Genomic DNA, 221835 nt, shown 5'->3' with positions numbered 1-221835 from the left:
ACTGGAACTGGTCGAACGTGATGGAGACACCGGCACTGGCGGGGACCGGTCGGTTGTAGAGCACGCTCCCGGCGGTCTGCAGCTGTTCGTCGGTCAGCTGGAGGTATCCCGGAGTCCCGATCGCCGGCACGTCGCCCACCCGGGCGTTCGCACAGGTGGGGATGTTCGCTGCGCCGGCCGGGGGGGCGGCGGTGGCGCCGGTCAGGCAGGTCCTGCCCTGCACGGTCCAGGCCGGGTCGGGCACCGTCGCACCGGTGAAGGTCTCCGAGACGATGGTGCTGCCCCCGGTCGGGGGATCTGCGGAGGCCGGCGCCCTGCTCACGTCGGGCACGACCGCCAGTGCCGTCGCCGCAATCAGGCAGGCCGTTGTCCCGCTGACCACTCGTCGTAGGTTCGGCATGGCGTCCTCCTCAGGAACCAGTGCCTCTGTCTCCGCATCCACTGACCGGACGAGGCACGATGGTCCACCATGTGCCCGGATCGCCCCGGGAGAGCAGGGCCCTTTGGCCCCGGCCCACTCCCTGCCTTCCGCGGCCGCGAGGTGATCCTGCCCACCCCGGGACGACCGTCCCGGAGCGCTTGGGACATGGCCCGCGGGGTACTCCTGACGCGCCTGTCGAGCAACCGGCGGGAGCTGTGCACATCGCGAGGAAGATCATGCCGCCAGAACTGACACCCACACCCGACTTCGCCTCGGAGCCCACGTGCTGACGCCCAAGGGACGCGGATCCCTCAGTGAGATCGTGTTCGAGTCCATGCGCGCCACCTCCCCATCGTGGGACGCGGCGTTGCGCACTCTCCCCGACGACGACGAGGACCTGCAGATCACTCTCTGGGCCCTGTACGAGCTGCACTACCGCGGCTTCGAGGACGTCGACGACGCCCGCGAGTGGCAGCCCGAGCTGGTCGAGCTGCGACGCTCGCTCGAGTCGTCGTTCGAGCAGGAGCTTCGCGACCGCGCGCCCGCCACGTCACCGGACGGGGAGTTCGCCGAGACCTTCTTCTCGTTCGTGGCCGAGCACGACGGTCCGTCGCTTGCCAAGTTCGTCCACAAGGATGCGACCTACGACCAGGCACTCGAGCTCCTGCGCCTCCGGTCGATCTACCACCTCAAGGAGTCCGATCCGAGCGCGTGGCTCGTGCCCCGCCTCGGTTACGCCGCCAAGGCAGCACTGATGGAGCTGCAGTTCGACGAGTACGGCTGCGGCGACCCCACCAAGCTGCACGCCGCACTGTTCGCCCGGGGCATGGACGACTGCGGCCTGCGCAACGAGTACGGCGCATACATCGACGACGTCCCGCTGGAGGTGCTCGAGGAGAACAACGCGATGTCGCTGTTCGGCCTCAACCGTCGCCTCCGCGGCGCCTCGCTCGGACACCTCGCGGCCTTCGAGGTCACCAGCAGCATCCCGTCGCGGCGGATCGCCCAGGGCTTCGACCGGCTCGGGCTGCCGGAGTCGATGATCGGCTACTACACCGAGCACGTCGAGGCGGACGCGGTCCACGAGCAGCTGGCCGTGCGGACGATCTGCGGCGCCCTGCTGCAGGACGAGCCGGCCCTGCGCGACGACGTCTTCTTCGGCGCCTTCACGTGCCTGGACCTCGAGGACCGGTTCGCCCACCGCATGCTCCAGGAGTGGGCCGCATGACCGAGCCCGAGCACCCCGACGTGATCCTCTGCCCGGACGGGCCGATGCTCGTGCGGGGCGACCACGTGATCCAGGACGCCGACGGCGTGAACCACCGCACGACCCGACCCATCAGCGCGGTCTGCCGGTGCGGCAAGTCGGCCTCCCAGCCGTGGTGCGACGGCACCCACAAGGTGATCCCGAAGCGCTGACCGGCCGCCCGGCCGGGGTCAGCGGGCGAGCCGCGCCAGCACGCCCCGGTCGTGCCGGCGGGTCTCGACCAGCGTGATGTCCGACCCCAGTGCGTCCGTGAGGTGCTCGCCGATCGCCTCGGCCTGCTCGACCGTGCCCAGCTGGACGATGGCCGAGCCCCCCGGCTGGAGGTGACGGTCGATCACCTCGCACGCGGTGCGGGCCAGGTCCAGGCCGTCGGAACCGCCGTCGATCGCGATGTGCGGGTCCTCGGGGAACTCGTGGATGCCGGCGGACGGCACCCACGGCGGGTCCGCGATGATCACCGGATAGGTCTCGGCGTCCCCGACCACCTCGTCGATCCGCCCCTCGCGCACCTCGACCCGGCCCGCGAGGCCCGCGGACTCGACGTTGTGCCGCGCGAGCTCGCAGGCCACGGGGTTGAGATCGACCAGCACGAGCTGCCGGTCGGAGTCCACCACCGCGGCGAGGCCGATGTGCCCGACGCCTGCGAAGAGCTCGAGGACCGGTCCGGGCGCGGCCTCCTGCACCAGGTCGGCCGCCCACTGCGACTGGGCGATCGTCCACGCCCGCGGCCGCAGCACCCGGTCGTCGAAGGCGATCTGCAGACCGCCGAACTCGATCGTCTCCGTCGGCATCGGGGCCGTCACGGCGCTGGTCGAGTCGTTCTGGGGCATGTGGTGAGCTCCTCCTGCTGTGACGCGCGGCGCTGTCACCCCCGGGTTCTACCCGGCGGGTGGATCTGGCAAACGTGCCGCCGGGGTGGTCGGCGACACGCGCCGTCACAGGATAGGCATGCCTCCCGTCACGGCGACGCGGGCACCCGAGACGTACGACGCCTCGTCGGAGGCCAGCATCACGTAGACCGGGGCGAGCTCGGCGGGCTGACCCGCCCGGCCGATCGGGGACATGTCGCCGAACTCGTCGACGACATCCGGCGGCATCGTGGTGGGGATCAGCGGCGTCCAGATGGGGCCCGGCGCGACGCTGTTGGCGCGGATCCCCCGGTCGGCGAGCAGTTGCGCCAGGCCGGCCGTCATGTTGGCGATGCCGGCCTTCGTGACGTCGTACGGGATCAGCTCGGGCATCGGCATGTCGGAGTTGATGGACGAGGTCCCGATGATGGACGAGCCGTGCGGCATGTGCGGCAACGACGCCTTCACGAGGTGGAACATCGCGCTCAGGTTCGTCGCGATGATGCGGTCCCACTCCTCGTCCGGGATCTCCTCGAACGTCTTGCGGTACATCTGGACCGCGGCATTGTTGACCAGCACGTCGACCCGGCCGAAGTGCTCGACGGTCTGGCTCACCATCGCGCGGCAGTGCGCCGGATCGGCCAGATCGCCCTTGACCAGCAGCGCGGTGCGTCCGGCCCGCTCGACCCACTGCTGGGTGTCGGCGGCGTCGTCGTCCTCGCTGAGGTAGCCGATCACGACGTCCGCGCCCTCGCGGGCGTACGCGATCGCGACGGCCTTGCCGATGCCGCTGTCCGCGCCGGTGATGATCGCGACCTTGCCGAGCAGGCGGCCGGTGCCCCGGTAGGAGTGCTCGCCGTGGTCGGCGGCCGGCTGCAGGTCGCTCTCGTGGCCGGGCAGGTCCGGGGCGGGTGAGTCGGTCATGGTTCCTCCACGGGTCGGTGTCAGGTGCTCACTACCCCGTAGCGGCCCGTCCCAGACCACCGTCCGAGGAGCCCTCGTGGACCTCCAGATTTCTCAGGATCTCTTCAGGAAATCGCGCTTGCGACCGCCGCGTCGCTGTCCTATAACTGTGCCAAGTCGAGACTGAGTTGAGTCGGATCGACTCAACTTCACCGAAAGGAGAGCGTTGCCATGAACTCGATGACCTTCGATCCTTTCAGTGGCCTGGACCGTCTGGCTCAGGACCTGACGACACAGCTGCGCACGGGCCCCAGGTCCGTGCCCGTCGACCTGTTCAAGGAGGGCGACCGCTACGTCCTCAGTGCAGATCTGCCCGGTGTCGATCCCGGCTCGATCGACATCGACCTCGACGGCCACCTGCTGACGATTCGCGCCGAGCGCACGGCCGCGATCCACGAGGGCGCCCAGTGGCTGACCCGTGAGCGTCGACCGGGCAGCTACGTCCGCCAGTTCACGCTGGGCGAGGGCGTCGACACCGAGCGGATCTCGGCGGCCTACGACAACGGCGTGCTCTCGCTGGTCATCCCGCTCGTGGAACGGGCCAAGCCGCGCAAGATCCAGATCGGTTCCAGCGAGGACCAGGCGTCGATCTCGGCCTAGTCGCCGACCCGCCGGTGCCCGCCCGACGCGCTCGGGCGGGCACCGGCGGTTCAGGACCCCGGAGCGTCCTCGGGAGGGCTCTGGCGCACCTCGTGCTGCGGATCGGGAGCGAGCCCGGGATCGAGGTCGGGTTCATGCCGCTCGATCGGGTCAGAGGGCTCGACGTCGTCGCGCGGGTCCTGCGGCGTGGTCGTCATGAGGGCTCCTCCTCGGGCTCCAGCCGCTTCAGCGGGCGGACGGCGGGGCCCTCGATCACCGTGCCGTCTGCAGCGAAGCGCGATCCGTGCAGCGGGCAGTCGTACGTCTTGTCGTTGTCGTTCCAGCTGAGGACGCCGCCCACGTGCGTGCAGATCGCCCGGACCGCACAGGTCGTCCCGTCCACTGTCGAGGTGCCGACCGGGACGATCCCCCGCCTGCCGACGACGCCTTCACCCTCGGCGGGCTCGGCCGGCGCGGGCCGCATCTCCGCCGATGCCAGGGACTTCGCGGCGGCGACCGCGACCTTGGCGTTGATCAGGCCGACGTGGCCGATGCCCGACGGACGCGTCACGCGCGTGCTCATGGTCTTCTGCCAGCTCGGGGCCTCGTCGAGGATCTGCGCGGAGATGCTGCGCCCGGCCATCACGCCGGACGCCATCCCCCACTTGTCGAAGCCCGTGGCGACGTGGATGCGTCCACCACCTCGGGGCAGCGGTCCGATGTAGGGCACGGCGTCGTGCGACTGGTAGTCCTGGGCGGACCACGCGTGCGTCTCCACGGCGCCGGGGAAGTGCTCGGCGGTCCACTCGCGCAGCGCGTCGACCTTGGCCCGCTCGGACGGCGTGCGTCCCACCTCGTGCCCGCTGCCTCCGATCAGCAGCTTGCGTCGGCCGTCGGCGGTCGGGACGTCGCGCACCGACCGGCTCGGTGGCCCGGCCGACAGGTACATGCCGTCGGGCACGGACTCCGCGGGGGCGTCGTACGCCAGGGCGTACGAGCGCATCGGCTCGAGCTTGGAGAAGTACAGGCCGCGATCGAGGATCGGGAAGCCCGTCGCCAGCACCACGTGATCGGCCTGCAGCGTGGCCCCGTCCTCGAGCGTCACTGTGCGTCGCCCGGACCAGGACACGTCCACGACCCGCACGCCCTGGTGGACCGAGCCGCCGTGCGAGCGGATCTGCTCGACCAGGGCGGTCAACAGGTCCATGGGGTCGATCTGGGCCTGGTCGCGCAGCACCACCGCGCCGAACTGGGGGAACGGGACGTCGAGGTGGCTGGTGGGGAACGTCGGCAGGCCGAGCGCCTGGGTGGCCTCCAGCTCCTGGTCGACCATGGCTGCCTGCTCGGGCGCCGACGCGTAGGTCACGGCGTCGCGCAGCTGGTAGGGCACGCCGTGGTCGTCGCAGAACCGCAGCATCCACTGCTGGCCCTCGAGGTTGCCGTCGACGTATGCGCGCACGACCTCCTGCGACTGGTAGCGCAGCATCGTCGACATCTTGGTGCCCTGCAGCAGGGAGACCTTGGCCGTGGTGTTGCCCGACGCGAGCGAGCCGACCACCCCGGCCTCGAGCACCGCGACCCGGCGGCCGGCCCGAGCGAGCAGCAGGGCCGTCGTCAGGCCCGTGATCCCGGCGCCGACCACGATGTCGTCGAGGTGGTCACCGGCGGGCAGCGGCTGGCCGGCGATCGGCTCGGGGCGGTCGAGCCACAACGAGGTCGTCGAGCTGGTCGCGGGCTTCACCGCAGTCCCCCGTCGGACGATCGAGGGCGGGTCGTCACGTCTGCGTGACGAGCTGACTGCCGAGGCCTGGGATGGGTCATGGCCGCCAAGTACCCCGGTCGGACGCGCGGCAACCGCCGATCGCCACCTTCTCGTCGGGCTCAGTCCCGGTGGTCCTCGTCCCGTCCGGCGTCCGCCCGGATCTCGCGAGCGTCTGCCACGTCGGACTGGTGCTTCTTCTCGGCCTTCTCGATGTTGCGGGTGTCGCGGGGCGGGAGCTGGATGGTCTCCTCGGCAGCGATGCCGGCCTGGAGCTGGCGACCCCGCTCCAGCTCGGCGTCGAGCTCGGCGCCGAAGAGCAGGGCCAGGTTGGTGATCCACAGCCACAGCAGGAACACGATCACGCCCGCGAGCGACCCGTAGGTCTTGTCGTAGCTCGCGAACGTCGCCACGTAGAGACCGAAGGCGGCCGAGGCGAGGATCCACACGACGATCGCGACGAGCGCTCCGACGCTGATCCAGCGGAACTTGGGCTGCTTGACGTTGGGGGTCGCGTAGTAGAGCACCGCGACAATGACCACGACGATCAGCAGGACCACGGGCCACTTCGCGATGTCCCACACGAGGATCGCGGTCGACCCCAACCCGATCTGGTCGCCCACTGCCTCGGCGACCGGACCGGTCAGGACCAGCGCGAGCGCGGCGATCGCGACCAGGACGATGGCGAACACCGTCACGAGCAGCTGAAGAGGACGCAGCTTCCAGATCGGCCGTCCCTCGCCGATCTCGTAGACCCGGTTCATCGCCCGGCCGAAGGCCCCGACGTACCCGGACGCGGACCACAGCGCACCGAGGACACCGAGGACCAGCGCGAGCCCCGCGCCCTGAGAGGTGCTCAGTCGCTCGATCGTGGGTCGGAGCGTGTCCACCGCGGACGACGGGCCGATCTGGTCCACGATCTTCAGCAGCGAGTCGACGGTGCTCGGGCCCTGGCTGAAGACGCCGAGGAGCGAGACCAGGGCGACGAGGGCCGGGAACAGCGCCAGCACCGCGTAGTACGTGAGAGCTGCGGCCAGGTCGGTGCACTGGTCCTTCGAGAACTCGCGCACGGTCTTCTTGACGACGTACAGCCACGACCGCTTGTGCAGGTCTGCCGGCGAGTCGGGCTTGCGGTCGTCGTCCGGGTCGATCTCGGTCCGATCGCGGGCGTCGGCTGCACTCATGGGTCCCCCTGGGGCTCGGGCGACGTCGTGGCCGCTGGCTGGTGCACAGGCAAAAGTCCTGCGTGGGTGCGAATACCCCGGCACGACGTCCCGGAAACATCCAGCCCTCGGCAACTCGTGGGTGACCACGGTCACGCCCCCCGCGGGCGCCACGTGGTTTGAGACCGCTCGGGCGGGGGTACAGACATGGTGTCCGAGAGACCCGAACCGGGGCACACAGCCCAGGCGACGGGATCGGACGACGCACCGCGAAGAGGGCGGACCACGGGCTTACGCAGACCGCACGGTCCGCCCCTTCAGGTGTGCGCCACCCACCGTGCGCCCGCGGAGCTAGTGCTCCCGCTCGTGCCTCTCCGCCTTGCCGAACACCAGGCGAACCTTCTTGCCCCGCATCGAGACGCAGTCCTGCAGGAGCACCCAGCCGTCGTCCTGCAGTCGGGTGATCGTCTGCAGCATCTGGGTCACCCCGACCTCCAGCGCTCGCATCTGGCGGTAGGACAGGTCAGGCACAGGGCGATCGTAGTGCCCAGCGAGGATCCGGCCAGCTCACGGCCGCGCGGGTATCACCCGCACCGGGCACGGGTATGTCCATCGCACACCGACACAGGAGCTGACCACATGGACGACACGACCCGCTCGCTCGCGCGCCCTCTCGCGCTCGTCACGGGGGCGTCGTCGGGCATCGGTCGCGAGCTCGCCCGCGAGCTCGCCGAGCGCGGCTACGACCTGATCGTGGTGGCCGAGGACGATGCGATCCACGAGGTGGCGCGCGAGCTCGACGCGATCACGGCGGCCCGGGCCGTGCAGGCCGACCTGGCGACGACCGCGGGCAATCTCGCGACGCTCGCGGCGCTCGACGACGACCCGCGTCGCCCGGCCGCGGCCGCGATCAACGCCGGCGTCGGCGTCGGGGGGCCGCTCGTCGACACCGATCTGGACGACCACCTGCGGCTCGTCGCGGTCAACGTGACCTCCACCGTGCACCTGGGCAAGGCCGTCGCCGAGCGGATGGTCGCCGAGGGGGACGGACGCCTGCTGTTCACCTCGTCGATCGCCTCGCAGATGCCCGGCCCCCTCAACACGACCTACGCGGCCTCCAAGTCGTTCGTGCAGTCCTTCGCGGAGGGCCTCCGCCAAGAGCTCCGGGACTCCGGTGTCACGGTGACGGCCCTGATGCCCGGCCCGACCGACACGGACTTCTTCGACCGTGCGGACCTGGAGGGCACCCACCTGGACGAGGGCCACAAGGACGGCGCCGAGCAGGTCGCCCGTCAGGGTGTCGACGCGATGCTCGAGGGCCGAGACCACGTGGTGACCGGCACGCGCCTGAACGCGATCCAGGCCGCGCTCTCCTCCTTGCTGCCCGATCCCCTCAAGGCGAAGCTGCACGGGAAGATGAACTCCCCCACGTGACGTCCGGCGGGGACTCCGGCAGGAGGTCAGCGAGTCGCTCCGCGAGCGCGAGCGCGTCGAACGGGGCGCGCACCTTCATGTCGTTGTCGAAGTACGCGTAGACGTCCTTGCCCCGGTCGGCCCATCCCCTCATCAGCGTGGCCCATTCGTCGAGGGCCTGGGGGCCGTAGCCGCTCGCATAGAGCTCGGTGTCGCCGTGCAGGCGGACGTACGCGAAGTCCGTCGTCACCTCCCGCAGCAGCGGCCAGCGCCCCGCCGTGTCCGCCACGACGACCGCGATCGAGTGCTCCCGCAGCAGCTCGAGGAACGCCGGAGCCAGATAGGAGTCGTGCCGCACCTCGAGGGCGTGGCGGATCTCGCGATCCGCGTCCGTCTCGGTCCAGGACCGACCCTCCACGCGCTCGTCGTGCTGCCCGGCCAGCCGCGCGGCCGCCGTCGTCGTCCGTGGGAGCAGGTCGAAGAAGTGACGCAGCCGATCGGGGTCGAAGCCCAGATTGGGCGGCAGCTGCCACAGCACGGGCCCCAGCTTGTCCCCGAGGGCGAGCGGACCGGACGCGAAGAAGTTGGCCAGCGGCTGCTCGACATCGTTCAGCTTCTTCATGTGGGTGATGAAGCGTCCGCCCTTCACGGAGAAGACGAATCCCTCCGGCGTGCGCTCGCGCCAGCCGCGATAGCTGTCGGGACGCTGCAGCGAGTAGAACGAGCCATTGATCTCGACGCTGGGGAGCCGCTCGGCGACGTGCTCCAGCTCATCCTTCTGGCGCAGGCCGGGCGGGTAGAACACCCCGCGCCACGGCGGGTAGGTCCACCCGGAGATGCCGATCCGGACCGTTCCTGCGGTCGTCCTCGGCACGCGGGGTCCTTTCTCTCGACTCTCTCTCGACGCCATCGTCCAGGTGCCCCTATCGGCGCGGCTGAATCGGGATCGGCCTCAGGGCTGCTGCAGCCGACCCGGCCGGTTTGCCGTCCCGGCACAGCACCGCCACGATGGTGCCGTGACAGTGCGCAAGGTGGCGGTCGAGGAAGAGATGTTCCTGGTCGACCCGGGGACCCGACAGCTGGTCGCCTCGTCGCACCGCGCCGTGGAGCAGGCTCCTGGGGACGAGGTCGAGCAGGAGCTGTTCCTGCAGCAGGTCGAGACCCAGTCCGATCCTCACCACGCGCTGGGCGACGTCATCGCCGACCTGAAGGAGGCGCGCCGCGGCGCGGCCAAGGCCGCCGACGGCGCCGGCGCCGGCGCGCGGCTGGCCGCGATGCCGACGCCGGTCATGCCCGACGACGAGGGCCGGCTCACCCCCAAGAGACGGTACGAGCAGATGATGGCGCGGTTCGGCCGCGTCGGGCGTGAGGCGCTCGCGTGCGGCATGCACGTGCATGTCGACATCGCGGACGACGAGGAGGGCGTCGCCGTCCTGGACCGGATCCGGCCGTGGCTCCCGCTCGTCCAGGCGGTCTCGACGGGCTCACCGTTCGACCTCGGCATCGACACGTCGTATGCGAGCTGGCGCGCGGAGATCTGGGACTCGTGGCCGTCCTCGGGGCCCGTCGAGCCGTTCGGCGACGCGGCGGGCTACGAGAAGGCCGTCGAGGCGATCGTCGCGAGCGGGGCTGCGCTCGACCACGGCATGCTCTACTTCGACGCCCGGCTCGCACGGGACTACCCCACGGTCGAGATCAGGGTCGCCGACATCTGCACCGACCTCGCGGACACGGCCTTGGTCGCAGCCCTCTCCCGCGGGCTCGTCGAGACGTGCGCCGAGGCCTGGCACGCCCGCACCCCCCTGACACCGTGGCGGGTCGACCTGCTGCGTGCTGCTCGATGGCAGGCGCGACGCCACGGCGTATCGGCGTCGCTGCTCCACCCGCTGGACGGAGCCCTCGTGCCCGCCGCCGACGCCCTCGGCGCGCTGGTCGACGCGATCGGTCCGGCCCTGGAGCGGGCGGGCGACCGCGAGCTGGTCGAGGACGGGATCGCCCGCGTCCTGGCCGAGGGCACCGGCGCGGACCGCCAACGCGCAGCAGCCGGACCGGACCTGGACCTCCGGGCGGTCGTCGACGACGTGCTCGAAAGCACAGCTGCCTCCCACCGCGACTGACGCGACGAGAGGCAGCTGTGGCGTGCGGTCTCAGGGCTGGAAGAGCACCTTGATCGCACCGTCCTGCTTCTTCTGGAACATCTCGTAGGCCGCGGGTGCCTGGTCGAGCGGCACGTGGTGGGTCGCGAACGTCTCGAGCCCCAGCGGGTCCGCGTCGTCCTGGGCCAGCGGCAGGAGGTCGTCCGCCCAGCGCTTCACGTTGGCCTGGCCCATGCGCAGCGTGAGCTGCTTGTCGAAGATCATCTGCATCGACAGGGGATCCGCAGCGCCCGCGTAGACCCCGCTGATCGACACCGTGCCGCCGCGACGCACTGCCTGGAACGCCAGGTCCAGGGCGGCCAACCGGTCGGTGCTCGCATTGGTCATGATCGGTCGCGACAGCGCCTTCGGCAGCAGGCCGACGACCTTCTGCGCAGTCTCGGCGACGCCCGATCCGTGCGCCTCCATCCCGACGGCCTCCATGACGGCGTCAGCGCCGCGCCCTGCGGTCTTGTCCAGGATCGCGGCGACCGGGTCGCCGTCCTCCAGGTTGATCGTCTCGACGCCCAGTGCGGCCGAACGCGCGAGACGCTCGGGGACGAGGTCGACGCCGATGACTCGCACGTCGCGCAGCAGCGCCATGCGGGCGGCCATCTCGCCGATGGGGCCGAGGCCCACGATGACCAGGGTCTCGCCGGACTTGATGCCCGAGTACTCGATGCCCTGCCATGCCGTCGGCGCCACGTCGGAGAGATAGACGAAGCGGTCGTCGCTCGGCCCCTCCTCGACCTTGATCGGGTTGTAGTTGCCGTGCGGCACCCGCAGGAACTCCGCCTGGCCACCGGGAACCGCTCCGTAGAGATCGGTGTAGCCGTACAGTGCGGCACCCATGCCGTACTCACGCACCTGCGTGGTCTCGCACTGGGTCTGCAGCCCGCGCTGGCACATGAAGCACGATCCGCACGCGATCTGGAACGGGATGACGACCCGGTCGCCGACCTGCAGGTCGGTGATGGCCGATCCGCGCTCCACGACGCGCCCCATGGGCTCGTGGCCGAGCACGTCGCCGGGGTGGAGGAACGGTCCGAGCGGGTCGTACAGGTGAAGGTCGGATCCGCACAGGCCGGACGTCGTCACCTCGATGATGATGTCGTCAGCCTCCTGGATCTGGGGGTCCGGGACGGTCTCGACGCTCACGTTCTGCTTGCCCTGCCAGGTCAGTGCCTTCATGTGTTGCCTCTCGCGATTGCGGATTCGGTGGGCGCGGGCGGCTCGCCGGCCTCGCGCCTCTGCACACACAAGTGCCCGACTGAGGAGCTTTCAACCATCGCCCGACGCGACGAACCGCCGTGGCCCCTCGGGCGCATCAGCTGCGAGGGGCGCGACGGCGGTTCGATCAGGCGTGCCGGTCCGGCAGATCAGCTGCCGGGCTGGTCGGCGAGGTCCTGGCCGCCGGGCGGGACGGGCGCCTCGGGCCCGGTCGCGGGCTCTCCGGTCTGGACGGGGTCGAAGTCCTCGCCCTGTCCCTCGTCGGCTCCACGCTCGGTGTCGGGCTCGATGGGTGACTCGCTCATGGTGATTCCTCTCGTCGGGGCCCTCCACGTACCCCGCCGCGGCTCCGTGTAACCCGGCGCCGGGTCAGACGGACGGCACCTCGGCGACGTTCAGGTCGGGCCGCGCCCGCACCAGCCGCGCCGGGTGGCGCCACCTGCCCCGATCGGTCGAGCTGTCGACCGAGACCTCCACCACGAGCGTCGGCTCGACCAGGGTCACGGGCCGCTGGTCCCGCCTTCCCCAGCGCGTTCCCGTCGCCCCGCCGTCCTGCCACGGGTGCTCCTCGTCCGCGGGCACCAGCAGCCCGGAGAGGCCCTTGCGCAGCTGCGGTGCGAGCTGGGTCGTCGTCCCGACCATCTGCAGGTCCCCGGAGCCGTCCAGACGCCCCAGCACCAGGTGCTCGGGCGCCTCGGGATCCCCGGCGACTGCACCCACGATCGCCTCGGCGGTGTCACGCACGCGGTACTTCAACCAGTCCCGCGCCCCGTTGCGGTAGGCCGTGCCGAGCCCCTTGACCACCAGGCCCTCGATGCCGACGTCCGCGGCGCTGTAGTCGTCCAGCCACTCGCGGGCCTCGGCCACGTCGGTGGTCTGCGGCGAGAGCTGGATCGCGCCCTCCGGCTCGTCGATCACGGTCTCCAGGAGCTCTCGGCGCACCTCGAGCGGGCGCGACCGGATGTCGATGCCGGCGACTGCGAGCACGTCGAATGCGATGAACGAGGCCGGGCGCCGCCGGAAGCCGTGATTGCTCCCCCTGCCCAGACGCCGCTGCAGCTCGGCGAAGTCGAGCGAGCCGTCGGCCCACACGACGAGCTCACCGTCCACGACCAGACCGGCCGGAAGCTGCTCGGCGGCCGCCGCGGCCACGTCGTCGAACGCATCGCTGATGTCGTGACCTCGCCGCGACTGGACCCGGCAGCCGTCCTCGTCGACGAACAGCAGCGCCCGGTAGCCGTCGAACTTGGGCTCGTACGCGCAGCCGCCGGCGAGCGCGCCCGGCTCCGGCAGCGCCGTGACGTGGCGCGCCAGCATGGGGTCCTGCGGGAACGCGAGCATGGACTCCAGCCCTCCGTCGATGAGCGCCCCGAGCCTACCGACCGCGGCGTCACCGCACGACCCGGTACGTCCCGTCACCCCGACGCTCCACGAGGCCGCGCTCCACGAACGCGCTCAGCCAGCCCGTCATCGGCCACTGCCCCCAGCGCGCGTGGAAGAGGGTCGCGTTGCGGACCACGTCCTCCACGTGCTCGACGGGAGGCGAGCTGACCGGGTGGTGCTGGTGGAACGCGGTGGCGGCGCCGACCCAGGTCAGGGCCAGGTCGAGGCTCTCGGCACTCTTGGCGAAGTCGGTGTCCTCCCCGCCGTAGCCGAGGTAGCCCTCGTGGAAGCCGCCGATCTCGGACCAGGTCCCGCGACCCAGCGCAAAGGACAGCGACCAGAACAGCTCGTAGCCGCGGCGGGTACGCTCGACCGTCCCGGCGGGCGGTGCCGGCCGAGCGGCATGCGGCTCCGCGAGCGAGTCGAGGGTCGCGAGGTCGTAGCCGTCCGGGGGCGGGGGCGGGAGATAGCTCACCGGGCCGCAGAGCAGGTCACGGGACGTCACCGGATCCGTCGCCGCCTCGTCGTACGCAGCCAGCAGGGTCGGGGACGGGACACAGTCGACGTCGAGGAACACGAGCGTCCCGGCTCCCGCGGTGATCGCGGTGCGGGCGCCGACGTTGCGGGCACGGGCGAGCGGCAGGTGCGGACCGGAGCGCGCGAGGTGGACGACGCGGCGACGCCACGGGACGGGCTCGAGCGCCTGCTCGAGCCCTCCGTCGTCCATCGCAACCACGACGTGGAGATCGGGTGGGCGGTGCGAGCGGCGAAGACCCGCCTGCTGCAGCGCGAGGTGGTCGTGGCGACCGTGCGCGATCGTGACGACGGCGAGCATCAGGACGGCACCGCCGGCGTACGAGCGATCTCCTCGGCGATCACGGCGGCGAGTCGCTGCGCGCCGCCACCGTCGTTCCAGCACGTCCAGCCGGTGCCGTCGAGGGCCGCGGTCCGGTCGAGCAGCTGCGACCAGCCGGAGGTCGGCAGGCCCTCGGGGCACACCGTGACCGGGAGGCGTCCGTCGGCACCGAGGACCGCCGCCATCGCGTCCTGCTCGCCGAACGGGCGCGGGCGCGGCACGACGACCGCGGGCCGCCTCGCCGCTGCCACCTCCGCGATCGCGTTCTGGCCCGCGTGGGTGACCACGACGTCGGCCGCGCACAGCCGCTCCCACGGGTCCTCGACCCAGGCCGCGCCGGGACCCATGACGTCCCACGTCCAGCCCGGCGTCCCGGCCTGCGCCGCGAGGAGGTCCCACTCCTCCGCCCCCTGGTCGCCGGCGCCGGCGAGCACCAGCACCCGTCGCTCCCCGTCATCCCTGGCGGGCGCGACGATCTCACGTCCGTCGAACCGGGACAGACCTCCCACGCAGGTCAGCCGGTCCAGGTGCGGGTCGAGTCCGGTGACCATGCCCGTCGCCTCGGGTGGCCATGCGCCCACGATGCGCCGTGCGACCGAGTGGACGAGGTCGTGCGCGGAGTCGAGGCGCTCCCCCGGCAGGACCAGGGTGATGACCGGCGTGCCGTGCAGGCGGGCCAGCAGCGACACCTCGACCGAGATGTCCACCACCATGAGCGTCGGCTCGACGTTAGCGATCCACGACGAGATCTCGGACATGCGGGCGGTCAGACCGCGGTCCATCTCCGGCACCCAGTGCAGACGGCCGCGCGCGCTGGCGTCGACCGGCTCCGCGCCCTCGTCGTCGCGAGGGAGCTCGAGCCAGGGGCCGATCCACTCAGCAGGGCGCGGCAGCGAGCTCATGCCGACCACGACCGTGCCGGTCGCTGCCGCGACGGCGATGGCGCGGTGCAGGTGACCACGACCGTGGTGGTGCACGTAGTAGCCGATCATGCGGCTCGTCCGGCGGCCGCTCGCCGGTACACGTCCTCGTAGGCCGACACCATGCGCGCGACCCCCAGGTGCCTCGTCGCGTGCTCGCGCACGTGCGAGCGGTCCAGCCTGCTGGCCTCCTCGATCGCCACCGCCAGGGCGCTCACGTCGCCGGGCGCTGCCAGGGCGCCCGTGCGCGCCGTGACGATCTCGGGGAGCGCGCCACGGCGGAAGGCCGCCACCGGGGTGCCGCAGGCCATCGCCTCCGCGGCCACCAGGCCGTAGGGCTCGTCCCAGACGGGCGAGACGACCGCGACGGCCGCTGCGCCGACCAGGTCGACCAGCGCGGCCGTGTCGAGGTGGCCCGCGTAGTGGACCCGATCGCCGAGGAGCGGCTGGATCTCACGCACGAAGTAGTCCTCGTCCTGTCGAGGACCCGCGAGGTCGATCTCCATCCCGGCCTCGAGCGCGGCCAGCACCGCGAGGTGGGGCGCCTTCTCCGGGACGATCCGGCCGGTCCAGACCGCGCGGGCGCCCCCGGGTCCCGCGCTCCAGCGCGTCGTGTCGATCCCGTTGAGCACGACCTCGGCCGCGACTGCGTGCTCCCACGCGGTCGCGGTGTGGCGACTCACCGCGACGAACGTCGTGGGCACCCGCGCGACCATGAGAGCCGACTCCAGCCACGGGACGGGCGGTGTGTGCAGGGTCGAGACCATCGGCAGGTCGACCAGCTCGGCCATCGCGATCGGGAGGTGGTGCAGCGAGTTGTTGTGGATCACGTCGAAGCGGTCCTTGCCCGTCCGCGCGAGCTCCATCATGAGGCCCAGGTACGCGTGGTGCTCGGCCATCCACACCTCGGGCATCGCGCCCACGTCGCGGCGGGCCGCGGGGCTCGGCTCGAACGGCACGGTCGCCAGCTCCTCGACGTGCAGGCGAGGGTCGGAGCCGGGCGCGGCGAAGACGCTGACCCTGTGGCCGCGAGCCATGAGGTGCTCGGCCAGCAGCGCGGTGTGCGCCTCCATGCCGCCGTGGAACGGCTCACCCACCGGGAATCGGCTGGACGCGATCAGGCAGATCCTCATGACCGGACGAGCCGGGTGAAGACGGCCCGGTGGGCCTCGGAGACCGCATCGCGCTGGCGGGCGCGGTCATCGAGGTCCAGGAGCGGGGTGGGTGCGTCGTGGGCGCGGTGGATCGCGCGCACGAGACCCTCCTCGTCGAACGTCGTCTCGTCCAGGCGGTACGTGTGCACGGGCGCCTGGTCGGCGTAGTAGCCGCAGCTCGGCGCGACCACGTCCGTGCCGAGGTCGCGGCAGGCCTCGAGCCAGCCCGAGTGCGTCCCGTGGCGGTAGGGCAGCACCGAGACGTCGAGGCTGCCGAGGTAGTCCCACAGCTCGGCGTCCGAGAAGAAGTCGTGCACCCGCAGGTCGATCTCGTCGCCCAGGTCGTCGAGCATCGCCGCGAGCCGCGCATCGAACTGGGCGCCGCCCGGCTCCAGCACGTCTCGATGGCCGTTGACCTGCAGCACCGCGCCCGGGAGCTCGCGCGCGGCCCGGACGAGCACGGGGACGACTGCCTCGGCGTCCATGCACGCCCGGAGGCTCTTGAGGTGCACACCGATCCGGAAGGGGTCGGTGCGGCGCGCGCGACGATCCCGGATCCGGGCGGCGTCGTCGAGCTCGACGACGTGCGGATGACCGATGACGGTGGCCGTGCGTCCCCAGCGACGAGCGATCTCGGCCGCCGCACCAGGGGTGAGGGTGATGAGCCCGTCGGCCGCGGGCACCAGGACGTCGAGCTGCTCGTCGTGGGCGCGCCTGTCCGTGTGGTGGGGGTTGCGCAGGTCGTGGACGGTGAACACCAACGGCTTGCCGGCCGTCCGGAGAGCGGCGACGACGGCACGCAGGTCGTCGACCGAGAACGCGTCGAATCCGAAGTGCAGGTGCATCAGGTCGAAGTCGTCGCCGTGCGCAGCGATCCAGTCGGCGTCGAGCATCACCGGGGGCCACCACTGGGACGCCTCAGGGCTGCTCCCCGGGGGCCGCGGGTCCGGCAACCGCTGGACCGCCGCATCCTCGGGCTGGGCGGGCGCCAGGTGCCGCACATAGACGTGGGAGGCGGGGATCGAGGCGACGCGGACGGGCCGCAGCTCGGCGGGTCGTGGGGCTCGGGTGGCCGAGTGCAGCATGGTGTCCTTTCCCATGACAAGGGGCGGAGCGACCTTCTGCACTCGGCGGACGGTGTACCCCCCTGCGAGGGGATCAATCCGTTGCGGTCGAGCAGCCCGGCGGGCCGTCAGTCGGTGTCGGGGACGACGTCGCCCGCGTCGTCCTCGAGCGGCGGCTCCTCGGGGGGCTCGGGCGCTCCCGGGTCCGGATCGGGCATGGCTCCGGTGTTCGGATCCGGAAAGTCCGGTGACATCTGGCTCATGGGTCCTCCTGGTCGTACGCCGGGGCGGCCGTCGCCCGCTGCGCACCTCCCGTACCCGCCACCGGGCTGGCTCAAGCAGCCCCGGTCCCATTCGGGCGCCCGCGCATGAACGAACGGGAAAAGGGCATCGAACAACCATGAGTGCCGACCGCCATCCCCGTCCGGCCCCGGTCTCGTACGGGCGTGACCACTCGCTGATGCTGCTGAGGAACGGCTACCGCTTCTGGGACACGATGCGCCGGCAGACCGGGTCGGAGACCGTGCAGACCCGGCTCCTGCACGAGAGGGTCACCGCGATCCGCGGTGCGTCCGCCGCCCAGTTCTTCTACGAGAACCCCGACACCGAGCGCTCGTCCGCACTGCCCGTCCCGCTGGTCGGTCCGCTGTTCGGCAAGGGCGCGGTCCACCTGCTCGACGGCAGCGCCCACCTGCATCGCAAGGCCACGTTCAACGAGGTGATCGGGCCCGTGGCCGTGCGCGACGTCGCGGACGGCGTGGCCCGCCGGTGGGACGAGCGGGCGCCCGCCTGGCCCCGGCACATCGACGTGTTCGACGAGGTGGGCTCGATCCTGTTCGAGTCGGTCTGCGAGTGGGTGGGCATCGCCCCGGAGCCCGAGGAGACGGCTGACCGGACCCACGACATGCTGGCCATGGTCGACGGCTTCGGCGGGCCCAACGTGCGCCAGCTCAAGGCGCGACGCGCACGCCGGCGCACCGAGACCTGGATCCAGGGCTTGGTGGAGGAGTCCCGCGGATCAGGCGCACCCGCCGTGTCCCCCCTGGACGTCTGGGCCCGTCACCGTGACGAGTCAGGCGAGCTGCTGCCCGTCCACACCGCTGCGGTCGAGGTCATCAACCTGATCCGTCCGCTGGTCGCGGTCAGCTGGCTCGTGGCGGGGATCTTCGAGGCGTTCGACGTCTTCCCCGAGCAGCGTGAGGCCGTGCTGTCCCGGAGCGCGTCCACCATGAACGTCGCCCAGGAGGTGCGGCGCACCTATCCCTTCGTCCCGTTCCTGGCGACCCGCGCGACCCGCGACCTGGAGTGGGAGGGGGCCACCATCGCGCAGGGGACGCTCATCGTCCTGGACGTGTGGGGCACCAACCACGACCCCCGCATCTGGCGCGACCCGGAGTCGTTCGACCCGGAGCGCTTCGAGCGCCGCCCCGTGACGCCCTACAACCTCGTCCCGCAGGGGGGCGGGTCCGCGGTGACGGGGCACCGGTGCCCGGGCGAGGACCTCACACTGGCCGTCCTGGTCACGCTCGTGCGCCGTGTCGCCGAGCTGCACGCGACGGTCCAGGGCCCCCGCGCCACGCTGCGGCGCATGCCGCCCAAGCCCACGCTCTCGGTGCGCGTGCGGCACTGACGGCGGCCGGGGGTCAGTCCTCGGCGTTCTCGAACACCCGGTCCATCCTGGTGATCTCGATGATGCGGGCGACCGGCGGCGACACGTTCGACAGCAGCAGCCGACCGCCGGCCCGCTCCTGCTGCTTCTTGACCCCGAGCAGCGAGCCGAGTCCGCTGGAGTCCACGAACGTCACCCCGCCCAGGTCCAGCACCAGCGTGCGGTGCGCGACGTCCATGGTGTCGACCTGGGCGCGCAGGTCCGCCGACGTCTGCATGTCGATGTCCCCCGCGACCGACAGCACGGCCCCGTCCTGCCGGTCCTCGGTCGTGAACGTCAGCTCGGTCATGATCCTCCTCGGTTGCCGGGCCGCCAGGCCCGGACGCTCCACACGGTCTTGCCCCGTTCGGTGCCGCGGGTTCCCCACTCGTCGGACAGCGCGTCCACGATGTGCAGGCCCCGGCCGTGCTCGTCGGTCTGCGCGGGATCGCGCGGCCGCGGCATCTCACCGGCCGCATCGTCCTGCACCTCGACGAGCACCTGCGTGCCCGCGCAGCGCAGCCGCAGCTCGACCGGCGCGCCCCCGTGCACCATCGCGTTGGTCACCAGCTCACTCGTGATGAGGGCCATGTCCCGGGTCACCGGCTCGGGGACGTGCCACCGGTTGAGCCGCTCGACGACGAACTGCCGCGCCTCGGCGACCGTCGCACGTCCCGTGTCGCGGTGCATGGACAGGCCCGCGGTCTCGGCGACCGAGGTGACGCGTGCGACCAGGATCGCGACGTCGTCGTCGGGACCGTCCGGGAGCAGCGCACCGACGATGGCCTCGGGCATCCCCGGGAGGGGGGTGCCCGCACGCCAGACGACCTGGCGCTCGAGCGCCCAGATCCCGTCGTCGATGTCGCGGCCGCGGTGCTCGACCAGGCCGTCGGTGTAGAAGACGATCGTCGCGCCCGCCGCGAGGGGGATCTCGTCGGTCGCCTCGTCGCCGTACCCGGCGCCCAGCGGGGGGCCGCCCGCCGTCAGGCGCAGCAGCTCACCGTCCCGGCTCGACACCAGCGGGGGGAGGTGACCCGCGTTCGCGTAGCGAAGCGTCTCGTCCCGGGGGTCGAAGACGCCGTAGACGCACGTCACGATCTGATCGCCCGGCAGGTCCTGCACCAGCACGTCCAGGTGACGCATCACCTCGTCGGGGGCCAGGTCCAGCGTCGCGAACGCGCGGACCGCGGAGCGCAGCTGACCCATCACCGACGCGGCACGCACGCCCCGTCCCATGACGTCGCCCATGACGAACGCCGTGCGGCCGCTGCCGAGCTCGATGATGTCGTACCAGTCACCGCCGACGTACGTGCCCTCGATGCCGGCCCGGTAGTACGTCGCGACGTCGAGGTGCTCCAGGTCGAACGACTCGGCCGGCAGCAGGCTGCGCTGCAGCTCCTCCGCGATCGCGTGCTCGCGGCGGCCGGCCTCCTCGCGCGCACGGGCCGCCGACATCGCCTGCTCGGCCGCGCGCTGCTCGGTGACGTCCTGCATCGATCCCTGCAGCGTCCGCGGCTGCCCGTCCTCGTCCCCGAGGAGAGCCGCCCGGACGGTGACGAGACGCTCGACGCCCTGGGGAGTCAGGATGCGCATGTCGTACGTCATGACGTCGCCGATCTCGAGATCGCCGAGCGTCCCGATGACCCGTTCGGCGTCGTCAGGGTGCACGACGCCGGAGACCACTCCGGGCCAGCCCATCTCCTCGAACTCCTGACGGGTCAGGCCGGTCAGCCGCAGGAGCTCGTCGGACGCGGTCACGGTCCTCGTCGAGAGGTCGGCCTCCCAGCTGCCCACCTTCGCGAGCCGTTGCGCCTGGTCGAGCAGCGCCTCGCTCCGCTCCAGCGTGGCCCGCACGCGCCGGACCCGGTCGAGCTCGAGGTTGACCCGCACCCGCGCGAGCAGCTCGCGGGCCGCGAACGGCTTGACGAGATAGTCCGCCGCTCCTGCCTCGAGGCCCTCGACCGTCCCCTCCTCGCCGGCACGCGCGCTGAGCATGATGACGGGGACGCCGGTGGTCCTCGGATCGGCCTGGAGCCGGGCCAGCAGCCCGAACCCGTCGAGGCGCGGCATCATCACGTCGGTGATGATCAGGTCGGGGACCGTGTCCGCGATGCGCTCCAGAGCCTCGAGCCCGTCTGCCGCGGTCATGACGTCGTACTCGCGGGCGAGCAGGCCGGCGACGTATCGCCGCATGTCGATGTTGTCGTCCACCACGAGGACGCGGGCGAGCCCGTCCTGCGGAGGCGCCGTGGGCTCGCTGGTCTCGTTCCGGGCGGACTCGAGCCAACGCCACGCATCGGACAGCAGATCCGCCCCGGCCCCCGGCACCGGCTCGCGGGTGCCCGCCGACTCGACCACCTCGTCCTGCGGCAGGTGGGCGCGGCCGAGCGGGATCCGCACCGTCATCGTGGTGCCGACGCCCTCGGTGCTGGCGACGTCGACCTCGCCGCCGTGCAGCTGCACGAGCTCGGACACCAGGGCGAGCCCGACGCCTGAACCCTCGTGCGTCCTCGACTCCGCCCCACGCACACGGTGGAACCTGTCGAACAGGTGCGGCAGCTCGGCTGCCGGGATGCCACCCCCGGTGTCGGCGACGGTCAGCACCGCGTCACCGTCCTGCTCGACGAGCGTGACCGTGATGCCGCCGTGGAAGGTGAACTTGAAGGCGTTCGACATCAGGTTGAGCACGATCTTGGACCAGTGCTCGACGTCGACGTAGCTCTGGGTCGAGAGCTCGGCGCCCCGGTACGTCAACGTCAGGCCGGCCTGCGCCGCCGCCGACTCGAACATCGTCACGAGCGGCTCGGTCAGGCGCGTGAGGTCGACCGGCTCGAAGTGCGAGGCGATCCCGTCCGCCTCGAGCCGCGCGAAGTCGAGCAGGTTGTTGACCAGCTGCAGCAGGCGCTGGCCGTTGCGGTGGACGATGTCGAAGCGGACGCGCTGCGGATCGTCGGTCGGCAGCGCCGGATCGGCCAGGGCGTCCGCCGCGGGCCCCAGGAGCAGGGTCAACGGGGTGCGGAACTCATGGCTGACATTGGTGAAGAAGTCGGTCTTGGCCTCGTCGAGACGGGCCAGCGCCTCCGCCCGGCGCTTCTCGCCCGCGAAGGTCCGCGCTGCCGTGATCGAGGCAGCGAGCTGTCCGGCGAACAGCTCGACGAACCCGGTGTACGCGGCGTCCACCGGGCGGTAGGGGCTCAGGCCCGCGACGAAGAAGCCGTACGGCTGGGACGACGCGGCACCCGCGAGAGGGACCACGAGCGCCCGCGTCGGAGGATCGTCCCACGGGCCACGGGGGGCGGCGTGCGGCAGCGACGTGAGGTCCACCAGGACCTGTCGGCCCGCCAGGACGTCCTCGACGGGCCACAGCGGCGCGGGATCGTCGACATCGATCACCCGCGGGGCCAGCGGGTGGTCGTCATCGGCCCCGGCGACCTCGGCACGGACGAACCGGCCCAGCTCCGGGTCGCGTACGTACACCAGGCCGAAGGGCAGCGAGAGCGGATCGGCGAGAACCTGCTCGCCGGCCGCGGCGATCGCCTCGCTCTCGGTGAGCTGTCCGGCCGTGCGTGCCGCGAGATTGCGCAGCGTGGTCATCCGGCGCGAGGAGATGGTCTGCTCGGTGACCTCGCTGACCACGCACAGCATGCCCTCGATGTGGCCGTCGTCCGCGGCGAGCGGGCTGTACGAGAACGTGTGGTAGGTCTCCTCGACGAATCCGCTGCGCTCGAGCAGCAGGAGCAGCGACTCGTCCCAGCTCGCGACGCCGGTGCTCATCACCGCCTCGATCCGCGGACCGATGTCGTCCCAGATCTCCGACCACACCTCGGACGCGGGGCGGCCCAGCGCCCACGGGTACTTGGTGCCGAGCGTCTGCCGCCGGTAGGAGTCGTTGCACAGGAAGGTGAGATCGGGTCCCCACGCCATCCACATCGAGAACTTGGTGGTGAGCAGCATGCGGGCGGTCGTCTTGAGGCTCTGCGGCCAGTCGTCGGGCGGTCCCAGCGGGGTGGCGTTCCAGTCGACCTCGGCCAGGTCGCGACCGACCTCGGTCGTCGTGAACGTGTGTTGCATCCGCCGCCTGCTCCCCTCGGGGTCCGCCTCATCGTGCGCAGCCACCCGGCCCGCGCCGCTCGTACACGCTCGCAGGCTCAATTATGCCCAATTCGGTGTCTCGCCGCAGGCTCCGGGGGTCGCGGCCCGTGACGGATCTAGGTGAGGTCGGCCGGGTCCTCCCCCGGGATCGGGACGATCCGGTCCGGGTCCGGCGGGAGCTCCGGCTCCGCGTCCGGCTCGACCGCGAAGGGGTCCTCGGGGTCCACGTCGTCAGGCTCGAAGGGTTCGTCGGGAAGCACGGTCATGGCGATCCTCCTGGTGGTCAGGACCATGACGTACCCCCCGGTGCGGTGGATCATGCGAGCGACATCACGTCACGTGTGCGCCGAACGATCATCTGACCGACCGGATCGCCGTACGCTGTCGAGGATCCGCCGCCACGTCCTCGAGGAATCCCATGTTGCGCACCCTTGTCCTGTCCACGACCGCAGCCTTGCTGTCGACCGTCGCACTCGGCTCGCCGGCCGGCGCCGCGGACGCCCCCACGGCGGGCGGGACGGCCGAGGCCTCGTCGCTCAACGGCGTGCAGGCCGTCGACCCGGCCCCCGTGGGGCCCAAGATCCTCGTCATCGGCGACTCGATCACGTCCTGGTACCGCGACGAGCCCGGCAGCGCGTCACAGGGCTGGTGGTCGATCCTGGCCCGCGACCCCGCGGTCAACGCCTCGCGCATCACGACGTACGCCGAGGGCGGCTCGGGCATGAACACCCGCGGCAACAAGTGCGGCGGCACCACGTTCGGCAGCCGCAACAAGTCGATCAAGAAGGCCGACGTCGACTTCCTGATCATCGAGGGCGGTCGCAACGACTACAACACGTGCGACTCCAGGAACCGCAAGAAGTCGCTCAGCAAGGCCAAGCGGCGCGCCGGCATCAAGAAGTACATGGAGCGCCTCGACACCCACGTCCGCAAGGAGGGCATCCCGCGCAGCCACGTGCTGGTCATGACGCCGTGGGGCAAGTCGCAGCGCAGCCTCGGCACCGAGATGCAGTCCTACGTCCAGCGCTACGCGCAGCGGGAGGGCTTCACGTTCGTGACGACCAAGACACTGCCCACGAACAAGACGATCGACAACAAGCACCCCAACCGGGCGGGCAGCGAATATCTCGCCGGGGCCATGAAGAAGGCCCTGCTCGCCGCACGATGAGGCAGTGGCAGGCTGGGCGGGTGACCGTGAGCCGCGTGTACGAGAAGCCGCGTCGCTGACGCATGGGAGCCGGTCGATTCGCCCCCTCGCCTTCAGGTGACCTGCACGTCGGGAACCTGCGGACCGCCCTGCTGGCGTGGCTGTGCGCGCGGTCGACGGGCCGCAGCTTCCTCATGCGCGTCGAGGACCTGGACCGGGTGCGACCCGGGGCCGAGGAGCGGCAGCTCGCGGACCTCCGCTCGATGGGCATCGACTGGGACGGCCCGGTCGTGCACCAGTCCGAGCGCGCCCGGCTGTACGACGCGGCGCTCGCCTCGCTCGGCGGCCGGGGCCTGCTGTTCGAGTGCTTCTGCACGCGGCGGGAGATCCTCGAGGCGCCCTCCGCCCCCCACGCCCCGCCGGGTGCGTACCCCGGGACCTGCCGAGACCTCACCGAGGCCGAGCGGGACGAACGGCGGGCGGTCCGTCCGGCCGCCGTGCGCCTGCGGGCCGGCACCGCGAGCTTCACGATCCACGACGAGCTGCACGGCTCGTACGAGGGGGTCGTGGACGACTTCGTGCTGCGTCGCGGCGACGGTGCGATCGCGTACAACCTCGCGGTCGTCGTCGACGACGCGCAGCAGGGCGTCGACCAGGTCGTCCGCGGGGACGACCTGCTGAGCTCGGCGCCCCGGCAGGCGTACCTCGCCACCCTGCTGGGCGCGACGCCGCCGACGTACGTCCACGTGCCCCTCGCACTCAACTCCGCCGGACAACGCCTCGCCAAGCGCGACGGTGCAGTGACCCTGCGCGAGCTGGGCCCGAGCGCCTTCGCTCTCGTCACGGCCTCGCTCGGCCTGACCGGCACCACCGCGGGCGAGCTGCTGGACGGGTTCTCGATCGAGCGGATCCCGCGCGAGCCCTGGGTCTTCGTCCCGCCCGAGGAGGCGCCGGTGGTCTAGTGCGCCTCGACGTGCTCCTCGATGAGGTCGGCGAGGCGGGTGGGCTGCTCGATCGTGCTGGAGTGTCCCGCGCCGCGGACGATCTCCAGACGGGCGCCGGGGATCGCCGCCGCGATGACCTCGGCCTTGGCCGGCGGGGTGGCGACGTCCTCGTCCCCCACAGCCACGAGGGTGGGCGCGGTGATCCGGCCCAGCTCGTCGAGGACGGGCTCGCGGTCGGTGACCCCGTAGATCGCCTTCTTCATCCCCGAGCGGCGGCAGGCCTTGACCTCCGCGACCCACGCGTCGGTGTCCCGCTTAGCGGCCGGGGAGGCGAGGAACGTCGGCCCGAACATGAGGGGCTCGACGCGGCCGCGCACCGGGGACAGACCGAGGACGCCGTAGACCTTCGCGAGCAGCCGGTACTGGGACACCTTGTCGGGGTCCTCCGGCCCGGCGCTGGTGTCGAGCAGCACCAGGGAGCGGATGAGCTCGGGCCGGCGGGCGCCGAGGCGCATGCCCACGAAGCCGCCCATCGAGAGCCCGACGAAGTGCACGGGCCCGGCCCCCAGCCCCTCGATGACCGCCGCGGCGTCGTCCGCGAGGGAGTCCATGTCGTAGCCGTCGTCGGCCGCCGGCGACTTGCCCTGCCCGCGCCAGTCGATCGTCACGCAGCGGTAGCGGTCGCGCAGGCGCGCGACCTGGGCCGCGAACATCCGACCGCTGAAGAGCAGGCCGTGTCCGAAGACGATCGCCGGGGCGTCGGGACGCCCGGCGGGCGCACCGGTGTCCTCGACGTGGATGCGGGCGCCGTTGGCCTCGGTGACGGGCATGTTCTACCTCCGTGGGAGCTGGGTCCGCCGAGCATGCCAGCACCCCGACCCCGCCGCCACCCGGCGGCGGTCAGGACTGGAGGTACGCGATGACGGCCCTGACCCGGCGGTTGGCGCTGGTGGTGCTAGATGAGGCCCTTCTCGGTGAGCCACTGCTTGGCCAGCACGTCCGGGGCGGTCTTGTCGGCGCCCTGGTTCTTGCTGTTGAGCTCGAGCAGGTCCTCGGTCGTGAGCACCGCGGAGATGTCGTCGAGCACGTCCTCGACCTTGTCGCTGGCCTTCTTCTCGTTGATCAGCGGGATGACGTTCTGTGCGGCGATCAGGTTCTCGGGGTCCTCCAGGGTCACCAGCTTGTTGGCCAGGATCGACGGCGTCGTGGAGTAGATGTCGGCGACCTGGATGTCGTCGTCCAGCAGCGACTTCAGCGTCTTGGGGCCACCCCCGTCGCTGATCGGGACGAACTCGATGTCGGTGAGACCGTAGACCGACTCGAGCCCCGGGATGCCGTACTTGCGCTCCTTGAACTCCGGGTTCGCGCCCAGCTTGAAGCTGCCGACGGTCTTCAGGTCACCGATGCTCTTGAGGTTGTTCTCGGCCGCGTACTGGGCGGTGACGTTGAGCGAGTCCTTGTCCTCGGCGGGGGCCGGGTCCAGCACCTCCAGGGTCTTGGGCAGGACGTCCTCGAGAGCGTCGTCGACCTGCTCGGGCGACGTCGCGGTGGCGTCCTTGTCGAAGTAGGCCAGCAGGTTGCCGGTGTACTCGGGGAGCAGGTCGATCTCGCCCTTCTCCAGCGCCGGGATGTAGACCTCGCGGGCGCCGATGTTGAGCTTCTTCTCGACCTTGACGCCCTTGGCCTCCAGGGCCTGGGCGTAGATCTCGGCGATGATCTCGTTCTCGGGGAAGGCCGCCGAGCCGACCGTGATCGTGTCGCCTGCCGACTTCTTGGAGTCGTCGGACGTGGGGTCGCCGCCGCAGGCGGACAGCGTGAGGCCGAGCGCGGCGGCCGCGAGTCCCGCGGTGAGCTTGGTGATGGACATGGTTCTCCTTGGGGTGGGGTCAGGCTGCGATGCGGACGGTGGCAGGACGGTTGCGAAGTGCCAACCGCTGGAGCAGGACGAAGATTCCGTCGAGGGCGAGCGCGAGCGCGATCACCACGATCGAGCCCGCGACGACCTGGGGGTAGTCGTTGAGCGCGAGGCCGTCGATCAGGTAGCGGCCCAGGCCGCCGGGACCGGGGATGTACGCCGCGACAGTGGCCGTGGCGACGACCTGCAGGGTCGCCGACCGCAGGCCACCGACGATGATCGGCAACGCCAACGGGATCTCGGCCCGGGTCAGGATCTGCAGCTCGGTCATGCCCATCGCTCTGGCGGCGTCGATGGTCTGGCGGTCGACCGACTCCAGGCCCGCGTAGGCGCCGGCCAGCAGCGGCGGGATCGCCAGCAGCACGAGCGTGAAGATCGCGGCCTTGATGCCGATGCCGGTGAACAGCGACGCGTACGTCAGCACCCCGAGCGTCGGCAGCGCCCGCAGCGCCCCCGAGCTCACGACGGCCACGCCGCGCAGCCGTCCGGTGTGGCCGATCCACAGGCCGATCGGGACCGCGATGGCCGCGGCGATCGCCACGGTCAGGCAGGTGTAACCCAGGTGCTGCACCAACCGGTGCGGCACGCCGTCGTCGCCCGACCAGTGCGCCGGGTCGGCCAACCAGTCGATCGTGTCGGCGACGACGCTCATGCGTGCCCACCTCGCAGGTGCTGCACCAGGGCCATCGGCGAGACCGAGGTGCGGGCGCGGGTGCGCGCGCCCCGGTTCCACGGCAGCAGGACGCGTCCGGCCAGCACGATCAGCGCATCGAGCAGGAGCGCGATCGCGACGATCCCCACCACACCGGTCAGGATCTCGGCCTGGTTGTCGGTGCGGTAACCCTCCGTGAAGAGCGAGCCGAGGTTGTCGACGCCGATCAGTGCCCCCACGCTGACGAGGCTGACGGTGCTGACCGCCACGACCCGCAGCCCGGCCACCAGGACCGGTCCGGCCAGCGGCAGCTCCACCAGGAAGGCCCGACCGGCAGGGGCGAAACCCGTCGCCGTCGCGGCATCGAGGACCGCGGGCGAGACGGACTCGAAGGCGTCCGTGGCCGATCGCACCATGATCGCCACGGCGTAGACCGTCAGAGCGACGACGACGTTCAGCGGTGACAGGAAGCCCGTTCCGATGATGCCGGGCAGGATCAGGAAGAACGCCAGCGACGGGATCGTGTAGAGCACCCCCGCGGCAGCCAGCAGGACGCCTCTGAGGCGCGGGCTCCGGTTGCCGAACCAGCCGATGGGAAGAGCGATCGCGAAGCCGATCACGATCGGCACCACGCTGAGCCACAGGTGGCTCAGCATCAGGTCGCCGATCCGGTCGGTGTTGTTGCGGACCCAGTCCATCAGTCGAGCACCCCGGCGGGCCGGCCGGCGCCGTCGACGACGATGCTGACGCCGTCGCGTTCCTCGACGTGCAGCCGGCGGTGTCCCTTGTCCAGCCCGACGAAGCTGCGGACGAAGTCGTCGGCCGGGGCCGCGACGATGTCGGCCGGCGAACCCGCCTGCGCGACCGCGCCCCCCTTCTTGAGGATCACGACCTGGTCACCCAGCAGGAACGCCTCGTCGATGTCGTGGGTGACGAACACGATCGTCTTGTCGAGCTCGCGCTGCAGACGCAGCAGCTCGGTCTGCAGCTCCTCACGGACGATCGGGTCGACGGCACCGAACGGCTCGTCCATCAAGAGGATGTTGGGATCGGTGACCAGGGCACGGGCGACACCGACGCGCTGCTGCTGGCCGCCGGACAGCTGGGCGGGATACTTCGTGGCCAGCGACGTGTCGAGCCCGACCGTCTCCATCACGGCGTAGGAACGTTCGCGGGCCTCGCGACGGCTCACGCCGTTGAGGCGGAGCACGGTCGCGACGTTGTCGATGACCTTGCGGTGCGGCAGCAGACCCGCTTCCTGCATGACGTACCCGATGCCGCGGCGCAGCTCGACCTTGTTGCGGGTCGCGATGTCGACGTCGTCGATCAGCACCTGCCCGCGGCTCGGATCGACCATGCGGTTGACCATCCGCAGCAGGGTCGTCTTGCCGCAGCCGGACGAGCCGACCAGTGCGGTCGTGGTCCTCGACGGCAGCACCAGGCTGAAGTCGCCCACGGCCTCGGTCCCGTCGGCGAACGTCTTGGCGACGTTGCGGTACTCGATCATGCGGTCCTCCGCGCTCGACGAGGGCACGCCGGGACAATGGGTTGGGGCAAGGAACGGTGGATGTGCAAGGAACGGGGTGCAGCCAGTCTGGCGTGATCACCCTCGAGCGGCAATCACAAGCTGCGAGACGATCACGGCGTCGCGGCGCCGTTGCCGACCCGGCACTCCACCGTGGTCGGCCCCGGCACCACGGGCAGTCCGGCTGCACGCCACGCGTGGATGCCTCCGGCGATGTCGCTGGCGGACAGGCCCAGCGACACCAGGGCGGACGCCGCGAGCGACGAGGTGTAGCCCTCGGTGCACACGACGATCCACTCCTGCCCCTTCGTCGCCACGGCCAGGCTCGCGCCCGACGCAGGATGAAGGCGCCACTCCAGATGATTGCGCTCGACGATGACAGAACCGGGAATCTCCCCGTCCGTCTCGCGCTGCCATGCCGGCCGGATGTCCACGATGAGTGCTCCGGCGGCGACCCGTGCCACCGCCTGGTGAGGGTCCAGCCGGGTCAGATCAGCCCGCGCCGCGGCCAGGAGCTCGTCGACCGACCCGAACCGTGGCGTCATGACGCGGCTCGCAGGCCGGACGGCGGCGCCTCGGGGTCGTCGGTCCAGGCGGAGGCGAGGCGGGTGAGCCCGCCGCCGTCCACGTCGTAGTAGTTCATGAGCGCGAGTGGGGGCGAGTACGCGTGCACGCTCACGGCGGTCTGCTGCCGGACGTTGCGCACGTCGTGCACGTAGCGCCCGCCGAAGACGACCGAGTCGCCGGCCCGGCGAGCGGCCTCTGTCAGCACCTGCGCCCCGGGCGTCCACACGGTCTCGCTGAGCTCCCCGCTGACGACCGTGAACGCGCCGGAGGAGCCACCGTGGTCGTGGAGCTGGGTGCCTTGGTCCTCGGTCCAGCTGATCAGCCACACGTCCACGCGGTCGTCGCATCGCAGTCGCACGTGCCAGCGGTCATCGGCGTCCGCGCGGACCTCGTGGAGCCCGGCGCGGACATCGTCGGCGACGGTCTGGGTCAGGGCAGCGAGGTCGGCGAGCGACAGGGGCGCGACGGTGGTGCGACGAGCGGTCATGCCCGCCATCGAAGCGCGCCGGGCGCCGCACGATGCCGTCGTTCACACCCTGGACATCTGCCCCGCGACCACCGAAGATGCTGTACGCCGTGTGATCACCGTCACGGACTCCGTGCAACGAGAGGACCCCGTCCATGAAGTGGATGCTGCTCGGCATCGTCGTGCTGGCCGTCGGAGGCGCCCTGTGGGTGCGCGCGGCCCGTCAAGGTCCTGGCGATGCTCAGCGGCCGCACCGTCTCGACGACTCGATGACGACGCGTGCGACCGGCGAGCCGCCCGCCCCCGACGACCCGAATGCCGCGGGACCGCAGGGCGCGGACGCCGGCGGGACAGATCACACCTGACCCGTTTTGTTCCTCGCGGGGGGCGTGCGTTACAGTTGCGTTCGCGGTTAACCGCACAACACATGGCCCCGTGGCGCAGTTGGTTAGCGCGCCGCCCTGTCACGGCGGAGGTCGCCGGTTCGAGTCCGGTCGGGGTCGCCATGTGAGAAGTGAGAAAGCCCACGACTCCCCTCGGGGAGCGTGGGATTTTTCTTTCCCCCAGAGTGGTTGAATGTTCTATGACTTCTTTTGACCCCACACTCCCCTTCTCCGTGCCCGACGAGACGCTGGACCTGCTGTTCCGCGAGGCCCGCTCCGTCAACACCTTCAGTGACGAGCCGGTGAAGATCGATCAGGTCCGCGAGGTCTTCGAGCTGGTCAAGTACGGCCCGACCATGATGAACATCCAGCCGATGCGTCTGCTCCTGGTCGAGCAGGGCGCCGGCCGTGAGCGCCTGCTGCCGCTGATGGCCGAGGGCAACCGCGCCAAGACCGCGAGCGCCCCCGTCGTGGCGGTCGTCGCCGCCGACGTCGACTTCCACACCTCGATGGCCGCCCACTTCCCGCACAACCCGACCGCCGGCGACATGTTCGCAGGCGATGCGACGAGCCGCGCCGACATCGCTCGCTACAACACGGCCCTGCAGACCGGCTACTTCGTCGTCGGGATCCGCGCCGCGGGCCTCCATGCGGGCCCGATGGGCGGCTTCGACGCCGCCGCCATCGACGCCGAGTTCTTCTCCGGCACCTCGTGGCGCACGCAGCTCGTCATCAACATCGGTCACCCGGGCGAGACCCCCTGGTTCGACCGCCTGCCGCGCATCTCGGCCGACGACGCGGTCATGACGGCCTGATCCCGCTCTGCCACGCGACCCCCGCGGGGTCGCGTGGCACGCTGGACGTATGACCGATCTCACCTCCCGCGTCCACGACGTCCTCCCCTCGGTGCTCGACGATCTCGAGACCTTGGTGCGCATCCCCTCGATCTGGGCGCAGCCCGAGCACCACGACGACGTGCGTCGCTCCGCCACCGAGGTCGAACGGCTGCTGCGGGAGGCCGGGTTCGCCCGGACGCAGATCGTCGAGGCCGGCGGCGCCCCCGCCGTCATCGCGCACCACCCGGCCCCGCCCGGCGCCCCCACGGTGCTGCTGTACGCGCACCACGACGTCCAGCCGACGGGTGACCCCGCCCTGTGGACGTCCCCTCCGTTCGAGCCCACGAGGCGCGGTGACCGGCTCCACGCCCGAGGCGCGGCCGACGACAAGGCCGGTCTGGCCGCGCACCTCGCTGCGTTCCGCGCACATGACGGCAACCCGCCGGTCGGCGTCACCGTCTTCGTCGAGGGCGAGGAGGAGTCCGGGTCACCGAGTCTCGTGGCCCTGCTCGAGCAGCACCGCGACGAGCTGACCGCCGACGCGATCGTCATCGCTGACTCGGCCAACTGGGCCGTGGGCGTCCCGGCGCTGACGGTGACGCTGCGCGGGCTGGCCGACTGTGTCGTGACCGTCGAGACCCTGGGTCATGCGGTGCACTCGGGCATCTGGGGCGGCGTCGTCCCGGACGCGCTGACCACGATGTGCCGGCTGCTCGCGACGCTGCACGACGACGCGGGCTCCGTCGCGGTCGAGGGCCTGCACCACGGCACCGCCGCCGACGTCGAGTATCCGGAGGACCGCTTCCGCGAGGAGTCGTCCGTCCTGCCCGGCGTCGAGCAGATCGGCCGCGGCTCGATCGTGCAGCGACTGTGGGCCGAGCCGGCCGTGAGCGTCGTGGGCCTCGACGCCACCCCGGTCGCGACTGCGTCCAACACGCTGGCGCCGAGCGCCCGCGCGATGATCAGCATGCGGGTCGCGCCCGGCGGCGACGCCACCGCGCACCTCGACGCTCTCGAGGCGCACCTGCTGCGCCATGCCCCGTTCGGCGCCCGCGTCACGGTCGAGCGCGGGGAGGTCGGCGAGCCGTTCACGGTCGATGCCGACGGCCCCGCCTACGACGCCGCCCGGTCGGCGTTCCGCGACGCGTGGGACGGCACCGAGCCGATCGACATGGGCATGGGCGGCTCGATCCCGTTCATCGCCGAGTTCGCCCGGATCTTCCCCGACGCGGCGGTCCTCGTCACGGGCGTCGAGGATCCGGACACCCGCGCCCACGGGATCGACGAGGGTCTACATCTCGGTGAGTTCACGCGCGTGTGCGTCGCTGAGGCGCTTCTGCTGGAGCGGTTGGCGGACAGGGGTCGTTGAGCCCGGACCACGTGCGATAAGGTGGTCGTCGCTCGTTCGCGAGCGGTGGCCAGGTAGCTCAGTTGGTACGAGCATCCGCCTGAAAAGCGGAGGGTCGCCGGTTCGACCCCGGCCCTGGCCACAGCAGAAAGACGAAGAGCCCCGCGAATCTCGCGGGGCTCTTCCTCTTTCTCCCCCCGCCGCGTCCAGCCCTGCGGGCGGACCGAGGATGAGGGTTTCCGGCAGCTCCAGCGACCGACAACCCTCATCCTCCGTCCGGCGCCCGCCCAGCGGGGACGCGCGATGAGGGTTTCGGGCAGCAGGGACGACCACAAACCCTCATCCTCCGTCCAGCGCCCGCCCAGCGGGGACCCACGATGAGGGTTTCCGGCAGCACCAGCAACCACAAACCCTCATCCTCCGTCCGGCGCCCGCCCGGCGGGGACGCGCGATGAGGGTTTCGGGCAGCAGGGACGACCACAAACCCTCATCATCGGTCCGCTGTGCAGGCCCGGGCGGTCGTAGGGTGACGGCATGGACCTGGGGCTCAGCGATCGCACGTACATCCTCACCGGCGCCTCCGGAGGGCTGGGCCGCGCGACGGCGGAGCAGCTCGTCGCGGAGGGCGCGAACGTCGTGATCTCCGGGCGCACCAAGGAGTCCGTCGACCGGGCGGTCGCCGCACTCGGCCCCCGCGCTGTCGGCGTCGCCGTCGACAATGCAGACGCCACGGCCCCCGCCCAGCTCGTGGCCGCCGCCGACAGCGCGTTCGGCCGGCTCGACGGCGCACTCATCAGTGTCGGCGGCCCGCCGGCCGGGCCGATCCTCGACCGCACCGAGGAGGAGTGGCGCTCCTCCTTCGAGTCGGTCTTCCTCGGGGCTCTCCGGCTCGCCACGACGATCGCCGAGGAGCTCGGCGACGGGGGCTCGATCGCCTTCGTCCTGTCGACGTCGGTCAAGTCGCCGATCCCGGGTCTTGGCATCTCCAACGCCCTGCGCCCCGGCCTGGCCATGGCCGCCAAGAATCTCGCCGACGAGCTGGGGCCGCGGGGCATCCGGGTGAACGCCCTGCTGCCGGGCCGGCTCTCCACGGATCGGGTGCGTACGCTCGACGCCGCGACCGGCGACGCCGACGCGGCCCGCACCGCGAACGAGCGGACGATCCCGCTGCGCCGTTACGGGCGGCCCGAGGAGTTCGGCCGCGCGGCCGCGTTCCTCCTCTCCCCCGCCGCGAGCTTCCTCACCGGTGTGATGCTGCCCGTCGACGGCGGCCTGACCCGCAGCCTCTGACGGCCCCCGGGCCTACACTGCGCACGTGGCCAGACCCAATGCCGGCACGAAGGGCGTCCCCCGCCTCGATCGGGAGACGCAGATCCTGTCGATCGCGTCCGAGCAGTTCGCCACGTACGGATTCGCGGGCACGTCGGTCGGCACCGTCGCCGACCTCGCGGGCATCTCCAAGCCGCTGATCTACAACTACTTCGGGTCCAAGGAAGGGCTCTACGAGGCCTGCCTCGTCCGCGGCGGCACGTTGGTCGCCGACGAGATCGAGCGGATCGCCCGTGGCGAGGCCGTGGGCATCCAGCGGGGCATCGACACCCTCGCCGGGATGTTCACGCTCCTGGAGGGCCAGCGGCACCTCTGGCGCCTGTTCTTCGACAGCACGGCCCCGACCGAGGGCCCGATCGCCGCGTCGATCGCGGTCTACACCGATCGCATCGGCGCGCTGGCCGAGGAGGGCGTCGCCGAGCTCATGACCCTGGTCGGCAACGACGACGAGCTCGACGTCTCGGCGATGACGTCGGTCTGGCTCGGCATCGTGGACTCGCTGATGAACTGGTGGGTCGAGCACCCTGAGCAGACGGCCGACGAGATGAGGCAGCGCTGCGTACGACTGCTGACCGCGCTGCTGGACGGCGGCGGTCGGTGATCCCGCTGCGGAGCCGCCGCCTCGACAGCCGCACGGTCGTGCTGACCGGAGCGTCCAGCGGCATCGGCGCCGAGGCCGCCCGCAAGCTCTCAGCCCTCGGCGCGACCGTGTGCCTGGTGGCTCGCCGCGAGGACGAGCTCGCGTCGGTCGCTGCCGACATCCGTCGCGCAGGCGGGGACGCGTGCACGTACGCGGTGGACCTCACCGACGCCGCGCAGGCCGACGCCCTCGTGGCCCAGCTTCTGGCCGAGCACCCGAGGATCGACGTGCTGGTCAACAACGCCGCCCGCTCGATCCGGCGCCCGATCACCGAGTCGGTGGACCGGGTGCACGACTACCAGCGGACCATGGCCATCAACTACCTGGCGGCCGTACGCCTGACGCTGGGGCTCGTCCCGCGTTTCCTGGAGCAGGGCCACGGCCACGTGGTCATCTCGTCGAGCCTGTCGACGCAGCTGCCGATCCCGCTGTTCTCGGCCTACCTGGCCAGCAAGGCTGCGCTCGAGTCGTTCACCCGCTCCCTGTCCGCCGAGCTGGGCGGACAGGGCATCTCCACGACCACGGTCCACTTCCCCATGGTGCGCACCGAGATGTCCGGCGGCACCCAGATCTACCAGGCCATGCCGATGCTCAGCGCGGACAAGGCCGCCGACTGGCTCGTCAGGGCCGTGGTCGACCGTCCGACGCGGGTCACGAGCCTGCAGGGCGCAGTCTCAGAGATCGCGATGGCCGCCGTCCCCGGCGTGCTGACCGCGGGGATGCGTCCGCTCTTTCGCCAGATGGACGCGATGCTCGACCGCAAGGTGAGACGTAGCCGACAATAGTTGGTGCACCAATCATTGGTACGCTCAAGACATGACGATCCGTGATCCGCTCGCCCTCGAGGAGCAGGTGTGCTTCGCCCTCGCCGTGGCCTCCCGCGAGGTCGTCGCGTCGTACCGCAGCGTGCTGGAGCCGCTCGGCCTCACCCACCCGCAGTACCTCGTGATGCTGGCCCTGTGGCAGCACGACGAGATCTCGGTGAAGGGGCTCAGCGAGCTGCTCCATCTCGACCCCGGCACGCTGTCCCCGCTGCTCAAGCGCCTGGAGGCCGCCGGACTCGTCAGCCGGTCCCGGTCGACCAGCGACGAGCGGACACTGGCCATCCGCGTCACGGACGAGGGCCGCGCGCTGCGCCACCGGGCGCTCGAGGTCCCGACCACGATGCTGACCCGTCTCGGCATGTCCGCGGACGACCTCACCACCACCAACGCCGTCCTCCACCGCATCATCGATGCCGCCCACGGAAGCGTGACCGCATGACCCCTCGCACCAGGACCCGCACCAGCACCACCCGCAGCACCGCCGAGCAGCTCGTCGCCCTCCGCCGGGTGCAGCGGCGGGTCGCGGCCATCGCCTTCTTCGCGGTCGCGATCCACGGCGTGCTGGGCGTCATCGTCGTCGCACACGTCGTCCAGGGCCAGGGCCGGAGCGCCGACGCGATCCTGCTGCTGGCGATGTCGGCCGTGTTCGCGCTGGTGACCTACGTGGTCGTGCGGATCATCCTCGGGGCCAAGCTGATGTCCCCGTGGATCCCGCTGGCCTTCCTACCGACCGTGGTGGGCCTGTTCTGGGTGCTGTGAGGCATCTGCCGCAATCGCTGCCGTGCGTACGGCCGAGGCGACGCGCTGGTGCACGTCCGGGTGGAAGACGCTCGGGACGACGTAGTTCGCGTTGAGCTCGTCGGGCGACACCGAGTCGGCCACGGCGTCGGCAGCGGCGATCAGCACGTCCATGCTGATGCCGTGCGACTGGGCGTCGAGCAGTCCACGGAAGATGCCGGGGAACGCCAGCACGTTGTTGATCTGGTTGGGGTAGTCCGAGCGGCCGGTGGCCACGACCGCTGCGTGCCGGCGCGCCACGGCCGGGTCGATCTCCGGATCGGGATTGGCCAGGGCGAACACGATGGAGTCCGGCGCCATCGCCTCGACGTCCTCGGCGGTGATCAGGTTGGGCGCGCTGACGCCGATGAACACGTCCGCACCCGGCAGCGCCTCGCGCAGCGTGCCCGTACGCCCCGCGTCGTTGGTGTTCGCGGCGATCCAGGCCAGCGAGGGGTCCATGCCCTCGCGGCCGCTGTGGACCACGCCCTGGACGTCGCACACGGTCACGTCGACCGCCCCGGCGTGGAGCAGGACCTTGAGGACCGCGGTGCCCGCCGCCCCGGCACCCACCAGGACGATGCGCGCCTTCGCGAGGTCCTTGCCGACCACCGCCAGCGAGTTGCGCAGCGCCGCGAGGACCACCACGGCGGTGCCGTGCTGGTCGTCGTGGAACACGGGGATGTCGAGGCGCTCGCGCAGCCGGGCCTCGATCTCGAAGCAGCGGGGGGCCGAGATGTCCTCGAGGTTGATGCCCGCGAAGCCCGGCGAGATCGCGGCGACGGTCTCCACGATCTGATCGACGTCCTGCGTGTCCAGGACGATCGGCCACGCGTCGATGTCCGCGAAGCTCTTGAACAGCGCGGCCTTGCCCTCCATCACCGGCAGTGCCGCGTGCGGGCCGATGTTGCCCAGGCCGAGCACCGCTGACCCGTCGGAGACGACCGCGACGCTGTTGCGCTTGACGGTCAGCCGCCGCGCGTCCTCCTTGTCCGCGACGATCGCCTGGCAGATCCGCGCGACCCCGGGCGTGTAGATCATCGAGAGGTCGTCACGGTTGCGCAGCGGGTGCTTCGTCGCGGTCTCGATCACGCCGCCGAGGTGCATGAGGAAGGTGCGGTCCGACACCTTGAGGACGTCGACGTCCTCGAGCTCGCGCAGGCTGTCCACGACGCGTGCCGAGTGCTCGGTGTCGGAGGCGGCGCACGTGAGGTCGATGCGCAACGCGTCCGCGCCGGACGCCGCGACGTCCAGGGCGGTGACGATTCCGCCGGCCCGCTCCACGGTGGTCGTGAGGTCGCTGATCGCCGAGCCGCCCGACGGCACCTCGAGCCGGATCGTGATCGAGTACGAGATGCTGGGCGCGGGGATCGTCTTCACCTGCCCAGCATAAATGCGAAGGAAGCCTCACGTTTTGTCGGGGACGAACCCCTGCAGGACCCCGGGGCGCCGGTACAGTCGGACTGTGAGTCGCACCACCCCGCGGCCCGCCCGTTGGAGGAGCCCACCATCGCTCCCCCGGCCACCCACCACAGAGAGCACCACAGTGACCGTCAGCAGCAGCAATCCCTCACCCTTTGGAAGCCAGCACGAGCAGGTGGTCTTCTGCCACGACGAGGCCACCGGCCTCAAGGCGATCATCGCGATCTACTCGACCGCCCTCGGCCCCGCCCTCGGCGGCACCCGCTTCTACCCCTACGCCTCTGAGCAGGAGGCGCTCACCGACGTCCTCAACCTGTCGCAGGGCATGGCCTACAAGAACGCCCTGGCCGGCCTCGACCTCGGCGGCGGCAAGGCCGTCATCATCGGCGACCCGGCAACGCTGAAGACCGAGGCGCTGCTGCGCGCGTACGGCCGCTTCGTGCAGACGCTGGGCGGTCGCTACTTCACGGCATGCGACGTCGGCACGTTCTCGGCCGACATGGACCAGATCGCCCGCGAGAGCCGGTACGTCACGGGTCGCACGGTCGAGCACGGTGGCGCGGGCGACTCCTCGGTCCTGACCGCCTTCGGGGTCTACCAGGGCATGCGGGCCTCGGCCCAGCACCTGTGGGACGACACGTCGCTGGCCGGCAAGCGCATCGGCGTGGCCGGCGTGGGCAAGGTGGGGCGCCACCTGGTCGGACACCTCGTGGACGAGGGCGCGGAGGTCGTCGTGACCGATCCGTACGAGCCGGCCGTCACCTCGCTCCTCGAGACGTACCCGGGCGTGCGGGCGGTCGCCGACACCGACGCGCTCATCCGCGAGCCGCTGGACGTCTACGCCCCGTGCGCGCTGGGCGGCGCACTCAACGACGAGTCGATCGAGGCGCTGACCGCAACGATCGTGTGCGGTGCGGCCAACAACCAGCTCGCACACGACGGCATCGAGAAGCGGCTCGAGGAGCGCGGCATCACCTACGCACCGGACTACTGCGTCAACGCGGGCGGCGTCATCCAGGTCGCGGACGAGCTGGACGGCTTCGACTTCGATCGGGCCAAGATGCGCGCGACCAAGATCTTCGACACCACCCTGGGCGTGCTGCAGCGCGCGAAGAGCGAGGGCGTGCCCCCGTCGATCGCCGCCGACCGCATGGCCGAGCAGCGCATGCGTGAGGTCGGCCGGCTCCGGCAGATCTACGTCAAGAGCTGAGCGAGCACAGCGAAGGCCCGGTCACCAGCGTCAGCTGGCGGCCGGGTCTTCGCGCTCGAGATCGCGGTACGGCTCGGGGATGGGGTCACCCGATTCGCCGTGTAGCTCTCGCTGCAAGGTGTTGAAGTCAGTGTCGGGCGTCCGGTACTTCAAGTCGCGCGCAACTTTGGTCTGTTTGGCTTTCGCACGGCCGCGGCCCATGAGGCTCGACCCCCTCGCAGAGAAATAGTCAGTTTGTCGTGCTGCAAGCCTACCCACAAGTCACAACAATTCTCACATCGACCCCCCGTGGGGGCCGAAATTGTGTACGAATCAGCGGTGAGCGCCCGTGAGGGTGACCGTTCCGCCGTCGCCGTGGACCCCTGCGTCGGCCACGTGACCGGCGATCCACGCGTGCACGCCGTGCTCGGCCAGCAGCCGGATCGCCGCATCCGCGGCATCCGGCGCGACCAGCGCGACCATGCCGACGCCCATGTTGAGGGCGAGGTCGAGATCCTCCTGCGCGACGCCGCCGAGCGAGCCGACGAGTCCGAAGACCGGCTGCGGCGACCACGTCGACCGGTCGACCCGCACCGACACGGTGCTCGGCACGACCCGGGCGAGATTGGCCGCGAGACCGCCACCGGTGATGTGCGACATCGCATGCACCTCGACGTCCTTGGCCAGCGCCAGGCAGGGCAGCGTGTACAGACGCGTCGGCGTCAGCAGCTCCTCGCCGAGGGTGCGCCCGAACTCGGGCACGTGCCGGTCCAGGCTCCAGCCTGCTCCGCCCTGGTCCGCCGGCGCGAAGAAGACGTGCCGTACCAGGGAGTAGCCGTTGGAGTGCAGTCCGCTCGACGCCATCGCGATGACGACGTCGCCGGGGCGCACGAGCTCGGGACCGAGCAGGGCATCGGCCTCCACCACGCCGGTCGTGGACCCCGCGATGTCGTACTCGTCGACACCCAGCAGGCCGGGGTGCTCGGCGGTCTCGCCGCCGAGCAGCGCGGTGCCCGACTCCGCACACGCCTGGGCGATGCCCTTGACGATGTCGGCGATGCGCTCGGGGACGACCTTGCCGGTCGCGATGTAGTCGGTCATGAACAACGGCTCGGCACCGCAGACGACCAGGTCGTCCACGAGCATGCCGACGAGGTCGAAGCCGATCGTGTCGTGCTTGTCCATGCGCTGGGCGATCTGCACCTTGGTGCCGACGCCGTCTGCGGACGTCGCGAGCAGCGGGCGGTCGTACGCCTTGAGGGCCGAGGCGTCGAACAGTCCTGCGAAGCCACCGATGCCACCCACGACCTCGGGACGCCGGGCCTTCTCGACCCACTCCTTCATGAGCTCGACCGCGCGGTCGCCCTCTTCGATCGAGACGCCGGCGCTGGCGTAGGAGATGCGGGGAGCGTCGTTCACTGGATGACCTCGAGCGGCAGCTGGTCCTGGACCTCGAGGAGATGTTTGCCGATCACATCATCATCGGGGAGTGCAACGGGATAGATGCCGTCGAAGCAGGCCCGGCACAGGTTGTCCTTCGGCACGTTGGTGGACTCGACGAGCTGGTCGAGCGAGATGTACGCCAGCGAGTCCGCGCCGACCGAGCGGCAGATCTCGTCGACCGAGATGCCGTTGGCGATCAGCTCGGCGCGGGACGCGAAGTCGATGCCGTAGAAGCAGGGCCACTTGACCGGCGGCGACGAGATGCGCACGTGCACCTCGGCCGCGCCGAACTCGCGCAGCATCCGCACGAGCGCGCGCTGGGTGTTGCCGCGGACGATGGAGTCGTCGACGACCACCAGCCGCTTGCCCGCGATGACGTCACGCAGCGGGTTGAGCTTGAGCCGGATGCCGAGCTGGCGCAGCGTCTGGGAGGGCTGGATGAAGGTGCGCCCCACATAGGAGTTCTTGACCAGACCGTGGCCGAACGGGATGCCCGACTCCTCGGCGTAGCCGATCGCGGCCGGGGTGCCCGACTCCGGGACCGGGATGACCAGGTCCGCCTCGACCGGGAACTCGCGGGCCAGGCGACGGCCGATCTCCGCGCGCACCGAGAACACCCGCTGGTCGGAGATCGTGGTGTCCGGGCGGGCCAGGTAGACGTACTCGAAGATGCAGCCCTTGGGCTCGGCCTTTGCGAAGCGTTCGGCACGCAGGCCGTTCTCGTCGATCGCGATGAACTCGCCGGGCTGGATCTCGCGGATGAAGGAGGCGCCGACGATGTCGAGCGCCGCGGTCTCGCTCGCGACGACCCACCCGCGCTCGAGACGTCCGAGGACCAGCGGGCGGATGCCCTGTGGGTCGCGGGCGGCGTAGAGCGTGCCCTCGTCCATGAAGACCAGCGAGAACGCGCCGCGCAGCTGCGGCAGCACCTCCAGCGCGGCCTCCTCGACCGAGCGGTCCGGATAGGACGCCAGCAAGGACGCCATCACCGCGGTGTCCGACGTGGCCGTCTCGCCCTTGCCGGAGTCGCGGCCGGCCTCGGCGTCGCGGGCACGGAGCAGGGCCGCGAGCTCCGCGGTGTTGGTCAGGTTGCCGTTGTGGCCGAGGGCGACCGATCCCGCAGCCGTCGGCCTGAACGTCGGCTGCGCGTTGTGCCAGACGCTCGAGCCGGTCGTGGAGTAGCGCGCGTGGCCGATCGCGACCTCACCCTTGAGCGACTCCAGGGTCGCCTCGTCGAACACCTGGGAGACGAGTCCCATGTCCTTGTAGACCAGGATCTGGCGGCCGTTGCTGACGGCGATGCCGGCCGACTCCTGCCCGCGGTGCTGCAGGGCGTACAGACCGAAGTAGGTCAGCTTGGCGACTTCTTCGCCCGGCGCCCAGACACCGAACACGCCGCAGGCGTCCTGGGGTCCGGCGTCCTGGGGATCGAGATCGTGGGTGAGGCGTCCATCTCCGCGGGGCACGTCTTCAGTGTAGGGGCCCCTCCCCGAGGCGTACCAATCTTTCCCGCGTGACGAGACGGCCCCGCGCACCGTGCCCGTCACAGCCGACTCGGGTTGCGACCCGCGTCGTCCACCGATCAGATGGGGCCATGAGCACCGACACGATCACCGTCCAGCGCACGATCCTGGCACCGCCGGAGCGCATCTTCGCACTGCTGTCGGACGCCTCCCGGCACAGCGAGTTCGACGGATCGGGAACCGTCCGTGGCACCCGCGAGTCGTCGCAGCCGCTGAGGCACGGCTCGAGGTTCGGCATGGCGATGCACATGGGCGTGGGCTACCGCACGTCCAATGAGGTCGTCGAGTTCGAGCAGGACAGGCGCATCGCGTGGCGGACGACCGGGTTCAAGGGACTGATCGGCGGTCGGGTCTGGCGCTACGAGCTCGAGCCCGTCGGCGGCGGGACCCTGGTGACCGAGACGTGGGACATCTCCCGGGACCGGCAGCGGTTCTTCCTCGCGCACAGCAAGATGCCGGCGGCCACCAAGGTCGCCATGCGCAGGACGCTCGACCGCCTCGCGGCCCAGCTGGAGGAGCAGAGCCCCGCCGGCAACGCGTGACGAGACCGCATCGACCCTCTAGGGTGGCATGATCCGCGTCACATCTTCGAGGGAGAACCATGACCGCGACGATCCCGCCCGCCACCTTCTTGTCGGACTTCCTCGCCGCGCGAGCCGCGGAGCGGCCCGATCAACCCTGCTGGGTGTTCGGCGAGCGGACCTGGAGCTGGGGCCAGGCCCACGACTCGGTCCGCCGGGCGGCCGGCGCCCTGCAGGCCGACGGCGTACATCGTGGCGACCGGGTCGCGGTGCTGGACAAGAACAACCCGGCCGTGCTGCAGGTCCTCCTCGGCGGATGCCACCTGGGCGCCGCCACGACGGTCGTCAACTGGCGCCTGGCGGGCGATGAGCTCGACTACGTCCTCAACGACTGCGGCGCCAGGATCGTGTTCGTCGGCCACCAGCTCCTCGACCAGCTCGCACTCGTGCGCGACCGCCTGGAGCACGTCGAGAAGATCGTCGTGGTCGGCGGTGAGGACGACGAGCTGGAGGCGTGGCTGGCCGCCGGGACCCCGACCGACCGGCAGCCCGGCGTCGAACCCGGTGACGTGTGCGTCGTGATGTACAGCTCGGGCACGACCGGGCGGCCCAAGGGCGTCCAGCTGACCCAGTCCGCGATGGTCGAGCACAGCCTCAACGGCGCGGGCGACACCCGCTACGACGACGGCGACATGCTGCTCGTCGCGATGCCGATGTTCCACGTGGGCGGCACGTCGTACGCCCTTCTCGGCCCTGCGCTCGGTGTGCCGGGCTACATCGTCCCGGAGGTCGAGGCCTCGCTCATGGCCGCCGGGATCATGGCCGGGGCGACGCATGCGTTCCTGGTGCCTGCCGTCGTCGCGGCCCTCGTCGCGGCGGGCCCGCAGGCCATGGCGCTGTTCGGCCGGCTCAAGGCGGTCGGCTACGGGGCCGCGCCGATGCCCCTGCCGGTGCTGCGGGCCGCTCTGGACGCGTGGCCTGACACTGAGTTCCAACAGGTCTACGGCATGACGGAGTTCGGTGGCGTCATCACGGTCCTCGACGATGCCGCGCACCGCGACGACGAGCACCCCGAGCGCCTGGTGTCGGCGGGTCGCCCGGTCCCCAAGGCCGAGATGCGGATCGTGGACCCCACGACGCTCGAGGACGTCCCTGCGGGCCGCTCGGGCGAGGTCTGGTTCCGGACCCCGCAGGCGACCATCGGCTACATCGGCCGCCCCGAGGCCACCGCGGAGCTCATCACCCCCGACGGCTGGATCCGTACGGGCGATCTCGGGCGGGTCGACGAGGACGGCTTCTTGTTCATCGAGGACCGGCTCAAGGACATGATCATCACCGGCGGCGAGAACGTGTACTCGCCCGAGGTCGAGCGCGTCCTCGCCGAGCACCCGGCCGTGGCCGAGATCGCGATCATCGGGGTCCCGGACGACCGCTGGGGCGAGACGGTCAAGGCGGTCGTCGCGTTCCGGCCAGGGGCGTCCGCGACCGCGGACGAGCTGATCGCGTTCGCGAGGGAGCGGCTCGCGGGCTACAAGGTGCCGTCGTCGATCGACGTGGTGGAGGCGCTCCCGCGCAATCCGTCGGGCAAGATCCTCAAGCGCGATCTGCGCAAGCCCTACTGGGGCGACGGCTCGCGCCAGGTGTGACCGGCCGGGGACGCAACGTGGCCCCGATCATCCAGGGGAGGGACCGGGGCCACGATGGCCACCACCCTAGCGGGAGCCGTCCCTCCCGTCACACCTGCAACACCGATGTGGTGACAGACCTCTCATGGGGCACGTACCCTCGAAGGCATGCGCCTGGTGCCTTCCCCCACCTCGCGGCTCACGATCACCGGTCTCCTGACCGGCCTGGCCGCGTCCGTCCTCCTGTCCACCCCCGCCTCCGCGGCCTCCCCGCCGCCGGCTCCCGGCGACTTCACGGGGCACGGCTTCGACGCGTGCGTCGCGCCGAGCCAGAGCGTCATGGACACCTGGAACCTCCGCTCCCCGTTCAGCGCGGTCGGCATCTACGTGTCGGGCAACTCGCGCTACTGCGGTGACAAGTACCAGCCCAACCTGAAGGCGTCGTGGGTCACCAAGAACGCCGCCAACGGCTGGCGCTTCATGCCGATCCACGTCGGCCGCCAGGCGCCGTGCTTCAAGAACAACCCCCAGAGCCGGGTCCAGAAGAAGCGCATGTCGGTCAACGTCGCCAAGGCCCGCGGCCAGGCCCAGGCCGAGGCCAAGGAGACGATCGCCGCGCTGAAGAAGTACGGATTCGCGAAGGGCACCCACTCCTATCTCGACATCGAGTGGTACGCCCGGACCGCCGCGTGCGACCGCATCGTGCTGGAGTTCGCCGATGCGTGGACCGAGTACCTCCACGCGAAGGGCTACAAGTCCGGCGTCTACTCCAGCGGCTCGGCGGCGATCGCCGCGATCGACCAGGCCCGCGCCTCCAAGCGCAAGGGATTCACGCTCCCCGACCAGATGTGGCTCGCGTGGGTCAACAAGAAGGCCGACACCAAGGGCGGACCGTATCTGTCCGACGCGGGCTGGAAGCAGCAGCGGATCCACCAGTACCACAACGACATCGACGTGACGTACGGCGGCAAGAAGCTCACGATCGACAAGAACTACCTCGACGTGGGCCGTGGATCGGTCGCCGTCAAGCAGTCGCTGCCGTGCAAGAAGCGGATGACGTTCAACGCCTACCCGACCCTGAAGGTCGGCAGCAAGGGCGCCGAGGTGGCCGCGCTGGAGTGCCTGCTGAAGTCGCAGCGCCTGCTGAAGTCGGTCGACACGACGTTCGGCACCGGCACCGCGAAGGCCCTGGACAAGTACCGCGCGACGAAGGGCTGGGGCGCCACGGGCCGCACCACCCGGGCGACCTGGACCGCCCTGCTCGCGCACGGCACCAACCCCCGCGTCCTCAAGTACGGCTCCGTGGGCCAGTCGGTGTGGCGCCTGCAGCGCTCCCTGATCGCCGCCGGCGTACGTCCGCGCATGACCGGCGTCTACGACAACAACACGGTCAAGGCGGTCCAGGCGTACCGCAAGGCGCGCAAGCTGTCGTCGTACACCACGACCGAGTCCACGGTCTGGGCCCAGCTGCAGCGCGGCAAGACCGTCTGAGCCATGGCCCTGGTGTCGGCGCACCGCGGGGGCGTCGGCGGTGATCGCCGCGCCCAGAACACCCTCGCTGCGTTCGAGTCGGCCATCGCGATGGGCTGCGACTACGTCGAGTTCGACGTCCGGCTCACCGCCGACGGCACGCCGGTCATCTTCCACGACGACGAGCTCGACGACGACGCCGTCCTGCGCTCGATCGCGCGGCACCGGCTCGAGCAGTTCACCGGCGTCCTGGTGACCCTCGAGAGCGTGCTCGACGTGATCCGCGGACGCATCAAGGCGCACGTCGACCTCAAGGTCCCCGGCCACGAGATCGAGACCGTCTCCCGCGTCGTGGCGGTGCTGGGAGTCGAGAACGTCGTGGTCACGACGTCCGAGGACGCCTCGGTGCGCCGGCTCGTGGCGTGGTCACGGCAGCATGCGCCGGGGATGCTGGTCGGGTTGTCGTCGGGCCCGCGGTCGTCACGCGACCACCGGCTCGCGCGCTGGTGGGTCGCGGCGGAGTCGGCGTTCCCCCGCACCCGGGTGCGCCTGAGCCGGGCCAACGTCGTGGTCGCGCACAAGGTCGTGGCCCGGTGGTCGCTCAAGGCGTACGCCCGGCGGCGGGGCCTGCCGCTGATCGTCTGGACCGTCGACCGGCCCGACGAGCTCGCGCGCTGGATGAACGACCCCGATGTCTGGATGGTGACCACCAACCACCCCGAGCGCGCGTTCGCCGCCCGGCGGTGAGCTCAGGCCTCGTCGAGGGGCAGCAGGTGCGACAGGTCCGACCGCTCCCCCGACGCCCGGATCGAGGCCTGCGACCAGGCGAGTCGACCCCGCCCGAGCGCGATCCACGTGGGGGCGTCCATCTCGACGACCGCCGGTGGGGTGCCACGGGTGTGGCGTGCGCCCGCGATGCACTGCACGGCCGCGAACGGGGGGATCCGCACCTCGACGCTGGCGCCGGGCGCTCGCTGCACCAGCAGCGCCGCCAGGTGCTTGGTGGCGGCCTTCAGGTCCTGCCGGGTCCCGGTCCCGGCGTCCAGCCGGGCGCAGATCGCCGCGAACTCCTCGTGCGTGAGGGGGGAGTACCGGGCCATCGGATGCCTCAGACCAGCTGGGAGCCGAGCACGGCCGGCAGGGTCTCCTGCCACGCGGCCTTGAGCTCCGCGACCGGGATGCTGAGCTGTCCCTCGACGACCAGGTCGGTGCCGCCCGTACGCCCCACGGAGGCGAGCTCGACCCCGTGCTTCTGCGCGAGGGCGACGAGCTCCTCGTGGCGGTCCTCCGCGACCGTGATCATCGCGCGCGCCGAGGACTCGCTGAACAGCTCGAGGAACGGGTCCTCGAGATCGACCGTGACGCCGACCCCGTGCCGGAAGGCTGCCTCGGCGAGGGCCATCGCGAGCCCGCCGTCCGACAGGTCGTGAGCCGACTCGACGACACCGGTCGCGGTGGCCTCCAGCATGAGCGCGGCGAGAGCCGCCTCCGCCTCGAGGTCGACGACGGGGGGCAGGCCGCCGAGGTGGTGGTGGACCACGTCGGCCCAGGTCGATCCGGAGAGCTCCTCGCGGGTCTCCCCCAGCACGAGCACGTGGCTGCCCTCGGCCGTGAAGCCGTGCTTGATGCGTCGGCGCACGTCCTCGACCACTCCGAGGACGCCCACGACGGGCGTCGGCAGGATCGGGGTGTCGCCGGTCTGGTTGTAGAAGGACACGTTGCCGCCCGTGACGGGGATGCCGAGCACCGCGCAGGCGTCCTTGAGCCCGTGCGTCGCCTGCTCGAACTGCCACATGACGTCGGGGTTCTCGGGCGAGCCGAAGTTGAGGCAGTCGGTGACGGCCAGCGGGCGACCGCCGGTCACCGCGACGTTGCGGTACGACTCGACGAGCGCCAGCTGCGCGCCGACGTACGGGTCGAGCTTGGCGAAGCGGCCGTTGCAGTCCGTCGAGACCGCGACACCGAGGTGGCTGCTCTCGTCGACACGGATCACGCCGGCGTCCTCGGGCTGGGCCAGGACGGTGTTGCCCTGCACGTAGCGGTCGTACTGGTCGGTGACCCACGACTTGTCCGCCATGTTGGGCGACGAGACGACCGCCACGAGCTGATCGCGCAGCTCGTCGCCGGTCGTGGGCCGGGGCAGCTGCTCGGCGACGTCGGACTGCAGGGCGTCCTGCCAGGACGGACGCGCGTAGGGGCGGTCGTAGGTGGGGCCGTCGTGGGCCACCGAGCGCGGCGGGACGTCCACGACGGTCTCGCCGTGCCAGTCGATCACGAGGTGGTCCCCGTCGGTGACCTCGCCGACCACGACGGCCTCGACGTCCCACTTGCGGCAGATCGCCATGAACGCGTCGAGGTGCTCGGGCTCGACCACCGCCATCATGCGCTCCTGCGACTCGCTCATGAGGATCTCCTCGGGCGAGAGCGTCGAGTCGCGCAGCGGCACGGTGTCGAGCTCGACGTGCATGCCACCGCTGCCGGCCGATGCGAGCTCGGACGTCGCGCACGACAGGCCCGCACCGCCCAGGTCCTGGATGCCGTTGACGACCTTGGCCGCGAACAGCTCGAGGGTGCACTCGATCAGGAGCTTCTCCATGAACGGGTCGCCGACCTGGACGCTCGGGCGCTTGGCCGGCCCGTCCTCGTCGAACGTCTCGGACGCCAGCACGGACACGCCGCCGATGCCGTCGCCACCGGTGCGAGCGCCGTACAGGACGACCTTGTTGCCGACGCCCGACGCGAAGGCGAGGTGCAGGTCCTCGTGGCGGAGCACGCCCACGCAGAGGGCGTTGACGAGCGGGTTGCCGAGGTAGGTCTCGTCGAAGACGACCTCACCGCCGACGTTGGGCAGGCCCAGGCAGTTGCCGTAGCCGCCGACGCCCGCGACGATCCCGGGCAGCACGCGCTTGGTGTCCTCGGCGTCCAGCGGGCCGAAGCGCAGCGGGTCCATGACCGCGACCGGACGCGCACCCATCGCCAGGATGTCGCGGACGATGCCGCCGACGCCGGTCGCGGCGCCCTGGTAGGGCTCGACGTACGAGGGGTGGTTGTGCGACTCGACCTTGAAGGTGACCGCATAGCCCTGGCCGATGTCGATGACGCCCGCGTTCTCGCCGATTCCGGCGAGGGTCTTGCCGAGCGGCGTCTCCTGCGGGAGCTCGCCGAACTTCTTCAGGTGCACCTTGCTCGACTTGTAGGAGCAGTGCTCGCTCCACATGACCGAGTACATCGCCAGCTCGGCCCCCGTGGGGCGTCGCCCGAGGATCTCGCGGATGCTCGCGTACTCCTCCTCGCGGAGTCCCAGCTCGGCCCAGGGCTGATCCTGGTCGGGGGTGCTGGTGGCGTGGGCAACGGTGTCGAGCTGGCGGGCTGCAGTCACGGGCCGATCCTATCGGTCCGCGCACCCCCGACCGCGCACCGAGTGGCGCACCCCGACCCGCGACTGGCGCAGAAGTGGACGACACGCCGTCCCACTTCCTTCACCTTGCGCCAGTCGCGGGTCGGGTTGGGGTCAGCGCCAGGCGCCGCGTTCGTGCTGGGGCGGGTACGGCGCCTCGTCGCGCGGGACGCCCAGCTCGTGGGCCGCGCGCAGCGGCCAGGCGGGCTCGCGGATCGCGACCCGGCCGAGCATCACGGCGTCGGCCGCGCCGTCGAGCAGCACCTGCTCGGCCTGCGCTGGCTCGGTGATCAGGCCCACGGCCGAGACCGGCAGGCCGCTGCGCTTGCGGACCTCGTACGCGAACGGGACCTGGTAGCCGGGCTCGACCGTGATCTGCTGGTGCGCGACGAGGCCGCCGGATGAGATGTCCACCAGGTCGACGCCGTGCTCGCCGAGCACGCTCGACAGCCGGGCGGTCTGGTCGACGTCCCAGCCGTCGGGCGCCCAGTCGGTGGCCGAGAGCCGTACGAACAGCGGCTTGTCCTCGGGCCAGACCGCGCGCACGGCGTCCGCGACCTCGACGATCAGGCGCGTCCGGTTCTCGAACGAGCCGCCGTACTGGTCGGTGCGGTGGTTGGACAGGGGTGAGACGAACTGGTGCAGCAGGTAGCCGTGCGCGGCGTGCAGCTCGGCGACGTCGAAGCCGGCCCGGTCGGCGCGGACCGCGGCGTCCGCGAACGCCTGCGGGATCGCGGCGACCTCATCGGTCGTCAGCTCGCGCGGCACCGCATATCCCTCGTACGCCAGCGCGGACGGGCCGACCGTCTCCCACCCGCCGTCGTCGGCGGGCACCGAGTCGGTGCCGGCGCCGAACGGCGAGTACGTCGAGGCCTTCCGGCCCGCGTGCGCGAGCTGGACGGCCGCGACCGCGCCCTGTCCGCGGACGAACTCGACGATCCGGCGCCACGGCGCGATGTGCTCATCGCTCCAGATGCCCACGTCCTCGGGGCTGATCCGTCCTTCGGGCACGACGGCGGCGGCCTCGGTCATCACGAGGCCGAATCCTCCGGCGGCGTGCTGGCCGAGGTTGACGAGGTGCCAGTCGTTCGGCATTCCGTCGCGCTCGAAGGCGCTGTACTGGCACATCGGGGCGAGCCAGATGCGGTTGCGCGCGGTCACGCCGCGCAGGGTCAGGGGTTCCAGGAGAGCAGGCACTCGGGGTTCAACCCTGCCCGTCGGCACGGCATTCCTCAAGGGCTGCAGCAGCCCATCGTGACATCAACGATGTCACGGTTCGAGACGTCCGATGTCGCTCGAGGCGCTTGCGGCGCTATCGTGTGTCAGGTCCAGGGGCCGGACGGAAAGAGCACTGCATGACGGAGTCGAGGCAAGGGCAGCACGCTGACCCATGGCCGCCGCCGTTCTCGGAGTCCTACGTCAAGGATGCGCGGGCGCTGCTCGAGCGCCGTCCGGCGCTCGTGGTCGTCGGTCCGCCCGGCAGCGGCCGCAACCGTCTCGCGGCCGAGATCGCGGGCCTCGACCCCGACGGCACGGCCGTGGCCCGGCACGTCGCCCACCACGGCGAGAAGGACCTGCGCTGGTTCACGGTCCAGCAGCTCCTGCCGAGGCTCGACCTCGCCCCTGACGTCGACGACCGGGCGGCCGAGGCAGCGGTGCGCGCGGCGGTGCAGACGCTTCCCGAGCACGAACGGACGTTCGTGCTGACCAACGCCCACCTGTGCGACCCCGCAAGTGTGCGCGTCCTCAGCCGCGTCGCCGCGACGGGCGATCTGCGACTCGTCGCCACGCTGGCTCCGGAGACGGTGATCAGCCAGCCCCACCTGCTGGGCGTCGCCGAGGTCGTCCAGCTGCTCCCCCTCGACAGCGCCGCGGTCACCGCGCTGCTGCAGACCCGCTTCGGCGCGGTCCCGCACCCGACCGTCGTCCAGGTGCTGCTCGAGCGGACCGCCGGATCGTACGGTGTGCTGCGCGAGGTCTGCGACGCTGCGTGCGAGGCGGGCATCATCGTGGCCGTGGAGGGCGTCCTCGTCCTCAACCCCGACCGCACCGATGCCACGTCGGAGCGCCTGTCGGCCCTGTGGGCTCCCGAGACCGTCGAGCGGCTGGGCGGCGGACCGGCCATCGCCGAGCTGATCGACCTGACCGCGCTCCTCGGCGGACTCGACCTGGCCGAGGCACGCCGCCGGCTCGACCCGACGGCCATCGACGTCGCGGTCGCCCACGGCACGCTGCGGGACGCCGCCGGCTGGCTCAGGTTCGCGTCCCACGCCGAGGCCACCGTGCTCCGACGGACGATGGCGCCCGAGCGACAGCGTGAGCTGTTCGACCGCTGGGCGGACCAGTTCCCGTCCACGCTGGACCGCCCCGGCGTCGCCCTCCTGGCCGCTGAGTGGTGGCTCGCCACCGATCATCCGCTCTCACCGGAGCTCGCGTCGCGCGCGGCCCGGGAGGCGAATCTCGCGGGCCGGCACCAGCGCGCCCTCGCCTTCACCGATCCCGCCCACCACGAGGTCGACAGCGTCGTCGCACCGCTCGAGCGCGCGTACGCCTTCCTCGAGCTGGGCGCACTCGACGACCTGGCCACGATGTTCGAGGGCCTCGATCCGCAGGACCTGTCCGAGGACGAGCTGTTGCCCTACGTGCGCTGGGTCGCGCGCCGGGACGCCGGGGCGGACCAGCAGGACCTGCTGGACCGCGCGACGTCCTCCGCCGATCCACAGGCTGCCCGTCGCCGCACCGCCGTCAGGTCGCTCGCGGGCCTCGTCGACAGGTGCCAGTCGGAGTCCGGCGACGAGCTCGTCTCCGAGCTGCGGGCGCTGACCTTCTCCGCTCGGCTCTCACCGGGCAACCGTGCCCTCGCGTTCACCGCGCTGTCGACGGCGCAGCGGCAGTCCGGCCATGCGGACCGGGCCGTCGAGTCCGCCGAGTTCGCCCTGCGTCTGCTGCTGGACGGGCCCGACCAGCCCAGCGCGTTCCACCTCGACGTCGCCCGCGAGGCGCACGTCCTGGCGCTCATCACGGCTCTCGACCTCGCCGAGGCCGACCAGGCCATCACCGACTACTCCTCGGGCGTCCTCGGCCTCGCCGGCAGCGGGCGCATGACGGCAGCCCTGCGCTGCCTGCTCGACCTCGTTCGCGGCGACGTGCAGGACGCGCTCGTCAACGCCCGCCTCTGCCTCGCCGCGCTGCGCCACCACGACCCGCACCAGATCCGCGGCCGGGTCGAGGCGATGCTGGCGCTGGTGCTCGTGCAGAGTGGCCGTCACGACGAGGCGCACGATCTCCTGGAGGTGTCCAGGACGCACACTGCCCGCCGCCTCCAGCACGACCTCGAACGCCGTATCACCCAGGCCTGCGCCCATGACGCGCTGGCGGAGCCGGAGGAGGCGCTCGCGCTCCTCACCGGGGTCGCCGCCGAGGCCCGCTCCCACCAGCTGCGCCTCGCCGAGATCGATGCGTGCGTGCTGAGCGTCCAGATCGGCGGGCCGCCCTACCTGCCCCAGCTCATCGATGCGGTCGACGACCTGGTCGAGCCCGTCGGCACGCCGGCGGTCTGGCAGACGTTCGCCCGGGCCGCCCAGGCGTACGACATCCCGGGGCTCGTCGCCCTCGCCGAGGAGCTCGAGGTCCGGGAGGCACGGTTCTACGCAGCCGCCGTCGCCCAGTACGTCCTGGACATGGCTCGCCGCGCGACCGATCTGCGGCCCCTCACGCGCACGCGCCTGCAGGAGCTGGCCGACCCCGTGTCGCACCGCCACATCGAACCGACCTGACGGCGGGTCCTCAGATCGAGCCGGCGATGGTCCCGACAGCAGCCAGCAGGGTCACGACGATCGAGATCGGGATGAGCCACAGCGCCATGACGGTGATCGAGATGTTGGTGCCGATCTTGGGCGGCGCGAAGTAACGCGCGTGCTCGAGATCGCCGACGCCGTCGATCCATCGCGCCGTCATCTGGGTGCCCTGCCAGACGCCACGCAGGCGGCCCATGACCCGCCAGCCGCCGCCACCCGCGATCGCCGCCAGCGCGCCGCGGGACTCCTCGACCCGGCCCGACATGCTCACGAGGATGGCCAGCTCGGTGGCGAGCCGGTCGGGGTCAGCGGCTGCGCGCATCACGCGGTGACGGCGACCCCAGAACAAAGCACTGACCGCAGCCATCGCGACACCCAGGACGACCATCACGGCGCCGACGGATCCACCGGCCAGGAACCCGAGCACCAATGTCGCGGCGATGAACGGCAGCGGCACAGCACCCACCACCGCGGTGGGGATGCGCAGCACGCTCACAGCGACGCTGATCGCGCGGGCGGCCCGCACCGACACCTCGGCGGTGCGGCCGTCCACCCGGGCGGCCATGTCGTCGAAGGCCGCGTTGGCCTGTGCACCGAGCGATTCTCCCTGACGGAACCTCATGCTGCCATCCTACGGACCCGCTGGGCCTGCGCAGCGCCTCAACGACCGCCCGGCACGACCTCGAGCTCGCGCAGGGCCTTGCGCACCCGTCGGTCGAGGTACGGCGCGAGCGTTCGCACGTACGTCGTGGTCAGGTGCGTCTGGTCGCGATACACCGAGACGCCGCCGATGACCGACGGGCAACGGGTCGCGGTGCAGTAGTAGTCGGTCATGTCCACCAGAGCCGCTCGCGGGCTCTGCGCGACGGCCTCGGCGTTGCCGTCGAACCGCCGCAGGCCGTACGACCTCGAGGTCCCGCACCGCTGCGGGTCGTCGACGCCGTTGCGCTCGACGCACTGGGCGTTCGTGTCGGTGCTGCGAGGGTTGTCGACGATCGCGACGACGGGGGCGTCGGTCTCCTTCCAGGCCTCGACGAGCCCCCACACGACGGTCTCGGTCCGGCTGAGACCCTCCGGACGATCGCCGATCCGCAGGCTCGTGGCGTGCGTGGTCAGCACCGCGTCGTACGTGCCCTTGCTCTCGCGCAGGTGGTCGGTCAGGTTGGCCTGCCATGCGCGGCAGGCCGCCTCCTGGTCCTCGCCGTCGAGGTCGATGTCGGCCGCGGTCCAGTAGCAGCCGGCGTGCGCGGCGACGTCGATGCGCCAGTCGTTCTTCTCGGCCATGTAGCGATAGGTCTCCAGCAGTGCCGCCGCGTGGGAGTCGCCGACCGCGAACAGATGCAGGTCGTAGCCCGTCTGCGGCCCGAATGAGCACATGTTGAGCTCCTCGACCCCGTTGGTCGCCCAGCAGTCGCGGAAGTCGGGCTCCTCCTGCGCGGCGACCGCGGGGTCGACGACCGTCAGCGGCCGGCCCAGGGGGTCGCCGCACCCCGTGGCGTCGGCATCGATCGCCGCGGCCCCGACGCAGGCCGGGAGGTCGTCGAGCACCTTGGCGGACGCCGTGACCTCGTCGCTGCGGACGTCCTCGACGTACGCGCGCCCGGCGAGCGCCACGACCATCACCGGGGCCATCGCCGCGAGGGTCGCCCCCAGCACGTGGGACGGCCGCAGGCGCGGGAGGTTCCAGAAGCGGATCGGCTCCTCGAGGCACCTCGTGGACAGCCACGACAGGATCACCGCGGCGCCGAAGATCGCGATCTTGTCGGAAGTCGTCAGCGGGTGGAGCGTGATGAACGGGACGATCACGATGAGGGGCCAGTGCCACAGGTACAGCGAGTACGAGATCCGGCCGAGCAGGGCCACCGGCGCGAACCGGCCCAACGGTGTCATGAACGTGGGCACTCCCCAGCGCATCAGCACCACGGTGGCGAGCACGGGCACGGCCGCCGCCCAGCCGGGGAAGGGGGTGTCGCCGTCGATCACGACCATCGAGCCGATGATCGCCGCGAACGCCAGCACCGCCGCGGTGCGGACCACGACGAGACCGCGGCGCGTCAGGGTCGCGATCAGCGGCGGAGCGAACGCCGCGATGCCCCCGAGGCCGAACTCCCACCCGCGCGTGAACGTCGAGAAGTAGGCCGTGCCGGGGCTCGCCGAGCTGAGATGGATCGAGTACGCGAACGACAGGGCGGTGACGATCACCAGGACGCCGAAGATCGCCCGGTACCTGTCCAGCACGAACAGTCGGGCGGCCAGGATCGCGACGATGATGACCATCGGCAGACCCACGTAGAACTGCTCCTCGACCGACAGGCTCCAGAAGTGCTGCACCGGCGAGGGCAGGTTCTCCGCCCCGAGGTAGTCGACCGAGTCGCGGGCGAGCTGCCAGTTCTGGACGTACAGCGCGGACGCTGCGACCTCGGTCAGGAACCGCTCCTGAAGGTTGCGGGGCACCGTGAGCAGGACTGCGACCGCCGTGACGAGCAGGACCAACAGGGAGGCGGGCAGCAGCCGTCTGGCGCGCCCGGCCCAGAACCTCCTGAGGTCGAGCGTGCCCGTGCGGTCGACCTCGCGGGCGAGGTGGTCGGTGATGAGGAATCCGCTGATGACGAAGAAGACGTCGACGCCGGTGAATCCGCCGGGCAGGGCCTCCGGCCACAGGTGGTAGACCACGACCGCCACCACCGCGAGGGCACGCAGCGCCTGGACGTCCGCCCTCAGGACGTGACCGCCGATCAGGCGTCGTCGGCTGGACCGGTGCTGTGCCACCGCGCCACTTTACGTGCTGCCGCGCCCGGTCCGCTCGGCGACAGGCACTTAGGCTGCTCGCGTGGCCATCGTCCTGTCCCTCGTCTCGGCGCTCGCGTACGGCGTGTCCGATTTCCTCGGCGGGATCTTCTCCAAACGCGCCTCCGCGTGGCAGATCGCGGTCGTGGGTCAGTCGTCGTCCACCGTCTTCAGCCTCGCGGTCGCCCTCGTGGTCGGCGGCTCCCCCACCGGCCGCGACCTGCTGTTCGGCTCGCTCGCCGGCCTCGGGGGCGGATTCGGTGCGGCCTTCCTCTACCGCGGCCTGTCGAGCGCCCGGATGGGTGTCGTCGCCCCGATCTCGGCCATCGGCGCGGCGCTGATCCCGGTCGCGGTCGGGCTCCTGACCGGGGACCGGCCGTCCGGGATGGCCCTGGTCGGTGTCGTCTGCGCCTTCCCCGCGATCGCGCTGATCTCGCGGGTCGTGGACGACGACCCGGCCCACCGCGGCGGGGTCCTCGACGGCGTGCTGGCCGGGGTGGGCTTCGGGATGCTGTTCGTCTTCCTCGGGCAGATCGGCGACGACGCGGGGCTGCTGCCTCTCGCGGCGTCCCAGGGCACGTCGATCGTCGCGGTCATCGTGACCGCGACCGTGCTGCGCCAGGCCTGGTTCCCGCGCGACCGCGCGGCCTGGGCTGCGGTGTCGATGGGACCCCTCGGCGCGACGGCACAGGGCGCGTTCATCTACGCGACCCACCACGGCCTGCTGTCGATCGTCTCGGTGATCTCGTCGCTCTACCCGGCCAGCACCGTGCTGATCGCTGCGGTGCTGCTGCGCGAGAGGATCCACCGCTGGCAGGGCATGGGCCTGGTCTTCGCCGCCTTGGCCGTCGCCCTGGTCGCCGCCGGCTGACCTCCCGCCCCAGCCCCCGCCCCAGATTTGCGGACTTCTGCACGGAATCCGCGCGCGGAACGGTGCAGGAGTCCGCAAATCTGGGTGGGGTTACTTGAGGAACTTGCTGGTCGAGCGGTCCTTGAGCGGCTTGCCGCCGGTCTGGCAGGTGGGGCAGTACTGCAGGGACGAGTCGGCGTAGACCACCTCGAGCACGGTGTCACCGCACACCGGGCACGTCTCCCCCGCGCGTCCGTGGACGCGCATGCGAGTCCGCTTGTCGTCCTTGAGCTCGTCGGCGGGCTTGCCGCGCGCCTCCTCGACGGCCTCGCGCAGGACGCTCTGCACCGCTGCCTCGAGCCGGTCGATCTCCTCCTCGCCGAGGCTCTCGGCGATCGCGAACGGCGACAGCTTCGCGGCGTGGAGGATCTCGTCGCTGTACGCGTTGCCGACCCCCGCGATGATCTTCTGGTCCCGCAACAGCCGCTTGACCTGCATCCGCCTCGCCAGGAGCGGACGCAGCTCGAAGCCCGGCGCGAGCGGATCCGGGCCGAGGGCCGCGATGCCTGCGACGTCCGCCGGGTCGTTGACGACGTACATGGCCAAGCCCTTGCGGGTGCCTGCCTCGGTGACGTCGAAGCCGATGGTCGGGCCGTCCCCGCGGTCCAACCGCACCCGCGCGGCAATGTTGCTGGCGCCCAGCTTGAGCTTGGTCTCGGGAAGCTTGTCCGACCACCGCAGCCAACCGGCCTTCGCGAGGTGCACGATCACGTGGATCCCGCTCACGTCGATGTCGATGAACTTGCCGTGTCGCGTGACCCCGGTGACCTCCATGCCCTGCAGCGCCGAGACCGGCGGGTCGTACGTCTTGAGCACCGCGAAAGACGCCAGCTCGACGGCGGCGACGGCGGCACCCGTCATCTGCTCGTCGAGGAACTCGACCAGTGCGTTGACCTCCGGCAGCTCGGGCATGGGTCAATCATCGTGCCTGGCGCGGGAATTCTCCACGGTTGGAGGACGGCTGAGCCGTCGCCGTCTCACCGCGCTGCCGCCTCCCGGTGCCGGTCCAGCCAGCGCATCACGGGCGTCGCGGTCACCCCGTGGAGCACGACCGAGACCGCGATGACGAAGGCGGTGGTCGACCACAACGTGTCGACGTCGCTGAAGTCCTCGCGCCCCGTTGCGTACGCGAGGTAGTAGATCGAACCGATGCCGCGGATGCCGAAGAAGGCCGTCGCGAGCCGCTCCCGTGGTCCGAGGTGGTCATCGCCGACCCGGTCGACGGGCTTCGGTCCCACCCGAAGTGCGACCCAGGCCGTGACCGGTCGGACGACCAGGATCAGCAGCAGGCCCACCGTGACTCCGCGCCAGCTGAGCGAGTCCAGGAGGCCGTCGGAGATCGCGACTCCGAGCACGAGCAGGACCACGAGGGTGAGCAGCCGCTCCAGCCGCTCGATCACCTCGTGCATGAGGGCGTGATAGTCGGCGCTGCGCTCCATCGACCGCAAGGTCATGGCGCAGACGAAGACGGCCAGGAAGCCGTAGCCGTGCACGACCTCGGCGGCTCCGTACGACAGGAGCACCGCAGCGAGAGCCAGGAGCGGCTCGCCCGTCTCGGCCGTGCGGATCGACGGGCGACTCGACCGGAATGCCGCTTTGGCGAGCGCCCAGCCGACGACCGCCCCGACACCGACGCCCACGACGGTCATCTCGACCAGGTCCATGAAGACCCACTTGACGCCCCACTCCCCGAGCGTGGTGGCGGCCACGACGAGCATCGCGAGGTGGACGAACGGGAACGCGAGGGCGTCGTTGAGACCTGCTTCGGACGTCAGCGCGAACCGCACCTCGTCGCGCTCGTCGATCTCGGTCGCGTCCTCGGCGTCGGTCGTGGGTCCCTCGACCTGCACGTCCGAGGCGAGCACGGGATCGGTCGGGGCCAGAGCGGCACCGAACAGGATCGCCGAAGCCGGTGCCAGCCCCAGCACCCACCAACCCAACCACGCCGCGACGGCGATCGACATCGGCATGGCCAGTGCGAGGAGGCGCCACGTGGTCCCCCACCGCTTGAACGAGGCCCAGGAGCGGAAGCTGAGCGGGCGATCGAGGGCGAGGCCCACCCCCATCAGGGAGATGATCACCGTGAACTCGGTAAGGTGCTCCAGCACCGCGCGGTCCTCGACCGGGCTGATCCGCACCTCGTCCGGGAGGGGCAGGAGGCCCGCCAGCACCCCGAGAGCGAGCAGGACGACCGGTGCTGACAGGGCTACCGTCCGCAAGGCGTGCGGCAGGACCACTGCCAGCAGGAGGGCCAACCCGATCAGGAGGTAGACGAAGTCGGCGTTGATCAGGTCATCCACCGGGGGTAACTACCCGCGAAGAGGCGTCTCAACCCGCCGATCACCCCGTGAAGGTCAACCACAGCAGGGAAGCATTGAGGGCGATCACGATCGCGGCGACGACCCACGCGGCGACGGTCGTGCCGCGCGCGTTGACGTGCTCGCCCATCAGGTCGCGCCGTGACGTCAGCAGGACGAGGGGGACCAGCGCGAACGGGATGCCGATCGACAGCACCACCTGCGACACGACCAGCGCCCGGCTGGGCTCGGCCCCGAGCACGAGGACCACCAGAGCGGGGATCAGCGTGACGACCCGGCGCACGAGGACCGGCAGGCGTACACCCAGGAGTCCGTGCATGACCTCAGCCCCGGCCGCGCTCCCGACCGACGTCGAGGCGAGTCCTGAGCCCAGCAGCGCCACCGCGAACAGCAGCGCGACGCCGGCGCCCAGCTCGGACGTGACCACCCGGTGGACGCCCTCGAGCGTGTCGGTGTCATCGAGGCCTTCGAGGCTCGTGGCCGCGACCACGAGCAGCGACAGGTTGAGCATCCCCGCGAGCAGCAGCGCCAGGACGACGTCGGTGCGGGTCGCCCGCAGCAGCTGCCGCACCGAGTGCCCGTCGCCACGCGAGCCCAGGCGCGACGTGGTGAGGCTCGAGTGCAGATAGATCACGTGCGGCATGACGGCCGCGCCGATGATGCCGGATGCGAGCAGCACGCTCTCGGAGCCCTCGAACTGCGGGATAAGCCCCTCCGCCAGCGGCCCCGCCGACGGCGGATCGATGAACAGCCCAGCCATGAACCCCACGGCGATGAGCAGCAGGAAGCCCATGATGACGCGCTCCAGCGCGCTCTGGCCCCGCATGTCACCCACCCGCAGGATCACCATGGCCACGGCTGCCGTGATGATCGCGCCCACCACGAGGGGCAGGTCGAACAGCAGCTTGAGCGCGATCGCGCCGCCGACGACCTCGGCGAGATCGGTCGCGACCGCGATGCCCTCGGCCTGCAGCCAGTACGCGATGCGGGGCCCCCGCGGCAGCCTCTCCCCCATGTGCTCGGCGAGGGACTGCCCGGTGACCATCCCGAGCTTCGCCGAGAGGTACTGCACCACCACCGCCATGATGTTGGCCATCACCACGACCCACACCAGGGTGTAGCCGAACGTCGAGCCTGCGGTCACATTGGTCGCGACGTTGCCCGGATCGACGTACGCGACGGCCGCGATGAACGCAGGGCCGAGCAGGCCGAGTCGCGGCAGCCGATCCCTCACGAGCATGAGCACCAGCATGGCGCACGGGCCACGGCGCCGCCGGACGCTGGTCGTCCGCGGACGGCGAGCCGCCGGCACACACGGCGCCGTGCTGCCCTAACCTGCCGGGCATGGCCATCATGATCAGGGACAAGATCGTCCAGAACTCCCAGAAGTTTCTCCGACCGGATGAGCCCGTCGTGGCCGTCATGGTCGGTCAACGCATCAGCGGATGGTGGGGTGCACTGACCTACCTGTGGATCTTCTGGAACCGCTTCGAGGCGGTCGTCGTCACGACCCAGCGCATCGTCGTGCTCGACTGTGGCAAGTGGACGCAGGGCACCCCCAAGTCGGTGCTGCGCGAGCTGCCGCGCAACACCCGCATCGGCCCCGCGAGCGGGCTGTGGTGGAAGTGCACGACGCTCGGCGAGAAGCTCTACATCCACCGCCGCTTCCACAAGGACGTCGCGCTGGCGGACGCGATGCTGACCGCCTGACCCGCCTCCGAACGACGAACGACGCCGCCCCCTGGTGCGTGACCGGGGGCGGCGTCGTGTGTTCGTCGTGCGGGAGTCTCCTACGAGGAGGAGTAGACCGTGGTCGAGCCGGAGCCGCCGGAGCGACGGCGTCCGCCGCCACCACCGCGGTTGCCACCCGAGCCCTGCGGGCGTCCGCCGCCGTTGCCGCGGAACCCACCCTGCGGGCGGCCTCCGCCACGGCTGCTGGACCCACCGCGGCTGCCGCCGCCGTTGCCGCCCGAGCGGGCGCCCTGGCGGACCGACGAGGCGTGCGGAGCGGCGGTGCCGGCGCCCGAGAGCGCCTCGACCGTCATCGGCGACGGCGCGGTGCGCGCATCGTGGTGACGTGCCGTGACACCGGCCTTGTTCTGCAGCTGCATGACGTCGCGCAGAGCCTCGGGCGTCGTCATCGTGACGACGGCTCCGGACTCTCCGGCGCGAGCCGTGCGGCCCGAGCGGTGCTGGTACGCCTTGTGCTCGGCGGGCGCGTCGTAGTGCACGACCAGACCGATGCCGTCGACGTGGATGCCGCGTGCCGCGACGTCCGTCGCGACGATGACGCTGGCGCGACCCGAGCTGAACGCCTCGAGGTTGCGCTCACGGTGACGCTGCGAGAGGTCGCCGTGCATGTCGACCGCTTCGATGCCGTTCTGCGTGAGCTGCTTGGCCAGGCGCATGGCACCGCGACGGGTCCGCGTGAAGACGATGCTGCGCGGGTTGGCGCGCAGCAGGTCGAACGCGGCCTTGGACTTCTCGGTCGATCCGCTGACCAGGACGTGGTGCTCCATCGTGTCGACGGCACTCTCGCCCGAGTCGACCTCGTGGAGGACGTGCTGCGGCAGGTGGCGCTTGACGAGCTTGTTGACGTCACCGTCGAGCGTCGCCGACAGCAGGAGCCGCTGGCTGCTCTCGGGCGTACGACCGAGGATCGCGTCGATCGGCTTGTAGAAGCCGAGGTCGCACAGGTGGTCGGCCTCGTCGAGGACCGTGATCTCGATGTCGTCGAGGGTCATGCAGCGGCGATCCAGCAGATCGGTCAGACGACCCGGGGTCGCGATGACGATGTCGACGCCGTTCTTGAGCGTGTTGATCTGCTTGTTGATCGGCACGCCGCCGTAGACGGTCGTCAGGCGCAGGCCCATCTTCTGGGCGAGCGGCTCCATCGCGGCGCGGACCTGGGTGGCCAGCTCGCGGGTCGGCAGCAGGATCAGACCACGCGGGGCCTTGGGGCGGCTCGTGCGACCCGCGAGGCGGACCAGCACGGGGATGCCGAAGGCGAGGGTCTTGCCGGAGCCGGTACGGGCACGGCCGAGGACGTGCTTGCCGGCCAGAGCGTCGGGGACGACCGCCAGCTGCACCGGGCTGGGGTTGACGATGTCCTGACGCTCGAGCGCCTGGACGAGCGGCTGGGGAAGGGAAAGGGTGGAGAAGGTGGGCAGCACAGTGCTGCCGGCAGGCTGATTCAAGGAACTCACAGACGTATCGGGACGGTGCCCGCAAACCATTTCACGCAACGGATGCGCTACTTCGTCGGGCCGGAACAGCGCAGAATTGCGCGTTCACGTCTTCACATACTATCAGTCGGTGCGCGGCACCGACGACTCGGGAGCGTGTGACACCACTCTCAGGCGACGAGGTCGGCGTAGTCCCGGTGCTTCTCGATGAATCGGACCACGTACGAGCAGACCGGCCGGACCTTCTTGCCACGCACCCGGACGTCGTCGAGCGCACCGCCGACGAGCTGGGAGGCGAGCCCCTGGCCCTCGAACTGGTCGAAGATCTCCGTGTGCGGGAAGACGACGACGTCGCTGTCGTCCTCCGTGGCCTCGGTGAAGCCGGCCAGGATCCCGTCGACCGAGATCTCGTAGCGCTGCTGGTCGGTGTTGTGCTTGATCGTGGTGCTCATGCGGGGATCAACACTCAGGCGAGTGCGGCGATTCCCACGATGCCGACGGCGATGCCGAGCACCATCGAGACGGTGACCAGCACGAGGTGCACGGTCAGGAACGTCGTGGCCTTGCCTGCCTCGTCGCGGGCGCGCGGGTCCTTCATCACGCGGCGCAGGAACTGCGGCCAGATCACGAGGTTCCAGAGACCGGCCACGATGAGCAGGACGGAGACGGCAACGGGGAGATCCATGCCGCTCATTCTTCCAGCCGCCCTCCGACGTACGTCAGCAGGTCGTCCAGTGGCCGCGGCACCCGGACGAGCGGCAGCGCGTCGACGAGCGCCCGGGCGTACTGCGCCTTGCGGCCGCTGTGCGTCCCGAGGAACCTGTGCAGCCGATCGGCCTGCGAGCGATGCCGTTGGGACGGCTGACGCTCGAACGTCCGCAGCTTGCCGAGCTCGCCCTGCGCCCCGATCACAGACTCGACGCCCGCGACGTCGAGGGCGCGGATGAGCTCGTCCTCGAGGTCGGCATCGCACACGAAGAAGCCGTCCAGACCTAGGCCGACGTCCTGCAGCGCATGCCGGAAGAAGCGCAGCTCGGCCCGGTCGACCAGACCGCCGAGGCGGACGTCGAGCCGGTCCGGGCCGACGACGTCCAGGAAGCGGCGGATGCTGGTGGCTCCGCCGATCGGGACGATGCAGACGGACTCGGCGGCGAGGTCACGGCCGCGGCGGCGGGCCAGCGCCTCCACCGCCGCCCGGTCGCTCTCCCCCTCGACCAGCACGACGGCGCGGAGGCCGACGTCAGCGGCCAGGGTCAGGACGAGCCGGCGCGCCTCACCCGCGTCGTCAGCGGCGCAGGCGATCACAGCGTCCCGCAGGGGCGCCATGTCGTCCGCGGACCCGGTGTCCATGGGCCCAGTCTGCCGCTGTCGAGCAGTCCGACCGGGTCGAGCAGCCTGCTCCGGTCAGCGCGAGGCCAGAGCCGACAGGCCCGAGGTGAACAGCGCGAGGCCGTCGGTGCCGGATCCGGTGAGGTCCTCGACCGCGTGCTCGGGGTGCGGCATGAGCCCCACGACGTTGCCGCGCTCGTTGGTGATGCCGGCGATGTCGCGCAGCGAGCCGTTGGGGTTGCCGCCGACGTAGCGGAAGACGACCTGGCCCTCCCCCTCCAGCCGGTCCAGCGTCGACTCGTCGGCGATGAAGCCGCCCTCGCCGTTCTTGAGCGGGATGACGATCTCCTGCCCCTCGGACAGGTCCGTGGTCCATGCCGTCGACGCGTTGTCGACCCGCAGGGTCTGGTCGCGGCAGATGAACGTGCGGTGGTTGTTGCGGATCAGCGCACCGGGCAGCAGGTGCGACTCGCAGAGGATCTGGAATCCGTTGCAGATGCCCAGCACGGGCATGCCGCCCTGCGCCGCGCTGATGACCTCGGTCATCACCGGGGCGAAGCTCGCGATCGCACCACAGCGCAGATAGTCGCCGTAGGAGAAGCCGCCGGGCAGGATGACGGCGTCGACGCCCTGGAGGTCGTGGTCGCCGTGCCAGATCGCGACGGCCTCGCCGCCCGCGAGGCGCACGGCCCGCTGCGCGTCGGTGTCGTCGAGCGACCCCGGGAACGTGACGACGCCGATCTTCATCGAGCGACCGCGTCGTCGTCGACCCGCACGGAGAAGTCCTCGATCACCGGATTGGACAGCAGCGTCTCGGCCACCTGACGGATCTCGGCCAGCGTCGCCTCGTCGGCGGACTCGACCTCGAGCTCGAAGCGCTTGCCCTGACGCACATCGGTCACGGCGTTGAAGCCGAGCCGCGGCAGGGCGCCGTGGACGGCCTTCCCCTGGGGGTCGAGGATCTCGGGTTTGGGCATGACATCGACGATGACGCGGGCCACGGACGCTCCTAGAGTGGTCGGTGCGCCCAGTGTATCGGCGCCCCGGGCGTGGCGGTGGGCCGCCGGACCGGAGGGGTCAGGCGGCTCGGCGGTAGCCGGTTCGTCGTCGCCGGACGGGCCGCTGGAACCGGTTGGTGAACTCGAACCCGTCGACCGCGTTGCCGCTGATGTGCAACGCCCCGCGGTGCACGAGGTGGTGGCAGCGGACGCACAGTCCGACGAGCTGGTCCAGGTCGGTGCGGCCACCCAGCGACCACCACACGCTGTGGTGGACCTCGAGGTGGGTGTGATGGCAGCCGGGTGTGGCGCAGATGCCCTTCTGGCGAGCCAGGACTGCTTTGCGCTGCTTCATGGTGGGCTCGTACTTGGTGCGGCCGACGTTGAGGACCTGGTCCTGCTCACGGACGAACCCGGTGACACCGGACATGCAGAACAAGAACATCAGCAGGTGCGGACCGATGGCGCCGTGACCGGCCAGGGTCGCGGGCTCGGTGGGTGGCATGGGGTCGGGCACGAAGTGAGGACGCTCGGTCTCCTGCTTCACCCGCTCGGCCGCTGCTTCAAGGGTCTCCACATCGACGAAGACCGACATGTGCGGGCGCACTCCTTTGTCGGACGGGAGGCCGTTGCCCAGGATGCTGTCCAACAGGTCATCGAGGCCTTGCACCCGGCGCTGGGCGCCGGTGCGGGTGTCGTCCTTGTCCCGTGGTGCTGAGATCGAGTCGAGCACCTTCTTCAGCTTCAGCCCGGTGACGGTGTTGAGGAATCCGGTGATGTGCCAGCCGTCGAACAGGGCGTCGACAGCGAAGTCTTCCTTGTCCATGCCACCCTTCCAGGCCTCGTCGAGGTCCTCGGGGTGGATCCGGTCCTTCAGGTCCTTGACCGCCTCGAACAGCGCACCCGGGTCCTGTTCACACGCAACCGCGACCAGGACGTCCTCGTACTCACGCATCGGCTCCAGCCCCACATGGGCCAGGCCGTAGACGAACACCTGCACGTGTGCGGCACTGATCTGGCCCGACAACGCCGCCTCCGCGACCAGGGTCAGGTCTCGGAGCGCCCGCAGGTTGCGCACCAACGTCGTTGCCTGCCCTGACTTCAGGTGCAGCTGGTTGCGCACCCACATGTTCAACGTCGAGGCGCCGTCGAGCTCGAAGTCCTTGGACGCCTGCAGCTCGGCCAGCAGCACCGCCTTGGCGGCATCCAACGCATCCTGCGCCTGCTGCACCGCGTGCAGCTTCTGCCGCACGTCGCCCGACGAGAGCGCCTGCGCAGCGTTGCGCATCGCGTCGATCGTCGGCTCCGGGTTCATGACTCAACCCTAGTCGAACAGATGTTCGACCACAAGGGTTCTAGCCATCTTTTTTCCTGATTTAACAGGCAAAACTCGATGTCCGACCCTCGTGGCAGGATGCCCTCCGGCACCCTGCCACGGCGGTCTCAGGACAGCTCGCGCTTGAGGATCTTGCCGGTCGACGTCATCGGCAACTCGTCGACGAACTGCACGATGCGCGGGTACTTGTAGGCCGCGAGCTGCTCCTTGGCCCACGCGGCGAGATCGGCCTCGCTGACGTCGTCGTGGTCCTTGTTCTTGACCACGACGGCCTTGATCTCCTCGCCGTGCGACTCGTTCGGGACGCCGATGACCGCGACCAGCGAGACGGCCGGGTGCTCCATCAGCACCTCCTCGATCTCGCGCGGATAGACGTTGAAACCGCCGCGGATGATCATGTCCTTGGACCGATCGACGATGAAGTAGAAACCGTCCTCGTCCTTCTTGGCCAGGTCGCCGGAGCGGAACCAGCCGTCCTTGATGGCCTCCGCGGTCGCCTCGGGGCGACCGTAGTAGCCCTTCATCACGTTGTGGCCCTTGATCGCGATCTCGCCGACCGCGTCGGGGCCGTCCTCGACGTCGGTCCATCCCAGGTCGTTCTGGATCAGCTTCATCTCGACGCCGGGGATCGGCTTGCCGATCGAGCCAACCCGCGGTTCCTCGCCGTACACCGAGAAGGACGCGACCGGCGAGGTCTCCGAGAGGCCGTAGCCCTCGAGGATCGTGACGCCGAAGCGGTCCTTGAACTGCTTGTGGATCTCACCGGGCAGCGCGGCGCCGCCAGCTGCAGCGACCCGCAGGTTCGCTGCGAGCGACTCGACGTCCACCGTGTCGTCCAACGCCGCGAGCAGTCCCCAGTACATCGTCGGCACGCCGGCGAAGAACGTGACCTTCTCGCGCAGCATCAGGTCGAGGGCGGGCTTGGCCTCGAAGCGCGGCAGCATCACGACCGTGCCACCGTAGGCGAACGCGCCGTTCTGGATCACGGTCTGCCCGAACGAGTGGAACAGCGGCAGCACGCACAGGTACGTGTCGGGGTTGTCGGCGTCGGCGCCGAACAGGTCGACGCCCGCCAGCGCGTTGTCGCGCATGTTGCGGTGGCGCAGCTCGGCACCCTTGGGCTGCCCGGTCGTGCCGGAGGTGTAGAGGATGACGGCCGTGTCGTCGTCGTCACGCTCGACCGTCTCGAACGTCGCGGGCTGCTTGGCCACGAGCGGCGCGAAGTACTCCGGCGGCGACAGCGGCTCGGGCCACTTGGCGTCCATGCGGATCAAGAAGAACTCCGAGCACGTGTCGGTCGCCTCGAAGCCCTCCCACGCCGACTCGCCGATCGGCAGGTCGGGCGTGCCCTCGAAGGCGAAGTACGCCTTCGCGTCGGAGTCGGCCAGGTGATAGGCCACCTCGCGGGGCTTCAGCAGCACGTTGAGCGGGACGACCGTCGCACCGGCCTTGAGGATGCCGTAGTAGACGATCGTGAAGTAGGGCAGGTTCGGGCACGAGAGCGCGACCTTGTCTCCGGGCTGGATGCCGCGCTCGACCAGGAGGTTGGCCACCTGGTTCGCGGCTCCGTTGACCTGCGCGTAGTTCAGCTTGGTGTCGCCGAAGACGACCGCGGTGCGGTCGGCGTACTTCTCGGCGGAGTTCTCCAGCAGGGCGGCGAGATTGGCCACGGGTGCTCCTTGGGTGCGACGACGGTCACGCCAGACTACTGGGCGGTAGAGAGCGACGCAGAGTGGTCAGGTGTCACGGAACCCAGGACGCCCGGGAGGCGTTCGTCGAGCATCCTGCTCACCTCAGGACGAAGCCGAGGAGCGCAACCACGACCAGGACGGCTATCCAGATCAATGCGGGACGGCGCTTGAACCACACTGCGATGGGGCGGTCGCTCGGGTTCATCACCGCCAAGGCCACGACGACAAGCGCCAAGACCATGACGGGCAGCTGGTAGTCACCGGCAAACGCGCTGGCCGTGGCATTGACCGACATGAACCCCCAGAACGCGAGCGCCAGCGCGCTGACGATCGCCTGCACTCGCCCGGCCCGGACGCTCCGTTGACCCTGAGCCCGCAATCCTTCGTGCAACACGAGTATCAGCGCGGCGCAGACGGCAGAGCCAACCACCGCAGACACCCCGTATACCCACAGCCCCATCCTCTCGGGCTCCGAAGCCCGGAGGATGGCGAAGAGCGTGCACAGCACCGCGCCGAGGCCCACGTACCGGCCGGGCCTCTCGCTGACCGCTGAGCTCACAGCCCCGTCAGAACGTCTCGCCGGTGAGCTGCTCGTACGCCTGCACGTAGCGCTCTCGGGTCTTCGCGACGATCTCGTCCGGCAGGGTCGGCGGCTGCTCGTTGCTCGCGCGGTCCCATCCGCTCTCGGGCGAGATGAGCCAGTTGCGCACGAACTGCTTGTCGTACGACGGCTGGGAGCGTCCGGGCTGCCACGAGTCGGCCGGCCAGAAGCGGGACGAGTCGGGCGTCAGCACCTCGTCCGCGAGCACGATCGTGCCGTCGGGGCGGGCGCCGAACTCGAGCTTGGTGTCGGCCAGGATGATGCCGCGCTCGCGAGCGATCTCCTCGGCGCGGGCGTAGACACGGAGCGTCAGGTCCTTCAGGGCGGTGGCGGTCTCGAGGCCGATCGTGTGGGTGACCGCCTCGAACGACACGTTCTCGTCGTGCTCGCCCAGGTCGGCCTTGGTGGCCGGGGTGAAGATCGGCTCGGGAAGTCGCGCGCCGTCGACCAGGCCCGCGGGCAACGGCACCCCGCACACCTCGCCGGTGGCCTCGTAGTCGCTGAGTCCCGATCCGGTGAGGTAGCCGCGAGCGACGCACTCGACCGGGAACATGTCGAGCTTCTCGACGATGAGTGCGCGGCCGCGGACCTGCTCGGGGACCTCGGTCGAGACGACGTGGTTGGGGATCAGGTCGGCCAGCTGGTCGAACCACCACAGCGACATGCGCGTGAGGATCTCGCCCTTGTCGGGGATGCCGGGCTCGAGGATGAAGTCGAACGCCGAGACGCGGTCGGACGCGACCATCAGGAGGTGGCCGGACTCCACCTCGTACAGGTCACGGACCTTGCCCGAGTGCAGGTGGGTGGCTCCAGGGATGTCGAGTGGCACGCGCCCAGCCTAGTGGCCCCGCGCCTGCGTCAGGCGAGGACCGCGAGCGTGACCGCGCCGACGACCAGCATGACCACCCCGAGGAGCAGCAGCTGGCGGACCAGCCGAGCCGCGACCCGGTCGGGCTCGGCCAGCCGGGCACGCGAGGGATCCCGCGGGTCGACGAACAGTCCGACCGGTCCGTCGGCCGGCACCAGCGCGTCCTCCGGCACCTGGATGCGCAGCCGGCGGCCCTCAGGACTCAGGTACTCGACGCGCCTGGACGCGCCGGACCCGACGACGCTGCCCGTGACGGGGAGCCAGTCGGAGGGGCGCAGCGCGAGAGCCCGGCGGCGGGTCCAGGCCCACCACACGAGCACGGCCCCACCGACCAGGAACCCCGCGGGGACCAGGGTGATCGGCATCCTCCGAGCGTAGGCCTCGCCGCGCACCTGTGCCCGTTCGATCGGGCCGAGACTCCTAGAGGATCGAGCCGGGGGTGTACGCCGCGGCGGCCGGGTCGGCGGCGACGATCTCCTCGATGCGGGCCACGACCGCGTGGACCTGGCTGACAGCCGCGCCGGTGAAGTCGATCGGTGACGCGACGAGGCTCGCGAGGTCCTGCTGGGACAGGCCCAGGCGCTCGTCCGCGGCCAGGCGCGCGAACAGGTCGTTCTCCGCGGCGCCCTTCTCGCGCATCTCCAGGGCGACGGCGACCGCGTGCTGCTTGACGGCCTCGTACGCCGTCTCGCGGCCGCGGCCGTTGCGCACCGCCGCCATGAGGACCTTGGTCGAGGCCAGGAACGGAAGGTAGCGGTCGAGCTCGCGCTGGATGACCGCTGGGAACGTGCCGAACTCGTCGAGGACGGTCAGGAACGTCTCGAACAGGCCGTCGGAGGCGTAGAACGCATCGGGCAGGGCCACGCGGCGGACGACCGAGCACGACACGTCGCCCTCGTTCCACTGGTCGCCGGCCAGCTCGCCGACCATCGAGGAGTAGCCGCGCAGGATGACCGCGAGTCCGTTGACGCGCTCGCACGAGCGGGTGTTCATCTTGTGCGGCATCGCGCTCGAGCCGACCTGACCGGGCTTGAAGCCCTCGGTCACGATCTCGTTGCCTGCCATCAGACGGATGGTCGTCGCGAGGTTGGACGGGGCGGCCGAGAGCTGCACCAGCGCTGTCACGACGTCATAGTCGAGCGAGCGGGGGTAGACCTGGCCGACGCTCGTCAGCACCTTGTCGAAGCCCAGGTGGGACGCGACCCGGCGCTCGAGCTCGGCGAGCTTCTCCTGGTCGCCGCCGAGCAGGTCGAGCTGGTCCTGCGCGGTGCCGACCGGGCCCTTGATGCCACGCAGGGGGTAACGCGCGATGAGGTCGTCGAGCCGGTCGATCGCGACCATCAGCTCGTCGGCGACGGTCGCGAAGCGCTTGCCCAGCGTCGTGGCCTGCGCGGCGACGTTGTGGCTGCGTCCGGCCATGACCAGCTCGGCGTGCTCCGACGCGAGGCGTCCGAGCCGGGCCAGGGTCGCCACGGCGCGCTCACGCATGAGCTCGAGGGAGGCCTTGATCTGCAGCTGCTCGACGTTCTCGGTGAGGTCACGCGAGGTCATGCCCTTGTGGATGTGCTCGGTGCCGGCGAGGTCCGCGAACTCCTCGATGCGGGCCTTGACGTCGTGACGGGTGATCTTCTCGCGCGCCGCGATCGAGGCGAGGTCGACGTGGTCGATCACCGACTCGTACGCCTCGATCACCCCGTCAGGCGTCTCGACGCCGAGATCGCGCTGCGCCTTGAGCACGGCGATCCAGAGACGTCGCTCCAGCACGATCTTGTGCTCGGGCGACCAGATGCGCGCGATCTCCGGGGAGGCATAGCGGTTGGCGAGGACGTTCGGGGTGGTCACAGCTCTATTGTTCCCTGCTCCGCCGCGAGGGCGATGTCGGTCCGGTGGTGGGCGCCGCGGATGTCGATGAGGTCGATCCCGGCGTACGCACGGCGGCGCGCCTCGGCGAGGTCCGCGCCCACGGCGGTCACCGACAGGACGCGACCTCCCGCGGTGACGAGCCGGCCGTCGGCAAGGGCTGTGCCGGCGTGGATCACGTCGACGCCGTCGAGCCCATTGGCCGCGTCGACGCCCTCGATCACATCGCCCTTGACCGGCGACTCGGGATATCCCTCGGCCGCCACGACCACGGTGACCGACGAGGCCCGCTCCCACTGCGGCAGGCCGACCTCGGCGAGCTCACCGGTGGCGGCGCCGTGCAGCAGGGCCGACAGCGGCGTCTTGAGCAGCGACAGGATCGACTGCGTCTCGGGATCGCCGAAGCGGGCGTTGAACTCGATGACGCGGACACCGCGGCTCGTGAGCGCGAGTCCGGCGTAGAGCAGGCCCTGGAACGGGGTGCCGCGCCGGGCCATCTCCTGCACCGTCGGCACGAGCACGCGGCGCGTCACCTCGGCGACGAGACCGTCCGGCGCCCAGTCCAGCGGCGTGTAGGCGCCCATGCCGCCCGTGTTGGGCCCCTCGTCACCGTCGTACGCCCGCTTGAAGTCCTGCGCGGGCTGCAACGGCAGCACGGTCTCGCCGTCGGTGATCGCGAACAGCGACACCTCTGGACCGTCGAGGAACTCCTCGATGACGACGCGACGGCACGCGGCGGCGTGATCGATCGCGGCCTGCCGGTCGTCGGTGACCACCACGCCCTTGCCCGCGGCGAGAGCGTCGTCCTTGACGACGTACGGCGGGCCGAAGGCGTCGAGCGCTGCGACGACCTGCTCGGGCGTCTCGCAGACGTGCGCCAGGGCGGTCGGCACCTCGGCGCCGGCCATCACCTGCTTCGCGAACGCCTTGGAGCCCTCGAGCTGGGCGGCCTCCTTGCTCGGCCCGAAGCACGCGATGCCGGCAGCGCGGACCGCGTCGGCCACGCCCGCGACGAGCGGGGCCTCGGGCCCGACGACGACCAGGTCGACGCCGAGCGAGACGGCCAGGTCGGCCACCTGCGCACCGTCCATCGGGTCGACGTCGTGCAGCGTCGCGACGGCCGCGATGCCGGGGTTGCCCGGCGCAGCGTGCACCTCGGTGACCTGCGGATCACGGGACAGGGCGAGGGCCAGCGCGTGCTCACGGCCGCCGGTGCCGATGACGAGTGTCTTCACGGAGCACGAGCCTATCGTTCCGGCGGCGGGCGCCCCGCTCAGAGCAGGTCGTACCGCTCGATCGACTGCTCGCGGTCCGGGCCGACTCCGATCGTCGAGATGCGCGCACCCGACATCGCCTCGAGCGCCAGGACGTACTCCTGCGCGGTCTTCGGCAGGTCCTCGAACGTCCGGGCCGCCGAGATGTCCTCGGTCCAGCCGGGGAGGTACTCGTAGATCGGCTTGGCGTGGTGGAAGCCGGTCTGCGTCATCGGCATCTCGTCGACGCGCTCGCCGTCCACGTCGTACGCGACGCACACCGGGATCTGCTCCCAGCCGGTCAGCACGTCGAGCTTGGTCAGCACGAAGTCGGTGACGCCGTTGATGCGGGCCGCGTAGCGCGCGATCGGGGCGTCGTACCAGCCGCAGCGGCGGGGACGTCCGGTCGTGGTGCCGAACTCGGCACCGTTCTGCCGCAGGCGCTCGCCGTCCTCGTCGAACAGCTCGGTCGGGAACGGACCCTCGCCGACGCGGGTCGCGTACGCCTTGACGATGCCGATGACGCGGGTGATCTCGGTCGGGGCGATGCCCGAGCCGGTGCACGCGCCGCCGGTCGTCGCCGACGAGGACGTCACGAACGGGTAGGTGCCGTGGTCGACGTCGAGCAGCGTGGCCTGGCCGGCCTCGAGCAGCACGGTCTTGTCGGCCTTGAGCGCGTCGTGCAGCAGCAGCGGGGTGTCGGCGACCATCGGGCGGAGCCGGTCGACGTACGACAGGAGCTCCTCGACGATCTCGTCGACCTCGACCGCGCGGCGGTTGTAGATCTTGGTGAGGATCTGGTTCTTGAGGTCGAGGGCGCCCTCGACCTTCTGGCGCAGGATCTTCTCGTCGAACAGGTCCTGGATGCGGATGCCGAGGCGGTTCATCTTGTCCGCGTACGTCGGGCCGATGCCGCGACCGGTCGTGCCGATCTTGCGGCTGCCGAGGAAGCGCTCGGCGACCTTGTCCAGCGTGCGGTTGTAGTCGGCGATGACGTGCGCGTTGGCGCTGACCACCAGGCGCGACGTGTCGATGCCGCGCTCGTTGAGCCCGTCGATCTCCTCGAACAGGACCTTGAGGTCCACGACGACACCGTTGCCGATGACCGGCACGCAGCCGGGGCTCAGGATGCCGCTCGGCAGGAGGTGCAGGGCGTACTTCTGGTCGCCGATGACGACCGTGTGCCCTGCGTTGTTGCCACCGTTGAACTTCACCACGTAGTCGACCCGACTACCCAGGATGTCCGTGGCCTTGCCCTTGCCTTCGTCGCCCCACTGGGCTCCGACGATGACGACTGCGGGCATGGAGATGCACCACCCTCATACGTGCGACAAGCCCCGTGGTTGCGGGGCTCTTACCGGCGCAGTCTACCGCGAACGGTGACCCGGGCGGAGCACGGTCAGCCGGACCGGCGCGCGCGGTACGCCGCGACGGCGGCGCGGTTGCCGCAGGCAGTGCTGCAGAATCGCCGCGATCGGTTGCGCGACAGGTCGAGCACGACGCCCTCGCAGTCGCCCTGTGCGCACACGCCGAGCCGGGATGTCTCGTCGGCGCGGATCACGTCGACCATGGCCATCGCAGTCTCCACCGCGATGCGCACCGCGAGCGGCTGGTCGTCCTCCGTCGCGTGCAGGTGCCAGTCGAAACCGTCGTGCCGGCGCAGCTGCGGGCGCGCGACACCGTCGCTCAGCATCTGGTTGACCACCTCGGCGGCCGCGTCACGATCGGCGGTCAGCAGCTCGCGCAGCTGCGGCCGCAGGGCGCGCAGCTCGGCGAGCTCGGCGGCGTCGCCGGCGTGGAGACCGGTGTAGGCGTTCTCCTCGTAGAAGTCGGCCACGTCGTCCACGGTCGTCAGGGTGTCGGGCTCCTGGGCGGAGTTCACGAGCCAGACGGCAGCCACGAGGACGATCTCGGTGTCATGAGTGAAGACCACGTTGACACCTTACAGGTCCAGCATCTAGTGTCACATGTCATGGCCCCTTTGACTCATGACACGGATGTTCGTGCAGCGTCCCGCACGACGTCCGGTGTCACCTTTGCGGTGGCCGGCGCCGCGTCGTTCGCGTTGTCCGGCCCGCTCGCGAAGGGGCTCATCCAGGCCGGCTGGACCGCAGGCGCCGCCGTCACCGTGCGCGTGCTCGTCGCGGCGCTCGTCCTCGCCGTGCCCGCCGCGCTCACGATGCGTGGGCGCTGGGGACTCCTACGGGGGAACGTTCGTCTGATCGTCGCCTACGGCGTGATCGCCGTGGCCGGCTGCCAGCTCGCGTACTTCAACGCAGTCGAGCGCATGCAGGTCGGCGTGGCCCTCCTGATCGAGTTCACCTGCCCGGTCGCGGTGCTGGCCTGGATGTGGTGGCGACACGGGCAGCGGCCCACCCGGCTGACGGTCATGGGCGCGGTCCTCGCGATCGCCGGCCTCGTGCTGGTGCTCGACCTGACGTCCGGCGCGGACGTCGACGGGCTCGGCATCGCGTGGGCACTCGCAGCGATGGCCTGTGCCGCGGTCTACTGGGTGCTGTCCGCGGACGAGGACAACGGCCTGCCCGGGCTCGCGCTCGCGGCCGGCGGGATGTTGTTCGGCGGCGTCGGCCTGGTGGCCGCGGGACTCATCGGCATCATCCCGCTCGCCGCGTCGAGCGAGGACGTCGAGCTCGCCGGGAACCTGCTTCCGTGGTGGCTCGTCCTGCTGGTCCTCGGCGTCGTCACGGCCGGGCTCGCGTACGTGCTCAGCATCGCGGGGAGCCGCCGCCTGGGGTCGCGCCTCGGCTCGTTCGTCGGCCTCGCCGAGGCGGTGTTCGGCGTCCTGTTCGCGTGGCTGCTGCTGTCGGAGGCACCCCGAGCGGTGCAGCTGGCGGGCGGAGCGCTGATCCTCGCCGGAGTCGTGGCCGTTCGGCTCGGCGAGCCGGAGATCCAGGAGGCGCCGCCGGCCGGCACGACCCCGTAGTCTTGCCCCGCCATGACGTCACTCCTTGCAATCGCCAACGCTGAGGCCGGCGCCGCAGACGACACTGCGGTCGAGGCCGCAGTGGATGCGCTGCGGGACGACTTCGACGTCGACCTCGTCCGTACGTCGAGCCCCGACGACCTGTCCGCCGCGCTGTCAGCGCACCCGGACGTGGACGTCCTCGTGGTGCTGGGCGGCGACGGAAGCCTCCATGCTGTCGTGACGGCGCTGCACCGCGCCGAGCGCCTGGACTCCGTCACGGTCGGTCTCATCCCTCTCGGCACGGGCAACGACTTCGCCGCGACCCTGGGGCTTCCCGACGAGCCCGACAAGGCCGCGCTAGCGGTCGTCACGGGCCACACCCGGCAGATCGACCTGATCCTGGACGACGAAGGCGACGTCGTCGTCAACGCCGCCCACATCGGCATCGGCGCGGAGGCGGCCGCAGCTGCCCGCCCGTGGAAGAAGGCCCTCGGTCCGGTCGGCTACGCGATCGGTGCGGCCCTCACCGGCCTCAAGGGGCTCACGACACCCGGGGCGCGCCTGACGATCTCGGTCGACGGCAAGCCCTTGTCCCGCAAGAACCCGGTCATCCAGGTCGCGGTCGGCAACGGTCGCTTCGTGGGCGGCGGAGCGCCCCTCCTGCCGCAGGCGGACCCGTCGGACGGCGAGCTCGACGTGTCCGTGTCCTACACCGAGTCGCCGCTGCGGCGCATCGCGTACGCGTTCAGCGTCCGTCGCGGCGAGCACCACCGCCGCGACGACGTGATCTATCTGCGTGGCACCGAGGTCGAGGTCCGCGGGGACGCCCTGCGGTGCACGAGCGACGGCGAGCTCACGGCGCCGTCGACGCACTACCGCTGGACGTTGCTGCCCTCCGCGATGACGGTCTTCGTCCCTTAGGACTTGGGCGCGACCAGCTCGGCGTACGCCTCCGGGCTCGACTCGTGCAGGAACTCGCGGCACCGGTGGGCCTCGGCCTCGTCACCGAGCCGCTCGGACGCGTCCGCGAGGGCGGCCAGCGAGCGCAGGAACGGGCGGTTGGGCTCGTGCTCCCACGGCAGCGGGCCGTGGCCCTTCCAGCCGTTGCGGCGCAGCAGGTCGAGCGAGCGGTGGTAGCCGGTGCGGACGAAGGCGTACCCCTCGAGATCGCGACCCTCCGCCAGGGCCAGCTCGGCCAGGGTGACCCAGGCCAGCGCCGAGTCGGGGTGCAGCGAGGCGACGTTCTGCGGGCTGTGGCCCGCGGCGAGCTCGGCAGCCCCCGGGTCCTCGGGGAGCAAAGTGGCGGGCGGTTCACCGAAGAGATTGGTCATGACCCCATCCTCCCATCCCGGATTCCCAGGAGAACCCCGGAACCCGTCGCCACGCGCACGTGGCAACCGGGGGGTCGTGCCGGTTTCCTGATGGACGTACGCCGTTCCGGTCGCGGCAGGCGCGTCCGTCCACAGGACGGCGGGCGTCCCACGTTGTCCACCGGGCGCGCATCGCCGTGCCCACGCTGACCGTCCGCGTTCGACGCTGGCACGATGAACGATCAGCTGCTCGTCCGCGCCGAAGAGCGTGGGTTCCTCACTCGCCCGGAGATCCTCGATGCCGGGTACGACGACCGTGACATCCGCGAAGCCATCCGCCTCCGCCTGCTCACCCGCATCGGCGCCGGTCTCTACGCCCTCACCGCCGCCTACGGCTCGCTCACCGAGCTCGACCAGCTGGCCGTTCGCAGCCGTGCGGTGTCCCGGCGCCACGCAGGCGCGGTCGCGTTGACGCACCAGTCCGCGGCGGCTCTCCACGGCCTGCCGATGTGGGACGCGCCGCTGACCGAGGTGCACGTCACCCGGCTCGACACCGGGCGCGGCCGGCACGAGGCGGGCGTCCAGCACCACACCGGGTCGATCGGCGAGGCCGATGTCGTGGAGATCGACGGCGTCCTCGTCTCGTCCCCCGATCGATGCGTGTGGGAGCTCGCCTGCGGACTGTCCGTCGAGAGCGCGCTCGTGACGGTCGACGCGGCGCTGCACCGAGGTCTCGTGACGCCCGAGTCGCTCCTCGAGACGGCCGGCCCGTTCCGTACGTGGCGTGGCTCCCGCTCGGGGCGACTGGCGCTCAGCCTGGCCGACGGTCGGTCAGAGTCCCCCGGCGAGTCCCGGAGCCGCTACCTCTTCTGGCGGTACGGCCTGCCGGCCCCCGAGCTGCAGTTCGAGCTCTTCGACCGTGCCGGACGGTTCGTCGCGCGCACCGACTTCGTCTGGGAGCTGTACCGGCATCTCGCGGAGTTCGACGGGCGCATCAAGTTCGACGGCACGTTCCGGCCCGAGGGCTTCGAGTCGGTCTTCGCCGAGAAGCGTCGTGAGGATGACGCCCGTGCGGAGAACTGGGGCATGAGCCGGCTCATCTGGACGCACCTCGACGCGAGCCGCGCCCGCGCAACGGCCCTACGCGTGCAGGCCGGTCTCGAGCGTTCGCGGGCGCTCTACGGGCGTACGGTCATCGTCTGACAGAAAGCCGGCACGTCACCCTTGTCGTTCCACGGGTGACGTGCCGGCTTTCGGGGTTCTCCTGGGAAACCGAGCGGTCAGAGCCGGGTGCCGGCGCTCCGCAGGGCGGCGCAGGCCTCGGCGACGCGCGTGGCCATGCCGGCCTCGGCGGCCTTGCCCCACGCACGGGGGTCGTACGCCTTCTTGTTGCCGACCTCGCCGTCGACCTTGAGGACGCCGTCGTAGTTGGTCATCATGTGACCGGCGACCGGGCGCGTGAACGCGTACTGCGTGTCGGTGTCGACGTTCATCTTCACGACGCCGAAGTCGACCGCGGCCGAGATCTCCTCGGGCAGCGAGCCGGATCCGCCGTGGAAGACCAGGTCGAACGGCGAGTCCTTGCCATACTTGGACGCGACGGCCTCCTGAGCGGCCTTGAGGATCTCGGGACGCAGCGTGACGTTGCCGGGCTTGTAGACGCCGTGCACGTTGCCGAACGTGAGCGCGGTCAGGTAGCGGCCCTTCTCGCCGAGACCGAGCGCCTCGGCCGTGGCCAGCGCGTCCTCGGGCGTCGTGTAGAGGTGCTCGCCCATGCCGCCCTCGACGCCGTCCTCCTCGCCACCCACGATGCCGATCTCGACCTCGAGGATGATGTTGGCCGCCGCGCACGCCGCCAACAGCTCCTGCGCGATCTGCAGGTTCTCCTCCAGCGGCACGGCCGAGCCGTCCCACATGTGCGACTGGAAGTAGGGCAGGCCGCCGGACTTGACCCGCTCGGCGGACGCCGCGACGAGGGGACGGACGAAGCCGTCGAGCTTGTCCTTGGGGCAGTGGTCGGTGTGGAGCGCGACGTTGACCGGGTACTTCTTGGCGACCTCCTGTGCGAACGCGGCAAAGGCCAGCGAGCCGGAGACCATGTCCTTGACGGTGGGCCCGGAGAGGTACTCCGCACCGCCGGTCGAGACCTGGATGATGCCGTCGCTCTCGGCCTCCGCGAATCCGGCGAGGGCGGCGTTCAGGGTCTGCGAGGACGAGACGTTGATGGCCGGGTAGGCGAACGACTCGGCCTTGGCCTTGTCGAGCATCGCGGCGTAGACCTCGGGTGTGGCGACGGGCATGAAGGACTCCTGAAGGACGTCGAGCGGGATTGTCCGTCAGTATCCCACCCCTGTTCCCCCCGCGAGAGGCGCACCGCAGTTGGTTCCAGCCACCGAGATCGCGGTACGTGCCTCCGTCGCGCTCAGGACGCCGCGAGCGCCTTCACCGCGGCCCGGGCGGCGACCTGGACGGGGCTCCAGATCGACGAGAACGGCGGCGCGTACGCGAGGTCCAGCATGACGACCTCGTCGACCGTCATCTCTGCGGCGAGCGCGGTCGCCGCCACATCGACGCGCAGGGCTGAGCCCTCCGAGCCGACGATCTGGGCACCGAGGAGGCGCCGCGTGGCGCGGTCGGCGACCACGACGACGGTCATGGAGCCGGGATCGGGCATGTAGCCCGCGGCACCGGTCGTCTCGATCCGGGCGACGACCGGATCGAAGCCGGCATCACGCGCCTGCTCCTCCCCGAGCCCGGTGCGGGAGATCTCCAGCGAGCAGAACTTCGTGATCGCGGTCTGCACGACACCGGGGAACGCCAGGCGCGGCTCCTCCCCGAGCAGCTCGGCCGCGATGCTGTCGGCCGCGACCATGCCCTGCTTGTTGGCGTGGGTGCCGAGGGGCAGGTGCACGAGCTCGCGCGTCACGCGGTCGAGCGTCGCGACGCAGTCGCCCGCAGCCCAGATGTCGGGGAAGCCCTCGACCCGCTGGTGCTCGTCGACGACGATCCCGCCCTTCGGGCCGAGCGGCAGCCCCGCGGCGGCGGCGAGGGCCGACCGGGCGGTGACGCCGAGCCCCAGCACGACCAGGTCCGCAGGGAACGTCTCGCGCTCGGTCCGCACCGCCGCGACCCGCCCGGACTCGTCGAGCGTGAATCCCGTGACGGCCGCACCGGTCTGCAGGTGGATGCCGCGCGCCCGCATGCCGTCAGCGATCAGCTCGCCGAGAGGCGCCTCTACGATCGGCAGCGGGCGGGGTCCGCGCTCGACGACGGTCGTGGGGAATCCTCGTACGACACACGCCTCGGCGATCTCCAGCCCGATGTATCCGCTGCCGACCACGACCACGCGGCTGGGCCCGTCCGCAAGGGCGTCGATCAGCACCTGCCCGTCGTCGAGCGACTGCACCCCGTGGATGCCCTGGCCGTCGATGCCCGGCAGGTCGGGGCGCACGGGCTCGGCCCCGGTCGCGATGACCAGCCGGTCGTACGCCACGGGCTCGCCGTCGCGCACCGAGACGGTCCGGGCCTGGGGGTCGATCGCGGTCGCCTCGACCCCGAGGCGCAGGTCGATGCCGACCTTGCGGTGCTCCTCGGGCGTACGCGCGACGAGTGCGTCCGCGGACGCCACCTCGCCGGAGACCCAGTACGGGATGCCGCACGCGGAGTAGGACGTCCACCTGCCCCGCTCGAGGACGATGACCTCGTCCTCGTCACGCAGTCGCCGCCGCAGCGCTGACGCGATGGTCATCCCTGCCGCGTCGCCGCCGATGATGACCACACGATTGCCCATGTCCGCGAGCCTACGGCTCCCGCGCCCACTCCGGCCCCGTCACCCGCTCCCGGCAAGGTGGGCGCCGATCACCGTGACCACGAAGACGAGCACGATGCCGGCCGCCGGCCAGACCGCGCGCATCGTCCCGCGCCCGGCCGCCCGGCGCGCGCCGCCGAAGGCCACCACGCACGCGACCACGAATCCGCCGTAGATCACGACCGAGGCGAGGGTGCGGTGTGACGGACGGCAGTCCTTGAAGCACTCGGTGCCGGCCAGTGCCCACAGGGAGATCAGGAGGCCCAAGCCGAGAGCACCGACGAAGGCAGCGAACCCGAGGTTGGTCAGCCGGCCGTCGAGGGAGTGCTGGTCGGCGCGCGGACGTGAAGGACTCATGCCCGCACCCTCTCACACCCCCGAGACACCCTCTCACCTCTCGCCGCCATCCCCGCGAGTGGCGCAAAAATGGACGACACGCCGTCCCAAAACCTCCACCTTGCGCCAGTCGCGGGTTGGGTTGCGCCAGTCGCGGGTCGGGTCAGAGCTCGGCGTGCTGGCGGATCCAGGAGTGCATCGCGATCGCGGCGGCAGCGCCCGCGTTGATCGAGCGGGTCGAGCCGAACTGGGCGATCGAGAGCGTACGCTCGCAGGCCGCGCGCGCCTCGTCGGACAGCCCCGGTCCCTCCTGGCCGAAGACGAGGACGCACTCGCGCGGCAGCGCAGCGGTCTCGATCGGCACGGAGTCCTCGACGTTGTCGATCCCGATCACGGCCAGGCCAGCGTCGTGCGCCCAGGTTGCGAGCTCGTCGACCGTCGAGTGGTGCCGCACGTGCTGATAGCGATCGGTCACCATCGCCCCTCGGCGGTTCCACCTGCGCCGTCCGACGATGTGGACCTCGGCGACGGCGAACGCATTCGCGGTGCGCACGATCGAGCCGATGTTGAAGTCGTGCTGCCAGTTCTCGATCGCGACGTGGAACGGGTGCCGGTGCTGGTCGAGATCGGCGACGACCGCCTCGAGCCGCCAGTAGCGGTAGCGATCGACGACGTTGCGGCGATCGCCCTCGCGCAGCAGCTCGGGGTCGAAGTGGTCATCCGTCGGCCACTCGCCCTCCCACGGTCCGACGCCGACCTCGAGGTCGACCGGATCGGCTCTGGGATCACTCATGCGGAGATGCCGAACTCCTCGCGGTACCCGCGGATAGCGTCGAGGTGCTCGGCGTGGCGACCGGTCTCCTCGACGTACTCGATGATCTGGTCGAATGAGATGATCGACACGACCGGCACGCCGAAGTCGCGCTCGACCTCCTGGATCGCCGAGAGGTCACCGCGTCCGCGCTCCTGCCGGTCGACCGCGACGACGATGCCCGCGACGCTCGCGTCCACCGAGTCGACGATCTCCATCACCTCGCGGATCGCCGTGCCCGCGGTGATGACGTCGTCGACGACCAGCACCCGGCCCTCGAGCGGTGACCCGACGATCAGGCCGCCCTCGCCATGGTCCTTGGCCTCCTTGCGGTTGAAGCACCACGGCACGTCGCGGTCGTGCACCTCCGACAGCTGCACCGCTGCGGCAGACGCGATCGGGATGCCCTTGTAGGCCGGGCCCATCAGCACGTCGAACTCGAGGCCGCTGTCGACGATCGCGTCGGCATAGAACCGGCCCAGGCCGGCCAGCCGAGCGCCGGTGTTGAACAGCCCTGCGTTGAAGAAGTACGGCGACGTCCGACCCGACTTGAGGGTGAACTCGCCGAAGCGCAGCACGCCGTGGTCGAGGGCGAGCTCGATGAACGCCCGCTGGAAGTCCTGCATGCCTCAGCCCGCCTTGTTCGTGGTGGAGGTCGCGGTGTTGGCCTCGGTCTTCTTGACCGTCTTGACCAGGTCGGCGACGACGACGCTCCGGTTGCGTGTGTGGAAGAGCTCCGAGCAGGTCACCATCGTCAGGACCGGCTTGGTCTGCACCTCGCCGCGGCCCTCCGGGTCGGGTACGTCCCACAGCGGCCAGGAGGTCGTGAAGTCGACCGTGATCGAGGTGCCGGAGTTGCGCAGCTTGTACGTGCTGATGGCCGTGCGGGTCTCGACCACCACCTTGTCGCCCGCCCTGAGCTTCGGGAACTTCGAGAACGGCTCGCCGTGGGTGACCCGGTGGCCGGCGATCACGAAGTTGCCGACCTTGCCCGGCTTGGCGGATTTGGGATCCCACCCGACTCCCCGTTCGAGCGCCGGCCCGTCGGTGCCCTTGACGATCGGCACCTCGAAGTCGTCGCCGAACCGCTTGACGCGCAGCAGACCGATCGCGTCGCTGTCGATGCCCTTGCCCCAGTCGACCTGGAGGGTCTGCTTGATCTGCGCCTGCTCGCGCTTGGCGACGATGTTGGTGCCGAAGTACTGCCAGCCGAACCAGCCGAGGACGGCGACACCGGCCAGGATCATGGCCAGCCCGAGCGCAGTGACGAAACGGCCCCACACCCCACGGCGGGGACGCGTGGTCGAGTGGGCGGCCGGCATGACAACAATTGTGTCACCCAGGCGGCGGGAACCCCTCAGCACCGTGACGGACCCCACCCAAGAAGCGGATGAGAAATTGACCCATTCGTGCCCGACGCCGACCCCCATCGCGTAACATGGACTGTGCAGGGTCGATGTGCCTCACAGCCGTTGGCGCCTGTTGTCGGCCCACCGTTTCACCCCCCGAGAACGGTGGGCCGACTTATGTCCTCTGCAGGTCGTCCGCAGTGCGGAACGACCGCGTGAACAGCAGCACGACGGGCACCAGGACGAGCGGGATCACGAACGCCCACCGCAGGTGATCGGCCGATGCTGCCGCGCCGATGAGCCCTCCACCGAGGATCGCCCCGAGGTAGTTGGCGATGTTCATCCGCGCGATCGCGACGTCGAGCGAGCGGGCCGGCACCGCACCGGCAAGGGCTGCGAAGGCCAGTGGCGCCAGGATCGCGAGCCCCAGACCCACGACGAAGAAGCCGATGATCGCCATCGCGGGCGCCGCCGCGGCCACGACGGTCGCCAGACCGATGACCCCCGTCACGGTCCCGATCGCGACCACGGCCGGCGCTCCGATGCGCCGCACCAGCAGGTCGCCGCCGAAGCGCGAGACCAGCGCACCTCCCTGGTACGCCCCGTACGCCAGCGGCGCCACGGACGTCGAGGCGTCGAGCGCGTCCTCGAGGTAGACGCTGCTCCAGGTGAGGATGCCGGTGTCGGAGGCGTAGAACAGCAAGATCACCAGGCCGAAGACCAGGACCGGGCGCCACGGCAGGTACAGCCCCTTGGCGGACAGCCCGGGATCGCGCTCCTGCGCGCGGACGAAGCGCGGCGCCGCGACCAGCGCGACCGCCCAGGTCACGATCGCGATCACGACCAGGGACAGCGCGAACGGCACGTCGACCCGGGCGACTCCTGCGGCGTACAGCGCGCCGAGGATGCCGCCGACCGACCACATGCCGTGGAAGCTGGCCATGATGCTGGTGCCGTAGGCGGCCTGCACCCGCACGCCCTGCATGTTCATGCCGGCGTCGACCGCGCCGACGCCCAGCCCGTAGACGACGAATGCCGCCACGACCAGCGGCAGGCTGGGCGCCGCGCCGACCAGCAGGGCACCCAGACCGATCGTCAGCAGCGCGATCCGGAACGCCGTCGCGCTCGTGCGGCGCTGCGCGATCATGCCCGCGAGCACGCTCCCGACCCCCGAGACGACAGCGACGAGCACGAGGATGCCGGTCAGGCCGCCGTCACCGATGTCGAACCGGTCCTTGAGCCGAGGGGCCTGCGTCACGATCGAGGCGAACACCAGACCCTGCAGGAAGAAACCGGCTGCGACCGCGACGCGCGTACGCCCTAGATCCGTCATCTGCGTCATCGTAGGGCCCGCGAGAGCGGTGCGTCCCGCACTAGGCTCGGGCAGATGAAGACCTCCAGCTCGCGGATCGCAGGTCTCGGCACGACGATCTTCGCCGAGATGAGCGTGCTGGCGGCGCGCACGGGTGCGGTCAACCTCGGCCAAGGGTTCCCCGACACCGACGGACCCAGCGAGGTCGTCGAGCGTGCGGTCGAGGCGTTGCGGGGTGGTCGCAACCAGTACGCACCCGGCACGGGCGTGCCCGAGCTGCGGGCCGCGATCGCCGCGCACCAGCAGCGCTTCTACGGCCTGGTCGTCGACCCGGACACCGAGGTCGCCGTCACGACAGGGGCGACCGAGGCCATCGCGTCGGCCCTCCTCGGCCTGGTCGACCCCGGCGACGAGGTCATCGCGCTCGAGCCCTACTACGACTCGTACGTCGCGATGCTCCAGATGTCCGGAGCCGTCAGGCGGCCGGTGACGCTGCGCGCCCCCGACTTCCGGCTGCCGATCGATGAGCTGCGTGCCGCCGTCACCCCGCGGACCACCGCGATCCTGCTCAACACACCGCACAACCCGACCGGGTCGGTCCTACGCCCCGAGGAGCTCGAGGCCATCGCGGCGATCGCGATCGAGCACGACCTCGTCGTCATCAGCGACGAGGTCTACGAGCACCTGACGTTCGACGGACGTCGCCACGTGCCGATCGCGACGCTGCCCGGCATGGCCGAGCGGACGCTGACGATCTCCAGCGGCGGCAAGACGTTCTCGTTCACGGGGTGGAAGATCGGCTGGGCCACCGGACCCGCGCGACTGGTGCAGGCGATGCTCGGGGCGAAGCAGTTCCTCACGTACACGTCGGGCTCTCCCCTGCAGCCTGCGATCGCCCACGCCCTCGGCGCCGAGGACGCGTACTTCACGGACTTCACGGCCCGACTCCAGTCACAGCGCGACCAGCTCTGCGAGGGCCTGCGCGAGGTGGGCCTCGAGGTGTACGTCCCCGAGGGCACGTACTTCGTCACGACCGACATCCGTCCCCTCGGCTTCGACGACGGGCTGGACTTCTGCCGCAGCCTGCCCGAGCGGGCCGGTGTTGCGGCGATCCCGCACCAGGTCTTCTACGACCCGGACACTTACTCGAGCAGCCGGGACAACCCGGGCCGTCCGCTGGTCCGCTGGGCGTTCTGCAAGCGCCCGGAGGTCCTGCGCGAGGCGATCGACCGCCTCGCCGTCCTCGGGCCGCACGCCTAGTCGTTGCCCTGCGTCCGGTCGCGGCCCTTCTTCTTCCTCGACCTCGGCTCACCCCTGTGGCTCCTGGGCGGGGTCGGCGCACCGCCGTCGTCCCCGGATCCGGCGGGCGGCGTGAGCTTCACGTGCGGCGGAAGGGCGACGGACAAGGTGACGGTGGAGCCGTCGGGGACCCGGCCGGACTTGTCGATCGCCACGACGACGCCGATGTCATCGGTCTGCACGACGTTCTTGCGCCTGACCTCGAAGCCCAGCTTCTCCAGCGCCGCCGACGCCTCGGCGTACGTCGTCCCGATCACGGTCTCAGGCGAGATGCGGACCTTGCCGGAGACGACCGACAGCGTGACCGGATCGGCTTCCCAGCCGGGCCGGCCGCCTTCGGGCGACTGCTCGACGACCTGGCCGGGAGCCTCCCCCGGCACGTCGACCCGGCGCATGTTGACGTCCATGCCGGCCTCGCGGATCTCGGCCTTCGCGTCCCGTTCGTCCATGCCGACGACGTCGGGCACGGTCTCGGGGTCCGGGGGCCACAGCCTCCTGAAGCCGAGGAAGGCGCGGCTGAGGACGACGGCCCGGACGCGATCTGCTTCGAGCGCGACGTCAGCTGCGCTGCTCGGCCGTTGCGAGGGGTCCTTGGCCGTGAGGGACTCGATGAACTGGCCGACCTCTGCCGGCATCGTGGTCGGCAACGGCGGGATGTCGTCGTTCAGATGAGCCAGCGCGGTCGCGATCTGCGAGTCGCGGCGAAATGGTGACGCGCCGGAGAGGCAGTGGTGAGCCACGACGCCCAAGGCGTAGAGATCAGAGCTCGCCGTCGCGGGCCGTCCTCCGGCCTGCTCGGGGCTCATGTACTCGACCGTGCCGACCATGACCCCGGTGTCGGTCACGGGCTCGCTGGTGACGGTCTGGGCGATGCCGAAGTCCACCAGAACGGTCCGGCCGGTGGGGGTCAGCATGATGTTGGAGGGCTTCAGGTCTCGGTGCACGACACCGACCTGGTGGGCCGCCTCGAGCCCTTCGGCGACGTGCTTCACGACGGCGAGCACCTGCTCCGCCGGGAGGGTGTGCTGCTCACGCAGCAGCTGGGAGAGGCTACGGCCCTCGATGAGCTCCATGACGATGAAGGACAGGCCGCGGGCCGATTGGTCCTGCTCGAAGTCGAAGACCTGCGCCACCCCGGGATGGTTGATCGAGGCGGCGAGGCTGGCCTCGCTTCGCATCCGGGACCTGGCGACCTCGTCGGCCAGCGCCCCGCCTCGCAGGATCTTGAGGGCCACGACGCGCCCGAGGCGCAGGTCGGTGGCCCGGTAGACGGCACCCATGCCGCCCGAGCCGATCACGTCTTCGAGCCGATAGCGCTCGTTGAGGATCTCGATCAACAGGAGTCCCGGTGCGAGACCGAGCACCCCGCCGCTCTTGGATCAAGAGCGACGGGGTTGCGGCTGTCAGACGCGCGATCCGCGACGGTTGAAGATGGTCCAACCGCCGGGGCCGACGGCGCAGCCGAGGATGATCAGGATGATGCCGAGCAGGATGCTCCCGTTGAACAGCGAGATGACCCCGTAGATGACCAGGGCAACAGCGACGATCCAGAGCAGAAATCCCATTGATTTTCCTTCCAAAGAGGACGCCGCACGGTGCGGCATCCGGGTGATTCGAGTGGTGGTCAGCGAGGCGGCACCTCGTCGCGGCGCGTGCTGCGGGAGCGCTGGCCGCTGACGATCAGGCTGAGGACGATGCCCAGGGCACCGGCAGCCATGCAGATGTAGCCGACGGTCGTCAGGTCGACGCCGTCGAGGCGGTCCTCAACCGCGAAGGCGAGAATTGCGCCGATCGCGATGAGAGCGATGGATCCACCGAAGTACATGGTCGGTCCTTTCGATTGGCCTGCCGCCGTCGACAGGTCGCCATAGCGGCGACCAGCGTGTACCCGAGCCCCCGATCCTTAATCGCACCTGAGAAAGTCGACTTGCGGTAACTGAGAGTTTCTGCTGCCAGTCCGCCTCAAAAAAAGTTGAGAATTCATCGGTACGTGGTCACGGATGAGCCGCCCGGCACGCCCCGTAAACTTTCGACATGGATGACCAACCCGGGGACTGTCCCGACGCCGTTGCCCGCTCCGCACGGTCGGGGACCCGGATCTGATGGACTACAACACCCTGCTCAACTTCGCGTTGGTCCTGCTTTTCGTCCTGATAGGTGGCGTCTTCTCCGCGACGGAGATGGCGCTGGTCTCGCTGCGTCCCAGCCAGCTGGACCGGTTGGAGCACCAGAGCTCGCGAGGGGCCAAGGTCGCGTCCCTCGCCCGCGACCCCAACACGTTCCTGGCCGCCGTCCAGATCGGCGTCACGGTCGCGGGATTCCTCTCCGCGGCGTACGGCGCCTCGACCCTTGCCCCCGACGTGGCTCCGCTGTTCACCGACCTCGGGCTGCCCCAGGGTGCGGCCGAGAACCTCGCCCTGGTGACCATGACGCTGCTGATCGCCTATCTGTCCCTCGTCCTGGGCGAGCTCGTGCCGAAGCGGTTCGCGCTGCAGAAATCGGCTGCGCTCGCGACCGCCGTCGCGCCTCCGCTGTCGCGCTTCGCGACCGTCATGAAGCCGGTGATCTGGTTCCTGTCGCTGTCGACCAATGCCGTGGTCCGGGTCCTGGGCGGGAACCCCCACGCGACCAGCGAGGAGATGTCGGAGGAGGAGCTGCGCGACCTCGTCGGCGCCCACGAGGGCCTGGAGGACGATGAGCGGCGCATCCTGGGCGGCGTGTTCGCCGCCACCGATCGCACGGTCAAGGAGGTCATGCGTCCCCGGGGATCCGTCGTGTTCCTGGCCGCGGACATGTCGTTGCCCGAGGCCGCCCGGTTCGTGCGCGAGCAGCCTCATTCGCGCTATCCGGTGACGAGGCAGTCCGTCGACGACGTCGTGGGATTCGTGCACGTCCGCGACCTGCTCGGACGCGAGCAGACCCGTGCGACCACCGTGGGTGAGATCGTCCGGGAGATCCCCAGCCTGCCCGGGACCAACCGCATCCTGCCCGCCATCTCGCAGCTGCGTCGCGACGGCGTCCACATCGCGCTGGTCGTCGACGAGTACGGCGGCACCGACGGCATCGTGACCCTCGAGGACATGGTCGAGGAGCTCGTGGGCGACATCCGGGACGAGTACGACGACCAGGGCGGCCTGCGCCAGCCGCTGCACACCGCCGGCTCGTACGACGGCGGGCTCAACATCGAGGACTTCTCGGCCGTCAGCGGGGTCCATCTGGACGACGGGCCGTACGAGACCGTCGCGGGCTACGTCATCGAGCGTCTCGGACGGATCCCGTCCGTCGGGGACGCCGTGCGCGTCGGCGACGCCACGATCACGGTGACCCAGGTCGTCGGCCGCAGGATCTCCGAGGTACGGGTCGATCTCGAGCGCCAGGACGAGGCAGGCTCCGCCGAGGTCTAGACGATGTTGCGCTCGGGGCGGCCGGCACCGGCGGCGAACCGGGAGGCGTGGAGCGGCGAGACGTCGATGAACGGCGTACGTCCGAGGTAGATGTCCCGCATGACCTCGCCGACCGCGGGTCCCATCAGGAAGCCGTGACCGGAGAACCCCGCCGCGTACAAGAAGCCCTCGACCGCGTCGGACCTGCCGATGACCGCATTGTGGTCGGGGGTCATCTCGTAGAGCCCCGCCCACCCGCTCTGGATGCCGATGTCGACCAGCGACGGGACCCGGCGCTCCATGCACTCCGCGAGGTCCTCGAGCCAGTCCGGATCGCGCGACTGGTCGAAGCCCCACGCGTCGCGGCGCTCCGGCGCGCCCATCAGCAGTCCGCGCCCCTCGCCGTGGAAGTAGAAGGACGACTCGAAGTCGATCGTGAACGGCGTCCGCGGGTCCAGGTCGGCGACGGGCTCGGTGACGACGATCTGGCGGCGCAGCGGCTCGATCGGCAGCTGCTCGCCCACCCACGCCGCGATCTGCCGGGACCACGCACCGGCGGCACACACGACCGAGGGGGTCGAGATGACGCCGGCGTCCGTCCGGACGGCGACGATCGCCGAGTCCTCGACGTCGATGCCCGTCGCGGCCGTGCCGGTGAGGATCGAGACCCCGGCCCGCCGCGCTGCCCGCGCGTAGCCGAGCACCACTGACTCGGGGGTGCAGTGGCCATCGCGCGGCGAGTACAGACCACCGACCAGGCCGTCGGTCGAGATCAGCGGCGACAGGCGTGCGGCCTCGGCGACGTCCACGGTGTGCGCGTCGAGACCGAGGGCCGTCATCAGCTCGGCATTGCGCTCGAACGACTCCAGCACCTCGTCCCCGGAGGCCAGCAGCAGGTAGCCCACCTGGTGAAGGTCGATCTCCTGGTCGAACTCGGCCGCGAACCGCTCGAACGTCTCGAGGCTGTGCTGGCCGAGGCGGATGTTGATCTCGTCCGAGAACAGGGCGCGCACACCGCCGGCGGCCTTGCAGGTCGAGCCCTCGCCGAGGGCCCCTCGCTCCAGCAGCACGACGCGCTCGACGCCCGCACGTGCCAGGTGGTACGCCGTGCTCAGCCCCATCACGCCGCCGCCGACCACGACGACGTCCGCCTCGGTGGGCACGACCTTCACGACACCCCCTGGAGCGCAGTTGAGGAGGCCAGAGTCTACGACGCGCGGCGGGTCACCGGGCCGGAGCGCGTACGTCCGCCGCGTCGTCGGCGACGGTGGGACCCTCCCGGATGCCGATGCGGTCGTGCACCCGGCGCAGCCACGCGGGTGACCACCAGTTCCACTCCCCCAGCAGTCCCATCAGCGACGGCACGAGCAGCGAGCGGACGATGAAGGCGTCCACCAGCACACCGACCGCGGTGGCGACACCGATCTGCTGGATGAACGAGATCGAGCTGGTGCTGAACGCGCCGATGGCCACTGCCAGCAGGAGTGCGGCGCTGGTCACGACGGCGCCCGTTCGCGCGAGGCCAGTCGCGACTGCTTCCTGCTCGGAGTCGGTCTTCTGGCGTTCCTCCTTGATGCGACCGAGCAGGAAGACCCCGTAGTCGGTGGACAGGGCGAACACCAGGGCGGCGGCCACGAGGAAGTCGGTGGGCTCGACGCCACCGTTGGGCGTGTAGCCGAGCAGGCCGGTCAGCCGGCCGTCCTGATAGACGAAGGTGAGCGCGCCGAGGGCGACGCCGACGGTCAGCGTGTTCATCACCACCGCCTTGACGGGCAGGATCACCGAGCCGGTCATCAGCCACAGCACCACCAGGGTGAGCGTCACCATGAGGCCGATCGCGATCGGCAGGTTGTCGCGGATGGCTGCCTGCTGGTCGACGAACTCGGCCGCCGGCCCGGCCACCAGCGCGTCCACGCCGTCGACCCGGATCTCGCGGAGGTCGGCGACCGCTTGCTGCGCGAGGGGGCCCGCCGGACGGCCTTCGGTGGGCAGCACCAGCTGCCAGGTGTCGTCGTCGAGCGAGAGCGGCTCGGTGCCAGGTTGGACGCCGCGCACCTCGCTGGCCAGCGCCGCGTACTGCGCGACCTGCTCGGGCCCGTCGCCGCGCAGCGCGACCGTTATCGGCGAGGCGGTGGCGCCGGCGTACTCCGTGGCCACCCGGTCCGACACGACTCGTGCGCTTTGATCGGTCGGCACGACGGTCTCGTCGATCGGGGACCACTCCGTGCGCAGACTCGGCACGGACAGGACCAGCATGACGACCGCGGTCGCGGCCGCGATGCGCCCGGGGCGTCGCATGACCGCGTGGGCGAACCCGTACCACCGCCCCTCTCCCCCGGCGCCCCGCGAGCGGCGGGCCAGCCGGCCACCCATGAGGGCGAAGAACATCGGCGCGACGATCAACGAGGCGACCGCCGCGACCGTTGCCACGATGGCTCCCGCCATGCCCATCGACTTGAGGAAGTTCATCGGGAACACCGTCAACGTCACGAGCGCGGCGGCGACGGTGACCGCAGAGAACCCCACCGTGCGCCCGGCGGTCTGCATCGTCACCACGATCGCCTGGCGTGACGGCCCCTGCCGGTGCAGCTCTTCGCGGTAGCGGGACAGCAGGAACAGGGTGTAGTCGATGGCCAGGCCCAGCCCGAGGCCGATCACGAGATTGAGCGCGAAGACGCTCAGTCCGTAGAGCTGGTTGACGCCGCTGAGGACGAGGAAGGTGCCGAGCACGGTGGTGATCCCGACGACCACCGGGAGCAGCGCCGCCCGTCCGCCGAACAAGACCAGCGACAGGACCACCAGCAGCGGCGTGGCGAGCAGCTCGGCTCGCCCCAGGTCCTTGCCGACGGTCTCGGTGATCTGCAGGCCCGCCACGTCCCGGCCGCCGACCGTCACGTCCTCGTCGTCGGCGAACTCCTCGACCGTCGCCTTCGCGACGTCGTCAGCGTCGGCGCCAGCCGCGAGGGTGCCCAGGACCAAGCGGCTGCTGTCGTCCGTCGAGCCGGCGCCCGGTGCCGCCTCTGCGACCCCGTCGAGGTCACTCAGTCGGTCAGTGATGTCGCCGAGCCGGGCCGCGTCCGCGTCCTCGACGAGCAGGGTCAGGCCCGGGGAGGGCGCGCGTCCTGTGGCCGACTCGAGCCGCTCGGTCGCGCGTACGGAGTCCGCGTCGTCAGGCACGAAGCCTCCCGACGAGTTGAGCGCGCCTGCCACCGGGCCGCCGAGAACACCTGCGACGAGCATGAACACGGCCAGGGTGAGCAGGCCGCGGCGCGGGTGGTCGATGATGCCCCGCAGGACCCTCATCTGAGTGCCAGTCTCATGGAGTTCTCCTGGGGACGACCGGTTGTCCTCCCGAGAATTCCACCGAAAAGACGCAATGTCTACGCTGTGTCGATTTTATTCTTCAGACGGTCGAAAATCCCGGCTGCCGTAACGTGCCCCCATGAGCTCTCCCACCCTTCCGCCCACCGGCCGACGTCGGAGCGGCACCCGTAAGGGCGACACGCGGGAGCTGACGATCCTCGACACCGCCGAGCGGCTGATCGACGAGCGAGGCTTCGAGGCGGTGACCGTCGAGGCGATCGCGACGGGCGCAGGCATCTCGCGGGGCTCCTTGTACTTCTACTTCGGGTCCAAGCAGGAGGTTCTCGTCGCCCTCATCGCACGCACCCTGGCGGCGATCCCGGCGTCCCCCTCGCACGCGACCGACAACCCGGACGTCTCGGTGAGCACGGTCGTCCGCGCCGCCCTGCTGGACACCGAGACCTCCTGGCGCGAGCACGGCCGGATCATGCAGGCCGCGGTGGAGATCGGCTGCACGGTGCCCGAGGCCCAGCAGCTGTGGCGCGAGACCCTGGAGAGCATCGCCCCCCACTTCAGCAGGCTCCTGATCCGAGCGGGCATCCCAGACGACCCGGGCCCGACCGGCGCATCCGCGCTCGCCCGCTCCTTGACGTTCATGACGGAGCGCTCGTACTACTGGTCCTACGCGTGCTCCGGGACGGAGAAGCTGCGCGAGGTCACCGACACGCTCGAGCGCATCTGGCTGAGCGTGATGCCGCAGGACGATCCCTCATCCGCGCCGAGGCCGTAGCCCCGGGCGGGCGGGGCGCGACGGCTGCTACAACGATGTGAGGGCCCAGTTCCGGTCCTCCAGCACCCGCTGCGAGACCGCCGCACCGGGAGCCAACCCCTCGAACGCGTGGGGCGCGCCGGGGTGGACGTGCAGCTCGACCGAGACTCCGCAGGCGCTGAGCAGACGGGCATAGTTGATCGTCTCGTCTCGGAAGATGTCGAGCTCCCCCACGTCCAAGTACGCGGGCGCGACTCCACTGAGATCCTTGGCCCGAGCCGGGGCCGCCAGCTCGGAGACGTCCTCAGTACCGATCGCTTCGCCCAGGAGCGCACTCCATCCGGTGAAGTTGTTGTCGTACGTCCAGGTCGCCAAGGGCTCCAATGTCGGGTCCGGGACCGTGTTGCGGTCGTCGAGCATCGGGTAGATCAACAACTGGCGTGCCAACGGCACACCGTGGTCGCGCGCCATGATCGCGGCGCCGGCAGCAGGGGCGCCGCCGCCGCTGTCACCCATGACGGCGACACGGTCAGGATCGACTCCCAGATCGTTCGCGTGCTCGTGCAGCCACACGATCGCTGCGAACACATCCCTGGTGAGGCTCGTGTCGCGAGCCTCCGGTGCGCGCCGGTACTCCACTGCGAGGAACGGCACTCCGGAGGACTCGACGTACCGGGAGATGATCGCGTCGTAGAGATCGAGGGTGCCGCACACCAACCCTCCCCCGTGGGAATAGACCACGGCGGAGCCAGGGGTCGAGCCCGCCCGGGTGTACCAGCGCAGGCTGAGCTCGTCGCCGTCCCAGGTCGTGGTCGAGTAGTTCGAAACGCTCACCGAAGGCGGGCGGGCCGCTGGCGCCACCGCGGCCATCAGCATCTCGGTGCGGGCGCGCAGCGTCTCCCAGTCCCCGCGGGCCGGCGGTGCGGGGCGACCAGCGGAAGCCGCCTGCTCCAGCACGGCTTTGATCTCGGGATCGTACGACAGAGATGTCATGGCATGAACCTCCGGTGCTCGCGGGCCAGCACTCCTGCGGCTGAGCGATCCACCCGCCGTGCTCTCGACTCCGGCGGGGCGAACTTCTTGCGACTCACGGCGAACATCTCACGCAATCTAGCCCAGATGTCTTATTCATTACAATGATGATGACCATTGGGGGCGCGAGAACCCTCACTCGTCGTCCGGCATCGCAACATCCCCCGTGCACCTGCGCGATCACACGCCTCGCGCGGGCCACGACGGACGAGTCGGGGATGAGCCGACGGAATGAGCATCGCGGCGAGCTCGCCGTTGCACCGGGGAGTCCCACGGGATTTCCAATGGCAGTAGCCATTGTTTCGCTGCAGGTCACAGACCTGCGGTGGAGCCGCCTGTCGGAATCGAACCGACGACCTTTTCATTACGAGTGAAACGCTCTACCGACTGAGCTAAGGCGGCCAAGGTCCGCCGGGGATCGCCCGTCGAACCAAGAGGAGAGTCTACCGGGTGGTCGTGGCAGCCGCGCACCACCCCGGTCACCGTAGAATCTCACCCGTGACCGACACGACGCAGGCAGAGCTCGACGAGATCCGCGCGAGCATCGACAACATCGACGCCGCCCTCATCCACGTGCTGGCCGAGCGGTTCAAGTACACCAAGCGCGTGGGTCGCCTGAAGGCCGAGCACGATCTGCCGCCCTCGGATCCGGCCCGCGAGGAGCGTCAGATCGCGCGCTTGCGGACCCTGGCGATCGACGCCGATCTCGACCCGGCGTTCGCCGAGAAGTTCCTCAACTTCATCATCGCCGAGGTCATCCGCCACCACGAGAGCGCGCGCAGCTAGCCGCGCCAAGGGGACGGATCTCTCGGCGTTCGTGCAGTCCTGGCTACCGAAACGCAGAAAGATCGGTCCCCCGCCGTGCCCGCCGGCCCGCAAGCCCGGCCCGGCTGCCGGGCGGCGGTCAGGACTCCTTGCAGACCGTGCCGTTCTTGGGCGCCTTGCCCTTGACCAGGTAGTTGTCGACGATCTTGACGATGCACTTGTTGCCCGAGACGTACGCCGTGTGGCCGTCGCCCTCACGGGTGAGCAGCACGCCGGAGTCGAGCTGGGAAGCGAGGGCCTGCGCCGACTCGTAGGGCGTCGCGGGGTCGCGGGTCGTGCCGATCACCAGGATGGGCGGAGCGCCCTTGGCATCGATGTCGGGCAACGGGTTGGTGGCCTTGATCGGCCAGTCGCTGCAGCCCAGCGCGCCCCAGCCCAACGAGGCGCCGAAGACAGGTGAGGCCTTCTCGAAGCGCGGCAGCTCGGCCTTCGTCTCGTCCACCGTCAGGCCCTTGCCGCCCGCATCGAGGCAGTTGACCGCGTAGATCACCTGGCCGCCGTTGGTGGCGTAGGAGCCGTCCTGGTTGCGCTCGAAGTAGGCGTCGGACAGGGCCATCAGCACCGAGCCGTCACCGTCGAACGCGGCCCGCAGCGCCTGCGTGAGGTAGTCCCAGGTCTGCTGGTCGTAGAGGGTGACGGCGATGCCGTAGAACGCATTGCCCTCGGTCAGCTCGCGGCCGTCGGGGAGCTTGAGCGGCTTCTGGTCGAGCTGGTCGAGCAGCGTGGCGATCTTGGCCATGCCGGCCTCGGCGTTGTCGCCGAGCGGGCAGTTCGACTGCTTCACGCAGCTCTTCACGTACGCCTCGAGGGCGCGCTGGAAGCCGGTGGTCTGGGCGAAGCTGCTGCCGACCGCGTCGAGGGTCGGGTCAACCGCACCGTCGAGCACCATGCGGCCCACCTTGTCGGGGAACAGCTCGGCGTAGACCGCGCCGAGCTGCGTGCCGTAGGACGCACCGAACCAGTCGAGCTTCTTGCGACCGAGCAGGGCCCGGACGACGTCCATGTCACGGGCCGCCTCGACCGTCGAGACGTGGGCCGCGAGCGGGCCGGAGTTGGCGAGGCAGGCCTCGCCGAGGGTCTCCGAGCTCTTGCGCAGCGCCGTGATCTCGGCGTCGTCGTCGGGATCGGGGTCGGTGGCCACGAACTTGTCGAACTCCTTGGGCGGCAGGCACTTCAGGGGCGAGCTCTCACCGACGCCACGAGGATCGACGCCCACGATGTCGTACATGTCGCGGACACTCGACCCCAGCTGCTCGACCATTCGATCGGAGAAGTCAAGGGCCGACCCGCCGGGGCCGCCGGGGTTGACGAACAGGCTGCGGGTGGCGTCCTTGCCGGGGTGGACCTTGACCCGGATGCGGGTGGTGTCACCGTCCGGCTTGACGTAGTCGATCGGCACCGTCACCCACGCGCACTCCGCGTCGCCGCACGAGCTCCAGCTCACCTTCTGGTCGTAGAACTTCTCCAGCCCCTTGGGCGCGGGCGCGTCGACCGGCTTGGGCGCCGAGAAGCTGGTGTCGTCGCGGGTCGCGAACGCGGCGTAGACCGCGATGCCGACGAGGAGGGCGAGGACGGTGGCGACCACGAGGGTCGTACGTGCACGGGTCACCGGCGAAGTCCCATCATCATGCGTTCGAGGGCGAGGAGCGGGGCCGCGTTGGCGGTCAACGACTCCCTGCACTCGACGATGGCATCGATGGCGCCGATCGTCGACTCGGGGGTCCACACCTGGGCCATCTCGGCGACGTCGGCGGCGACGTCGGCGTTGACCAGGTCGATGCCGGTCGCGCACTGGACGGTCAGGACGTCGCGGCAGAACGACAGCAGGTCGAGCAGCACCCCGTCGATCCCGTCGCGGGTCAGGCGGGTGCGGCGACGCTTCTGGTCCTTCTCCAGCGCCGACACCGCTCCGGCGAAGCCGGCCGGACGGCGGCCTCGCTCCTCCACGCCCCACGCCTGGCGCAGATCGGCCAGCTCGCGCTCGTCGGCGGCGTCGCAGAAGTCGGCCGCACGGGCCGTGGCCTCGTCACTGATGCGCTGGGCGGCGGCCATGCAGTCGCCCAGCCCGTGGATCGAGACCGGGATCGACAAGATCGCGCGACGTCGTTCGCGGGCCGAGCTGTCACGGGCCAGGCCCCGGGCCCGGCCGATGTGGCCCTGGGACGCCGCAGCGACGGCCTGCGCCATCTCGGGCTCGATGCCGTCACGCTCGACGAGCAGCCGCGCGATCGCGGCCGTGCCGGGCGTGCGCAGGACGACCGAGCGCGAACGGGACCGCAGGGTGATCATGACGTCCTCGGCCGAGGGCGCGCAGAGCATCCACACGGTGTGCTTGGACGGCTCCTCGATCGCCTTGAGCAGCGCCGCGGCGGCCTGGTCGGTCAGCCGGTCCGCGTCCTCGACGACCAGGACCTGCCAACGGCCGAGGGCTGGCCGCAGCGAGGACGCCCGGACGTACTCGCGGATGCCGTCGACACCGATCGTCAGGCCCTGGGTCGTGATGACCGTGATGTCGGGGTGGCTGCCGGCGCGGGCGCTGGTGCACGAGTGGCAGTGCCCGCAGCCGCCCTGCTCGCACTGGAGCGCAGCAGCGAACGCGAGGGCCGCGTTGGACCGGCCGGAGCCCGGCGGCCCCGTGAACAGCCACGCGTGGGTCATCGAGCGGCCCTCGCCGCCGGCCGAGGCGACCGCGGAGCGCAACGTCTCCACGACCGGCTCCTGGCCGACCAGGTCGGTCCACACGTCGGTCACGGTCATCGGTCGACCTGCTTCAGCAACGGCTCGACGGCCTCGCGGATCGTGCGGTGGATCTCGTCGGGCGTGCCGCCGCCGGTCACGACGAGGTAGTGGTCGGGGTCGGCGGCAGCCAGATCGAGGAAGTGCCGGCGCACCCGCTGGTGGAACTCGAGCGGCTCGGACTCCATGCGGTCGGCGCCCTCGAACCGGGCGTGGCCGATCGCCGGGTCGATGTCGAGCACGATTGTCAGGTGCGGCCGCAGGTTGGACGTCGCCCAGCGCGCGACGCTCTCGAGCTCGGCGAAGTCAAGGTCACGACCGGCCCCCTGATACGCGAGGGTCGAGTCGACGTAGCGGTCGGTGAGCACCACGGCCCCGGCGGCGAGCGCAGGCAGGACCACGCTGTCCACGTGCTCGGCCTTGTCGGCGGCGTAGATGAGCGCCTCGGCACGGGGCGACAGCTCGCCCGTGCCGTTGTCGAGGACGATCCCGCGCAGGATCGCACCGACCGGCGTGCCACCCGGCTCGCGGGTCAGCAGCACGTCGTGGCCGAGGCCCTCGAGCCACTCGACGAGCAGTGCGGCCTGGGTGGACTTGCCGGCGCCCTCCCCGCCTTCCAGAGCGAGGAAAACTCCGGTGTCGGTGAAGAGCGGATCCATGGGGTCGAGCCTAGTCGGCGTGGGGTGAGGGCCGGTGGACGCGGGCGACCAGCTTGTGTGGGGCGAGCAGGCAGTAGCTGTCGGTGAGCAGCTCGCCCACCTCGTCCCAGTCGGTCCACGGCCCCAGATGCACGCCCATGACGTTGCGGCCCCAGCCGAGTGCGTAGTACGGGTGCCCGGTCTCACGCAACGCGAGCAGCTCCTCGGCCGGCACGTGGAACGTCACGGCGGTCGCCTCGCCCTGGACGCCGAACGCCGTGCGCAACGTCGACGACGAGTCCGGGTCGACGGTCAGGACGTGCGCGAAGGTGCGTCCCCGCACGCGCCAGCGGACTCCGGTCCAGGCCTGCTGCTCGTACGCCTCGGGCAGCGCGAGACAGATCGACCGGACCCGGTCGAGCAGATCAGGAGGGACGTCCGCCATCCGACCACCCTAGGACCCGGCGCCGACACCCTCCTGCCGCTCGCCCGAGGTCAGCGTGATCTCTGCGTGCGGACGCGGCGAACCGCGACGCCGCCCGCTGCTCACGAGACGCCGTTGAGCCGGTCGACGGCGCCGAGGAGATCGCCCCGGTCGTAGTAGTCGACGGCCACGAAGTTGGGCCGTTGGCCCCGCTCCGCCTCGCACGCCTTCAGCCGGGGCCCCAGGACGTCCTCCGCGTTGACCTTCGCGGCGTCCGTGACGCGGGAGTCGAAGTTGCTCAGCCAGTGGTTGACGAGGAACAGGGAGGCGTCTGCCGGCCCCCGGAACCGCGTGCAGGTGAACTGCGAGGGCCGCCTGAACGAGTAGGGCGTGTCCTGGACCGCCGTGCGCGCGTCGATGAGCCACGGGTTCTCGGGCCCTCCGGAGGCGTTCTCCAGCAGGAAGACCACCCGTCGGCCCGAGTCGATCATCTCGCCGAGCGTCGGCCACGGCTGCCCCTCGACCGGTGTGTGGACGTACGACGCGAGGCCCGCGCGCTTGACCAGGGCGGCGGTGTCCTCGGGCGACACCTCGTCCTGCACGAAGAAGGTCACGACCTCGCGCGGGTGTCGGTCCAGCCAGGTCTTGACCTGGGCCATCAGCGGCTCCCAGTCCGTCGAGCCGAGCTCGCACAGCGCATGGCAGAGATACGGGCGGACCGGACCGGTGGGCGTGAGGTCGAGCGCGTCGCGGACCCGCAGCGCACTCTCCAGCACGCGGGTGCCGTACGTGGCCCTGGCCTCCGCGAGCGCCTTCTTGCGGTCGACGCCGGCATTGGCGATGACGTCTGGACGCTGGGTGCGCTGGCCGTTCCAGCTGTCGATCAACAGCACCCGGATGCCGTCGTCGAGCTGACGCAGGATGCCGTAGGGCTGCTCGGCCAGGAACCATCCGGGTTGGTCGGCCGCGGCCATCGAGTTGTGGGTGCCGGCGTAGGAGACCTCGTCGAACCTGCGGTCGCAGAGCTCGCGGTGGCCGTTGCAGGCCGTGCCGTCCGTGGCCGAGAACGCCGGGAGGTCGCGACCTGCCGGCCACGCCCCCACCACGAACGCAGCGACGAGCGCCGCCGCGCCTGCGAGCGCGGCGATCGGTCCGGCCCGGTCGACGAGACGCCGACGGTCCCGCCGGACCCGGTCGGGGCGTCGCGCGACCCACCAGGCGACGCCGACCCGCAGCAGCGACCGGACGCCGATCAGCACCAGCACGAGTCCGGCGATGCCTCCCACGAGCGAGAGCACCAGCAGGGGGCGCATCACGGTGAGCCCGCCGACCAGCACCAGGGCCCCACCGCGGAACAGCTCCGTCCGGGGCGTCGTGCCGGCGACGGAGAGCGTCCGCCACCCCCGTGAGGCGAGCGTCGCCGGATCGAGGTCGAGGCCAGGGCTCGCCACCACCCGCATCAGCAGTCCGGCCGCGGCGACCACCCCCGCCACGGCCCAGAACGAGCCGTCGAGCTCACGCCAGGCCGCGCCGACCAGCGCATCGCGGATCGAGTCGTCCTCGAGCCGCGACGCCCACCAGCTCGCGACCAGCAGCAGGACCACCAGGACGCCCGCGGCGCCCAGCGCGCCGGTCCCTGTCGCCCGGACCACCCCGCGCCACCCGCGCCGGTCGAGCGCCCCCGCCGCCACGAGCATCAACAGCCCCAGGACGGGCAGCACCTCGGCGAGCATGGCCACGTCGTCGGCCGCCCCGATGAGGTCGCCGGTGAACTCCTGCGCACCGATCGACGCGAGCGTCACGTCCAGGTCGGACGGGATCGCCGCCTCGGTCTGCGGTGCGAGGGTCGTGATCGCTGCGACCAGCAGCGCGCCGACGTCGGCGAGCCGCAGGATGACCTGGCCGTCGTCGTCGGACGTCAGGGCGTCGTGCAGCGGGGCCACCGTGCCGCGCACGACGGGCCCGAGCGCGGGACTGGCGACGAGCGCTGCGGACGCGGACTCCAGCAGCGGCCGCAGACCCGTGAGGTCCGGCTCCTGCGCCAGGATGCGCTCGGTGACGAGGAGGCCGACCTGGCGGGCCACCTGCGGGTCCTCCCGGACAGCGTCGACGTGCCCGGCGAACCGGCCGCCGTCCAGCACCTGGCGGTTGACGACCCCGGCCACGAGGCCGACCAGGAGCGCGACCGAGCCCAGCACGAGAAGTGCACGCGACAGGATCCTCACGACGGTCCTCCGGTCAGGGACAGACGCCCGCCCCCACTGTAAGGCGGAGGACCCCCGACCGGTCAGGCCTTCTTGGTCGTCGTCTTCTTGGCCGTGGTCTTCTTCGCAGCCGGCTTCTTGGTCGTCTTCTTCGCCGCCGTCTTCTTCGTGGCCTTCTTGGCGGTCTTCTTGCCGCCCTTCTTGGCCGGCCCCTTGGCCCGACGCTCGGCCAGCAGCTCGTACGCCCGCTCAGGCGTCAGCGTCTCCAGCGAGTCGTCCTTGCGCAGGGTCGCGTTGTACTCGCCGTCGGTCACGTACATGCCGAAGCGGCCGTCCTTCGCGACGACGGGTGCGCCGCTGACGGGGTCGTTGCCGAGCTCCTTGAGCGGTGCGGCCGCCGCCTTGCGCCCGTACGTCTTGGGCTGCGCGTAGATCGCCCGGACCTCGTCCTCGGTGATCGTCAGGAGCTGCTCCTCGCGCTCCAACGACCGGGAGTCGGTGCCCTTCTTGAGGTAGGGACCGTAGCGGCCGTTCTGGGCCGTGACCTCGGTGCCGTCCTCGTCGACGTAGACCACGCGCGGCAGGGTGAGCAGCTGCACGGCCTGCTCGAGCGTGACAGTGTCGAGATCCATGCTCTTGAACAGGCTCGCGGTGCGCGGCTTGTCGGCCTTCTTGGCGTCGTCCGGCAGCGCCTCGGTGACGTAGGGCCCGTAGCGGCCGTTCTTGGCCGTGATCATCAGACCGGTCTCGGGGTGCTTGCCCAGCTCCTTCTCCACGCCCGTGGGCGAGGACAGCAGCTCCTTGGCCTTGTCGAGGGTCAGCTCGTCCGGCGGCAGGTCGTCGGGCACGTTGGCGCGCGTCGGGACCTTCTTGCCCTCGGCGTCCTCGGTGTACGGCGGCCCCTCGACGTACGGTCCGTAGCGGCCGACCCGCAGGTCGATGTCCTCGCCGATCGGGAACGTGGCCAGGCCACGCGCGTCGATGTCGGGAAGGTTCTCGATCAGCCGCTTGAGGCCCGTGTTGCCCTCCCCCGAACCGGTCCAGAAGCCGGTGAGGACGTTGAGCCGGTCCTCGCGACCGTTGGCGACCTCGTCGAGGACGTCCTCGAGCTCGGCGGTGAAGTTGTAGTCGATGAGTCGCGGGAAGTGCTGCTCCAGGAGCCGGATGACCGAGAACGCGATCCACGCCGGCACCAGGGCGGTGCCCTTCTTGTAGACGTAGCCACGGTTCTGGATCGTGCCGACGATCGACGCGTACGTCGACGGGCGACCGATCTCGCGGGTCTCCAGCTCGCTGATGAGCGAGGCCTCGGTGAAGCGGGACGGGGGCTTGGTCTCGTGGCCGGCCTTGCCGAGCTCGGCGGCCGTGACGGTCTGGCCCTGCGACAGGTTCGGCAGCTTGATCTGCTGGTCGTCGCCCTCGGCCTCCGCGTCGTCGTTGGACTCGACGTACGCCTTGAGGAAGCCGTAGAACGTGATCGTGCGGCCCGACGAGCTGAAGACGACGTCCTCGCCGGTCGTGGCGGTCGCACCGATGCGGATCGAGACCGAGTTGCCCTTGGCGTCGTTCATCTGCGAGGCGATCGTGCGCTTCCAGATGAGCTCGTAGAGCCGCAGCTCGTCGCCGCTGAGGCCGGTCTGCTTGGGCGTCTTGAACGACTCGCCGGCGGGCCGGATCGCCTCGTGCGCCTCCTGCGCGTTCTTGACCTTGCTGGCGTAGACCCGCGGCTTCTCCGGCAGGTACTCCTTGCCGTACAGCTCGAGCACCTGGGCGCGGGCACCGTCGAGCGCAGTCTGCGACAGCGTCGTGGAGTCGGTGCGCATGTAGGTGATGTGCCCGTTCTCGTACAGCCGCTGGGCGACCTGCATCGTGCGGGCGGCCCCGAACCCGAACTTGCGCGACGCCTCCTGCTGCAGGGTCGTCGTGCGGAACGGCGCGTAGGGGCGGCGTGTGTAGGGCTTCTCCTCGACCGAGCGAACGGTGAACGCCTGGTCGGCGAGCGCGTCGGCCAGGGCACCGGCCTGGGCCTCGTCGAGGTGGGCGACCTTGTCGGACGTCAGCGCGCCGGTGTTGTCGAAGTTGCTGCCCGAGGCGATGCGCTTGCCGTCGAGGCTGAACAGCTTGGCCGGGAACCGCTGCGGGTCGAAGCCCTCGCCGGCGTCGAACGTCGCCTCGAGGTCCCAGTAGGACGCGACGTGGAACGCCATCCGCTCACGCTCGCGCTCGACGACCAGGCGCGTCGCGACCGACTGGACGCGGCCCGCGGACAGGCCGCTCATGACCTTCTTCCACAGCACAGGGCTGACCTCGTAGCCGTAGAGGCGGTCGAGGATGCGGCGGGCCTCCTGCGCGTCGACGAGGTCCATGTCGATGTCGCGGGGGTGGGCGATCGCGTACTGGATCGCGTCCTTGGTGATCTCGTTGAAGACGATGCGCTTGACCGGCACCTTCGGCTTCAGCTCGTCGTAGAGGTGCCACGCGATGGCCTCGCCCTCGCGATCCTCATCTGTTGCCAGGACGAGCTCGTCGGCGTCCTTGAGGAGCTTCTTGAGCTTGGTCATCTGCGACTTCTTGTCCGCGGAGACGACGTAGATCGGCTCGAACGCGGAGTCGATGTTGACGCCGAGACGCGCCCAGGACTCGCCCTTGAAGGCGGCCGGCACCTCGTCGGCACCGCGCGGAAGATCGCGGATGTGGCCCACGGAGGCGTCCACGACATAGCCGTCCCCGAGGTAGCCCGCGATGCTGCGGACCTTGTTGGGGGACTCGACGATGACGAGACTGGTCACGGTGTTCTCTCCTGATTGGTCAGACGGTGGTCACCGTAGCGCGTGCTGTCAAGACAGAATCCACCGCCGTGCCCCGGGGCCTCGACCGGGCTTGGACGGTCCTGGCTGTCCGTGCTGAGTGAAACAATGGGACGCGTGGGGTTCTCCGGGTATGCGCAGCTGTGGGCCGACCGGAAGGTCCGGGCCCTGTTCGTCGCCGCCTTCTTCGCTCGCATCCCCGCGCTCGCCGCACCTCTGGTCCTGACGCTGTACGTCGTCGACGAGCTGGGCGGCGACTACAAGCAGGCCGGTGTCATCGCCGCGGCCACGACGATCGGTGCCGGCATCGGCTCGCCGTGGCGCGGACGACTGATCGACCGGCTCGGCATCCGCCGCGCGATCGTGCCCTCGATCGTCATGATCGGGCTGCTGTATCCCCTCGCGACGATCGCCACGTACGCGTGGCTCGTCCCGATCTCGGTGCTGATGGGACTCTTCCTCATCCCGATCTTCTCGATCGTGCGGCTGTCGCTGAGCGTCATGGTCGAGGAGCGTCAGCGGCGCACCGCGTTCTCGGCCGACTCGATCGTCGCCGAGGCGAGCTTCATCATCGGCCCGGCGGTGGGTGCGCTGCTGGTCACCCAGGTCAGCGCCGCCGCGGCGCTGTACGCGATCGGCGCGTGCGAGGTCGTCGCCGGCGTGATCTTCCTGGTGCTCGACCCGCCGACGCGGTCGGTGACCGCGGCGCCCGCGACGGAGGAGACCGCACCTGCACCTGCCTCGACCTCCTTCGTGTCAGCGCCCCTCGTGTTCCTCTTCCTCCTGTCCGGCGGCGCGATGGCAGCCCTGTTCGGCACCGACCTCGGTGTCGTGGCCGAGCTGCGCGAGCTGGACGAGGTCGGCTCGGTCGCCATCGCGTACGGCGCATGGGGTCTGTCGTCACTCGTCGGCGGACTGGTCTACGGCTCGCTGACCCGGTCGGTCCGTCCGACGTTCCTGTTGCTCGCGCTGGGAGTCGCCACGATCCCGGTCGGACTCGCCGGCGGTGTGGTGTCGCTGTCGCTGCTGGTCATCCCGGCCGGGCTGTTGTGCGCCCCGACGATGACCGCGGCCGCCGAGTGGATCGCCAAGCTCGTCCCGGAGGAGCGCCGCGGCGAGGCGATGGGCTGGCAGGGCACCGCGTACACGATCGGCGGGGCGGCGAGCTCTCCCGTGATCGGAGCGGGCATCGACGGCGTCGGCGCCTGGGGCGGTTTCGTGATCGGCGGCTCGATCGCGACGGCGATCGCCGTCGTCGTGCTGATCGCGCAGATGGTCCCCCGCTGGCGTCCCACCCCGGAGATGGCCACGATCGAGGGGGTGTCGCGATGATCCTGCGCGACGCCGCGCCGTCCGATGTCGCCGACCTGCTCGCGATCCACAACGAGGCGGTCCGCGACACCACGGCGATCTGGGACGAGACCGAGACCGATCTCGCCGAGCGCAGCGCCTGGCTCGAGGGACGCCTGTCGGCAGGCTTCCCCGTCCTGGTCGTCGAGATCGAGGGCGCCGTGGTCGGCTACGCGTCGTACGGCCCCTGGCGGCCGAAGACGGGCTATCGCCACACGGTCGAGGACTCGCTCTACGTCCGGTCGTCGCACCAGGGCCGGGGCCTGGCCTCGATCCTGCTCGACGCCCTGATCGCGCGGGCACGTGAGGCCGGTCTGCACCGCATGGTCGCGATGATCGAGTCGACCAACACCCTCTCGGTCGGCCTGCACGAGCGGCGCGGCTTCCGGACCGCCGGCGTGCTGACGCAGGTCGGGTCGAAGTTCGGCCGCTGGCTCGACCTCACCGTCATGCAGCTCGATCTCGACCGCTGACGGAGCATCGTGTGCGCCACGACGGCCGCCTGCCGTGGGTCACACCAGGAAGCCCTCCTCGACGAGCTCGCGGACGACCGGGGCGTACGTGCTGCGGAGCTCACCCGCGTCCCGGCCCAGCAATGAGGCCAGGGCGTCCAGGATCTGCCCGGAGGTGAGGTCACCGTCGCTCGCACCGACGAGTCCAGCCTCGACGGTGTCGACCTGGCGCACGCGGCGCACGCCGTGCTGGAGCCGGATGACGATGCTCTCCGGGTCATCGGCTCCCGCGGCGCCACGTGTCTCCTGGACCAGGTCGATGGCCTGGCGGAACGTCCGGTCGAGCAGCTCGACGTCGCCGATGCCGCGCAGCGCGTCGACCCGGTCGCCCCACGCGGCGACGGCCGGACCGACCGGCTGCGCGATCTCCCCGGTCCACTCCTCGAGGCGGCGCACCGGCTCCTTCGAGGTCTTGCGCAGGCTGAGCCACCCGAAGCCGACTGCCTCGATGCCCTCGGCCTCGAACCAGTCCAGCCACGCGTCGTAGCGCTGGACGTAGTCGGCGGTGCCGGCGAGCCCGGCGTCCGCGAGCCACATCTCGACGTACGCCGCCGGGTCGACGAGCTCGCGCTGCAGGATCCAGGCGTCCAGGGGCTGGCCGTCGAGCCACTGGCCGAGGTCGTCCTGCCAGTCGACGCCGCGGTGGTGGGCCCAATTCGCGAGGATCTGGCACCAGCCGCCCTCGTCGAGGTGCGTCGCGGCGTTCTCGACCAGGTGCCGCACGACGCTGTCGCCCGGCATCCCGGAGTCGCGGTAGACCAGCACCTGGCTGCCGGGCGGGGAGATCACGAACGGCGGGTTGGTCGCGATCAGGTCGAAGGTCTCGCCGGCCACGGGCTCGAAGAGGCTGCCGTCGCGGACGTCGATGTCGGCGCCGTTGAGCGCCGCGGTCAGGCGCGCCATCGCCAGGGCTCGCGGGTTGACGTCGGTCGCGACGACCTCGCTCGCGTGCTGCGCGAGGTGCAGCGCCTGCACGCCGCAGCCCGTGCCGAGGTCGAGCGAGCGTCCAACCGGGCGGCGGATCGTGAGCTGCGCGAGCGAGGAGGACGCCTCGCTGATCCCGAGGACGTACGAGGGATCCATGGGCGCCTGGCGACCGTCCAGGCCCGACGTCGGGTCGCACACGATCCACCAGTCGTGGTCCTCGTCGCCGTACGGCCGGATGTCGACGAGCGCACGCACCTCGTCGCCCGACACCGCGAGCAGGTCCGCCGCGGCAAGGGGCTCCACCAGGCCCGGCAGCGCCGCGTCGGCGCGCGCCCGGTCGACCGGCGCCTGCAGCGCGAAGAGCCGCACGAGGGTGGCGAGATCACCACCCCCACGGGTCGCACGGAGGGCAGGGGTCGTCTGGTTGCGCCCGAGGGCACGATGGGCGTCGTCGCCCAGGAGCGCATAGACCGCGTCGACCGTGAAGTTGGCGCGGGTCAGGGCGTCGCGGAGCGGGGGCACGTGCTGGTCGTCGATCACTCCCCCAGCCTCCCAGACGCACGAACGGCGCAGGCCCCGTGACAGGGTCTGCGCCGTTCGTGAGCGGTGCTCTAGCTCGTCGCGATCTCCTCCGGCTCCGCGATCGCCGTGGTGTCGAGCGCGATCGGACGACGCTTGGAGATGTAGACCGCCGCCACGATGATGACCACGGCCACGCCCGCGATCGTGTAGCGGATCGGGTCGCTCGCATCGTCGCCGTACGAGTACTTGATGATGAGCGGTGTCGCCAGCAGGGCGACCAGGTTCATGACCTTGAGCAGCGGGTTGATCGCCGGACCGGCGGTGTCCTTGAACGGATCGCCCACGGTGTCACCGATGATCGTCGCCTCATGGGCGGGCGACCCCTTGCCACCGTGGTTGCCGTCCTCGACGAGCTTCTTGGCGTTGTCCCACGCTCCGCCGGAGTTGGCGAGGAACACCGCCATCAGCACGCCCGTGCCGATCGCGCCGGCGAGGTAGCCGCCGAGCGGACCGATGCCCAAGCCGAAGCCCACCGCGATGGGCGCGAAGATCGCCAGGATGCCCGGCGTCGCGAGCTCCCGCAGCGAGTCGCGCGTGCAGATGTCGACGACCTTGCCGTACTCGGGGCGGCCCGTCCCCTCCATGATCCCGGGGATCTCGCGGAACTGGCGGCGGACCTCGTAGACGACCGCGCCGGCCGCGCGGCCGACGGCGTTGATCGCGAGGCCGGAGAAGAGGAACACCACCGCCGCACCGAGGATCAGCCCCACGAGGATGCTCGGATCACCCACATTGAGGACGCCCAGCCATGCGTACGTCTCGATGATGCTGAGGTCCGCAGCGTCCGGGGAGCTCGTGACGCCGGACGCCTCGATCGCGGTGCTGATCGAGCTGCTCAGGGAGCCGAACAACGCCGTCGCGGCCAGGACGGCCGTCGCGATCGCGATCCCCTTGGTGATCGCCTTGGTGGTGTTGCCGACGGCGTCGAGCTCGGTGAGGATCTGCGCGCCCTCCTCGTCGACGTCGCCCGACATCTCCGCGATGCCCTGGGCGTTGTCGCTGACCGGGCCGAAGGTGTCCATCGCGACGATGACACCGACCGTGGTGAGCAGTCCGCATCCTGCGAGCGCGACGGCGAACAGCGCCACGACGAGCGATCCGCTGCCCAGCAGGAACGCCCCGAACACGGCTGCGCCGATGACGATCGCGGTGTAGACCGCCGACTCGAAGCCGACCGAGAGGCCGGACAGGATGACCGTCGCGGCACCGGTGAGCGACGTCTTGCCGACGTCCTTCACCGGTCGCGTCTCGGTGCCGGTGAAGTAGCCGGTCAGTGCCAGGATCACCGCGGCCAGCACGATGCCGATCAGCACCGCGATGATCGCGATGAGGCGGGGGTTGGCGTCGAGACCAGGAGCGACCAGACCCTGCTGCTGACCGACCGTGACGATCAGGGACTGCGTGTCGATGCCCGGCAGCGAGGCGTCGCTGAACTTCGACGGCAGCAGCAAGAAGGCCGCGCCGATGGACGCGACCGCCGAGACCAGCGCGGTGATGTAGAAGGAGCGGTTGATGGTCGTGAGCCCGCCCTCGTTGGGCCGGGGCTTGGTGATGAAGACGCCGAGGATGGCGGTGAGCGCGCCGATGGCCGGGATCACGAGCGGGAAGACCAGACCGACCTCGCCGAATGCGACGGAGCCGAGGATCAGGGCCGCGACGAGTGTCACGGCGTACGACTCGAAGAGATCGGCCGCCATGCCGGCGCAGTCGCCGACGTTGTCGCCGACGTTGTCCGCGATCGTGGCGGCGTTGCGCGGATCGTCCTCGGGGATGTTCTGCTCGACCTTGCCGACCAGGTCGGCCCCCACGTCGGCGGCCTTGGTGAAGATGCCGCCGCCGACGCGCATGAACATGGCCAGCAGGGCAGCGCCGAAGCCGAATCCCTCCAGCACGACGGGCGCGTCCCCGGTGTAGATGAGCACGATCGTGCCCGCGCCGAGGAGGCCGAGGCCGACCGTCATCATGCCGACCGTGCCTCCGGTGCGGAACGCGATGCGCATCGCGACCTCGCGGCCCTCGGTCTGTGCCGCCGCCGCGACGCGGATGTTGGCCCGCGTCGCGAGCCACATGCCCAGGTAACCGATCAGCGCGGAGAAGCCCGCGCCGGCCACCAGTGCGACGTAACGCCCGATCTTGATCTTCCAGTCGTTGTCCCATCCCAGCACGGCCGCGTCGAGCGCGATCAGCATCAGCAGCGCGATGACTGCAAAGACGGCCAACGTCTTGAACTGTCGGCTCAGATAGGCAGAGGCACCCTCTTGGACGGCCTGCCCGATCTCCTGCATCTTCGCGGTGCCCTCGGACGCCTTGAGGACCTGAGAGCGGAAGACCCCCGCCAGGACCAGCGCGAGAGCACCGATCGCGACGACCGCGTAGAGGTAGAACGAGTTCTTGTCGGAGAAGTCGAGGTCCCCGCCCACTGCCGCAACCACCGTCGCGTTCGCCATGAAAATCCCTCCCGAGGATCGGCAACAACGTGCCGCGGGCTGAGGACAGTCCGCGTGACGCAGGTTACATGCCGCGCAGGGGTGGGAGTGTGATATCGGTCACGCCGGTGTGGCGCGGGCGTCCTCGATCGAGGAGTGCAGGCCGAAGACCTTGTCCAGACCCGTGATCTGGAAGATCTTGAGGATCCGCTCCTGGGTGCAGACGATGTCGAGCGATCCGCCGTCGGCGCGGACCCGCTTGAGCGCTCCCACCAGGACGCCGAGGCCGGTGGAATCCAGGAAGTCGACGCGCTGGACGTCGATGATGAGCTTGGTGTGACCTGCCTCGACGGCGGTCACGATCGCCTCGCGCAGACGAGGCGCCGTGTAGACGTCGATCTCGCCCCCGACCTCGATGATCTCGAAGTCGCCGTCCGTGCGGGACGTCAGTGCCAGCTCCATCGACGATCTCCCTGTTCTGTTCTGCGCTCGTCACCTCCATCAAATCACGAACCCGGCCCACCCGCCGGGGCGCGTACGCGGTCGGGACGTGGCGGTCATGGCCGCTCTGGGAGACTCAGCGGGTGGACCCTGCCGACCTCGTGCTGCGCTACGGCGAGCGAGTGACGCACGTCGAGCGCGTCCCGGCCCGTGAGGCGGTCGTCGAGCCGTGGCCCGAGTGGATCGACCCGGCCGTGCGCGAGATGTACGCCGCGGAGGGGATCGACAGCCTGTGGGGCCACCAGGCCGAGGCGCTGCACCACGTCCACGCGGGCCGCCACACCGTCATCTCGACCGGCACGGCATCGGGGAAGTCATTGGCGTTCCAGGCTCCCGCGCTGACCGGGCTGGCTGCCGGGCGTACGGGGAGCGCGCTGCGGGGCAACCGCATGCCCACGGTGCTGTACCTCGCCCCCACCAAGGCCCTGGCCGCCGATCAGCTGCGCCGGCTCGCAGGCGCGTCGGCGTTCGCGCGGCCGGCGACGGTCGACGGCGACAACTCGCGTGAGGAGCGCGCCTGGGCACGTGACCACGCGAACTACCTGCTGACCAACCCCGACACGCTGCACCACTCGATCCTGCCGGCCCACGCGCGCTGGACGCGCGTGCTGGGCGGGCTCACGCATGTCGTGGTCGACGAGTGCCATCACTACCGCGGTGTCTTCGGCGCGCACGTGGCCCACGTGCTGCGCCGGCTCCGCCGGATCTGCGCGTACTACGGAGCCGATCCCACGTTCGTGCTCTCTTCGGCGACCGTCGCCGATCCCGAGGTCTTCGCGTCCCGGCTCACGGGCCTGGACGTCGTGCCGGTGACCGAGGACTCGTCCCCGCACGCCGCCCGCACCATCGCGCTGTGGGAGCCGCCGATCATCCCAGGCGTCGACCCGGCCAACCCCGGCGTGGTGCGCAGGTCGGCGACGACCGAGGCGGGCGAGCTGCTGACCGACCTGGTCATCGGCAAGGTCCGCACACTGGCGTTCGTGCGGTCCCGCAAGGGGGCGGAGTCCGTCGCCGCGACCGCCCAGCGGCGCCTGGGCGAGGTCGACCCTGAGCTCGTCCGGCGGGTCGCGACCTATCGCGGCGGCTATCTGCCCGAGGAGCGGCGCGAGCTGGAGCAGCGCCTGCGCAGCGGGGACCTGCTGGGGCTCGCCAGCACCAACGCCCTCGAGCTCGGCATCGACATCGCCGGCCTGGACGCCGTGATCACGGTCGGCTTCCCGGGCACGCGCGCCGCGCTGCAGCAGCAGTTCGGCCGCGCCGGACGCTCGGGCCACGACTCGATCGGCATCCTCGTCGCCCGCGACGATCCGCTGGACACGTTCCTCGTGCACCACCCCGAGGCGTTGCTCGGCACCGCGGTCGAGGCCTCGGTCTTCGACCCCGACAACCCGTACGTCCTCGGCCCGCACCTCGCCGCCGCGGCGCAGGAGATCCCGTTGACCGAGGGCGACTTCGACCTGTTCGGGCCGCGGACCGCGGAGGGAGTCGCGGCCCTCGAGGCGGCGGGGTGGCTGCGCAAGCGGGCGGCGGGATGGTTCTGGACCAAGCGCGAACGGGCCAGCAACCTGGCCGACATCCGCTCCAGCGGCGGCCCGCCGGTGCAGATCGTCGACGCGACGACCGGACGACTGATCGGCACGGTCGACGGCGGCTCGGCGGACTCGACCGTCCACGAGGGGGCGGTCTACGTCCACCAGGGCGACGTCCACCTGGTCGACGAGTACGACCTGGAGCACGGCGTCGCGATGGTCCACCGCGACAACCCCGACTACTCCACGATGGCCCGGTCGGTCACCGAGATCACCGTGGTCGAGACCGAGCGGACCGAGCAGTGGGGCGCGGCCGCGATGTCGTTCGGCTCGGTCGAGGTGGTCAACCAGGTCGTGTCCTATCTCAAGCGCAGCACCGCCGGTGGCGGCATCCTCGGCGAGGAGCTGCTCGAGCTGCCCGCTCGTACGCTGCCGACGAAGGCCGTCTGGTGGACCCTCTCGGCCGAGGTCGTGAGCGCGACCCTCGAGACCGATGACGTGCCCGGATCGGCGCACGCGGCCGAGCACGCCGCGATCGGCCTGCTGCCGCTGCTCGCGACGTGCGACCGATGGGACATCGGCGGCGTCTCGACCGCCCTGCACCCCGACACGGGCACGCTGACCGTGTTCGTCTACGACGGCTATCCCGGCGGAGCGGGATTCGCCGAGCGCGGCTACGAGATGGCGGCCCGGTGGCTCCGGGTCACCCGTGACGCGATCATCGCGTGCGAGTGCCAGGACGGCTGCCCGTCGTGCGTCCAGTCGCCCAAGTGCGGCAACGGCAACGAGCCGCTCGACAAGGCCGGCGCCGTACGCCTGCTGGGCGCGTTCCTCGCGGACGCTCCCACCGACTGAACCCGCGTACCGAGTGGCGCAAACCCGCACCCGAGTGGCGCAGTTGCGGACGACGCGCCGTCCGATTTCCTTCACCTTGCGCCAGTCGCGGGGGCGGGGTCGAGGTAGAAGTCGGGGGCGGCCCGGGCCTTCTGCTCGGTGGACCAGGCGACGCCCCACCAGGGTGGGCGCTCGGCGCGTGCGGTCACGGTCGCCACGTCGTAGTCCATCCGGCAGGAGACCAGCTCGGCGTCGTTGCGCCGCGCGATGGCTCGCGCCGCCGAGCAGCCGTCCTCGCCCGCGACGCTCGCCTGGGACGCCGCGAGCGCCGCCAGGTCGGCGGCCGCCGCCACACGGTGCCGCATCCGGACGAGCCCCGCGACCTGGACCACGACCAGCGCCGCGATGACCAAGAGGGTTGCGATCGTCGCGGCGTGGACGGTCACGGCGCCCCGCTCTCCCCGCGTCACGGTGACTCCTGCGCGGCGACCGAGGTGGACTCCATGGTCCGCGCACCGATGCCGGAGAAGAACGGGATCGGCATGCGCGAGCGGACCCTCACCGTCACGACCACCGCACCCCCCTGCTCATCGACGCTCACCCGGGCACCGGTCGGGGCCTCGCGCTTGGCCACGGCCTCGGCCGACGACATCGACTCCCCACGGGCCAGCATCCGAGCGGACTCGCGCGACGCGTCCGCGATCCGCACCTGGGTCAGCCCGAGCGACACGATCCACAACAGAAGGAAGGCGAGAGCGACCCCCAGGGGCGCGATCGTCATCAGCTCGGCGGTGACCATGCCCCGTTCGCGACGCATCAGGCCCCGATGCCGAGGCGCGGCATCCCCGCGAAGATGGTGCGCCACGACAAGGCCTCCCTGATCCGCTCGAGGAGGCCGTCGAGCCACGGCCCGTCCACGCCCAGGGACGCGAGCTTGAACAGCGCCGTCGCCATCAGCACCGCGCCGATCGTGCCGATCGCATACTCCGCAGTCGCCATCCCGCGGTCGTCTCGACATGTCATGGAGATGTCCTTTCGTGGAAGGGCCGGGGCGACGCGCGGGGGTTGGCGCCGCCCCGGCCGGCATCAGAACGGGAGCAGGTCGGGGATCTTGGAGATGAGGTCCTCGACGAGGTCGCCGAACCACTCGGACTGGCCGACCTTCACCAGGACGCCGCCGATCGTGCAGGCACCGAGGGTTCCGACGGTGTACTCCGCGGTGGTCATGCCCTGCTCGGCCCGGGCGCGCAGCTTCTTCATGAGGTGTCCTTTCAGTGGGTGGATCTGTCATGGAGAAGATGTGGTCCACGGCGGCGGATCTGCGATCGGATCCGCGGCCTGGGGACGACGCGCCCCGGCCCCCCCGGCCTGTGGACGCCGCCGCTGCCTCACCACTGCAGGGACGAGAACGACGCGATCACCGTGGGGACGATGCCGATCAGGAAGAAGGCCGGCAGGAAACACGCGCCGAGCGGGGCCGCGGTCCGGACCCCGACCCTGCGGCTGCGCTCACGAAGACGTGCACCCCGCTCACGTCGCAGCTCGGTCGCGACCGTCGCGACGATCGCGGCCACCGGCATGCCCGAGGCCTCGGCGCGGCGGAACGCCCGCCCGACCGGTGCCAGCACCGCATCGTCCGCCACCCCGCGCCACACCGTGTCGGAGTCCGCAGCGATCGCGAGCCGTCCCGCGATCGCCCCGAGCTCGGGGCCCAGCGGGGCCGCAGTGGCCTCGGCCACCAGTGCGAACGCCGCGACAGGCGGCCGCCCGACCTCCAGGGCGGCCACCATGAGGTCGAGCGCAGCCGGCAGGGCGGCCTCCATCGCATCGGCCCGGGCACGGGCGGACGCCGACTCCAGACGCCCGACGGCGCGGTGGACGACGGGGGCGAGCGCGACCCCGGCGAGCAGACCGATCGGCACGCCCAGCAGGAGCACGGCGCCGAGCGGCGCCATCGCGGCGGCCACGAGACGAAGATCCACCGTGCGGGGCGGACCACCGGCTCCCAGCACCAGGCGGGCTCGGCGGGTCGGGGCAGCGGGCACAAGGCACCAGACGGCCGCGGCGGTGAGCAGCGCCGGGGTCATGGGGACATCTCCGCAGCGGACGCGATCCGCTCGACCCACGCGACACCGAGGCAGGCCAGGGCGCATCCCGCGGCGAGGCAGCCGACCCCGACCCAGGTCGTCGTGAGGACGGCGACGGGATCGCCGCCCATGCCGGAGCCGAGGCCGAGGCCCACGACCGGGAGCACCGCCATGAGGCGCCCGGTCGCGCGAGCGGGGCCGGCACCCGCCTGCACCTCACGTTCGACCTCCCGCCGGTCGCGCACCGCGTCCTCGAGCCGTCCGAGCACCATCGCGAGGGGCGCGCCCGACCTCTCGGCCACGTGCCACGCCGCGGCCACCTCGAGCAACGCCTCCCGCCCCGTGGCCGCGGACGCCTCCCGCAGCGCAGCAGGGACGTCGGCACCGAGATCCGCGGCCCGCGCCGCGGGGGCCAGGAAGTCGAAGTCCGCCGCGAGACCCGACAGCGTGCGGACGGGCAGCAAGCCCGCCCGCAGCTCGGCCGCGAGCAGGCCGAGCACCTCGGCGACCTCGGCCCGCCTGCGGCGCACGAGGTCGTGCCGGCGGGACGCGCCCAGCAGGCGTACGGCGAACACACCGATCCCCACCACCGTCCCGGCCAGCACCAGCCGCGGCCCCCGCACCTGCCCGGCCAGGGACAGGACGACGACCGCGACGCCCGCGGCTGCGACCCGGTGGCGCGACACCTCGACCGCCCGCCGGCCGAGCCGGTGACGCAGGAGCCACCGCCCCGGCGGACGCCACAGCAGCATCGCCGCGACCACCGAGACGGCAGCAGCGAGCCTCATCCAAGCACCTCGAGAAGCCGTGCGTGGGCGGGCCCGGGCCGGGCCTCTCCGGGCGCGAAGGTCAGGGCCGTGCGGCACGAGACCACCCCGCCGGACGCTCGGTCGGTCGCCGCCACCTGCTCGACGACCCGGCGTCCGTCCGCGTGACGGGCGAGGTGGATCACGAGCTCGATGCTCGAGGCCAGCTGGCTGTGGAGCGCGTCCCGCGGCATGCCGGCCGCGACCCCGAGCGCCTCGAAGCGCGCCGGGACGTCCGCAGGCGCGTTGGCATGGACCGTGCCGCACCCTCCCTCGTGGCCGGTGTTGAGCGCGGCGAGCAGATCGACGACCTCGGCGCCGCGCACCTCGCCGACCACCAGCCGGTCGGGCCTCATGCGCAGTGCCTGCCGGACGAGATCGCGGACCGTCACGAGTCCCGCACCCTCGATGTTGGCGGGCCGGGCCTCCAGGCCGACCACGTGCGGATGGTCGGGCCGCAGCTCGGTGGAGTCCTCCACGACGACGATCCGCTCGTGCCGGTCCACCTCACCCAGCAGGGCTGCCAGCAGCGTGGTCTTGCCCGATCCCGTGCCGCCGGAGATCACGAACGCGGTGCGGGACGCGACGATCCGGCGAAGACATGTCAGGGCCTCCTCCGACAAGGAACCCGCCGCGTGCAGCTGGTCGAGGGTGAACGTCCGACGGGCGGGGACGCGCAGCGACAGCGCGGTGCCCGGACGGGCCAGCGGAGCGAGCACGGCGTGCAGCCGGGTGCCGTCGGCGAGCCGGGCGTCGACCCACGGACTGGCGTCGTCGAGCCGGCGACCCGCCTGGGCGGCCAGCCGCTGCGCCAGTCGGCGCACCTCCGCCTCGTCCGCGAACCGGACCGAGGAGACCTCCAGCCCGCGGCCGCGGTCGACGTAGACCGCATCGGGCCCGTTGACCAGCACGTCCGTCACCCCCGGCAGGGCCAGCAACGGATCGAGCACCCCCGCGCCGCGCGTCTCGCTGCGGAGCTGGTCGACGAGCGCCAGCACGGTGTCGGAGCCGGCCAGCTGGTTCTCGGCCCGCAGCGCCTCCGCGACGCTGTGCGCGGTCGGGTCGGCCGCGTCCGCCGCGAGCCGGCGACGCACGCGCTCGATCATCGGCACCTCGGTCACGGACGGTCCATCCCGAGGGCGTCGAGCACTGCCGACGCCGTACGCCGCACGGTCCGCGACCGGGCCGGTCCCTGGCCGCGATCGACCGCCGCGCGCAGCCGTCGGTCGTGGCCGAGGCGCACCAGGACCGGCAGGTCGAGCGCCTCGGCGACCGCGACCGGGCCGATGCCGCCACGGCGGGCGACCGTCACGAGGGCGACCGCGGGCGCGCTGCGGCGCAAACGCTCGAGGACCGCACGGGCGGCGAGCGCGGCGCCGATCTCCTCGGGCACCAGCAGCAGGGTCAGGACCGACCGGCCGACCAGGTCGGCGCCGGTGGGGTCCAGCTGGCGGGCGACGTCGACCGCGACGAGGTCGAAGCCCTTCACGGCCGCCGTGACCACCGCGGGCAGCGACGGCGGCAGCGGCCCGCGGTCGTCACGCGCCCACGACAAGGTGGCCACGCCGCGATGGACCGGCAGCACGTCGGTCAGCGAGCCCGCGTCGATCCGCCCGCGCGTGGTGGCGAAGTCGTGCCAGCGCAGACCCGGCGTGCGCTCGGCGCCGAGCACGATCTCGAGCCCGCCGCCCAGGGGATCGGCGTCGAACGCCAGCGAGTGGAATCCGCGCCGCCCGGCCATCACCGCCAGCGCGGCCGTCAGCGTGGACGCCCCCGCACCGCCCGACCCGCCCACCACGCTGACGACGCACGCCTCGTCGCGCCCGTCGAGCGCCGACGCCAGCGCCGCCAGCACCCGGTCCTCCTCGAGCAGCCCGCACACCGCCGCCGCGCCCAGCTCGACGGCGACCCGCCAGCACCCCGAGGGCTCCCGCGCGACGATCACGACGTGCTCGCGGCGGGTGACCCCCGAGCCGGCCAGCGCGTCGGCCAGGTCCTCGCCGACCATCACCGCGGACGCTGCGCGCCACGACCTGCGGGCCGTCGTGGCGTCGCGCGCCACGTCGGGGCTCGTGCCCAGCGCGGCACACCATCGCCGGGCCAGGTCGATCACCTGCTCGTCCGCGGTAGCGATCAACGGGCCCGGGGCATCGGTCATGCGTACGACGATCGTGCCCCCGCACGGGAGGCGAAACCGGCCGCCACGCGCCTGTGGACGGCCAAGCGTCCGCGATGCTCATGTGGACGGCCCTATCCTGAGGGGGTGAGCCCGACGCGGACTGCGGCATTCTTCGACCTGGACAAGACGATCATCGCGAAGTCGAGCACGCTCGCCTTCGGCAAGCCCTTCTATGAGGGCGGCCTGCTGAGCCGCCGAGCCGTCCTGCGCAGCGCGTACGCGAACTTCATGTTCTCGATCAGCGGCGCCGACCACGACCAGCTCGAGAAGATGCGTGCCTACCTGACGCAGATGGTGACCGGCTGGGACATCGACGTGGTGCGTCAGTCCGTCGCCGAGACCCTGCACTCGATCATCGACCCGCTGGTCTACGAGGAGGCGGTGACGCTGATCGAGGAGCACCAGGCCGCGGGCCGCGACGTCATCATCGTCTCGGCGTCCGGGATCGAGGTGGTCGAGCCGATCGGAGCGATGCTCGGCGTCGACCACGTCATCGGGACGACGCTCGTGGCCGAGGAGGGCCGCTACACCGGCGAGGTCGACTTCTATGCGTACGGTCCCAACAAGGCCCTCGCGATGCGTCGCCTCGCCGAGGAGCGCGGCTACGACCTGGCCGGGTCGTACGCGTACTCCGACTCCGAGACCGACGTGCCGATGCTGGAGGCGGTGGGTCATCCGTTCGCGGTCAACCCCGACCGCGCCCTGCGCCGCCTGGCCGAGGAGAAGGGCTGGCCCATCCTCACGTTCGCCCGTCCGGTGGCGCTGCGCCGCCGGCTGGGCCTGGACACCCGGGTCGGCAAGGCCGCCGCCGTCGCAGTGGCCGCGAGCGCGGTCGGCGCGGTGGCGATGGCCCTGGTCACCCGCCGCAAGGGACACGCGGCCTGACCGCTTGTGAAAGAAGGCGCACAACATTACGTGCCAGTAGGCCTGTCCTATGCCTGCTCGCAGGCGTACACATGAAGGACAGACAACTTCACAAGCTGCTCAGCACATCGGTACCCACGCGGCGATCACCCATCTCCGGGACAGTCGCTCGCCGGACTCCAGACCACTCAGGGATTTCACTGGAGCCATGACGACTCCGATCCAGCACGCCTGGTAGCCATGCAGTGCTGAGCTTTGGCGGCGTCGACTCCATCGAGTGTCGACGTCGCCGCTCTGTGTGGGCGGCCCCGTGGGCCGCTCTCAGCGGGCGAGCGGGGACGCCTCGGCGGCCCGGGTGAACGCCTGCGACGCGTACATCAGCCACTGGTGGACGCCGGTCGGCTTCCCGCTGCCGTACGCCGCGAGGGCCGAGCGGTAGCCCTCGGGCTCTGCGGCGTGGCCGGCCTCGGGCACGAGCACCGACGCGGGATCGACCCCCTTCGACACCAGGACGAGGCGCTCGGCGGCCCGCCCGATGACGCCGTTGTGGGTCGCAAACGCGCCGGCCGAGGAGATCTCGGCGTGGACGAGCGCCGCCACGACCAGGCCCGGGGCCTCAGTGGGCTGCCCCAGCATCCAGGCCAGCTCGGTCAGCCGGGCGACGCCGTCGGGGTTGACCGGGCGGCCGAGATCGGCGTCGTCAACCGACCCCGAGGCCGCGAGCGCATGGATCCGGGCCAGGGCCTGGACCGGTGCGCGGTTCCACACCGGCAGCAGCCCGAGCAGCTCGGTCGACAGGCGTACGGCGCCGCGGGCCAGCGCGTCCCCGCCGCCACCCGCGAGCTCCTCGACCTCGTACACGCTGCCCTCGAGCGCCGCCGTGGCCGTCGCGCCGAGCAGCAGGGAGCGGGCGGTGTCGTCGGGAGTGCTGCGGCGCAGGCCACGGTCGCGCAGGATGCCGTCGATGCCGTCACGGGTGCCGGCATAGGTGGACGGGATGCCTTCGAGAGCGGCAGCCGAGATGAACGGATCGGACACGCCCGAAGCGTACCGGCCGCCCCTCGGGCGGCCCGGTAGCCTTCGGACAATGAACGACTCCCCCGAAGACCGCACGGCCAAGTGGCTGGTGGGGGACCGCCTGTCCTGCGTGCTGCACCTCGGGGACGGCTCGCTCGCCTACCAGCTCGCGGAGCAGGGCCACGAGGTCGTCGTCGCCGGTGACGACGTCACCGCACGGCGCCACCCCGACATCCAGTACGTCCGCAGCGCCGGCGAGCGGCTGCCCTTCATCGGCGACGCGTTCGACGTCGTCATCGCGCCCGAGCTCCGCGAGGCGCCCACGGCCCTCGCGGAGTACGCCCGCGTGCTGCGCCCCGACGGACTGCTCTCCACGATCTCGCAGCGGCACGACGACTCGATCCCGTGGATGCGCAAGCTCCGCGAGATCATCGGCGTCGTCGACCGCGGCGCGACCCCCGCCGACACCTTCAGCGCGTCGGGCCTGTTCCACCAGCCCGAGACCCACGAGATCGGGTCGTGGGAGAAGCTCGACCTGCCGGGGCTCCTGCGCTTCGCCCAGGCGACCAAGCACCCGTCGGTGGGTGAGTCGGCCCTGTCGCAGGTGCGCGAGCTGTTCCTGACCTACGGCGGCCAGACCGGCTTCCTGCGGCTGCGCCACGAGACCTCGTGCCTGCGCGCCACGGTCGACAAGTCGAGCCTCAGCCAGGAGGCGCCTCCGCCCGACACGATGCTGCTCGACTTCCGCTGAAGAGCCCTGCCGCCCCGGGACCGATCGCCCTCAACATCCCCGCGGGCGAACAGCCCCCCGATAGAATCGGCGGGTGAAGTTCCTCAACGACCTCGCCCCGTCCTTCGACCTGACGTACAACGACGTGTTCATGGTGCCGGCCCGCTCCGACGTCACGAGCCGGTTCGACGTCGACCTGGCCACGTCCGACGGCACCGGCACCACGCTGCCGCTCGTCGTGTCCAACATGACCGCGATCTCCGGCAAGCGCATGGCAGAGACGATCGCCCGGCGCGGCGGGATCGCGATCATCCCGCAGGACATCCCGCTCGACATCGTCGCGCACACCGTCGATCGGGTGAAGTCCGCCCACACGGTCTACGAGACCCCCGTCACCGTGGGGCCCTCGACGACGATCGGCGAGGCGATGAGCCTGATCCCCAAGCGTGCGCACGGCGCGGTGGTCGTGGTCGAGGACGGCAAGGTGCTCGGGGTCGTGACCGAGCACGACGGCGCCGAGATCGACCGCTTCGCGCAGGTGCGCGAGGTCATGACGTCCGACGTCCTCACGTTCGAGGCCGGGGTCGACCCCCAGCACTGCTTCAACGAGATGTCGGCCCGGCACGTCGACTTCGCTCCGGTGCTCGACGGTGGCAGCCTGCTGGGCGCGGTGACCCGCAAGTCGGCGCTGCGCTCCACGATCTACGATCCCGCGGTCGACGCCGAGGGACGCCTCGTGATCGGCGCCGCGGTCGGCATCAACGGCGACGTCACCGGCAAGGCCACGGCCCTGCTCAAGATGGGGATCGACGTCCTCGTCGTCGACACCGCCCACGGGCACCAGACCAAGATGCTCGAGGCGCTGCCGCTCGTGGTCGCCGCCCGCGACGCGTACGAGGCGGAGTCCGGCCGGCGGGTCCCGATCGCCGCCGGCAACGTCGTCTCGGCCGCAGGGGTCCGTGACCTCGTCAGCGCGGGGGCCGACATCATCAAGGTCGGCGTCGGCCCCGGCGCGATGTGCACCACGCGCATGATGACCGGCGTCGGACGCCCGCAGTTCTCCGCGGTGCTCGAGTGCGCTGCGGCGGCCCGCGAGCTCGGCGCGCACGTCTGGGCCGACGGCGGCGTCCGCTATCCCCGCGACGTCGCGCTCGCCCTCGCGGCCGGTGCCGCGAGCGTCATGATCGGCTCGTGGTTCGCAGGAACGCTCGAGAGCCCCGGCGATCTCCAGGTCGGGCCCGACGGCCGCCCCTACAAGGAGTCGTTCGGCATGGCGTCGGCGCGCGCGGTGTCCAACCGCACCCGCGACGCGGCCGGCTTCGAGCGCGCCCGCATGGCCCTGTTCGAGGAGGGCATCTCGTCCTCGCGCATGTTCCTGGACCCCGAGCGCCCCGGCGTCGAGGATCTCGTCGACTCGATCATCGCGGGCGTCCGGTCCAGCGCGACGTACGCGGGTGCACGATCGATCGCGGAGTTCCACGAGCGTGCCGTGATCGGCCTGCAGAGCTCCGCGGGCTACGACGAGGGTCGCCCGCTGCACGCGTCCTGGTAGTAGCCGGGCGCGGCTCGTTCCTCGCCGCTCATTCCTGCTGCTCGCTGGCGCTCGCACCAGGCCGGCTGGCTCGCTTCGCTCGCCCTTTCCTGCGTTCACAGGCTCGTTGGCCTGCTTCGCTCGCCCTTCCTGCGTCAGGGTTCGCGCTTCGTGGTCGCCGGGCGGCGGTGGCGGATGCCCTCGAGGATGAGGGAGAGGCCGAGGTCGAACGAGCCCGTGTCGGCCCGGCCGAGCGGATCGGCGTCGATCGCCCCCGCGCTGTTGGCCTGTCGGTGCGCCTGCTCGCCGGTGACGTGGCCGAAGACGAAGTGCAGCACGGTCATCGCGGCCGTCCGCGCGAAGGCCTCGTCGAAGCCGGCACCCTCGAGCGCAGTGGCCAGCCGCTCCACGGGCGAGCGGACACCCAGGCCGTATGCGTGCGCGGTGGCGACCAGCTCGGCCCCGTCGCGGTAGGCCAGCATCGCGTCGCGGAGCTCGTGGCTGAGCGCCAGCACCCGCTCGTCCCACGACACCTCGGGCACGTCCGGCCGCGCACCGCGGTCGAGCAGCTCGTCGGCGACCGCGGCCAGCAGCTCCTGCTTGCTGCCGAAGTGGTGATAGAGCGCGGACGGCTGCAGGCCCAGCTCGGAGGCGATCCGGCGCATCGACAGGTCAGCCAGCCCGTACGCGTCGAGGATGCCGACGGCACGCTCGACGATGTCGGTGCGGTGGTAGCGCATGGATCCTCCGAGGACGTCACGTTGACAGCACGATCAGCCTATCGGCTAACCTGAACACCGTTCACCTGAGCACCGTTCAGGTGGCGTCACCGTCACGGCAGGAGCACGATCATGGTCATGGCCACGCGCACGCGCCGCAAGGCGTCGATCGGTACGTCGGATCTCGCCCTCATCGCGACGTTCGCTGCGCTCATCGCGGTCTGCGCCCAGCTCACCGTCGGCTCGATCAACGTGCCCTTCACCCTGCAGATGTTCGCGATCTTCCTCGCCGCGTCGGTGCTCGGCGCGGTGCGCGGGCTCCTCACCGTGCTGCTCTACCTCGCGGCCGGCACCGCGGGCCTCCCGGTCTTCGCGCAGGGCGGCGCTGGGCCCGCGGTGTGGGTCAGCCCGTCGGCCGGCTACCTCGCGGCGTTCCCGCTCGCCGCGCTCCTCGTGGGGCTCGTCGCCCACCGCGTCGCCCGCACCAGCCCCGCCTCGTTCGTCGCGGTGGTGTCGGTCGCCGCCGCCGTCGTCACGATCGCGGTCGTCGGGACGCTCGGCACGATCGGCATGGCGCTCAAGCTCGACGTGAGCCTGCCCGTCGCGTGGGGCTACGCGACCCCGTTCTTCGTGGCCGACATCGTCAAGGGCGTGCTGGCCGCGGTCGTCGCGGCTGCCGTGCTGCGCGCCTTCCCGCAGCTGGCGGCGCGACGCTGACCGTGCCACCGACCATCGCGCTCGACGAGGTCGCCGTCACGGTGCAGACACCGGACGGCGACCTCCCGCTGCTGCACCCCACCACCCTGCGCCTGACGGAGCACCGCATCGCGGTGATCGGCAGCAACGGCTCGGGCAAGTCCACGCTGGCCCGCCTCCTCAACGGCCTGGTCGAGCCGAGCTCGGGACACGTCACGATCGACGGGCTCGACACGGTCCGTGACGGTCCGCGGGTACGCCGATCGGTCGGCTTCGTGTTCACCAACCCGGACGCCCAGCTGGTCATGCCCACCTGCGCGGAGGACATCGCGCTGTCGCTGCGGCGCACGATCAAGGACAAGAAGGCCCGCCACGCCCGGGCGCTGGAGATCCTCACCGGTGTGGGCCTGGCCGGCAAGGCCGACACGACCGTCCACGCCCTGTCGGGCGGTCAGAAGCAGATGCTGGCCCTCGCCGGCGTGCTCGCGACCGATCCCGGGATCCTCGTCGCGGACGAGCCGACGACCTTGCTGGACCTGCGCAACACCCGGATCGTCGCCGACCGGCTGTTCTCGCTCAGCCAGCAGCTCGTCCTGGTCACCCACGACCTCGACCTCGCCCTGCGCTGCGACCGCGCGCTCGTGGTCGACGACGCCCGCATCGTGTGTGACGGCCCGGCGGCCGACGCGGTCAGCTTCTACCGGTCGCTGGTCGGCGCGTGATCGCCTCACCGCTCGGCGCGTACCGCCCCGGCACGACCTGGCTCCACCGGCTGCCGGCCGGCCCCAAGCTGGGACTCCTCGCGCTGTACGGCGTGCTCACCGTGGTGGTCCGCGGCCCGTGGTCGTCCGTCGCGTTCGTGGCGTTCTCACTGGTGCTGGTCGCCTGGGCCCGGCTGCCGGTCCGGGCGCTCCTGCGCGGACTGCGCCCCCTTCTTCCGGTCGTCCTCCTCGTCACTGCGTTCCAGGTCTGGCAGCGCGGCTGGCCGACCGCGATCCACGTCGTCGGCGACCTGGTCGCCCTCGTCACCGCAGCCCTCGTGTTCACCGGCACGACACGCATCGACGCGATGCTCGACGCCCTGACCCGGGGGCTCGGCCCGGCCCGCCGGCTGGGCGTCAACCCGGAGAAGGTGGCCCTCGCGTTCTCGCTCATGATCCGCGCGATCCCCGGAGTCCTCGAGATCGCGCACGAGACCCGCGCCGCCGCGAAGGCCCGGGGCCTCGAGCGCAGCCCACGGGCCCTGCTGGTGCCCATGGCGATCCGCACCGTCGCCCAGGCGTACGACACCGGGGCCGCCCTGCACGCCCGCGGCATCGGCGACGACTGACCCCCGGACGTCGTAGCGTCGGGCGATGGACAACCTGCTGACCGCGATCCTCGCGGTCATCGCCCTGGTCGCGATCGCGTCGTTCGCGCGGTGGTGGTTGCTGTCCCGCCGGCCGAGCCTCGGCACCCCCGAGGACCGCGCGACGTACGAGACCCTGCACACGACGGCCCTCGCCGCACCTGCGCTGCGCCGTGGGCTCGACGCCGAGAGCGCGTCCAGCACCCTGCCGCACCTGCGGACGCTGCTCGGCACCCGGACGGTCGCGATCACCGACACCGTCGGACCCCTCGCCTGGGACGGGCCGGGCGGGCTTGACGACGTCGCCGACCTGATGTCCGCGGCGATCGGCAGCGGCACGACCCAGGCCTCGGGGTCCGCGATCGTCGCGCCCCTGGCCGTCGAGGGCCAGGTCGTCGGCAGCGTCGTCGTGATGAGCGAGGACGCGTCCGCGGGCCTGGCGCGGGCCACGACGGAGATCGCCCGGTGGATGTCCAGCCAGCTCGAGCTCGCCGAGCTCGCGACCTCCCGCACCGCGCTGATGGAGGCCGAGCTGCGGGCGCTGCGGGCGCAGATCTCCCCGCACTTCATCTACAACTCGCTCGGCGCGATCGCCTCGTTCGTGCGTACCGATCCCGAGCGGGCGCGTGAGCTGCTGCTCGAGTTCGCGGACTTCACCCGCTACTCATTTCGCCAGCACGGCGAGTTCACGACCCTGGCCGAGGAGCTGCGCTCGATCGAGCGCTACCTCGTGCTGGAGAAGGCCCGCTTCGGCGACCGGTTGCGCATCGTGACGCTCGTGGCGCCGGAGGTCCTCAGCGTCACGCTGCCGTTCCTGTCGGTCCAGCCGCTCGTCGAGAACGCGGTGCGCCACGGCCTGGAGCGCAAGGCCGGCGACGGCACGATCACCGTGACGGCCCACGACGCGGGCACCGAGTGCCTCATCACGATCGAGGACGACGGCGCGGGCGTCGACCCCGAGATCGTCCGCGCAGCCCTGTCCGGCCGCAACCCCAGCGCGTCGGTGGGCCTCGCGAACGTGGACGAGCGGATGCGCACGGTCTACGGCAATGCGTACGGGATCGTGGTCGAGACCGCGCCCGGATTCGGCACCAAGGTGTCGCTGCGCGTGCCCAAGTTCTCCCCCGCCGTCGGCCCCGCGGCCTGACCGGGGTTGTGGCGCGGGTCACGCTCGGCCAAGATCACTGCATGCCTGCCGGCCTGCGCTCCCTGGTCGTCGACGACGAGCAACCCGTCCTCGACGAGCTCGTGTGGCTGCTCGAGCGGGACGACCGCATCGCCTCGGTGCGGGCCACCCGCAGCGGCACCGACGCCCTGCGCGTGCTCGAGCAGGGCGGCATCGACGTGGTCTTCCTCGACGTCGCGATGCCCGGGCTCAGCGGCCTGGACATCGCCCGGCTGCTCGGCCGGTTCCGCGAGGCGCCCCGCATCGTGTTCGTGACGGCCCACGAGGCGCACGCGGTCGAGGCCTTCGAGATGAACGCGGTCGACTACCTGCTCAAGCCGATCCGCGAGGAGCGACTGCGCGAGAGCGTGCGCCGCGCGTGCGTCGAGGGCACCGACACCACCGAGACCGGCGACGAGCAGATCGCGGTCGAGCTCGGTGGGGTCACCCGCTTCGTGTCCCGCGCGTCGGTCGCGTACGTCGAGGCACAGGGTGACTACGTGCGGCTCCACGTCGACGACGGCGGCAGCCACCTCGTCCGGACGACCCTCGGGGTGCTCGCGCAGGAGTGGGCCGACGCCGGGTTTGCCCGGGTGCACCGCAGCCTCGTGGTCAATCTCGCCCGCGTCCGTGAGGTGCGCATGCAGGCCGGACGGTGCAGCGTCGTGATGGCAGTGGGCGACGACCGGGTCGAGCTGCAGGTCGCCCGCCGCCACACCCGGACCCTGCGCGACCTGATCCACGAACGCGCGCTGTGAGCGACGAGCCGCACGGCGCGGCGCCGACCGGACGGGTCCGCGTGACGAGCCCGCTCACGACCGCCTCGCCGCACGTGCGCCGCAGCGTCCGCCAGGAGATCGACGAGTCGACCGGGGTCGGCGAGATCTACATGCGCTCGCTCATCCGCTCGCAGCTGCGCGCCGCGATGACCGTGGCCCTCACGCTCCTGCTGTCGATCGGGGCACTCCCCGTGGTGTTCCTGACCTTCGACGCCGTCACCGACGCCAGGGTCCTCGGCGTGCCGCTGCCCTGGATCGTGCTGGGCGTCCTGGTCTACCCGTTCCTGTTCACGCTGGGCTGGCTCTACATCCGCCAGGCCGAGCGCGCCGAGCGCGACTTCACGGCGCTCGTCGATCCTGACGGCGACGACACGTGAGCTCGACCTACGGGATCGTCGCCGTCGCGCTCGTGGCCGTCGCGACCCTCGCGATCGGCGCGTTCGGGCTGCGCGTCAGCCGGACCACCAGCGACTTCTACGTCGCGTCGCGCTCGGTCAGCCCGGTCCTCAACAGCTCGGCGATCGGCGGGGAGTACCTGTCGGCGGCGTCGTTCCTCGGCATCGCGGGCCTCGTGCTGGCGTTCGGCGCCGACATGCTCTGGTACCCGATCGGGTGGACGACCGGCTACCTCATGCTCCTGGTGCTGGTCGCCGCCCCGCTGCGCCGCTCAGGGGCGTACACGATCCCCGACTTCGCCCAGGTGCGGCTGCAGTCCGACGGCGTGCGGCGGGTCGCGAGCCTGCTGGTCGTCGCGGTGGGCTGGCTCTACCTGATGCCCCAGTTCCAGGGCGCGGGGCTGACGCTGCGGACCGTCACGGGCGCGCCGACCTGGGTCGGCACCGTCGTGGTCGCCGCGATCGTCGTGGTCAACGTCGTCTCGGGCGGCATGCGCAGCATCACGTTCGTGCAGGCGTTCCAGTACTGGCTCAAGCTCACCGCGCTGCTGATCCCGCTGTTCTTCCTCGTCCACGCGTGGAACGGCGACGGGCGTCCGGCGCCGGCCGCTCCCGGCAGCTGGTTCGAGCCGTTCAGCCAGACCGGCGGGACGGGCTTGTACCTGACGTACTCGGTCATGGTCGCGACCTTCCTCGGCACGATGGGCCTGCCCCACGTCGTGGTCCGCTTCTACACCAACCCCGACGGCCACGCCGCACGTCGGACGACCCTCCTGGTGCTCGCGCTGCTCGGCGTCTTCTACCTCCTGCCGACCGTCTACGGGGTGCTCGGACGCATCTACGCCGGAGACCTGGTCACCTCGGGGGGCACGGACACCGTGGTGCTCGAGCTGCCCGGGCGCATGATCGGCGGCACGACCGGCGAGGTCCTGGCCGCACTGCTGACCGCGGGGGCATTCGCGGCGTTCCTGTCGACGTCGTCGGGCCTGACGATGTCCATCGCCGGTGTCGTGGGCCAAGGGCTCGCGCGTGGCCGCATCTCGACGATCACCGCCCTGCGGCTCGCCGCCGTGGGCTGCATCGTCGTCCCACTCGTGCTGGCCCTGTCCGCGCAGCGGATCTCGGTCGCCAACTCGGTGACCTTCGCCTTCGCGCTCGCCGCGTCGACGTTCTGCCCGCTGCTCGTGCTGGGCATCTGGTGGCGCGGGCTCACGGCACCAGGCGCCATCGCGGGACTCGTCGGCGGGGGGCTCTGCGCCGGGGTCGCACCGGTCCTCACGATCGCGACGAGCCCGGACGGGTGGTTCGGGGCGCTGATGAGCCAACCCGCGGCGTGGTCCGTGCCGGTCGGGTTCGGGCTCATGATCGGCGTGTCCCTCGCGACCCGCAGCCGGGTCCCGGTCAACGTGTCGCGCACGATGGTGCGGCTGCACACCCCCGAGCGGCTCGAGGTCGACCGGCGGTTCTGAGCGGGCACGACCGTTCATCCCCCGATCACGACCGCTCGTCGCGGCCGCCCGACCGCACGTCGCTCCGCCTCCCGCCCTTCGTCGCAGCGGGCCGGACGTGATCTGGCTCACAGGGCCCGAGGACCCTAGTTTCGAGGCGGGTGGCGCGTTCCGCGCCGTCTGCCCTTTCCACGGACGAGGTGACTCACGGTGACCGAGAAGATCTCCACGGAGGCTCACGAGGCGTATCAACGCATCCATGCGTCGGACGACTTCGCCGAGCTCAAGCGCTCCTACCTGCGATTCGTCGTGCCGCTGACGATCGCCTTCATGGCCTGGTACCTGCTGTACGTCCTCGCGTCGAACTACGCGAACGACTTCATGGGCCACGTCCTGTTCGGCAACATCAACGTCGCCCTGGTCTTCGGCCTGCTGCAGTTCGTGACGACGTTCGGCATCGCGATCTGGTACGCGATGTTCGCCGCCCGCCGCATGGACCCGATCGCGGACCGCCTCCGCGAGGAGTACGAGCAGGAGATCGAGCGATGAGCACCACCGCCGCCGTGCTGCGCGCCGCCAGCGACGACGACAGCAACCAGCTCCTGACCGGCTCCCTGTTCGTGGTGATCGTGCTGATCACCGTGGCCATCACCTTCTGGGCGAGCCGCAACACCCGTACCGCCGCGGACTACTACGCGGGCGGGCGCAGCTTCACCGGCGCACAGAACGGCTTCGCGGTCGCCGGCGACTACATGTCGGCTGCCTCGTTCCTCGGCATCTCCGGCGCGATCGCCCTGTCGGGCTACGACGGCTTCCTGTACTCGATCGGCTTCCTCGTCGCCTGGCTCGTGGCCCTGCTGCTCGTCGCCGAGCTGCTGCGCAACTCCGGCCGGTTCACGATGGCCGACCAGCTCGCGTTCCGCATGCAGCAGCGTCCCGTGCGCACCGCCGCGGCGACCTCGACCGTCGTCGTCTCGATCTTCTACCTGCTCGCGCAGATGGTCGGCGCCGGCGCCCTGGTCGCACTGCTGCTCGGCGTCTCCCCCGACAACGACACCGCCAAGAACCTCACGATCGCGGTCGTGGGCGCGCTCATGATCTTCTACGTCGTCGTCGGCGGCATGAAGGGCACGACGTGGGTGCAGATCGTCAAGGCCGTCCTGCTCATGGTCGGCACGATCCTCATCACGGTGCTGGTGCTCGCGAAGTTCAACTTCAACCTCAGCGACATGCTCGGCACCGCGGCCGAGGAGAGCGGGGCCGGCAAGGCGTTCCTCGAGCCTGGACTGAAGTACGGCGTGTCGACCGAGTCCAAGATCGACTTCATCTCACTCGGACTCGCGCTCGTGCTCGGCACGGCGGGACTGCCGCACATCCTGATCCGCTTCTACACCGTCCCGACCGCCCGCCAGGCGCGCAAGTCGGTGCTGTGGGCGATCGGCCTGATCGGCGCGTTCTACCTGATGACCCTCGTGCTGGGCTTCGGCGCGGCCGCGCTGGTCAAGGGCGACAAGAAGCAGGAGATCGTCGACTCCGGCGGCAACCTCGCCTCGCCACTGCTCGCCGAAGCAGTGGGCGGCGGATCGGGCTCGACCGGTGGCGCGGTGCTGCTGGCCCTGATCTCGGCGGTCGCGTTCGCCACGATCCTGGCGGTGGTCGCGGGCCTGACCCTGACGTCCGCGTCGTCCGTGGCGCACGACCTGTACGCCAACGTCTGGAAGAAGGACAAGGTCACCGAGAAGCAGGAGGTCAAGGTCGCCCGCATCGCGGCATTCGTGATCGGCGGCGTCGCGATCGCGCTGTCCATCCCGGCGCAGAAGCTCAACATCGCGTTCCTGGTGGCCCTGGCGTTCGCGGTCGCGGCATCGGCCAACCTGCCGTCGCTGCTGTACAACCTGTTCTGGCGCCGGTTCAACACGCGCGGTGCGGTCTGGAGCATCTACGGCGGACTCATCTCGTGCGTCGGCCTGGTGATCTTCTCCCCGGTCGTCTCCGGCTCGGAGACCGCGATGATCACCGGCGCGGACTTCAGCTGGTTCCCGTTGGCCAACCCCGGCATCATCTCGATCCCGCTCGGCTTCTTCTTCGGCTGGCTGGGCACCGTGACGGCCCGCGACGCGGACGCCGAGGCGCGCTACGTCGAGCTGGACGTCCGCTCGATGACAGGTGCGGGCTCTGAGAAATAGTCACCGGTCAAGGCAGGAGGCCGTGACGGCGAGCAGCCGCCACGGCCTCGTGCCGCGACCGGGCACCGAGGCGGGCCATCGCGCTGCGCAGATAGCTCTTGACCGTCTCGGTGCCGAGGCCCAGCCGCTCCGCGATCTCGACGTTGCGGCACCCCGCCGCGACGAGCGCCATCACGTCCAGCTGCCGCGCGGTGAGGGTGATCTCGCTGCGGGCGTCCTTCACCAGCAGGGCTTCGAGCCGCTCGCGGGTGCGCGGATCGGCGGTCTCGCGAGCGATGATCCGCATCTCGGCGAACGCATCTCGCAGGAGCTGCCGCTCCACGGTGCTCGGCCCGGCCGCCGCGACCGACTGCGCCAGGCGTACCCGCCGGTCCACCTCGTCGCGGATCTCCAGCTCGCCCGAGACCTTGCGCGCCTCGGCGACCAGCGCCTCGAGCGCAGCCTCCGACAGCGGCTCGCCGCCGCGGGTGCCGGCGTAGAGCAGCCCGCGGACGTCGTCGCGCACCACGATCGGCACGACCGCGAGGAACGTGACCCGCTCGCCGAGGATCTGCCGGTCGTACTCGTGCGTGATGTCGAGCGAGCTCCCATAGTCGCGGACGTACGCGGGGCGGCGGCTCAGCCAGGTCTTGCCGCCCAGCCCCAGCGAGGGCCGGATCGTGATCGTCGCGAGATCGGTCGTCACCTCGCCGAGCGTGAGGGTCACCGGCACGCCGTGCTCGTCGCGCAGGCCGCCGAACACCAGCGGCACGTCCCAGTCGCGCCGCAGCCGGGCCGCGGACGCGCGCAGCACCTCCAGGTCGTCGGCACGCACGTCGACCGTCATCGCGTACCCCCTTTCGGGGCTAGACCATCCCCCTCGACCACCCCACGATGTGGGGTAGACCACAGCAGTGTGCCACGGGTGCCTCACCGCGCCCGTCCCGTGCCGGACCACGAGCACCAGGAGACGACATGACCGAGCAGAACATCAGCAACCTGTCCCGCGAGGAGCGGACGTTCGCCCCGCCGGCGGATCTCGCCGCGAACGCGAACGTCAAGGCCGACGTCTACGAGACCGCGGCCGCGGACCCCGTCGCGTTCTGGGGCGAGCAGGCGGACCGCCTCGACTGGGGCACGCCGTTCACCGAGGTGCTGGACTGGTCGAACGCGCCGTTCGCGAAGTGGTTCGTCGGCGGCAAGCTCAACGCGGCGTACAACTGCGTCGACCGCCACGTCGAGGTCGGCAACGGCGACCGGGTCGCGCTGCACTTCGTCGGCGAGCCCGAGGACGACACCCGCGACATCACCTACTCCGAGCTCAAGGACCTGGTGTCCCAGGCCGCGAACGCGCTGATCGACCTGGGCGTCGAGACCGGCGACCGGGTCGCGATCTACCTGCCGATGATCCCCGAGGCGGTCGTCGCGATGCTGGCCTGCGCGCGCCTCGGCGCCCCGCACACCGTGGTGTTCGGCGGCTTCTCCGCCGACGCGCTGTCCAGCCGCATCCTGGACTGCGACGCCAAGGTCGTCATCACCGCCGACGGCGGCTTCCGCCGGGGCTCGCCGTCGGCGCTCAAGCCCGCGGTCGACGAGGCGCTGCAGAAGTGCCCCGACGTCACCGGCGTCCTCGTCGTGCGGCGCACCGGCCAGGACGTCGAGTGGACCGAGGGCCGAGACGTCTGGTGGCACGAGACCGTCGACCAGGCCTCCACCGAGCACACCCCGGAGATGTTCGACGCAGAGCACCCGCTCTACGTGATGTACACGTCCGGGACGACCGGATCCCCGAAGGGCATCCTGCACACGACCGGCGGCTACCTGGTGCAGTCGGCGTGGACGTTCTGGGCGGTCTTCGACCACAAGCCCGACGACGTCTACTGGTGCACCGCCGACGTCGGCTGGGTGACCGGCCACTCGTACATCGTCTACGGCCCGCTCGCGAACGGCGCGACGCAGGTGCTCTACGAGGGCACCCCCGACACCCCGCACAAGGGCCGCTGGTGGGAAATCATCGAGAAGTTCAAGGTCACGCTGTTCTACACCGCGCCCACTGCGATCCGCACCTGCATGAAGTGGGGCGAGGAGATCCCCGCGAAGTTCGACCTGTCCAGCCTGCGCATCCTTGGCTCGGTGGGCGAGTCGATCAACCCCGAGGCGTACGTCTGGTACCGCGACCACGTCGGCGGCGGTCGCACCCCGATCGTCGACACGTGGTGGCAGACCGAGACCGGCGCCCACATGATCAGCCCGCTGCCCGGCGTCACGTCCGGCAAGCCCGGGTCCGCGATGACCGCGATCCCCGGCATCTCGGCTGAGGTCGTCGACGACGCCGGGAAGCCGGTCGACAACGGCGAGGGCGGCTATCTCGTCATCACCGCGCCCTGGCCCTCGATGCTGCGCACGATCTGGGGGGACGACGAGCGCTACAAGAAGACGTACTGGTCGCGCTGGCCGCAGTACTACTTCGCCGGCGACGGCGCCCGCAAGGACGAGGACGGCGCGATCTGGCTGCTCGGCCGCGTGGACGACGTCATGAACGTGTCGGGGCACCGGCTCTCGACGACCGAGATCGAGTCCGCGCTCGTGTCGCACCCCAAGGTCGCCGAGGCCGCGGTCGTGGGTGCCACGGACGACACGACCGGCCAGGCCGTCGTCGCGTTCGTGATCCTGCGCGAGTCCGCCGGGGACGGCGGCACCGAGGTCCTCACCGAGCTGCGCAACCACGTCGGCAAGGAGATCGGGCCCATCGCCAAGCCGCGCCAGATCATGGTCGTCCCCGAGCTGCCCAAGACCCGCTCGGGCAAGATCATGCGGCGCCTGCTGCGCGACGTCGCAGAGAATCGCGAGGTCGGCAACACCACGACCCTCGCCGACTCCGGGGTCATGGACCTCATCACGAGCGGCATGCAAAAGGCCACCGACGAGGACTAGTCGCCTGCGAGTGGCGCAGTGGGGCGGTCCACCGGACCCGCCCGACTGCGCCACTCGTGTGGTGTTGGCCACACGCACAGGCGCAGGACGGGTCACGTTCAGGTTTCGGTCAGGTCGATCTGGGCACGATGGGCCCATGGAACCGACCCTCACGAGCACCGAGCGTGCCGCCGAGTCGACTGCCCACAACCGCCGCCGCGTGCGGACCGATCTGGTCGCCGGTGCGCTCCTGCTCGGCGTCGTGGTCGGCGGCAACATGATCTGGCACTCCCCCGACGTCGGCATCCTCACGGTGCTGGGACGCTGACCTGCGCACTGTGCCCGAACGCTTGTAGGCTCGCACCCATGAGCTCCACGGAAGACCCGACGATCGGTCGGCTCGTTGCCGATGCCAGCCGCGACATCTCCGCCCTGGTGCAGGCCGAGATCCAGCTCGCCAAGAGCGAGCTCAAGTTCAGCGCCAAGGCAGGTGGGGTCGGCGCGGCGATGATCGCGGTCGCCGCCTTCTTCGGCCTGCTCATCATCATCTTGCTGTCGATCGCGTTCGCGTACTTCCTGACCTGGACGGGACTCGACCCCGCGTGGGCGTTCCTGATCGTCGCGGGCGTCTACCTCGTGCTCGCGGCGGCTCTCATCTTCATCGGCATCAAGATGCTGAAGAAGATCCGCGCCCCCGAGAAGACGATCGCGACCGCACGCGAGATCCCCGCGGCCCTCAAGGGTCGTACGAGCTAGGAGGCCCGTCGGCCCGTCGCCAACCGGGCGACCAGGCCGACGACGATCGCGACGGCCCCGCCGATCGCGATCCACTCCAGCCAGCCGGCCAGCGAGTCCGACGCGCGATCCACCAGCAGGCGCTGGACCGTCCGAGCGAACGCGTTCTCGTCCTTCGCCTCGTCCACGAGGCGCGGTGCGATCTCCGACGACGCGAACCGGACCACGCCCGCCACGACCAGCGCGCCGACCCCGAGGGCCGCGACCGCGAGCGGACGGCTGCGGGCCGAGAGCAGCGACGTCACACCGGCCACGATCACCACGAGGAGCCCCAGCAGGCCGAATGTCGTGGACTGCGAGACGGCCTGGAGCCGTTCACGGTCGGACGCCGAGCCGATCGACACCGTGAGGTCCTGGGGGACGCGCAACGACACCGGCAGGTCCTTGTCGACCCGATCGGTGACGAACTGCGCCATGGGGCTCACGTCGACGGTCAGCGGCCCGCTCGCGTCCGAGAACGCCGACCGGTGCAGGCTGCGCTGCGTCTGCTCCCACGCCTCCACGAAGCCCGGCTGATTGGTCGTCGTCCGGGCGACCGCGGCGAGCGCGGACGCCGCGACGTCCTCGAGACGTCGGGGCAGCACGCCGCGCTGCACGAAGTCGTCGGCGAGGTAGTCCGCGAACGCGACCTGGAGCTCGTCGTCCATCGCCAGCTGGCTGCTGAACTCGACGTACCCGTCCTCCTGCGCGACGTGGGAGGAGACCCACAGCAGCGGCACGGTCACGATCGCGGCGAGCACCGTCAGGAGCCACGCGACGAGCGACGAGAACGACCGCATCAGGCACACTCCCCCGTCGAGACGGGCTGCGTGGCCGCGATGCCCTTGCGGGCGTCCTCGGCGACCTGGTCGGCCGTCAGCGCATAGCCCGTGGACTTGTTGGAGACCGAGGCCGCGAAGATCACGCCGAGGACCGATCCGTCCCTCGACACGAGCGGCCCGCCGGAGTTGCCCGAGCGGACCAGCCCGCGGACCGAGAAGGTCTCGCGCACGACCTGCCCGCGGTCGTAGATGTCCGGGCTGCGCAGCCGCATCTCGCTGCGGATCCGGGCCGCCCTTGCGTCGAAGGGACCGTTCTCGGGATAGCCGAGGATCGCTGCGGACTGGCCGGCCTTGCCGCCGCGGTCGAACGCCAGGGGCTCGAGGCCGAGCCCGTCCACGGCCAGCACCGCGACGTCCAGGTCGCGGTCGAACAGCACGACCCGTGCCGGCACCCGGCGATCACCCACGACGACGGACGGTGCCTCGACCCCGGCCACGACGTGCGCATTGGTCATGACCCGGCCGTCGGCGTACGCGAAGCCGGACCCCTCGATGCCCCGGTCGCACCTGGCCTGGCCCAGGATCTTCACGACGCTCTCGCGGGCCTTCTGCACGCCCGGTCGGGCCAACGTCGCGGTGTCGGGCGGGCCGACCTCGGCGATGTCCTCGCTCTCGAACGGGTCGATGTAGCGCGGGAACAGGTTGGAGTCGAGCACCTCGTTGAACGACCGCAGCACCGAGGTCGCCTGCGCCGGCATGACGCCGTCGACGCGCTGGAGGATCGAGGAGTCGCGCGAGGCGGTCGACAGGTAGGGGATCGACGTCCCGCTGACGGAGTAGCCGAGCGCCCACGCGGCGCACAGCACCGCGACCATGCTGAGGGCGCTGCCCGCGACCGCGTCGACCCACCGCAGGGGACGCCACGTGAGCCCGTCGCGCAGGACCGAGCCGACGTACGTGCCGATGGCCTGGCCGATCGCCGCGGCGCCGATCACGAGGCCCAGCGCGAGCAGCGAGCTGGACAGCGTGGGCGTGCCGCCGGACAGGACCTGCGGCACCAGCGCGATCGCGAGCAGGCCGCCGATCAGCAGGCCCACCGTCGCGACGAGGTTGATCACGAAGCCCTGGACGTATCCCGAGACCGCATAGGCCACCAGGATGACCACGATGACCAGGTCGAAGGAGTTCATCGCGAGGGCAGCTCGGGCAGCGGTCGGGTCACGCTGTCGTCCCACGGCTGCTCCCAGCCGAGCCGCTCGAACAGCCGGGAGATGACTCCTGCGGTGAAGCCCCAGAGCGGCATCGGGGTGCCCACCTCGAATGCTGGCCCCATCCAGCCCGAGGTGTGCCGGACGCTGAACCGGTTGAGCGGGTCGACCAGGCTGCGGATGGGCTGGTGGATCACCGTGACGACCTCCTGGTCGCTCACCGGTCCGAGCGGCTTCGGCTCGCGCCAGAAGCCCAGCACGGGTGTCACGGCGAAGTTGCTCGGCGGGAGCCACAGGGTCGGCAGGGTGCCGAAGACCTCGACCGTGCCGGGGTCCACGCCGACCTCCTCCTGCGCCTCGCGCAGGGCGGTCGCCGCCGCGTCCGCGTCCTCGGGATCGGACTTGCCGCCCGGGAACGCGATCTGGCCCGGGTGGTTGCGCATCGTGGCCGCGCGCTCGGTCAGCAGCAGCTCGGGGCCCGCCTCGCCCTCGGAGAACAGCATCAGCACCGCGGCCGGGCGCGCATCGGGCGGGACGCTGGGGAAGTTGGGCGACAGCTGCCCCGCGTCCACGGACGCGGCGAGCTCCTCGAGCGGCCGGAGCCAGTCGGGCAGGCCATCGGCCGTCATGGCGCCACTCCCAGATGATCGTCGATCGCGGCCGTCAGCTCGGCGTACGAACGGAACTCCTTGCGCTCCGTGGCCACCATTCTTCCCTGTGCGTCCACGAAGATCGTCTGCGGCAGGTTGACGACCTTGAGCGAGGCGACGGTCGTGCCCTCGGGGTCGACGAGCTGGGGGTACGTCACACCGGTCGCGCGGGCGAGCTCGATCGCGTCGTCGGGGGCGGCGTCCTTGAAGTCGATGCCGATGAACTGGACCCGGTCGCCGTACGCCTCGTCGGCCTTGGCGAGCAGGGGCATCTCGTTGCGGCACGGCGCGCACCAGCTCGCCCACAGGTTGATGACGGTGGGCTTGCCACCGAGCGCCGACAGGTCGACCGCACGGCCGCCGCCGAGGCACTCGAGCGTGACGTCCGGCAGGTCCGCGGCAGGTCGGCCCGGCGCGGGGCAGTCCTCGATCCCGGCGGCCTCCTTGGCACCGCTCAGCTCGTCGGGTGCGAACGTCGGCGCGGGGCCCCCGAACGTCGGCTTCGTGCTCGTGGGCTCGTCGGACCCGCAGGCTGCGACCGTGAGCAGGGCGGCGACGGCGACCAGCGCCCGGATCCTCATGCGGGCCCTTGGGTGGTCACGAGCGCGGCCGCGACGACCGGATCGGTCGGCCCGGTCCCGTACGCGGGGCACCAGTGGGCCACGGGGCAGGCTCCGCAGGCCGGCTTCTTGGCGTGGCAGCGGCGGCGCCCGTGCCAGATCAGCCGGTGGCTGAGCATCGTCCAGTCCTTGCGAGGGAAGAGCGCACCGACCGCGTGCTCGGTCTTGACCGGGTTCTTCGCGACGTCCTCGGTGACCCACTCGAAGCGTCGGACGAGCCGGGCGAAGTGCGTGTCGACCGTGATGCCCGGGACGCCGAACGCATTGCCCAGCACGACGTTCGCGGTCTTGCGGCCGACGCCCGGCAGGGTGACCAGGTCGCTCAGGCGAGCGGGGACCTCGCCGTCGTACCGCTCAACCAGCGCGGCGGACAGGCCCAGCAGGCTGTCGGTCTTGGCCCGGAAGAATCCGGTCGGCCGGATGATCTCCTCCAGCTCGGCGCGGGGGGCGCCCGCCATCGCGTACGGATCGGGGAACGCCGCGAACAGCGCGGGGGTGATCGCGTTGACCCGTCGGTCGGTCGTCTGCGCCGACAGGACGGTCGCGACGAGGAGCTCGAACGGCGTACGGAAGTCCAGCTCGCACCCTGCCTCGGGATAGGTCTCGGCGAGCACGCGATGCATCTTGCGGGCCCGGCGGACCAGGGCTGTGTCCGGTCGGGTCACGGTGGTCGGCACGTGCTCCAGAGTACGTCCCCCGGCGCGTGGCTCGCGGTGAGACGCCCGGATGTGGGAAACTGCGGGAGGGTGCACACATCGTGACCTCTGTGACACGACCGATAGGAAGACCGTGACCGACGACGTTCTGCGCCAGGCACCGCTGTTCTCCGGCCTCGACGACGAGGCTGCGGAGGCCCTCGAGTCCTCGATGTCGTCGAGCTCGTTGCGCCGCGGAGAGATCCTCTTCAACGAGGGCGACGACGGCAACCAGCTGTACGTCGTCACGGACGGCAAGATGAAGCTCGGACGCACGTCCCCCGACGGCCGCGAGAACCTCCTCGCGATCCTCGGACCCGGTCAAATGTTCGGCGAGCTGTCGTTCTTCGACCCCGGACCCCGCTCCGCGACCGCCACGGCCGTCACCGACGTCGAGCTGAAGTCGCTGGGCCACGAGGCCCTGAGCCCCGTCCTCAGCGCCCACCCCGATGTCGCCCACGCGCTGCTCAACCAGCTCGCGGGCCGCCTGCGCCGCACCAACGAGGTCGTCGGCGACCTGGTCTTCAGCGACGTCCCCGGTCGCGTCGCCAAGGCGCTGCTCGACCTGGCGTCGCGCTTCGGCCGCCGCGCGGACGACGGCATCCACGTCAACCACGACCTCACGCAGGAGGAGCTCGCCCAGCTGGTCGGCGCCTCCCGCGAGACGGTCAACAAGGCCCTGGCCGACTTCGCCTCACGCGGCTGGCTGCGCCTCGAGCCCCGCAGCGTCGTCATCCTCGACCTCGAGCGCCTCCAGCGCCGCGCCCGCTGACCCCTCCCCGTCCGCCCCGCCCCGTCTTTGTCTCCGTCTCCGTCTCCGAGATTTGGCGGGTTTGGCCCGCCACATGTCACGCCGCGTGATGTTTGGCGGGCTCTAGCGGACACATCTCGGACGGGCGCCGCGATAGCCGCGCTCGGCGAGCGCGTTGTAGACCCGCCAGGCGATCTGTGATTCATCGGCGAAGTCCTCGGCCGTGATGACGATGACGCGCCAGCCGAGCGACTCGATCCGTTCGCGCCGCAGGTGGTCGCGCTGTCGCTGCCCGGCATCGCGCTCGTGGTGCCAGCCGTCGTGCTCGACCAGCACCTTCCATCGCTCGTACACGAGATCGCCGTTCGCGATGTGGATGCCCTCGGCCGCGAAGATCCCCGCATTGGGCTCCGGCATCGGCAGACCGCTCGACCACACGATCCAGCGCACGTCGGACTCGCGGACCGAGTCGACCCGCTCCCTGACCAGCGGCGCGACGCGGCGCGCCCGCTGCACACCGTCGAGGTGCTCCGCGATCGCGAACGCGCGCAGGTCGAGCAGGTCCACGGATCCCTGCCGGACGAGCCAGTCGCCGATGCGCAGGAGCTCGCGGTCGTCCACGTCCGTCGCGACGTCGACGAACGTCCGCGCCGGGTCGAGGACCGGCACCCCGTGGACGAAGGCCGAGCGCAGCCGGAACTGGCGGCGGTGCAGCACGATCCCGGGCCGGTCGATCCGGGTGCCCGACGCTGTCGAGAAGTGCAACGGGTCGTCGGGCAGGCCGTCGTAGCCCGACCACACGAGCGCGGTCTGGTGGCTCAGCGCCGCGTCCTCGGGCAGCACGAGGAGGGCGCCGCGGACGCGCAGGTCCAGCGTGGCCGGCGTGCCCACTGCGCGGAAGACGCCCCGGTGCACCGTGGCGAATCGCGGCCCCTGGAGGGCTCGGCGACCCACGCCCGCGGCAGCCGCGTCCGCGACCGTGAACGCGCGCCCGACCAGCGCCGCAGGGACAGGTTCCATCCCCCGACGATCCGGGAGGCCGCAGCCGAGCTGAACCCGCGAGTCCCGGGCTGTGGACGGCGTACGCCCGCTGCCCGACCTGTGGACACCGAGATTTGGCGCCTTGAGCCCGCCAAAACTCACGATTCGTGAGGTGTGGCGGGCCAAACCCGCCAAATCTTGGAACCGGCGGGCGGGGCTAGGCGCGCAGGTAGGCGAGCTGGGCGGCGACGCTCTGCTCGGCGGCGGGCCACAGGGTCTGGTCGACGTCCTGGTAGACCGTCTCGACGACCTCGCGCGGAGTGGTCGCTCCGGCGGCGACCGCGGCACGGACCTGGTCGAGGCGCTCGGCACGGTGCTCGAGATAGAAGTCCACGACCGCCAGCGGATCGGTGACGACGGGGCCGTGGCCGGGCAGGATCTGCTCGACCAGCCCTTCCTCGACCAGCTCACGGACGCGGGCGAGGGAGTCCAGATAGGGGCCGAGGACGCCGTCGGGGTGCGCGATGACCGTGGTGCCGCGACCCAGGATCGTGTCGCCGCTGAGCAGCAGACGCTCGGCGCCGACCAGGAAGCACGCGGAGTCCGTGGTGTGCCCCGGCGTCGCCAGGACCTCGAGCCGCAGACCGTCGACGTCGATCGTCTCCCCGTCGGCCAGGACGTCGGCGGAGCGCGTGTACGCGGGGTCGATCGAGCGGGTGGGCGCCCCGGTCAGCTCGACGATCCGCTCGAGCGCCTCGGTGTGGTCGTGGTGCCGGTGGGTGAAGAGCACCAGCGCGATCTCTCCCGCGGCGTCCAGCACGGCCTGCAGGTGGCTGTCGTCGGCCGGTCCCGGGTCCACGACGACCGAGCGGGCGGCTCCGGGCTCCCGCAGGATCCACGTGTTGGTGCCGTCGAGCGTCATCAGTCCCGGGTTGTCGGCCAGGACGTACGACGCGCGCTCCGAGACGGTGACGGCGCTGCTGCTCATGCGGGACCTCCGAGGTCGGTCTCGAGATAGGGCTCGCCGTCGACGACGACGAGCGCGGGAAGGACCGTGTGGATCTTCCGCTCGGCGGCTGCCGCGAGCACGGTGCCGGCGGTGAAGGCCGACACCTCCCGGCACGCGGTCACGGTGGGCGGCATCATCGCCGCCTCCCCGGCCTCGACCGCCCGCAGCACCGCACTCAGCGGCGCCCAGTCGGCGCGGTCCGCCTCGCGGCTCATCGTGCCGACCTGCTGCCCCTCCGGCAGCGCCGCCACGAAGAACCGGGTGTCATAACGACGCGGCTCGAACGCCGGGGTGATCCAGTGCGCCCAGGCGCCGAGCAGGTCCGCCCGCAGCACGAGGCCCTCGCGGTTCAGGAAGTCCGCGAACGCGAGCTCACCGGCCTCCAGGGCCTCACGGGCGGCCTGCATCTCCGCGCCGCTCGTGTCGGCGACCACCGTGTCGCCGTCGGGGCCGGCCAGGAGGATGCCGGTCTCCTCGAACGTCTCGCGAACTGCGGCGACCACGAGACCACGCGCCAGGTCGGGGGCGCACCGGAACCGGCGACCCCAGTCCGCGGCGTCCGGGCCGAACCACGGCGTCGGCAGCTCGACGTCCGCAGCCGCCAGCCCGCCACCGGGGAAGACGTACATCCCGGCCGCGAACGCCATCGACGTCTGCCGCCGCATGAGGTACGCCTCGATGCCCTGCTCGCCGTCGCGGACGACGACGATCGTCGCCGCGTCCTTCGGAACGGCCGGATCGGCCGGCGGGTTGACGGCGCGCTCGCGCAGCCGCGCGGGCATCGGGATGCGGACGGTCATCGGACCTCGACGACCAGCTCGACCTCCACCGGGGCGTCCAGCGGCAGGACGGGCACGCCGACGGCACTGCGGGCGTGCTGGCCGGCATCGCCGAACGCGGCGCCGAACAGCTCGCTGGCGCCGTTGGCGACGGCCGGCTGGCCGGTGAAGTCGGGCGTGCTGGAGACGAACACCGTCGCCTTGACCACTCGCACCACGTCGTCCAGGTCGACCAATGACTTCACGGCCGCGATCGCGTTGAGCGCGCACTGCCGCGCGCAGTCGTACGCGTTGTCGGCGCTGACGTCGCCGCCCACCTTGCCGGTGGCCAGGAGCTGGCCGTCCTGCAGCGGCAGCTGGCCCGACGTGAAGACGTACGATCCCGAGCGCACCGCCGGGACGTACACCGCGACGGGGGCCGGCACCGGCGGGACGGACAGGCCGAGCTCGGCGAGGCGGTCGTCGACGGCAGCCATCAGCTCACCGGGCGCTTGAAGTAGGCGACCAGGTTCTCCGGGTTCATGCCGGGAACGATCTGCACGAGCTCCCAGCCGTCCTGGCCGAAGTTGTCGAGGATCTGCTTCGTGGCGTGCACGAGGACCGGGGCGGTGAGGTACTCCCATTTCGTCATGGGCCCGACTGTATCGCTGCACGCCGCCCACGGGGGGCCCGCCGATGCCCGCTGCCGGCGGATGCCCGCGATCGACGGGCGATCTGGCCTGTCCTCGGTAGGCTCGACACGTGCCCCATTCCACCCAGCTCCACGTCGTCACCGGCAAGGGCGGCACCGGCAAGACGACCGTCGCCGCCGCCCTGGCCATGTCCCTCGCCGGGCAGGGCAAGAAGGTCCTGCTGTGCGAGGTCGAGGGCCGCCAAGGCATCGCCCAGCTGTTCGACGTCCCGCCGCTGCCCTACGAGGAGCGTCAGATCGCGGTCGGCCTGGGCGGCGGCGAGGTCTACGCGCTGGCGATCGACCCGGAGGCCGCGCTGCTGGAGTACCTCGCGATGTACTACCGGCTCGGCCGGGCGGGCAAGGCCCTCGACAAGTTCGGCATCATCGACTTCGCCACGACCATCGCCCCCGGCGTCCGCGACGTGCTGCTGACCGGCAAGGTCTACGAGGCCGCCCGTCGCCGCGACGGCGACTCGTTCTCGTACGACGCGGTCATCATGGACGCGCCGCCGACGGGGCGCATCACCCGCTTCCTCAACGTGAACTCCGAGGTCGCCGGTCTCGCCAAGGTCGGCCCGATCCGCCGCCAGGCCGACTCGATCATGGAGATGATGCGTTCGCCGCAGACGCACGTCCACCTCGTGACGGTGCTGGAGGAGATGCCCGTCCAGGAGACCATCGACGGCATCGCCGAGCTGACGTCCGAGCGGCTCCCGGTCGGTCACGTGATCCTCAACCTCGTACGCCCGTCGCTCGTCTCGGCGACCACCCGTGACGCCCTCGAGGACGGCACGCTCGCGCCGTCGCAGGTCGAGCAGTCCCTGCAGCGGGTGGGCCTCGAGCCGGCCGCCGCCCCTGACCTGATCGAGGGTGGCCTGGCCCACCTGGAGCGCCAGCGCCTGCAGGACGGGCAGCGCACGATCCTGGAGGAGTGCGGCGTCCCCCTCGTCGAGCTGCCGCTGCTGGGTGACGGCATCGACCTGGGTGCCCTGTTCGAGCTCGCCGACCAGCTGGGAGACCTCGCATGACCGGGAAGGCACAGACGACCCCCTCGGCCCGCAAGGGACGGACGACGCCGCGCGGCGGCACCCGTACGACCGTCGCCGGTCGGCTCGACGTCGACGCGCTGCTCGACGACCGCACGACCGAGATCGTCGTGTGCTGCGGCTCCGGCGGAGTGGGCAAGACCACGTCCGCCGCGGCCCTGGCCCTCCGCGCCGCCGAGAAGGGCCGCACGGTGTGCGTCCTGACGATCGACCCCGCGCGCCGTCTCGCCCAGTCGATGGGGTTGACCGAGCTCGACAACACCCCGCGACCGGTCAAGGACGTCGACGACAGCGCCGGCGGGTCGCTCGACGCGATGATGCTGGACATGAAGCGGACGTTCGACGAGGTCGTCGAGCAGCATGCGACACCCGACAAGGCGCAGCAGATCCTCAGCAACCCGTTCTACGTGGCCCTGTCCAGCTCGTTCGCGGGCACGCAGGAGTACATGGCGATGGAGAAGCTGGGCCAGCTGCACGCGACCGGCCGCTGGGACCTCATCGTCGTGGACACCCCGCCGTCACGGTCCGCACTGGACTTCCTCGACGCGCCCGACCGGCTGTCGTCGATGCTTGACGGCCGGTTCATCAAGCTCATGCTGGCCCCCGCGAAGGGACCGGCGCGGCTGCTGAGCGCCGGCTTCGGCATCGTGACGAGCGCCCTCAACAAGGTGCTGGGCGCGCAGGTGCTGACCGACATGCAGACGTTCATCGCGGCGTTCGACACCCTGTTCGGCGGGTTCCGCCAGCGTGCCGAGAGCACCTACGCGCTGCTGCAGGCCGAGGGCACCGCGTTCGTGGTGGTCGCCGCACCGGAGCCGGCCGCGATGCGCGAGGCGTCGTACTTCGTCGAGCGCCTCGCCGCGGAGCAGATGCCCCTGGCCGGCCTGGTCGTCAACCGCGTCCACGAGAACGGCGCCGACGGCATCACCGAGGCCGACGCGGAGTCCGCGGGGCGCAGGCTCGCAGCGGGCGACGAGACCGACAAGATGACCGCCGAGCTGCTGGCGATCCACGCCGACCGCATGCGGGTCGACGCGCGCGAGTCACGCCTCAAGAAGCGCTTCAGCGCGGCGCACCCCGCCGTGCCGACGGTGTCGGTGGCAGCGCTGGCCGGTGACGTGCACGATCTCGACGGCCTGCGCCGGATCGGATCGCTGCTGAGCGGCGACGACCAGCAGGCGTGAGGACGTGGGGGCCAGACGTACTGGCTAGACCGCGACCTGGAGGATGCTGCGCCACGCGGTGACGTTCGGGCGACGACGCAGCAGCGCACGGCGCTCGCGCTCGGTCATGCCGCCCCAGACGCCCCACTCGATGCGGTTGTCCAGCGCTTCGGCCAGGCACTCCGCCCGGACGTGGCACGTCCCGCAGACCTGCTTCGCACGGTTCTGCTCGGCGCCCTTGACGAACAAGGCGTCGGACTTGCCCCGACAGGCGGCTTCAGCCGCCCAGTTCTCATTCCACATCCTGTACCTCCCCCGAGACCGGTCGGATGACCGAAGTTGGTACTGACAAATCTAGGAACTTCGTCCTCCCGGCGGCAGACGCAAGCGGGCCATTTTGACTAGCCACAAAGAACTAGACACCTTGTCGCGTTCGTGTCGGGTGATGGAGGGGTTGCCGCCCGTCACGTACGCTGTGGGGCATGGCTTTGGACGACTTCCGCAACCTGCTACGCCGCGCTGCCCAGACCGAGCCGCGCACGGGCGGGCGCGGTGGTCGCATCGGCGTCATGGCCGGCCTCTCGGCGTTCGCCGGTCTGCTGATCGCCCTCATGATGATCCCGGCGACGGCGCTGGTCGCGGTCACGTTCAACGACGTGACCAATGACGTCGTCGAGATGCCCCTGGAGCTGGAGGACCAGCCCAACGCCCAGACGACCCGCCTCCTGGCTTCCAACGGCGACCTGATCGCGTACTTCTACAAGGAGAACCGGCAGGACGTCCCGCTGAAGGACATCGCGCCGGTCATGCAGGACGCACTGATCTCGATCGAGGACAACCGCTTCTTCGAGCACGGCGCCCTCGACCTCAAGGGCACGCTCCGCGCGCTGGTCAACAACGCGTCCGAGGGCCAGACGCAGGGTGGATCGTCGATCACGCAGCAGCTCGTCAAGCTCACGCTCGTGTCGCAGGCCACGACCAAGGAGCAGGTCAAGGCGGCCACCGAGAAGTCGACCGCGCGCAAGATCCGCGAGCTCAAGCTCGCGATCGACTACGAGGCGACGCACACCAAGAAGGAGATCCTGGAGCGCTACCTCAACCTGGCGTACTTCGGTGACGGCGCCTACGGCATCAGCGCGGCCTCGTTCCACTACTTCTCCCGCAGCCCCGACAGCCTCAACGCCCGGCAGGCCGCGACGCTCGCCGGCCTGGTCAAGAACCCGGTCGAGTTCGATCCCAACGTCTACCCCGAGAAGGCCCTGCAGCGGCGCAACACCGTGCTCGCGGTCATGGCGCGCCTCGGCAAGATCACGCCGAAGCAGGCCGAGAAGTTCCAGGCCGCCCCGCTCGCGCTCAAGATCACCGAGTTCCCCAACGGCTGCGTCAGCTCGGCCGCCGAGTTCTCGTGCGACTACGCCCGCCGCTGGCTGCTGCGCCAGCCCGCGCTCGGCGCCACGACCCAGGAGCGCCAGACACTCCTCGAGCGCGGTGGCCTGACGATCAAGTCCAACTTCGACCTGCGCGCCCAGAAGGCCACCGACGACGCGGTCGAGTCCACCGTGAAGCCCACCGACAACGAGGCCATCGCGGCGCTCGCGTCCATCGAGCCCGGCACCGGCAAGGTCCGCGCCCTCTCGCAGTCGCGTCCGATGGGCCGCAGCAAGAAGAAGGGCCAGTCCTTCATCAACTTCGTCGTCCCTCGCCGCTACGGCGACTCCGGCGGCTTCCCGGCCGGCTCGACGTTCAAGCTCTTCACCGTCACCGCAGCGCTCAACAAGGGCATCGACGTCGGCCAGACGTTCAACTCGCCGGCGAGCATGACCATCCCGGGCGGCTCGTTCAAGACCTGCGAGGGCCTCAACATCACCGATCCGTGGCCGGTCAAGAACTCGACCACGTCGGGCAGCAAGAACATGTACACCGGCACCCGCGAGTCGGTGAACACCTACTTCGCGCAGCTGGAGAAGATGGCCGGCCTCTGCAACGTCGTCAAGGCCGCCGAGTCGATGGGCATCACAGTCCTCGACAACCAGCAGGTCGGGCCGTTCACCCTCGGCGTCACCAACGTGAGCCCGCTCGACATGGCCGCGGCATACGCGACGTTCGCCTCGGGCGGCGAGTACTGCAAGCCCCGTCCGGTCGCCGAGATCCTCGACGCCAAGGGCAACACGCTCAAGCGGTTCAAGCCCGTCTGCTCAGAGGTCATGTCCAAGGACGAGGCCGCGCAGATCAACGACATCCTGCGCGGGGTGCAGGAGCGCGGAGGCTTCGGCTTCCAGAACGGCACCGGGCTGCGGATCCCGTCAGCCGCCAAGACCGGAACCGCCCAGGACAACCAGTCGGTCTGGTACGTCGGTTACACCCCCGAGCTCTCGACCGCCTCGATGATCGCCGGCGTGAAGAAGAACGGCAGCCCGCGCTCGCTGGCCGGCGTCAAGATCAACGGCGCCTTCCTCAACTTCCAGTCCGTCGGCGGCAGCTCGCTGGCCGGCCCGATGTGGGCCAAGGCCATGCAGAAGATCCAGGACTACCTGACCCCGGTCAACTTCGATCCTCCGCCGAAGCGCCAGCCCGTGGCCAAGAAGGTGGCCAAGAGCGACGACGACCGGGGCAAGAAGCCCAAGCCGCGGGGCCGCGACCGCGACCGCGCCTGACCCCCACGTCCCACCCCTCCACCCCCGCCCAGATCTGCGGAGTCCTGCACCAAATTCTCGCTGAAAAGCGTGCAGAAGGGCGCAGATCTGGGCGGGGTACGTGCGGGGGTCAGGCGCCGAGCTGGCGCTTGACCTCGGCGGCGACCGCACCGCCGTCGGCCTTGCCCTTGACCTGGGGCGAGACGATGCCCATGACCTTGCCCATGGCCTTCATGCCCTCGCCGGCGGCCCCCGCGGAGTCCACCGCGGCCGAGACGATCACGGCGATCTCCTCGGGCGACAGCTGGGCCGGCAGGTACTCCGCGAGGATCGCGGCCTCGGCCTTCTCCTTCTCCGCGAGCTCGGGACGGTTGCCGTCCGCGAACGCCTGGGCCGCCTCGCGACGCTTCTTGGCCTCGCGCTCGAGCACCGTCAGGACGTCCTCGTCGGTCAGCTCCTTGGCCTCCTTGCCGGAGACCTCGGCCGTGGTGATCGCGGTGAGCACCATGCGAAGGGTCGAGGTGCGCAGCGCGTCCCGCGCCTTCATCGAGGTGGTGAGGTCGGTGTGGAGCTGGTCCTTGAGAGCTGACATGGCCCCATTGTCCCACTGACCCGGCAGGCCCTCCGCGCGAAGTGCCCACCCGGATGACACCCTGATGCCATGCGTCCTGTCCTTTGGCCAGTCGCCGCAGCAGCGGCCGGGCTGGCGTACGCCGTGGCCGAGACCCGTGCGTTCACGGTCCGCCACGTGACCGTGCCCGTGCTCGCTCCCGGATCCGCCCCGCTGCGCGTGCTGCACCTGTCCGACACCCACATGACCCCTCGCCAGCAGCGCAAGCAGCAGTGGCTGCGCGAGCTCGCGGCCCTCGAGCCGGACCTCGTGGTCAACACCGGCGACAATCTCGCGCACCTCGACGCGGTGCCGTCGGTCCTCGACGCGTACGGCGACCTGCTCGACCTGCCGGGCGTGTTCGTGTTCGGCTCGAACGACTACTTCTCCCCCGTCCGCAAGAGCCCGACCGGCTATCTGACCGGTGGGACGGGTGCGGGCACCAGGGGCGCGTGGGAGCGCGAGCGGGACCTGCCCTTCGAGAGGCTGCGCGCCGCGTTCACCGCCCGCGGGTGGACCGATCTCGACAACCGGCACGGGGAGCTCGAGGTCGCCGGCCGACGCCTGGCCTTCGTCGGCGTGGACGATCCGCACCTCAACTACGACGTCCTCGACGACGAGCCGGCCGACGCGTCGGCCGATCTCGCGATCGGGGTGGCCCACGCGCCGTACCTGCGGGTCCTTGATCGCTGGAACGCACTCGGCTACCCGCTGATCCTCGCCGGGCACACCCACGGCGGGCAGCTTCGGGTGCCGTTCTACGGCGCCCTGGTGACCAACTGCGACCTCGATCGGGCCCGCGCGAGAGGGCTTCACCGCCACCACACGCCCGGCAACGAACCGTCCTGGCTGCACGTCTCGGCGGGCATCGGGACCTCCCCGTTCACCCCCGTTCGGTTCTCGTGCCGCCCCGAGGCAACACTGCTCACCCTCACTGGGATAGACTCGTCCGGTCCCCGCAGGTAGGGGGCGTCGGGCTGTGGCGCAGCTTGGTAGCGCGCGTCGTTCGGGACGACGAGGCCGCAGGTTCAAATCCTGTCAGCCCGACACAGTGAAGGAGCCGGTCCACCGCCAGGTGGGCCGGCTCCTTGCGTTCTGGCGCCTGCGGACTCGGGTGTGACCTGACGCACGGTGTGCCAAACTGGGCCGCATGGTCGACGAGCAGGAGCCCACCAAACGGGTCGTCAAGCGGGTGGTCAAGAAGACCGTCGTACGCCCCGGCGCCCCCGGCGCGACCAAGCCGCAGGTTCGCTACGGGCGTCCCGTCGCGACCGCCACCAAGCCCCGCGCCACCGCGCAGTCCAAGACCGCCGCGCAGTCCAAGGCCGTCGACAAGAAGGCGCCGGCCACGAAGCGGTCGCCCCGCGACCTCGGCGTCAAGGTCACGGCCGGCGGCCGCCGCGTCGGTGACGCCTGGACGACCGTCGCCGGTCGGGCCGGCTCCGCCGCGCGCACGTCCGGCACCACGCTCTCGACCCGTGCCCGTGCCGTGGCGGCCTGGCGCCTGCCACACATCAATCTCTATCTCGCGTCGGTCATCACCGGCGTGGTCGTCGGCATCGCCGCGGTGCTGCTCGGTGTCATCGCCCTGCGGATCTTCGACGCGGTGCGCGGCGTCTCGGCCGGCGGCGGGCTCTGGGGCAGCATCGCGTTCATCGCGATCGCGGCGGCCGCCGTGTTCGCCGGCGACGCCCTGCTGCGCGGATTCGGCTCGACGGCGGCACGGCTGACCAGCTTCCTCGCGGTCGTGCTGTCCGTCGTCGCGATGCTCGGGCTGTTCCTCGACCTGCTCGACCGGCAGCCGTCGACGGCCCTGTTCCTGGTCCCCGCCCTCGGAGCCGTGGCCTTCGTGGCGTCGCACTGGCTGATCGACGCGGCCGAGAAGACCCCTACGCTCGTCGAGTGACCGAGATCCTCTGGCAGCCGCTTCTCGACGGCTCGTCCCGCGTCGAGCAGTTCATGGCCGCTCTCGAGCCGGACGGCGGGCGGGCGTTCAGCGGCTACGAAGACCTGTGGCAGTGGTCCGTGGACGTCCCCGAGGCGTTCTGGACGGCCCTGTGGCAGCACGCCGACCTGCCAGCCGACGGTGACCCCTCCCCCGCCCTCGCCGACGCCTCGATGCCCGGCTCCAGCTGGTTCCCGCACGTCCGGCTCAACTACGCCGAGGCCATGCTGCGGCTGGTCGACCGCGCCGACGACGACGTCGTGGTGGTCGCCCGCTCCCAGAGCCGCGACGACGTCACCCTGACGGCGGCCGGTCTGCGCGACCAGGTGGCGCGGGCCCGCGCGGGCCTCGTCCGCGAGGGAGTCGTCGCGGGTGACCGCGTCGCGGCGTACTCGCCCAACGTCCCCGAGACGCTGGTGCTGCTGCTGGCGGCTGCGAGCCTGGGCGCGGTCTTCTCCTCCTGCGCCCCCGAGTTCGGCACGCAGAGCGTGATCGACCGGTGGCAGCAGATCGAGCCCACGGTCGTCCTGGCGGTCGACGGCTACGTCTACGGCGACAAGGCGATCGACCGCCGCGCCGAGGTCGAGGCCATCCGCGCGGCGCTGCCGAGCGTCCGCACGCTGGTGTGGCTGCCCTATCTCGACCCCGCGTCGGCGGCACCCAACGGGGCCGTCACGTGGGCCGACCTCACCGACCGCCCCGGACCGCTCGAGTTCGTCCGGGTGCCGTTCGGCACCCCGCTGTACGTGCTGTTCTCCTCCGGCACGACAGGTCTGCCCAAGCCCATCGTGCACGGCCACGGCGGCATCACGCTCGAGCACGTCAAGGCCCTCGAGCTGCACCACGACCTGGGCGCGGACGACCGCTTCTTCTGGTTCTCCACGACCGGCTGGATGATGTGGAACCTGCTCGTCTCGGGCCTCGCCGTGGGGTCGACGATCGTGATGTTCGATGGCAACCCCGCGTACCCCGACCTCGGCGCGACGTGGCGCATGGCCGAGGAGCTCGGCATCACCTACTTCGGCACCAGCGCGCCGTTCCTGCTGCAGTGCCGCAAGGAGGGCATCGTGCCGCAGGATCTCGCCGACCTGTCCCGCCTGCGCGGCGTGGGCTCCACCGGCGCCCCCTTGCCCGCCGAGGGCTTCCGCTGGGTCTACGAGGCCGTCAGCCCCACCGCACAGCTCGCCTCGATCTCCGGCGGCACGGACGTGTGCTCGGGCTTCGTGGGCGCCTCGCCCATCGTCCCGGTGTACGCCGGGGAGATCTCCTGCCGCATGCTCGGCAGCGCCGTCGAGTCGTACGACGAGGACGGCGAGCCGGTCGTCGGCTCGCTCGGCGAGCTGGTCATCACCGGTCCGATGCCCTCGATGCCCGTGGGCTTCTGGGGCGACGACGACGGCTCGCGCTACCGGGCGGCGTACTTCGAGGACATCCCCGGGGTCTGGCGCCACGGTGACTGGATCACGATCACCGACCGCGGCACCTGCACGATCACGGGCCGCAGCGACGCGACGCTCAACCGCGGCGGGGTGCGGCTCGGGACCTCGGAGTTCTACTCGGTCGTCGAGTCGCTGCCCGAGGTCGCCGACAGCCTCGTGGTGCACCTCGAGGACGACGAGGGCGGGGCGGGGACGTTGATCCTGTTCGTCGCGCTGGCCGCTGGAGGCACGTTGGACGACGCGTTGACCCGGCGGATCGCGACCGAGCTGCGGACCCGCCTGTCACCCCGCCACGTGCCTGACGTGGTGCGGCAGGTGCCGCTGCTCCCCCGCACCCTGTCGGGCAAGAAGCTCGAGGTGCCGGTCAAGAAGATCCTGCGCGGAGCCGCGATCGAGGACGCCGCCGCCAAGGGCGCCCTCACGGACCCGTCGGCACTCGACGTGTTCGTCGACGTCCGCGCCGAGCTGACGCGCGGGCGCTAGACCAGCAGCTCGGCGATCTGGATCGTGTTGAGCGCCGCTCCCTTGCGGAGGTTGTCGCCGCTGACGAACAGGGCCAGACCGCGCTCACCCGGGGCGCTGCGGTCCTGGCGGATCCGCCCGACGAGGCTCGGATCGGAGCCGGCGGCCTGCAGCGGGGTCGGCACGTCGACGAGGCGGACGCCCGGTGCGGAGCCCAGCAGCTCGGTCGCCCGGGCCACCGACAGGTCGTTCGCGAACTCGGCGTTGATCGACAGCGAGTGCCCCGTGAAGACCGGCACGCGTACGCAGGTGCCCGAGACGCGCAGATCGGGCAGGTGCAGGATCTTGCGGCTCTCGTTGCGGAGCTTCTGCTCCTCGTCCGTCTCGAACGATCCGTCGTCGACGACCGATCCGGCCATGGGCAGCACGTTGAACGCGATCGGGGCGACGTAGACGCCCGGATCGGGGAAGCCGACCGCCGAGCCGTCGTACGCGAGCTCGTCGGCCTTCTCGATGACCGCGGACGCCTGGCCGTGCAGCTCACGGACGCCGGCGATGCCGGAGCCGGAGACCGCCTGGTAGCTGCTGATCACGAGCCGGACCAGGCCGGCCTCGTCGTGCAGCGGCTTGAGGACGGGCATCGCGGCCATCGTCGTGCAGTTGGGGTTGGCGATGATGCGGCGGTGCGCCTTCTGGATGTCCTCGGGGTTGACCTCGCTGACGATCAGCGGGATCTCGGGATCCTTGCGGAACGCCGAGGAGTTGTCGATGACCATCGCGCCGGCCTCGGCGAACCGGGGCACCTGGACGCGGGACGTCGTGGCGCCCGCGGAGAACAGGGCCACGTCGATGCCCGAGACGTCCGCGGTCGCAGCGTCCTCGACGACGATCTCCTCGCCCCGGAACGGCAGGGTCTTGCCGGCGGAGCGGGCGGAGGCGAAGAAGCGCACCCGGTCGGCCGGGAAGTCACGCTGCTCCAGGATCGAGCGCATGGCGACGCCCACCTGACCGGTGGCGCCGACGACGGCGAGCGTGGTCATCGTCCGGTACCTCCGTAGACCACGGCCTCGACCTCGTCGGTGCCGAGCTCGAACGCGGTGTGGGCGGCGTTGACGGCCGCATCGATCTGGTTCTCCATCACGATGACCGAGATGCGGATCTCGGAGGTCGAGATCATCTCGATGTTGACCCCGGCGTCGGCCAGCGACTGGAAGAACTTCGCGGTGATGCCCGGTGACGACCGCATGCCGGCGCCGACGATCGAGACCTTGCCAACGCTGTCGTCGTACTGCAGGCGCTCGTAGCCGACCTCGTCCTTGAGCCGGGCCAGCGCCGTCATCGCGGTCTGGCCGTCCGCACGGGGCAGCGTGAACGAGATGTCGGTGAGGGCCGTCGCGGCGGCGGAGACGTTCTGGACGACCATGTCGATGTTGATCTGGGCGTCGGCGAGCGCCTGCAGGATCGCGGCGGCGAAGCCCACCTTGTCGGGCACCCCGACCACGGTGATCTTGGACTCGCTGCGGTCGTGCGCGACGCCGGAGATGATCGCTTGCTCCATGTGGCCCTCTTCGTTGGTGCTGCCGGTGGGGATGACGTCCTCGGTCCTGACGACCCACGTGCCGACCTTGTCGGAGAAGGACGAGCGGACGTGGATCGGCATGTCGTTGCGGCGGGCGTACTCGACGCACCGCAGGTGCAGGATCTTGGCGCCGTTGGCGGCCATCTCCAGCATCTCCTCGTACGAGATGCGGGGGATCTGCCGGGCGTTGGCCACGATGCGCGGATCGGCGGTGAAGATGCCGTCGACGTCGGTGTAGATCTCGCAGACGTCCGCCTGCAGCGCTGCCGCGAGCGCGACCGCCGTCGTGTCGGAGCCGCCGCGGCCGAGCGTCGTGATGTCCTTGGTCGTCTGTGAGACGCCCTGGAACCCCGCGACGATCGCGATCGCGCCCTCGCCGAGGGCGGCCTCGATGCGGCCGGGGGTGACGTCGATGATCTTGGCGCGGCCGTGCTCGGAGTCGGTGATGACGCCGGCCTGCGAGCCGGTGAACGAGCGCGCCTCCTGACCGAGGTTGCCGATCGCCATCGCGAGGACAGCCATGCTGATGCGCTCGCCGGCGGTCAGCAGCATGTCGAGCTCGCGGCCGGGAGGCAGCGGCGAGACCTCGTTCGCGAGCTCGATGAGCTCATCGGTGGTGTCGCCCATGGCCGAGACGACGACGACGACGTCGTGACCGGCCTTCTTGGTCGCGACGATGCGTTGGGCGACCCTCTTGATGCTGGTTGCGTCGGCAACCGAGGAGCCGCCGTACTTCTGGACGACAATGCCCACGGGACTGTCCTACCTGGAGGAGAGGTACGGGATGCGCGACGCTGCGCAGCGCTGAGTCTACCCGGTCGTCTCGCGGGGCATCATCGGGATTCCGCCCGTGAGACGGCAGCCCCCGAGCGGCTCAGCCGATCGTCGTACGACCCTCGAACGCCCGGCCGAGGGTGAGCTCGTCGGCGTACTCCAGGTCGCCGCCCACCGGCAGGCCGCTCGCGAGCTTGCTGACCCGCAGGCCGTACGTCGAGAGCATGCGGATCAGGTAGGTCGCGGTGGCCTCGCCCTCGAGGTTGGGATCGGTCGCGATGATGACCTCGGTGACCACGGCGTCCTGCAGCCGACCGAGCAGCTCCTTGATGCGCAGCTGGTCGGGGCCGATGCCCGCGATGGGCGAGATCGCACCGCCCAGCACGTGGTAGCGGCCGCGGAACTCACGCGTGCGCTCGATCGCGATGACGTCCTTGGACTCCTCGACGACGCACAGCACGCTGGGGTCGCGGCGGGGGTCGGCGCAGATGCGGCACTCGGTGTCGACCGTGACGTTGCCGCAGATCGAGCAGAAGTGGACCTTCGCCTTCACCTCGACCAGGGTCGCGGCGAACCGGCGGACGTCCTCGGGGTCTGCGTCGAGGAGGTGGAACGCAATCCGCTGCGCACTCTTGGGACCGATGCCGGGCAGCTGCCCCAGCTCATCGATCAGGTCCTGGACCACGCCGTCATACATAGGTGTTCAGGGTAGGCGCTCAGCCCTGAGCCCCGTCACCCGACTCGCGGTCGAACAGCGGCTCACCTGCGAGGATGCGCACGAGCTGCTCGACCCGCACGTCCTCGCGGGCGGTGTCGACGTGGACCGTCGCGATCAGCGCCTCGCCGTCGAGCATGTGCACGATCCCGATGACGATGGCGTCCAGCTGCTCGGCGGGCATCGCCGCGGCGATCGGCAGCGCCCGCCCGAGCTCGATGATCTCGCGGTGATAGCGGTCCGCGAGCGGTGCGAGCCGGTCCCGCAGGTCGACGTCCGCGCGCGCCGCGACGAGCAGCTCGTACCAAGCGGCGTTGACCGGCGCCCGGGTCGCGCGGCGCAGCAGGCGTACGACCGCGGCCACGTCGAACTCCTCGAGCTGTGCCAGACCGGCCCGGAAGTCCACGAACTGGCGGGCACGGACCGCGTCCGCCGCGGCGAGGATGACGTCGAGGCGCGAGTCGAAGTGCCGGAACAGGCCGCCCTGGGAGACCCCCGCCCGCCGAGCGATCTCGGCGGTCGTCGTGCGGGCGTACCCGACCTCGCCGAGCGCCTCGACCGTCGCGTCGACGACTGCCGCGATCGTGCCCTCCCGCCGCTCGGCCTGCGTACGGCGGGGGGTCGCGGTCACGACCTCTACTGTGCCACCGCCGGCTCGGCGCGGCGGACGGGCGTCACGGTGCCGCGACGCTCGCCGGCGCGCAGGAAGCGGCCGGTGCCGAGCGTACGTCCGTAGCCCTCGACGAAGTCGCCGCGCTCGAACACCACCTCGCCACTGACGACGGTCGCCGAGACCGCGGCGTCGTTGCGGTTGACCATGCGGCTGATGTTGCCGAACGCGGGCATGAGCGCCTCGTGGTAGCTGTCGACCTCGTCGCTGAGACCGGCCGGATCCACGACCACGATGTCGGCTCGGTCGCCGAGCCGGATGTGCCCGGCGTCGATGCCGTAGAAGTCGCCGAGCTCGCCGGTCAGCTTGAAGATCGCCTTCTCGACGCTCATGAACGGCGTGCGGCCCGACTGCGCCTGGTGGACGCGGTTGAGCAGCCGGATGCCGAAGTTGTAGAACGCCATGTTGCGCAGGTGCGCACCGGCGTCGGAGAAGCCGATCGTGATGCCGTAGCGGTTGATGAGCTTGTCCTGGACCTCCGGACGCGTGTTGGCGATGTTGGTCTTCCAGCGCAGACCGGTGCCGTGCTCGACCACGAGGTCGAGATAGCAGTCGACCGGGTGGAGGCCGCGCTGCCGGGCGACGTCGCCGATCATCATGCCGACCAGGGCCGGGTCAGGGCACTCGGTGATCTCGGCGTCGTCGAAGTCGCGGTGCCAGACCCGCGGGGAGAAGCGCTTGTCGAAGTCGCGCCGGAACCAGCGGCGGTACGCCTCGTCGCGCAGCAGCTCGTTGCGGCCCATCTCCTCGCGCAGGTGCAGCGCCTCGCGTCCCGAGCCGAACTCCTCGAACACGACCAGGTCGATGCCGTCGGCCCACACGCGGAAGGTCGTGGGCAGGTGCTGCCACGTGAACCTGCCCCGGCCGATCTTGTTGGCGAGGAGCGCGAGCGGCTCGAAGATGCGCTGCACCCACGGCTCGGCCTTGGTGTCGGCGGCCGCGAGCAGCGAGACGCGCAGGGGCTTGCGGCCGAGACCCGTCGAGGTCGCGAGGTAGAACGCGATGTCGTACTTCTTGTTGAGGTTGGGCACGCCCTGCAGCACCCGGTCGCGGCGGCGGAGCACGCGGCTGAGGCCCCGGAACTCCTTCCAGCTCGAGTACGTCGAGGGCAGCGAGCGCGAGCGATAGCGGTCGCCATCGAGCTTGTCCCAGGGATTCGTCATGGTCGAGATGCCGAGGAAGCCCGCGTCGAGGGCGTCCTCGAGGCGGCGCTCGATCTCGGCCTGCTCGCCGCGGGTCGCCTTCTGGGCCGGGTCGGTCGAGCGGCCCATCCCCATCACGCTCGCACGGACGTCCGAGTGGCCGAGGAACGAGGCGACGTTCGGGCCGAGCGGCAGCGCCTCGAGCGCGTCGACCCACCCCTGCGGCGTCGACCACGTCTTGGCGTCCTCCAGCGAGGACAGGACGTGCGTGCGCGGCAGCGCCTCGACCCGGCTGAACAGGTCGGCGATGTCCAGCGGCGAGGAGTAGACCGTCGACAGGGAGCAGTTGCCGACCAGGACCGTCGTGACCCCGTGGCGTACGGACTCGTTGAGGCCCGGGGCCACCTGGAGCTCGGCATCGTAGTGGGTGTGGGCGTCGACGAAGCCCGGCATGACCCACTGGCCGGCCGCGTCCACGACCCTCGTGCCGGGGCCCACCGGGAGCGGGCTCGGGCTGACGGCGGCCACCCGGCCGTCCCTGACCCCGACGTTCGCGACGACGCCGGGCGCCCCCGTGCCGTCGAAGTACGTACCGCCGTTGATCACCAGGTCGAGCTCGTTCATGTGGCCTCCGTCACATCATCGTGACCGCCAACATAGCGAGCAACCACTCGCTATGTCCACGTTTTCCACCGCCCGATCCGCGAGTGGCGCAGAAGTGGACGACACGCCGTCTCACTTTCTTCAGTCCGCGCCAGTCGCGGATCGGTTTGCGCCACTCGCGGATCGAGTGAGGAACGCGCGGAGCATGTCGTGGCCGCGGGGGGTGAGGATCGACTCGGGGTGCATCTGGACGCCCTCGACCGGGTGGGTGCGGTGACGGACGCCCATCACGATCCCGGACGCGGTGCGGGCGGTGACCTCGAGATCGGCCGGCAGGGTCGCCGGGTCGATCACCAGCGAGTGGTAGCGGGCGCACACGAGCGGGGACGGCAGCCGGTCGAAGACCCCGCGTCCGTCGTGGTGGACCAGCGACGGCTTGCCGTGGACGATCTCGGGCGCCCGCACCACCCTGGCGCCGTGGGCCTCACCGATCGCCTGGTGCCCGAGGCACACCCCGAGCGTCGGCGTCGTCGGCCCCAGACGGCGGATCGCCTCGACGCTGATGCCGGCGTCGGCGGGCGTGCCGGGACCCGGGGAGACGACCAGGTGGGTGAAGTCGCCCCGCGCACGCGCCGCCACGAGCTCGTCGACCGTCACGGCGTCGTTGCGCACCACCTCGGCGGACGCGCCGAGCTCACCGACGTACTGGACGAGGTTGTAGACGAACGAGTCGTAGTTGTCGATGAACAGCACCCGCGCCGCCGAGCCGTCGGTGGGCGGTGCGCCCGCGTCCACTTCGGACGCCCGGCTGGACGCAAGCGCACCGCCGCCTGGGGCCGGTGACCAGAGGGACTGCAGCTCCTCGGCGAGCCACTCGGTCGTACGCCCGACCGCCCACGTGCCGACGCCCTCGACCGCCACGACCGGGACCACGCCGCGCAGGGCGTTGGTCGCGAAGAGCTCGGTCGCGGCCCTGAGGTCGTCGGCGGTCAGTCGCCTCTCGAACACCGGGATCGTCGCATCGCGCAGGATCTCGATGACCCGGGCCCGGGCGGTGCCGGGCAGGATGCGCCCGTCGGTCGGCGGGGTGTGGACGCCGTCGTCGAGGACCACGAACAGATTGGCCCGGGCCGTCTCCAGGACCGCACCGTCGTCGGACGTCAGCAGCAGGTCGTGACCGGGGCCGCGATCGTCCGCCAGGGCGCTGCGGTCGATCCACTTGTGCCGACCCCAGCCGGCACCCACCGGTCGCGGCGTGAGCGTCCACGGCCCGGTCGGCGGGCCGACTGGACTGGTCGCCACCGTGACCTCGACGCCGCCGTCACGGGGCACCGCGTCGACCCGCAGGCGGTGCCGACCGCCCAGGGTCGCCGCCCGGCGGACGACCACGTCGTCGAGCGACGCCCGGATCGACGTCCCGTGGACCGTGCGGACGCTCTCGTCGAGGCGGGTCAGGTGAGCGTCCAGGTCGACGACCCGTCCGTCCACCACCAGCATCGTGTCGAAGATGCCCTGCGCCTCGTCGGCGGCACGGACGCTGCGTGCTTCCGGGGGGCGTGGAGGATCGGGGGCCGGCGCGTCGGTGACCAGGTCGAGGCGGCCTCCGATCGCCTCGATCAGGGGCCGGGCCTTGACCAGGCACTCGGCGTACTCCCCCTCGGGGGTCGAGTCCGCCACGACTCCCCCGCCGACGCCGAGCCAGATCGAGCCGCCCGCGATCTCGAACGTGCGGATCACGACGTTGAGCTCGAGCCCCGCTGCCGGGCTGACGTGGCCGATCGCACCGGTGTAGGCCTCGCGCCCGGTCGGCTCGAGCACGTTGATGATCTCCATGGCCCGCACCTTGGGTGCACCGGTGACCGATCCGGGCGGGAAGGTCGCACGGAGCAGGTCCGAGTCGCGCACCCGGGGCCCGACGTGCCCGACGACGTCGGAGACCAGGTGCCACACCGCGTGGCGCTCGGCGCGGGTGAGCGCGGGCACCCGAACGGATCCGGGCACGCTCACCCGTCCGAGGTCGTTGCGCATCAGGTCGACGATCATGACGTTCTCGGCACGGTCCTTGGCCGAGGCCACCAGCTCGTCCGGGTCGGTGTCGAGCGGGGCCGTCCCCTTGATCGGCGAGCTCAGCACCTCGTCGCCGGTGCGCCGCAGGAACAGCTCGGGCGAGAGGCTCACCAGCGCACCCTCGGGACCGGACACGTACGCCGCGAACGCCGGGTGCAGACGCTCGACGCCCGCGCAGAAGACGTCGAGCGGATCACCCGCGAACGGCGCCTCGAGGCGGGCGCACAGATTGGCCTGGAAGATGTCGCCGGCCGCGATGTGCTCGAGCACGGTCGCGACCGCCGCGCGGTGGCCGTCTGGTGTCGGCGTCATCGCGAACGAGCCCACGTCGTACGCGCGGGGACCCGGGGCAGCAGCGCCGAGGGCCTCCACGACCCGGGCGTCGCGCTCGTCGTCGCGGGTCAGCGACTCCAGCCACCACACGCCGTCACTGAGCCGAAGGACGTGGTCGTAGAACGCGAGGCGGTGGTCGGGCTGCGGGATCGGCCGGTGAGGGGTGGGCGGCAGGTCCTCGACGAGCCGGCCGAGCTGGTAGCCCCAGGCGCCGATCCAGCCGCCGCCGAAGCCGGACACGTCGGGCGGCAGCGGGTCGAGGTCGATGCCGCTGAACGGATCACCCTCGAGCACCCGGCACGGGTCGAAGGCGATCAGCGCCTCGCCGTGGTGCCAGTCGCCGAGCAGCGCGACCAGCCGGTCGCGACCGCGGAAGCGCCGCAGGACGTCGAGCGGATCCGCCTGGAGATCCAGGCGTCTCCGGACGAGCTCAGTCCGCGGGGTGCTCGTCAATGACCTGCGCCCCGAGCTCCCGGCTCAGCAGCAGCTCGGGATCGAGGACCTCGTGGTCGACGACGGGATCGTTGCGATCGGCGGACGCGTCGGGGTCCTCGCGCGTCTGAGGGCTGTGCTGCTCCCTCATCGCCTGGCGGACCGAGTCGGGCACCGCCACAGGGGGCGTCGAGGGTGCCGACGAGGTGGGAGCCGCGGCCGGGCGCGAGGAGCCGTCGTCGTAGTCGTCGACCACGCCGGGGCGGGTGCCCGGGTCGACGATCGCCTCGATGCGCCAGGTCACGCCGAGGACCTGGTGCAGGGCCTTTTGGACGTAGTCGGCCGATCCGCTGTTGATGAACGAGTCGCGTGCGCCGGCGTTGACCAGCGCGATGGTCAGGACCTGACCGTCCAGCGCCATGACCTGCGCGTTCTGGCTCAGCATGATCCAGGCGAAGCGGCGCATGTCGCGGATCCGGTCGAGGATCTCGGGCCAGAGACGTCGTACGTCGGCGATCGTCAGCGTGCCGGCCGGCTCCTCCACCTGCGGTGCAGCGGGAGCAGCGGGAGCAGCAGGCTCGGGCTCGGGCTCCGCGACCGGTGCGGGTCGCTGGGCGACGGGGGGCGCGGACGGGGCGGGCTCGGCCTGGACGGGCGGCGCGGGCTCGACGCGTTCGGCCTGCACGGGCGCTGCGACCGGCTGCGGGGCCGGGGTCGGCTGCGGAGCCGGGGTCGGCTGCGGAGCCGGGGCAGGCTGGACCGCAGGCGGGTGCACCGCGGCGGGACTCGCCTCCGGGGCGCCCCCGTCCATGTGCAGGCGACGCTCGACCCGGTCGAGGCGGGCCTGGAAGCCCTGCGTGGAGTTGTCGGCCCCCGGCACGAGGATGCGGGCGCACATGAGCTCGAGGAGCAGCCGCGGTGCGGTCGCCCCGCGGAACTCCATCAGCGCCGCGTTGACGATGTCGGCCGCGCGGGTCAGCTCGGACGGGCCGAAGCCGTTGGCCTGGGTGACCAGGCGCTCCGCGCGGTCGCCCGGCACGTCGAGCAGCCCCTTGTCGAGGGCATCGGGCACCGCGGCGACGATCACGAGGTCACGCAGCCGCTGCAAGAGGTCCTCGGCGAAGCGGCGCGGGTCCTGGCCCGTCTCGATGACCTTGTCGACGACGCCGAACACGGTCGACCCGTCGCCGGCCGCGAAGGCGTCGATGGCCTCGTCGAGCAGCGAGTCGGGCGTGTAGCCGAGCAGCTGGACCGCGAGGTCGTACGTCACGCCGTCGGGCCCGGCGCCGCCGAGCAGCTGGTCGAGCACGCTGAGCGTGTCACGGACCGATCCCTGTCCCGCGCGGACGACCAGCGGCAGCGCGGTCGGCGCGAGGGTCACGCCCTCGGCCTCGCACAGCTGCATGAGGTAGTCGCCGAGCGCCTTGGGCGGCACCAGCCGGAACGGGTAGTGGTGGGTACGCGAGCGGATCGTGCCGATGACCTTGTCGGGCTCGGTCGTCGCGAAGATGAACTTCAGGTGCGGCGGCGGCTCCTCGACGAGCTTGAGCAGCGCGTTGAAGCCCTGCGGGGAGACCATGTGGGCCTCGTCGATGATGTAGACCTTGTAGCGGCTGCTGACCGGGGCGAAGAAGGCCCGCTCGCGCAGGTCGCGGGCGTCGTCGACACCGCCGTGGCTGGCAGCGTCGATCTCGATGACGTCGATGCTGCCCGGCCCGCCGCGCGCGAGGTCACGGCAGCTCTGGCACTCGCCGCACGGATCGGCGATCGGCGCCTTCTCGCAGTTGAGCGCACGCGCGAGGATTCGGGCGCTGGTCGTCTTGCCGCAGCCTCGCGGGCCCGAGAAGAGATACGCGTGGTTGACCCGGTTGGCGGCCAGCGCGTGGCGGAGCGGATCGGTCACGTGCGCCTGCCCGATCACCTCGGCAAACGTCTCCGGCCGGTAGCGGCGATACAGCGCGAGGGGGGCATCCACACGTAGAGACTAACGACCGCCCCCGACACTGGCGACCACCGGACGCCCCGACCCAGATCTGCGGACTGTTGCACGGAATCCGTGCCGCATTACGTGCAGAAGTCCGCAGATCTGGGCGGGGGTCAGTCAGCTTGGGAGGTCGTGGGCCGCCAGCCAGCGGTCGACCGTGTCGTACGCGGCCCGGCGCGGCTCCTCCTTGGAGATGAACACGTCGTGGCGGGCGCCCTCGATCGGTTCGACGGTCACGGAGTCGCCGAGGCAGCCCGACCAGCGGGCGATCTGACGGACGTCGAGCACCGCGTCGGCCTCGTCGACGGCCGGCGAGTACTCTCGCGCGAACTTCGTCCTGGTCGAGCGCAGCACCAGCGACGGCACACCCACGTCGAGGCCCCGGTGCAGCTGGGCCTGGCCGCGGCGCACCGCGGTCAGCCAGCCGTACGAGACGGGGAACCCCTCGAGCGGCTTGTAGACCGTGTTGAAGTCCCACTCGCCGTGCGCGGTGACGTGCAGGCTCGTGCCGTACGCATTGGTGGGCGGCAGCTTGATGAGGTCCTTGGGCCGGACCTTCGCGACCAGCCCGATCCCCCGCGTGCCGATCGTGCGCATCCAGGCCTTGCCCTGCAGGTCGAACCACGGGCTGTTGAGGATGACGCCCGCGATGCCGGCGCCCTTCGAGCCGCCCGGACGACGGTTGAGCCGGTCCAGCCACAGCGGGATGATCAGGCCGCCGGTCGAGTGGCCCGACAGCACCACGGGCTTGCCGTCGGTCTCGTCGCGGATGATCGCGAGCGAGGCGTTCAGCTCCTGGTCGTACATCGCGAGATCGGACACGTAGTGCCCGGTCTGCCCCTCACGCCGCGAACGCCCGCACTTGCGGAGGTCGAGCGCGTAGAACGCGTAGCCGCGCTCGGTGAAGAACTCGGCCAGCTCCTTTTGGAAGAAGTAGTCGCTGAAGCCGTGGACGTACAGCACGGCCGCGCGGAGGTCCTGCGGCGGCGTGTGCCGGATCAAGGTGGCCTCGATCGTGCCCTCGCCGTCGGGATCGGTGCCGAGGGCGATCGTGCGCCTCTCGTAGCCGTCGCCGAGCTCGTCGGCCTTCCAGGTGCTCATCTGACTCCTCGTTTTGGACTCGGCCGTACGCGTCCAACAGTATGGATGGCGTGGACGACACTCGCCAGATTCAGCGCACCCTCGACCTCGCCCTACGGGTCGGGGAGATGCTGCTGTCCAACGGTGCGGGTGCCGCCGACGTCACCGCGACGATGTCGTCGATCGCCCACCACCTGGGTCTGCGGCAGGCCCAGGTCGACGTGACCTTCACGACACTGGAGATCTCCTACCAGGCCGCATTCGACGAGCCGGCGTTCTCGCTGACCCGCCACGTCACGCACCGCGAGACCGACTTCGAGGACCTCACGGACGTCGACCAGGTCGTGACAGACCTGCTCCGGGACGACATCGACCTGGACGAGGCGCGGACGCGGGTCGCCCGGATCGCGTCGACCGGCCACCACACGTCGCGCTGGGCGGTGACCGTGTCGTACGCGCTCATCGGCGCGGGGATCGCCCTGCTGATCGGCGGCGACTGGCTCGTCACGCTCATCGCAGCGGCGGCGTCGGGCGGCATCGAGATCCTCCAGCGCTATCTCTCGCGGCTGCGGCTGCCGTTCTTCTACGCCCAGGTGGCCGGCGGGCTCCTCGCGACCCTGATGGCGGTCGCGGCGAGCGCGATCGACCTCGACGTCGACCCGTCGCTCGTCATCACCGCGAGCATCGTGATGCTCCTGGCGGGGCTCGGCTTCATCGGCGCGATCCAGGATGCGCTGACCGGCTTCTACGTCACCGCGGTCGCCCGCATCCTAGAGGTGATGATGTCGACCGCCGGCATCATCGTCGGCGTCAGCGGCGGCCTGACCGTGGGTGGCCTGCTCGGCGTCGACATCACCCTCGACCCGGGCGTCGCCGGCCTGTCCCGCCTCCCGCTGATGGTCACAGGTGCCGCGATCGCCGCCGGCGCGTTCGCCTACTCCGCGTACGCCCCGCGCCGCAGCATCGTCCCGATCGCGGCCGTCGGCGGGGTCGCCGCCGGCATCTACCTGTTCCTCGCCGACCACGACGTGGGGCGCGCCTGGCCCGCCGGACTCGCCGCGGTCTTCATCGGCCTGGTCGGGTTCACCGTCGCGGGCTGGTGCCGCGTGCCGCCGCTCGTGGTGGTCGTCGCCGCGATCGTCCCGCTGCTCCCCGGACTGTCGATCTACCGCGGCCTCTCGATGCTGGCCGCCGACAACTACGCCGGCATCCTCGCGATGATCACCGCCGCCGCGATCGCCATCTCGCTCGCGGCCGGCGTCATCCTTGGCGAGTACGTCGCTCAGCCCGTGCGACGCGAGGCCCGGCGCCTCGAGCAGCGCCTCGCCGGCCCCCGTCTGGTGGGGCCCCTCAGAGCCCGCGCCAAGCGCAGATGACCAGTCAGGTGGTATGAACGTTACGCGCCAGTAGGCACCCCCTGAGGAGACCCATGAGACTTCAGCTGTCAGACGAGGACGTCGCATTCCGCGAGGAGATGCGCGAGTTCTTCACCACCCAGATTCCCCAGGACATCCGGGACACCGTGGCTGCACGCCGCGAGCTGTCCAAGGACCAGATCGTCCGCTCGATGCAGGCGATGAACGCCGCCGGGATCGCCGTTCCCAACTGGCCGGTCGAGTGGGGCGGCAAGGACTGGACGCCGCTCCAGCGCCACATCTGGCACGAGGAGATGCAGCTGGCCGGAGTCGTGCCGCCGCTCGCCTTCAACGCCTCGATGATCGGACCGGTCATCGCGACGTTCGGCTCGCAGGAGATCAAGGAGCGCTTCCTGCCCAAGACGGCCAATCTCGACATCTGGTGGTCGCAGGGCTTCTCCGAGCCCGACGCCGGCTCCGACCTCGCGTCGCTGCGCACCACCGCGGTCCGCGAGGGTGACGAGTACGTGGTCAACGGCCAGAAGACGTGGACGACGCTCGGCCAGTACGGCGACTGGATCTTCACGCTCGTGCGCACCGATCCCACGGTCAAGAAGCAGGCCGGCATCTCGCTCCTGCTGATCGACATGACGTCGCCGGGCCTGACGGTCCGCCCGATCGAGCTGATCGACGGCGGTCACGAGGTCAACGAGGTCTTCTTCGACAACGTCCGTGTGCCGGTCGCCAACCTCGTCGGCGAGGAGAACAAGGGCTGGGACTACGCGAAGTTCCTGCTGGGCAACGAGCGCGTCGGCGTGGCCCCCGTGGGCTCGACGAAGCGCGCCCTGGCCGAGGCCAAGGAGTACGCCAAGACGGCCGGCCCCGGCGGCACCTCGCTGCTCGACGACCCGCTGATCGCCGCCGAGATCGCGGACCTGGAGAACGATCTCCTGGCCCTCGAGCTCACCGCGCTGCGCGTCGTCGCGCACTCGGCCGACGGCAAGCCGCACCCCGCCTCGTCCGTCCTCAAGCTGCAGGGCACGGTGCTGCAGCAGGCCGTGACCGAGCTGTGGGTCGACCTGGCCGGGCCGGACTCGCTGGCCACCGGCGCCGGCGAGGGCTCGGACGTTCCCGACCTGGCCCGCACCGCGACGCCCAACTACCTCAACTACCGCAAGGCCTCGATCTACGGCGGTTCCAACGAGGTGCAACGACAGATCATCGCCGGCACGATCCTGGGACTGAGGGGCTGACATGGACTTCACACTGGACTCAGAGCAGACAGCACTGCGCGATGCCGTGCGCGGGCTGCTCTCGAAGGCCTACGACTCGTCCGAGACGCGTCGCCAGGTGACCAAGACCGATCCGGGCTGGGACGAGAAGACCTGGTCGCGGCTCGCCGAGATGGGCGCCCTGGGCCTCCCGTTCGCGGAGGAGGACGGCGGCTTCGGCGCCGGACCCGTCGAGGTCTCGATCGTCGCCGAGGAGATCGGGCGCGTCATCGCCCCCGAGCCGTACGTCGAGGCGGTCGTCCTCGCGGGCGGCCTCGTCGCGGCGGCCGGCACCGCCTCGCAGCGCGCCGAGATCATCGGAGCCCTGGCAGAGGGATCGCTCGTCCCGGCATTCGCGCACACCGAGCCGGGCGCCCGCTACAGCGAGGACGCCCGCGGCGTCACCGCGACCGCGACCGGCGACGGCTGGACGCTCACGGGCGTCAAGGAGCCGGTGCTCGGCGGCGGTCGCGCCGACCTGCTCATCGTCAGCGCGGCGGTCGAGGGTGGCACCGGGCTGTTCCTGGTGACGCCTGACGCAGCGGGCCTGACCCGCACGTCGTACTCGACGTTCGACGGCGGTCGCGCGGCCCACATCGGCCTCGACAGCACGCCGGCGGTCCCGCTCGGCGAGCCCGGAGCCGATCAGTCGGCCGCCATCGCGGCCTCGGTCGCGGCGGCGCAGATCGCGTACGGCCACGAGGCGATCGGCGCCATGGCGACGGCGCTGGAGGAGACGACGGCGTACCTCAAGACGCGCAAGCAGTTCGGCGTCCCGCTGATGACGTTCCAGGCGCTGACGTTCCGCGCGGCCGACATGTACGTGTCGCTCGAGCTGGCCCGCAGCACGGTGACGTGGGCGACGATGGTCCTGCTCGACGGCGGGGAGGGCGCGGATGCGCTCGAGGCCGCGTCGCGCGCCAAGCTGCAGGTCAGCAAGGCCGGTCGTCACATCGGCAAGGAGGCCATCCAGCTGCACGGTGGCATCGGCATGACTGCGGAGTACAGCGTCGGTCACTACATGTCGCGCCTCACCGCGATCGACCACGCGCTCGGCGACGGGCGGCACCACCTCGCGGCCCTGTCAGCGACGCTGGACGACCACGGCGTCGTCGATCCTCTGCCGTGAGCCCACGGCGGTCCTGATCGCCTGACACCAGGGCGGTGGCGCGCTCGTCCTCCCGAGACCGGGGGCGAGCGGGTCACCGCCCTTGGTGCGTCCGGACCAGGATCAGGACGTCGGGAGCGCGCGGGCCTCGGCCATGACCCCGGCGACGAAGATGTCGATCGCCGAGCCGTAGTAGTCGTCGGAGTCCGCGCAATTGACCATGGACGGTGCCGCGGCGCGCAGCAGTGGGTAGCTGTCCTCGGGCAGCGACTGCAGCAGCGACATCTTGGCCGCAAGGGCCTCGTCGCGATCAGCCGGCTTGACCGTCGTCTCCTTGCCCGGCTCGCCCACCACCAAGGTCATCGACATCATCAGCGCGTAGTGGGCGACGGCCGCTGCCTTGTCGATCGCGAACCCCTCGTCGACCAGCTTGCGGAGCGTCATCTCGGTGAGATCCCGACCGGCCTCCACCATCAGCAGGCGATGGGGCACCAGCGGCGTCGCGTGGGGGTGCTCGCGCATCGCGTCGACCAGCGCCGTCATGGCGTCGCGGAGATATCCCTCGAGGCCGAGATCCGGGTCGGGCAGACCCATCCCGGCCACGACGGCGTCGCCCACCGCGTCGAGCAGCGCCTCCTTGTTGGAGAAGTGCCAGTAGAGCGCCATCGGGGTCACGCCGAACTCGTCAGCGACCTTGCGCACCGTCAGCGCCTCGAGGCCGGACGTGTCGACGATGCGCAGCGCGCTCTCGACCACCAGCTCACGGTTCAAAGAGTTCTTCGCCTTCACATTGACAACTATACGGCATATATGTTTCGCTCCTTTACGACGTACATTTACAACGTAAAGGAGTGGTCATGGACGACCGCCGCAACATCTGGGCCCTCGTGGCCGTCGCGCTGGCGACGTTCATGACATACCTGGACAACAACATCATCAACGTCGCGATCCCCGTCATCCAGGACGATCTCGACCTCGGCACCGCAGGCATGGAGTGGGTCGTGAGCTCGTACATCCTCACGTTCGCCGGCCTGATGCTCATCGGTGGACGCCTCGCGGACCTGCTGGGCCGCCGCCGCATCTTCTTGATCGGGCTGGGCATCTTCACCCTCGCCTCGTTCGCGGCCGGGCTCTCCGGCAACGTCGAGACGCTGATCGCGAGCCGGGCGGTCCAGGGCGTCGGTGCCGCGCTGCTCACCCCCACGACCCTCGCGATCATCTCCGCGACGTTCACCGACAAGCGTGAGCGCAATGTCGCGGTCGGCATCTGGGGTGCGGTCGGCGCGCTCGCCCTGGCGGCGGGGCCGTTGCTGGGCGGGGTCCTGAGCGAGCACGTCACGTGGGAGTGGATCTTCTTCATCAACGTCCCGCTCGGCGTCATCACGGCGGGCCTGGCGATGTGGGCGATCACGGAGTCGCGCGATCCCGTCGAGCGGGGTCTCGACCTCTGGGGCCTGGTCGCCTCCACGATCTCGCTGACTGCCCTGACCTTCGCCCTCATCGAGGGCAACGGCCGCGGCTGGAGCTCGCCGGAGATCCTGGCCACGTTCGCCATCGCCGCAATCGCCGCCGCCTGGTTCGTCGCCGCCGAGCTCGCGGTGGACGACCCGATGGTCGACCTCGCGCTGTTCCGCGACCGGGTCTTCTCCGGCGCGCTGGTGTCGCTGATGCTGTGGGCGTTCGGCCTGTTCGGCATCTACTTCTTCACGTCCCTGTACCTGCAGGGCGTGCTCGGCTTCTCCCCCACCAAGGCGGGCCTGACGTTCGTGCCGATGGCCCTGTTCATGGCGGTCTCCGCGGCCGGCTCGGAGGCCGTCGCGCACCGGTTCGGGGCGCACCGCTCGGTCACCTTCGGCATGGCGCTGATGGGTGTCGCGATCGCCTCAGTCGCGCTGTTCGGCCAGGACGCGTCGATGCTCGACCTCATGCCCAGCTTCATCGCGATCGGCATCGGCGGCGGGCTGACGATCCCGCTGACCGCCACGGTGCTCGGGGTCATGCCCCAGGACCAGGCCGGCGTGGCCTCGGGCGTCTTCAACACCTCTCGCGAGCTGGCCGGGCTGCTCGGCATCACGATCATCGGCGTCCTCGTGACCAGCCGCCAGGACGCGGTGCTCGGTGACGGCGGGATGCCGCTCGACGCCTTCCTCAGCGGCTACCGCCTGGGACTGGTCGTCGCCGGTGCGCTCGTCACGGCCGGTGCGCTCGCGGCCTGGGCCGCACTTCGCCGGGCCGAGGACGAGCCCGTCGCCGACGAGGACGCCGTCCTGGTGGGATGAGCGGGCCCCTGCGGGCATGAAGGACCCCTCGCGTACCCGACAGAGCCCACTGACCCTTGCTGCCTTCCGGCCCTGGGGGAGTTGGGTGAGATGTCGCCACGCGAGGGGCTGCCCCCATCATACGGATGGCACGTCCGCCGCCCCAATCCGGGACGCCCACGGCCCGCGCGGACGGCTGGCGCCAGCCCGATTGGTCGGGAGCCATGACCGACCGGTAACCTCGTCGACGGAGGATTCGCATAGTGGCCTAGTGCGCTCGCTTGGAAAGCGGGTTGAGTGAAAGCTCTCAGGGGTTCGAATCCCCTATCCTCCGCCACGCTCGACGATGAGGGTTCGCAGGTGCTCCCGGCACCTCGGACCCTCATCGTGCGTCGGGGGCTGCGGGGCTACGTCCGATGACGGCTCAGGACGGGGGCGCCACGCCCAGCTTGTCCGCCGGCTCGTCCGTCAGCTTGGCGACGACGTCCTTGGAGGCGTCGAGGCAGCCGCTCCGGATCGAGAGGTTGATGCCGCCGGAGCCGTAGCGGGCACGGAACGTCATACCGTCCTTGGACGCCTCCACGACCTCGCCGGTCCGGTTGTCGACCGTCCACCCGGTCGACGTCAGCGCCGACTCGATGCTGCCCGGATAGTCCGACGACCCGGTGTTGGTCTGGGTGATCGCGATCTCCGCGACGTACTCGGCTCCCGATGGGCTCGGCTGCATGCCGCAGATGGCCCACCGTCCCCCACCGGAGCCGGAGAAGCTCGCGGCCTCCACGGCCTCGCCGACCGCCGGGAACGCCTCTCTCGCAGCCGCTCGCGTGGTGTCGGCGCGCTGCGAGGCGTCCGAGCCGGAGCCGTCCGAGCCGTCCGAGCCCGCGGAACCGCCGCACCCGAACAGGCTCGAGAGCATCGCCATCCCCACCACGACTCCCATGCGCCTCATGTCACTCCTCAGTCCCACGGGTCGAGCCGGCTGCCGCACTCGCGGCGGCCGCGAGGAACGGGTCTATCGCCGCGCGATCCGTCGCCGCATGCGCGCCAGGCCGCGACGGTACAGCAACCATCCGACCACCATCAGCAGCACGCCGAACGCGAGGAAGCCCAGGTCCCACGACAGCGGACCGCCGAGGTCGTCGCGGACGTGGTGGACCTTCAGCACGTGGTGGTCCACGATGCCCTCGACGACGTTGAACAGCCCCCAGCCGCCGAGCAGCAGGCCGAGGTGGAACGGCAGGTTCGGCGACATCCGGCCCTGACGCCAGCTCCGGATCATGACGACCGAGCCGGCGACGACGAAGATCCAGGTCGCGACGTGGAAGAAGCCATCGGCGACCGTGTTGAGCTCGAGCCCCGAGAGCGTCTTGTCCGACTCGTGATTGGTGAGCATGTGGTGCCACTGGAAGATCTCGTGCAGCACGATCCCGTCGACGAAACCACCGAGACCGATGCCCATGAGCAGCCCTCCCCAGGGTGACGGGGGCTCTTGCACCGGCGCTTTCCTCACGTCTGCGGACATGGGCGTCCAGTACCCCGCGCGACGTCCGGTCATGCGGGCCGCACAGTTTCACCGGGCAGGACTCGTCGGCTTCCCTGAGGATGGACGTAGTGACCGGGCACACCCAGGTTTGTCCAAGCCCAGGAGTGCCCCCGCCCATCAACGAGGGACCACGCACGTGTCGGACCACCAAGCCCATGACCGCGACTGCTGAGCACGCCGCGGCGGATCGCCGTGAGGACGTGTCCGCGGCGGCCTTCCTCACGCGCGTCGAGAGGCGCCTCGACGCCTTCCTGGCCGAACGGTCGCGCGTGCTCCTCGAGGTGAGCCCCGACCTGCAGGCCGTCGCGCGTGTCCTGCGCGACATGTCCCGCGGCGGCAAGCGGCTGCGCGCCTCGTTCGGCTACTGGGGCTGGCACGGCACCGGCACACCCGTCTCGGACGAGGCGGTGGACGCGGCCGCGGCCCTCGAGGTCTTTCACCTCGCGGCGCTCGTGCACGACGACCTCATGGACCACAGCGCGACGCGGCGCGGGGTGCCGACCGCCCACACGACGTTCGCGGAGCTGCACCGCGAGGGCGACCTCCTCGGCGACGCGGTCGAGTTCGGCCACGGCGCGGCACTGCTGATCGGCGACCTGTGCCTGACCTGGTCCGACGAGCTGCTCGACGGCAGCCTGCTCGACCCGACCCGCCGCGCCGCCGCGCGCCGGGTCTACAACCTGATGCGCACCCAGGTCGTGGCCGGGCAGTACCTCGACGTGCTCGAGCAGTCGCGCCACCACACCACCGTGGAGGCCGCGCGCACCGTGCTGCAGTTCAAGAGCGCCAAGTACACCGTCGAGCACCCCCTCATGCTGGGCGGGGCGTCCGCGGGGGCCGGGCCCGAGCTGCTCGGCGCCTACTCCGCCTACGGGCTCCCGATCGGCGAGGCCTTCCAGCTGCGCGACGACGTCCTGGGCGTCTTCGGCGACGAGACCCGCACCGGCAAGCCCGTCGGGGACGATCTGCGCGAGGGCAAGAAGACGCTGCTGGTGCTGGTCGCACGGGACCGCGCCGACCGGGCCGGCCGCGAGCGCCTGGACGCGGGCCTCGGCAACCGCGAGCTGGACGCCCACGGGGTGGCCGCGTTGCAGGAGATCCTCGTCGAGACCGGCGCCCTCGACCTGGCCGAGCAGCGGATCGCCGAGCTCACGTCCCGCGGCGTCGACGCGATACGCGCCAGCGACGTGCCCGAGCCGACGGCGTCCGGGCTGGCCGCGCTCGCCGAGCGCATCGCAGGACGGGCCGCCTGATGCGCACCGTGAAGGGCAGCACCGATCACGTCGTCATCGTCGGCGCGGGCCTCGGCGGCCTCTCCGCCGCGCTCCGCCTCGCCGGCGCAGGCCGCCAGGTCACGGTCGTGGAGCGCGACGACGAGCCGGGCGGCCGGGCCGGCGTGGTCCGCACGGGCGGCTACACGTTCGACACCGGGCCGACCGTCCTGACGATGCCCGATCTCATCGCGGACGCCTTCGACTGCGTCGGCGAGCAGATGGAGGACTGGCTGGACCTGGTCCCGGTCGACCCGCTCTACCGCGCGACGTACCCCGACGGCTCCCGCATCGACGTCCACGCCGACCCGGCACGCATGGAGCAGGAGATCCGCGAGGTGTGCGGTCCGGGTGACGCGGCGGGCTTCCGCGACTTCACCGCATGGCTCGAGAAGGTCTACCGCTACGAGATGCGGGACTTCATCGACACCAACATGGACTCCCCCCTGTCGGTGGCCACCCCCAACCTCGCGCGCCTCGCGGCGGTCGGTGGGTTCCGCAAGCTGGCTCCCAAGGTCGCGCAGTACCTCAAGGACCCGCGGCTGCAGAAGGTCTACAGCTTCCAGGCGATGTACGCCGGTCTGTCGCCCTACGACGCCCTCGCGATCTACAGCGTCATCAGCTACATGGACTCGGTCGCAGGCGTCTTCTTCGCCCGGGGCGGCATGCACGCGGTCCCGCAGGCCCTCGCGGGTGCGGCGGAGAAGCACGGCGTGACGTTCCGATACGGCACGACGGTCGAGCGGGTCGAGCTCGACGGCAAGCGCGCGACGGCCGTGCACACCACCGACGGTGAGCGCATCGCGTGCGACGCAGTCGTCCTGACGCCCGATCTGCCGGTCGCCTGGCGCGATCTCCTCGGTCGGACGCCGCGACGCGTGGCGCGACTGTCCTACTCACCCTCGTGCTATCTCCTGCTGGCGGGCTCCACGGTGGACTACGACCCCGGCGCGCTGCACAACATCTCGTTCGGCGAGTCGTGGCAGGGGGTGTTCACCGAGCTCATCGACGAGCGCCGGGTGATGAGCGATCCCTCGCTGCTCGTGTCGGTGCCGACCCACATGGACCCGAGCCTCGCGCCCGCCGGACGACACAGCTACTACGTCTTGTTCCCGACCCCCAACCTCGACGCCGACATCGCCTGGCGGACGTTCGAGCCGCGCTACCGCGAGCACGTCATCGAGACGCTCGAGCGGCGCGGCTACCCCGGCTTCGGCGACGCGATCGAGGTCGAGCACGCCACGACCCCCCTGGACTGGCAAGCGCAGGGCATGGAGCGCGGGGCGCCCTTCGCGGCCGCGCACACGTTCGGCCAGACCGGCCCGTTCCGTCCCCGCAACATCTGGGGCGAGAACGTCGTCTTCGCCGGCTCAGGCACCACGCCGGGCGTCGGCGTGCCGATGGTGCTGGTCTCGGGACGACTCGCGGCCGAGCGCATCACCGGCCCGCAGCCGGGCTACCGGTCGAGGACCTGGCCGTGAGCGCCCGAGAGCTCGACGCCGCCGGCATCCACGACCCGTCGCTGCGCTCGTCGTACGAGACGTGCCGCAGGCTCAACGCCGAGCACGGCAAGTCCTACTACCTCGCGACGCTGCTGCTGCCGCCGCACAAGCGCCCGCACGTCCATGCGCTGTACGGCTTCGCGCGCTATGCCGACGACTTCGTCGACTCGCTGACCGCACCCGATCCCGATCGTCTCGTGGCCTGGGGCGATGCGTTCCTCGACGCGGTCAGGACCGGCGGATCGGACGATCCGGTGGCCGCGGCGGCCGGCCACACGATGAGCCGCTACCGGATCCCCGTGGCGTACGTCGAGGCCTTTTTGCAGTCGATGCGCCAGGACATCACGGTCTCCTCCTACGAGACGTACGACGACCTGCGCGACTACATGTACGGCTCCGCGGCCGTGATCGGGCTGCAGATGGTGCCGGTGCTCGGGGTCGTCGACGACCGTGCCCACCACCACGCGCAGCTGCTGGGCGAGGCGTTCCAGCTGACCAACTTCATCCGCGACGTCGCCGAGGACCTGGTCCGGGGGCGGGTCTACCTGCCGCAGGAGGACCTCGACGCGTTCGGCGTGCACCCGCACGACCTGCGGCCCGGGCCCGTGCGACCGGAGGTCCGCAACCTCGTGCAGTTCGAGGTCGAGCGTGCCCGCGAGCTGTACGCCCGGGCCGCCCCGGGCATCGACCTGCTGGAGCCCACGAGCCGTGACTGCGTCTGGACCGCGTTCCACCTCTACGGCGGCATCCTCGACGAGGTCGAGAGGGCCGGCCACGACGTGCTCAATCAGCGCGTGACGGTGTCGCGTCCTCGACGTCTGCGGATCGCGGGCCCCCGCCTCGTCGCAGCCGCCCGCGCTCGCCGAAGGGTCCGGCCTGCACACCACGACGGCCCCACCACGTCCACCAGCACATCGACCACGTGACCAGGGCGAATCCGAACAGGAAGTCCTCGACCGGTGCATGACCCACACGCCATCCGAGGATCGCGTCAGGGTCGTAGCGGAAGACGCCGCGCGAGGTCAGCCACTCGTTGGTCAGCAGCTGGAAGAACAGCACGATCGCGTAGGACACCCAGAACACCCGGCGGGTCAGCAGCCGGGTGCGAAGGATCCAGAGATCGAGCACGATCGTCGCGAGCACCGCGACCAGGGACACCTCGGTGTGCGTCATCGACGCTCGACCTCCTGCGGCTCGTCGCCGACGGTCCAGCCGCGCACTGCCCGGACGGCCTCGAGCGTCATCACCGAGGCGACCGGTACGACGAAGAAGAACATCAGCTCCTCGACGGGGAGGTCGCCGACCGTCGCGCCCCACGTGCGGGACAGGTCGAACGACCAGTGCCCCGCGCGGGTCGCGAGCACGTCCCACAGGATGAACGGTGGTGCGACGCACAGCAGGACGAGGCCGAGGCGGAGCGGACGGGTGTAGATCCGTGTGTGCAGCACGAGCTCCAGCGGCAGGGTCGCGACCAGGACGAACAGCAGCATCCCGGCATACGTCCAGGACTCCATCGGGGCACCTCCGTCGATCTGCTCGTGGAGGTTACAGTCTCCCGGCGATGGAGCGTGGCCGCGAGCCGAGTCAGCGCCATGCGCGCACCTGCACGGTGCGGGAGGATGGGCAGGTGATGGCGGCGGAGCGGGCAGGCAGGTCCTCCGGGATCGCGACCACGGCTGTGGACACACTGCGATCGGCCGGACGCACGGTCGGGCGCCGCGACGTGTCGGTGTCGGCGGCCCAGCTCACGTACTTCGCCGGGATCGCGATCGTCCCGTGGCTGCTGCTCGCGTGCTGGTCGACGACCTGGTTCGGCGACAGCTCGGACGCCGAGGCCCGGCTGCTCGACCTGCAGGCACTCGTGCCGCCCGACATGGGTGCGCGCGGACCGTTCGCCACGCTCGTGTCAGCCGGTGCGAACCTCGGCCTGGTCGGCGCGATCGTGACCGTGTTCCCGGCGAGCTTCTACGGCGAGGGGATCCGCCGCGGCTGCCTCTCGCTGCTCCCCGCGAACGAGCGCCTCACGGGCTGGCGCGCACGGCTCTCGATGCTGCCGCTGCTCATCCTGCTGCCCTTCTTGTCGATCGCAGTCGTCCGGCTCGCCCCCGGGCCCATCGACCTCGCGTCGCGCGAGGGCCTGTGGTCGCGTCTGCTCCTGATCGTCGTCGAGTTCACGATCACGTGGCTGGCCCTCACCCCGGCGCTGGCGTGGATCTTCCGTCAGGTGGCCCCCGGGCACCTGCACTGGAGCTCGGCCCTGATCGGCGCCCTCGCCACCGCGTCGTTCCTCGCGGGCTTCCTGCAGGGCTTCTTGCTGTTCCTGTCGCTCCCGATCGACCTGGGGGTCCCGTTCGGCGGCCTCGACGTGGTGGGCGGTGTGGTCGCGGTGGGGTTCTGGTTGTTCCTGCTGCACCTGGTCGTGCTCGTCGGCTGGGTCGTCACGGTCGAGGCCGACGACCGCCTCCGTGCCGCGTCGGGGACCCCCCGATGAGCGCGGTCGCGGTGCTGCACGTGTGGGGCACCCGGTCGGTGCCGTCCGCGCTCTGGCGGATGGGCCGCGACCGGATCGGGCTGCGCGGCACCCCCGGCCTCCGCTTCGCCAAGCTGCTCGGCACCGGCTCCGGCGAGACCTTCACGGTCCGGGACGCAGATCCGCACCACTGGGCGACGCTGACGGTGTGGGAGGACCAGCAGTCCGCGGCCGCCTTCGAGTCCGGGCGCCTCGTCCGCGGGTGGGACGCCCTCGCCCACGAGCGGCTGCGGGTCGTGATGTCGCCGCTGTCGTCGCGCGGCACGTGGTCGGGCGCCGAGCCGTTCGCGCCGGGCCCGGCCGAGCGGCACGACGGGCCGGTCGCCGCGATCACCCGTGCCCGGCTGCGCGTACGCCGTGCGGCCACGTTCTGGCGCGCGGTCCCTGCCGTCTCGAGCGATCTGCACGGATCGCCCGGCCTGCGGATGTCGCTCGGCATCGGCGAGGCACCGGTCGGCCTGCAGGGGACGTTCAGCCTGTGGGAGTCCTCTGACGCGCTCGTCGACTTCGCCTACCGCCGGTCACCTCATCTCGAGGTGGTGCGGCGCACCGCATCGGCCGGCTGGTACGCCGAGGAGCTGTTCGCCCGGCTCGCGATCGCCGAGATCGAGGGCACCTACCGGGGAGTGGCACCGTGACGCCGTCCTCGTTCGTCGCCGACCGCACCGGGACGCCCCCCGCCCTGCTGCTCGCGTGGGCACTGGGGGGCGCGGCGATCCTCACCCAGATGGTCTTCCCGTTCACCGACGGCGGCAGCAACCGGCTCACGATCCTCAGCGTCGTGCTGCTGTCGGCGGCCGCGCTGGTCCACGTCACCGCGACCCGCGGCGGCACGTCGGCGCTCGGCCTGCTCGTCGTCGCGGGCGGGGGCGGCCTGGTCGCCGAGGCGGTCGGCGTCCACACCGGGGTGCCGTTCGGCTCCTACGACTACACCGGCACTCTCGGCCCCGAGGTGCTGGGCGTCCCCGCGGTCGTCCCCCTCGCCTGGCTGATGATGGCCTATCCCGCGCTCGTGGCAGCGCGCCGGCTCGCCGGCCCGCGTCGTCTGCTGGTCCCGCTGATCGCCGGATGGGCCCTCACGACATGGGACGTGTTCCTCGACCCGCAGATGGTCGACGCCGGCCACTGGCGCTGGGACGACCCGACCCCGTCCCTGCCGGGCGTCGAGGACATCCCGCTGACCAACTTCGCCGGCTGGCTCGTGGTCGCCGTCCTCATGTGCGCGGCCCTCGACCGAGTCGTGGCCCGCCGCCCCGGCGAGACCACCGACCGCGACCTGCTGCCGCTCACCGTCTTCCTGTGGACGTACGCCTCGTCGGTGCTCGCGCACGCGGCGTTCTTCGGCCGTCCCCCCGTCGCCCTGGTCGGCGGACTGCTCATGGGGACCGTCGCGATCCCGCTCGCGGTGCTGCTGGCACGGCACCGCCGCCGGGCCGGCTCGTGAGCTCCGGTCCGGCCGTGCGCGCCGGGACGGCCCTGTCGCTCGGGTCCCTCGCCCTGGTGCTGCGCAACCTGCGGACGTTGCGCGTGCCCGACGAGGAGGGCACCCCGACCCGCGAGCACGTCGCGGTCCTGCTGCCCGTCCGCGACGAGGCCGACGTCGTCGTCGCATGCCTGCGCAGCCTCCTGCGCTCGGCCGATCGGTGCGAGGGACCCGTCGACGTGCTGGTCCTGGACGACGGCTCGACCGATGCCACCGCCGACCTCGTGCGATCGGTCGCCGCGGCCGACCCCCGGGTGACGCTGCTGACCGGCGCACCCCTGCCGCAGGGCTGGCTCGGCAAGCCGTGGGCGTGCCATCAGCTGGCCGAGGCCGCTCCGGTGCAGGCGAGCGTCCTGGTGCTCGTCGACGCCGACGTCACGGTGGCCGCGACGTGCCTGCCCGCGACGGTCGGCCTGCTCCGGTCGGCCCGGCTCGACCTGGTGTGCCCGTATCCCCGGCAGCTGGCGGTGACCTGGTCCGAGCGCCTGGTGCAGCCGCTGCTGCAGTGGTCGTGGATGAGCACCCTCCCCCTGCGCCTCGCCGAGCGCTCGCCCCGCCCGTCCCTCGGCGCCGCCAACGGACAGCTGCTGTGCGTCGACGCGGCCGCCTACCGCCGCGCGGGCGGTCACGCCGCGGTGCGCCACGAGGTGCTGGAGGACATCGCGCTGCTGCGGGCGGTCAAGGCCTCCGGCGGGCGCGGTGTCGTGGCCGACGGCAGCAGCGTCGCGACGTGCCGCATGTACGACGGCTGGCCCGCGCTGCGGGACGGCTACGCCAAGTCGTTGTGGTCCGCCTTCGGGTCGGGCCCGGGCGCCGCGGTCGTCGCCGGCGGGCTCGCCCTGGCGTACGTCGTTCCGCCCGCCGCGGCCCTGCGCGGATCGCGCACAGGGCTGCTGGGCTACCTCGCGGCCGTCGCCGGACGGGCGCTCGTGGCCCGCCGCACGCGCGGTCGCACCACCCCGGACGTGTGGCTCCACCCGCTCTCGGTGCTGCTGCTCGACGGGCTGCTGATCGACTCGTTCCGGCGCCGCGCCCGCGGCGACCTGCGCTGGAAGGGCCGCCCCGTGACCGAGCCCCGGAGCGCGCGATGAGCCGGGTCGTCGTCATCGGGGCCGGCCTCGGCGGGCTCGCGGCGGCCGCCCGGCTGTCCGCAGCCGGCCACGACGTGACCGTCCTGGAGCAGTCGGACGCGGTCGGCGGCAAGCTCGGCACGTTCCGGCGCGACGGCTTCACGTTCGACACCGGACCCTCGCTGCTGACGATGCCGTACGTGTTGGAGGACCTGTTCGCGGCCACGGGCGACCCGCTGTCGTCGGTGCTGACGCTGGAGCGGCTCGAGATCGCGTGCCACTACCGCTTTCCCGACGGCACCGTGCTGGACATGCCCGGCGACGTCTCCGCGATCGCCGCGGCGCTCGACGGCGCCCTCGGGCCGGGAAGCGGCGCCCAGTGGACCGCATTCCTCGGCCGCGCCGGGCGCATCTGGGACGCGACGCACGAGCCGTTCCTGGAGTCGCCCATCACGCTCACCGACATGGCCCGGCTCTCCCGCAGGCTCACCGACGTCCGCGACGTCGCCCCGTGGCAGACGCTCCGCGGCCTCGGCGCGTCGTACCTGACCGATCCGCGCCTGCGGCAGCTGCTGGACCGCTACGCGACGTACACCGGATCGGACCCACGCCGGGCCCCGGCCGCCCTGGCCACGGTGCCGTACGTCGAGCAGGTGCACGGCTCGTGGCACGTCCCTGGGGGCCTGCACCGCATCGCCGAGGCGGTCCGCGACCGTGCCGTCGAGCGCGGCACCACCCTGCGGCTGTCCACCGAGGTCGCCGAGGTGAGGACCGCGGGCGGCCGGGTCAGCGGGGTCCGGCTCGCGGACGGCGAGCTGCTGCCCGCCGACGTCGTCGTCGCCGGGGTGGACGCCGCCCAGCTGTACGGCCGGCTCGTCCCGCCGGCCAGGTGGGCCAGCCGGACCGCGACCCGCCTGGACCACGCCCGGTCGCTGTCGGGGTTCGTGCTGCTCCTCGCGACGGACGCCCTGCCCCACGAGCACCGCTCGCACCGGGTGCTGTTCACCGACGACTACGACGCGGAGTTCGACGGCGTCCTCGGCCCGCGCTCGCGACGCCGCCCCGTGGAGGCGCCGACCGTGTACGTGTCGTCGCCGGACGACCCCGCCCTCGCGCCCGAGGGCGGGGAGGGGCTGTTCGTCCTGGTCAACGCCGCACCGCACGACCCGCACGGTGGCGTGGACTGGGATGCGCCGGGGCTCGCCGCGGACTATGCCGACCACGTGCTCGAGACCATGGCGCGCCGCGGTCTCGACGTGCGACCCCATCTCCGCTGGCGCGAGGTGCGGACGCCCGCCGACCTCGCGCGGGCCACCTTGACCGGCGGCGGCGCCATCTACGGCTCCTCGTCGAACGGACCCCGGTCGGCGTTCCTGCGCCCGGCCAACCGCTCGCCCGTCCCGGGGCTGTTCCTGGTGGGCGGTTCCTCGCACCCCGGAGGTGGGCTGCCGCTCGTGATGCTGTCGGCCGAGATCGTCAGCGGTCTCGTGGGGCCTTGCTGACCCCCAGGCTGCGGTGCGCCACGAACGCGAGGTGGGCGATCGACCACGTCGCGAGGATCGCGGCGACCACGGTGCCGGCCCCGGCCAGCACCTCGACGGCATCCGAGGGCACGTCGACGACGTCCTCCGCGAGGCGGGCCAGGCCGCACAGTCCGCCGACGGTCGCGACGACGATGATGCGCGACGGTCGTTCCCACACCGTGAGGGCCCCGACGCCGGTCATCCCGACCGCGCGGGCAGAGGCCCGCAGCGACTCCAGCAGCAGCGTCAGCGCACCCGCCCCGACGCACGCCCACGTGGGGGCCCCGAGCACCCAGAGGGCGGACAGCAGCAGCAGGTCGGAGAGCCGGTCGGTGAGATCGTCCAGCACCGCCCCCCACGCACTGTCGGTGCCGGTCATGCGGGCCACGGCACCGTCCATGCCGTCGAGCAGACCCGCGACGACGGCCAGCGCCGCGGCCGCGATCGGCCAGCCACCGGGCGCCGCGGCGACGGCCGGCACGAGGGCCGAGACGATCAGCCCGCCGACCGTGATCGCGCCGGGTGGGACGCGCCGGGCCGCCAAGGGGCGGGCCAGGCGGTGGACCAGGGCGAGCCAGCCGCCGATCCACCTCGACGCGTCTGGGTCCACACCACCGTGCGCGGCCGACCACCGCTGCCGGGCGAGCTGTCCGGTGGGGTCGCCGTCCGGCGGGGTCGCCATGTCAGATCGTGACCGCGGGAGGCAGGCGGGTGGGGTCGGCCGTGGGCCAGTGGGCGGGCGCCGGCCCGAGGGCGTCGAGCGCCTCGACCTGCGTGCGGCACCAGGACGAGACCTCGCGACGGCCGGACAGGACGTCGGCCGCGAACTCGCGCCACGGCACCCACACCGCGTCGTCGACCTCGGCGGGATCGGGCGTCACCTCACCCGCCGCGCGGGCGATGAACACCGGGCACATCTCGTTCTCACGGATGCCGTTCATGTGGGCGGTGTAGCGGAACTCCGGCAGCACCAGACGCACCTGCTCGACCGAGAGGCCCAGCTCCTGCCGGACCCGCCGCGACACCGCGGCGAGCATCGACTCGGCCGGCGCGGGATGCCCGCACGCACTGTTGGTCCACACCCCCGGGAACGTCTTCTTGTCCACTGCACGCCGCGTGACGAGCAGCCGGTCGTCGGCGTCGAACACGTAGCAGGAGAACGCCAGGTGCAACGGCGTCGCGTCGTGGTGGACGCCGCTCTTGGGCGCCGCGCCGATGTCACGGCCGGACTCGTCCAGCAGCACGACGTTCTCGACGGTCTCCATGCCTCCACCGTACCGACGGGCCGAGCGTCCTGCCCGCCAGCGCAGCGTGAGATCGTCCTTCGCGGGTAGTGATGACGCGAGCAGCACGACACCCCAGAACGGACGGTGCCCGGCCCGATGCCTCCACCTGACTCCCCGGACGCCGGCACGACGTCCAGCGTGCGCCTGGTGTCGCTCAACATCGCCTCGGGACGCACGGCCGACGGCACCTTCTCCCTCGCCCGCACGGGAACGGACCTGCGCGACCTCGACGCCGACGTCGTGGCGCTCCAGGAGGTCGACCTGCGGCTCCCCCGCTCGGGCGGCCTGGACCAGGCGGCGGCGCTCGCCGAGGCCTGCCGAGTGCCGGGGCGACCGCCCTGGTCCGCGCTCTTCGCCGCGACGCTGCACGGCGCGCCCGGCCCCGGGGGCGACGCCCGCCCGGCACCGGCGACGCTCCCGGACGAGCCGTCGTACGGCGTCGCGCTGCTGACCCGGCTGCCGGTGCTGTCACAGCACGAGCTCCGGCTGGCGCCCGCGAGGGGACGGCTGCCGATCCTCCTGCCGCCGGGCATCCGTCCCCGTGTCTGGTTCATGCCGGACGAGCAGCGGATCGCCCTGGCGGCGGTGCTCGACGGCCCCACCGGACCGCTGACGGTCGTCAGCACCCACCTGTCGTTCGCGCCGGCCCGTGCCGTCCGCCAGCTGCGCCAGATCCGCGACTGGGCGCGGCCGCTGCCCCGGCCCCTGGTCCTGCTCGGCGATCTCAACCTCGCCGGCTCGTGGCCCTCGCGGGCGACCGGGTGGCGGCCGCTCGTGTCCGGCCGCACGTTCCCGGCGTCCAGGCCACGTGCCCAGCTGGACCACGCGCTCGCGGACGGACCGATCCGGCTCGACCGACGGGCTGTCGTGACCGCGCTGGGCGGGGGTGACCACCTGGGGATCGTGACCGACGTGACGCCGGTGGCACCGTGACACCACTACTGTCAGCATCATGACGGACTTCGACGCCGACGTGGTCGTGGTGGGCAGTGGGTTCGGCGGTGCGGTGACCGCGCTCCGTCTCACCGAGGCGGGTCACCGTGTGATCGTCCTCGAGCGGGGCCGGCGGCTCAGCGACGCCGACCTGCTGCGCGCCCGCAAGGACCCCCGGGCGTACCTCTGGCAGCCGGCGGCCGGCATGCGCGGCTTCTTCTGGCAACGCATCTTCAAGGACGTCGGCATCATCGGCGCCAACGGCGTCGGCGGCGGGTCGATCGTCTGGGCCGGCGTGCTGCTCGAGCCCGGCGAGACGTTCTACCGCGACCCCGCGTGGGCGCACCTCGCGGACGACTGGAGGACCGAGCTCGCACCGCACTACGAGCGGGCCGCCCGCATGCTCGGCCGGGTCGCCAACACCCATCTGGGACCGATGGACGAGCACCTGCGCTCCGCCGCCCGCGCGGTGGGGGCCGAGCACACGTTCGGGCCGGTGCCGCTCGCGATCCACTTCGGCACCGAGGGCGTGACGGAGCCCGATCCCTTCTTCGGCGGCGAGGGACCCGACCGGACCGGCTGCCGGCTCTGCGGCGAGTGCCTGCTCGGCTGCCCGTACGGCGCGAAGAACCAGCTCACCCGCAACTACCTGCACCTGGCCGAGCGGTACGGCGCGGAGATCCGGGCCGAGCACGACGTCACCGCGATCACGCCCCTCGTCGGCGGCGGCTACGAGATCGCCGTCGCCCACCCCTGGCAGCGCGGCATCGACCGGGCCCCGATCCGGGCGCAGCGCGTCGTGCTGGCCGCGGGGGTGCTCGGCACCCTCGACCTGCTCTTTCGCTGCCGGGACGAGCTCGGCACCCTCCCGCGCGTCTCGCGGCAGCTCGGCCGGCACGTGCGCACCAACAGCGAGGCGCTGACCGCGGTGCAGCAGCCGGCCGGGCAGGATCTCTCGCACGGGCCCACGATCACGACCGACTTCCACCCCGACGCGGACACCCACGTGACGCAGAACCGCTATGTCGGCGGCTGGCACATGCGCTTCCAGATCGGCCCGATCATCGACGGCCACCGTCCGCGCCTGCGGGCGTTGCGCACCCTCGGGGCGATCGCGGCGCACCCGCTGCGGCAGCTCCGGGCGATGGGAGCGCGGCGGTTCGAGCAGCGCCTGACCGTGCTGACCGTGATGCAGCGCCTCGACAACGAGCTCGCATTCGAGCTGCGCCGCTCCCCGTTCCGGCCGTGGCGACGTGTGCTCCGCTCGCGGTCCGTCGCAGGCCGCGAGGCCCCGAGCTTCCTGCCGGTCGCCAACGAGGTCACCCGGGCGTACGCGAAGGCGTCCGGCGGCACCCCGTTCAACCTGCTCGGCGAGACCCTCGGCGGCCTCTCCGTGACGGCGCACATCCTGGGCGGGGCGGCCATGGGCGCCGACGCGACCGAAGGCGTCGTCGACGCCCACCACGAGGTGTTCGGGCATCCCGGCCTCTACGTCGCGGACGCCAGCACGATCCCGGCCAATCTCGGCGTCAACCCCTCGCTGACCATCACGGCGATGGCCGAGCGGTTCGCCGCAGGCTTCCCCGCGGCCCCGGCCGACCGGGTGCGCCGCGAGCCGGTCGACGCGACTCCCGCCGGGAGGACGTCATGACGATCCACGACCATTCGCTGCGTGCGCTGCGCCGCGCGTGGGGCTCGCTGCCCGATCCCCGCCTGGCCGATCTGAGCGGCACCTTCGAGGCGTCGTACGTGGGGGCGCCGCTGCGGACCGTCGCTCCGCGTGGGCTGGCCCTCGTCGGCCTGCCGCGATGGTTCGGCAAGCGGTTCCGGCCGACGGACGCCGACGCCGCGCACCTCACCGGCGTGAACCTCCTGCGCGGCGCCGACGGGACCGGGTTGTCCGAGACGCTGCCGATGACGGCGACGGTCGGCCCCTCCCTCGCGGACGGGCGACCTGCGCTGCTGGTCACGTACCCCGGCGACGCCCCGCGGCCGTGGCGCTGGGTCCGCGACGAGTTCCGGCCGTGGGACGACGACACGCTGCTGGGCATGACGTTCGTGGACGTCCCCGGGCTGCGCCGGGCGCCCGGGACGCCGTTCGTGCTGACCCGCCGGGACTGACGCATCGCGTCACCAACGGTTGTGGACGTCCTCGGCCCAGCCGTCGAGGCCCTCGAACGCGATCTCGACCTCGTCGTCGCGGAACGTCCCCGCCCAATGGCCGAAGCACTGCACGGTCCGTGACGCCAGCACCCCGAGCTGGGTCGAGGACCGCTTGTGGTGGAAGGGCGTGAACGTGGCATCGAGACCACCGCCCGTGATGCGCCACGGCCGCCGCCAGTCGTCGAGGTCGTAGTCCCAGTCGAGCTCGTGGCTGATCTTGTGCAGCCGCGTGCCCACGAGCACCGCGTTCTCGGTCGATCCGGTGCCCGCGGTCCAGCGCGCTCCCACCTGGATCCCGATCGTGCGGCCGTCGACGCTCCCCGATCCCGCGCCCCAGTTCCAGGCGATGTCGTACGGCCAGCGTCCCCGGCCGTGGTCGAGGACCGCCCACGACTCCCCGGCCGGGACCGGGGCGGTCACGCCGTCCACCGTCACGGTGCCGGTCGCCGGTCTCGCGACGTCCTTGACCGTGTACTGGAAGCGCGTGTCGCTCCACGGCACCACGACTGCAAGGCACTCGTGCCCCGGGGGGCGCACCGCCACGACGTCGAACGAGGCGCCGGGGATCGTGCCCCGCAGCCGGGTGCCGCCGTCGACCTCGTCGATGTCGATCGTCAGCCTGCCGTGCCGGGCCCGCGCAGGTCCGTCGCCGAGGGTCGCGGGCAGCGTGGCGGATCCACCGAGGACGCCGGTCGCGGCGTGCTTCACGGCCTCGCCGCTCGCCCGGTCCAGCACCCAGACCTCGTGCACCGCGGCGTAGTCCAGCGACGAGACCGTGAGCGCGACGACGTGGGTCGGCGTCATGACGTTCCAGTACTCCCACCGCTTGTTGCGGCCCCACGAGACCCGACCGCCGATGCCGGGGGTGTCGACCAGGGGCTGCCGGGCCCAGCCGACAGCCGCCCGGTTCAGCCGGCCGTCGGGCCCGGTGAGCGACACCCGCTCGGTCAGCTCGTGCTCGATCACGTGATCTCCTCCTGGTCGCCCCCGGGAGATCCTAGGCCGGTGCGGCAGCGTCCTCGAGCGCCGTCCTCGCATCACGGGGCGCCGGCTCGCGGCGCAGCAACGTGAGCACCGCGATCCGCGCGCTGGAGGCGGGGGGCCTGGTCGTGCGTGACCAGCTCGAGGGCAACGCCCGCTCGGTCGCGCTCGTGCCCACCGCGCAGGCGTCCACGAGCGTCGCGAGGATCAACGCGTACTGGACGACCCTGCTGCGTGAGGTGCCGGACGACGTGCTCGCCGAGGCCGTCAACGCGACACCCGTGCTCGCCGCGATCGCCGAGGCGATCAGGCGGCGTTCCGAAGGGGCGTCAGGCCCGGGCTGACTCCGGCTCGTGCTCGGCGTCGTGGTCGGAGCCATGACAGTTGTCGCGGTCGAAGGCGATCATCACGCCGAACGCCACGAGGACGACGGCCCACCCGACGATGGCATCGACGATCCAGTGGTTGCCGGTGCCGATGATCACGACGGTCATCATGGCTGCGTAGGCCAGGCCGATGCCCTGAACGATGCGAGGAACGCCCGCGCGGATCAGCACGATCGCGACCCACAGCGCCCAGCCCGCGTGCAGCGACGGGAACGCCGCGAGATCGTTGGTGATGTCGCCCATGCCCTTGGGCGCCGAGCCGTTCTGGCTCCACCAGCCGATCCCCGAGTTGAGGCTGAGGATGTCGTGGTAGCCGCCGACCAGACGCGGAGGAGCCGTCGGCATCAGCAGATAGAAGATCAGTCCGATCACGGACGCCAGCACGATCGCGCGGCGGGCCGTGACGTACTGCGACACACTGCGGCGGTAGAGCCACACGAGCACGACGAGGGTGACCAGGTAGTGCGTCGTGGCGTACCAGAAACTGCTCGCGACACCGATCCACTCGTGCTTGAAGAACAGGTCGTTGAGCCAGGACTCGACGTCGATGCGCCAGGACTTCTCGAACGTCAAGATGTCGAAGGCGCGACCCCGGGCCGGCGCGAACGCGGTCGAGGCGAAGGTCCGGGAGATCACGTAGCCGACGTAGAGCACGCCGATCAGCGCGACCTCGATGCCGGCGCGGCCGGCCACTCGCAACAGGCCGGACGAGCGACTGGCGGTGGTGGTCGTCTCCGCCGGCATCGTCCGTGCTGATGACTGCGTCATCGCGCCTCCTGCGGTCGGTCCGGGTCCTGACCCAGCAAGGCGCCGAAGTGCGCCTTCTCTTGTCGATCCTGTTGCGCCTCGACAAGAGGAACAACCCGTGGAGACCCTGATTCCTTCCTCAGGGTCACCCACATTCTCGTCAAGATCGAACGATAAAGCCAGTCAACGACGTTTCCGAAACAGATTCTTGACCAGTTCCCGGGCCAAAGTGCGACTCGCCTCACCGACCGCTCGGTCGACCGGGGACATGCGTCGCGAGCGGGACGACGAGCGGGTGGGGCGCCGGGGACGCTGCTTCTCCAGACGCTCGGACTCCTTCTGCACGCGCGCGGCGTCGGCCTCCCGCCGGTCCTCGGCGTCTGCCTCCGCCTGTCGAGCGGCCAGCACCTCACTGGCCGACTGCGGGTCGACCGTGGTGCCGTACCGGGCCATCAACGGGGACGCAGCGACGGCGGCGCGGATCTCCTCCGCAGGTATCGGGGCCATGGATCCCTGCGGCGCCCGGAGCCTGGTCCAGGCGACCGGGGTCGGTGCGCCCTTGTCGCTCATGACCGTCACGATCGCCTCGCCGATGCCGAGAGAGGTGAGCACCTCCTCGAGGTCGTACGCCGTGTGGGGATAGGTCGACACGGTCGCCTTCAGGGCCTTTGCGGCGTCGGGTGTGTGGGCGCGCAGCTGGTGCTGCACCCGCGAGCCGAGCTGGGCCAGGACGTCGCTCGGGACGTCCTTGGGCGTCTGGGTCACGAAGACGATGCCGACGCCCTTGGAGCGGATGAGCCGGACGGTCTGCGTGATCGTCTCGAGGAAGTCGTCCGAGGCGTCGGCGAACAGCAGGTGGGCCTCGTCGAAGAAGAAGACCAGCTTGGGCCGCTCGACGTCGCCGACCTCGGGCAGCTCGGTGAACAGCTGGCGCAACAGGTACATCAGGAAGGTCGAGAACAGGGCGGGCTTGTCCTGGACCCCCGGGACCTCGAGCAGCGAGACGATGCCCCGCCCGTCCGGAGCCGTGCGGAGGAAGTCGGACACCGCGATCTCGGGCCGGCCGAAGAACTGGTCCGCGCCCTCGTCCGCGAAGCCGATGAGCTCACGCAGGATCACCCCGACCGTGGCCGACGAGAGCCCGCCGAGGTCCTTGAGCGCGGCCTTGCCCTCGGCGCTCGTGAGGTGCGTCAGGACGGCGCGCAGGTCGCCGAGGTCGATCAGGGGCAGCCCCGCGGTGCGGGCACGGTGGAAGACGAGCGACAGCGACGACTCCTGCGTGCGGTTGAGCCCCAGCACCTTGGAGAGCAGGGTCGGCCCGAAGTCCTCGATCGTGGCCCGGACGGGCACGCCCGTGCCGATCCCGCCCAGCGCGAAGTACTCCGTCGGGGTCGCGACCGGTTGCCAGTCCTGCCCGATGCTGCGGGTCCGCTCGAGCAGCGCCTCGTCCGGGGTGCCCGCGGTGGCGATCCCCGACAGGTCCCCCTTGATGTCGGCGGCGAACACCGGCACCCCGTGCGACGCGATCTGCTCGGCCAGCACCTGCAGCGTCTTGGTCTTGCCGGTCCCGGTGGCGCCCGCGACCAGACCGTGGCGGTTGAGCATCGCGAGCGGGATCCGCACCGGCGCGTCCGGGACGGGGTGGCCGTCGTCGACCAGCGCACCCATCTCGATCGCCACGCCCTCGAACGCGTAGCCGGCCCGGACCAGGTCGACGATCCCGCTCGGGGCGGCACTCGGTGTGTCGGACGTGGCCCGGGCCCGCTCGGCCACCGCGGTGAGCTCGTCGGCCTTCTTCTGCGCAGCGGCGGCGACGGCCTGCGCCTCAGCAGCGACCCGAGCGGCCTCCTCTGCGGCCTGCTGGGCGTCGCCACTGGTCGTCATGGCGACAGGCTACCGCCGGACAGGCCGTGCACTGTCTACACTGACGGGGTGATCTTCCGGAGGGTGAGCGAGGGGCGTCCCTACCCCGAGCACGGCCTCTCGCAGAACGGATGGGCCGAGATCTCCCCCTCCCAGGTGCGTCTCGACGACCTGACCACCACCAAGACCACACTCGACCTCGAGCACCTGCTGGATGACGACTCGACCTACTTCGGTGACCTGTTCGCCCACGTCGTCAGCTGGCGCGGCGAGCTCTACCTCGAGGACGGTCTCCACCGCGCCCTGCGCGCAGCGCTCCAGCAGCGCAACATGCTCCACGCCCGCGTCCACTCGATCGGCAAGCACGTATGACCAAGACCCTCACGATGCTGACCGCGGTCATCGTCTTCGTCGTCGGCACGATCGTCGGCGTCCGCCTCCTCGTCTCCGGCACCGAGGCGAGCGCGACGCAGTCGACCTGCCGCTCGTCGGTCGTCGCGAAGGGCGAACGCCTCAACAGCAACGTCGTGCGCGTCAACGTCTTCAACGCGTCCGCGCGGTCGGGCCTCGCGAACCGGGTGACGATCAACCTGCAGGCCAACGGCTTCCTCGGCGGCCGGATCGGCAACAGCACGAGCAAGACCAAGCCCGGCCGGGTCGCGATCCTGACGGCCGACAAGAAGGATCCGCGGGTGCGGCTCGTCGCGTCACAGTTCCGCGACAAGGTCACCTACGCGAAGCCCGACATCGACGTGGCGGGCGGGGTGACGGTCGTGATCGGCGACAAGTTCTCGGGCCTGAAGAGCAAGTCGCGCACGTCGATCAAGTCCAACCGCGACATCAAGGTGTGCATCCCCGTCGTGCCGCTGCCCTGACGCGCAGCCCGTCCCGGGCAGGGGTCAGCCGTCGACGCCCCAGCCGGCGAGGCGGCCGTGACGGCCCACGTCGCGCAACCGGCTCTCGGTCTGCTCGCGTACTGAGCGCTCCGCGACGATGAGCAGGTCGTCGTTGACCGCGATGCGATCCGTGCGGTGCGGGACGAACGTCGTCTCGTCGCGCACGACCAACGTGACCGAGGCACCCACCGGCAGCCGCAGCTCGCCGACCTCGACACCCGCGAGCCGCGAGCCGCTCGGCACCCGGATCTGCAGCAGGTCGGCGGACACGCGCTCGAGCGGCGCGGCCTCGACCTCGACGTCGCGCGCGGCATCGGTCAGGACGCCGCACGCCGCGGCGAGGCGCGCGAGCGGCGCGGCCTGCAGCAGGGTGTAGATCACGACGGCGACGAACACGGTGTTGAACAGGTCACGCGAGCCGTCGACCCCCGCGGACAGCGGGATCGTCGCCAGGACGATGGGCACCGCGCCCCGCAGACCCGCCCACCCCACGAACAGCTGCTCGCGGGCGCTCCGCCGGAACCACACCGCGCACACCATCACGGTCAACGGCCGGGCGACGAAGGTCAGGATCGCGCCGATCAGCAGTCCGTGCCAGACGTTGCGCCACTCCAGCTCGTCGGGGCTCGCGAGCAGCCCGAGCATCACGAACAGACCGATCTGCGCGAGCCAGCCGATCCCCTCCACGAACGAGCGGGTGGCCACGCGGTGGGGCAGCTCGGCGTTGCCGAGGATCAGCGCGGCGATGTAGACCGCGGCGAAACCGCTCGCATGGACGGCCGCCGCCGAGCCGTAGGCCAGGATCGTGAACGCGATGACCACGAGCGGATAGAGACCCGACGCCGGCAGGGCCACCCGGCGAAGGAGCCAGCCGCCGAACCAGCCGATCGCGACGCCGAACGCCGCACCGACCAGGAGCTCGAAGATCACGAGCGCAGCCAGGTAGCCCACGCCCTTGTCGGCGACCTCCCCTGCGCTGATCGCCACGACCAGCACGACGATGGGGGCGTCGTTGAGGCCCGACTCGGCCTCGAGCGTCCCGGTGACGCTCGACTTGAGCGGGACCGTGCGCAGCACCGAGAAGACCGCGGCCGCGTCGGTCGGGGTCAGCACCGCAGCGAGCAGGACCGCGAGCTCCCAGTCCAGGTCGAGGAGGTAGTGCGCGCCCGCCGCGACCACGAGGACCGTGATGGCCGAGCCGAGGGTCGCGAGCAGCAGGCCGTAGCCCAGGTTGGGCCTGACGTGCTGCCACTTGGTGGTCAGACCACCCTCGGCGAGGATCAGCACGAGACCGCCGAAGCCGAGGGCATGGGCGAGATCGGCGTCCGCGAAGTCGATGCCGAGTCCTGAGCTGCCGAGCAGGAGGCCGAGGGCGAGATAGACCAGCAGCGACGGCAGGCCGATCGACACCGAGAGGCGGACCGCGAGCACGGCGAGGATGAGGACACCGGCGCCGACGAGCAGGTAGGTGTCGAGGTCGTGCACGTCCACGAAAGTTCTCCTCCCATGGACTCGACGGAGTGCGATTCTATCGGTCCTGGCGCGGCTCACCGACCACGCACCTCTGTCGGTTCAGGTGGCGGGCGCGCGGACGCTCCGCTGGGATGGGACCGTGGATCGCCGCAGCATGATCGCCCTGATGGGCGCTGCCGTGCTCGCAGCCTGCTCGTCGCCGGACGACAGGGGCCGGCCCGACAAGGAGCGACGCGTGGACGACATCTCGTACGGCCCGGACCCTCAGCAGCACGCCGAGCTGACCCGCCCGAACGGAGCGTCGAGAGGCGTCGTCGTCGTGATCCACGGCGGCTTCTGGAAGTCGCAGTACGACCTGTCGCTGGGACGTCCGCTGGCTGCGTCCCTCGTCGAGCAGGGCTGGACCGCGTACAACATCGAGTACCGGCGCGTCGGCAGCGGCGGTGGGTGGCCCGAGACGTTCGACGACGTCGCGGCCGCGATCGACGCGCTGGCCACGGTCGACGACCTCGACACGGGCACCGTCATCACGCTGGGCCACTCCGCAGGAGGCCATCTCGCGGTGTGGGCCGCGGGCCGGCCGAGGCTGACCGGGTCGAGCTGGGCCGATCCGGCGGTGCCGGTGACGGCGGCGATCTCACAGGCCGGCGTGCTCGACCTCGCCGCGGCGATCGACGCCGACCTCGGATCGGGTGCAGTGCGCCGGCTCATGGGCGGAGCCGTGGACGAGCGCTACGCCCTCGCGGACCCCGCGCGACTCATCCCCCTCGCGGTGCCGGTGCGCTGCGTCCACGGCCGCTCCGACGACGTGGTGCCGCTGAGCCAGTCCGTCGACTACGTCGCGCAGGCCACCGAGGCAGGCGCCGATGCGAGCGTGACCGAGGTCGAGGGCGATCACTTCGTCGTGATCGACCCGTCGTCCACGGCATGGGCCCGCACGCTGGAGATCCTCGAGCGGCTCTGAGTCCACGCCCCGACAAACGGAACGGGCGCACCGACCAGCGTGTGGTCGGTGCGCCCGTGAACTCGGGATGCGCTCAGTGCTTGAAGGCGTCCTTCACCTTTTCGCCGGCGTTCTTGAGATCGGCCTTGGCCTGGTCTCCCTTGCCCTGACGCTCGAGCTCGTCGTCGTTCGTGGCGCCGCCAACGGCTTCCTTCGCCTTGCCCTTGGCGTCGTCACCTGCGTTGCTGATCTTGTCTCCGAGACCCATGAGGGACTCCTTTCGTCGACTGCCGGGTGGTGTACCCGCCCTTGCAGCCCTGAATCACACCAGTTTCCTAAGAAGAGCTCTCAGGTGTGGCCTCGTGGTGACGGCGCCCGTGCGTGCGCCGGTCCTCTTTCATCTCGGCCTCGAAGAGATGCCGCAGGCCGCCGACCAGCTCCTCGCGCGCCCGGCGCTCGTGGTCGCGGAAGGCCGCGTAGTAGTGGTCGTCGTAGTCCTCCACGACCTGGAACGACCAGCGCCCCTCGAGGATGTTGCGTCCCACCAGCTCGCTCTCGATGCGGTCGGCCGTCTCCCCGTGCCCCGCGGCACGCAGCAGCTCGACGGCGTCGCCGAGCATCAGGTCGGCCGTTCCGCACCGGCGGTGGAACGCGTAGAGGTGCCCACGGGCCTCCTCGACGGCCTCGAGGGCCTCGCTCAGCTTGCCCATCGCATCGACGGTGGCGTCGTCGACGCCCGCCGGGCGGGTGTGTGCGTCATCGGGTCCATCGCTCATGCACGCACCGTACGTCCGTACATCGCGGGCGGCACCTCAGGCGCGCTGCCGGGCCGCCTTGGCCGCGTACATCCGGCGGTCCGCGCGCTCGATCATGGTGTGGGCCGAGTCCCCGACCTTGGCCTCGGCGACGCCGGCCGACCAGGAGCCGGGCGATCCGGACGCCATCCGCTCCACGATCTGCTCGGCGTGCTCCTTCGAGGTCGCCGGGAGGACGATCAGGAACTCGTCGCCACCGACCCGCCCCACCGCGTCCTGGCGACGCAGGTGACCGCTCCAATGAGTCGCCATGGCCTCGAGGAGATCGTCGCCCGCGCCGTGGCCACGCGTGTTGTTGACGGCGCGCAGCCCGTCCAGGTCGATCGCGACGACCGAGATCGGCTGCGACCGACGTGCCGATTGCTCGAGCTCACGATCGAGCACCTCGGTGATGCCACGGCGGTTGAGTGCGCCGGTCAGGTGGTCCCGCCGGGCGAGATCGTCCATGCGGCCCTTGATGCGGGCGAAGACCTCGGTCGCGATGACGGTCTGCACGACGACCGCAGCCGCGAGCGGCAGGACCGCGCCGTCGCCGTGGTGGGCGATCGCGATGAACCACCAGGCCACGCCGAGGAACAGCAACACCCGGCCCGACCCGGGGCGCAGGTACCAGATCACGTACACGGCCACGATCGGCAGCGCGGTCCCGTTCGCGAACGCGCCCAGCACCAGGTGTGTCGTCCACGTGAGGCAGCCGATGACCGCGAGCAGGACCGCCGTCATCGCCAGCGCCTCCTGCTGGGTGAATCGGGGACCGCGCGCGAGCACCCATGCCAAGAACGACACCGCGACGACCGCCAGCACCTCGAAGGCCCAGCGGGGGTTCTTGCCCGGTTGCCAGGTGATCACGGCACTGATCAGCAGCACCGAGCTCACGGCGTACATCAACGCCGTCGTGCCCGCGAGCCCCGGCAGTGATGTGAGCCGGCCGCCCTGTGCCTCGGTGCGCATGTGCCTCCCCTGGGTCCCCGATTCTAGGAACACCCGGGTGGGCCCGTCCCGGTCACCGCGAAGAATCATCCGTCCGGACCATCGCGGCATGGCCCGGGAGGCCCAGCCGTCTCGTCCGGCTCAGGGAGTCGGCGGCGGGACGACGCGCCCCATGCGCTCGATCGCCTCGGTGAGGATCTCCGGCGTCGTCGCGAAGTTGAGCCGGACGTGCCCGGCCCCGCCCTCGCCGAACGTGGGCCCCGGGTTGAGCGCGACCCGTCCCTGCTCGAGGAACGCGGCGGCCGGGTCGTCCCCCAGACCGAGCTCACGGCAGTCGAGCCACGCAAGGTACGTCCCCGGCCCGGCGGCCCACCTCACGTCGGGCAGGTGCTTGTCGAGCAGCGTGGCCAGCAACGCGCGGTTCTCGGCCAGGTCGGCCTGCAGGTCGTCCAGCCACGGCGTGCCCTCGCGCAGCGCCACGGTGTGCGCGAGCATGCCGAGGTGGCTGGGTCCGTGCGACACCACCTCGGGCAGGCGCGCGAGATCCTGTGCCGCGCGCTCGCCCGCGATCATCACCGCGGCCTTGAGCCCTGCGAGGTTCCAGGTCTTCGACGCGGACGTCACGGCGAAGGCGTCCTCGGTGCCGTCGACGCTCAGGTACGGGACGAACCCCTCCGGCACCAGCGGCCCGTGGATCTCGTCGACCACGACCCGCACGCGGTAGGTCGAGGCCAGCGCCGCGACCGCGGACAGCTCGTCGGAGGTGTGCACGACGGCCGTGGGGTTGTGCGGATTGCACAGCAGGTACGTCACGGGGCGACCGTCCGCTCCCGCGCGGATGAACGCCGCCTCCAGCGCGTCGAGGTCGAGCCGGCCGTCCTCGCCGAGCGGGGCGTCGACGAGCGTACGACCGGCGTGCTCGACGTAGCCGAAGAACGGCGGATAGACCGGCGGGTTGACCACGACCGGGTCGCCGGACCCCGAGACCAGACCGATCGCCTCGACGATCCCGGTCATGACGTCGGCGGCGTACGCGGTGCGGGACGAGTCGAGCCCCTCCCAGCCCCAGCGGGCGGCGGCGAAGTCCGCGAGCGCCTCGGCGTACGCGTTGCCATGCGGATATCCGGTGTCGCCGGACGTCACCGCGGCGGTCAGTGCCTCGACGACGGGCGGGGCCACCAGGACGTCCATCTCGGCGACCCAGAGCGGCAGGACGTCGTCCGGGTGCTCGCGCCACTTGATGCTGGTACGGCGGCGCAGATCGGTCAGGGAGAGCTCACGGAGCGGGTGCGTCGAGGGCATGGGTCCATCATCGGGCAAAGACGTGACCCTCGTCCTGTTGCATCCCGCCGTTTCAGGTGTCACTCTGAGTTACAGGACACCCAGTGAACAGTTGTGCACCGAAATGAGGAACCCATGACCTCAGCGCCCATCGAGCGCACGTCAGCGCTGCGCCGGATCCGCCACCTCGGCAAGGCGCTGACCACGCCGCTGTCCCCCGACGACTACCTGGCCCTGGTCAATCCCCTGTGGTCGCAGCGCGAGCTGCGGGGACGGGTCGAGAAGGTCGTGCCCGAGACCGAGAACGCCGCGACCCTCGTGATCCGGCCGGGCTGGGGCTGGCGGTTCGACCACTCGCCCGGTCAGTACATCGGCATCGGCGTGGAGCTCGACGGCCGCTTCCACTGGCGCTCGTACTCGCTGTCCTCGACGCCGCTGGTCGAGGGCAAGACCGTGAGCATCACCGTCAAGGCGATGCCCGAGGGCTTCTTGTCCGACCACCTCGTCAACGGCCTCGAGCCGGGGACGATCGTGCGGCTGGCCTCGCCGCAGGGCGACTTCGTCATCCCCGACCCGCCGCCGGACAAGATGCTCTTCCTGGTCGGCGGCAGCGGCATCACACCTGTCATGTCGATCCTGCGGACGCTCGACCGGCGCGGGACCCTCGCAGACGCCACGCTGATCTACTCCGCGCGGTTCGAGGAGGACATGATGTTCCTGCACGAGCTGCGCGAGCTCGCGGGCCGCCACGAGGGGTTCACGTTCCACGAGCGCTTCACCGACGTGGACGGGATCCTCACCCCCGAGCAGCTCGACGACGTCTGCCACGACTGGATGGACCGCGAGACCTGGGCCTGCGGCCCCGCGCCGATGCTCGATGCATTCACCGACCACTTCCAGCGGCTCGGACGCGAGGACCACCTGCACGTCGAGCGCTTCACCCTCGCCACGGCAGGGACCGAGGGCGCCGGCGGCACCGTGACGTTCGGCGACGGCGGCCCCACCGTCGAGGTCGACGGGGCCACGACGCTGCTCGAGGCGGGCGAGAAGGCCGGCGTCAACATGCTGTTCGGCTGCCGCATGGGCATCTGCCACACCTGCGACGTGCCGCTGGCCGCCGGGCGGGTCCGCGACCTGCGTAGCGGCGACGAGCACGGCGAGCCCAACGAGTACGTCCAGACCTGCATCTCGGTCGCCGTCGGCGACTGCACGCTCGCCCTGTAGACCCGTCCCGCACTCCACCCACTAGCGAAGGAGCCACCCATGGCATTCGCCGACGTCCGTGAGTACACCCACCTGACCGACGAGGAGGTCGAGGCCATCGGCCGCGAGCTCGACGAGATCCGGGCGCAGGTCGAGGCCGACCGCGGCCAGGCCGACCGTGACTACGTCACCCGGGTCATCACGTTGCAGCGCCGCCTCGCCGCGGCCGGTCGCATCACCTTGTTCGCGAGCATGTTCCCGCCGGCATGGCTGCTCGGCACGGTCATGCTCGGATCGGCCAAGATCCTCGAGAACATGGAGATCGGCCACAACACGATGCACGGCCAGTGGGACTGGATGAACGATCCGGAGATCCACTCCAGCAACTGGGAGTGGGACACCACCCAGCCCGCCGAGCAGTGGAAGCACTCGCACAACTACATCCACCACCAGTTCACCAACGTCCTCGGTCACGACAACGACATCGGCTACGGCATCCTGCGCATGTCACGCGACCAGAAGTGGACGCCGTACAACCTGGGCCAGCCGGTCTACAACGCGCTGCTGGCGCTGTTCTTCGAGTGGGGCGTGGCACTGCACGACCTCGACATCGAGGCGATCCGGAAGGGCAAGAAGGACCCGAAGCTGCTCAAGAAGCAGCTCAAGCAGATCGGCGACAAGGTTGGCAAGCAGGCGTTCAAGGACTACCTGATGTATCCCGCGCTGAGCGGTCCGGGGTTCTTCCACACCCTCTCGGCCAACTTCACCGCCAACATCATGCGCAACGTCTGGTCGTACATGATCATCTTCTGCGGCCACTTCCCCGACGGCGCCGTGCACTTCTCCGAGGAGGAGCTCGAGGACGAGACCCGCGCCGAGTGGTACCTGCGCCAGATGCTGGGATCGGCCAACTTCGAGGGCGGCAAGCTCCTGCACCTCATGAGCGGGCAGCTCGGCTACCAGATCGAGCACCACCTGTTCCCCGACCTGCCGAGCAACCGGTACGCGGACATCGCGGTCAAGGTCAAGGACATCTGCCGCCGCTACGACATCCCGTACACGACGGGGCCGTTGCACAAGCAGTACGGACAGACGCTCCGCACGATCATGAAGCTGTCGCTGCCCAACCGGCGTACGACCGACAACCCGGCACCGCTGGCCCCCCGCAAGCGTCGTCGCCTGCAGGACTCCGAGCGTCCCACGCGCCGCACGGAGCTGGGCAAGTGGTCGGCCGCGGCCTCGGCATGACCGTGGTGGACGACGCGGCGACCGCCCCGTTCGCGTGCCGGGACGACGACGGGCTGGTCCACGCGGCAGTCGTGAAGAGCCGGGCGATCCGCTGTGCGCTCAGTCGCATCTGCGGGGTGTGCGGCGAGGTGCTGGCCCGGCCCATCGCATTCCTCGGGCCCGAGAACGAGGCACTGGACGGGCTGTTCACGTTCCCACCGACCCACGTCACGTGCGCCCACGAGGCGATCGAGGCCGGGACGTCGCTCGGTCAGCCCGAGCCGCCGCGCACGTGGCTGGTGGTGACGACGGGCGGCTTCGACCTCGTCCGGCCGACCCGCCGCGGCGATCCCGTCCTCTTCCACCCCAACTCGGTGATCGACACCACTCCGTCCCCTCCCCCGTCCCCCTGAGCGGCGGTGCGCGGGCGTCCAAGATCTGCGGCGCACTGGACGCCAGCGCACCGCCCTGGCGCGGTGGGTCAGGGGGTCAGGGGACGCGGGCGGTCCAGGCCGGGTCGAGGTACTTGCTCTCGGCCAGGGCGTCGGCCTCCTCGATCGTGTCGGTGTCGATCTCGACCTCGGTCAGCCCGTAGCTGGCCCGGAAGTGGTCGAGCATCGCCTCGACGACCTTCTCGCGGCTGAGCCCGGTCTGGCTGCGGATCGGGTCGACCCGCTTCGCCGCGCTGACCGTGCCCTTGTCGCTGAGCTTCTCGCGGCCGATGCGCAAGATGTCGAGCATCTTGGCCGCGTCCATGTCGTACGACATCGTGACGTGGTGCAGCACCACACCGCTCGCGAGCCGCTTCTGTGCCGCACCGCCGATCTTGCCCTGGGGCGAGGCGATGTCGTTGAGCGGCACGTATGACGCGTCGACACCGAGCTGCCGCAGCGCTCGGATGACCCAGGCGTCCAGGAACGCGTACGACTCCGCGAACGACAGCCCCTCGACCAGCGTCGCCGGGACGTACAGCGAGTACGTGATCGTGTTGCCCGGCTCGACGAACATCGCACCGCCGCCGGAGATGCGGCGCACGACCGTGGCCTCGTGGCGGGCCGCTGCGTCGAGGTCGACCTCGTTGGACAAGGACTGGAACGAGCCGATGATGACGGCGTTGGACGCCCACTCCCACACGCGCAGCGTCGGCGCCCGCGTGCCCTCGCCGACCTGTCGCGCCACGATCTCGTCGATCGCCATCTGCTCGGCAGGGTGCTGCGGGCCGGCGATGAGAAGCTCGAAGCGGTGGTCGTGCCAGGCCGTGCTGCGACCGAGCGCGCGCAGCACCGCGTGCGCGACGGCCGGCGGGTCGAAGCCGACCATCACCGCGTCGCCGCGCGCGTCGTCGATCGCCTGGACCAGCTCACCAAGGCTCGCGTCCGCCGGACGTCCCTCGAGGGCGTCCGACATGCGGCCCAGCGCCTCGTCCGGCTCCAAGAAGAAGTCGCCGCTCAGGACGACGTCGCGGATCCGGCCGTCGGAGACCTCGAGATCGACCACGACCAGCTTGCCGCCGGAGACCTTGTACTCGCCGTGCATCGCGCTCACACCGCGTTGGTGAGCGCTTCGAACTGCTCGTCGGTCAGCTCGATGCCGGCGGCGCCGACGTTGTCCTCGAGGTGGCCGATGCTCGACGTGCCGGGGATGGGGAGCATCACGGGCGAGCGGCGCAGCAGCCAGGCGAGAGCGAGCTGCGAGGGGGTCGCGCCCTGCTCCTTGGCGATCTCCTCCAGCGGGCCGCCGTCCTTGACCAGGTCGCCGGTCGCGAGCGGGAACCACGGGATGAACGCGATGTTCTGCTCCTCGGAGTAGTCCAGCAGCGCCTCGGCCGAGCGGTTGGAGAGGTTGAACAGGTTCTGCACCGAGGCGATCGTGGCGATCTCCTGGGCCTGCTTGAGCTGGTCGACGTCGACCTCGCTGAGGCCGATGTGCCGGATCTTGCCCTCGTCCTGCAGCTTCTTGAGCTCGCCGACCTGGTCCTCCAGCGGCACGTCGGCGTCGATGCGGTGCAGCTGGAACAGGTCGATCCGCTCGAGGCCGAGACGACGCAGGCTGAGCTCGGCCTGCTGGCGCAGGTACGCCGGACGGCCCACGGGCGTCCAGACGCCGGGACCCTGGCGGGTCAGCCCGGCCTTGGTCGCGATGACGACGTCGTCGGCGTACGGGTGCAGCGCCTCGCGGAGCAGGTCCTCGGCGACCTCGGGGCCGTACGAGTCCGCGGTGTCGAAGAACGTCACACCGAGCTCGACCGCGCGACGCAGGACGGCGATCGCGGCGTCACGGTCGCGCGGCGGACCCCAGACCCCCTCGCCGGGCAGCTGCATCGTGCCGTAGCCAAGACGGACGACGGGCAGGTCGCCGCCGAGCTGGAACGTGCCGGACGGGGATGCAGAAAGAGTTGAGGTCATACCTAGGTGCAAGGAGGCCGCCCCGGCCGTTATTCCACCGGGGTGAGCAGGAAGACCGGGATCACGCGATCGGTCTTCTCGGCGTAGTCGGCGTAGGCCGGCCACGCCTCGACCGCGCGCTCCCACCACACCTCGCGCTCCTCGCCGGACAGCTCACGGGGCGTGTAGTCCTTGCGGACAGGACCGTCCTGCAGCTCGACCAGTGGAGCGTTGACGATGTTGTGGTACCAGGTCGGGTGCTCCGGGGCGCCACCTTTGGAGGCCACCACGAGGTACTCGCCGTCGTGCTCGACGCGCATCAGGGGCGTCTTGCGGATCTTGCCGCTCTTGGCCCCCAAGGTCGTCAGGACGATGATCGGCTTGCCCTGCATCTCGTTGCCCTCGGCACCGTTGGTGCGTTCGAAGAGCTCGGCCTGCTCGCGGGACCACTTGTCGGGGCTCGGTGCATATTCTCCGGTGAGGGGCATGCCCCCATCGTGCCCTCAGCCGCGTCGCGCGACAACCGGAGCGTGGCGCCGGACCTCAGCCCTCGGGACGCAGATCCTTCAGCTCCTCGGCGGGCACGGCAGGCGTGACATCGGGGCCGCTGCTGTAGACCACAGGGTTGTCGTCGACCGGCGCCGTGGGCTCGTCCAGCACTGCTGCGGGCTTCGACTTCGCCGGAGCCTTCTTCGCCGGGGCCTTTTTCGCCGGGGCCTTCTTGGCAGCCGCCTTCTTCGCCGGAGCCTTCTTGGCCGGAGCCTTCTTGGCGGTCGCCACCGAGGCCGGCGTCGCCGCGCCGGGCTTGATCGACGTCGCGCGCTTGGCCGTCGATCGGGTCGCGGGGTTCGTCGTCGAGGGAGCCGGATCGGCCATGGTCGTCGTGGCGCCAGGGGTCCGCGTCGGCGTGGGCGCGGGCGGCTGGGTGACGGGCTCGGTGCTCACCGTGGGCGAGGGCCGAGAGGAGGTGTCCGACTGATCGGATCCGCCCATCCCCGGCAGGAGCGGCGTCACCTTCCGAGCCACGGCTGCTGCGCCGCTGATGCCGACGTGGACCGCGCCGGTCGCGAGCTGCTGGGCGACGGATGCGGACATGCTGAGGATCTTGGGGACCATGGGAGCTCCGATTCGTTCGGGGAGGGACGCACCGTGTCGTACCCAGCGGTCCGGACCTCACACCGTCCACGGGCGGCGAGTCCGGGCAGCTTGTCCCGTCCGCCGGTGCATGATCGAACCATGGACTCCGTACCCCTCGGCACGAGCGATCTCGACGTCTCGCCGATCATCCTCGGCTGCATGAGCTACGGCGATCCCGACCGCGGCCCGCACCCGTGGTCACTGCCCGAGGAGCAGAGCCGCCCGTTCATCCGGCAGGCGCTCGAGGCCGGGATCACGACGTTCGACACCGCCAACATGTACTCCGGCGGCAGCAGCGAGGAGATCCTCGGGCGCGCCCTTGCCGACTTCGCCCGCCGCGAGGACGTCGTGATCGCGACCAAGGTGTTCTTCCCGGTCGCCGGCGAGGACGACTCCGCGGGACTGTCCGCCGACAACATCGCGCGGCAGATCGACGCGAGCCTGCGGCGCCTCGGCACCGACTACGTCGATCTCTACCAGATCCACCGCTGGGACCCCAACGTCCCGATCGAGGAGACGATGGAGGCGCTCGATCGTGTCGTCCAGTCCGGCAAGGCGCGGTTCATCGGGGCGTCCTCGATGTACGCCTGGCAGCTCGCGCAGGCGCAGCACGCCGCCGACCTCAACGGCTGGGCCGCGTTCGTCTCGATGCAGGACCAGTACAACCTCGTGCAGCGCGAGGACGAGCGCGAGATGCACCCGTTCTGCCTCGACGAGGGCATCGGCGTCATCCCATGGAGCCCGCTGGCCCGCGGCCGGTTGACGCGCGACTGGGACGACGTCAGCACGAGCCGCAGCGCGACCGACGAGGTGACCAAGCGCTACTACCGGCAGGCCGAGGAGTCCGACCGGGCCATCTCGGCGGCCGTGGCCGCGGTCGCGGAGGCACGCGAGGTCTCCCGGGCGCAGGTCGCCCTGGCCTGGGTGCGCCAGCAGGAGGCGGTCACCGCCCCGATCGTCGGCGCCACGAAGCCGCTCCACCTCGACGACGCCGTCGCATCCCTCGATCTCGTGCTGACCGACGAGGAGCTCCAGGCGCTCGAGGCGCCGTACGTCCCACGCCTGCCGGAGTTCTGACAACCTGAGAGTCGAGGAGGAGCCCATGCGTGATCTCGAGACGTTCTTGCACGGCGCACACGTGGACGATGCCGTGTTCGAGCTGCGGCCCGACTACCGAGCCCTGCTCGTCGCGGTGGACGGTCTCGCTGCCGTGGGCAGCTCGTCCGGGGATGAGCTGCTGGCTGCTGCTGAGAGGCATGCCGGCGCGTTGCTGGAGACCTCACCCGTCGACGAGCTGCCGCACATCGCGGCTTGGCGGGAGGCGTACCGCGCGTTCGGCGCGAAGCCGCAGCGCACGCGCAACAGTCTGGAAGCGCTCACCCGACGAGCCCCGGACGGGTTGCCCCGCATCAACGCCCTGACTGACCTCTACAACGCCATCTCCGTGCTGCACCAGCTGCCGATCGGCGGGGAGGATCTCGATCGCTACGTCGGGCCACCGCGCCTCGTACGCGCCGCAGGCAACGAGGCGTTCGACACCGTGGCTGGCGGTGCTGACGTCGTCGAGAGCCCTGATCCCGGTGAGGTGGTCTGGTGCGACGACGCCGGGGTCACGTGCCGACGCTGGAACTGGCGCCAAGGGCGACGCACGACGCTTCGCGACGAGAGCAGTTCTGCCCTGTTCATCCTCGACGCACTCGACCCCATGACCGACGACGAGCTGAATGCCGCTGCTGATGACCTGGTCGACCACCTGGGTCGGCTGGGGCCGGACCCGCGCACCGCTCGCCGCCTGATCACCAATCCCAACGCGTAAGCACCCGCGTCCCGCACGGGGTCGGTTTCCCACGGGACCGTGGGAATTGCTCACTCCCCGCGCGTCACAACCCGAGGGAAGTGACCAAACACCACGGGACCGTGGGAAACCGACAACGGGGCGAGCACCGAGACCTTGGTCCCATCCCCGACGAGCCGCCAAAAAGTAGGCTCGGCAGTCCACCTACAGAGGGCGGTCTCGCATGTGTTTCTCGGTCGAGGCCGATGTGGTCGCAGGCGTCGCCCTCCTACCCGTGGCAGCACTGTCTCTTCGCGAGGTCCGGCACGTGCGGGAGGTGCCGTTCGCTGCGCTTCCCCTCCTGTTCGCGATCCATCAGCTCACCGAGGCACTCGTCTGGGCGGGGCTCGACGGTGACGTCTCGGCGAATGTCCAGAAGACGGCGGCACTGGCCTACGTGCTGTTCGCCTTCCCCGTGCTGCCGACCCTGGTGCCGACCGCCGTACTGCTTCTCGAGCCGAGGGGTGCACGGCTGCGGGTGGCGCCCTTCGTCGCACTGGGTCTCGTGGTGTCCGCCTATCTGGCGTACGTCGTGCTCAGAGGGCCGCTCGTCGTCGAGGAGCATGACCACGCTGTGGTGTACCGGATCGGGCTCGAGCACGGCATGTTCTGGGCAGTGCTCTACATCCTCGCCACGGTGGGACCGGCGCTGTTGTCGGGCTACCCGTCCATCGTGGCCTTCGGTGCGCTCAACCTGGTCGGGCTGTCGCTGGTCGCCCTCGTCTACCAGGAGGCCTTCGCCTCGCTCTGGTGCGTGCTCGCGGCTCTCCTGTCGGTGCTGGTGCTGCTGCACATGCGTCTTCGCCGACGCCTTCCCGACCCGCACCGGCTCCACGGACAGCCCCTCGAGCCTGTCGGTTAGAGGCCTGCGGCTTCCAGCCGACGAGAAAACCCCCGACCTCACTGTGATTCCAGCGAGATCGGGGGTTCTCATCGTGCGGTGGCGGTGGGATTTGAACCCACGGTGGGCGTGAACCCACACAACATTTCGAGTGTTGCACCTTCGGCCGCTCGGACACGCCACCGCGGAAGACCTTACCGGACTGCCGTGGCGGGCCTGACGCCACCCGCTCCTTTGGGTGCCACGTCTGCGAGGCTGGACCGATGAACACTGCTGTCACCCAGCCCGCAGCGATCGAGGCATTGGGCCTCGCGCCGCTCATCGACGGGCACAACGACCTCGCATGGGGGGCGCGCAAGATCCGGGCGTACTCCGTCGACGGCCTGGACGGCGACATGACCGGCGTCTTCGACACCGACATCGCCCGGCTGCGGCGCGGAGGGGTCGGCGGACAGTTCTGGTCGGTCTACTCACCGTCCGACATCCTGCCGGCCGAGGCCGTCACGTACACGCTGGAGCAGATCGATTTCGTGCACCGGCTGATCGAGCGCTACCCGGACGCGTTCTCGTACGCTTGGAGCGGCGACGACGTCCGGCGGGCCTGGCGCGACGGGCGGGTCGCGTCCCTGATCGGCGCGGAGGGCGGGCACAGCATCGACGGCTCGCTCGCGGTGCTCCGTGAGCTCGCCCGGCTCGGCGTCCGCTACATGACGCTGACCCACAACGACAACACCCCGTGGGCCGACTCGGCCACCGACGAGCCGGTGCACGGCGGGCTGACCGACTTCGGCCGCGAGGTCGTCGCGGAGATGAACCGGCTCGGCATGCTCGTCGATCTGTCGCACGTCGCCGCCACGACGATGCACGACGCGATCGACGTCTCGTCGGCGCCGGTGATCTTCAGCCACTCCTCGTGCCGTGCGGTGACCGACCACCCGCGCAACGTCCCCGATGACGTCCTCGAGCGGCTGCCCGCCAACGGTGGGGTCCTGATGGTCGCGTACGTCCCGTACTTCGTGAACCAGGACGTCGCCCGGTGGGCCGACACCGACCGCGCCACTCCCCCGCCTCGGTCGACCGTGGACGACGTCGTCGCGCACGTCGAGCACGCGCGGGACGTGGCAGGCGTCGACCACATCGGCATCGGCAGCGACTACGACGGCGTCGACATCTTCCCCGAGGGGATGGGGGACGTGACCGGGCACGCGGTGGTGCTCGACCGCCTGGCCGAGCGCGGCTGGTCCGCCGGCGACCTCGCCAAGCTCATGGGCGACAACGTCCTGCGCGTCCTGGACGCCACCGCGGGGGACTGACCGTGCACGGCCTGGACGAGCTGGTCGAGCGCGCCGCGGCGCTGGTCACCGACGACGTCCGGACGATCGTCGGGGTCTGCGGGGCACCGGGATCGGGCAAGACCACTGTGGCCACCCGGCTCGTGTCGCGGCTGGCGGCCGACGGCGTACCGGCCGCGCGGGTGCCGATGGACGGCTTCCACCTCTCGGACGACGTGCTGCGGGCGCGGGGGCTGCTCGACGTGAAGGGGGCCCCGCAGACGTTCGACGCGTACGGATTCCTCGCGCTGCTCGCGAGGCTCCGGACCGAGACCGATCACCCGGTGTACGCGCCGGGGTTCGAGCGGACCCTCGAGCAGCCCATCGCCGCGTCGATCGAGGTCGCCCCGGACGTACGTGTCGTCGTCACCGAGGGCAACTACCTGCTCGACGCCGACCCGCCCTGGCCGCTGGTCCGCGAGGCGCTGGACGAGGTGTGGTTCGTCGACCTGGCGGACGACCGCCGGCGCGCCCGGCTCGTGGATCGGCACGTGACGTTCGGCAAGAGCCGCGACGAGGCGCAAGCCTGGGTCGACCGGGTCGACGAGCCGAACGCCCGCCGCGTCATCGCCCGTCGCGACACCGCCGATCTGGTCATCGACGGGCGCTGAGCCGCCCGTCGCTCGCCCGCGGGGGACACACGATGAGGGTTTAGGGCAGCCGGGGCCGCCCCTTTCCCTCATCCTCGGTCCCGTCCGTGACGAGGGATGAGGGTTTCGGGTTGCCCCCGCTGCCGCAAACCCTCATCGTCGGTCCGCCCGTGGGGCCGGGGGGTGTGCAATGGCGGCCACGGGGTACGTCCACGGACATGAAGCTCTTTCGAGGAATCGCGGCCGCCGGAGTCGCCAAGAAGGTCTACGACGAGGCCCGCAAGCCCCAGAACCAGGCTCGCATCAAGTCAGCGGTCGCCAAGGTGCGTCAGCGCGGCAACCCGCCCCGCTGACGCACGTCCTCAGGCGTTCGGGTTGGACGCCTTGAGGAAGCTCTCGCTGAACAGGTCGAACTCGTCGTCCTTGGCCCGGCCCGTGCCGGCGCCCTTGAGCAGGCTCACCAGCTCGCCGGCCGCACGGTCGATCCGCGCGCCGAGGGCGTTGGAGCCGTCCGTGCCCCAGTCGTACGCCGAGGCGAACACGCCCGTGGGCACGACCAGCGCCTGCAGGTACGCCATCAGCGGCCGCAGCGCGTAGTCGATCGCGAGCGAGTGGCGCGCGGTCCCGCCCGATGCCGCCAGCAGCACGGGCTTGCCGATCAGCACGTCCGTCTCCAGCGCGTCGATGAACGACTTGAACAGGCCCGGGTAGGACGCCTTGAAGATCGGCACGACGATGACCAGCCCGTCGGCCGCGACCACCTTGTCGATCACGTCCTGCAGGCGCGGCGAGGCGAACCCCGTCAGCGACGCGTCGGTGATGTCGTGCGCGAGCTCGCGCAGCGACACGACCTCGACCGACACGTCGCCCGACTGCTGCGTGATCGACTCGGTGATCCGGTCCGCCAGGAGGCGAGTGGTCGACGGGTCGCTCAGGCCCGAGGAGATCGCCACGACGCGGGTCATGCGGACACCTCCTCGGTGTTGTCCGCGGAGGCCAACCGGGCCGCGACGCGGGTCGCGTGGTCGGGGGCGTCCGGGACGTCCGCGGGACGGCGGGCGTCGAACTCCGCGCGCAGCGTGGGCAGCACCTCACCCAGCTCGTCGAGCTGCTCCAGCACGAGCTTGAGCGGCAGGCCGGCGTGGTCCACCAGGAAGAGCTGGCGCTGGTAGTCACCGAAGTAGTCCGCGAACGCGAGCGTCTTCTCGATGAAGTGCTGCGGGCTGCCGACGGTCAGCGGTGTCTGCGTCGAGAAGTCCTCGAGCGAGGGCCCGTGGCCGTACACGGGCGCGTTGTCGAAGTACGGCCGGAACTCGTTGACCGCGTCCTGGCTGTTCTTGCGGATGTAGAACTGGCCACCGAGACCGACGATCGCCTGCTCCGGGGTGCCGTGCCCGTAGTGGGCGTAGCGCTGACGGTAGAAGTTGATCAGCCGGATGTAGTGCTCCTTGGGCCAGAAGATGTTGTTGGCGAAGAAGCCGTCGCCGTAGTACGCCGCGAGCTCGGCGACCTCGGGCGTGCGGATGTTGGCGTGCCACACGAACGGGGGCACGCCGTCGAGCGGGCGCGGCGTCGCGGTGAAGCCCTGCAGCGGGGTGCGGAACTGGCCCTCCCAGCTCACGACCTCCTCGTCCCACAGCCGGCGCAGCAGGTGGTAGTGCTCGACGGTCAGCTCGACCGCCTTGGCACCGTCGTAGCCGAACCACGGGTAGACCGGCGCGGTGTTGCCGCGGCCGAGCATGAGGTCCATGCGGCCGTCCGACAGGTGCTGCAGCGTCGCGTAGTCCTCGGCGATCTTGACCGGGTCGTTGGTCGTGATCAGCGTCGTGGACGTCGACAGGATGAGCTTCTCGGTCTGCGCCGCGATGTACGCCAGCGTGGTCGTCGGGGACGACGGGACGAACGGCGGGTTGTGGTGCTCGCCGGTCGCAAAGACGTCCAGGCCGATCTCCTCGGCCTTCTTGGCGATCTGGATCGTCGCCTTGATGCGCTCGTGCTCGGTCGGCGTCGTGCCGTTGGTGGGATCGGTCGTGACGTCACCGACCGTGAACAGTCCGAACTGCATGCTGGTCATCTGTGGATCTCCTTCGCCAAGTCCCGGATGGGCTTGTTGAAACTTAAACTAGATTAGCACGCGGACTATTCCCCGTCGCCCGGAAGGGCCCTGCGCTGCCAACCGCCCTCGTAGCCGATCGGGCGAAAGCCCATCGCCTCATTGACGTCGAGCATCGGTCGGTTCTCCTCGGCGTTCCAGGTCACGATCGCCTGGGTGTCCGGCGCGTGGCGGCGCAGCAGGTCCGCGGCGGCGAGCTTCACCAGCAGTCCGAGCCGGTGGCCACGGTGCTCACGCAGCACGAGCGTGTCCTCCTGCACCGCGACCGGACCGGCGGCGGAGTGGACCAGCTCGGAGAAGCCCGCCAGGGAGCCGGAGGGAATGTGCTCGACCGCGGCGGTCAGCGCCGTGCGGCCGCTCCCCGCCATGCGCTCGTCGTGCTCCCGGATCCGGGCCGCGTCCCACGGGTCCTCGAGCTCCACCAGCGCGCCGCTCGGCGCGTCGGTGCTCATCCGGGTGCGCAGCACCGCGAGGTCGGCGATCCACCTGTCGGGCGTGGGTCCCGTCCACGTGACGACCCGGTGGTCCGGCGGTGCCGGCGCCTCGAGCCGGGGCGCCGACCCGAGCTCGAGCAGGCTGATCCGGGTGATCTGCTCCAGCGCGTACCCGTGCGAGGTCAGGAACCGCACGCCGTCGTCGTGCGCGGCGACGTCGCCGAACCCGGTCGGCGACGCGATCCGGTCACCACCGGACGCTGCGGAGTGCGCCACGCCCACCTTGAGGACCGGTGCGCCCGCGTCCACCGCGATCCGCTCGGCCGCCTCCAGCAGCGTCGCACCGATGCCGCGACCCCGGTGGGCGGGCAGGACGTCGACCATCAGGTGTGCCCCGTTGCCCGGCAGGTGCGGGCGCAGCGTGACCATCGCACGCGCCACGATCCTGCGGTCCTCGCGCACCACGAGATGTCGGCGGACGCGGTGCGGGTTGTCGCGGTACTCGGCCAGCATCTCCGCCGGCGCCATCGACAGCACGTCCGTGCCGAGGGCGTGGTTCTCGACCGCGTTGCTCACCGCCGCGTACTCCAGGAACTGCTTCCCCCCGGGTCCGTCGAGCGAGGCGGGCATGGCGATCTCGTCGACCTCGTACGTCATGCGGCCTCAGCCTACGAGATCACGCAGCGCCGCGTCGGACGCGAGCAACGCCTCGCGGTCGTACGTCGACGTGGACGCCATGAGCTCGTCGGCTCCGGTGCGCTCGACCAGCTCGTCGAGCTGGCGGCGCACCGTGGTGGGCGATCCGGCGACCGCGGTCTCGAGGGCGGACCCGACGCGCTGGCGGACCTGGGACGTCCACGGCTGCGCGCGGATCGCGTCCACCGGCTCGAGCGGTGGGAACTCCCCCGTCTGGCGCGACCGCGCCATCGCCCAGGCCTCGGGCAGGGCCAGCTCGCGGGCGGTCGCGTCGTCGTCCGCGACCGTGACGTCGAGCGAGATCGTGACGTGGGGGTCGGCCGCCTGCTTGCTCGGCCGGAAGCTGCGGCGGTACGCCTCGATGGCCTCGCAGCCGGCGTCCTTGGTCAGGATCGGGCCTCCGATGACGACCGGGAGGCCCAGGCGAGCGGCAACCTCCATGCCACGGCCGGTGGCGAGGACGAAGAGCGGGACGTCGGCCGCCGCGACCGGGTGGGCGGTGACGTCGGCCTCGCCGGTCAGCAGACGGCGCAGCTCGTCGAGGTCGTCCTCGAACGTGTCGGCGGCGTCCAGCTCGTGCCGCAGGGCACGGCGTACCGCGGCGGTGAACCCCAGCGAACGGCCCACGCCGAGGTCGACCCGGCCGGGGAACAGCGCGTCCAGCATGAGGAACTGCTCGGCGACGACGAGGGGCTGGTGGTTGGGCAGCATGACGCCGCCCGAGCCGATACGGATGCTCTCGGTGTGGGCGCCGATCGCCGCGAGGAGGACCGCCGGGGACCCGCTCGCGATGCCCGGGACGGCGTGGTGCTCGGCGACCCAGAAGCGGTCGTACCCGAGTCGCTCGGCGTTGACGGCTCGCTCGACCGAGCCGGTCAGGCCCTCGCGCTCGGGATGTCCCGCGCGGGTTCTCGAACGGTCGAGCAGCGAGAGCCTCACGCCGGGTCCGACACGTCGATCAGCACCTTGCCGACGAAGTCGTCCTCGACGGCGGCGTGCGCCTCGGCCGTGCGCTCCAGCGGGAACCGGGCGATCGGCAGACCGGCGTCCTCGCCGACCGGCAGGACCCCGTCCTCGGCGGCCGCGGTGATGTCCTCCGTCGCGGCCCGCAACGCCTGCGGGGTCAGCGTGTAGAGCAGGAGGAACTGGTAGCGGACGTTGAGCGCGAAGTGCGCGCGGACGTCGAGCTCCATGCGGTCGCCGCCGTTGTTGGCGTACACCGCGACGGTTCCGTGGTTCGCGATGACCGCCTGGTTGAGCGGTGCGTTCATGGCCGGCGCGACCTCGACGACGAGGTCGACACCGCCCGGGGCGATCTCACGGATCGCGGCAGCGGCGTCGCCCGCGGTGTAGTCGACGGTGTGGTGCGCGCCGGCAGCTGTCGCCAGCGCGGCCTTGGCCGGGCCGCTGATCGTCGTGACGACCGTCGCGCCCGCCCAGCGCGCGAGCTGGATGGCTGCGTGGCCGACCGCGCCTGCGCCACCGGCCACGAGCACCGTGCGTCCCTCGAGTGCACCCGGCGCCAAGCGCGTGGGGCCGCCGTCAGCCACCGTCAGTGCGCGGTGCGCCGTCACGGCCGGAACGCCGAGCGAGGCGCCGAGGTCGAACGATGCCCCGTCGGGCAGCCGCACGACGCGGTCCACGGGGACGACCGCGAGCTCCTGCGCCGTCCCGGTGGGTCGGCCGTGGGCGGAGAGGAGCATCCACACACGGTCGCCGACGGCGACCGTGTCGACGCCGGGACCCACGGCGTCCACGACACCTGCGCCGTCCTGGTTCGGCACGATCTCCGGGAACGCCGGCGCCTGACCCGTCGCGCCGGCGCGGCTCTTCCAGTCGGTCGGGTTGACCCCGGACACGACAACGCGCACGCGTACCTCGCCCGCTCCCGGCTCAGCGGCCTCACGCTCGACGAGCTGGAGGACGGACGGCGCCCCGGTCTGGCTATAGACGATTGCTCTCATGACGGTTGCAACACCACCGCCCGCGAGTTGTTCCATCCGCCCGGTGTCCGACCGGTGTCGGATTCCCACGGGACCGTGGGGTTTGGTCACTTCCCTCGCGTCACAGCACGAGGGGAGTGACGAATTACCACGGGACCGTGGGAAACCGGCAACGGGCGGAAGGCCGGGGGTCAGCGGTGGGTGGCGAAGAAGGACTGGAGGAGGGCGGTGGACTCGGCGGCGCGTACGCCGCTGAGCACCTCGGGGCGGTGGTTGAGCCGGCGGTCGCGGACGACGTCCCACAGCGAGCCGACCGCTCCGGCCTTGTCGTCCCACGCGCCAAAGACCAGCCGGCCGAGCCGGGCCGCGACGATCGCACCGGCGCACATCGTGCACGGCTCCAGCGTCACCACCAGGGTGCAGCCCTCGAGTCGCCACTCGCCGAGAACGGCCGCGGCCTCGCGGATCGCGACGATCTCCGCGTGCCCGGTCGGGTCGCCGTCGCGCTCGCGCGTGTTGCGTCCCCGGCCGATGACCGCGCCCGAGGGGTCCACGACGAGCGCACCGACGGGGACGTCCCCCTCGGCCACGGCGGAGCGGGCGAGGTCGAGCGCCTCACCCATCAGCTGGTCGCACGTCACCCGATGACGGCCTCGAGCTGGGCGGCGAAGCCGATCCGGCCCGCCACGTCCATCAAGATGTCCTCGGGGTAGAGGTCCTCGTCGTCGCACAGCGCACGCAGGTCGGGGCCGGAGATGCCCAGATCGCTGAGGATCGCGACGTCACCGACTGCGAGCGGCTCGTCGTCGTCGGTGTCGAGGTCGAGCAGCTCCGCGATCCCGGCCGCGAGCGGCCAGTCCTCGGCGGCCGTCACGTCCGAGAGCATCGCCCGCACCTCGGTGCCCCAGCGCCGCATGATCACGAAGAAGTCGTCGTCAACCGCCACGATCCCGAGCACGCCCACGTCGGACGGGAACCGCGCCAACGCCTCGGACAGCTCCGCGACGTCCTCGGCGAGCATCGGATGCAGCTCGACGACGTGCCAGCGGCCGTCGTCACGGTAGGCGGCGACCGCGAAGTCGACATCTTCCTCGGCCACGGTGCCTCCTGTCGGGAACGTCTCCCTGCGATGGTGACAGGTCGCGGAGCCTCGACGCTAGTCTCATGACATGCAGGTACACGTCGCCGACCACCCACTCATCTCCCACAAGCTCACGGTGCTGCGTGACGTGGGCACCGATTCGCCCACGTTCCGGCGGCTCGTCGACGAGCTGGTCACCCTCCTGACGTACGAGGCGACCCGCGACGTCCGGGTCGAGCCCGTCGACGTCCAGACCCCCGTCGCGATGGCGCAGGGCGTACGCCTGACCGAGCCGCGTCCGCTCGTCGTGCCGATCCTGCGCGCGGGCCTGGGCATGCTCGAGGGCATGCAGCGCCTGCTCCCGACCGCGGAGGTGGGCTTCCTCGGCATGGTCCGCAACGAGGAGACGCTGGAGGCCGTGACGTACGCGGAGCGGCTTCCGGACGACCTGACCGGACGCCAGTGCTACGTCCTCGACCCGATGCTCGCGACCGGCGGCTCGCTGGCGGCGGCCATCAACTTCCTGGTCAAGCGCGGTGCGAACGACATCATCGCGATCACGATCCTGGCCACCCCCGAGGGGATCGAGCGCATCGAGTCCGATCTCGCGGACGTCGACGTGCCGGTGACGCTCGTCACCGCGGCCCTGGACACGGGCCTCAACGAGCAGGCCTACATCGTCCCGGGCCTCGGCGACGCCGGCGACCGCCTCTACGGCGTCGCCGACTGAGCGACCCGGCTCAGAGCGCCTTGAGGATGTCCTCGACGCGCTCCTTGGCATCACCGAACAGCATCTGCGAGTTCTCGCGGAAGAACAGCGGGTTCTGCACGCCGGCGTAGCCCGTGGCCATCGACCGCTTGAACACCACGACGTCCGTCGCCTCCCACACCGTCAGGACCGGCATCCCCGCGATGGGGCTGCTGGGGTCCTCGGTGGCGGCGGGGTTGACGGTGTCGTTGGCACCGATGACCAGGACGACCGAGGTGTCCTTGAAGTCGTCGTTGATCTCGTCCATCTCCAGCACGATGTCGTACGGGACCTTGGCCTCGGCCAGGAGCACGTTCATGTGCCCGGGCAGGCGTCCGGCGACCGGGTGGATGCCGAACCTGACCTCGATGCCGCGCTCGCGCAGCTTGCGGACCAGGTCGGCGACCGGGTACTGCGCCTGCGCGACCGCCATGCCGTAGCCGGGGGTGATGACGACGCTCGAGGCGTTCTTGAGCAGCTCGGCGGTGTCCTCCGCGGTGATCTCGCGGTGCTCGCCGTAGTCCTTGTCGTCCGCGGGACCGGCCTCGATCCCGAAGCCGCCGGCGATGACCGAGATGAACGAGCGGTTCATCGCCTGGCACATGATGTACGACAGGTAGGCACCCGAGGAGCCCACGAGCGCGCCCGTGACGATCAGGGCGTCGTTGTTGAGCAGGAAGCCCGAGGCCGCCGCGGCCCAGCCCGAGTACGAGTTGAGCATCGACACGACCACCGGCATGTCACCGCCGCCGATGGACGCCACGAGGTGCCAGCCGAGCAGCAGGGCGACGATCGTGACCGCGACCAGCAGCCAGATGTTGGGGTTGATGACGAACGCGATCGTCAGCACCACGAACAGCACGAGGGCGCCGAGGTTGATGAAGTTCTTGCCCGGCAGCATGAGCGGGTTGGACTTGATGCGCGCCGAGAGCTTCAAGAAGGCCACGATCGAGCCCGTGAACGTCACGGCGCCGATGAAGACGCCGATGAAGACCTCGGCGTTGTGGATGTCCTCGAGCGACTGCAGCCCGAACGACTGGTGCTCGAGGTAGCCGTTCCAGCCGACCAGCACCGCGGCCAGTCCGACGAATGAGTGCAGCAGCGCGATGAGCTCGGGCATGCCGGTCATCTCGACCACGCGGGCGCGCCACAGGCCGATCGCGGCGCCGATCACGACGGCGACGATGAGCAGGACGACCGCGGTCGTGTCGGCGACGTCGGCGACCAGGACGAACGTGGCGACGAGCGCGATGGTCATGCCCGAGATGCCGAACAGGACGCCCTGCGAGGCGGTCTCGTGCTTGGACAGCCCCGCGAGGGACAGGATGAACAACAACGACGCGACGATGTACGCGGCGGTGGCGATGCTTGCGGAATCCATGGTCAGCCTTTACTTCGAGTCTCTGCTACTTCGAGAACATGCTGAGCATGCGACGGGTGACGGCGAATCCGCCGAAGACGTTGATGGACGCGAGCAGGATCGCGATGAACGCGAGCACCCTGATCGCGGTGTCGTTCTCGGTGCCGTCGACACCGACCTGCAGCATCGCGCCGACCACGATGATGCCGCTGATCGCGTTGGTCACCGACATCAGCGGGGTGTGCAGCGCGTGGTGCACCTTGCCGATCACGTAGTAGCCGATCACGATCGCGAGGATCAGCACCGTGAAGTGCTCGGGCAGCGGAGCGGGCGCGAACGCGTTGACCAGGAACAGCGCCAGGATGCCCAGGCCCACCAGTCCCAGCTTGGCGCGCTGGGTCATCACGGCCTTGGGCGCCTTGGGCTCGGCGACGGCGACGGGCGCGGCAGCCGGGGCCGCGGACACCTGCACCGGCGGCGGGGGCCACGTCGTCTCGCCCTGGCGGACGACGGTGATCGTGCGCTGCACGACGTCGTCGAAGTCCAGGACCAGCTGGCCGTCCTTGCCCGGGGTCAGCAGCTTCATCAGGTTGACGAGGTTGGTGCCGTAGAGCTGCGAGGCCTGCGTGGGCAGACGTCCCGCAAGATCGGTGTAGCCCAGGATCGTGACGCCATTCGGGGTCACGACCGCCTCGCCGGGCACCGAGCCCACGACGTTGCCGCCGTTCGCGGCCGCCATGTCCACGATGACCGAGCCGGGCTTCATGGACGCCACGTCGGCCTCGGTGATCAGCACCGGAGCCGCGCGGCCCGGGATCAGTGCAGTCGTGATGATGATGTCGACGTCAGCGGCCTGCTCGGAGTAGATCTCCGCGGCCCGGCGGTCGTACTCCTCGCTCGTGGCCTTGGCGTAGCCGTCGGTCGACTGCTCGGTCTCGACCTCGACCGCGAGGTACTCACCGCCGAGCGACTTGACCTGGTCGGCGACCTCGGCGCGCGGATCGGTCGCCCGGACGATCGCTCCGAGGCTGTTGGCCGTGCCGATCGCCGCGAGGCCCGCGACGCCGACGCCCGCGACGAGCACCTTGGCCGGCGGCACCTTGCCCGCGGCGGTGATCTGTCCGGTGAAGAAGCGGCCGAAGACGTTCGCCGCCTCGACGACCGCGCGGTAGCCCGCGATGTTGGCCATGGACGACAGCACGTCCATCGACTGGGCGCGCGAGATGCGCGGGACTGCGTCCATCGCGAGGACCGTGATCGGGCGGGCCGACAGCTGCTCGACCAGCTCGGGGTTCAACGCGGGGCTGATCATGCTGATCAGCGTCGCGCCGTCCGCGAGCAGGCCGATCTCGGCAGGCGTCGGGGCGTTGACCTTGAACACGATGTCGCTGCGCCACACGTCGGCCGTCGCGCCGATCGACGCGCCCGCCTCGACGTACGCCTCGTCGGTGAACGACGACTTCTCTCCCGCTCCCGACTCGACGACCACCTCATAGCCCAGCTTGATCAGCTGGGCCACGGTGGCCGGCGTGGCGGCAACCCGTGTCTCACCAGCCACCGACTCGGTGACAACTCCGATGACGCTCATTCGGCGAACGTTATCTGTTCGTCACCTGAGGCGACCAGTCGGTGAGACACGCGTCTCACATTTTGGCGGGGCACCCCCTGTCATGACAGGGAATGGCCACCTCGGCAGCCGAAGACGCCCTCGCGGCGACCCACCACGAGCGACCACAGGACGGTCGCCGCGGCGGCGGTGACGGTCAGCGTCAGGATCGCTGAGCTCTTGACCAGGACGAAGTCCACGGTCGACAGCGTGGTCAGCAGCCACAGCGTGACGGCACCCTTGACCAGGATCACCAACCCCCACATCAGCGTGAGGCTCCGGAACAACCGCTGCACCTCGGGTCGGGCCGCGACCTCGACGTCGAGCGGGCAGAAGTCGGGAGCGAGCCGGGCGACCAGGGGACGTCCCCACGCCAGGGAGCCGAGGAACACTGCCGCCACCGCGACGTCGACCACGACGGGCTGCACGAAGTAGATGAACGAGTTGCCCGTCGCGAGCGTGATGCTGGTCTTGACCATCGAGATCGTGAGCGTCAGCACCAGCAGGCCGGACAGCCCCCGCCCCGTGACGTGCCGCCACGACATCGCGCCGACCAGCCAGGCGAGCGCGGTGAGCATCGCCGCGGCCAGGTTGAGGACGACCAGGGTCGTCGCGAACAGCACCGAGGGGGCGACCACGGCGATCGCGATCCGGGCCGCGACCCGCGCGACGATGTCGCGCACCTCGGGCATCGCAGGTGGCTCGCCCACGCGCGAAGCAGGAACAGCGTCCAGGATTGCCATGTCGGTTCGGCCCGCCCCCGACCTCACGGCCAGATGTCGACGTACGCCGAAAGGTGGCGGAGCGCAGACGCTCCGGCCTGGGAAATGGTCGGCTCGTTCAGCCTACGTCCGCTGCCGGGCGGCCGCCTCCCGACATCCACAGGAGGCGGCCGGCCAAATGCTCAGTAGTACCAGGGGTAATCGCTGAAGTCGGGGTCGCGCTTCTGCAGGAAGGCGTCGCGGCCCTCCTGAGCCTCATCGGTCATGTACGCGAGGCGGGTGGTCTCGCCGAGGAGCACCTGCTGGCCGACCAGGCCGTCGTCGATGAGGTTGAACGAGTACTTGAGCATGCGCTGCGCGGTGGGCGACTTGGCGTTGATCTTGCGGCCCCACTCCAGCGCCTCGGCCTCGAGGTCCGCGTGCGGGACGACCTTGTTGACCATGCCCATGCGGTGGGCGTCCTCCGCGGAGTACTCGTCGCCGAGCAGGAAGATCTCACGGGCGAACTTCTGGCCGACCTGTCGGGCGAGATAGGCCGAGCCGAAGCCACCGTCGAACGAGCCCACGTCGGCGTCGGTCTGCTTGAACTTGGCGTGCTCGGCCGAGGCGATGGTGAGGTCGGCGACGACGTGCAGGCTGTGCCCGCCACCGGCCGCCCAGCCGTTGACGACCGCGATGACGATCTTGGGCATGAACCGGATGAGGCGCTGGCACTCCAGGATGTGCAGGCGACCGAGCTTGCCCTTGTCGACCGTGTCGGCGGTCGCCCCCTCGGCGTACTGGTAGCCGACCTTGCCGCGGATGCGCTGGTCGCCGCCGGAGCAGAACGCCCACACGCCGTCCTTGGGCGCCGGGCCGTTGCCGGTCAGCAGCACGCAGCCGACGTCCGACGACGTCCGCGCGTGCTCCAGGACGGCGAGCAGCTCGTCGACCGTGTGGGGGCGGAACGCGTTGCGGACCTCGGGCCGGTTGAACGCGATCCGCACCGTCCCGTGGTCGACGGCGCGGTGGTACGTGATGTCGGTGAGTCCCTCGAAGCCGGGGACGTCCTTCCACGCGGAGGGATCGAAGGTGTCGGAGACGGTCATGCCCGCGAGATTACCGCTGTCCCTCCGCGGCCGGACCCCGATGTCCCGGGGCTATGTGACATCGCCCATGGCACATTCGGGATACCGACGGTATGTTGACGCGCATGGCGAACACTTTTGCAGGCAAGGTCGCACTCATCACGGGTGCCGCGCGGGGCATCGGGGCCGGCGTGGCCCGCGGGTACGTCGAGCAGGGCGGCCGGGTCGCCCTGATCGGCCTGGAGCCCGAGCGACTGGCCGCGCTCGCGGACGAGCTCGGGGCCGCCGCGGCGTGGTGGGAGGCCGACGTCCGCGACGGCGAGCAGGTCAAGGCCGCGATCGACGCCGCGGCCCAGCACTTCGGCCGGATCGACACGGTCCTGGCCAACGCCGGCATCGCGTCGTACGGGACCGTGCGCCAGATCGACGACAGCGCCTTCGAGCGCGTCGTCGACATCAACGTCAACGGCGTCTTCCGCACCCTGAAGTACGCCACGCCGCACCTCGAGCGCTCCCAGGGGTACGCCCTGGTGGTCGCCTCCCTCGCGTCGTTCACCGCCCTGGCCGGCCTCGCGTCCTACAACGCGAGCAAGGCCGGCGCCGAGTCGCTCGCCCTCGCGTACAAGCAGGAGGTCGCCCACCTCGGCATCGGCGTCGGCATCTGCCACCCCTCCTGGATCGACACCGACATCGTCCGCAACGCCGAGAAGGACCTGCCGGCGTTCCGTGAGGTGCGGCGCAAGCTGCCCTACCCCGCGAACAGCACGACCAGCGTCGAGGAGTGCGTCGAGCTCATCCTGGTCGGCCTGGCCCGGCGCAAGAGCCGTGTGTACGTCCCGAAGGGCGTGCTGCTCGCGAGCTGGACCAAGGCGCTGACGAACTCACCGCTGGCCTGGCCCGTGCTCAAGCGGATCGCCCGCCGCACCGTGCCGGACCTCGAGCACCAGGTCGACGCCCTCGGCCGGTTCCACCACGCGCACGTCCCCGAGACCGACGCCGCGGAGCAGACGGACCAGAAGAGCTAGACGGACTGGACGCTGGCGGCGAGCGAGACCATGTGCCCGAGGCGGGCGAGCTCGGACTTGAGGAACTCCGGCCCCCCGTGGCGTCCGACCACGACGACGAGCGCGTCGCCGCGGCGGTCCCGCGCGGGGCACGCGGCCAGCAGGGTGGAGTCCCACGCCGGTACGTCGCGCAGCGCCTTGGCCCCGCGGATGCCCAGCCAGTCGACCGCCTCCTCGACGAGGTCGGGCGCCGTGGACGACTTCGCGATCACGTGGGCCTGGCCGTCGACCCGCTTGAGGGCCATGGCCCAGTCGGTGCGGAACGTCTCGGGGACCACCTCGACGAGCCGCTCCAGCGCGTACGGCGGCGCCTCGGTGAACCGTTCGACCGCCTCGAGGTCCATGCTCAGGTTGGCGCCGGCGTTGTAGCGCGAGATCCAGTCGACCGTGACGCCCTCGATCTGGTGGCACGCGGTGATCAGCGCGTCCGGCATGACCCGGGCGGGCAGCTCCAGGAGCACGTCGTCGACGACCGTGCCGTCAGCCCTGCGCTCGACGATCTCGATGGCCTCGATGTCGGCTCCGGCGCCACCGAGCGCGGAGGCGAGGGTGCCAAGGGATCCGGGCACATCGGGCAGCACGACGCGCAGCAGGAAGGCCATGTGGACCATTGTCCCCGGCGGTCATTTCACTTCTGTTACGCGGGTAGCGTAGAAGCGTGAATCCCTCAGTCATCCGCACCCTGTTTCGTGTCGTCGCCTTCGGAGAAGCCCTCTCGTGGGTCCTGCTCCTCGCGGCCATGTTCTGCAAGTGGGTCCTGGACGCAGAGCCGTTCGGGCTCGAGGAAGGCGGCGTTCCCGTCGCCGGCATGATCCACGGCGCCGGCTTCTTCCTGCTGTACGTGATCATGAGCGTCGTGTGCTTCTTCGTGTTCCGCTGGAACATCAAGACCGGCCTGATCGCCCTGCTCGCGGCCATCCCGCCGTTCGCCTCGATCTGGTTCGAGCTCAAGGCCGAGCGCGAGGGCCTGCTGACCCGCCGCGACGCCGTCGACGCCGCACCCCGGGCCTAGGTCCGGCGCTCCGGGCCACCGACGGCCCGGAGCACCGGATCCGCTCAGTGCCGGTGCTTGCGGTGCGATCCCATCGACAGCACCTGGATCTTGGCCGTGGGCGTCGGCGCCCCGTCCGTGAACGTGTCGGTGGTGACGTACAGGCTGCCGCCCCGCCGGCCGGCCTTCCACTCGACCGCTCCCGGTGAGCCGAGGTCGAGCGTGCGCCGGTACGACGAGCGCGGCCGCACCAGCGTGACCTGGCCCGCACCGTCCTCACCGCCGAACAGCTCGGCGACCGCGATCCGGCCGTCGGGCAGCAGCGCGAGGTCGACGGCACCGACGAACCCGCCCGCGATCTTCCGGGCCCGGCCCGACCCCGGATCGACCTTGAAGACGCTGCCCCGCGCGCCGAGGCTCGCGTCTTCGGGCCCACCGGGCAGGGACGTGACGTAGAGCGAGCCGTCGCGGCCCCGGTCGACGTCCGTCGGGACGAACTCGAAGTAGTACGTGTAGCCCGCGGCGCACGTCGGCAGCCCCTGTGCCTCCAGCGCCTCGGCCGTGACCACGGTGCCCACCGCGGGCAGGGTGGCCACGGTCCTGACCCGGCCGTGCCGACCGACCGCGAAGATCGCGTTGGCACCCGCGTCGGCGACGTACGTCGTGCGCCTCGTCGGCAGCGTCGCGTACGGGTGGCTGTCGACCAGTCCGGTGTACGTCGCGGGGTTGTCGGCCGGGAACTGGGACGCGCAGGCCTGCGGGAGGCCCCGCAGGCCGTACGTCGTCCCTCGGTCCGGGTTCCGGCTGTTCTCGTACGCGTAGAGGTCGGCGACCTGCCGCGGCCTGCCGCCAGGGCGCTGCGAGAAGAGCTTGGCCGACGCGTCGCCGGTCGTGGTCCAGTAGACCGTGCCGTGGCGCTCCGAGACGCCGCCGAGCTCCTCTCCCGGGGCGCTGGCGAAGGCCGTCTTCGAGCCGTCACGCCCGATCGCGGTGAGCTCACCGGCGAAGTTCTGGGACACGTACACGCGACCGCGCTCGCTGACCGCGAGCTTCAACGGGGTGAGCAGACCGTCGGCGATCGTGCGCGGCGCGCCTGGTTGCGGGTGCCCGCCGGCACTCGCAGGACTGGAGAGCAAGGTGCTGCCGGCGACGAGCGTTGTCGCTGCGAGCAGGACCACGGGGGACTTCTTCATGAGAGAGACGTTCCTTCCGGGATGGGTGGATCCCGTCTCTCCTGTCCCCCACGCGTCAACGTAGCCCCGGGCGCGGAGGGCGTACAGCGCGTGCGTGAAAGATTCGTGAACTCAGGGGGCGACGTCCGCGCCGTACCGCTCGACGCAGAAGTCCCGCAGGCGTACGGCCAGGGACTCCAGCGTGTCCGCTGCGTGGTGCTCGGGCTCCCACGCCGCGAACAGCTCGATGCGCAGCGGGCCGTCGCGGCCCTGCACCTCCAGCCCGTGCAGGCCGAAGCGCGGATCGTCCGTCACGACCGCGACACCACGACCCGCCGCCGCGAGGGCCTGGGCGACCTGCGGGTTGCTGCACTCGACCATCGAGCCGGCGCTGACCGCCGCCCGGTCGAGCGCGAGGTCGAGGATCTGCCGCGGCCGGAACTCCGGCGTCAGCACGAGCAGCGTCTCCTCGGCGAGCGCGCGCAGTCGTACGGTGTCGTCCGCGGCCCACGGGTGATCGGCCGGCACGAACGCCCAGACCGGCAGCACCGCGATCGCGGCGCTCGCGAGCGGGGGACGGGGCGCCTCGGTGACGATCGCGAGGTCCGCGCCGTGCCGCAGCGCCGCGTAGGCCTCGTGGGGGTCCGACTCCAGCACGGTGGGCATCGGGTCGTCCGCGTGGAGCGTCGCGAGGAACGGTGCGATGACGTCGGTGAGCGTCGTGGTCGGGGCCGCGATCGTCAGGCTCTCGAGCCGTCCTGCTGCGTACGACCGAGCGGCCGTCCGGGCGGCGTCCGCACGCCGCAGCACGTCGCGCGCGTGCGGGAGGAACTCCCGGCCTGCCGCGCTGAGCTGCAGCCGGCTCGCCGAGCGGGAGAACAGGTCCACGCCGAGCTCGGTCTCCAGCTGCCGCAGCTGGCGGGACAGGGCCGGCTGGGTCACGTGGACGACACCCGCGGCGGCACTCACCGACCCCGCGTCGGCGACCGCGACGAAGTATCCGAGGGTCCGCAGCTCCATGCCTGCAGAGCATAGCCCTGATCAGACATGAGTATTGGACGGCATAGAGGGCGGGCGGGAGGATGGAGCCATGTCTGCCACCCTCGAGCAACGCCGCCACCTGGCCACCGAGATCCCCGGCCCCCGCTCCCGCGAGCTGATGGCGCGCAAGAGCGCGGCCGTCGCCCAGGGCATCGGCACCACCATGCCGGTGTTCGCGGTCGAGGCCGGCGGCGGCATCGTCAAGGACGTCGACGGCAACTCGTTCATCGACCTCGGCTCGGGCATCGCGGTGACGACCGTGGGCAACAGCGCCCCCCGCGTCGTCGAGGCCGTCCGTGAGCAGGTCGAGGCGTTCACGCACACCTGCTTCATGGTCACGCCGTACGAGGGCTACGTCGCCGTGGCCGAGGCGCTCAACCGGCTGACCCCCGGCGACCACGACAAGAAGTCCGCGCTGTTCAACTCCGGCGCCGAGGCGGTCGAGAACGCGATCAAGATCGCCCGGGCGCACACCAAGAAGCAGGCCGTCGTGGTGTTCGACCACGCGTACCACGGGCGTACCAACCTCACGATGGCGATGACCGCCAAGTCGATGCCCTACAAGAGCGGCTTCGGACCCTTCGCCCCCGAGGTCTACCGCGCCCCCCTGTCGTACCCGTTCCGCGACGACAAGCAGGTGGACGGCCAGGCGGCGGCCCGCCGCGCGATCGACGTCATCGAGAAGCAGGTCGGCTCGGGCAACCTGGCCGCCGTCGTGATCGAGCCCATCCAGGGCGAGGGCGGCTTCATCGTGCCGGCCGACGGCTTCCTGCCCGCGCTCGCCGAGTGGTGCACCGCGAACGGCGTCGTGTTCATCGCCGACGAGGTGCAGACCGGCTTCGCCCGCACCGGCGACCTGTTCGCGTGCGATCACGAGGGCGTCGTCCCCGACCTGATCGTCACCGCCAAGGGCATCGCGGGCGGGCTGCCACTCTCTGCGGTCACCGGTCGCGCCGAGATCATGGACGCCTCGCACGTCAGCGGGCTCGGCGGCACGTACGGCGGCAACCCGCTCGCGTGTGCCGCGGCCCTGGCGACGATCGAGACGATCGAGGCCGAGGGCCTGGTCGAGCGTGCCCGGGAGGTCCAGCACCTCATGCTCGACCGGCTCCACCGCCTGCAGGCCGACGACAGCCGGATCGGTGACGTCCGCGGGCGCGGCGCGATGATCGCCGTCGAGCTGGTCAGGCCGGGCACGACCGATCCCGATCCCGAGCTCGCCCGGGCCGTCGCGGCGAGCGCCCATCAGGCGGGCGTGATTGTGTTGACGTGTGGGACGTACGGCAACGTGCTCCGGTTCCTGCCGCCGCTCGCGATCGGCGACGAGCTGCTCGTCGAGGCGCTCGACATCCTCACCACCGCTTTCCAGGAGGCAACAGCATGACTGCAGACGTGTTCGTCAACAACGAGTGGCTGCCCGGCGCCGACGGGGAGTTCGACGTCGTCGACCCCGCCACCGGCGAGGCGATCCGCGCGGTCTCCAACGGCGGCGTC

228 protein-coding genes, 6 tRNA genes, 1 other RNA gene and 2 pseudogenes (2 of these 237 running past the window's edge) are annotated in these 221835 nt (G+C 71.0%); 93 read left to right on the top strand and 144 right to left on the bottom strand.

The features are described 5' to 3' along the window. Window positions 1–400, bottom strand: partial view of a sortase domain-bontaining protein gene (locus GEV27_RS14335; protein ID WP_153934892.1) — the 5' end (the start) only. 2561 nt of this gene lie to the left of the window's left edge; only the first 400 of its 2961 coding nucleotides appear in the window; it begins with the start codon at window positions 398–400; its stop codon lies off the left edge, out of view. Between the two features lie 304 nt (window positions 401–704). Here GEV27_RS14335 and GEV27_RS14330 point away from each other — a divergent pair, with 304 nt between their 5' ends. Further along, window positions 705–1649 (top strand): iron-containing redox enzyme family protein, encoded by a 945-nt coding sequence (locus tag GEV27_RS14330; protein WP_309222272.1) that lies wholly within the window; start codon window positions 705–707, stop codon window positions 1647–1649. Next, window positions 1646–1840, top strand: coding sequence for a CDGSH iron-sulfur domain-containing protein (locus GEV27_RS14325; RefSeq protein ID WP_153651559.1), 195 nt, complete (start codon window positions 1646–1648; stop codon window positions 1838–1840). The genes GEV27_RS14330 and GEV27_RS14325 overlap by 4 nt, the downstream gene beginning before the upstream one ends. A gap of 18 nt (window positions 1841–1858) precedes the next feature. Here the strand turns inward: GEV27_RS14325 and GEV27_RS14320 are convergent, their stop codons facing one another. Together GEV27_RS14320 and GEV27_RS14315 are read right to left on the bottom strand one after the other, a co-directional pair. Further along, window positions 1859–2518 carry a methyltransferase gene (locus GEV27_RS14320; protein ID WP_208430699.1) on the bottom strand — a complete coding sequence of 220 codons (660 nt, stop codon included), beginning with the start codon at window positions 2516–2518 and terminating at the stop codon, window positions 1859–1861. Between the two features lie 105 nt (window positions 2519–2623). Further along, the gene (locus GEV27_RS14315; protein ID WP_153909517.1) at window positions 2624–3460 is read right to left on the bottom strand and encodes an SDR family oxidoreductase; all 837 of its coding nucleotides are present in this window, start codon (window positions 3458–3460) and stop codon (window positions 2624–2626) included. Window positions 3461–3670: 210 nt separating this feature from the next. On the opposite strand from GEV27_RS14315, the gene GEV27_RS14310 reads away from it, so the two are divergent. Next, on the top strand, window positions 3671–4099 hold the full coding sequence (locus GEV27_RS14310) for an Hsp20/alpha crystallin family protein (protein ID WP_153909518.1): 429 nt from the start codon (window positions 3671–3673) through the stop codon (window positions 4097–4099). A gap of 50 nt (window positions 4100–4149) precedes the next feature. On the opposite strand, the gene GEV27_RS14305 is transcribed toward GEV27_RS14310, so the two are convergent. The 4 genes from GEV27_RS14305 to GEV27_RS14290 all read right to left on the bottom strand — a co-directional run bounded on the left by GEV27_RS14305 (window position 4150) and on the right by GEV27_RS14290 (window position 7531). Further along, window positions 4150–4296 (bottom strand): hypothetical protein, encoded by a 147-nt coding sequence (locus GEV27_RS14305; RefSeq protein ID WP_153651556.1) that lies wholly within the window; start codon window positions 4294–4296, stop codon window positions 4150–4152. Beyond that, window positions 4293–5819, bottom strand: a complete 1527-nt coding sequence (locus tag GEV27_RS14300; protein ID WP_153651555.1) for an FAD-dependent oxidoreductase — start codon at window positions 5817–5819, stop codon at window positions 4293–4295. Before GEV27_RS14300 ends, GEV27_RS14305 begins: the two co-directional genes overlap by 4 nt. Before the next feature lie 140 nt (window positions 5820–5959). Continuing rightward, window positions 5960–7021, bottom strand: coding sequence for a YihY/virulence factor BrkB family protein (locus GEV27_RS14295; protein WP_153909519.1), 1062 nt, complete (start codon window positions 7019–7021; stop codon window positions 5960–5962). A 330-nt stretch (window positions 7022–7351) separates the two neighbouring features. Next, window positions 7352–7531: a hypothetical protein gene (locus tag GEV27_RS14290; RefSeq protein WP_153651553.1), complete on the bottom strand. Its 180-nt coding sequence runs from the start codon at window positions 7529–7531 to the stop codon at window positions 7352–7354. A 108-nt stretch (window positions 7532–7639) separates the two neighbouring features. Here GEV27_RS14290 and GEV27_RS14285 point away from each other — a divergent pair, with 108 nt between their 5' ends. After that, window positions 7640–8434 carry an SDR family oxidoreductase gene (locus tag GEV27_RS14285; protein ID WP_153651552.1) on the top strand — a complete coding sequence of 265 codons (795 nt, stop codon included), beginning with the start codon at window positions 7640–7642 and terminating at the stop codon, window positions 8432–8434. Here the strand turns inward: GEV27_RS14285 and GEV27_RS14280 are convergent. Beyond that, window positions 8394–9287: a DUF72 domain-containing protein gene (locus tag GEV27_RS14280; RefSeq protein ID WP_243838855.1), complete on the bottom strand. Its 894-nt coding sequence runs from the start codon at window positions 9285–9287 to the stop codon at window positions 8394–8396. The genes GEV27_RS14285 and GEV27_RS14280 overlap by 41 nt on opposite strands. Window positions 9288–9429: 142 nt before the next feature. Here GEV27_RS14280 and GEV27_RS14275 point away from each other — a divergent pair, with 142 nt between their 5' ends. Further along, window positions 9430–10530, top strand: a complete 1101-nt coding sequence (locus GEV27_RS14275; RefSeq protein WP_194944219.1) for a glutamate--cysteine ligase — start codon at window positions 9430–9432, stop codon at window positions 10528–10530. A gap of 30 nt (window positions 10531–10560) precedes the next feature. Here the strand turns inward: GEV27_RS14275 and GEV27_RS14270 are convergent, their stop codons facing one another. The 8 genes from GEV27_RS14270 to GEV27_RS18115 form a co-directional block, all read right to left on the bottom strand. After that, on the bottom strand, window positions 10561–11739 hold the full coding sequence (locus tag GEV27_RS14270; protein WP_153651549.1) for an alcohol dehydrogenase catalytic domain-containing protein: 1179 nt from the start codon (window positions 11737–11739) through the stop codon (window positions 10561–10563). A gap of 188 nt (window positions 11740–11927) precedes the next feature. Further along, a complete protein-coding gene (locus GEV27_RS14265) occupies window positions 11928–12083 on the bottom strand; it encodes a hypothetical protein (protein ID WP_153651548.1) in 156 nt (51 codons plus the stop codon). Window positions 12084–12147: 64 nt separating this feature from the next. Next, window positions 12148–13197 carry an ATP-dependent DNA ligase gene (locus tag GEV27_RS14260; protein WP_208430700.1) on the bottom strand — a complete coding sequence of 350 codons (1050 nt, stop codon included), beginning with the start codon at window positions 13195–13197 and terminating at the stop codon, window positions 12148–12150. Then, window positions 13169–13996: a glycosyltransferase family 2 protein gene (locus GEV27_RS14255; protein WP_208430701.1), complete on the bottom strand. Its 828-nt coding sequence runs from the start codon at window positions 13994–13996 to the stop codon at window positions 13169–13171. Before GEV27_RS14255 ends, GEV27_RS14260 begins: the two co-directional genes overlap by 29 nt. Then, a complete protein-coding gene (locus GEV27_RS14250) occupies window positions 13996–15009 on the bottom strand; it encodes a glycosyltransferase (protein ID WP_153909521.1) in 1014 nt (337 codons plus the stop codon). Before GEV27_RS14250 ends, GEV27_RS14255 begins: the two co-directional genes overlap by 1 nt. Further along, a complete protein-coding gene (locus GEV27_RS14245) occupies window positions 15006–16070 on the bottom strand; it encodes a glycosyltransferase (RefSeq protein WP_153651546.1) in 1065 nt (354 codons plus the stop codon). Before GEV27_RS14245 ends, GEV27_RS14250 begins: the two co-directional genes overlap by 4 nt. Further along, window positions 16067–17191 (bottom strand): glycosyltransferase, encoded by a 1125-nt coding sequence (locus GEV27_RS14240; RefSeq protein WP_228765272.1) that lies wholly within the window; start codon window positions 17189–17191, stop codon window positions 16067–16069. Before GEV27_RS14240 ends, GEV27_RS14245 begins: the two co-directional genes overlap by 4 nt. Window positions 17192–17283: 92 nt before the next feature. Then, window positions 17284–17418, bottom strand: a complete 135-nt coding sequence (locus tag GEV27_RS18115; protein WP_255489235.1) for a hypothetical protein — start codon at window positions 17416–17418, stop codon at window positions 17284–17286. A 137-nt stretch (window positions 17419–17555) separates the two neighbouring features. Between GEV27_RS18115 and GEV27_RS14235 the strand changes: the two genes are divergently transcribed. Continuing rightward, on the top strand, window positions 17556–18785 hold the full coding sequence (locus GEV27_RS14235) for a cytochrome P450 (protein ID WP_194944218.1): 1230 nt from the start codon (window positions 17556–17558) through the stop codon (window positions 18783–18785). A 13-nt stretch (window positions 18786–18798) separates the two neighbouring features. Here GEV27_RS14235 and GEV27_RS14230 read toward each other — a convergent pair whose 3' ends face one another. The 3 genes from GEV27_RS14230 to GEV27_RS14220 form a co-directional block, all read right to left on the bottom strand. Further along, the gene (locus tag GEV27_RS14230; RefSeq protein ID WP_153651544.1) at window positions 18799–19113 is read right to left on the bottom strand and encodes an STAS domain-containing protein; all 315 of its coding nucleotides are present in this window, start codon (window positions 19111–19113) and stop codon (window positions 18799–18801) included. Beyond that, window positions 19110–22874: a SpoIIE family protein phosphatase gene (locus GEV27_RS14225; RefSeq protein ID WP_153934891.1), complete on the bottom strand. Its 3765-nt coding sequence runs from the start codon at window positions 22872–22874 to the stop codon at window positions 19110–19112. The genes GEV27_RS14230 and GEV27_RS14225 overlap by 4 nt, the downstream gene beginning before the upstream one ends. A gap of 137 nt (window positions 22875–23011) precedes the next feature. Then, on the bottom strand, window positions 23012–23161 hold the full coding sequence (locus GEV27_RS14220; protein ID WP_153651542.1) for a hypothetical protein: 150 nt from the start codon (window positions 23159–23161) through the stop codon (window positions 23012–23014). 152 nt (window positions 23162–23313) lie between these two features. On the opposite strand from GEV27_RS14220, the gene GEV27_RS14215 reads away from it, so the two are divergent. Together GEV27_RS14215 and gluQRS are read left to right on the top strand one after the other, a co-directional pair. Beyond that, the gene (locus GEV27_RS14215) at window positions 23314–24063 is read left to right on the top strand and encodes an SGNH/GDSL hydrolase family protein (RefSeq protein ID WP_153934890.1); all 750 of its coding nucleotides are present in this window, start codon (window positions 23314–23316) and stop codon (window positions 24061–24063) included. A 62-nt stretch (window positions 24064–24125) separates the two neighbouring features. After that, on the top strand, window positions 24126–25004 hold the full coding sequence (gene gluQRS, locus GEV27_RS14210) for a tRNA glutamyl-Q(34) synthetase GluQRS (RefSeq protein ID WP_153651540.1): 879 nt from the start codon (window positions 24126–24128) through the stop codon (window positions 25002–25004). On the opposite strand, the gene GEV27_RS14205 is transcribed toward gluQRS, so the two are convergent. The 7 genes from GEV27_RS14205 to GEV27_RS14175 all read right to left on the bottom strand — a co-directional run bounded on the left by GEV27_RS14205 (window position 25001) and on the right by GEV27_RS14175 (window position 30132). Next, a complete protein-coding gene (locus tag GEV27_RS14205) occupies window positions 25001–25816 on the bottom strand; it encodes an alpha/beta fold hydrolase (protein ID WP_153934889.1) in 816 nt (271 codons plus the stop codon). The two genes, gluQRS and GEV27_RS14205, sit on opposite strands and share 4 nt — an antisense overlap. Window positions 25817–25941: 125 nt before the next feature. Continuing rightward, entirely contained in the window at window positions 25942–26853 is a 912-nt protein-coding gene (locus GEV27_RS14200; RefSeq protein WP_153651536.1) for an ABC transporter substrate-binding protein, read from the bottom strand. A gap of 19 nt (window positions 26854–26872) precedes the next feature. After that, entirely contained in the window at window positions 26873–27553 is a 681-nt protein-coding gene (locus tag GEV27_RS14195; protein ID WP_153909528.1) for an ABC transporter permease, read from the bottom strand. Next, window positions 27550–28251 (bottom strand): ABC transporter permease, encoded by a 702-nt coding sequence (locus GEV27_RS14190; protein WP_153909529.1) that lies wholly within the window; start codon window positions 28249–28251, stop codon window positions 27550–27552. The genes GEV27_RS14195 and GEV27_RS14190 overlap by 4 nt, the downstream gene beginning before the upstream one ends. Continuing rightward, window positions 28251–29060 carry an ABC transporter ATP-binding protein gene (locus tag GEV27_RS14185; RefSeq protein ID WP_153910916.1) on the bottom strand — a complete coding sequence of 270 codons (810 nt, stop codon included), beginning with the start codon at window positions 29058–29060 and terminating at the stop codon, window positions 28251–28253. Before GEV27_RS14185 ends, GEV27_RS14190 begins: the two co-directional genes overlap by 1 nt. 131 nt (window positions 29061–29191) lie before the next feature. Further along, entirely contained in the window at window positions 29192–29623 is a 432-nt protein-coding gene (locus GEV27_RS14180) for a rhodanese-like domain-containing protein (protein ID WP_153934888.1), read from the bottom strand. After that, window positions 29620–30132, bottom strand: coding sequence for a cysteine dioxygenase family protein (locus GEV27_RS14175; protein ID WP_228765271.1), 513 nt, complete (start codon window positions 30130–30132; stop codon window positions 29620–29622). Before GEV27_RS14175 ends, GEV27_RS14180 begins: the two co-directional genes overlap by 4 nt. 134 nt (window positions 30133–30266) lie before the next feature. On the opposite strand from GEV27_RS14175, the gene GEV27_RS14170 reads away from it, so the two are divergent. From GEV27_RS14170 to GEV27_RS14125, 10 genes are all read left to right on the top strand, one after another. Beyond that, window positions 30267–30476, top strand: a complete 210-nt coding sequence (locus GEV27_RS14170) for a hypothetical protein (RefSeq protein WP_153934886.1) — start codon at window positions 30267–30269, stop codon at window positions 30474–30476. A 64-nt stretch (window positions 30477–30540) separates the two neighbouring features. Then, window positions 30541–30617: transfer RNA gene (locus GEV27_RS14165), tRNA-Asp, on the top strand. A gap of 110 nt (window positions 30618–30727) precedes the next feature. Continuing rightward, window positions 30728–31309, top strand: a complete 582-nt coding sequence (locus GEV27_RS14160; protein WP_309222271.1) for a malonic semialdehyde reductase — start codon at window positions 30728–30730, stop codon at window positions 31307–31309. A 49-nt stretch (window positions 31310–31358) separates the two neighbouring features. Further along, the gene (locus GEV27_RS14155) at window positions 31359–32699 is read left to right on the top strand and encodes a dipeptidase (RefSeq protein WP_153934884.1); all 1341 of its coding nucleotides are present in this window, start codon (window positions 31359–31361) and stop codon (window positions 32697–32699) included. A 47-nt stretch (window positions 32700–32746) separates the two neighbouring features. Next, a tRNA-Phe gene (locus tag GEV27_RS14150) sits at window positions 32747–32820 on the top strand. A gap of 392 nt (window positions 32821–33212) precedes the next feature. Next, entirely contained in the window at window positions 33213–33968 is a 756-nt protein-coding gene (locus GEV27_RS14145) for an SDR family oxidoreductase (protein WP_153651528.1), read from the top strand. Window positions 33969–33993: 25 nt separating this feature from the next. After that, complete coding sequence (locus GEV27_RS14140) at window positions 33994–34608, top strand: TetR/AcrR family transcriptional regulator (protein WP_309222270.1); 615 nt, start codon at window positions 33994–33996, stop codon at window positions 34606–34608. Beyond that, entirely contained in the window at window positions 34605–35432 is an 828-nt protein-coding gene (locus GEV27_RS14135) for an SDR family NAD(P)-dependent oxidoreductase (protein ID WP_309222269.1), read from the top strand. Before GEV27_RS14140 ends, GEV27_RS14135 begins: the two co-directional genes overlap by 4 nt. 31 nt (window positions 35433–35463) lie before the next feature. Then, the gene (locus GEV27_RS14130) at window positions 35464–35910 is read left to right on the top strand and encodes a MarR family winged helix-turn-helix transcriptional regulator (RefSeq protein ID WP_153934883.1); all 447 of its coding nucleotides are present in this window, start codon (window positions 35464–35466) and stop codon (window positions 35908–35910) included. Beyond that, window positions 35907–36230: a hypothetical protein gene (locus GEV27_RS14125; RefSeq protein WP_153651525.1), complete on the top strand. Its 324-nt coding sequence runs from the start codon at window positions 35907–35909 to the stop codon at window positions 36228–36230. Before GEV27_RS14130 ends, GEV27_RS14125 begins: the two co-directional genes overlap by 4 nt. On the opposite strand, the gene GEV27_RS14120 is transcribed toward GEV27_RS14125, so the two are convergent. Continuing rightward, on the bottom strand, window positions 36195–37619 hold the full coding sequence (locus GEV27_RS14120; protein ID WP_153654917.1) for an NAD-dependent malic enzyme: 1425 nt from the start codon (window positions 37617–37619) through the stop codon (window positions 36195–36197). The two genes, GEV27_RS14125 and GEV27_RS14120, sit on opposite strands and share 36 nt — an antisense overlap. 175 nt (window positions 37620–37794) lie before the next feature. Between GEV27_RS14120 and GEV27_RS14115 the strand changes: the two genes are divergently transcribed. After that, window positions 37795–38880 carry a Glu/Leu/Phe/Val dehydrogenase dimerization domain-containing protein gene (locus GEV27_RS14115; protein WP_243838845.1) on the top strand — a complete coding sequence of 362 codons (1086 nt, stop codon included), beginning with the start codon at window positions 37795–37797 and terminating at the stop codon, window positions 38878–38880. Between the two features lie 30 nt (window positions 38881–38910). Here the strand turns inward: GEV27_RS14115 and GEV27_RS14110 are convergent, their stop codons facing one another. The 3 genes from GEV27_RS14110 to purF form a co-directional block, all read right to left on the bottom strand. After that, window positions 38911–39081: a DUF3073 domain-containing protein gene (locus GEV27_RS14110; protein WP_153651523.1), complete on the bottom strand. Its 171-nt coding sequence runs from the start codon at window positions 39079–39081 to the stop codon at window positions 38911–38913. A gap of 111 nt (window positions 39082–39192) precedes the next feature. Then, window positions 39193–40278 (bottom strand): phosphoribosylformylglycinamidine cyclo-ligase, encoded by a 1086-nt coding sequence (gene purM, locus GEV27_RS14105; protein WP_309222268.1) that lies wholly within the window; start codon window positions 40276–40278, stop codon window positions 39193–39195. Next, window positions 40275–41768 (bottom strand): amidophosphoribosyltransferase, encoded by a 1494-nt coding sequence (gene purF / locus GEV27_RS14100; RefSeq protein ID WP_309222267.1) that lies wholly within the window; start codon window positions 41766–41768, stop codon window positions 40275–40277. Before purF ends, purM begins: the two co-directional genes overlap by 4 nt. Before the next feature lie 128 nt (window positions 41769–41896). On the opposite strand from purF, the gene GEV27_RS14095 reads away from it, so the two are divergent. The 4 genes from GEV27_RS14095 (at window position 41897) to GEV27_RS14080 (ending at window position 46188) form a co-directional block, all read left to right on the top strand. Next, complete coding sequence (locus tag GEV27_RS14095) at window positions 41897–42367, top strand: SRPBCC family protein (RefSeq protein ID WP_153934880.1); 471 nt, start codon at window positions 41897–41899, stop codon at window positions 42365–42367. Between the two features lie 59 nt (window positions 42368–42426). Further along, window positions 42427–43992, top strand: coding sequence for a long-chain-fatty-acid--CoA ligase (locus GEV27_RS14090; RefSeq protein WP_153934879.1), 1566 nt, complete (start codon window positions 42427–42429; stop codon window positions 43990–43992). A 147-nt stretch (window positions 43993–44139) separates the two neighbouring features. After that, on the top strand, window positions 44140–45462 hold the full coding sequence (locus tag GEV27_RS14085; protein WP_153934878.1) for a glycoside hydrolase domain-containing protein: 1323 nt from the start codon (window positions 44140–44142) through the stop codon (window positions 45460–45462). Between the two features lie 3 nt (window positions 45463–45465). Next, entirely contained in the window at window positions 45466–46188 is a 723-nt protein-coding gene (locus GEV27_RS14080) for a glycerophosphodiester phosphodiesterase (RefSeq protein ID WP_153909540.1), read from the top strand. 2 nt (window positions 46189–46190) lie between these two features. On the opposite strand, the gene GEV27_RS14075 is transcribed toward GEV27_RS14080, so the two are convergent. The 3 genes from GEV27_RS14075 to GEV27_RS14065 all read right to left on the bottom strand — a co-directional run bounded on the left by GEV27_RS14075 (window position 46191) and on the right by GEV27_RS14065 (window position 50035). Continuing rightward, a complete protein-coding gene (locus tag GEV27_RS14075; protein ID WP_153651516.1) occupies window positions 46191–46541 on the bottom strand; it encodes a sterol carrier family protein in 351 nt (116 codons plus the stop codon). Between the two features lie 8 nt (window positions 46542–46549). Next, window positions 46550–48820: a phosphoribosylformylglycinamidine synthase subunit PurL gene (gene purL, locus GEV27_RS14070; RefSeq protein WP_309222266.1), complete on the bottom strand. Its 2271-nt coding sequence runs from the start codon at window positions 48818–48820 to the stop codon at window positions 46550–46552. Between the two features lie 132 nt (window positions 48821–48952). Continuing rightward, window positions 48953–50035, bottom strand: a complete 1083-nt coding sequence (locus tag GEV27_RS14065) for an NADH:flavin oxidoreductase/NADH oxidase (RefSeq protein WP_309222265.1) — start codon at window positions 50033–50035, stop codon at window positions 48953–48955. A 158-nt stretch (window positions 50036–50193) separates the two neighbouring features. On the opposite strand from GEV27_RS14065, the gene GEV27_RS14060 reads away from it, so the two are divergent. Then, window positions 50194–52614 carry a hypothetical protein gene (locus GEV27_RS14060; RefSeq protein WP_153934877.1) on the top strand — a complete coding sequence of 807 codons (2421 nt, stop codon included), beginning with the start codon at window positions 50194–50196 and terminating at the stop codon, window positions 52612–52614. Between the two features lie 10 nt (window positions 52615–52624). Here GEV27_RS14060 and GEV27_RS14055 read toward each other — a convergent pair whose 3' ends face one another. Both GEV27_RS14055 and GEV27_RS14050 read right to left on the bottom strand, forming a co-directional pair. Beyond that, window positions 52625–53257, bottom strand: coding sequence for a hypothetical protein (locus GEV27_RS14055; protein ID WP_153909544.1), 633 nt, complete (start codon window positions 53255–53257; stop codon window positions 52625–52627). A 38-nt stretch (window positions 53258–53295) separates the two neighbouring features. After that, window positions 53296–55404 (bottom strand): acyltransferase family protein, encoded by a 2109-nt coding sequence (locus GEV27_RS14050; protein ID WP_153934876.1) that lies wholly within the window; start codon window positions 55402–55404, stop codon window positions 53296–53298. A gap of 61 nt (window positions 55405–55465) precedes the next feature. Here GEV27_RS14050 and GEV27_RS14045 point away from each other — a divergent pair, with 61 nt between their 5' ends. Further along, entirely contained in the window at window positions 55466–56293 is an 828-nt protein-coding gene (locus tag GEV27_RS14045) for an EamA family transporter (RefSeq protein ID WP_309222264.1), read from the top strand. A gap of 90 nt (window positions 56294–56383) precedes the next feature. Here GEV27_RS14045 and GEV27_RS14040 read toward each other — a convergent pair whose 3' ends face one another. The 3 genes from GEV27_RS14040 to GEV27_RS14030 form a co-directional block, all read right to left on the bottom strand. Next, window positions 56384–57244 (bottom strand): Fpg/Nei family DNA glycosylase, encoded by an 861-nt coding sequence (locus tag GEV27_RS14040; protein WP_153909546.1) that lies wholly within the window; start codon window positions 57242–57244, stop codon window positions 56384–56386. Between the two features lie 65 nt (window positions 57245–57309). Continuing rightward, window positions 57310–58632 (bottom strand): cation:proton antiporter, encoded by a 1323-nt coding sequence (locus GEV27_RS14035; protein ID WP_309222263.1) that lies wholly within the window; start codon window positions 58630–58632, stop codon window positions 57310–57312. A gap of 40 nt (window positions 58633–58672) precedes the next feature. After that, window positions 58673–59890, bottom strand: a complete 1218-nt coding sequence (locus tag GEV27_RS14030; protein WP_153934875.1) for an Nramp family divalent metal transporter — start codon at window positions 59888–59890, stop codon at window positions 58673–58675. Between the two features lie 104 nt (window positions 59891–59994). On the opposite strand from GEV27_RS14030, the gene GEV27_RS14025 reads away from it, so the two are divergent. Further along, entirely contained in the window at window positions 59995–60360 is a 366-nt protein-coding gene (locus GEV27_RS14025; RefSeq protein ID WP_153651507.1) for a hypothetical protein, read from the top strand. Between the two features lie 80 nt (window positions 60361–60440). Here the strand turns inward: GEV27_RS14025 and GEV27_RS14020 are convergent, their stop codons facing one another. The 15 genes from GEV27_RS14020 to GEV27_RS18265 all read right to left on the bottom strand — a co-directional run bounded on the left by GEV27_RS14020 (window position 60441) and on the right by GEV27_RS18265 (window position 73704). Continuing rightward, window positions 60441–61856: a DEAD/DEAH box helicase gene (locus tag GEV27_RS14020; RefSeq protein WP_309222262.1), complete on the bottom strand. Its 1416-nt coding sequence runs from the start codon at window positions 61854–61856 to the stop codon at window positions 60441–60443. Between the two features lie 149 nt (window positions 61857–62005). Further along, entirely contained in the window at window positions 62006–62287 is a 282-nt protein-coding gene (locus GEV27_RS14015; protein ID WP_153651506.1) for a GNAT family N-acetyltransferase, read from the bottom strand. Between the two features lie 14 nt (window positions 62288–62301). Further along, window positions 62302–62520, bottom strand: coding sequence for an SCO4848 family membrane protein (locus GEV27_RS14010; protein ID WP_153651505.1), 219 nt, complete (start codon window positions 62518–62520; stop codon window positions 62302–62304). Window positions 62521–62525: 5 nt separating this feature from the next. After that, on the bottom strand, window positions 62526–63185 hold the full coding sequence (locus GEV27_RS14005; RefSeq protein WP_153934874.1) for a TOPRIM nucleotidyl transferase/hydrolase domain-containing protein: 660 nt from the start codon (window positions 63183–63185) through the stop codon (window positions 62526–62528). Window positions 63186–63239: 54 nt separating this feature from the next. After that, window positions 63240–63911, bottom strand: a complete 672-nt coding sequence (purQ, locus tag GEV27_RS14000) for a phosphoribosylformylglycinamidine synthase subunit PurQ (RefSeq protein WP_153651503.1) — start codon at window positions 63909–63911, stop codon at window positions 63240–63242. Further along, window positions 63908–64165: a phosphoribosylformylglycinamidine synthase subunit PurS gene (purS, locus tag GEV27_RS13995; protein WP_153651502.1), complete on the bottom strand. Its 258-nt coding sequence runs from the start codon at window positions 64163–64165 to the stop codon at window positions 63908–63910. Before purS ends, purQ begins: the two co-directional genes overlap by 4 nt. 76 nt (window positions 64166–64241) lie before the next feature. After that, entirely contained in the window at window positions 64242–65477 is a 1236-nt protein-coding gene (locus tag GEV27_RS13990) for an HNH endonuclease signature motif containing protein (RefSeq protein ID WP_153934873.1), read from the bottom strand. Between the two features lie 128 nt (window positions 65478–65605). Next, on the bottom strand, window positions 65606–67168 hold the full coding sequence (locus GEV27_RS13985; protein ID WP_153651500.1) for a long-chain fatty acid--CoA ligase: 1563 nt from the start codon (window positions 67166–67168) through the stop codon (window positions 65606–65608). Window positions 67169–67286: 118 nt separating this feature from the next. Next, complete coding sequence (locus GEV27_RS13980; protein WP_153934872.1) at window positions 67287–67529, bottom strand: hypothetical protein; 243 nt, start codon at window positions 67527–67529, stop codon at window positions 67287–67289. Between the two features lie 226 nt (window positions 67530–67755). Then, on the bottom strand, window positions 67756–68619 hold the full coding sequence (locus GEV27_RS13975) for a phosphoribosylaminoimidazolesuccinocarboxamide synthase (RefSeq protein ID WP_309222261.1): 864 nt from the start codon (window positions 68617–68619) through the stop codon (window positions 67756–67758). 29 nt (window positions 68620–68648) lie between these two features. Then, window positions 68649–69023: a DUF3592 domain-containing protein gene (locus tag GEV27_RS13970; protein WP_153934871.1), complete on the bottom strand. Its 375-nt coding sequence runs from the start codon at window positions 69021–69023 to the stop codon at window positions 68649–68651. A 55-nt stretch (window positions 69024–69078) separates the two neighbouring features. Beyond that, a complete protein-coding gene (gene purB, locus GEV27_RS13965) occupies window positions 69079–70500 on the bottom strand; it encodes an adenylosuccinate lyase (protein WP_309222260.1) in 1422 nt (473 codons plus the stop codon). Further along, window positions 70497–71753 carry a phosphoribosylamine--glycine ligase gene (gene purD / locus GEV27_RS13960; protein WP_309222259.1) on the bottom strand — a complete coding sequence of 419 codons (1257 nt, stop codon included), beginning with the start codon at window positions 71751–71753 and terminating at the stop codon, window positions 70497–70499. Before purD ends, purB begins: the two co-directional genes overlap by 4 nt. Before the next feature lie 38 nt (window positions 71754–71791). After that, window positions 71792–73075: an adenylosuccinate synthase gene (locus tag GEV27_RS13955; protein WP_153651495.1), complete on the bottom strand. Its 1284-nt coding sequence runs from the start codon at window positions 73073–73075 to the stop codon at window positions 71792–71794. Between the two features lie 95 nt (window positions 73076–73170). After that, window positions 73171–73704, bottom strand: a complete 534-nt coding sequence (locus GEV27_RS18265) for a CGNR zinc finger domain-containing protein (RefSeq protein WP_309222258.1) — start codon at window positions 73702–73704, stop codon at window positions 73171–73173. A 39-nt stretch (window positions 73705–73743) separates the two neighbouring features. On the opposite strand from GEV27_RS18265, the gene GEV27_RS13945 reads away from it, so the two are divergent. Next, window positions 73744–74715, top strand: coding sequence for a DMT family transporter (locus GEV27_RS13945; RefSeq protein ID WP_153651493.1), 972 nt, complete (start codon window positions 73744–73746; stop codon window positions 74713–74715). Between the two features lie 12 nt (window positions 74716–74727). After that, window positions 74728–75618 carry a diacylglycerol kinase family protein gene (locus GEV27_RS13940; protein ID WP_153909552.1) on the top strand — a complete coding sequence of 297 codons (891 nt, stop codon included), beginning with the start codon at window positions 74728–74730 and terminating at the stop codon, window positions 75616–75618. On the opposite strand, the gene GEV27_RS13935 is transcribed toward GEV27_RS13940, so the two are convergent. Continuing rightward, the gene (locus GEV27_RS13935; protein ID WP_153651491.1) at window positions 75615–76028 is read right to left on the bottom strand and encodes a DUF3151 domain-containing protein; all 414 of its coding nucleotides are present in this window, start codon (window positions 76026–76028) and stop codon (window positions 75615–75617) included. The genes GEV27_RS13940 and GEV27_RS13935 overlap by 4 nt on opposite strands. A gap of 213 nt (window positions 76029–76241) precedes the next feature. Here GEV27_RS13935 and GEV27_RS13930 point away from each other — a divergent pair, with 213 nt between their 5' ends. Further along, window positions 76242–77210: a hypothetical protein gene (locus GEV27_RS13930; RefSeq protein WP_153909553.1), complete on the top strand. Its 969-nt coding sequence runs from the start codon at window positions 76242–76244 to the stop codon at window positions 77208–77210. A 77-nt stretch (window positions 77211–77287) separates the two neighbouring features. Here GEV27_RS13930 and fbaA read toward each other — a convergent pair whose 3' ends face one another. The 7 genes from fbaA to GEV27_RS13895 all read right to left on the bottom strand — a co-directional run bounded on the left by fbaA (window position 77288) and on the right by GEV27_RS13895 (window position 83644). After that, on the bottom strand, window positions 77288–78307 hold the full coding sequence (gene fbaA, locus GEV27_RS13925) for a class II fructose-bisphosphate aldolase (protein ID WP_153651489.1): 1020 nt from the start codon (window positions 78305–78307) through the stop codon (window positions 77288–77290). Between the two features lie 122 nt (window positions 78308–78429). Beyond that, the gene (locus GEV27_RS13920) at window positions 78430–79797 is read right to left on the bottom strand and encodes an FAD-dependent oxidoreductase (protein ID WP_153909554.1); all 1368 of its coding nucleotides are present in this window, start codon (window positions 79795–79797) and stop codon (window positions 78430–78432) included. Between the two features lie 39 nt (window positions 79798–79836). Next, a complete protein-coding gene (locus GEV27_RS13915) occupies window positions 79837–80172 on the bottom strand; it encodes a hypothetical protein (RefSeq protein ID WP_153651487.1) in 336 nt (111 codons plus the stop codon). Between the two features lie 142 nt (window positions 80173–80314). Then, on the bottom strand, window positions 80315–80944 hold the full coding sequence (locus tag GEV27_RS13910) for an RNA methyltransferase (protein ID WP_153651486.1): 630 nt from the start codon (window positions 80942–80944) through the stop codon (window positions 80315–80317). Next, on the bottom strand, window positions 80941–81588 hold the full coding sequence (gene pyrE / locus GEV27_RS13905; protein WP_153651485.1) for an orotate phosphoribosyltransferase: 648 nt from the start codon (window positions 81586–81588) through the stop codon (window positions 80941–80943). The genes GEV27_RS13910 and pyrE overlap by 4 nt, the downstream gene beginning before the upstream one ends. A gap of 3 nt (window positions 81589–81591) precedes the next feature. Then, complete coding sequence (locus GEV27_RS13900; RefSeq protein WP_194839937.1) at window positions 81592–82284, bottom strand: sortase domain-bontaining protein; 693 nt, start codon at window positions 82282–82284, stop codon at window positions 81592–81594. 202 nt (window positions 82285–82486) lie between these two features. After that, a complete protein-coding gene (locus GEV27_RS13895; RefSeq protein ID WP_194944217.1) occupies window positions 82487–83644 on the bottom strand; it encodes an MFS transporter in 1158 nt (385 codons plus the stop codon). A 54-nt stretch (window positions 83645–83698) separates the two neighbouring features. Here GEV27_RS13895 and GEV27_RS13890 point away from each other — a divergent pair, with 54 nt between their 5' ends. After that, complete coding sequence (locus GEV27_RS13890) at window positions 83699–84883, top strand: pyridoxal phosphate-dependent aminotransferase (protein ID WP_153934869.1); 1185 nt, start codon at window positions 83699–83701, stop codon at window positions 84881–84883. Here the strand turns inward: GEV27_RS13890 and GEV27_RS13885 are convergent. The 3 genes from GEV27_RS13885 to GEV27_RS13880 are packed head-to-tail and all read right to left on the bottom strand — an operon-like array spanning window position 84880 to window position 86747. Continuing rightward, window positions 84880–86286 (bottom strand): protein kinase, encoded by a 1407-nt coding sequence (locus GEV27_RS13885; RefSeq protein WP_153934868.1) that lies wholly within the window; start codon window positions 86284–86286, stop codon window positions 84880–84882. The two genes, GEV27_RS13890 and GEV27_RS13885, sit on opposite strands and share 4 nt — an antisense overlap. A gap of 39 nt (window positions 86287–86325) precedes the next feature. Continuing rightward, window positions 86326–86487: a GPGG-motif small membrane protein gene (locus GEV27_RS17595; protein ID WP_194839935.1), complete on the bottom strand. Its 162-nt coding sequence runs from the start codon at window positions 86485–86487 to the stop codon at window positions 86326–86328. Window positions 86488–86546: 59 nt separating this feature from the next. Beyond that, complete coding sequence (locus GEV27_RS13880) at window positions 86547–86747, bottom strand: DUF6458 family protein (RefSeq protein WP_153651480.1); 201 nt, start codon at window positions 86745–86747, stop codon at window positions 86547–86549. 277 nt (window positions 86748–87024) lie between these two features. On the opposite strand from GEV27_RS13880, the gene GEV27_RS13875 reads away from it, so the two are divergent. Beyond that, the gene (locus GEV27_RS13875) at window positions 87025–88326 is read left to right on the top strand and encodes a hemolysin family protein (protein ID WP_153651479.1); all 1302 of its coding nucleotides are present in this window, start codon (window positions 87025–87027) and stop codon (window positions 88324–88326) included. Here GEV27_RS13875 and GEV27_RS13870 read toward each other — a convergent pair. Together GEV27_RS13870 and GEV27_RS13865 are read right to left on the bottom strand one after the other, a co-directional pair. After that, on the bottom strand, window positions 88323–89477 hold the full coding sequence (locus GEV27_RS13870; RefSeq protein WP_309222257.1) for an FAD-binding oxidoreductase: 1155 nt from the start codon (window positions 89475–89477) through the stop codon (window positions 88323–88325). The two genes, GEV27_RS13875 and GEV27_RS13870, sit on opposite strands and share 4 nt — an antisense overlap. A 52-nt stretch (window positions 89478–89529) precedes the next feature. After that, window positions 89530–91608 (bottom strand): MMPL family transporter, encoded by a 2079-nt coding sequence (locus tag GEV27_RS13865; RefSeq protein ID WP_153934867.1) that lies wholly within the window; start codon window positions 91606–91608, stop codon window positions 89530–89532. 139 nt (window positions 91609–91747) lie between these two features. Between GEV27_RS13865 and GEV27_RS13860 the strand changes: the two genes are divergently transcribed. Next, window positions 91748–92398: a TetR/AcrR family transcriptional regulator gene (locus tag GEV27_RS13860; protein ID WP_153934866.1), complete on the top strand. Its 651-nt coding sequence runs from the start codon at window positions 91748–91750 to the stop codon at window positions 92396–92398. A gap of 27 nt (window positions 92399–92425) precedes the next feature. Here GEV27_RS13860 and GEV27_RS13855 read toward each other — a convergent pair whose 3' ends face one another. Both GEV27_RS13855 and GEV27_RS13850 read right to left on the bottom strand, forming a co-directional pair. Then, window positions 92426–93370, bottom strand: a complete 945-nt coding sequence (locus GEV27_RS13855; protein ID WP_153934865.1) for an alpha/beta hydrolase fold domain-containing protein — start codon at window positions 93368–93370, stop codon at window positions 92426–92428. A 365-nt stretch (window positions 93371–93735) separates the two neighbouring features. Beyond that, window positions 93736–93811, bottom strand: a tRNA-Thr gene (locus GEV27_RS13850). An 87-nt stretch (window positions 93812–93898) separates the two neighbouring features. On the opposite strand from GEV27_RS13850, the gene GEV27_RS13845 reads away from it, so the two are divergent. Beyond that, window positions 93899–94195 carry a chorismate mutase gene (locus tag GEV27_RS13845; RefSeq protein WP_194840008.1) on the top strand — a complete coding sequence of 99 codons (297 nt, stop codon included), beginning with the start codon at window positions 93899–93901 and terminating at the stop codon, window positions 94193–94195. Between the two features lie 118 nt (window positions 94196–94313). Here the strand turns inward: GEV27_RS13845 and GEV27_RS13840 are convergent, their stop codons facing one another. From GEV27_RS13840 to topA, 6 genes are all read right to left on the bottom strand, one after another. Beyond that, on the bottom strand, window positions 94314–95843 hold the full coding sequence (locus GEV27_RS13840) for an alpha/beta hydrolase (RefSeq protein WP_309222256.1): 1530 nt from the start codon (window positions 95841–95843) through the stop codon (window positions 94314–94316). After that, entirely contained in the window at window positions 95840–96991 is a 1152-nt protein-coding gene (locus GEV27_RS13835) for a DNA polymerase III subunit delta' (protein WP_153651473.1), read from the bottom strand. Before GEV27_RS13835 ends, GEV27_RS13840 begins: the two co-directional genes overlap by 4 nt. Beyond that, on the bottom strand, window positions 96988–97629 hold the full coding sequence (tmk, locus tag GEV27_RS13830) for a dTMP kinase (protein ID WP_153651472.1): 642 nt from the start codon (window positions 97627–97629) through the stop codon (window positions 96988–96990). Before tmk ends, GEV27_RS13835 begins: the two co-directional genes overlap by 4 nt. Window positions 97630–97639: 10 nt before the next feature. Further along, complete coding sequence (locus GEV27_RS13825) at window positions 97640–98053, bottom strand: MmcQ/YjbR family DNA-binding protein (RefSeq protein WP_153909564.1); 414 nt, start codon at window positions 98051–98053, stop codon at window positions 97640–97642. 101 nt (window positions 98054–98154) lie between these two features. Next, window positions 98155–100257: a hypothetical protein gene (locus GEV27_RS13820; RefSeq protein ID WP_228765270.1), complete on the bottom strand. Its 2103-nt coding sequence runs from the start codon at window positions 100255–100257 to the stop codon at window positions 98155–98157. A 62-nt stretch (window positions 100258–100319) separates the two neighbouring features. Further along, window positions 100320–103025 carry a type I DNA topoisomerase gene (topA, locus tag GEV27_RS13815; protein WP_309222255.1) on the bottom strand — a complete coding sequence of 902 codons (2706 nt, stop codon included), beginning with the start codon at window positions 103023–103025 and terminating at the stop codon, window positions 100320–100322. A 135-nt stretch (window positions 103026–103160) separates the two neighbouring features. Between topA and GEV27_RS13810 the strand changes: the two genes are divergently transcribed. Both GEV27_RS13810 and GEV27_RS13805 read left to right on the top strand, forming a co-directional pair. Next, window positions 103161–104375, top strand: coding sequence for an MFS transporter (locus GEV27_RS13810; RefSeq protein ID WP_194839934.1), 1215 nt, complete (start codon window positions 103161–103163; stop codon window positions 104373–104375). Then, the gene (locus GEV27_RS13805) at window positions 104372–104866 is read left to right on the top strand and encodes a GNAT family N-acetyltransferase (protein WP_153651467.1); all 495 of its coding nucleotides are present in this window, start codon (window positions 104372–104374) and stop codon (window positions 104864–104866) included. Before GEV27_RS13810 ends, GEV27_RS13805 begins: the two co-directional genes overlap by 4 nt. Window positions 104867–104905: 39 nt before the next feature. Here the strand turns inward: GEV27_RS13805 and GEV27_RS13800 are convergent, their stop codons facing one another. The 3 genes from GEV27_RS13800 to GEV27_RS13790 form a co-directional block, all read right to left on the bottom strand. After that, window positions 104906–106372 carry a class I SAM-dependent methyltransferase gene (locus GEV27_RS13800; RefSeq protein ID WP_309222254.1) on the bottom strand — a complete coding sequence of 489 codons (1467 nt, stop codon included), beginning with the start codon at window positions 106370–106372 and terminating at the stop codon, window positions 104906–104908. A gap of 71 nt (window positions 106373–106443) precedes the next feature. Then, window positions 106444–108861: a sodium-translocating pyrophosphatase gene (locus GEV27_RS13795; RefSeq protein WP_153651465.1), complete on the bottom strand. Its 2418-nt coding sequence runs from the start codon at window positions 108859–108861 to the stop codon at window positions 106444–106446. A gap of 99 nt (window positions 108862–108960) precedes the next feature. Next, on the bottom strand, window positions 108961–109302 hold the full coding sequence (locus GEV27_RS13790; protein ID WP_153651464.1) for an STAS domain-containing protein: 342 nt from the start codon (window positions 109300–109302) through the stop codon (window positions 108961–108963). 122 nt (window positions 109303–109424) lie between these two features. On the opposite strand from GEV27_RS13790, the gene GEV27_RS13785 reads away from it, so the two are divergent. Then, complete coding sequence (locus GEV27_RS13785; RefSeq protein WP_309222253.1) at window positions 109425–111725, top strand: DEAD/DEAH box helicase; 2301 nt, start codon at window positions 109425–109427, stop codon at window positions 111723–111725. A 71-nt stretch (window positions 111726–111796) separates the two neighbouring features. Here GEV27_RS13785 and GEV27_RS13780 read toward each other — a convergent pair whose 3' ends face one another. The 8 genes from GEV27_RS13780 to ssd form a co-directional block, all read right to left on the bottom strand. Next, a complete protein-coding gene (locus tag GEV27_RS13780; protein ID WP_153934864.1) occupies window positions 111797–112174 on the bottom strand; it encodes an Rv3654c family TadE-like protein in 378 nt (125 codons plus the stop codon). Then, window positions 112171–112521, bottom strand: coding sequence for a TadE family type IV pilus minor pilin (locus GEV27_RS13775; protein ID WP_153934863.1), 351 nt, complete (start codon window positions 112519–112521; stop codon window positions 112171–112173). Before GEV27_RS13775 ends, GEV27_RS13780 begins: the two co-directional genes overlap by 4 nt. Continuing rightward, window positions 112521–112727, bottom strand: a complete 207-nt coding sequence (locus GEV27_RS13770) for a DUF4244 domain-containing protein (protein ID WP_153934862.1) — start codon at window positions 112725–112727, stop codon at window positions 112521–112523. Before GEV27_RS13770 ends, GEV27_RS13775 begins: the two co-directional genes overlap by 1 nt. Before the next feature lie 63 nt (window positions 112728–112790). Then, window positions 112791–112964, bottom strand: coding sequence for a DUF4244 domain-containing protein (locus GEV27_RS13765; RefSeq protein ID WP_153651459.1), 174 nt, complete (start codon window positions 112962–112964; stop codon window positions 112791–112793). Window positions 112965–113092: 128 nt separating this feature from the next. Continuing rightward, window positions 113093–113791 (bottom strand): type II secretion system F family protein, encoded by a 699-nt coding sequence (locus tag GEV27_RS13760; protein ID WP_194839932.1) that lies wholly within the window; start codon window positions 113789–113791, stop codon window positions 113093–113095. Beyond that, window positions 113788–114579, bottom strand: a complete 792-nt coding sequence (locus tag GEV27_RS13755) for a type II secretion system F family protein (RefSeq protein ID WP_153934860.1) — start codon at window positions 114577–114579, stop codon at window positions 113788–113790. The genes GEV27_RS13760 and GEV27_RS13755 overlap by 4 nt, the downstream gene beginning before the upstream one ends. Then, on the bottom strand, window positions 114576–115703 hold the full coding sequence (locus tag GEV27_RS13750) for a TadA family conjugal transfer-associated ATPase (RefSeq protein WP_153935038.1): 1128 nt from the start codon (window positions 115701–115703) through the stop codon (window positions 114576–114578). Before GEV27_RS13750 ends, GEV27_RS13755 begins: the two co-directional genes overlap by 4 nt. Before the next feature lie 11 nt (window positions 115704–115714). Then, complete coding sequence (gene ssd, locus GEV27_RS13745) at window positions 115715–116755, bottom strand: septum site-determining protein Ssd (RefSeq protein WP_153934859.1); 1041 nt, start codon at window positions 116753–116755, stop codon at window positions 115715–115717. A gap of 105 nt (window positions 116756–116860) precedes the next feature. Here ssd and GEV27_RS13740 point away from each other — a divergent pair, with 105 nt between their 5' ends. After that, the gene (locus GEV27_RS13740) at window positions 116861–117661 is read left to right on the top strand and encodes an HAD family phosphatase (RefSeq protein ID WP_153651455.1); all 801 of its coding nucleotides are present in this window, start codon (window positions 116861–116863) and stop codon (window positions 117659–117661) included. A 300-nt stretch (window positions 117662–117961) separates the two neighbouring features. On the opposite strand, the gene GEV27_RS13735 is transcribed toward GEV27_RS13740, so the two are convergent. Further along, a complete protein-coding gene (locus GEV27_RS13735) occupies window positions 117962–118678 on the bottom strand; it encodes an oxidoreductase (RefSeq protein WP_194944214.1) in 717 nt (238 codons plus the stop codon). A 49-nt stretch (window positions 118679–118727) separates the two neighbouring features. Between GEV27_RS13735 and GEV27_RS13730 the strand changes: the two genes are divergently transcribed. Both GEV27_RS13730 and GEV27_RS13725 read left to right on the top strand, forming a co-directional pair. Next, window positions 118728–119408: a bifunctional 2-polyprenyl-6-hydroxyphenol methylase/3-demethylubiquinol 3-O-methyltransferase UbiG gene (locus GEV27_RS13730; RefSeq protein WP_194839931.1), complete on the top strand. Its 681-nt coding sequence runs from the start codon at window positions 118728–118730 to the stop codon at window positions 119406–119408. A gap of 73 nt (window positions 119409–119481) precedes the next feature. Then, entirely contained in the window at window positions 119482–120939 is a 1458-nt protein-coding gene (locus GEV27_RS13725) for a GuaB1 family IMP dehydrogenase-related protein (RefSeq protein WP_309222251.1), read from the top strand. Window positions 120940–121073: 134 nt separating this feature from the next. Here the strand turns inward: GEV27_RS13725 and GEV27_RS13720 are convergent, their stop codons facing one another. Continuing rightward, window positions 121074–121658: a TetR/AcrR family transcriptional regulator gene (locus GEV27_RS13720; RefSeq protein WP_153934858.1), complete on the bottom strand. Its 585-nt coding sequence runs from the start codon at window positions 121656–121658 to the stop codon at window positions 121074–121076. A gap of 117 nt (window positions 121659–121775) precedes the next feature. Here GEV27_RS13720 and GEV27_RS13715 point away from each other — a divergent pair, with 117 nt between their 5' ends. The 9 genes from GEV27_RS13715 to GEV27_RS13675 all read left to right on the top strand — a co-directional run bounded on the left by GEV27_RS13715 (window position 121776) and on the right by GEV27_RS13675 (window position 129654). Then, window positions 121776–122354 carry a biotin transporter BioY gene (locus GEV27_RS13715; RefSeq protein ID WP_228765269.1) on the top strand — a complete coding sequence of 193 codons (579 nt, stop codon included), beginning with the start codon at window positions 121776–121778 and terminating at the stop codon, window positions 122352–122354. 2 nt (window positions 122355–122356) lie between these two features. Beyond that, entirely contained in the window at window positions 122357–123055 is a 699-nt protein-coding gene (locus tag GEV27_RS13710) for an ABC transporter ATP-binding protein (RefSeq protein WP_309222250.1), read from the top strand. Beyond that, the gene (locus tag GEV27_RS13705) at window positions 123052–123663 is read left to right on the top strand and encodes an energy-coupling factor transporter transmembrane component T (RefSeq protein ID WP_309222249.1); all 612 of its coding nucleotides are present in this window, start codon (window positions 123052–123054) and stop codon (window positions 123661–123663) included. The genes GEV27_RS13710 and GEV27_RS13705 overlap by 4 nt, the downstream gene beginning before the upstream one ends. A 25-nt stretch (window positions 123664–123688) precedes the next feature. Then, window positions 123689–124828, top strand: a complete 1140-nt coding sequence (locus GEV27_RS13700) for a sensor histidine kinase (protein ID WP_153651448.1) — start codon at window positions 123689–123691, stop codon at window positions 124826–124828. Window positions 124829–124869: 41 nt separating this feature from the next. Then, complete coding sequence (locus tag GEV27_RS13695) at window positions 124870–125604, top strand: LytTR family DNA-binding domain-containing protein (protein WP_153651447.1); 735 nt, start codon at window positions 124870–124872, stop codon at window positions 125602–125604. After that, on the top strand, window positions 125601–126002 hold the full coding sequence (locus GEV27_RS13690; RefSeq protein ID WP_153651446.1) for a hypothetical protein: 402 nt from the start codon (window positions 125601–125603) through the stop codon (window positions 126000–126002). The genes GEV27_RS13695 and GEV27_RS13690 overlap by 4 nt, the downstream gene beginning before the upstream one ends. Further along, window positions 125999–127489 carry a cation acetate symporter gene (locus tag GEV27_RS13685; protein ID WP_309222248.1) on the top strand — a complete coding sequence of 497 codons (1491 nt, stop codon included), beginning with the start codon at window positions 125999–126001 and terminating at the stop codon, window positions 127487–127489. The genes GEV27_RS13690 and GEV27_RS13685 overlap by 4 nt, the downstream gene beginning before the upstream one ends. Before the next feature lie 189 nt (window positions 127490–127678). Then, entirely contained in the window at window positions 127679–128017 is a 339-nt protein-coding gene (locus GEV27_RS13680) for a DUF485 domain-containing protein (protein ID WP_153651444.1), read from the top strand. Continuing rightward, complete coding sequence (locus tag GEV27_RS13675; protein ID WP_153909577.1) at window positions 128014–129654, top strand: cation acetate symporter; 1641 nt, start codon at window positions 128014–128016, stop codon at window positions 129652–129654. The genes GEV27_RS13680 and GEV27_RS13675 overlap by 4 nt, the downstream gene beginning before the upstream one ends. Window positions 129655–129661: 7 nt before the next feature. On the opposite strand, the gene GEV27_RS13670 is transcribed toward GEV27_RS13675, so the two are convergent. Continuing rightward, window positions 129662–130480: a LuxR C-terminal-related transcriptional regulator gene (locus GEV27_RS13670; RefSeq protein ID WP_153934856.1), complete on the bottom strand. Its 819-nt coding sequence runs from the start codon at window positions 130478–130480 to the stop codon at window positions 129662–129664. Window positions 130481–130608: 128 nt separating this feature from the next. On the opposite strand from GEV27_RS13670, the gene acs reads away from it, so the two are divergent. From acs to GEV27_RS13655, 3 genes are all read left to right on the top strand, one after another. After that, complete coding sequence (gene acs / locus GEV27_RS13665; protein ID WP_153934855.1) at window positions 130609–132567, top strand: acetate--CoA ligase; 1959 nt, start codon at window positions 130609–130611, stop codon at window positions 132565–132567. A 136-nt stretch (window positions 132568–132703) separates the two neighbouring features. Continuing rightward, a complete protein-coding gene (locus GEV27_RS13660; protein ID WP_153934854.1) occupies window positions 132704–132874 on the top strand; it encodes a hypothetical protein in 171 nt (56 codons plus the stop codon). Window positions 132875–132912: 38 nt separating this feature from the next. Then, on the top strand, window positions 132913–133302 hold the full coding sequence (locus GEV27_RS13655; RefSeq protein WP_153651439.1) for a phage holin family protein: 390 nt from the start codon (window positions 132913–132915) through the stop codon (window positions 133300–133302). On the opposite strand, the gene GEV27_RS13650 is transcribed toward GEV27_RS13655, so the two are convergent. Genes GEV27_RS13650 through nth form a run of 5 tightly spaced genes read right to left on the bottom strand, consistent with a single transcriptional unit; the run spans window position 133299 to window position 137203 of the window. After that, window positions 133299–134120, bottom strand: a complete 822-nt coding sequence (locus GEV27_RS13650) for a hypothetical protein (protein WP_153934853.1) — start codon at window positions 134118–134120, stop codon at window positions 133299–133301. The genes GEV27_RS13655 and GEV27_RS13650 overlap by 4 nt on opposite strands. Further along, on the bottom strand, window positions 134120–135337 hold the full coding sequence (locus GEV27_RS13645; RefSeq protein WP_309222247.1) for a MarP family serine protease: 1218 nt from the start codon (window positions 135335–135337) through the stop codon (window positions 134120–134122). The genes GEV27_RS13650 and GEV27_RS13645 overlap by 1 nt, the downstream gene beginning before the upstream one ends. Further along, window positions 135289–135939 (bottom strand): CoA pyrophosphatase, encoded by a 651-nt coding sequence (locus GEV27_RS13640; RefSeq protein ID WP_153651437.1) that lies wholly within the window; start codon window positions 135937–135939, stop codon window positions 135289–135291. The genes GEV27_RS13645 and GEV27_RS13640 overlap by 49 nt, the downstream gene beginning before the upstream one ends. Continuing rightward, on the bottom strand, window positions 135936–136541 hold the full coding sequence (locus GEV27_RS13635; RefSeq protein WP_153651436.1) for a TlpA disulfide reductase family protein: 606 nt from the start codon (window positions 136539–136541) through the stop codon (window positions 135936–135938). Before GEV27_RS13635 ends, GEV27_RS13640 begins: the two co-directional genes overlap by 4 nt. Beyond that, window positions 136538–137203, bottom strand: a complete 666-nt coding sequence (nth, locus tag GEV27_RS13630; RefSeq protein WP_153935034.1) for an endonuclease III — start codon at window positions 137201–137203, stop codon at window positions 136538–136540. Before nth ends, GEV27_RS13635 begins: the two co-directional genes overlap by 4 nt. A 166-nt stretch (window positions 137204–137369) precedes the next feature. Between nth and GEV27_RS13625 the strand changes: the two genes are divergently transcribed. Beyond that, on the top strand, window positions 137370–138047 hold the full coding sequence (locus GEV27_RS13625) for a Crp/Fnr family transcriptional regulator (RefSeq protein ID WP_153651435.1): 678 nt from the start codon (window positions 137370–137372) through the stop codon (window positions 138045–138047). A gap of 102 nt (window positions 138048–138149) precedes the next feature. On the opposite strand, the gene GEV27_RS13620 is transcribed toward GEV27_RS13625, so the two are convergent. From GEV27_RS13620 to GEV27_RS13600, 5 genes are all read right to left on the bottom strand, one after another. Continuing rightward, complete coding sequence (locus tag GEV27_RS13620) at window positions 138150–139046, bottom strand: DUF559 domain-containing protein (RefSeq protein WP_153934852.1); 897 nt, start codon at window positions 139044–139046, stop codon at window positions 138150–138152. 178 nt (window positions 139047–139224) lie between these two features. Continuing rightward, window positions 139225–139995, bottom strand: coding sequence for an MBL fold metallo-hydrolase (locus tag GEV27_RS13615; RefSeq protein ID WP_153934851.1), 771 nt, complete (start codon window positions 139993–139995; stop codon window positions 139225–139227). Then, window positions 139992–140816, bottom strand: coding sequence for an NUDIX hydrolase (locus GEV27_RS13610; protein ID WP_228765268.1), 825 nt, complete (start codon window positions 140814–140816; stop codon window positions 139992–139994). The genes GEV27_RS13615 and GEV27_RS13610 overlap by 4 nt, the downstream gene beginning before the upstream one ends. Then, window positions 140813–141271 (bottom strand): RidA family protein, encoded by a 459-nt coding sequence (locus tag GEV27_RS13605; protein ID WP_153651432.1) that lies wholly within the window; start codon window positions 141269–141271, stop codon window positions 140813–140815. Before GEV27_RS13605 ends, GEV27_RS13610 begins: the two co-directional genes overlap by 4 nt. Continuing rightward, window positions 141271–141426: a DUF4177 domain-containing protein gene (locus tag GEV27_RS13600; RefSeq protein ID WP_153909583.1), complete on the bottom strand. Its 156-nt coding sequence runs from the start codon at window positions 141424–141426 to the stop codon at window positions 141271–141273. The genes GEV27_RS13605 and GEV27_RS13600 overlap by 1 nt, the downstream gene beginning before the upstream one ends. A 110-nt stretch (window positions 141427–141536) precedes the next feature. Between GEV27_RS13600 and GEV27_RS13595 the strand changes: the two genes are divergently transcribed. Together GEV27_RS13595 and GEV27_RS13590 are read left to right on the top strand one after the other, a co-directional pair. Next, window positions 141537–142496 (top strand): ArsA-related P-loop ATPase, encoded by a 960-nt coding sequence (locus GEV27_RS13595; RefSeq protein WP_153651430.1) that lies wholly within the window; start codon window positions 141537–141539, stop codon window positions 142494–142496. Next, on the top strand, window positions 142493–143698 hold the full coding sequence (locus GEV27_RS13590) for an ArsA-related P-loop ATPase (RefSeq protein WP_153909584.1): 1206 nt from the start codon (window positions 142493–142495) through the stop codon (window positions 143696–143698). The genes GEV27_RS13595 and GEV27_RS13590 overlap by 4 nt, the downstream gene beginning before the upstream one ends. 24 nt (window positions 143699–143722) lie before the next feature. Here the strand turns inward: GEV27_RS13590 and GEV27_RS13585 are convergent, their stop codons facing one another. Next, a complete protein-coding gene (locus GEV27_RS13585; protein WP_153651428.1) occupies window positions 143723–143980 on the bottom strand; it encodes a WhiB family transcriptional regulator in 258 nt (85 codons plus the stop codon). A 179-nt stretch (window positions 143981–144159) separates the two neighbouring features. Between GEV27_RS13585 and GEV27_RS13580 the strand changes: the two genes are divergently transcribed. Further along, the gene (locus GEV27_RS13580) at window positions 144160–146331 is read left to right on the top strand and encodes a transglycosylase domain-containing protein (RefSeq protein ID WP_153651427.1); all 2172 of its coding nucleotides are present in this window, start codon (window positions 144160–144162) and stop codon (window positions 146329–146331) included. A 109-nt stretch (window positions 146332–146440) separates the two neighbouring features. Here the strand turns inward: GEV27_RS13580 and GEV27_RS13575 are convergent, their stop codons facing one another. Further along, on the bottom strand, window positions 146441–146902 hold the full coding sequence (locus GEV27_RS13575; protein ID WP_153934850.1) for a GatB/YqeY domain-containing protein: 462 nt from the start codon (window positions 146900–146902) through the stop codon (window positions 146441–146443). 69 nt (window positions 146903–146971) lie between these two features. Between GEV27_RS13575 and GEV27_RS13570 the strand changes: the two genes are divergently transcribed. The 4 genes from GEV27_RS13570 (at window position 146972) to GEV27_RS13555 (ending at window position 150787) form a co-directional block, all read left to right on the top strand. Beyond that, entirely contained in the window at window positions 146972–147886 is a 915-nt protein-coding gene (locus tag GEV27_RS13570) for a metallophosphoesterase (protein ID WP_153909585.1), read from the top strand. A gap of 7 nt (window positions 147887–147893) precedes the next feature. Continuing rightward, window positions 147894–147967: transfer RNA gene (locus tag GEV27_RS13565), tRNA-Pro, on the top strand. A gap of 103 nt (window positions 147968–148070) precedes the next feature. Next, window positions 148071–148826 (top strand): hypothetical protein, encoded by a 756-nt coding sequence (locus GEV27_RS13560; RefSeq protein WP_153934849.1) that lies wholly within the window; start codon window positions 148071–148073, stop codon window positions 148824–148826. Continuing rightward, window positions 148823–150787, top strand: coding sequence for an acetoacetate--CoA ligase (locus GEV27_RS13555; RefSeq protein WP_309222246.1), 1965 nt, complete (start codon window positions 148823–148825; stop codon window positions 150785–150787). The genes GEV27_RS13560 and GEV27_RS13555 overlap by 4 nt, the downstream gene beginning before the upstream one ends. Here GEV27_RS13555 and GEV27_RS13550 read toward each other — a convergent pair. The 9 genes and pseudogenes from GEV27_RS13550 to GEV27_RS13515 all read right to left on the bottom strand — a co-directional run bounded on the left by GEV27_RS13550 (window position 150784) and on the right by GEV27_RS13515 (window position 162166). Beyond that, entirely contained in the window at window positions 150784–151806 is a 1023-nt protein-coding gene (locus GEV27_RS13550) for an aspartate-semialdehyde dehydrogenase (RefSeq protein WP_153909588.1), read from the bottom strand. The two genes, GEV27_RS13555 and GEV27_RS13550, sit on opposite strands and share 4 nt — an antisense overlap. Further along, on the bottom strand, window positions 151803–153098 hold the full coding sequence (locus tag GEV27_RS13545; protein ID WP_153651421.1) for an aspartate kinase: 1296 nt from the start codon (window positions 153096–153098) through the stop codon (window positions 151803–151805). Before GEV27_RS13545 ends, GEV27_RS13550 begins: the two co-directional genes overlap by 4 nt. A 121-nt stretch (window positions 153099–153219) precedes the next feature. Then, a complete protein-coding gene (gene recR / locus GEV27_RS13540; protein ID WP_108576614.1) occupies window positions 153220–153816 on the bottom strand; it encodes a recombination mediator RecR in 597 nt (198 codons plus the stop codon). Window positions 153817–153835: 19 nt separating this feature from the next. Next, window positions 153836–154465: a helix-turn-helix domain-containing protein gene (locus tag GEV27_RS13535; protein ID WP_309222245.1), complete on the bottom strand. Its 630-nt coding sequence runs from the start codon at window positions 154463–154465 to the stop codon at window positions 153836–153838. A 5-nt stretch (window positions 154466–154470) separates the two neighbouring features. Beyond that, a complete protein-coding gene (locus GEV27_RS13530) occupies window positions 154471–156270 on the bottom strand; it encodes an amidohydrolase family protein (RefSeq protein ID WP_153934847.1) in 1800 nt (599 codons plus the stop codon). Window positions 156271–156390: 120 nt separating this feature from the next. Further along, window positions 156391–157002, bottom strand: coding sequence for an anthranilate synthase component II (locus GEV27_RS18330; protein WP_375335596.1), 612 nt, complete (start codon window positions 157000–157002; stop codon window positions 156391–156393). A gap of 174 nt (window positions 157003–157176) precedes the next feature. After that, window positions 157177–159102 (bottom strand): annotated as a pseudogene (locus GEV27_RS13525) (aminodeoxychorismate synthase component I); the annotation flags it as partial. Next, complete coding sequence (locus GEV27_RS13520; protein WP_309222244.1) at window positions 159080–161056, bottom strand: DNA polymerase III subunit gamma and tau; 1977 nt, start codon at window positions 161054–161056, stop codon at window positions 159080–159082. The pseudogene GEV27_RS13525 and the gene GEV27_RS13520, both read right to left, overlap by 23 nt. 126 nt (window positions 161057–161182) lie before the next feature. After that, entirely contained in the window at window positions 161183–162166 is a 984-nt protein-coding gene (locus GEV27_RS13515) for an alpha/beta hydrolase (RefSeq protein WP_153934846.1), read from the bottom strand. A gap of 41 nt (window positions 162167–162207) precedes the next feature. Between GEV27_RS13515 and GEV27_RS13510 the strand changes: the two genes are divergently transcribed. The 3 genes from GEV27_RS13510 to GEV27_RS13500 are packed head-to-tail and all read left to right on the top strand — an operon-like array spanning window position 162208 to window position 165900. Then, complete coding sequence (locus GEV27_RS13510; protein WP_153909591.1) at window positions 162208–163521, top strand: threonine/serine exporter ThrE family protein; 1314 nt, start codon at window positions 162208–162210, stop codon at window positions 163519–163521. Window positions 163522–163574: 53 nt separating this feature from the next. After that, on the top strand, window positions 163575–164753 hold the full coding sequence (locus tag GEV27_RS13505; protein ID WP_153934845.1) for an acyl-CoA dehydrogenase family protein: 1179 nt from the start codon (window positions 163575–163577) through the stop codon (window positions 164751–164753). Window position 164754: 1 nt separating this feature from the next. After that, a complete protein-coding gene (locus tag GEV27_RS13500) occupies window positions 164755–165900 on the top strand; it encodes an acyl-CoA dehydrogenase family protein (RefSeq protein WP_153909592.1) in 1146 nt (381 codons plus the stop codon). A 102-nt stretch (window positions 165901–166002) separates the two neighbouring features. Here the strand turns inward: GEV27_RS13500 and GEV27_RS13495 are convergent, their stop codons facing one another. Beyond that, entirely contained in the window at window positions 166003–166668 is a 666-nt protein-coding gene (locus GEV27_RS13495; protein WP_153934844.1) for a TetR family transcriptional regulator, read from the bottom strand. A gap of 68 nt (window positions 166669–166736) precedes the next feature. Between GEV27_RS13495 and GEV27_RS13490 the strand changes: the two genes are divergently transcribed. After that, window positions 166737–168158: an MFS transporter gene (locus tag GEV27_RS13490; RefSeq protein WP_153934843.1), complete on the top strand. Its 1422-nt coding sequence runs from the start codon at window positions 166737–166739 to the stop codon at window positions 168156–168158. Window positions 168159–168174: 16 nt separating this feature from the next. Here GEV27_RS13490 and ffs read toward each other — a convergent pair. After that, window positions 168175–168271: signal recognition particle sRNA small type (gene ffs, locus GEV27_RS13485), an RNA gene on the bottom strand. A gap of 115 nt (window positions 168272–168386) precedes the next feature. Here ffs and GEV27_RS13480 point away from each other — a divergent pair. Continuing rightward, window positions 168387–168474, top strand: a tRNA-Ser gene (locus GEV27_RS13480). Between the two features lie 87 nt (window positions 168475–168561). On the opposite strand, the gene GEV27_RS13475 is transcribed toward GEV27_RS13480, so the two are convergent. Both GEV27_RS13475 and GEV27_RS13470 read right to left on the bottom strand, forming a co-directional pair. Further along, window positions 168562–169086: a hypothetical protein gene (locus GEV27_RS13475; protein ID WP_153934842.1), complete on the bottom strand. Its 525-nt coding sequence runs from the start codon at window positions 169084–169086 to the stop codon at window positions 168562–168564. 63 nt (window positions 169087–169149) lie between these two features. Then, on the bottom strand, window positions 169150–169632 hold the full coding sequence (locus GEV27_RS13470) for a DUF2243 domain-containing protein (protein ID WP_309222243.1): 483 nt from the start codon (window positions 169630–169632) through the stop codon (window positions 169150–169152). A 203-nt stretch (window positions 169633–169835) separates the two neighbouring features. Between GEV27_RS13470 and GEV27_RS13465 the strand changes: the two genes are divergently transcribed. The 3 genes and pseudogenes from GEV27_RS13465 to GEV27_RS13455 form a co-directional block, all read left to right on the top strand. Continuing rightward, entirely contained in the window at window positions 169836–170933 is a 1098-nt protein-coding gene (locus GEV27_RS13465; RefSeq protein ID WP_153651409.1) for a polyprenyl synthetase family protein, read from the top strand. Further along, window positions 170933–172432, top strand: a complete 1500-nt coding sequence (gene crtI, locus GEV27_RS13460) for a phytoene desaturase family protein (protein ID WP_228765267.1) — start codon at window positions 170933–170935, stop codon at window positions 172430–172432. Before GEV27_RS13465 ends, crtI begins: the two co-directional genes overlap by 1 nt. Beyond that, window positions 172429–173208, top strand: a pseudogene (locus tag GEV27_RS13455) (phytoene/squalene synthase family protein); the annotation flags it as partial. The gene crtI and the pseudogene GEV27_RS13455, both read left to right, overlap by 4 nt. Window positions 173209–173236: 28 nt before the next feature. On the opposite strand, the gene GEV27_RS13450 reads toward GEV27_RS13455, so the two are convergent. After that, window positions 173237–173626 carry a lycopene cyclase domain-containing protein gene (locus tag GEV27_RS13450; RefSeq protein WP_153651407.1) on the bottom strand — a complete coding sequence of 130 codons (390 nt, stop codon included), beginning with the start codon at window positions 173624–173626 and terminating at the stop codon, window positions 173237–173239. Next, window positions 173623–173967, bottom strand: a complete 345-nt coding sequence (locus GEV27_RS13445) for a lycopene cyclase domain-containing protein (RefSeq protein WP_153651406.1) — start codon at window positions 173965–173967, stop codon at window positions 173623–173625. Before GEV27_RS13445 ends, GEV27_RS13450 begins: the two co-directional genes overlap by 4 nt. A gap of 116 nt (window positions 173968–174083) precedes the next feature. Between GEV27_RS13445 and GEV27_RS13440 the strand changes: the two genes are divergently transcribed. The 5 genes from GEV27_RS13440 to GEV27_RS13420 are packed head-to-tail and all read left to right on the top strand — an operon-like array spanning window position 174084 to window position 179038. After that, window positions 174084–174944, top strand: a complete 861-nt coding sequence (locus GEV27_RS13440; RefSeq protein WP_194944212.1) for a YhjD/YihY/BrkB family envelope integrity protein — start codon at window positions 174084–174086, stop codon at window positions 174942–174944. Next, complete coding sequence (locus GEV27_RS13435; protein ID WP_153934836.1) at window positions 174941–175621, top strand: monooxygenase; 681 nt, start codon at window positions 174941–174943, stop codon at window positions 175619–175621. The genes GEV27_RS13440 and GEV27_RS13435 overlap by 4 nt, the downstream gene beginning before the upstream one ends. Continuing rightward, entirely contained in the window at window positions 175618–176427 is an 810-nt protein-coding gene (locus GEV27_RS13430; protein ID WP_208430709.1) for a carotenoid biosynthesis protein, read from the top strand. The genes GEV27_RS13435 and GEV27_RS13430 overlap by 4 nt, the downstream gene beginning before the upstream one ends. Beyond that, on the top strand, window positions 176424–177557 hold the full coding sequence (locus tag GEV27_RS13425; RefSeq protein ID WP_309222242.1) for a glycosyltransferase family 2 protein: 1134 nt from the start codon (window positions 176424–176426) through the stop codon (window positions 177555–177557). The genes GEV27_RS13430 and GEV27_RS13425 overlap by 4 nt, the downstream gene beginning before the upstream one ends. Next, a complete protein-coding gene (locus tag GEV27_RS13420; RefSeq protein WP_153934834.1) occupies window positions 177554–179038 on the top strand; it encodes an NAD(P)/FAD-dependent oxidoreductase in 1485 nt (494 codons plus the stop codon). The genes GEV27_RS13425 and GEV27_RS13420 overlap by 4 nt, the downstream gene beginning before the upstream one ends. On the opposite strand, the gene GEV27_RS13415 is transcribed toward GEV27_RS13420, so the two are convergent. Beyond that, window positions 179013–179741: a CDP-alcohol phosphatidyltransferase family protein gene (locus tag GEV27_RS13415; protein ID WP_153934832.1), complete on the bottom strand. Its 729-nt coding sequence runs from the start codon at window positions 179739–179741 to the stop codon at window positions 179013–179015. The genes GEV27_RS13420 and GEV27_RS13415 overlap by 26 nt on opposite strands. 1 nt (window position 179742) lies before the next feature. Continuing rightward, on the bottom strand, window positions 179743–180324 hold the full coding sequence (idi, locus tag GEV27_RS13410) for an isopentenyl-diphosphate Delta-isomerase (protein ID WP_153934830.1): 582 nt from the start codon (window positions 180322–180324) through the stop codon (window positions 179743–179745). Window positions 180325–180441: 117 nt separating this feature from the next. On the opposite strand from idi, the gene GEV27_RS13405 reads away from it, so the two are divergent. Genes GEV27_RS13405 through GEV27_RS13395 form a run of 3 tightly spaced genes read left to right on the top strand, consistent with a single transcriptional unit; the run spans window position 180442 to window position 183399 of the window. Next, on the top strand, window positions 180442–181278 hold the full coding sequence (locus GEV27_RS13405) for an endonuclease/exonuclease/phosphatase family protein (protein ID WP_153651399.1): 837 nt from the start codon (window positions 180442–180444) through the stop codon (window positions 181276–181278). A 19-nt stretch (window positions 181279–181297) separates the two neighbouring features. Beyond that, window positions 181298–182929: a GMC oxidoreductase gene (locus tag GEV27_RS13400; protein WP_153934828.1), complete on the top strand. Its 1632-nt coding sequence runs from the start codon at window positions 181298–181300 to the stop codon at window positions 182927–182929. Next, entirely contained in the window at window positions 182926–183399 is a 474-nt protein-coding gene (locus GEV27_RS13395) for a hypothetical protein (RefSeq protein WP_153909605.1), read from the top strand. Before GEV27_RS13400 ends, GEV27_RS13395 begins: the two co-directional genes overlap by 4 nt. A 9-nt stretch (window positions 183400–183408) precedes the next feature. Here the strand turns inward: GEV27_RS13395 and GEV27_RS13390 are convergent, their stop codons facing one another. After that, window positions 183409–184407, bottom strand: a complete 999-nt coding sequence (locus GEV27_RS13390) for a DUF2804 domain-containing protein (protein WP_309222241.1) — start codon at window positions 184405–184407, stop codon at window positions 183409–183411. 101 nt (window positions 184408–184508) lie between these two features. Here GEV27_RS13390 and GEV27_RS13385 point away from each other — a divergent pair, with 101 nt between their 5' ends. Next, window positions 184509–184766 (top strand): hypothetical protein, encoded by a 258-nt coding sequence (locus GEV27_RS13385; RefSeq protein ID WP_153934826.1) that lies wholly within the window; start codon window positions 184509–184511, stop codon window positions 184764–184766. Here the strand turns inward: GEV27_RS13385 and GEV27_RS13380 are convergent. Together GEV27_RS13380 and GEV27_RS13375 are read right to left on the bottom strand one after the other, a co-directional pair. Next, complete coding sequence (locus GEV27_RS13380) at window positions 184752–185576, bottom strand: phosphatase PAP2 family protein (RefSeq protein ID WP_153909608.1); 825 nt, start codon at window positions 185574–185576, stop codon at window positions 184752–184754. The genes GEV27_RS13385 and GEV27_RS13380 overlap by 15 nt on opposite strands. 162 nt (window positions 185577–185738) lie before the next feature. Then, window positions 185739–187439: a helicase HerA-like domain-containing protein gene (locus GEV27_RS13375; RefSeq protein ID WP_153934824.1), complete on the bottom strand. Its 1701-nt coding sequence runs from the start codon at window positions 187437–187439 to the stop codon at window positions 185739–185741. A 48-nt stretch (window positions 187440–187487) separates the two neighbouring features. Between GEV27_RS13375 and GEV27_RS13370 the strand changes: the two genes are divergently transcribed. Beyond that, window positions 187488–187790 (top strand): type II toxin-antitoxin system VapB family antitoxin, encoded by a 303-nt coding sequence (locus tag GEV27_RS13370; RefSeq protein ID WP_153651393.1) that lies wholly within the window; start codon window positions 187488–187490, stop codon window positions 187788–187790. After that, window positions 187787–188293: a LytR C-terminal domain-containing protein gene (locus tag GEV27_RS13365; protein WP_153651392.1), complete on the top strand. Its 507-nt coding sequence runs from the start codon at window positions 187787–187789 to the stop codon at window positions 188291–188293. The genes GEV27_RS13370 and GEV27_RS13365 overlap by 4 nt, the downstream gene beginning before the upstream one ends. A 24-nt stretch (window positions 188294–188317) precedes the next feature. Here the strand turns inward: GEV27_RS13365 and GEV27_RS13360 are convergent, their stop codons facing one another. Further along, window positions 188318–189805: a potassium/proton antiporter gene (locus GEV27_RS13360; RefSeq protein WP_153651391.1), complete on the bottom strand. Its 1488-nt coding sequence runs from the start codon at window positions 189803–189805 to the stop codon at window positions 188318–188320. A 121-nt stretch (window positions 189806–189926) separates the two neighbouring features. Here GEV27_RS13360 and GEV27_RS13355 point away from each other — a divergent pair, with 121 nt between their 5' ends. Continuing rightward, the gene (locus GEV27_RS13355) at window positions 189927–190751 is read left to right on the top strand and encodes an alpha/beta hydrolase (RefSeq protein ID WP_309222240.1); all 825 of its coding nucleotides are present in this window, start codon (window positions 189927–189929) and stop codon (window positions 190749–190751) included. A gap of 73 nt (window positions 190752–190824) precedes the next feature. On the opposite strand, the gene GEV27_RS13350 is transcribed toward GEV27_RS13355, so the two are convergent. The 4 genes from GEV27_RS13350 to GEV27_RS13335 form a co-directional block, all read right to left on the bottom strand. Continuing rightward, window positions 190825–190998, bottom strand: a complete 174-nt coding sequence (locus tag GEV27_RS13350) for a CsbD family protein (protein WP_153651390.1) — start codon at window positions 190996–190998, stop codon at window positions 190825–190827. Between the two features lie 67 nt (window positions 190999–191065). Next, window positions 191066–191506 (bottom strand): hypothetical protein, encoded by a 441-nt coding sequence (locus tag GEV27_RS13345; protein ID WP_153934822.1) that lies wholly within the window; start codon window positions 191504–191506, stop codon window positions 191066–191068. Window positions 191507–191542: 36 nt separating this feature from the next. Beyond that, on the bottom strand, window positions 191543–192496 hold the full coding sequence (locus GEV27_RS13340; protein WP_194944211.1) for a GGDEF domain-containing protein: 954 nt from the start codon (window positions 192494–192496) through the stop codon (window positions 191543–191545). Window positions 192497–192616: 120 nt separating this feature from the next. Beyond that, the gene (locus GEV27_RS13335) at window positions 192617–193777 is read right to left on the bottom strand and encodes a MalY/PatB family protein (RefSeq protein WP_153934818.1); all 1161 of its coding nucleotides are present in this window, start codon (window positions 193775–193777) and stop codon (window positions 192617–192619) included. A gap of 114 nt (window positions 193778–193891) precedes the next feature. On the opposite strand from GEV27_RS13335, the gene GEV27_RS13330 reads away from it, so the two are divergent. The 3 genes from GEV27_RS13330 to GEV27_RS13320 are packed head-to-tail and all read left to right on the top strand — an operon-like array spanning window position 193892 to window position 196599. Beyond that, complete coding sequence (locus tag GEV27_RS13330) at window positions 193892–194980, top strand: ferredoxin reductase (RefSeq protein ID WP_153651386.1); 1089 nt, start codon at window positions 193892–193894, stop codon at window positions 194978–194980. 39 nt (window positions 194981–195019) lie between these two features. Then, window positions 195020–196207 carry an acyl-CoA desaturase gene (locus GEV27_RS13325; protein ID WP_153651385.1) on the top strand — a complete coding sequence of 396 codons (1188 nt, stop codon included), beginning with the start codon at window positions 195020–195022 and terminating at the stop codon, window positions 196205–196207. Continuing rightward, the gene (locus tag GEV27_RS13320; protein ID WP_153934816.1) at window positions 196204–196599 is read left to right on the top strand and encodes a hypothetical protein; all 396 of its coding nucleotides are present in this window, start codon (window positions 196204–196206) and stop codon (window positions 196597–196599) included. Before GEV27_RS13325 ends, GEV27_RS13320 begins: the two co-directional genes overlap by 4 nt. Window positions 196600–196675: 76 nt before the next feature. Here the strand turns inward: GEV27_RS13320 and GEV27_RS13315 are convergent, their stop codons facing one another. The 4 genes from GEV27_RS13315 to GEV27_RS17590 are packed head-to-tail and all read right to left on the bottom strand — an operon-like array spanning window position 196676 to window position 199665. Then, on the bottom strand, window positions 196676–197722 hold the full coding sequence (locus GEV27_RS13315; RefSeq protein ID WP_153654905.1) for a biotin/lipoate A/B protein ligase family protein: 1047 nt from the start codon (window positions 197720–197722) through the stop codon (window positions 196676–196678). Window positions 197723–197727: 5 nt separating this feature from the next. Continuing rightward, window positions 197728–198591 carry an aldo/keto reductase gene (locus GEV27_RS13310; RefSeq protein ID WP_153651383.1) on the bottom strand — a complete coding sequence of 288 codons (864 nt, stop codon included), beginning with the start codon at window positions 198589–198591 and terminating at the stop codon, window positions 197728–197730. A gap of 29 nt (window positions 198592–198620) precedes the next feature. Continuing rightward, window positions 198621–199058 (bottom strand): nitroreductase family deazaflavin-dependent oxidoreductase, encoded by a 438-nt coding sequence (locus tag GEV27_RS13305; RefSeq protein WP_153651382.1) that lies wholly within the window; start codon window positions 199056–199058, stop codon window positions 198621–198623. A 55-nt stretch (window positions 199059–199113) separates the two neighbouring features. After that, window positions 199114–199665 (bottom strand): hypothetical protein, encoded by a 552-nt coding sequence (locus tag GEV27_RS17590; RefSeq protein ID WP_194944210.1) that lies wholly within the window; start codon window positions 199663–199665, stop codon window positions 199114–199116. 141 nt (window positions 199666–199806) lie between these two features. Between GEV27_RS17590 and GEV27_RS13295 the strand changes: the two genes are divergently transcribed. The 3 genes from GEV27_RS13295 (at window position 199807) to GEV27_RS13285 (ending at window position 202403) form a co-directional block, all read left to right on the top strand. Continuing rightward, a complete protein-coding gene (locus GEV27_RS13295; RefSeq protein WP_153934813.1) occupies window positions 199807–200784 on the top strand; it encodes an aldo/keto reductase in 978 nt (325 codons plus the stop codon). Window positions 200785–200809: 25 nt separating this feature from the next. Beyond that, window positions 200810–201523 carry a B3/4 domain-containing protein gene (locus tag GEV27_RS13290; protein ID WP_153934811.1) on the top strand — a complete coding sequence of 238 codons (714 nt, stop codon included), beginning with the start codon at window positions 200810–200812 and terminating at the stop codon, window positions 201521–201523. A 202-nt stretch (window positions 201524–201725) separates the two neighbouring features. Continuing rightward, window positions 201726–202403: a DUF6629 family protein gene (locus GEV27_RS13285; RefSeq protein ID WP_153651379.1), complete on the top strand. Its 678-nt coding sequence runs from the start codon at window positions 201726–201728 to the stop codon at window positions 202401–202403. 76 nt (window positions 202404–202479) lie between these two features. On the opposite strand, the gene GEV27_RS13280 is transcribed toward GEV27_RS13285, so the two are convergent. Further along, window positions 202480–202566, bottom strand: a tRNA-Ser gene (locus GEV27_RS13280). A gap of 79 nt (window positions 202567–202645) precedes the next feature. Between GEV27_RS13280 and GEV27_RS13275 the strand changes: the two genes are divergently transcribed. The 3 genes from GEV27_RS13275 to GEV27_RS18100 all read left to right on the top strand — a co-directional run bounded on the left by GEV27_RS13275 (window position 202646) and on the right by GEV27_RS18100 (window position 204656). After that, on the top strand, window positions 202646–203695 hold the full coding sequence (locus GEV27_RS13275; RefSeq protein WP_153934809.1) for a dipeptidase: 1050 nt from the start codon (window positions 202646–202648) through the stop codon (window positions 203693–203695). A gap of 2 nt (window positions 203696–203697) precedes the next feature. Next, a complete protein-coding gene (locus tag GEV27_RS13270; protein WP_309222239.1) occupies window positions 203698–204324 on the top strand; it encodes a nucleoside/nucleotide kinase family protein in 627 nt (208 codons plus the stop codon). Between the two features lie 197 nt (window positions 204325–204521). Beyond that, entirely contained in the window at window positions 204522–204656 is a 135-nt protein-coding gene (locus tag GEV27_RS18100; protein ID WP_255489234.1) for a hypothetical protein, read from the top strand. Between the two features lie 9 nt (window positions 204657–204665). Here the strand turns inward: GEV27_RS18100 and GEV27_RS13265 are convergent, their stop codons facing one another. The 7 genes from GEV27_RS13265 to GEV27_RS13235 form a co-directional block, all read right to left on the bottom strand. After that, complete coding sequence (locus tag GEV27_RS13265) at window positions 204666–205268, bottom strand: CE1759 family FMN reductase (RefSeq protein ID WP_153651365.1); 603 nt, start codon at window positions 205266–205268, stop codon at window positions 204666–204668. Then, window positions 205265–206377, bottom strand: coding sequence for an LLM class flavin-dependent oxidoreductase (locus GEV27_RS13260; RefSeq protein WP_328596487.1), 1113 nt, complete (start codon window positions 206375–206377; stop codon window positions 205265–205267). Before GEV27_RS13260 ends, GEV27_RS13265 begins: the two co-directional genes overlap by 4 nt. 65 nt (window positions 206378–206442) lie before the next feature. Next, window positions 206443–207507, bottom strand: coding sequence for a GNAT family N-acetyltransferase (locus tag GEV27_RS13255; protein ID WP_153934807.1), 1065 nt, complete (start codon window positions 207505–207507; stop codon window positions 206443–206445). Between the two features lie 6 nt (window positions 207508–207513). Further along, a complete protein-coding gene (locus GEV27_RS13250; protein ID WP_309222238.1) occupies window positions 207514–208485 on the bottom strand; it encodes an LLM class flavin-dependent oxidoreductase in 972 nt (323 codons plus the stop codon). Beyond that, window positions 208482–209510: an NADPH:quinone reductase gene (locus tag GEV27_RS13245; RefSeq protein ID WP_153934805.1), complete on the bottom strand. Its 1029-nt coding sequence runs from the start codon at window positions 209508–209510 to the stop codon at window positions 208482–208484. The genes GEV27_RS13250 and GEV27_RS13245 overlap by 4 nt, the downstream gene beginning before the upstream one ends. A 170-nt stretch (window positions 209511–209680) precedes the next feature. After that, a complete protein-coding gene (locus tag GEV27_RS13240) occupies window positions 209681–210112 on the bottom strand; it encodes a nucleoside deaminase (protein WP_153654899.1) in 432 nt (143 codons plus the stop codon). 14 nt (window positions 210113–210126) lie between these two features. Further along, the gene (locus GEV27_RS13235; protein ID WP_153651361.1) at window positions 210127–210588 is read right to left on the bottom strand and encodes a tRNA adenosine deaminase-associated protein; all 462 of its coding nucleotides are present in this window, start codon (window positions 210586–210588) and stop codon (window positions 210127–210129) included. A gap of 70 nt (window positions 210589–210658) precedes the next feature. Here GEV27_RS13235 and upp point away from each other — a divergent pair, with 70 nt between their 5' ends. Next, window positions 210659–211300, top strand: coding sequence for a uracil phosphoribosyltransferase (gene upp / locus GEV27_RS13230; RefSeq protein WP_153651360.1), 642 nt, complete (start codon window positions 210659–210661; stop codon window positions 211298–211300). Window positions 211301–211310: 10 nt separating this feature from the next. On the opposite strand, the gene pntB is transcribed toward upp, so the two are convergent. From pntB to GEV27_RS13210, 4 genes are all read right to left on the bottom strand, one after another. Continuing rightward, the gene (gene pntB, locus GEV27_RS13225; protein WP_153651359.1) at window positions 211311–212699 is read right to left on the bottom strand and encodes a Re/Si-specific NAD(P)(+) transhydrogenase subunit beta; all 1389 of its coding nucleotides are present in this window, start codon (window positions 212697–212699) and stop codon (window positions 211311–211313) included. A 25-nt stretch (window positions 212700–212724) separates the two neighbouring features. Continuing rightward, window positions 212725–214266: a Re/Si-specific NAD(P)(+) transhydrogenase subunit alpha gene (locus tag GEV27_RS13220; RefSeq protein ID WP_153934803.1), complete on the bottom strand. Its 1542-nt coding sequence runs from the start codon at window positions 214264–214266 to the stop codon at window positions 212725–212727. Between the two features lie 80 nt (window positions 214267–214346). Then, window positions 214347–214994 carry a VC0807 family protein gene (locus GEV27_RS13215; protein ID WP_153909637.1) on the bottom strand — a complete coding sequence of 216 codons (648 nt, stop codon included), beginning with the start codon at window positions 214992–214994 and terminating at the stop codon, window positions 214347–214349. A gap of 194 nt (window positions 214995–215188) precedes the next feature. After that, complete coding sequence (locus GEV27_RS13210) at window positions 215189–216094, bottom strand: 1,4-dihydroxy-2-naphthoyl-CoA synthase (RefSeq protein ID WP_153651356.1); 906 nt, start codon at window positions 216092–216094, stop codon at window positions 215189–215191. A 104-nt stretch (window positions 216095–216198) separates the two neighbouring features. Here GEV27_RS13210 and GEV27_RS13205 point away from each other — a divergent pair, with 104 nt between their 5' ends. Continuing rightward, on the top strand, window positions 216199–217098 hold the full coding sequence (locus GEV27_RS13205; RefSeq protein ID WP_153909640.1) for an SDR family oxidoreductase: 900 nt from the start codon (window positions 216199–216201) through the stop codon (window positions 217096–217098). Here the strand turns inward: GEV27_RS13205 and GEV27_RS13200 are convergent. Then, entirely contained in the window at window positions 217095–217739 is a 645-nt protein-coding gene (locus tag GEV27_RS13200; RefSeq protein ID WP_153651354.1) for an amino acid-binding protein, read from the bottom strand. The two genes, GEV27_RS13205 and GEV27_RS13200, sit on opposite strands and share 4 nt — an antisense overlap. Window positions 217740–217795: 56 nt before the next feature. Here GEV27_RS13200 and GEV27_RS13195 point away from each other — a divergent pair, with 56 nt between their 5' ends. After that, a complete protein-coding gene (locus GEV27_RS13195; protein ID WP_153651353.1) occupies window positions 217796–218149 on the top strand; it encodes a DUF3817 domain-containing protein in 354 nt (117 codons plus the stop codon). Window positions 218150–218193: 44 nt separating this feature from the next. Here GEV27_RS13195 and GEV27_RS13190 read toward each other — a convergent pair whose 3' ends face one another. Both GEV27_RS13190 and GEV27_RS13185 read right to left on the bottom strand, forming a co-directional pair. Then, the gene (locus tag GEV27_RS13190) at window positions 218194–219321 is read right to left on the bottom strand and encodes a ScyD/ScyE family protein (RefSeq protein WP_153934801.1); all 1128 of its coding nucleotides are present in this window, start codon (window positions 219319–219321) and stop codon (window positions 218194–218196) included. A 111-nt stretch (window positions 219322–219432) separates the two neighbouring features. Continuing rightward, window positions 219433–220320: a LysR family transcriptional regulator gene (locus tag GEV27_RS13185; RefSeq protein WP_153909642.1), complete on the bottom strand. Its 888-nt coding sequence runs from the start codon at window positions 220318–220320 to the stop codon at window positions 219433–219435. A 70-nt stretch (window positions 220321–220390) separates the two neighbouring features. On the opposite strand from GEV27_RS13185, the gene gabT reads away from it, so the two are divergent. Continuing rightward, entirely contained in the window at window positions 220391–221725 is a 1335-nt protein-coding gene (gene gabT / locus GEV27_RS13180) for a 4-aminobutyrate--2-oxoglutarate transaminase (RefSeq protein WP_153934799.1), read from the top strand. After that, on the top strand, window positions 221722–221835 hold the start of the coding sequence (locus tag GEV27_RS13175) for an NAD-dependent succinate-semialdehyde dehydrogenase (RefSeq protein ID WP_153909644.1). The gene runs 1317 nt beyond the window's last position; 114 of the gene's 1431 nt are visible here — the first part of the coding sequence; the start codon lies at window positions 221722–221724; the stop codon falls past the right edge of the window. Before gabT ends, GEV27_RS13175 begins: the two co-directional genes overlap by 4 nt.

It is taken from the genome of Aeromicrobium sp. S22, assembly GCF_009661045.1.
In the GTDB taxonomy this organism is placed as follows: Bacteria; Actinomycetota; Actinomycetes; order Propionibacteriales; family Nocardioidaceae; genus Aeromicrobium; species Aeromicrobium yanjiei.
This window is presented reverse-complemented; position numbering and strand designations above follow the sequence as displayed.

What these genes read in the sequence shown, in the direction of transcription:
- GEV27_RS14325 (WP_153651559.1), top strand. Translation starts at nt 1,646, where the DNA reads ATGACCGAGCCCGAGCACCCCGACGTGATCCTCTGCCCGGACGGGCCG.
- GEV27_RS14320 (WP_208430699.1), bottom strand. Translation starts at nt 2,518, where the DNA reads ATGCCCCAGAACGACTCGACCAGCGCCGTGACGGCCCCGATGCCGACG.
- GEV27_RS14315 (WP_153909517.1), bottom strand. Translation starts at nt 3,460, where the DNA reads ATGACCGACTCACCCGCCCCGGACCTGCCCGGCCACGAGAGCGACCTG.
- GEV27_RS14310 (WP_153909518.1), top strand. Translation starts at nt 3,671, where the DNA reads ATGAACTCGATGACCTTCGATCCTTTCAGTGGCCTGGACCGTCTGGCT.
- GEV27_RS14305 (WP_153651556.1), bottom strand. Translation starts at nt 4,296, where the DNA reads ATGACGACCACGCCGCAGGACCCGCGCGACGACGTCGAGCCCTCTGAC.
- GEV27_RS14295 (WP_153909519.1), bottom strand. Translation starts at nt 7,021, where the DNA reads ATGAGTGCAGCCGACGCCCGCGATCGGACCGAGATCGACCCGGACGAC.
- GEV27_RS14285 (WP_153651552.1), top strand. Translation starts at nt 7,640, where the DNA reads ATGGACGACACGACCCGCTCGCTCGCGCGCCCTCTCGCGCTCGTCACG.
- GEV27_RS14270 (WP_153651549.1), bottom strand. Translation starts at nt 11,739, where the DNA reads ATGAAGGCACTGACCTGGCAGGGCAAGCAGAACGTGAGCGTCGAGACC.
- GEV27_RS14265 (WP_153651548.1), bottom strand. Translation starts at nt 12,083, where the DNA reads ATGAGCGAGTCACCCATCGAGCCCGACACCGAGCGTGGAGCCGACGAG.
- GEV27_RS14255 (WP_208430701.1), bottom strand. Translation starts at nt 13,996, where the DNA reads ATGCTCGCCGTCGTCACGATCGCGCACGGTCGCCACGACCACCTCGCG.
- GEV27_RS14250 (WP_153909521.1), bottom strand. Translation starts at nt 15,009, where the DNA reads ATGATCGGCTACTACGTGCACCACCACGGTCGTGGTCACCTGCACCGC.
- GEV27_RS14245 (WP_153651546.1), bottom strand. Translation starts at nt 16,070, where the DNA reads ATGAGGATCTGCCTGATCGCGTCCAGCCGATTCCCGGTGGGTGAGCCG.
- GEV27_RS14240 (WP_228765272.1), bottom strand. Translation starts at nt 17,191, where the DNA reads ATGGGAAAGGACACCATGCTGCACTCGGCCACCCGAGCCCCACGACCC.
- GEV27_RS18115 (WP_255489235.1), bottom strand. Translation starts at nt 17,418, where the DNA reads ATGAGCCAGATGTCACCGGACTTTCCGGATCCGAACACCGGAGCCATG.
- GEV27_RS14235 (WP_194944218.1), top strand. Translation starts at nt 17,556, where the DNA reads ATGAGTGCCGACCGCCATCCCCGTCCGGCCCCGGTCTCGTACGGGCGT.
- GEV27_RS14230 (WP_153651544.1), bottom strand. Translation starts at nt 19,113, where the DNA reads ATGACCGAGCTGACGTTCACGACCGAGGACCGGCAGGACGGGGCCGTG.
- GEV27_RS14225 (WP_153934891.1), bottom strand. Translation starts at nt 22,874, where the DNA reads ATGCAACACACGTTCACGACGACCGAGGTCGGTCGCGACCTGGCCGAG.
- GEV27_RS14220 (WP_153651542.1), bottom strand. Translation starts at nt 23,161, where the DNA reads ATGACCGTGCTTCCCGACGAACCCTTCGAGCCTGACGACGTGGACCCC.
- GEV27_RS14215 (WP_153934890.1), top strand. Translation starts at nt 23,314, where the DNA reads ATGTTGCGCACCCTTGTCCTGTCCACGACCGCAGCCTTGCTGTCGACC.
- gluQRS (WP_153651540.1), top strand. Translation starts at nt 24,126, where the DNA reads ATGGGAGCCGGTCGATTCGCCCCCTCGCCTTCAGGTGACCTGCACGTC.
- GEV27_RS14205 (WP_153934889.1), bottom strand. Translation starts at nt 25,816, where the DNA reads ATGCCCGTCACCGAGGCCAACGGCGCCCGCATCCACGTCGAGGACACC.
- GEV27_RS14200 (WP_153651536.1), bottom strand. Translation starts at nt 26,853, where the DNA reads ATGTCCATCACCAAGCTCACCGCGGGACTCGCGGCCGCCGCGCTCGGC.
- GEV27_RS14195 (WP_153909528.1), bottom strand. Translation starts at nt 27,553, where the DNA reads ATGAGCGTCGTCGCCGACACGATCGACTGGTTGGCCGACCCGGCGCAC.
- GEV27_RS14190 (WP_153909529.1), bottom strand. Translation starts at nt 28,251, where the DNA reads ATGGACTGGGTCCGCAACAACACCGACCGGATCGGCGACCTGATGCTG.
- GEV27_RS14185 (WP_153910916.1), bottom strand. Translation starts at nt 29,060, where the DNA reads ATGATCGAGTACCGCAACGTCGCCAAGACGTTCGCCGACGGGACCGAG.
- GEV27_RS14180 (WP_153934888.1), bottom strand. Translation starts at nt 29,623, where the DNA reads ATGACGCCACGGTTCGGGTCGGTCGACGAGCTCCTGGCCGCGGCGCGG.
- GEV27_RS14175 (WP_228765271.1), bottom strand. Translation starts at nt 30,132, where the DNA reads ATGACCGCTCGTCGCACCACCGTCGCGCCCCTGTCGCTCGCCGACCTC.
- GEV27_RS14170 (WP_153934886.1), top strand. Translation starts at nt 30,267, where the DNA reads ATGAAGTGGATGCTGCTCGGCATCGTCGTGCTGGCCGTCGGAGGCGCC.
- GEV27_RS14155 (WP_153934884.1), top strand. Translation starts at nt 31,359, where the DNA reads ATGACCGATCTCACCTCCCGCGTCCACGACGTCCTCCCCTCGGTGCTC.
- GEV27_RS14145 (WP_153651528.1), top strand. Translation starts at nt 33,213, where the DNA reads ATGGACCTGGGGCTCAGCGATCGCACGTACATCCTCACCGGCGCCTCC.
- GEV27_RS14130 (WP_153934883.1), top strand. Translation starts at nt 35,464, where the DNA reads ATGACGATCCGTGATCCGCTCGCCCTCGAGGAGCAGGTGTGCTTCGCC.
- GEV27_RS14125 (WP_153651525.1), top strand. Translation starts at nt 35,907, where the DNA reads ATGACCCCTCGCACCAGGACCCGCACCAGCACCACCCGCAGCACCGCC.
- GEV27_RS14110 (WP_153651523.1), bottom strand. Translation starts at nt 39,081, where the DNA reads ATGGGCCGCGGCCGTGCGAAAGCCAAACAGACCAAAGTTGCGCGCGAC.
- GEV27_RS14095 (WP_153934880.1), top strand. Translation starts at nt 41,897, where the DNA reads ATGAGCACCGACACGATCACCGTCCAGCGCACGATCCTGGCACCGCCG.
- GEV27_RS14090 (WP_153934879.1), top strand. Translation starts at nt 42,427, where the DNA reads ATGACCGCGACGATCCCGCCCGCCACCTTCTTGTCGGACTTCCTCGCC.
- GEV27_RS14085 (WP_153934878.1), top strand. Translation starts at nt 44,140, where the DNA reads ATGCGCCTGGTGCCTTCCCCCACCTCGCGGCTCACGATCACCGGTCTC.
- GEV27_RS14080 (WP_153909540.1), top strand. Translation starts at nt 45,466, where the DNA reads ATGGCCCTGGTGTCGGCGCACCGCGGGGGCGTCGGCGGTGATCGCCGC.
- GEV27_RS14075 (WP_153651516.1), bottom strand. Translation starts at nt 46,541, where the DNA reads ATGGCCCGGTACTCCCCCCTCACGCACGAGGAGTTCGCGGCGATCTGC.
- GEV27_RS14060 (WP_153934877.1), top strand. Translation starts at nt 50,194, where the DNA reads ATGACGGAGTCGAGGCAAGGGCAGCACGCTGACCCATGGCCGCCGCCG.
- GEV27_RS14055 (WP_153909544.1), bottom strand. Translation starts at nt 53,257, where the DNA reads ATGAGGTTCCGTCAGGGAGAATCGCTCGGTGCACAGGCCAACGCGGCC.
- GEV27_RS14040 (WP_153909546.1), bottom strand. Translation starts at nt 57,244, where the DNA reads ATGCCCGAGCTGCCGGAGGTCAACGCACTGGTCGAGTTCCTCGACGAG.
- GEV27_RS14030 (WP_153934875.1), bottom strand. Translation starts at nt 59,890, where the DNA reads ATGCTCGTGAGGGATCGGCTGCCGCGACTCGGCCTGCTCGGCCCTGCG.
- GEV27_RS14025 (WP_153651507.1), top strand. Translation starts at nt 59,995, where the DNA reads ATGGCCATCATGATCAGGGACAAGATCGTCCAGAACTCCCAGAAGTTT.
- GEV27_RS14015 (WP_153651506.1), bottom strand. Translation starts at nt 62,287, where the DNA reads ATGAGCACCACGATCAAGCACAACACCGACCAGCAGCGCTACGAGATC.
- GEV27_RS14010 (WP_153651505.1), bottom strand. Translation starts at nt 62,520, where the DNA reads ATGGATCTCCCCGTTGCCGTCTCCGTCCTGCTCATCGTGGCCGGTCTC.
- GEV27_RS14005 (WP_153934874.1), bottom strand. Translation starts at nt 63,185, where the DNA reads ATGGACACCGGGTCCGCGGACGACATGGCGCCCCTGCGGGACGCTGTG.
- purQ (WP_153651503.1), bottom strand. Translation starts at nt 63,911, where the DNA reads ATGAAGATCGGCGTCGTCACGTTCCCGGGGTCGCTCGACGACACCGAC.
- GEV27_RS13990 (WP_153934873.1), bottom strand. Translation starts at nt 65,477, where the DNA reads ATGAACCCGGAGCCGACGATCGACGCGATGCGCAACGCTGCGCAGGCG.
- GEV27_RS13970 (WP_153934871.1), bottom strand. Translation starts at nt 69,023, where the DNA reads ATGCCGATCACCCTGGTCCCCGCGGGGTTCCTGGTCGGTGGGGCCGTG.
- GEV27_RS13955 (WP_153651495.1), bottom strand. Translation starts at nt 73,075, where the DNA reads ATGCCCGCAGTCGTCATCGTCGGAGCCCAGTGGGGCGACGAAGGCAAG.
- GEV27_RS13945 (WP_153651493.1), top strand. Translation starts at nt 73,744, where the DNA reads ATGGCCCCTTTGACTCATGACACGGATGTTCGTGCAGCGTCCCGCACG.
- GEV27_RS13940 (WP_153909552.1), top strand. Translation starts at nt 74,728, where the DNA reads ATGACGTCACTCCTTGCAATCGCCAACGCTGAGGCCGGCGCCGCAGAC.
- GEV27_RS13935 (WP_153651491.1), bottom strand. Translation starts at nt 76,028, where the DNA reads ATGACCAATCTCTTCGGTGAACCGCCCGCCACTTTGCTCCCCGAGGAC.
- GEV27_RS13930 (WP_153909553.1), top strand. Translation starts at nt 76,242, where the DNA reads ATGAACGATCAGCTGCTCGTCCGCGCCGAAGAGCGTGGGTTCCTCACT.
- fbaA (WP_153651489.1), bottom strand. Translation starts at nt 78,307, where the DNA reads ATGCCCGTCGCCACACCCGAGGTCTACGCCGCGATGCTCGACAAGGCC.
- GEV27_RS13920 (WP_153909554.1), bottom strand. Translation starts at nt 79,797, where the DNA reads ATGGGCAATCGTGTGGTCATCATCGGCGGCGACGCGGCAGGGATGACC.
- GEV27_RS13915 (WP_153651487.1), bottom strand. Translation starts at nt 80,172, where the DNA reads ATGAGTCCTTCACGTCCGCGCGCCGACCAGCACTCCCTCGACGGCCGG.
- GEV27_RS13910 (WP_153651486.1), bottom strand. Translation starts at nt 80,944, where the DNA reads ATGAGTGATCCCAGAGCCGATCCGGTCGACCTCGAGGTCGGCGTCGGA.
- pyrE (WP_153651485.1), bottom strand. Translation starts at nt 81,588, where the DNA reads ATGCAGGACTTCCAGCGGGCGTTCATCGAGCTCGCCCTCGACCACGGC.
- GEV27_RS13900 (WP_194839937.1), bottom strand. Translation starts at nt 82,284, where the DNA reads ATGCCGGCCGCCCACTCGACCACGCGTCCCCGCCGTGGGGTGTGGGGC.
- GEV27_RS13895 (WP_194944217.1), bottom strand. Translation starts at nt 83,644, where the DNA reads ATGACGGATCTAGGGCGTACGCGCGTCGCGGTCGCAGCCGGTTTCTTC.
- GEV27_RS13890 (WP_153934869.1), top strand. Translation starts at nt 83,699, where the DNA reads ATGAAGACCTCCAGCTCGCGGATCGCAGGTCTCGGCACGACGATCTTC.
- GEV27_RS17595 (WP_194839935.1), bottom strand. Translation starts at nt 86,487, where the DNA reads ATGGGATTTCTGCTCTGGATCGTCGCTGTTGCCCTGGTCATCTACGGG.
- GEV27_RS13880 (WP_153651480.1), bottom strand. Translation starts at nt 86,747, where the DNA reads ATGTACTTCGGTGGATCCATCGCTCTCATCGCGATCGGCGCAATTCTC.
- GEV27_RS13875 (WP_153651479.1), top strand. Translation starts at nt 87,025, where the DNA reads ATGGACTACAACACCCTGCTCAACTTCGCGTTGGTCCTGCTTTTCGTC.
- GEV27_RS13865 (WP_153934867.1), bottom strand. Translation starts at nt 91,608, where the DNA reads ATGAGGGTCCTGCGGGGCATCATCGACCACCCGCGCCGCGGCCTGCTC.
- GEV27_RS13860 (WP_153934866.1), top strand. Translation starts at nt 91,748, where the DNA reads ATGAGCTCTCCCACCCTTCCGCCCACCGGCCGACGTCGGAGCGGCACC.
- GEV27_RS13855 (WP_153934865.1), bottom strand. Translation starts at nt 93,370, where the DNA reads ATGACATCTCTGTCGTACGATCCCGAGATCAAAGCCGTGCTGGAGCAG.
- GEV27_RS13835 (WP_153651473.1), bottom strand. Translation starts at nt 96,991, where the DNA reads ATGACCGTGACCGACGTGTGGACCGACCTGGTCGGCCAGGAGCCGGTC.
- tmk (WP_153651472.1), bottom strand. Translation starts at nt 97,629, where the DNA reads ATGGATCCGCTCTTCACCGACACCGGAGTTTTCCTCGCTCTGGAAGGC.
- GEV27_RS13825 (WP_153909564.1), bottom strand. Translation starts at nt 98,053, where the DNA reads ATGGCGGACGTCCCTCCTGATCTGCTCGACCGGGTCCGGTCGATCTGT.
- GEV27_RS13805 (WP_153651467.1), top strand. Translation starts at nt 104,372, where the DNA reads ATGATCCTGCGCGACGCCGCGCCGTCCGATGTCGCCGACCTGCTCGCG.
- GEV27_RS13795 (WP_153651465.1), bottom strand. Translation starts at nt 108,861, where the DNA reads ATGGCGAACGCGACGGTGGTTGCGGCAGTGGGCGGGGACCTCGACTTC.
- GEV27_RS13790 (WP_153651464.1), bottom strand. Translation starts at nt 109,302, where the DNA reads ATGGAGCTGGCACTGACGTCCCGCACGGACGGCGACTTCGAGATCATC.
- GEV27_RS13775 (WP_153934863.1), bottom strand. Translation starts at nt 112,521, where the DNA reads ATGCGTCGCGAACGGGGCATGGTCACCGCCGAGCTGATGACGATCGCG.
- GEV27_RS13770 (WP_153934862.1), bottom strand. Translation starts at nt 112,727, where the DNA reads ATGACATGTCGAGACGACCGCGGGATGGCGACTGCGGAGTATGCGATC.
- GEV27_RS13765 (WP_153651459.1), bottom strand. Translation starts at nt 112,964, where the DNA reads ATGAAGAAGCTGCGCGCCCGGGCCGAGCAGGGCATGACCACCGCGGAG.
- GEV27_RS13760 (WP_194839932.1), bottom strand. Translation starts at nt 113,791, where the DNA reads ATGACCCCGGCGCTGCTCACCGCCGCGGCCGTCTGGTGCCTTGTGCCC.
- GEV27_RS13755 (WP_153934860.1), bottom strand. Translation starts at nt 114,579, where the DNA reads ATGAGGCTCGCTGCTGCCGTCTCGGTGGTCGCGGCGATGCTGCTGTGG.
- GEV27_RS13750 (WP_153935038.1), bottom strand. Translation starts at nt 115,703, where the DNA reads ATGATCGAGCGCGTGCGTCGCCGGCTCGCGGCGGACGCGGCCGACCCG.
- ssd (WP_153934859.1), bottom strand. Translation starts at nt 116,755, where the DNA reads ATGACCGATGCCCCGGGCCCGTTGATCGCTACCGCGGACGAGCAGGTG.
- GEV27_RS13730 (WP_194839931.1), top strand. Translation starts at nt 118,728, where the DNA reads ATGAACGACTCCCCCGAAGACCGCACGGCCAAGTGGCTGGTGGGGGAC.
- GEV27_RS13720 (WP_153934858.1), bottom strand. Translation starts at nt 121,658, where the DNA reads ATGCGCTACCACCGCACCGACATCGTCGAGCGTGCCGTCGGCATCCTC.
- GEV27_RS13715 (WP_228765269.1), top strand. Translation starts at nt 121,776, where the DNA reads ATGGCCACGCGCACGCGCCGCAAGGCGTCGATCGGTACGTCGGATCTC.
- GEV27_RS13700 (WP_153651448.1), top strand. Translation starts at nt 123,689, where the DNA reads ATGGACAACCTGCTGACCGCGATCCTCGCGGTCATCGCCCTGGTCGCG.
- GEV27_RS13695 (WP_153651447.1), top strand. Translation starts at nt 124,870, where the DNA reads ATGCCTGCCGGCCTGCGCTCCCTGGTCGTCGACGACGAGCAACCCGTC.
- GEV27_RS13675 (WP_153909577.1), top strand. Translation starts at nt 128,014, where the DNA reads ATGAGCACCACCGCCGCCGTGCTGCGCGCCGCCAGCGACGACGACAGC.
- GEV27_RS13670 (WP_153934856.1), bottom strand. Translation starts at nt 130,480, where the DNA reads ATGACGGTCGACGTGCGTGCCGACGACCTGGAGGTGCTGCGCGCGTCC.
- acs (WP_153934855.1), top strand. Translation starts at nt 130,609, where the DNA reads ATGACCGAGCAGAACATCAGCAACCTGTCCCGCGAGGAGCGGACGTTC.
- GEV27_RS13660 (WP_153934854.1), top strand. Translation starts at nt 132,704, where the DNA reads ATGGAACCGACCCTCACGAGCACCGAGCGTGCCGCCGAGTCGACTGCC.
- GEV27_RS13655 (WP_153651439.1), top strand. Translation starts at nt 132,913, where the DNA reads ATGAGCTCCACGGAAGACCCGACGATCGGTCGGCTCGTTGCCGATGCC.
- GEV27_RS13650 (WP_153934853.1), bottom strand. Translation starts at nt 134,120, where the DNA reads ATGCGGTCGTTCTCGTCGCTCGTCGCGTGGCTCCTGACGGTGCTCGCC.
- GEV27_RS13640 (WP_153651437.1), bottom strand. Translation starts at nt 135,939, where the DNA reads ATGACGGCCGATGGCCTGCCCGACTGGCTCCGGCCGCTCGAGGAGCTC.
- GEV27_RS13635 (WP_153651436.1), bottom strand. Translation starts at nt 136,541, where the DNA reads ATGAGGATCCGGGCGCTGGTCGCCGTCGCCGCCCTGCTCACGGTCGCA.
- nth (WP_153935034.1), bottom strand. Translation starts at nt 137,203, where the DNA reads ATGCATCGCGTGCTCGCCGAGACCTATCCCGAGGCAGGGTGCGAGCTG.
- GEV27_RS13620 (WP_153934852.1), bottom strand. Translation starts at nt 139,046, where the DNA reads ATGGAACCTGTCCCTGCGGCGCTGGTCGGGCGCGCGTTCACGGTCGCG.
- GEV27_RS13615 (WP_153934851.1), bottom strand. Translation starts at nt 139,995, where the DNA reads ATGAGCAGCAGCGCCGTCACCGTCTCGGAGCGCGCGTCGTACGTCCTG.
- GEV27_RS13610 (WP_228765268.1), bottom strand. Translation starts at nt 140,816, where the DNA reads ATGACCGTCCGCATCCCGATGCCCGCGCGGCTGCGCGAGCGCGCCGTC.
- GEV27_RS13605 (WP_153651432.1), bottom strand. Translation starts at nt 141,271, where the DNA reads ATGGCTGCCGTCGACGACCGCCTCGCCGAGCTCGGCCTGTCCGTCCCG.
- GEV27_RS13600 (WP_153909583.1), bottom strand. Translation starts at nt 141,426, where the DNA reads ATGACGAAATGGGAGTACCTCACCGCCCCGGTCCTCGTGCACGCCACG.
- GEV27_RS13590 (WP_153909584.1), top strand. Translation starts at nt 142,493, where the DNA reads ATGACCGGGAAGGCACAGACGACCCCCTCGGCCCGCAAGGGACGGACG.
- GEV27_RS13585 (WP_153651428.1), bottom strand. Translation starts at nt 143,980, where the DNA reads ATGTGGAATGAGAACTGGGCGGCTGAAGCCGCCTGTCGGGGCAAGTCC.
- GEV27_RS13580 (WP_153651427.1), top strand. Translation starts at nt 144,160, where the DNA reads ATGGCTTTGGACGACTTCCGCAACCTGCTACGCCGCGCTGCCCAGACC.
- GEV27_RS13575 (WP_153934850.1), bottom strand. Translation starts at nt 146,902, where the DNA reads ATGTCAGCTCTCAAGGACCAGCTCCACACCGACCTCACCACCTCGATG.
- GEV27_RS13570 (WP_153909585.1), top strand. Translation starts at nt 146,972, where the DNA reads ATGCGTCCTGTCCTTTGGCCAGTCGCCGCAGCAGCGGCCGGGCTGGCG.
- GEV27_RS13560 (WP_153934849.1), top strand. Translation starts at nt 148,071, where the DNA reads ATGGTCGACGAGCAGGAGCCCACCAAACGGGTCGTCAAGCGGGTGGTC.
- GEV27_RS13550 (WP_153909588.1), bottom strand. Translation starts at nt 151,806, where the DNA reads ATGACCACGCTCGCCGTCGTCGGCGCCACCGGTCAGGTGGGCGTCGCC.
- recR (WP_108576614.1), bottom strand. Translation starts at nt 153,816, where the DNA reads ATGTATGACGGCGTGGTCCAGGACCTGATCGATGAGCTGGGGCAGCTG.
- GEV27_RS13530 (WP_153934847.1), bottom strand. Translation starts at nt 156,270, where the DNA reads ATGAACGAGCTCGACCTGGTGATCAACGGCGGTACGTACTTCGACGGC.
- GEV27_RS13515 (WP_153934846.1), bottom strand. Translation starts at nt 162,166, where the DNA reads ATGAGCACCTGGAAGGCCGACGAGCTCGGCGACGGCTACGAGAGGCGC.
- GEV27_RS13510 (WP_153909591.1), top strand. Translation starts at nt 162,208, where the DNA reads ATGGATGGCGTGGACGACACTCGCCAGATTCAGCGCACCCTCGACCTC.
- GEV27_RS13505 (WP_153934845.1), top strand. Translation starts at nt 163,575, where the DNA reads ATGAGACTTCAGCTGTCAGACGAGGACGTCGCATTCCGCGAGGAGATG.
- GEV27_RS13500 (WP_153909592.1), top strand. Translation starts at nt 164,755, where the DNA reads ATGGACTTCACACTGGACTCAGAGCAGACAGCACTGCGCGATGCCGTG.
- GEV27_RS13490 (WP_153934843.1), top strand. Translation starts at nt 166,737, where the DNA reads ATGGACGACCGCCGCAACATCTGGGCCCTCGTGGCCGTCGCGCTGGCG.
- GEV27_RS13475 (WP_153934842.1), bottom strand. Translation starts at nt 169,086, where the DNA reads ATGAGGCGCATGGGAGTCGTGGTGGGGATGGCGATGCTCTCGAGCCTG.
- GEV27_RS13465 (WP_153651409.1), top strand. Translation starts at nt 169,836, where the DNA reads ATGACCGCGACTGCTGAGCACGCCGCGGCGGATCGCCGTGAGGACGTG.
- crtI (WP_228765267.1), top strand. Translation starts at nt 170,933, where the DNA reads ATGCGCACCGTGAAGGGCAGCACCGATCACGTCGTCATCGTCGGCGCG.
- GEV27_RS13450 (WP_153651407.1), bottom strand. Translation starts at nt 173,626, where the DNA reads ATGACGCACACCGAGGTGTCCCTGGTCGCGGTGCTCGCGACGATCGTG.
- GEV27_RS13445 (WP_153651406.1), bottom strand. Translation starts at nt 173,967, where the DNA reads ATGGAGTCCTGGACGTATGCCGGGATGCTGCTGTTCGTCCTGGTCGCG.
- GEV27_RS13440 (WP_194944212.1), top strand. Translation starts at nt 174,084, where the DNA reads ATGGCGGCGGAGCGGGCAGGCAGGTCCTCCGGGATCGCGACCACGGCT.
- GEV27_RS13435 (WP_153934836.1), top strand. Translation starts at nt 174,941, where the DNA reads ATGAGCGCGGTCGCGGTGCTGCACGTGTGGGGCACCCGGTCGGTGCCG.
- GEV27_RS13420 (WP_153934834.1), top strand. Translation starts at nt 177,554, where the DNA reads ATGAGCCGGGTCGTCGTCATCGGGGCCGGCCTCGGCGGGCTCGCGGCG.
- GEV27_RS13415 (WP_153934832.1), bottom strand. Translation starts at nt 179,741, where the DNA reads ATGGCGACCCCGCCGGACGGCGACCCCACCGGACAGCTCGCCCGGCAG.
- idi (WP_153934830.1), bottom strand. Translation starts at nt 180,324, where the DNA reads ATGGAGACCGTCGAGAACGTCGTGCTGCTGGACGAGTCCGGCCGTGAC.
- GEV27_RS13405 (WP_153651399.1), top strand. Translation starts at nt 180,442, where the DNA reads ATGCCTCCACCTGACTCCCCGGACGCCGGCACGACGTCCAGCGTGCGC.
- GEV27_RS13400 (WP_153934828.1), top strand. Translation starts at nt 181,298, where the DNA reads ATGACGGACTTCGACGCCGACGTGGTCGTGGTGGGCAGTGGGTTCGGC.
- GEV27_RS13395 (WP_153909605.1), top strand. Translation starts at nt 182,926, where the DNA reads ATGACGATCCACGACCATTCGCTGCGTGCGCTGCGCCGCGCGTGGGGC.
- GEV27_RS13380 (WP_153909608.1), bottom strand. Translation starts at nt 185,576, where the DNA reads ATGACGCAGTCATCAGCACGGACGATGCCGGCGGAGACGACCACCACC.
- GEV27_RS13375 (WP_153934824.1), bottom strand. Translation starts at nt 187,439, where the DNA reads ATGACGACCAGTGGCGACGCCCAGCAGGCCGCAGAGGAGGCCGCTCGG.
- GEV27_RS13365 (WP_153651392.1), top strand. Translation starts at nt 187,787, where the DNA reads ATGACCAAGACCCTCACGATGCTGACCGCGGTCATCGTCTTCGTCGTC.
- GEV27_RS13350 (WP_153651390.1), bottom strand. Translation starts at nt 190,998, where the DNA reads ATGGGTCTCGGAGACAAGATCAGCAACGCAGGTGACGACGCCAAGGGC.
- GEV27_RS13345 (WP_153934822.1), bottom strand. Translation starts at nt 191,506, where the DNA reads ATGAGCGATGGACCCGATGACGCACACACCCGCCCGGCGGGCGTCGAC.
- GEV27_RS13340 (WP_194944211.1), bottom strand. Translation starts at nt 192,496, where the DNA reads ATGCGCACCGAGGCACAGGGCGGCCGGCTCACATCACTGCCGGGGCTC.
- GEV27_RS13335 (WP_153934818.1), bottom strand. Translation starts at nt 193,777, where the DNA reads ATGCCCTCGACGCACCCGCTCCGTGAGCTCTCCCTGACCGATCTGCGC.
- GEV27_RS13330 (WP_153651386.1), top strand. Translation starts at nt 193,892, where the DNA reads ATGACCTCAGCGCCCATCGAGCGCACGTCAGCGCTGCGCCGGATCCGC.
- GEV27_RS13325 (WP_153651385.1), top strand. Translation starts at nt 195,020, where the DNA reads ATGGCATTCGCCGACGTCCGTGAGTACACCCACCTGACCGACGAGGAG.
- GEV27_RS13320 (WP_153934816.1), top strand. Translation starts at nt 196,204, where the DNA reads ATGACCGTGGTGGACGACGCGGCGACCGCCCCGTTCGCGTGCCGGGAC.
- GEV27_RS13315 (WP_153654905.1), bottom strand. Translation starts at nt 197,722, where the DNA reads ATGCACGGCGAGTACAAGGTCTCCGGCGGCAAGCTGGTCGTGGTCGAT.
- GEV27_RS13310 (WP_153651383.1), bottom strand. Translation starts at nt 198,591, where the DNA reads ATGACCTCAACTCTTTCTGCATCCCCGTCCGGCACGTTCCAGCTCGGC.
- GEV27_RS13305 (WP_153651382.1), bottom strand. Translation starts at nt 199,058, where the DNA reads ATGCCCCTCACCGGAGAATATGCACCGAGCCCCGACAAGTGGTCCCGC.
- GEV27_RS17590 (WP_194944210.1), bottom strand. Translation starts at nt 199,665, where the DNA reads ATGTCCGCATCCGTCGCCCAGCAGCTCGCGACCGGCGCGGTCCACGTC.
- GEV27_RS13295 (WP_153934813.1), top strand. Translation starts at nt 199,807, where the DNA reads ATGGACTCCGTACCCCTCGGCACGAGCGATCTCGACGTCTCGCCGATC.
- GEV27_RS13290 (WP_153934811.1), top strand. Translation starts at nt 200,810, where the DNA reads ATGCGTGATCTCGAGACGTTCTTGCACGGCGCACACGTGGACGATGCC.
- GEV27_RS13285 (WP_153651379.1), top strand. Translation starts at nt 201,726, where the DNA reads ATGTGTTTCTCGGTCGAGGCCGATGTGGTCGCAGGCGTCGCCCTCCTA.
- GEV27_RS13275 (WP_153934809.1), top strand. Translation starts at nt 202,646, where the DNA reads ATGAACACTGCTGTCACCCAGCCCGCAGCGATCGAGGCATTGGGCCTC.
- GEV27_RS18100 (WP_255489234.1), top strand. Translation starts at nt 204,522, where the DNA reads ATGAAGCTCTTTCGAGGAATCGCGGCCGCCGGAGTCGCCAAGAAGGTC.
- GEV27_RS13265 (WP_153651365.1), bottom strand. Translation starts at nt 205,268, where the DNA reads ATGACCCGCGTCGTGGCGATCTCCTCGGGCCTGAGCGACCCGTCGACC.
- GEV27_RS13260 (WP_328596487.1), bottom strand. Translation starts at nt 206,377, where the DNA reads ATGACCAGCATGCAGTTCGGACTGTTCACGGTCGGTGACGTCACGACC.
- GEV27_RS13255 (WP_153934807.1), bottom strand. Translation starts at nt 207,507, where the DNA reads ATGACGTACGAGGTCGACGAGATCGCCATGCCCGCCTCGCTCGACGGA.
- GEV27_RS13245 (WP_153934805.1), bottom strand. Translation starts at nt 209,510, where the DNA reads ATGAGAGCAATCGTCTATAGCCAGACCGGGGCGCCGTCCGTCCTCCAG.
- GEV27_RS13240 (WP_153654899.1), bottom strand. Translation starts at nt 210,112, where the DNA reads ATGGGTGAGGCGCTCGACCTCGCCCGCTCCGCCGTGGCCGAGGGGGAC.
- upp (WP_153651360.1), top strand. Translation starts at nt 210,659, where the DNA reads ATGCAGGTACACGTCGCCGACCACCCACTCATCTCCCACAAGCTCACG.
- pntB (WP_153651359.1), bottom strand. Translation starts at nt 212,699, where the DNA reads ATGGATTCCGCAAGCATCGCCACCGCCGCGTACATCGTCGCGTCGTTG.
- GEV27_RS13220 (WP_153934803.1), bottom strand. Translation starts at nt 214,266, where the DNA reads ATGAGCGTCATCGGAGTTGTCACCGAGTCGGTGGCTGGTGAGACACGG.
- GEV27_RS13210 (WP_153651356.1), bottom strand. Translation starts at nt 216,094, where the DNA reads ATGACCGTCTCCGACACCTTCGATCCCTCCGCGTGGAAGGACGTCCCC.
- GEV27_RS13205 (WP_153909640.1), top strand. Translation starts at nt 216,199, where the DNA reads ATGGCGAACACTTTTGCAGGCAAGGTCGCACTCATCACGGGTGCCGCG.
- GEV27_RS13200 (WP_153651354.1), bottom strand. Translation starts at nt 217,739, where the DNA reads ATGGCCTTCCTGCTGCGCGTCGTGCTGCCCGATGTGCCCGGATCCCTT.
- GEV27_RS13190 (WP_153934801.1), bottom strand. Translation starts at nt 219,321, where the DNA reads ATGAAGAAGTCCCCCGTGGTCCTGCTCGCAGCGACAACGCTCGTCGCC.
- GEV27_RS13185 (WP_153909642.1), bottom strand. Translation starts at nt 220,320, where the DNA reads ATGGAGCTGCGGACCCTCGGATACTTCGTCGCGGTCGCCGACGCGGGG.
- gabT (WP_153934799.1), top strand. Translation starts at nt 220,391, where the DNA reads ATGTCTGCCACCCTCGAGCAACGCCGCCACCTGGCCACCGAGATCCCC.